Here is a 174,652-nt window from a genome sequence, read left to right on the forward strand (position 1 = left end):
AGTCAAAGGGCGCAGAATCTCTACGCTTCCGCCACTATTCTTCATCAAAGCCCTGATTTATCAGGGCTTTTTTGTGTTAGGCCGGTTTCCGGCTTTTGACCAAGCCTTGCTAGTGTTCGCCGTTTGCCAATCGCAGCATTTGAGTAGCACCTCCCTCCCTCGCTCGCACCGATCCCCTCGCCGAAAAACTACGCAACACCCCCCTAATGTGGCAGTGTGGTTCTCTTCGCCAGCCTCACAGAGACCCCCATGCAAACGCGCAAAACCGGTATCCGTGCCCAACAGGCCGACCGCACCCGAGACAACATCCTCAAGGCGGCCGTACAGGTCTTCAGCCGGGAAGGCTACGCCGGTGGGCGCGTCGAGCAGATTTCTACCCTGGCCAAATCCAACGACCGAATGATCTATTACTACTTCGGCAACAAGGAAAAGCTGTTCATCAGTGTGCTGGAGCACATCTATGCCAGTTTCAACCAGGCCGAAGCCGGGCTGCAACTGGACCTGGCCGACCCTGAGCAGGCGGTGCGCACGCTGGTGGCATTCATTTGGGATTACTACGTGCAACACCCCGAATTCGTCACCCTACTGGCGACCGAGAACCTTCACCAAGGCGAGCATGCGCGCAAGTCGCAGAACCTCAAGGCCTTGTCGGGCGAGGCGGTTGGCGTGCTGCGGCCGATCATCGACGCGGGCCAGGCGAAGGGCCTGTTTCGTGACGACATTGACATTACCCACGCCTACCTGATGATTGCTTCGCTCTGCTATTTCTACAACTCCAACCGCCATACGCTCAGTTCGTTCCTGGCCGTGGACCTGGCTGACCCCAAGGCCAAGGCCGACTGGTTGGCCTTCATCAGCGACCTTGTCCTGCGCGGCCTGCGCCTGTGACTTCAATGGCTGCCTGGGTTGGCGCGCACCTGCGCGACCTTGGCGGCGAGCCCTGGCCAGGCGGGCTTGTCACCTGCAAAACGCTGGCGCAGGTATGCCGCAAGATCGGCTATCTGGCGGTCCGACAAGCTGTCCTTGAAGCCCGGCATGTAGCCCAGGTCGCGGGTAGCTGGGGTAGGGATGCCGTGCAGTATCACCCGTAGCAGATTGTCTGGCAGCTCGCTGTGAACGTTGCTGTTCACCGCCATCGACGGGCTGACGCCGAACAGTTTCGGCCCCTGTCCATCGCTGTGGCAGGCCATGCAGGCGCCTTTGAACACGCGTTCGCCATTGCTCAATGACACGTGGGTTTCAGCCGGCTGCGGGGCCTTGGCCGCCTGCGACTGAGGCTCGCCATCGAGTGAGCTGAGGTAGTGGGCGATGGCACGCACGTCGCTTTTGGGCAGCGTCGCCAGCTCGCTGACCACCGGGCCCATGGGGCCTGCCGCCACCCCGTGCTTTTCAGAAAACCCAGTACTTAGGTAGTTGAACAACTCCTCTTCAGTCCACGGGGTGGTTGATTTGCCCAGCGCATTGAGGGCCGGTGCTTCCCAGCCATCGACCATCCCTCCGGCCAGGTAGCTGCTGCCAGCTTTCTCGGCGCCCATCAGGTTGCGCGGTGAATGGCAGGCCGTGCAGTGGCCGAGGCCGTCGACAAGGTAGGCGCCGCGGTTCCACTGAGCGCTGCGTTGCGGGTCTGGCTGGTATTCCCCGCGCTGCAGAAACAGGGCGTTCCAGCCAGCCATCAGCGGTCGCTGGTTGAACGGGAAGCGCATCTGGTTGGCGGGCGCCTGCTGGCGTACCGGAGGCTGCGACATCAGGTAGGCATACAGTGCCTGCATGTCGGCATCGTTGATGGCGCGGAACGAGGTGTAGGGAAACGCGGGATACAGGTGACGGCCATCACGGCTGATACCTTCACGCATGGCCCGTTCGAAGGCGGCGAATGACCAGCGGCCAATGCCGGTTTCCGGATCGGGCGTGATGTTGGTGGTGTGGAGCGTGCCGAAGGGCGTCTGCATGGCCAGACCGCCGGCATTGACCTTGCCACCGCTGACCGTATGGCACACGGCGCAATCGCCGGCCGCAGCCACCTGGCGCCCGCGTTCGAGCATCGCGGCGCTCCAGCTGCCAGCGCCGGGCGGGGTAACCGGTGCGATTTCACTGCGCCAGGGCAGGGCGGTGGCAAGCATGCCCAGGGCTGCGCCCAACACCCCGGCCAAGCCGCCGAACCACCACTTTGAACGTTTATTTGCAGGCTGCGTCGGAGTCGATGGCCCAGGCCCCTGGCCATCGCCACCCAGGGCGGCGCGCACCCGTTCGGCGGTGATCGGCAGCTCGCGAAAGCGGATCCCGGTGGCGTCGAAGATGGCGTTGGCAATGGCAGCGGCACTGGGTACCGAAGCCGATTCGCCGCTGCCCATCGGTGCTTCGTGCTGACGCGGCAGCATCATCACGTCGATGGCAGGCAGCTCAGGGAAGGTCAGGATCGGGTAGCCGCCCCATTCTTTGCTGGCCACGGTCGACTCTTCGAAACTGACTTGCTCCTTGAGCACCCGGCTGGTGGACTGGATGACATTGCCGTGGATCTGGTGGCGCACGCCCTCGGGGTTGACCATCATCCCGGCGTCATGCCCGATCACCACGCGGGTGACGGCGACTTCACCGGTACGCCGGTCAACGGCTACGTCAGCCACCCAGGCCGCCCACGCGGCGCCAAAGCCTGGGAATTTACTGTGGATGTAGCGCGCGTAGGCAAAGCCGCGCCCGCGCAGCACGTCACCTTCGCCCTGGCTTTGCATGGGCTGGGTATGCGGCTGCCAGTCGGCGCGCGCGGCGGTAGCCTTGACCAGGTCGATGGCACGTGGGTCGGACAAGTGCTTGAGGCGGTATTCCACCGGATCGACACCCGCTGCGAACGCCAGCTCATCGATATAGGACTCGTGGGCAAAGCTGTTGGGCATGGCCGATACGCCGCGCATCCACGAAGCGCGCACCAGCGGCGTCATATCGTTGATGGTCACGCGCATGTGCTCGTAGTCATACGGTGGAATCGACGTGCGGTCGCCCATTTCGAACAGGGCCGGTACGGGTTCCACCGCCCCGGTGAGCAGCAGGGCCAAGGTAGGCGCGCCGTTGGACGGGTAGCTGGTCTGGAAGTCATAGGCAGCCACGCTGCCATCGGCGTTCAGGCCGCCGTCGATCTCCATCAGTTGGGCTGTGCCCTTGGGTTCCCAGGCGTGTTCCTGCTCGCGGGTCAGCTGTACCCGCACAGGGCGTTGCACGGCGCGCGACAGCAGCACGGCGTCGGCGCAGACATCGTCGGCGCAGTTGCGGCCATAGCAACCGGCAGCCTCCATGCGGATGATTTCGATGCGCTCCTCGCCGCAGGCCAGCAGCCAGGCCAGATCAGCGCGCAGCAGGTGTGGGTTCTGGGTGCCGGACCACACGCGGATCTGCCCAGGCGTGTAGTCGGCCAGCGCGCACGATGGGCCAATCGAAGCATGCAGCTGATACGGCCATAAATAGGTACGGCTCAGGCGCTGGCTGGCATTGGCAAGGCCGGCATCGACATCGCCTTGGTCCAGCACCGTGCGTTGAACCCTTGGGTTGTTGCGGATGGCCTGGGCTACATCGCTCAGGTCGGGCAGCTTGCCGGTAAAGGGCTTCCAGCTGATTTTCAGGTCCTGAGCAGCCCGGATGGCCTGCTCCTCGCGCTCGGCAACCACGCCGACGAAATCGCGGATCACGACCACCGCCACGACGCCCGGTACGTGGGCAATGGATGATTCATCGACGGCCAGCAGGCTGTTGCCCACGAAGTCGCCGCTGTCGTGGCCAGCATAGGGCGGACGGATCACTCGCCCGTGCAGCATGTCGGGCAGGCGCATGTCGTGAACGTAAGTCAGTTCACCGGTGGCCTTGCCGGGAATGTCCACGCGGGCGGTGCTGCGCCCGACCAACGTGTAGTCTTCGATGGGTTTGAGCGGCGCATCCTCGGCAATGTGCAACTGTTGGTTTTCACCCGCTACCAGTTCGGCGTAGCTCAGCGTGGTGCCGTCGCTGGTGATTACCGTGCCTTCTTCGATACGCAGCGACGCGGGCTCGCACCCAAGGCGCAGCGCCGCCCGTTGCAGCAAATGACGGCGTGCAGTCGCTGCAGCCTTGCGCAAGGGCACGGCTGAAATCTGCAGGGTGGCGCTGGCGATAGTCGCGCCTTGATTGGGCGCCCGCTCGGTATCGCCCAGCACCATGTGCACCTGGTCCATGCGCAGGTTCAACTCTTCGGCGACGATCTGCGCCAGCGAGGTGCGGATACCGGTACCCAGGTCGACGTGGCCATTGAAGGCATAGACCCTGCCGTCGTCGCAGACGGCGATGAACAGCGCCAGTTCGCGCTCCCGGGGCACGGGCGTTACACCCTTGGCCACCGGGCCGGAAGGCGGGGTGATCTGATCGACGATCAGCAGCACGCCGGTCTTGGCCAGCAGTTGGTCACGGCTGGGCACCTGTTGCGAGTGGTTCATGCTTTCCTCCGGGTGTCGGCGGCGCGGCGCACGGCGCGCAGGATTTCGACGTGGGTGCCGCAGCGGCACAGGTTGCCGGACAGTTCGTTGCGAATCTGCTCATCGCTGGGCTGGGGGATTCGATCGAGCAGGGCCGTGGCGGTCATGATCATGCCGTTCATGCAGTAGCCGCATTGGGCTGCCTGCTCGTCGATGAACGCCTGTTGCACAGGATGCGGCGCACGCTTGCAGCCCAGCCCTTCGAGCGTAGTGATCTCGCGGCCGACGGCCCCGGCCAGGGGGATGATGCAGGAACGAGCGGCCACGCCGTCGATGATCACCGTACACGCGCCGCATTCACCCAGGCCGCAGCCGTACTTGGGGCCGTTCAGGCACAGGTCGTTGCGCAGGATCAGCAGCAAGGGCGTTTCAGGCGGGGCGTCGACGTCGAACGACTGGCCGTTGACCTGCACGCAGAGGGTTGTTTGCATGATGGGCTCATCTCTGGAGGTGACTTGCGCTACCGAAGCACCCACAGGTGGCGTGCATTTCGGTAAGTACTCACTACATGAAATGAATGAGCAAGAAGCAGGCCAGGGATACGGATGAGCAGGGCAGGGGCAATGAGCTCACTGAATCGGTGGCTCAGGCGGGCCGTAAGAAGAGGGGGCTGTCCAGCCGTAGTGCGACTCAGGCCGCGCCGTCGTCGCTGTCGATCATCTTGCGCAGCAGGTACAAGATGGCCACGCGCTCAGCGGCATTGAGGCTGCCCATGCTCAGTTCACTGATCTGCCGGGCGCAAGGGATCATCGCATCGAGCAATGCCGCACCGCTGTCGGTGAGCGTGACGATCACCTTGCGCCGGTCTCCCGGGTCTGGCGAGAGCTGCACCAGTTCACGGGCTTTCAGGCGCTCGACGATGCCGCGAATGGTCGCCTGGTCCACGGCCGTTGCCTTGATCAACTCGGCCTGAGAGCTGGGGCCATGGTCGCGCAGGGCGCACAGGGTGACGAATTGAATGGAGGTCAACTGTGGGTCGCACGCCTGCTGCTGGAAGATCGCCGTGTGCCGCTGGTAAGCCTTGCGCAGTAAGTGGCCCACCTGTTCGGTAACGTCGTAAGGGGCGGTGTCGTGGAGGGGGCTGCTGGGGGAAGTCTTGTTCGGCATGGGAGGGCTTGGGCTGGTGGAAAGGAGCTGGCCGGCCGCCAATAGCGGAGCGCCCGGCCAGTATAACCGTTATCGCGCCAGTGATTGCTCGGGCGCGACCACGTCCCCGGCCATGACCACGGCCTGATCGTCCAGGTAGATATCGCAATTGCGCAGCGGGATGTCCAGGTGGCAAGGGGTCTTGCGCTTGCCGCCCACTTCGGTGTTCGGGCCCGTGGAGAACAGGAAGTTGCCGTAGAACGCGCGGGCATCCATGCACATCCCGTCGTTGCGGTCGTGCAGGCCCATGGCAGTCCACTGGGCGCGCGGCTGCAAGCCCCAGCCGATGTGCGAGATGCCGTAGACCTCAGGGTCGTTAAAGTATTTGAGGTAGTCGCGCAGGTACTCGGCCTCGAAGCCGCCATGAATGCCGGTGATGAAGCCCTTTTCAATCTCGAGCGTGATGCGCTCACGGCAATAGTTCTTGAACGGCAGGATGATGTCGCCTACATCCAGGACCAGCGTGCCCTCGGCGCTGTCCTCGTTCGGCCAGGTGAACAGGAACCCGCTGGGCCAGTGATCCCAACGCCCTGGCTCGTCGGCGTAGCCGTACTCGGTGACTGCCGGGTACTGGCCGAGCGGTGCATGGAAGTCGCTGCCGGCCCTGGATCGCACATGCATGCTGCGCGCCTGCTTGAGCAGGGTTTCGGCAGCCAGTACCCGGCGCTTGTCGTCCTCGTTGGGCAGCATGCGCGCCAGCACTTCGGCGGGTTCCACTGCCAGCAGAATGCGGGTGCCAGTCTTGAGAATCTGCTCCTGCTCGGGGGAGTGCAGAAGCATCATCGTGTCGACGATCAGGTCGGCGGCCTCCAGCGCGCGCTGTGCCGCCAGGTTGCCGGTGAGTGCCGTATCGCCGCAGTAGGCGGTCATGTCACGGCCCATGGCGGTGGGGTGATTGAATGCCGGCAATTCCACGGCGTAGACCTTCGCCCCTAGTCGCTGCGCCGCTTCCATCGCGGCATTGACCGTGCGCGGATCGGAGTAATGGCTCTTGAGGACGGCAACGCTCTGGGTGTCGTCCACTCGGGACAGCTTCAGTACGTGCTCGAACATCTGGGTCAATTGTGCATTGCTCACCGGCATCGTGGTTTCTCCTAGGCAGTCTCTGGCGGAATAAAGCGGTGCACCATCGCAGTGCTCGACGCTTTGTCATGGTGCAAAACAATAGTGTGTACACCATAACTGGTTTGATGAAAACGCATTCATTGGATTGACGCAAGTGATCTTTAGAACGTTACCATTCAACCCAATCCCCCATTAATCGGTAACATTGTGATCTTTTTGAGTTTCGATCGTTTGTTTGAAAATATTTTCATGGGCCTATTCCTAAGAGCCATTTAAAGTGTATACGCTGTAAATGACTCGCGGCCATGCCGCTTGCCACACATCAGAACAACAGGAGACTCTCCATGCGGGGAAGCCAAAAAATCGCAATCGTCGGCGCGGGTTTAGGTGGGGCGGCAGCGGCAACGTTGCTGCAGCAGGCCGGCTTCGATGTGGAGGTGTACGAACAGGCCCCGGCGTTCACCCGCCTGGGTGCCGGTATCCACATCGGCCCCAACGTCATGAAGATCTTTCGGCGGATGGGGCTGGAACAGAGGCTGGAGCTGATGGGCTCGCACCCGGACTTCTGGTTCAGCCGCGATGGTCAGAGCGGCGATTACCTGTCGCGTATCCCACTGGGTGAGCATGCTCGCCGCGAATACGGGGCGGCCTACATCACCATCCACCGGGGGGACTTGCATGCGCTGCAGATCGACGCCATCAAGCCCGGCACCGTGCACTTCGGCAAGCGCCTGGAAAAGATCATCGACGCGGGTGATCAGGTGCGTCTGGACTTCGCCGATGGCACCCACACGGTCGCGGACATCGTCATCGGAGCCGACGGCATCCACTCCAAGATCCGCGAAGAATTGCTCGGTGCCGAAGCGCCGAACTACAGCGGCTGGGTGGCGCACCGTGCGCTGATCCGTGGGGTGAACCTGGCGCAGCATGCCGACGCATTCGAGCCCTGCGTCAAGTGGTGGTCCGAAGACCGGCACATGATGGTCTACTACACCACGGCCAAGCGCGACGAATACTACTTCGTGACCGGTGTGCCCCACGAAGCGTGGGACTTCCAGGGCGCCTACGTGGACAGCAGTCAGGAAGAAATGCGCGCTGCCTTCGAGGGCTATCACCCCACCGTCCAGAAGCTGATCGATGCCACCGAATCGATCACCAAGTGGCCGCTGCGCAACCGCAACCCGCTGCCGCTCTGGAGCCGTGGGCGTCTGGTGATGCTCGGCGACGCCTGTCACCCGATGAAACCGCACATGGCCCAAGGCGCCTGCATGGCCATCGAGGATGCGGCCATGTTGACCCGCTGCTTGCAGGAGACCGGTTTGTCGGACCACCGCACCGCCTTTGCCCTGTACGAGGCCAACCGTAAAGAGCGAGCCTCGCAGGTGCAGTCGGTGTCCAACGCCAACACTTGGCTCTATACGCAGGAGGATCCGGCCTGGGTATACGGCTATGACCTCTATGGCCAGCCGCTCAAGAGCGGGGAGGCCGCATGACTACCTTCCTCAACGGCGGTCATGTAAGCGCCAATGGCATCCGTCAGCATTACCTGCGCTATGGCGGCAAGGGGCATGCGCTGATCGTGGTGCCGGGGATCACCAGCCCGGCGATTACTTGGGGGTTCGTCGCCGAGCGCCTCGGCCAGCACTTCGATACCTACGTACTGGATGTACGCGGGCGCGGTTTGTCATCAAGTGGCCCTGATCTGGACTATGGCACCGATGCCTGTGCCAGCGACATTCCCGCCTTTGCCGCCGCGCTGGGCCTGGACAGTTATCACCTGATCGGCCACTCGATGGGCGCACGGTTTGCGATTCGTGCCGCTGCCAACGGCGCGCCAGGCCTGCAGAAGCTGGTGCTGGTCGACCCACCGGTATCCGGGCCAGGGCGCCGCGCTTACCCAAGCAAGCTGCCCTGGTATGTCGACTCCATTCGCCAGGCCAGCCTGGGTATGAGTGGCGAGGACATGCGCACTTATTGCGTCACCTGGAGCGACGAGCAGCTGGCGCTCAGGGCCGAGTGGCTGCACACCTGCTACGAGCCTGCGATCGTGCGGGCCTTCGACGACTTCCACGAGGTGGACATCCATCAGTATCTGCCCGCCGTACGCCAACCGGCGTTGTTGATGGTGGCTGGGCGCGGCGGGGTGATCGAGCCGTGCGACATCGATGAAATCCGTGAGCTCAAGCCAGACATTCAGGTCGTACAGGTTGCCAACGCTGGCCACATGATCCCCTGGGACGATCTCGATGGTTTCTTTGCCGCATTCGGCCTTTTCCTCGACCGATCCGTTGCCTGAAGGAGCACCAGACATGACCACGCTATACCGCATCGGCCAGATCGTGCCGAGTTCCAACACCACCATGGAAACCGAGATACCGGCGATGCTCAACGCGCGCCAAGCCATCCGCCCGGAGCGCTTTACCTTTCATTCCAGCCGCATGCGTATGAAGCAGGTGAGAAAGGAAGAGCTGGCGGCCATGGATGCCGAGTCCGACCGCTGTGCGCTGGAGCTGTCCGATGCCAAGGTCGATGTACTGGGCTACGCCTGCCTGGTGGCAATCATGGCCATGGGCCTTGGCTATCACCGGCAATCCGAACAGCGCCTCAGGCAGGCGACTGCAGACAACGACGCACTGGCGCCGGTCATCACCAGTGCCGGAGCGCTGGTCGAAGCCTTGCATGTGATGAAGGCCAAGCGCATCGCCATCGTCGCCCCGTACATGAAGCCGCTGACCGAACTCGTGGTGAACTACATCCGCGAAGAAGGCTTTGAGGTGCAGGACTGGCGCGCCCTGGAGATTCCCGACAACCTGGCCGTAGCCCGTCACGACCCCGCCAACCTGCCAGGCATCGTAGCCGGCATGAACCTTGAAGGAGTGGATGTGGTGGTCTTGTCGGCCTGCGTGCAGATGCAGTCGTTGCCGGCCGTGGCCAAGGTCGAGGCACAGACCGGCAAGCCTGTGGTCACCGCTGCCATCGCCACCACCTACGCCATGCTCAAGGCGCTGGACCTGGAAGCGGTGGTGCCAGGTGCCGGTGCCTTGCTGTCGGGCGCTTATTGAAATCGGGAGGTGGACATGAGCGAGGCACAAAGTGCTCGGGACAACTATCAGGGTGTATGGGGGCAGCGTATCGGCTTTGGTCGCGCACCGGCGCTGCTGATGATCGACTTCATGCAGGGCTACACCACGCCGGGGGCTGCGCTGTACGCCCCAGGCGTCGTCGCGGCAGTGGAGCAGGCCGCAGACCTGCTGGCGCTAGCCCGCGATTGCGGCATTCTGGTGGTGCATACCAACATCCGCTACCAGCCTCCGCATTTTGTCGATGGCGGTGTCTGGGTGCGCAAGGCGCCGGTGATGAAGGACATGGTCGAGGGCAACCCCTTGGCTGCGTTCTGCGACGCCGTTGCCCCACAGCCGGAGGAGTTGGTGCTGAGCAAGCAGTACGCCAGCGCTTTCTTCGGCACCAGCCTGGCGCCGCTGCTGCACGCCCAAGGGGTGGATACCGTGGTCTTGGCCGGCTGCTCCACCAGTGGTTGCATCCGCGCCAGCGCGGTCGATGCGATGCAGCATGGCTTTCGAACCATCGTGGTGCGTGAATGTGTGGGTGATCGCCATGATGACCCGCACCACGCCAACCTGTTCGACATCGACAGTAAGTACGGCGATGTGGTTTCCCGCCAGGAAGCGATGGCGCAATTGAGGCAATCGACCGGCTGACACCGGCAGGGGGCCTACCCAATAACAATCGAGGAACGGTGCCGGAAGCACGTTCATGATCGCCTGCTGTCCGGGTGGTCGCCCCGCAGGAGCACTCGGGGTTTTTTCAGGCGTGGCCTGGGCACGTCGCGTGTAGCGCGCGACGGTACTGGTGCGTCGAAAACTGCTGGCCTTAAAAACAACCACAAAGTCGCCCGCCAGGAGACAGGAAATGCCAATTGCGAATGCAACCACGGTCCACAGCGACATCGATCAGGGCACCAAAGCGCTGTACAGCAAGATCACCTGGAGGCTCATTCCCTTCCTGTGCTTTTGCTACCTTGCCGCCTACCTGGACCGTATCAACGTCGGCTTCGCCAAACTGCAGATGCTCGAGGATCTGCAGTTCAGCACTGCCGCCTATGGCCTGGGTGCCGGGCTGTTCTTCGTCGGCTACATCATTTTCGAGGTCCCCAGCAACCTGATTCTGCAGCGCGTCGGCGCCAAGCTGTGGATCGCCCGCATCATGATCACCTGGGGGCTGTTGTCGGCGTGCACCATGTTCGTCAGCACCACCACCCAGTTCTATATCCTGCGGTTCCTGCTCGGGGCTGCCGAAGCAGGCTTCTTGCCAGGGGTGCTGTTCTACCTGACCATGTGGTACCCCACGTACCGGCGTGGGCGCATCATTGCCCTGTTCATGATCGGGCTGCCGCTGTCGAGCGTGATTGGTGGACCGATCTCGGGCTGGATCATGGGGCATTTCGATCAGGTGCACGGCCTGCATGGCTGGCAGTGGCTGTTTTTGCTGGAGGCCATCCCCAGCGTGCTGCTCGGCATTCTGACCTTCTGGGCCTTGCCCAATCACTTCCAGCAGGCCAAGTGGTTGTCCAGCGAAGACAAGGCTCAGCTGGCAGCAGACCTTGCCGCGGACGATGCAGAGGGCAAGGACAGCAAGCACAGTTTCCGTGACGGGTTCTTTAACCTCAAGGTGTGGATGCTCGGCGGTATCGATTTCTCGATCCTGCTCAGCGCCTACGCAATGGGCTTCTGGATGCCGACCTTCATCCGCGATGCAGGGGTGAGCGACACGTTTCACATCGGCCTGCTCACTGCCATCCCGAGCCTGGCCGCACTGGCCGGCATGCTGATGATCGGCGCCAGCTCCGACCGTCACCGTGAGCGTCGTTGGCACATTATCGTGCCCTTCATCGTCGGCGCCATCGCCATGGCCAGCAGTACATTGTTCAGCCAGAACCTGGTCATGACCGTATTCCTGTTCGCAGTCGCCTCGGCCGCGATCATTGGTGCGGTGCCGGTGTTCTTCAGCCTGCCGGCGACCTTCCTCAAAGGGACCGCGGCCGCTACCGGGTTTGCCCTGGCCTGTTCGGTGGCGAACATCGCCGGGCTGGTCAGCAACTCGCTGATGGGCCTGGTCACCGACTGGACCGGCACTTCCCACGCGGCGCTGTGGGTGTTCGCTGGCTGCCTGCTCCTGAGTTGCTTCCTGGTCATCGCCCTGCCAGCGAAGCTGGTCAACCGCTAGCGGTCCAGCGCTTCACGCCCGATAGGGCAGGCGGGCGGGTGCCGGCCTGCCCACACCCATTCTCGACGCAATCTGCAGGTCGGCGGGCGTTCGTCTGGCCGGTGGATTGCTGTTGCCCGACATTCAGGAATCGCCCCATGCACGTTTGCACTGCACCGCGTTTTTTCCCGAAAGCACGCCTGGCCGGCGGCTGCATCGCAGCCGCGCTGTGTACCGAGGCACCGGCTGAAGAGGTCGGTTTTATCGAAGGCGCCCGTGCGACACTCCAGGCTCGCAATTATTTCTTCAGCCGAGACTACGCCGATATCAAGGGGGCGAGCACCCAATCGCGCACTCAAGAGTGGGCGCAAGGCTTCATCCTCAACGCCAGTTCAGGTTATAGCCAGGGCGTCCTAGGTGCCGGTGTCGATGTGATCGGCCTGTTGGGTTTCAAACTCGACAGCAGCCCTGAACACGCACGCTCAGGCCTACTGCCAAGTCTTGACAGCGGCACGTCCGCCGACCAGTACAGCCGCGTGGGCGCGGCGCTCAAGTTCAAGGTTTCCCAGACTGAGTTGAAGGTGGGCGAATTGATGCCCAATCTGCCTGTGTTGCTGTTCAGCGACCTGCGCCTGCTGCCGCCGACCTACCAGGGCGCAATGCTGGAGTCGCATGAGTTTGCGGGGCTGACGCTCAGTGCCGGCCAATTTCGCTCCACCAGCCTGCGCGATTCGTCCAACAGTCAGAAAATGTATGCGCTGGTCAACGACCCCATCAACCCCGCACGATTGGCCCGCTTTACCAGTGACCGCTTCAATTACCTGGGCGCCGACTATGCCTTCAACGACAACCGCACCAGCGTGGGGGTCTGGCAGGCGCAACTGCAGGACATCTATCAGCAACGGTTCTACAGCCTCAAGCACGCCGAACCCCTGGGTAACTGGACCTTGGGTGTGAATGCCGGCTATTTCCAGGCGCGCGAGGATGGGCGCAAGCTTGCCGGCAACTATGACAACCATGCGCTGTTCAGCCTGTTCTCGGCAAGAACGGGCGGGCATACGTTTTACGTGGGCTACCAGCAAATTGGCGGTGAGGACGGTTTCATCCAGGTGGGCGCCAACACCAACCCAATGGGTAATACCCTGCCGACCTACGAGTTCTCGGCGCCAGGGGAGCGTTCCTGGCAGGTGCGGCATGACTACAACTTCGCGGCATGGGGGATCCCCGGGCTGACCTCGACATTGCGCTACGTACAAGGCCGGGATGTCAAAACCGGGCTGGGCTTTGAAGGGCGCGACCGCGAGCGAGACCTGGACCTGGCCTATGTGGTGCAAAGTGGGCCGCTGGAAGGGCTCGGCGTGCGCGTGCGCAATGTGATGGCTCGCTCCAATTACCGAACCGATATCGACGAGAACCGCGTGGTGCTCAGCTATACGGTCAAGCTGTTCTAGAGGCTGTAGCGCACGACCAAGCGAGTGCGCAGAACGATGAGCTCAGGCGTGCACCTGGCCGGCTATAAGCGACCAGGCGTACAGCTGCGCTCAGGTGCGACGTGAGGGAGGTCTTATGAGATTAATTATCATATGAGGATGATTATGATGTAGATTTGCGCGCACGGATTTTTACGCGCAAGGAGTCAGCCCGCAATGCCCCCGTTCATGTCCCACCCCACCACAGTCACCCTTGGCCTGTACGCTTGCTTGATCTGCCCTCCATCCCTGGCCGATACCCAGGCAAGACGAGACGACGCCGTGCTCGAGCTGGGCGCAACCGATGTGATTGCCACTGGCCTTGGCAGTGTCACCGAACACAGTGGCTCCTACACCACCGGTAGCATGAGCGCAGCCACCCGGCTGAACCTCTCGATCAAGGAGACACCCCAGTCGGTCTCGGTCATATCCCGCCAGCAACTGGACGACTTCCAGCTCAACAGCCTGTCCGAGGCCATGGCTCACGTCACGGGGGTCACGGTACAACGCAATGATTCGGAGCGACCGGGCTACTACTCGCGTGGTTACGCAATCAACAATTTCCAGATCGATGGCATGCTCAACACCTTCTCGGGGCTCAAGTCCGACTCGGACACCATCATCTACGATCGAATCGAGGTCGTGCGTGGGGCCACCGGTCTGACCACAGGCGCCGGCGATCCTTCGGGGACCATCGCAATGGTTCGCAAGCGCCCGACGCACGCGTTGGCAGTAAAGAGTGGCGTGAGCGGGGGCAGTTTCGACAATTATTACAGCTACCTGGACGTCGGTGGCCCGCTGGGCTGGGACGGCCGTCTGCGCGGACGCACCGTGCTGGCGTACCGTGACAACAAGTCATTCATGGACAAGTACGCCACCCAGCGTGAAGTGGCCTACGGCGTGCTCGAAGCTGACCTGACGCCAAGCACCGTGCTGGCGGTGGGGTATGACTATCAGAACAAGCATGTGCAAGGGTCATCATGGGGTACGGTGCCGTTCTGGAACGCCGACGGCAGCAAAGCCAACTTGCCCCGTTCCACTAACCTCAGTGCCCCCTGGTCTTCCTGGCCACTAAAAGACCAGACGGTGTTCGCTACTCTTGACCAGTATCTGGGCAACGACTGGGTCATGAAAGTGGCGTACACCCACCGGCAAAGCGACAGCGACGGAAAGGTCTACTATGGCGGCAATGGTTTTCCTGAGGCCGACCGTAGTGGCATGAAAGCCTGGTACTCGCACTTCGGGGGCTCCGAGCAGATGGACGCGCTGGACTTCAACCTCGCCGGCCCTTTCCAATTGTTGGGCCGCAGCCATGATTTCATGATCGGTTACGGCGAGTCGCGACGACGCGACAGTGAACCCTATCGCCTTGGTCTACCGGTACCCGACGGTTACGAAAATATTGCGGATTGGAAGTACATGGGGAACACCCCTACGTTCTACGACCTCGAAACCGGGCTCGACAGCTCGCGCTCCAGCATTCGTCAGAAGGCCGGCTACATTGCAACACGCCTGAACCCTACGGACCGCCTGCATATCGTGATTGGCAGCCGCTACGGCAGTTGGCAGACACAACAGCGGGAGTGGGATTACGGTGATGCCCTGGAAGTCGTCGATCAGTCCACTACCAAGCAGGTCCAGAATGATCAATGGACGCCCTATGCCGGCGTACTCTTCGATCTGACCGACCAGTTCACCGCCTATGTCAGCTACACCGATATCTTCAACCCGCAGACCGTCAGAGACGTCAACAAGCAGTACCTTGAGCCTATCGTAGGCAAGGTCTATGAGGTGGGCCTCAAGGGCAGCCTGTTCGCTGAACGCCTGAACCTGAGCACGGCAGTGTTTCGCAGCAAGCAGGATAACGTGGCGGAACAGGACGACTCTGTGCCGCCCAATGGCAACGAGGTGTTCTACAAAAGCGGTGGCAAGGGCGTAGTTGTCGAAGGCTTCGAAGCTGAAGTTGCAGGTGAGGTGATGACCGGGTGGCAGATGAGCCTGGGCTACAGCTATACGCATGCAGCCACGGCCGAGAAAAAGCGAAAGAACACCGAGCAACCCTTGAACTTGGTGCGCTTGTCCAGCACCTATGCCCTAACCCCAGCATTGACTGTGGGGGCAAGCCTGGACTGGCAGAGCGACAATTTCAGGCTGGCCAACCGACCAGTGGGGCGCGACGGTGATCGAATCATCACGGCCAAGGATGAGATCGGCCAGAAGGCGTTTTCGGTGGTTGGGCTGATGGCGCGCTATCAGATCGATGAGCACTTGAGCGCTTCGGTCAACGTCAAGAACCTGTTCGACGAGCATTACTACAACAACGTCGGCTTCTACAACGGCGTGTACCACGGTGAGCCACGCACGATGATGGTCAGCCTGGATTGGAGACTCTGAGACCATGTGCTAGCCCGCAGCGCCCACCACCCGCGCGCTCGGCGAACGGGCGGTGGGCGCTGCTCAGACCAGGCCTTTACTCCGCGGCCTGTTCCACAGCCGGCTCGACTGCAGCCTCGCCCTGTTCTGCAGGCGCTGCGGTCTGTGCCTTGGCCTGGGCCCGCTTGCGGCGTTCCTGGTTACGCTGTTGGGCTGCCTGACGCTTGGCATGGATCGCCTGGGCGGCAGTCACCACGCCCGCCGGCTGGCCGTTAAGGTCCAGGCGCGGGGCGTTTTCCACCATGCTGGTCCAGTAGCGGTTGCCCCGGCACCAGGTGGAAATGCCCAGCTTCAGTTGCTCACGGGTGATGCCCAGCAGCTCCAGGTGTTGCTCGGCATCCTTGAAGATGCCCTCCTTGAGCGGCACCTTGGGCGCAGGGTTGACGGGGAAGGCCAACGGGAAGTGCTTCTGCAGGGGCCAGATGGCGGCCACTGCCGGGTCCAGTTCGCGCGGCTTGGTCTTCTGGGGCGGCTTGCGCTTGGCCGGCGCTGGGGCGCTTGCCTGTTGCTGCTCTTTTTCAGCCCGCAGGCGATCCCGTAGCGCTGCCAGTTGTTCAAAGCTCATCGTTCAATTCACTGCTTCAAGGTTGATTGCGTGGTGCAAGGATATGCGATGCAGCCCCGGTGAGCAGCCCAAAAGGCACAAATCGTCGCTTTTTTTACAGAAACTCACGACGGCCTTGCTCCGGGGCAGCGGTATTTGCGTCACACAATCGCGCGAATCCCTGCCCCAGGGGCACGGTGCAAGCTTTCCTGGCAGGCCGCATCCCCTCTGTCATCAAGCCCTAGACCTTGAACTTGGCGACCATTGCGTTCAGGTCCACCGCCAGGCGTGACAATTCCTGGGCGGCGGCGCTGGTCTGGTTCGCGCCGGCCGAGGTCTGCATCGCCAGGTCCCGGATGTTCACCAGGTTTCGATCCACTTCGCGGGCCACCTGGGCCTGCTCTTCGGAGGCGCTGGCGATCACCAGGTTGCGTTGGTTGATGGACGAAATGGCCTCGGCAATCGTGTTCAGTGCCTGACCTGCGGATTGGGCGATTTGCAGGGTGCCTGAGGCGCGCCCTTTGCTTGCGTGCATGGCCCCGACTGCAGACTCGGTGCCCGACTGGATGCCTGTGATCATGCTTTCGATCTCGGCGGTCGATTGTTGAGTTCGGTGCGCCAGCGCCCTGACTTCATCGGCGACCACGGCAAACCCACGGCCGGCTTCACCGGCGCGCGCAGCCTCGATGGCAGCGTTGAGCGCAAGCAGGTTGGTCTGGCCTGCGATTGAGCCGATGACATCCAGTACCCGGCTGATTTCGTTGGCGCTGGTGGCCAGCTGTTCGATTTCCTGCGAAGTGGTCGTGACATCGCCAACGAGCTGACCAATGGACTGCAGCGCATCGTTGACCCGTTGCTGACCCTCACGGGTGGTCTGGTCTGCACCTTTGGAGGCATCGGCGGTGTTGACGGCATTGCTGGCCACTTCCTCCACCGCTGCGGTCATCTGGTTCACCGCCGTGGCCGCCTGGTCGATTTCGGCGCTTTGCTGATGCAGGCCGCGGCTGGTGTCTTCGGTCACCGTGAACAGCTCTTCGGATGCCGAGGCGAGCTGGTCGGAGGCGGCAGCGATGCCGGCAATCGTCTCGCGCAGGCTGTCTTTCATTCTGGACAAGGCGTGCAACAACAGCGCGGGCTCGTCACTACCCGTCACCTCGATGACCTGGTTGAGCTCACCCGAGGCCACCCGCTCGGCGACGGCCACCGCTTCGCTCAAAGGCCGCACGATGCTGCGGGTCAGCATGATGGCCAGCGCGATCATCAGTACGATGATGCCGACGATCGTCGCCGTGATAATCGAGAAGGACTGCTCATAGGCCTCAGTACTGACCTGGGAGGCGTTGGTTGCGCCGTTGGAGTTGTACTGGGTCAGCTCGATCAGCGACTTCATCATCGCGTCGGCGTAGTTGGCCAATTCACCATTGATCAGGCGAGTCGCTTCTGCAATGTCGTTTCTGCGTACGGCGTCAAGAATTGCGTCCTGCAACGTATGGTAGGTCGCGCTTCTGACCAGAAATGCGTCGTACAGGGCCCGGTCTCGTTCCTCTGTCGCTGTTGCCTTGTACGTTTCGATTTGTTCCTGGTAGTGCTTGGAGATGTCCGCGATCTTGTCCAGTGTCGCGGCCCTGGCGCTGGGGCTTTCTTCCAAAACGCTGCGCAAGGTCAGTGCTCGGACGCGGCCCAGGTTCATGCTGACCTCGTCCAGCAGCATGATTGCGGGTAACCATTCGGTGCGCACTTCGTCAGTGGCCTTGTCCATCGTGTGCATGCGGTACAACGATGCCAGCCCCAGGATCAGTACGAGGAGGGCGACCAGCGTGAAGATGACCGCCGCGCGCGTGCCAATTTTCAAGTTCCGAAAATACATGTGTAGCTCCTTGGTGTAGCAATGCTTGCTAGGCTAAGCAAGTCCAGCAGGGTGACCGTGAAAATAAGGCTGCAGCCCTCTCGTTGAAACAGCTATCGGCACCTTGGGCAATAAACTTTAAGAATAAACATAAGCAGTCTACGAACGGCGCAGTCCGCCATCCGATCGCTCAGTTGAGTGACTTTCAGCAAGCAGCGAGCCTATTTATTTCGTTACCGCGCAGTGCTGCTTAGGTAACAATTTATTTCGCATTGATCTGGATCAATCAAATGTTGATCAGATCGACCGCAGGTCTTCGAAGTATTCTTTAACCCAGGTTCGGTTGAAGCAGGCGAGTGCCGGCCTCTTGCTGTGAGCTTCAGGAACCACGGGCAGCCCCGACCCTGTTGGAGGCCGGGGCCAGGGGGCTATTGCAGCGTCTCAGGCTTAAACGCACCCGGTAGTTGTGCCAGTGTGGTTTCGATTCGCGCTATCGATCCCGCCAGTGCGCTCGCTTCTTCGTGCTTGCCTTCACTGCTGAGCTTGTCCCGCTCGCGGCGCAGGTTCAACAGGGTTTTTTGAAGTCGCAACGCCGGCTCATTGTAGTCGTCCATATAGTTCTCTTAACGAAAAGCGTCCTTGCTGTTGTAGGAAAGGCTGACCGTAACAGCTCAGATCCATCCCATAAACTGATCTTTCATACAGCGGAAATGAAGCCTGAGGAAATCTCCTACATTACGCGCCAAATATTCCCACAAAGAGGCCGCAAAGCAGCAACTTCCACAGCTTCTGCTAGGCTCGGAGGTTTCCGGCCAAGGAGAGGCCTGTGCATTTCATCGTGATCGAGCGACATCGCAGTGCTTACCGACGCCCCCTTCGTTTCGCTCAAGGCACGCTGCTGGAAGTGGGCCCGCGTTACGAGAGTGAGCCGGGCATGCGGGACTGGTACTTGTGCAGTTGCACGGGCCAAGAGCCGGGTTGGGTACCGGAGCAGCTTATTGAACGCCTGGATTTCAATCAGGGTAGGGCGTTGGATCACTATTGCGCCCATGAGCTGGATGTGGACCCAGGTCAATTGGTGCAGCAGTTGCATCTGCTCAACGGCTGGCTGTGGTGTCGTCGTCACGGGGATGGGGAGCTGGGATGGTTGCCTGCCGGCAAGCTCCAGCAACTGATATGAACGTAAGCGAACCAGCGGCGGGATGGACGGGTACGAAGGGTGTCTACCCTTCATCTGATCTGCTTTTTTTCTACAAACCTGAATCTGTAACCGTATCAGTGAAAAACGGAAAATGACGTCATTCCGTATCACACTGTCGAGGTTTCAATGAGCAAGCTGGCGCTGTTCCTGGGTGGTTTCCTGCTGTTGACCATCATGATCGGGCTGCTGGGAACCATTCCTCCCAGTTGATCGCATGAGCGTTTCCCTCCTTCCAGCCCGCCGGGTTCCATTGCCTAGGCGGGCTTTTGATTTGTGCCGCAGCCCAGCGCTGCTCACCTGTCATTCTTCAAGCCTGGTATCTTCACAGCCCCCGCTGTGCACGGCTCATTCGTTCAAGGGTCGAAGTGGGATAAGTCGTTCTCCAGGCTGGGAAATCTGTCCACAGAAAAAGTGGGTAGGTCTGTGGATAACGTGCTGCAACCCAAGCGCCCGGCGGGCTCCGTTAAATTGAGCAGAAATTGAGCAACATTTTGTCTGGCTTTTGGACTGCCTGATCGAGCGGGGCCGTCGCACAGGTCCTTGCTCAAATCGCCTGAGCGGCCGGCTTGACGTGCCGGCGATAATCTTGATTTGCCGGGTGAAGCTACTGATTTCAATGAGCGCACAGCAATAGGCTTAAATGGCCCGACGCTGCGGCTCAGCTTGCTCCACGCGATTGCGTCCCTTCGCTTTGGCCAGGTACAGCGCCTTGTCGGCACTGGCCAGCAATGCGGTCAAATCAGGAGTCGGCATGCCTTCGTCGCAGCCTGCCAGACCGATACTGACCGTGATCTGCAAACGCTGCCCGGCTTGCTCCACCTGAAGGTCCTGAACGGCACGGCGCAGGCGCTCGGCCGTAAATTGCGCCCTGTCCGGTGCAAGCCCTGGCACAATGATCACGAACTCCTCGCCACCCATGCGCGCGAATACTTCGTTGCTGTGCAACTGTTCCTGCAACGCATCGGCGAACTGGCGCAGCACCTGGTCGCCAACGGCGTGCCCGTGGGCATCGTTGATGGACTTGAAGTGATCGATATCCAGCATCATCAGCGTCAGTGGCAGGAACTGCTGATGCTGACGACTTTCCAGCAGCGCGTTTGCACGCTGGGTAAAGGCGCTGCGGCTCAAGGTACCCGTAAGGTGGTCGGTGGTGGCCTGGTGTGCCAGACGGGCAAGCAGGCTGCGATTGGCCTGGGTCACGCAGGCCACCACCAGCGGCCCCAACACCAACATCGCGATGCCCAGGCGCGCAGACATCAGCGCCGTTACACCCGACTCGCTCTGCGGCACGCTGAAGTGCATAAGGCTCTGGGCAACGGCGACGATCAACGTGCTACCGGCGGTCAGCGTCAACAACGAAACCAGAAAGGGCGAGTACGTCCAGGCACACCACAAAAGGGCGGCGATCGGAAACGCGATGGCGCCCGGGCCGCCGAACGCGATGCTGAACGCCAGCGACACCAGCATGACCAACAGCGGGGCGAGGCGAATCTTCTGGCTTCCGCCCTGCAACAAGGTACGCGCTGCCGGTGCGGTGAGCATCACCGGCAATACCAGCACCGCGGTGGAAAACTGCTCGCTGAACCAGGCCAGCCAGGTGCTGCGCAGGGACTGCTCGAACCAGGGCGCGGCCATCACCGAGGCCAGGCTCGCAGCCACTGAGGCCCCAGCCGCGCAGGCGCCGAATACGCATAGCACCCCATGGGGCGTGCGCATGCGCCGATGCAGGCGCGGCAAGCGCGAAAGCAATTGCCACAGGGTGACCACAACGCCCATGTTGCACAGGTTGAACCACAGCGCCGGCGCCAAGGCACTGGCACAGAGCAGGTCGGCGCCAACCATGGCCAACCACATCAGCACGAACCCGGACACAGTTGCCTGGCGGGGATAGCGCAGCAACACACCTGCCAGTGCGGCATTGACTGGCCAGAACAAGGACAGGGATTCGATCGGGCGAGCCAGGATGCCGCCAATGGTAAGCGCGAAGGTCAGGCTGAACAGTGCGGCGTAGGGCAACAAGCGCGATTGGGCTGGAAAAACCATGGGCTCGACCGGCAAGCGGAAACGATATCCAGGACGACCGCTGAACGCACCTGGGGCAATTGCGCATCAGTGTGTTGTTCCGGCTAGTTGATGTCAATCTGCCCAGCTGGAAGGTTTTGCGCGTGCCGCCAACCTCACAGCCCGAAGAACCACGGCACCATGACCACCGTGACCCCCATCACCAACAGCGTGAACGGCACCCCTATCTTCACGAAGTCCGCAAACCGATATTGCCCTGGGCCCAGCACCAGCGTGTTCACCGGCGAAGACACCGGCGTCATGAAGGCCGCCGAGGCCGCCAGCGCCACTGTCATCGCAAAGGGGTAGGGCGACATGCCCAGCTGCGTCGCGGTCGAGATGGCAACCGGCGCCATCAGCACCGCGGTCGCCGTGTTGGAGATAAACAGCCCGATCACAGCCGTGACCGCGAACAGGCAGGCCAGCATGGCGCTGGGCCCGGCGTCGCCCAGCACATTCACCAGCGCCCCGACTGCCAGGTCTATGCCACCGGTTTTCTGCAAGGCCTGGGCAAAGGGCAACATGCCCACGATCAGGATCAGACTTTGCCAATGGATCGAACGGTAGGCGCTGTTCATGTCGATGCAGCGGCCTGCGCCCATCAACAGGCAACCAATGAGCGCTGCTATGACATTGGGGACCGCGCCACTGACCATCAAGCCAACCATCACCGCCAGGCTCAGCAGCGCCTGGGGGGCGCGCCGGCGAGCAGGTGCCACCAGATCGACCTCGGCCGGCAAGCTCAACACCAGAAAATCGCGCGGTTTGCCTTGTAGCTGGCGTACTGCCTTCCACGGCCCGACCACCAGCAGGGTATCGCCCAGACGCAGCTTTTCTTCGACCAACTGGTCTTGCACGGCCGCCTGGTCGCGCCGCAAGCCCACTACGTTAAGGTCATAACGCGAGCGAAAGCCAAGCTCCAGGATGCTCTTGCCGATCAGTTGCGAGCCCGGCGGCAGGGACACCTCGGCCATGCCTACCTCCTGGGACTGGTCGATGAAGTAGGCGGCCTTGAAGTGCAAGGGTTCCAGTTGCATGGTGTGGCACAGGCTGCGCAGATCGTCGCGGTTGGCAAACAGGTCCAGCAGCAGCACATCGCCCTGGTGCAGCACGGTGTTGGAGTCTGGCGCAATAACGCGCGTGGTGAACTTGTGCTGACGTTCAATACCGATGACGTTGGCTCCGTGGCGGGTACGCAGCTCCAGCTCGCCCAGGGTATGGCCGATCAGCGGTGAATGGGGGCGAATGCGCAAGCGACGCTCGCGACCATTGAGCTTGTAGTCCAGAACCAGGTCCAGCAGCGTGCGCCGGGTCTCGACACGTCCGTCCTTGCGCACCTCGCCATTGAGCCAGTGTCGCGTCAGAAGCATGTAGCCCACACCCAGTACCAGGACCACCAACCCGAAGGGCGTGAAGCTGAAGAACGAGAAGCCTTGTTCACCATGGCGTACCAGTTCGCTGTGCACCACCACGTTGGGCGGGGTCGCCACCAGGCTGAGCATGCCACTGATCAGGCCGGCAAAACTCAGCGGCATCATCAGGCGGCTGGGAGAGAGCTTCAAGCGCGCAGCAATGCTCAGCACGACCGGTATGAAGATGGCCACTACCCCCGTGGAGCTCATGACCGAACCCAGGCCGGCCACCGCGACCATCAGCAGTACCAGTAGGCGCGCCTCGCTGTTGCCTGCCCGTTCGCTCATCCATTCACCGATGCGATAAGCGATACCGGTGCGCACCAAGCCTTCACCGATGACGAACAGGGCAGCGATGAGCACGACGTTCGGGTCGCTGAAACCTGCCAGCGCTTGGTCGATCGTCAGCACGCCCGACAGTGGCAACGCTACGATCACCAGCAGCGCTACGACATCCATGCGTGGACGGTTGATGATGAACAGCACAACGACAATGGCAAGCAGGGCCAGCACCCATGTCAGCTCTAGATTCATCGGGAGAGGTGTTCCTTCACACAGGGCACATGAACAATAGCCGGTAGTGTGCCACCTGAGCGTGTACGAGGTGTTGATGTATTGCAGTGTTTAACGAGGAGAGGCGATGCGGGGGCTTGCTCGGCGGGTGCCTGACACCCGCCGAGCAATGGGTCATTTGACGTGCTGGATGGCCAGAACCACGCCATTGGTCGTTTGTACGAGGACGTAGCGATCGCCCATGCGTACCCAATGGCTTTCTTTTTCCGGTGCCGGCAGGCCCTTGGCTTTCCAGTCCTTGATGGCCGCTTCGTCGCGCTTGTATTGATCCGGGGCTTTATCGCCTTCTTTCAGTTCACGGTTGTGGGTGGCCGAATTCTGCACGCTATCGTCGGTGGACGTTGCTGCAGTGGCGACCATCGGCAGGCAGGGCAGGGCAGCGAGGAGCAGGTAGTGCAGTTTCATGGCGGTTTCCTTGTTGCGTGGTGTTTGTGCTAAGACAGCGGAAGTCGCACCACAATTCACTCGCGTCCATGCCAGTGCTAGAGTCGCCTCCTTCTTAATGATTTAGAGGATGGACCATGCGTGTGATTTTGCCCCTGGCCGCAGCCGTGCTGCTGGTCGGTTGTGCTTCTGCGACCATGGATGCGGCCCGCAGCGGCCAACCCACTACGCACATGAACTCGCGCAAGGCGCCTGAACGCGTTGCCCAGTGCATCCAGTACGGGTGGCAGGAAGAGCGCGTATTCGGCCAGGACGCCAGCGGCTACCTGGAGCCGCGCAAGCAAGGCGGCTTTACGGTTTATACCCGCGAGGCCGAGACGTTCGTCGATGTTTACCCGCAGGACGGCGGTACGCGTATCGATTACTACACACAGAACGACAACGGCGTCTCGTTGCAGCGCCGGGCGGCGGCCGCAACCTGTCTCTGACGGGTAACGTGCGAGCCAGGGCTTTACACTTTTTTGCATCAGAACGCTGCCAGGTGTGTGGCATCGGCCGCTAGACTGCGGCATCGCCCATCGAGGATGTCGACGTGAACCCTTCATTACAGCTGAACCAGGCCAATTGGGACGAGCGCGCACCGCTGCACGCAGCCTCACAGGACTACCAGTTCGATCAGTACGTCCAACACCCTGCGCACCTGTCACAGACAGTTCAGTTCGACCTGCCGATGCTGGGCAATGTCGAGGGGCTGAGAGCGGTACACCTGCAGTGTCACATCGGCACAGACACGCTCTCGCTTGCCCGGCTGGGCGCCGATGTGTGCGGCCTGGACTTCTCTGCGGCCTCCCTGGCGCAGGCCAAGCGGCTGGCGACCCTGTGCGCTATGCCCATCGACTACCATCAGGCCGATGTGTACGCCGCAGCCCAGGTGTTGCCAGCAGGTACGTTCGATCTGGTCTATACCGGCATCGGCGCCCTGTGCTGGCTGCCCCGTATCGCGCCGTGGGCACAGACCGTGGCGGCCCTGCTCAAACCCGGCGGCCGGCTTTTCTTGCGCGAGGGGCACCCCATGCTCTGGGCGGTCAATGAAAGCCATCAGGACCGCCTGCAGCTCGACTATCCCTATTTCGAATGCGAGCAGCCAACTGTATGGCAGAGCGACGAGACCTATGTGGCCACCTCGCAGCGATTGGCGAACACCCAAACCCATGAGTGGAACCACGGGCTGGGCGAGTTGATCACCGCGCTGATGGCCAACGGGTTGCAGCTCACAGCGCTGTTAGAACACCAAAGCGTGCCATGGGAAGCGCTGCCGGGGCAAATGGCCAAGGGCCCGGACGGGGAGTGGCGGCTGCGCGAGCAACCGGCCCGCCTGCCGCTGAGCTATACCCTGACAGCCGTCAAAGCCTGATCAGGACAGGTAGCCACCGTCCACGTTGAGCGCCGCCCCGGTCGTATAGCTGGAGGCGTCGCTTGCAAGGTACAGGACAGCCCCGGCCATTTCCTTCGGGTCTGCCACGCGCTTAAGGGGGATTTGCTGTAGCGCTGTATTGAGGATGGCTTCGTTTTTGACCAGTGCCGATGCAAACTTGGTGTCAGTCAGGCCCGGCAACAAGGCATTGCAGCGAATCCCGAACTGCGCACACTCCTTGGCAAACACCTTGGTCATGTTGATAACCGCCGCCTTGGTCACCGAATAGATGCCCTGGAACAGGCCAGGTGAAACGCCATTGATCGAGGCCACGTTGATGATGCTGCCGGCGCCGTGCTCGCGCATCAGCTTGCCTGCTTCCACCGACATGAAGAAATAGCCGCGAATGTTCACATCCACGGTTTTCTGGAATGCCGCCGGATCCGTGTCCAGCACATTGCAGAACTGCGGGTTGGTCGCGGCATTGTTCACGAGGATGTCCAGGCGTCCGAACTGCTCGCGTATACCGGCGAATACCCGCTGGATTTGCTCCAGTTCGCCGATGTGGCACGCCACTGCTGTGGCCTTGCCGCCGCCAGCGATGATGGCATCGGCAACGTGTTGGCAGCCCTCGAGCTTGCGGCTGGAGACGATCACATGTGCACCTTGCTGCGCCAGCAAGTGTGCAATCGCTTCGCCAATGCCTCGGCTGGCCCCGGAAACAAAAGCGATCTTGCCCTGAAGGTCGAACAGGTGGGTCTGCGGCATGCTGCTGGTCCCTTGTTGTCGTAAGGTGCGTTGGTGATCAAAGGCTGGACTTGGCAATGACCTGCAAGGTCATCTGCTCCAGCAGCCGGTTCATGTGAATGAATTGGGCGAAACGCTTGTCCTGGGTCTGGCCATGGAAATAACGGAAGTAGATCTGCTGGACGATGCCGGCCAGACGGAACAGACCGTAACAGTAGTAGAAATCGAAGTTGTCCAGGTCGATGCCTGCACGCTCGGCGTAATGGTCCACGAACTGGCGCCGGGTAAGCATGCCCGGCGCGTTGCTCGGCTGACGACGCATCAGTTGTACCGGCGCCGGGTCGTCTGCCTGGATCCAGTACGCCAGGCTGTTGCCTAGGTCCATCAAGGGGTCGCCCAAGGTGGCCATTTCCCAGTCCAGCACGCCAATGATGCGCATCGGGTTGTCGGCATCCAGGATGACATTGTCGAACCGGTAGTCGTTATGCACGATTGCAGGTGTGACGTGGTCGGCAGGCATTTTCTCGCGCAACCAAGTTTTGACCTGCTCCCAGCGCGGTGCGTCGGGGGTCATGGCCTTGTCGTAGCGGCTGGCCCACCCTTCTATCTGGCGTTGCACGTAACCGTCCGGCTTGCCCAGGTCGCTCAAGCCGCAGGCGCTGTAGTCCACGCGATGCAAGTCCACCAAGCGGTCAATGAAGCTTTTGCACAACGCCGTGGTGCGTGCAGCATCGAGGTTAAGTGCAGTGGGGATGTCCGAGCGCAGAATGACCCCTTTGACGCGCTCCATGACGTAGAACTCACTGCCGATCAGGTGGGTATCGGTGCAGTGCGCATAGGCCTTGGGGCAGTAGGGAAACCCATTGTTGAGCTGGTTGAGAATACGAAACTCACGCCCCATGTCGTGCGCCGACTTGGCTTTTTGCCCGAACGGCGGACGGCGCAAGACCAGTTCTCGGTCAGCGTATTTGACCAGGTAGGTGAGGTTGGACGCACCACCCGGGAACTGGCTGACGGCGGGCGCACCGGTCAAGCCGTCAATGTGCGCCTTGAGGTAGCGGTCGATGGCTGCCAGGTCAAGCTCCTCGCCGGAACGTACTTGCGTGGACTGGTCGGTGAGCGTCATGGGTTTTCCTTATTCTCGATCACTCGGACTATTTTGCAATCTAATGCTTGCGCTCGGTTGGGACAAGCGTCCCAGGTCGCTATTGGCCAGGGTGTTGCCGGTCGATCAACACCTTTGATGCTTGCCGTGCCGGTAAGCGCCAGACCAAAAAAAACCGAAGCCTTATGGGCTTCGGTTCAGGGTCATCCAAGGATGCTGCTCAGGATGGGAACAGTTCGCTGAGCTTCATCGACAGCATCATGTCGCCTTCCACGCGCAGCTTGCCGCCCATGAAAGCCTGCATACCGTCGGTTTCGCCGCTGACGATGCCCTTGAGTGTTTCGCTGTCCATTACCAACGTGCAGTTGGCGTCTGGATTCTCGCCTTCCTGCAGTTCGCAGGTGCCGTCCTTGACGATCAGGGCGTAGTGCTTGTCTTCATCGGTGATGTTGAAGCCGAATACCAGGTCCAGGCCTTGGGCAGCGGATGGGTTGAATTTCTCTTGCATCTTTTTGACGGCATCAGCTACGGAGGTCATGGCGCATTCCTTATAGAGTGATTTTCACGTCCCCGCAGGGACACAACAGGCCGGGCTCACCGGTAGGTGATGAGCTCCGGCGTCCTCAACAGTTGCACATGGGCTTGACTGTTGAAAGAAGCCAATGCCACGTCGCGGCCTCTGAACTTCAATTGGCTCAGCGACGTGTTGATTATCTGCCAGTTCAAGGCAAATGCCTGATCCGGGGTAATGCCTGAAACCAAGTGCAGCAAGGCGGCAATGGTGCCACCGGAGGTGAAAATGGCAATGTTGTCGCCACTGCCTGCGCTGTCCAGCACGCGGTTCAGCCCCTCGCGCACGCGGGCAGTGAACGCTTCCCAGGTTTCCAACTCGTCGCTGCCATGGGTTCCTGAGTGCCAGCGTTGCACCATCAGCGCGAACAGGCGCTGAAACTCGCTGCGGTGCTGCGCGACATTGCTCAGGATGGCTGGCGCGTTGGGTTCGTCTATCGACAAACCAGGCAACAGCGCACGGATCACCCCATCGGCGTCGAATTCGTTGAAAGCCGCGTCGGTCTCAACAGCCGGCACGGCGTTGCCACCGGCCTGCATTGCTTGAAGGGCGAGGCGGGCAGTGTCCTGCTGGCGACGCAGATCACCTGCCACACACCGCTCCAGCCGTACCCCTAGCTGAGCAAGGTGCTCACCCAGCGCCTGACTCTGGCGCGCGCCAACGGGCGACAGCACATCGTAGTCTTGTGCGCCGAAGGAGGCCTGGCCGTGTCGAATCAGGTAGAGGTTGCCCACGAACGAACGCTTCCGCCATTGAAGGTTGCTGCTGAGGTTAGGGTGCGGTGCACGGCGCTGTCAACGAAAAACATACAAGCGTTTGAAAAGGTCGTTTGAAAGGTATTGCCAGCGTTTACATCCCCTGGCAGCGCTTTAGGTGCACCGGTATGCTTGTACCATTCACGCGCCCTCTGGCGCAGCTATCGAAGGAGTCACCGTGGAGTTTCTTGCCGAATACGCAAGCTTTCTCGCCAAAACCGCCACCCTGGTCATCGCTGTTCTCATCGTGCTGTCGGCCATTGCCGGCTTGCGCGGTAAAGGGCGGCGCAAACCGGGTGGGCAATTGCAGGTTACCCGCCTGAACGCGTTCTACAAGGACCTGCGCGAGCGGTTGGAATCAGGCCTGCTCGACAAGGCTCAGCTCAAGGCGTTACGCAAGCAGCAGGCCAAGACCGAAAAGAAAACCCGCAAGGACAAGGCAGAAGAAAAAGCCAGGGTCTTCGTGCTCGATTTCGACGGCGACATCAAAGCATCTGCAACTGAAAGCCTGCGCAACGAAATCACCGCACTGCTCACCCTCGCCACCCCTCAAGACGAGGTGGTACTACGCCTGGAAAGCGGGGGCGGGCTGGTACATAGCTATGGCCTGGCTGCCTCCCAGCTGGTCCGCATTCGCCAGGCCGGCATCCCCTTGACGGTGTGCATCGACAAGGTGGCTGCAAGCGGCGGGTACATGATGGCCTGCATTGGCGAGAAGATCATCAGCGCACCTTTTGCTGTGCTCGGCTCCATCGGGGTAGTGGCACAGTTGCCCAACATCAATCGCCTGTTGAAGAAGCACGACATCGATGTCGAGATGCTGACTGCCGGTGAATACAAGCGCACCCTCACCGTGCTGGGTGAAAACACCGAAAAGGGCAGGGAGAAGTTTCAGGAAGACCTGGATGTGACCCATCAACTGTTCAAGGACTTCGTCGCCCGCTACCGTCCCCAGCTGCATATTGATGAAGTAGCCACCGGTGAAGTGTGGCTGGGCATTGCAGCCCTGAACCGCAAGCTGGTGGATACGTTGCAGACCAGCGATGAATACCTCAGCGAGCGTGCGCGCAGTGCCAACCTGTTCCACCTGCACTTCGCAGAGCGCAAGAGCCTGCAGGAGCGTATTGGCATGGCGGCCAGCGGCACCGTGGAGAATACGCTGGTGGGGTTATGGAGCAAACTTGGCCGCCTGCGCTAACACCTTGAACCTGCTGAAATTTTTTTTCGTTCAGGGGGTTGCACGGTTAAGTGAATGTAGACATAATGGCGCCCATCGAAACGCAGCAAGCTTTAAAGGTGCGGTGTTTCGGGGAGACAGCGAAGCGTAAGCTGCTAGATCCTGACTTTGAGGCCGAGTAGCAAAGTGGTTATGCTCCGGATTGCAAATCCGTCTACGCCGGTTCGATTCCGACCTCGGCCTCCACCATTCGAAAGCCCCGCAGATCGACGTCTGCGGGGTTTTTATTTGCGCGTTAGAAAAGCCAAGAGTTCCGAAATAAGAGGTGTGGAGTTCCGAAACTTCGACCCTTAGAGGCCCTAGCGCTGTACTGCATCAGCGACCAACTGGAGTCGTTTGACCATAGCGTGCACCCTAGCCAAGAGGTGCAGATCCCCCGCAAAAGCCTTCGGCTAGAAAAGAGTTGAACTAGCTCGAACATGTGGCGTTTTGATATTCTTGCCCGCTTCTAGCCATCTTTAAGGGAATTCTATGAGGGCAGCGGTGAGGTTTGGCACGTTTCTTGGCGTAGCCTTTCTGACTGGGTGTACGGCGATGCAGATCAAACCGTACTCGCCGGCTCCTGAGGGAGTGTCGATTGTCCAGAATCAGTACGGTGGGTATAGCGTTGATCGAGTTCAAATATTGAAGCCAGGCGGGTCCGGCAATCCTGATGCATTGCAATTCTGCTTCGGCCAAAATGTGCCTGGCCTGACCGGGGCGGCCCTCTTCAATTCGTCGAAGACCCGCATAACCGCACAAGGCAAGGATCAGGTGACGTTCGTTGTACCCATGACAATGGGGACACCGCTGAACTATGAGCTCATGTTTTCGCTCACTGTCAGTAGTTCACAGCAAAAAAATCTGTTCGACTACAGGAACCTCAAAATCCGTGGGACTTGGAGTGCCAATGAGGCGCCGTTACCAGGTAGTAGCGAGGCGGCTCAGTATGTGGACAGCGCTCGACTTAAGCTGGACGCTATCAGTACGGCGATTGCAGATTGCTTACTAGCAGAGGGTTAGTTAACTAGGGTCCCGGACCGTCAGTGAAATTTAGACGTCTGGGTAGTTAGCTATGACAGTCCGACGCGTCGCTCACAAAAAACTGCGGTGCTTTGCTGGAGCCCGCAGTCATTCTTTCGAGGGCTTGGCGATGGCTCCGACGCGGCGATAAACACGTTCGGTGATTCCCTCTTTCGAGTGACCCAGCAGCAAGCTGGCTTCGCTCAGGTCGTTGATCTCCGACGCCGCTTTCGGTCGGATGTCGCGGAACTGGAACTGGGCGATTCGGTTGGCCAACTCCAGCTTATTCTCTACCTCGGCCTTGACCTTAGTGTAGTGGTCTAATGAAACCGGACACTCATTTAGGCGAGAATGCTCGCCCCAAAGAGGTGTCTGATGACCAAGCAACGCCGTACCTTTACCCCTGAGTTCAAGCGCGAAGCAGCCTGTCTGGTGCTCGACCAAGGCTACAGTCATGCCGAAGCAGCCCGCTCGCTCGGCTTGGTCGAGTCGGCCCTGCGCCGCTGGGTTAATCAGCTTCAGCAGGAGCGTGGCGGCATCACGCCGGTCAGCAAAGCGTTGACGCCAGAGCAGCAAAAGATCCAAGAGCTTGAAGCTCGGATAACGCGCCTTGAACGCGAGAAATCAATACTAAAAAAGGCTACCGCGCTCTTGATGTCGGAAGATCTCGAGCGTATTCGCTGATCCATCAGCTCAGCGCCCATGAGCCGTTGATTGGTTGTGCGAGGTGTTCGAAGTCACTCGCTCAAGTTACTACGCCCATCGTCATAGAAGACGAACTCCGGACGTCGAACGACTGCGATTGCGCAGTCGAGTGAATGAGTTGTTCGCGCGAGGGCGAAGTGCGCCCGGCAGCCGTAGCGTCAAGGCGATGATGCAAGAGGAAGGTGAGCAAATCGGGCGGTTCAAGGTGCGCAGCCTGATGCGTGAGCTAGCGTTAGTCAGCAAGCAGCCAGGGGCCTATGCGTACAAAAAGGCCACAGTGGAGCGGCCAGATATTCCGAATATTTTGAACCGGGCGTTTGATGTCGAAGCGCCAAATCAGGTCTGGTGTGGCGACATCACTTACATTTGGGCGCAGGGCAAATGGCACTACTTGGCAGTTGTCTTGGATCTTTATGCACGCAGAGTGGTGGGCTGGGCCCTATCAGAGAAGCCGGACGCAGACCTCGTGGTCAAGGCGCTGGACGTGGCTTACGAACAACGTGGCAAACCTCAAGGGCTACTGTTCCACTCAGACCAGGGGTCGCAATATGGCAGCCGTCAGTTCCGCCAGAGACTGTGGCGCTACCGCATGCGCCAGAGTATGAGCCGCCGAGGTAACTGCTGGGATAATGCGCCGATGGAGCGAGTATTTCGTAGCTTGAAATCGGAGTGGATACCGACCACTGGATACCTGACTGGGCAGCAAGCTCAACGAGACATCAGCCAATACCTGATGAGGCACTACAACTGGATCCGGCCGCATCAATTCAACAATGGGCTGGCTCCGGCAAAAGCTGAAGGAAAACTCAAAACCGTGTCCGGAATGAGTTGACCACTACAAACGGAACAATGGCTGATCTTGAGCATCCATGATGCACCCAATTTCAGATTGGGTAGGAAGCATAAAATTTACAGGAGGGGACCATGACACGCACGACTACCGGAATCGCTTGTATTGCTGTAACAGCGCTCTTGCTTGGGGGCTGTTTCGACTCCGAGGCTGATCAGAAGGCCAAGGAACAGCAAGAGGCCAGTGACAATTTCTGGAATATCACACCACCTGACGAAAGCCAGGACAAAGGCTTCAAACCTTGACTCACTTTCGAAGCAATGACCATGCGCAGTCACCGCTTCTGCTAACGGCGTACTCGTGCGCAAAGGCCTGAGGGCCGGAGTTCGCCAGAAACGCCGCCTGTAAAGGCGGCGTTTCTGCTGGTTAGATCACCGGATTTGCAATCACCTGGGCCAGCTGATCAATACTTGCCCTTGGGACTTTTCTCGAACTTCCATTCCGTCATTTTTTTCGCTGCCAGGAAACTCTCGCAGTTGGCAATGAATTCCTTGCGGTTGGCTTCCTTTGACAAACTGGCAAGGTTTTTTTCGTACAGCTGCGGGCCACAGTTGTCTGCCGTTGGCTCAGGCACTTTTTCTTCCGTGCAGCCTGCCAGCAGGGTAATCAACCCAACAAGCGGGAGGAGGTGGGAGCGTTTGCGGTCCATGACGTAATCCTTCGTCGGTCTCTTTCAAAGTGCGTGCAAGCTGTTTGTTACCCAGCCTGCGGGTGCGCAGCCTATCAGGCCAGCTGTGTTATTTGGCTAGCACACCCCCGCCTAACGTTCTATTCGGAACTCGAGATCACCCTGCCTGCTCTCTTTGGCAATCGGCCTTATCAGTTGCGCACCCTGGTTACGAACATTGCCAACGGCCTTGTCGACCGGATGCCAGCGAAAGTCAGTGGCCGGACGGCAGCCTGCCGCCACGATCGCCTCGGCGCGCTGCGCTGAAGTGGCAGGGTCCAACCACTCCCTGGCAAGGTGCGGTGCCAACACCAGGGGCTTTCGGTCATGAATATCGATCAAGCCTTGGTCAGCGGCTGCCGTGATGATCACGAAACCATCGCGCTCGTCCGGTTCAAGGGTCTGGTGAACTTCGGCAAGCGCGGCAAAGTAGAGCGGTGCACCGTCGGCACTGGTGATGTAGTAGGGTTGCTTGCGCTTGGGGTTTTGCGCATCTGGCAGCCATTCAAACCAGCCATTGGCGGGGGCGAGCGCTCGTGCATGTGGCCAGAGACTCTTGAAGAACTTGCCAGTGGTTGCGGTTTCGGCCCGGGCATTGATGGGGTCGAGTCGCTTGCCTTTGGCCCAGTGAGGCGACCATCCCCACTTCACTTTGTCTATATGCAGGCCATCCTCAGCCTGGCGTATAACTTCGACACGGGTAGAAGGCGCCACGTTATAGCGATCGATCGGTTCATGGTCATAGCCGTTGATCACCACCAGATCCAGCGCCAGCTGCCGCAAGTAGTGATCCATCGACTCGTAGATCGAGTAGCGTCCGCACATGTATCCACCTCTCGTCCGTCAGAAATTCACACGTTCAGGATTGACCCATTCGCCGAAGCCAGTTTAACTGTATATGCATACAGTTTGCATTGGACTTTCTCTCATGACCATCACCTTCCTGGGCGCGCCATGTGGCAGCTCTGAACCACTCCCGATTTATTCGTACTACGTTCCAGCCGGTTTTCCATCGCCTGCCGCGGATCATCTTGAAGGCCACATATCCCTTGATGAGCTATTCGACATCCGCGCACCGCATGTGTATCTGGTGAAAGTGGAGGGTGACAGCATGCAAGGCGCTGGCATCTATTCGGGCGATATCGTGGTGGTGGACCGGGGGCGCGAGGCCGAGCACGGGGATATCGTGATTGCGGCCATCAACTGTGAGCCGGTGTGCAAACGCCTGCACCGACGTGACGGTGTGGTGATCTTGAAGTCTGAGAACCGAGCCTACCCGCCGCGCTATGTCATGGAGGGTGATGATCTGCTCATTTGGGGCGTGGTGCGCTATAGCGTCCGCGATCATGCGCAGTGAGCCGATATTCGCGCTGATCGACTGCAACGCGTTCTACGCCAGCTGTGAGCGCGTATTTCGGCCCGATCTGGCGAAGACGCCGATCGTGGTGCTGAGCAACAACGATGGCTGCGTCATTGCCCGGTCCTATGACGCCAAGCCATTCGTGAAAATGGGCGAGCCTTATTTTCAGGCGCGGGAAAAACTCCGCCGGCACGGTGTCGTGGCATTCAGTAGCAATTACGCGTTGTATGGCGACATGAGCGAGCGGGTGATGACGCTGATCGAATCGATGGTGCCTGCTACCGAGGTCTACAGCATCGACGAATGTTTTGCTGAGCTCACTGGCATGGCCCAGGACCTGACGCTGTTCGGGCACCGGCTGCGCTTGCGCATCTCCCAGTGCACCGGCATTCCTGTCGGTGTGGGTATCGCACGCACCAAGACCCTGGCCAAGCTGGCCAACCACACTGCCAAGCGGCTGCAGCGCCACACGGGCGGCGTGGTGGACATCACCGACCCGGTCAAACGGGACTGGGTGCTGCGCAATACTGCGGTCAAGGAGGTGTGGGGCATCGGGCGCAAGATGACCGCGCACCTGGAGGGCATGGGCATTCGTACGGCAATGGATTTGGCCCGCGCCGATGCCTGGACGTTGCGACAACGCTTCAACGTGGTGGTGGAAAAAACGGCCAGGGAACTGGCGGGCACTCCTTGCCTGGAACTGGACGATGTCGAACCGCCCAAGCAGGAAATCTGCAGCAGCCGAATGTTCGGCATGCGCCTGAGCGAGCTGGCGCCGATCAAGCAGGCGGTGGCCACCTATGTCGGCCGTGCTGCCGAGAAGCTCAGGGCCCAGGGGTCGGTGTGCAAGCGCATGCGGGTGAGCATCCGCACGGGCATGTTCAACCCGAACGAAGTGCACCATGCCCAAGGCGCCTGGGTGGAGCTTCCCTATCCGACCTGTGACACGCTGCTGCTGACCCGATTGGCTACCGATGCCGTGGAGCGGATCTTCCGGCCGGGGCTTCGTTACAGCAAGGCGGAGGTGCTACTGATGGACCTGCGTCAGCCGGGTGATTTTTCGGGTGACTTGTTCGCCCCCAGGCAATCGGCAGCCTGTGATCGTCTCATGGAAGTAATGGACAGTATCAATGAGCGTTGGGGCAGGGGGACGGTCCGTGCGGCTAGCGTACCAGCCGCACCGGACTGGGGCATGAAACGGGAGATGATGAGCCAGTCCTACACCACCCGAATCGATCAGCTATGGACTATCAGGGGTTGAGCGGGAGGTGGCTCGACGTCGGCGAACTGGCGCAACTGAAGCTTACGGCTGCCGGATTGTCTGACAATGGCGATTGCGCCCGCAGTTTTGTCCGTTCATGCCTGTAAAAAACGATCAACGCCGTGTCGCAATAATCGCTTTCTTTCAGATTTGACTGATATATTTCGCCCCTTGCCGCAGTGTGGCTCAATATTCAGCAGGTTTTAATGAAACACGTTAGCGCGTCTGGCCTTGAGGCCTCTCATCCACCGGTGCAGGCCATTCTGAGTGCTCCTGGGGTGTGGGTAGAGCCGCCAAATATCCGCAGGGGCGGCGAGAGTGGTGTATTGAAGGTCGAGCTCGACGGCTTCACGTTCTACAAGAAGCAGCAGGTCGGCCATATCTATCGCAGCCTGATCCACCCGTTCGGCTATCCGACGGTGGCCCGCGAAGCCAAGGCGCTGCGCGCCGCTGCAGCGCTGGGCGTCGCTACGCCGTTACTGCTGCACAGTGACGTCCACAAGCAGGACGGTGAGTGGCGTGCGGTGATGGTCACGGCAGGGCTGGACGGGTATGTATCGCTTGAAGACTTCTACCTCCAAGGCCTGGACAAGACCATCGAGCCCAAGCTGCACCACGATATTCTCGAGGCGTATGGGCGCGCGCTGGCCACGCTGAATCTCGGGCGTTGGCAGCATGGTTGCCTGTATTTGAAGCATGTGTTCGTCGCCTTCGACGAGTCTGGCATCAAGATCGCGCTGCTGGATTTCGAAAAGGCCAGGCAGCGGCTGACCGCGATGAAAGCTAGCCGTCACGACTTACGACAGGTCAAGCGCAGGTCTGACTGGGCACCGACCGAATGGGAGGCATTTTGCAGGGGGTATCGGCAAGTGTTCGGCATGGATGTGGAGCGATTTCTCTGACGCCATGTTAGAAGTGTCAGGGGTTTTGAAGCGCTGATTCCACTGGTAGAAGGCGACTTCGCTTACAGACGTTTCTCACCAAGTGGCAAGGTTGCGTCGTAAAACCCCGTCCCAGGTCAATTTTTCGGCCTGACGCCTCCCGTAGTCTGTCTGTCTTTCAATCACGGAAGGCAGACGACATTTCATGGAACGAACCCTCGATATACAGCCACTCCCGGCTGAACAAATCCCCCTTTCCATCAATGGCACTGCCGTGTCTGCCGCCCCTGGCGAAACGGTTCTGAGTGTGCTCAATGCCGTGGGCGTGCGTCAGCTCGCCCTCAACGACCATGGCCAAGTCAGTGGCGCCTTCTGCGGCATGGGGGTGTGCCATTGCTGTCTGGTCGCTATCGACGGACGCCCCAAGCGGCGCGCTTGTCAGACGCTGGTGCGGGCTGGCATGCGCATCGAAACCCAGGTCAATGCGGTTGTCGGGGAGGCGCGGGTATGAGTGGGCATCCAGTCATTGTCGGAGGGGGCTCGGCGGGGATGGCTGCCGCCATCGAGCTGGCGGACGCGGGCGTGCGCTGCACGCTGATCGACGAGGCATCGCGCCCCGGCGGGGTGGTCTATCGTGGCCCGCTGCGCGCAGGTGTCGACTTGGGCTACCTGGGCGCTCGTTACAGCAAGGCCCTGGGTAAACTGCACACCGACTTCGCCGCCCGTGCGCAGTCTATCGACCTGCGGCTCAATAGCCGCGTCGTGGGCGGTGATGACCGTAGCCTGGTAGTGCTCGACGAGCAGGAGCAGTTGCAGCCGCTGGCCTTCGAGCAGCTGATCCTGGCAGCCGGTTGCCATGAACGCAATGTACCGTTTCCAGGCTGGACCCTGCCGGGCGTCATTCTGCTCGGCGGGTTGCAACTGCAGATCAAAAGTAACGTGGTCAAGCCACTGGGCACGACCCTGATCGCTGGCACAGGCCCGCTACTGCCGTTGGTTGCCTGCCAGTTGCACGCCGCCGGTGCCAAGGTGGCGGGGGTATACGAGGCCTGTGCGTTCAACCGTATCGCGCGCCAGAGCCTGGCGCTGATGAACAAGCCCCAGCTGTTCCTCGACGGCCTGAGCATGCTGGCCTACCTGAAGTTGCACGGCATTCCCATGCACTACGGCTGGGGCGTGGTCCAGGCGCGGGGCGAAGGTGAGTTGGCCGAAGTCAGCGTGGCGCCGTACGACGATGCCTGGAAGGCGGACATGACCCAGGTGCGCCGCGAGTCGGTGCAGACGCTGGCAGTAGGCTACGGCTTCATTCCGCGTACGCAGCTCAGCCAGCAATTGGGCCTTGCCCATGGCTACAGCACCGATGGCTATCTGCGCGCCGAGTGCAACGTATGGCAGCAAAGCAGCCTGGAACATATTCACCTGGCAGGCGACATGGCCGGCATCCGCGGAGGGGAGGCGGCCATGCTGACCGGGCGCATCGCGGCTGTGTCAATTCTGCAGCAGCGTGGCGTGCTGAACGCCGCGCAGGCCATTGAACGGCGCGAGCGTTACCTGGGCCAGTTGGCAGGCATCAAGCGTTTCCGCTCCGGCGTTGAGCGCTATACCGCGCGGGGGCCAGCGCAGGTCGAGTTGCCACAGGCTGACACAGTGATTTGCCGCTGTGAGCAGGTGACGCGCGACGCCATTGATCTAGCATTGGAGCAGGGGGTTCAAGACATGGCCGGGCTGAAGATGCGCACGCGGGTGAGCATGGGGGATTGCCAGGGGCGCATGTGCGTGGGCTATTGCAGCGATCGACTGCGCGCCGCCACTGGCCGCGCTGATGTAGGTTGGTTGCGTCCTCGATTCCCAGTAGACCCGGTACCGTTTTCGGCATTCAAGCACGTGGGCACGGAGGCCTGACATGAACAAGACCTATGACATCGTGATTGCCGGTGCCGGTGTAATTGGCGCGTCCTGCGCGTACCAGCTGTCCAAGCGCGGCAACCTGCGCATCGCCCTGATCGACGACAAACGCCCCGGCAACGCCACGCGTGCCTCGGCAGGTGGGCTGTGGGCCATTGGCGAATCGGTGGGCCTGGGCTGTGGGGTGATTTTCTTTCGCATGCTGTCTTCCCAGGCCAAGCGCCAGGCCCATGGCGCGGCGGTGGCCGTGGACTCGAGCACACCGCATATCCTGCCGCAATGCTTCTTCGATCTGGCGCTTGAGTCCAACGCGCTTTACCCGCAACTGCACCAGGAGTTGATCGAGCGCCACGGGATGGACTTCAAGTTCGAGCGCACTGGGCTCAAGTACGTGATCCAGGACGATGAAGATCAGCTTTATGCCGAGCACATCGTCAAGCACATCCCTCACCTGCAGTCACAGATCCGTTGGCTTGACCGCCAGGCACTGCGCAAGGCGGAGCCATCGATCACCGAAAGCGCGCACGGTGCGCTGGAGTTTCTCTGTGACCACCAGCTCAGCCCGTTTCGCCTTGGCGACGCGTACATGGAAGGCGCGCGGCAAAATGGCGTCGATCTGTATCTCAACACACGTGTCACCGACGTGTTGCACCAAGGCGGACGCATCAAAGGGGTTCGTACCGAACAGGCCGGTGACTTCCACTGCGACACGCTGATCAATGCGGCCGGCGCCTGGGCCGCCGAATTGAGCGAGTGGGCCACGGGCACCTCCATCCCCGTCAAACCCGTCAAGGGGCAGATCGTATTGACCGAGCGCCTACCCAAGCTGCTTGATGGCTGCATCACCACCAGTGACTGCTACATGGCGCAGAAGGACAATGGGGAGATTCTCATCGGGAGCACCACCGAGGAGAAAGGCTTCGATGTCACCACGACCTTCCCGGAGATAAGCAGCTTGGTCCAGGGCGCCATACGCTGCATGCCGGCACTCGAACAGGTCAACCTCAAGCGTACCTGGGCCGGCCTGCGGCCAGGCTCGCCCGATGAGCTACCCATCCTCGGGCCCGTGGATGACATGCAGGGTTACTTCAACGCCTGCGGGCATTTCCGCACCGGGGTGCTGACCTCGGCGATCACGGGGGTAATGCTGGACAAGGTGATCCACGAGGAGGCGTTGCCATTGGACATCACCCCGTTTCTGGCGGAGCGGTTCAGCAAGGCGGCAATGCCGGCATGAGAGGGGCTGGCGGGTCGTGTGAAAGCGGCTCGCCAGGCTGTGCGTCAGGCAATGCATTAAAATGTGGCTACTCGGTTGACCCATGGCAAAGGGTGCGGCAGGCAGTGAAGCGCAAGCTATGGATTCAAGAGGTCGCCGCCAGCCACTGAAGGGTCAGCTCAGTGGCACCGGTGTGTTCATCTTCACCATGAGCCACGATTGAAAAGCCAGAACGTTGGTAGAACGCGACCGCGCTTTCATTAGCGCTGTACACCTTCAATTCCAGGCGTGCCGAGCGCTGCTTGGCGTAGTCGAGCAGGCGGCTACCGATGCCCATGCCTTGTGACGCAGGCGCGACGAACAGCGCAGCTACCGTTTCCCCGAGTAGAGAAATGAAGCCCTCGACGGTTGCGTGCTGCTCGAAGACGAACGTCTCCGAAGCGGGCAGGTAAACGGTCCGCATCGCTTCGAGCTGGCCCTCCCAGAAGGCGCGAGGCACGAAGTGGTGAGCTTGGACCGATGCATCGAGCCAGATCTGCAGTACCGCATCGGTATCCGGCAGTACATAGGGGCGTAGCATGTCATGACCTCCTGTTTGACGCCGCAGGACCCTAAGCGACCCTAACGTCAAACGCAAGTTGACGTGCGCCTATTACTGATCTGCACCTGACAATTCCTGCCGCACGATTGCAGCACCCGCACTTAGGGCCCGCAACTTGCCTTGGGCAACCGAGCGGGGCAGGGGCGCCATGCCGCAATTGGTGCAGGGGTAGAGCTTGTCGGCGTCAACGAATGCCAGCGCCTTGCGCAATGTATCGGCAACGGCCTCGGGTGTTTCGACAATGTGCGTGGCCACATCGATTGCGCCGACCATGACTTTCTTGCCACGGATCAACTCGATAAGGTCCATGGGCACGCGCGAGTTCTGGCATTCCAACGACACGATGTCGATGCTGGATTTCTGGAGTTTGGGAAATGCCTTTTCATACTGGCGCCACTCGGTACCCAACGTTTTCTTCCAGTCAGTGTTGGCCTTGATCCCGTACCCGTAGCAGATATGCACGGCTGTCTCGCACTTCAGGCCTTCCAATGCCCGCTCGAGCGTGGCAATGCCCCAGTCGTTCACTTCATCGAAGAACACGTTGAAGGCGGGCTCGTCGAACTGAATGATGTCGACACCCGCAGCTTCCAACTCTCTGGCTTCCTGGTTGAGCAGTACGGCAAACTCCCACGCGAGCTTCTCGCGACTCTTGTAGTGGCTGTCGTACAGCGTGTCGATCATGGTCATGGGCCCTGGGAGCGCCCACTTGATGGGCTGTCGAGTCTGCTTACGCAGGAACCTGGCATCGTCGACGAATACTGACTTGCGCCTGGCGACCGTACCCACCACTGTCGGGACGCTGGCGTCGTAGCGATCACGAATGCGTACAGTCTGCCGATTCTCGAAGTCCACGCCGCTCAAGTGTTCGATGAAGGTGGTCACGAAATGTTGGCGCGTCTGTTCGCCGTCACTGACGATGTCTATCCCAGCGCTCGACTGCTCCTGCAGCGCCAGGCACAGTGCGTCCTGCTTGCCTTCTAGCAGGGCATCGCCGTGCAGTTTCCAAGGCGACCAGAGGGTTTCGGGCTGAGCGAGCCAGGTCGGCTTGGGCAGGCTGCCAGCGGTAGAGGTGGGAAGCAATTTGTTCATGAAATTCGACCTTGTGCGAAGAGGCGATCAGTCTGCGAAGTGTGCAGACCATTGTTCGAGCAGCATGTGATAAGGCTTGATGAAGTGGGCTTCAGCAAACTTTCCTTGTTCAATGGCCAAACGGCTGCGCTCTTCACGGTCGTAAACAATGCGCGTCAAGGAGTAGTCTTCGTGTTGCAAGCTGGGCTGATAGGTGGCGCCAGCCGTTGCATTGGCGTTATAAATCTCGGGGCGATAGATTTTCTGAAAAGTCTCCATCGTGCTCAGGCTGCTGATCAGCTCCAAGGGGGTGTAGTCATTGAGCAAGTCGCCGGAAAAGTACAAGGCCAGCGGCGCCCTGTTGCCGGCAGGCATGAAATAACGAACACGCAAGCCCATTTTCTGGAAATACGCATCGGTCAAAGAATATTCGTCTTGCCGGTATTCGTACCCTAATACGGGGTGGTAATGCCCCGTGCGCTCATAGGTTCTGCTACTTGACACGCTCAGGCAAATGACCGGCGGCTTGATGAAGGTTTGTTGGTAAACGGTTGAGCCCACAAACCCTTTGAAAAGTTTGCCGTGGAGCGCTCCAAAATCGGCAGGGGCACTGAAGTTTGGGCGATGAGCGTTATAGGCGGGCAGCACAATACTGAAATCATAATCGCGCACGTAGGACGAAAAGTTGTTGCCGACTACACCCGGTAAACGCTTGCCTGCATGATGATCGATCACCGTAGTGGACAGTATTTCGATCAAGGGCAGCAGCGTATTCGTGACCCCGGCTGTGAAATGCATGTGCACCGATACGATATCCAGTTCCACGGTGTAGCGGTCACCGGCAGGGTTATCCCAGTGCGCCAGCGCGTTGAAGCGATTATTGATCATGTCCAGTGTTTGGCGAAGGTTCTGTTCGCGGCGCGAACCCCTGGCCAGGTTGGCAAAGTTTGTGGTCAGCCGCGTGTTTTGGCACGGGCAATAATGTTCGTCAAAGCGCGTGCGTTTGAGCGAGTAGGTAATGTTCTGAGGCGTCATGAGTATTGAGGTCCACTCGTCGAGTCTGTCCCTGTAAAGTTGGGACCATCTTAGAGTGAGCGCACCCGTGTCCCTACTGAATTGATTTCAGCACAGGATCAAGACTGCTCATGAAGCCAGGCGCGCGTGTCAGCCTTCAGGAAGGCTGACACCACAGACAAATTCGTTCGAGCCCAGGCGATGAGCGCCATATTCCACCACATACCCCGCCCCTCGGCGCTGGGCTTCGATATAGGCCGTACGCTGATCAGCGTAAACGTCGACAAAGTGCCACGGATGACGGTCTCTCAATACGCCCCACCCCAGTACCCACCCTGGATTGTAAGGATCAGCAGGCAGGTTCCTCGTAAGACTACGGACACTCATCCGAAACTCCTGTATTGAACGGTTGAATTAATGGGCTCAACAGGTGTAGAGGATGGTGTAGGACGCATCACACTTGGGTACGATTACGACTGGTTTTTCGAACAACAGGTTGCCGTGAGTGCTTGTTTTGAAGTGCGCCTTCTCCAGACACTCCCATAGGCCCAAATCATGTATTTCAATGCGCGTGGCAACCCGCGCCTGGCGGCTGAGTTCATCTTGAATTCGTTCGACAACATCGCGCGCTTCTTCTTCTGTCATGACAATGGCTCCTGTTGAATCAGAGACGTCCACGTTCCGTGGATTCTGGACCGGAAACGGGGATACCTGTTTAAGTAGAGCGCAGTATGTGGCCCTTGGTGACCTTCTCCGACGAACGTAGCAGACCTGATAGCTGTTCAAGGCCGGCGTAGATCAGGGCTGATGTGATGTCGGGACAGATAAACACAGCAAGGACTGCTAGTCTCAAGGTACCTGTTGATCGCTTTGGCTGAACCTCGCGCGGCAGTAGGGGTCATCAAGTAGGAGACCCACGATTTATTGCGTTTTGCGTTGCCAGTTTCTGAAAGGTTGGCTCGCTATGATCAGGCTCATCAGGTGAACACCTTCCGCAAAGGAGTCAGGCAATGGACTATTCCAGCATGGTCGAATCTTTGAACAAGATGCTCGAGGCGGCATCGGACGAGCGTGAGCGTGTGCAGGCGTGTGTAAAGGCCAAGGACACAGGTAAAAAGCCGCATACCGAAGCGGAGGATGCCGAGGTCATGGCACAGCTGCCAGTATCTCAAGTGTGGGTATATGAGGGGCGCAGCCGTAAAGCTCCCACATCAGCCTACGCGGTTCGAAGTCATGGTCGTTGAGCGCGGCGCTCATCAGTCTACAACCGCCACCGCAGTGGCCTGCGGCCCTGACGGGCAGGGCCGCTGCCTATTGCGCAGAGCTCGAGTGAAGTGCCCCTGGTTCAACCCTCGAACTGAATCACCATTCGGCCCTTGATGCGCCCATTGAGCATCTCTTCGAAAATCTGGTTGATGTCCTCGATGGGACGCAAGCTGACTTTTGGCACCACCTTGCCTTCGGCAGCAAATTGGAAGGCCTCTTGCAGGTCCTGGCGCGTCCCCACCAGCGAACCGATGACCTCAATGCCATCGAGTACCAGGCGGGGGATGTTCAGGTTCATCGCTTCCGATGGTAGCCCTACGGCAACCAGTCGCCCACCGGCACGCAGCGCGTCAACGGCCGAATCGAAAGCGCCCTTGGCCACGGCGGTAACCACAGCGGCATGGGCGCCACCGGTCTGTGCCTGGATGACCTTCGCGGCATCCTGGCTGGAAGGGTTTATGGCAAGATCGGCACCCATTTCTGTCGCAAAGCGCAGTTGTTCTTCGTTGACATCGACCGCAATGACCTTGGCATTGAAAACATTCTTGGCGTATTGCAGTGCCAGGTTGCCCAGTCCGCCAAGCCCGTAGATCGCGATCCATTGGCCGGGACGGATATTGGATGTCTTTACTGCCTTGTAAGTCGTCACGCCTGCGCAGGTAATGCTGCTGGCCGCGGCGGACCCTAGCCCCTCCGGTACCTTTACCGAGTAGTCGGCCTTGACGATGCAGGCTTCGGCCATGCCACCGTCTACGGTGTAACCGGCGTTCTTGACCTGTCGGCACAGCGTCTCATTGCCGCTGGTGCAATACTCGCAGTGACCGCAGCCCTCATAAAACCAGGCCACGCTGGCGCGGTCGCCTCGTTTGAGGGAGCTTACGCCAGGACCGACTTCTTGCACCACGCCAATGCCTTCATGGCCCAGCACAACACCCGTCTTGTCGCCGAAGTCGCCGTTCTTGACGTGCAAGTCAGTGTGGCAAACGCCGCAACACTGCATTTTCAACAACGCCTCGCCGTATTCGAGTGGGCGAATACTTTTTTCGACCACCTCAACGCGACCGCCTGGGGCTACGACAGCAGCTTTCATGTGAACCTCCGTGTCTATCCGGTTGACTTGAAAATAGCCCACGCACAATAGCGCCACCGTGCATGTGGGAAACTGCCGCAGGTCATAGAAAGTCAGGGGCGTGGAGGGCGGGGACAAAAAGAAAAGCCCGCGGCAAGAATGCGGCGGGCTGCAAGAACATACGGAGCAGGTTCAGATTGCCAAGGTGAATGTCATCATTTCGTGAAGGGAAGGTGATGGATGCGTCGTGCGCCAAGATAATGTACGAGACGGCGGTGACAGGCCCTGCTGAACGACCGACAAAAAAACGCCCGCCAGGAACCAGCGGGCCAAGAACGTTTTGAAGGGAGAGCCGCTACATTGGGCGCGTGGAATTAACCTGGAATTAAATCACTGCGGCGTTGACCTCAGAGGCAGTTGAGCCTATACAAGCGTGCCACTTGAATTGAGGCCCATATGCACGACGACGAACTGCACGAACCTGAGCATGATCATTTGCTGGATCATGAGTTTCTTCATGACGAACAAGACGCGTTCGAGCCGGATGCTCATGGGGCGCAAGATGAGATCGAGGAGCCGTCGTTTGAGGAACTTGAAGAGGACGAGCGCAATCATCCTGCGTGGTTCGACGACTGCGATGATGAGTAATGGCAGGCTAGCAAAAGGCAGGCAGCAAAAAAGGCGCCCTAGGCGCCTTCTTCAGGATGTGGTGCGAGTGGCGGGACTCGAACCCGCAAGGCTCACGCCGACAGATTTTAAGTCTGCTGTGTATACCAATTCCACCACACTCGCACGTTTGAAAGGGCCACGGGTGGCCGGCTCGCTTCAGACAGAAGGGCTGTGCAATCAAGGCGGCTTTATAACCCACCGTTATAGCAGAGTCAACCTTGGCTGTCGTATTCCGCACATCCCATCCCATCGCGAGCAGCCGATTGACAGTGGCATGAGCTTGGCCCAATGTTAGCCAAGTCACTGGATGTGATGGTCGGGCTGACGACTGCGCAACGACGGTGAACAGTGTGCGTCAAAGTCTGAGATCTAGTCGTTTGGATTATGTTTACCTGCCGTGCCGGTGGAGCTCGCATGGTTTCAACTGATTGCCAGGTCAATTCAGAAATGCCTGCTCATCGTTACGAGCAATTGGTCCAGTCCGTGGTGGACTATGCCATCTACATGCTGGATACCACCGGTCATATCGCCTCGTGGAATGCTGGCGCCCAGAGAATCAAGGGCTATAGCGCCGATGAAGTGGTGGGCCGTCATTTTTCTCTGTTCTTCACGCCTGAAGACTGCGCCGAAGGCAAGCCGGAGCAATTGCTGCGTCAAGCGCTTGAACACGGCGTGTCGCGGCATGAAGGGTGGCGCCAGCGCAAAGACGGCACGCGCTTCTGGGCACTGGTGGCCCTTGATGTGGTGCGCGATGATCAAGGCCAGGTCGTCGGGCTTGCCAAGGTCACGCGGGACATTACCGATCGGCGCGAGTCGGCGATGCAGCTGGACGCCGTCAGAGCGCAGTTGTTCGAGGCCCAGAAGCTCGAGGCGCTGGGTCAGCTGACCGGGGGGCTGGCACATGATTTCAACAACCTGCTGACCATCATTCTCAGCTCTGCGCGCTTGGCCATTGCCGCACCCGACCCAGAGCGCGCTCAGCGCATGCTGCACAATATTCTCGAGGCTGGCCAACGCGGCACCGACCTGACCCGTCAACTGCTCAGCTTTGCCCGTCACCGCAAGCTTGAGGTGACCTGTATCGAGCCGGCCAAATTGATCGACGCTACCCATGGATTGCTTGTTCATGCACTGCCCAGTTCGGTCACACTGGATGCGCGGGTGCAGCCTGATTTACCCAGCATCGAAGTGGACGCTGGTCAGTTGCAAATGGTGCTGCTCAACTTGCTGTTCAATGCCCGGGATGCCATTGCCGAGGAAGGCCACATCGTCCTGACCGTCGAAGCGGTGTTGCTGACAGGCGAGGTCGACGGCCTGCATGGCCGCTTTGTGTGCTTCGAGGTGCAGGACAGCGGCGAGGGCATGGCGGCGGAGGTGCTGCCACGTATTTTCGAACCCTTCTTCACCACCAAGCCGTTCGGCAAGGGTACCGGCCTGGGCCTGAGCCAGGTGTACGGATTTGCCAGGCAAAGCGGCGGTGCCATCAGTGTGCACAGCGAGCTGGGGGTCGGCACCCGCATGCGGCTTTATTTGCCCGTCCATTCAAGCCAGCCAGGTATCGAGCCGTAAGGGGCGCAGCATGACTCAGACACTCAAGCGATTGCTGACAGGTATCGACGGGCTCGATGCCCTGCTCAAAGGTGGGTTGGTGGCGGGGGCGTCGTATATCGTGCAGGGCCCACCTGGGGCAGGCAAGACCATCCTGGCCAACCAGATGGCCTGCGAGCATGTGCGCAAGGGAGGGCGGGCGCTGGTGGCAACCTTGCTCAGCGAGTCCCATGAGCGGTTATTTCAGTACCTGGGCACGCTGGACTTCTTCGACCCCTCGATGGTCGGCGACCAGATTCAGTTCGTTAGCGCCTTCGATACCCTGGAACAGGATGGCCTTGATGCCGTGGTCCGGTTGCTCAGGCAGGAGATCAGTCGACACAAGGCCAGCCTGCTGATCGTCGATGGCGTACTCAATGCTCGCGTACATGCCGAAACATCGCTCGATACCAAAAAATTCGTCTTGGCACTACAAGGTCATGCGGCTTTTGCCGGCTGCACCGTACTGTTGTTGACCAGTGCGCGGCTTGAGGAGGGCAGCCCTGAGCACACGATGGTCGACGGCGTGATCGAACTGGGTGAGCAGATGGTGGGTAGCCGCGCCGTTCGTACGATTCAGTTGCGCAAGACCCGCGGCAGTGGCGCCTTGTCCGGGCGCCACGAGTGCCTGATAGACGATACCGGTGTGACGGTGTTTCCGCGTCTGGAGTCCTTGTTCGCCAAGCCCGTTGCGCCCTGCAATGCAGCCGCATCACGAATCAGCAGCGGTGTGTCGACGCTCGACGACATGCTCGATGGCGGTCTGTCCGCCGCATCGGTCACGCTGCTGATGGGCCCCTCGGGCATTGGCAAGACGTCGCTGGGCATGGCATTTCTGGCGGCCAGCACACCCCAGGCCCCCGGTTTGCATTTCGGCTTCTATGAATCACCCAATCGCCTGCACAGCAAGGCGGCTTTACTGGGGTACGACTTTGCAGCCATGGAGCAGGCCCAGAGCCTGACACTGTGCTGGGAGCCCAGTACGCAGGTGCTGTTGGACCAGCTGGGTGCGCGCTTGATCGAACAGGTACAGGCAACCGGCGCCAAGCGAGTACTGATCGACAGCCTGGGCGCGTTGAGCCGCCTGGCCACGGAACCCGGGCGCCTGAATGCCTTCTTTCGCGCGCTGACCGTGGAGCTGAGCGCTCGCCAGGTGAGTGTGATGCTGACCTGGGAAATGCGCGATATCTTCGGTGCGGAGATCAGCGCGCCGGCGCCCGACTTGTCCAGCATCGTCGACAACCTGGTGCTGATGCGATTCGTGGAGCATGACGGCACCTTGCGCCGCATGCTCTCAATCCTCAAAGTGCGCGACAGTGCTCACGACGCGTCCTTGCATGAGCTTGTGATCGCTTCAACGGGAATCACACTGCGCAGAGCATTCGAAGGCACAAGTGGGGCCCTCTCTGGCACAGCTGTGCCGCAAGGGAGCCTGTAGGTTTCAGTTACATGAAGACCGTGCTGATCGTCGACGATGAATACCTGATAGCCGACATCTTGGGGTTTGCCCTGGAGGATGAAGGGTATGCGATCGAAAAGGCGAGTAATGGCCGGAAAGCACTGGAGGTGCTCAACCGGGTGCAGGTGCAGTTGGTTATCACCGACTACATGATGCCCGTACTCAACGGCCAGGAGCTGGTGCGTGCCATGCGGGCTGACCCTGCGTTACAGACGCTGCCGGTCATCCTCATGAGCGGCGCACAGGCCAACGAGGGATGCCCGGCATTATTCGCAGCAATATTCGACAAGCCATTCGACATGGGCGAGATGATTGCGACCGTGCGTGGCCTATTGGGCGGCTGAGGCTTTGGGCGCATCCCTGCTGCCCGCTTGAATGACCAGTGTCAGTCGTCTTGCTTTTCAGGGGCCGGGCTGCCGGCCTGGATGCGTTTGAAAATCTCCTCGCGGTGCACTTGAACATCCTTGGGTGCGTCGATGCCTATCCTCACCTGCATCCCTTTGACGCCCAGAATGGTGACTTTGATGTCGTCGTTGATGACGATGCTCTCGCCAACCTTACGGGTGAGTATCAGCATGTACTTCTCCTTGGTGATAAAAAAGTCCGCAGGCAATGTGCCCTGGCGGTGGGAGCCTATCCCTTTTCCTTCTCATTAAAGACGCTTCAGAGGCCTAGTAATTCCCAGAATGTCAAAATCTATGGCACGCAAAGGGGAAGCGGACAAACAGGCGTCCCATGAAGGCTTTGTAGGACAAGGTGCTCTGTGTTGAAGGATAGTGATGGCGTCGTTCAATGGGAAATACCTTTGCATCATCGGTTGGATAGACGCACTCAATGTGCGGCCTGCTGTTCCAATGCCTTGAGAAAGACCAATAAAGCGACCTCTTCCGGGTCCAGCCCCTTGCGTACTCGGCTCTTGGGCAAGGCGGCCAGGCGCCCGAGCGTGTAGTGCTCCAGTACCGCTGGGTGGATGTAGCAGCGTCGGCATACCGCAGGGGTGTTGCCAAGGCGCGAGGCGACTTGCTTGACGATGGCAGCGACCTGGCGTTTGGCCTCGGTCTCCGGCTCCCAGGCCAAGGGCCTGAGCAGGTCCAGCGCAAGGCTGCTGCCGGCCCAGGTACGGTAGTCCTTGGCCGTGAAGTCGGCGCCAGTCAGCTGTTGCAGAAACTGATTGATGTCGCTCGAACCAATGCTGTGACGCTGGCCATCGGCATCGAGATACTGGAACAGTGCCTGGCCGGGCAGTTCCATGCAACGCTTGAGCAAGGCCGCCAGGCGTCGGTCGCGCAGCGTTACATCGTGTTCGACACCACGCTTGCCGCGGAACTGAAAGCGGATGGTACTGCCCTTGACCTCTACATGTCGATTACGCAGGGTTGTCAGCCCGTAGGACTTGTTGTCGCGCATATAGCGCTGGTTGCCAATGCGGATGAGGGTATGGTCCAGCAGGCTGACCACCAGGGCCATGACCTTTTCACGGTCAAGGCCCGGTCGAGACAAGTGGGCTTCCAGTTGTGAGCGCAGCTTTGGCAACGCCTGGGCGAAGGCGAGCATGCGGCCGTACTTGTGCTGGTCACGGGTTTCACGCCACTGGGCATGATAGCGGTACTGTTTGCGGCCACGGGCATCGCGGCCAGTGGCCTGCAGGTGCCCTTGCGGGTCGGCGCATATCCAGACATCGGTATAGGCCGGTGGGATTACCAGTGCAGCGATACGTGCCAGTGTTTCAGGGTCGCGTACCCGTTCACCGTTGGCGTCCAGGTAGATGAAGCGGTCGCGCCAGCGGCGGCGAGTCAAACCGGGCTGGCTGTCGTCGACGTAATGCAGCGTTTCGGGAAGCGGGCAGTCGAGCATGGGCGGCAGGCCTCGATCAAGTCACTGATCAATGGACAACAGCCGCTTGGCCGTTGCTCCATTTCCGCACGTTAGCTGAGCAATGCAACCGATTTGATCTGTGCATACAGGCGCTGGCCTGGGTGCACCCCAAGCTGGTCCGCCGAGAACCGGGTAATGCGGGCGAGCAGGATGCTACCGTCGGCATCCAGGCTGACCAACAAATGGGCTGGGTTGTCGGCAGCGTGGGTGTCGCGTACCTGAACGTGCACTCGGTTGAGGATACTTGAGGTGCCGTCAGCGGTGAGCGCCAGGCTTACGTCGCGTGCATGGACCTTGACCCGCAAGGCGCTGCCCAGGGCGCGCATGGGATGTGCGAAACGTAATACGAGCCCTTTGTTGCCAGGCAGGCGCAGCTCAAGCAGATCGTAGTGCGGGTCGTGCCCTGTCACCTGGCCTTCGAGCACCACACCGGCGTCATCGCCCTGGGCCAGCGACAAGTCCAGACGAGCCAAGGTAGGCGCAACCGGACCGCTTGCCACCACACGTCCGTGCTCCAGCAGCACCACATGGTCCGCCAAGCGTGCCACTTCGTCCTGGGCGTGGCTGACATAGACCACGGGTACGTCCAGCTCCTCGTGCAAGCGCTCCAGGTAAGGCAGGATTTCGCGCTTGCGGGGCCCGTCAAGAGCGGCCAGGGGCTCATCCATCAGCAACAGTCGGGGGCTGCTGAGCAGCGCACGGGCAATCCCGACGCGTTGCGCCTCGCCCCCCGATAACGTCGAAGGTCGGCGCGCCAGCAGGTGACTGATACCCAGCAGCTCGCTGGCATGTTCCAGACTTACCTTGCGCTGGCTCGACGGGACACGGCGCCAGCCGAACTCCAGGTTGCCCCGTACGCTCAGGTGCGCAAACAGGCTGGGCTCCTGGAAAACGTAGCCCACCGGGCGCTGGTGGGGCGGTAGAAAGACGTCGCGAGCGGTGTCCTCCCAGACCTCGCCATTGACTTGCACATACGCCTGACCAGGGCGCTCCAAGCCGGCCAGGCAGCGCAGGCAACTGGTTTTGCCTGACCCGGAGTGCCCAAACAAGGCGCTGATACCGCGCCCTGGCAGTTGCAGGTCGATGTCCAGCGTGAAAGCGTCGCGTGCCAGTTTCAGGCGTGCCACGATCAAGTGCGTCATGTCAGTTCCAGCCCGTATTGCCGCGTTTGCCTGCGTATAGCAACAGCAGCACCAGGAAAGAGAACACCAGCATGGCACCTGCGAGCCAGTGAGCCTGGGTGTAGGCCATCGCCTCGACATGGTCGAAAATCTGCACGGACACCACGCGGGTCTTGTCGGGAATGTTGCCACCGATCATCAGCACGACACCAAACTCGCCTACGGTGTGGGCAAAACCCAGAATGCTGGCAGTGATGAAGCCAGGACGGGCCAGTGGTAGCGCCACATGCACGAAACTGTCCCAGGGCCCGGCGCGCAGCGTGGCCGCCACTTCCATGGGGCGTTTACCGATGGCGGCAAAAGCGTTTTGCAGCGGCTGGACCACAAAGGGCATCGAGTAGATGACCGAGCCGATCACAAGGCCCGAGAAGCTGAACACCACACTGTCCAGGCCCAGTGCTGCAATCGCTTGGCCAAGCCAGCCATGCGGGCCTAGTGCAATCAGCAGATAGAACCCGATCACCGTAGGCGGCAGCACCAGAGGCAGGGCAACGATGGCACCTATCGGGCCGCGAAGCCATGACCGGGTGCGTGCCAGCCACCAGCCGATGGGTGTGCCCACGATCAACAGGATCAGGGTGGTCAGGCTGGCCAGCTTCAGGGTAAGCCAGATGGCGCCAAGGTCACTGGCATCGAGCGGCATCAGATTTCATAGCCGTAGGCTTTGATTACCGCAGCAGCGTTGGGGCCCTTGAGGTAGTCCACCAGGGCCTTGGCAGCCGGGTTGTCCTTGCCTTTTTTCAGGATCACTGCGTCCTGGCGGATGGGGTCGTGCAAGGAAGCCGGGACGATCCAGGCCGAACCACTCTGTACCTTGCCATCCTTGAAGATCTGCGACAGCGCCACGAAGCCCAGCTCTGCGTTACCGGTAGATACGAACTGGAAGGCTTGGGTGATATTTTGACCCTCGACCCATTTGGCGCGCGTCGCCTCGGTCAACTTGAGCTTTTCCAGCACTTGCGTGGCCGCCAGGCCATACGGCGCGGTCTTTGGATTGGCGAGTGAGAGGTGCTTGTAGGCATTGCCTTGCAAGACCGCGCCCTTGTCATCCACATACCCAGGCTGGGCCGACCACAGGGCCAGTGTTCCGATGGCGTAGGTAAAGCGTGAGCCCGGCACGATGGCGTTCTCTTGCTCGAGCTTGGCCGGGGTGCTGTCGTCTGCTGCCAGGAACACTTCGAAGGGGGCACCGTTCTTGATCTGGGCATAGAACTGCCCGGTAGCGCCGTAGGCTGCGATCAACGTATGGCCGGTGTCCTTCTCGAAATCCTTGGCGATGGCCTGGATTGGCGCGGTGAAGTTGGCAGCGACAGCCACCTGGACCTCGTCGGCCCAGGCGGTGTTCAGCATGATCAGGCTGGCGAGGGCGGCTAGATAGGGCAGGCGAGAACGCATTGGGACAGCTCCTGGTTTTCGTTATATGCCTGACTATATAGCGCTTCGCCAGTTGCCTGCAGCTGTTTTTGTTAAATAGCGGTTGGAGCAAGTTTCAAGCGGTCCGATTAGCGGCTTAGTCGAGCCAATGCATTGTCTGCAATGTCACGGGTCAGGTCTGCAGCGGACATGTGCCGGCCAAGGCGCAGTGCCTGGCCTGCCCAAAGGTTGCTGAAGCCACTGTCGCCTTGAGCCTCAGTGATCGCTCGCAACGGCATCAACGCGCCACCTGCCAGTGGAAACCGCGGTGCCTGCGCGCTCATGGGGCCCAGATCGCGCATCAGGCGATTATTGATGCCGCGGGCCGGGCGACCAGTGAACAAGTTGGTCAGGGCTGTGTCGCTGGCCGGTGCACTGTCCAGCGCCTGCCGGTGAAACGACGACACGTTTGCCTCAGGGCAGAACAGGTAAGCAGTGCCGATCTGCACCGCAGAAGCGCCCAGTGCCAATGCGGCCAGCAGACCACGGTGATCGGCAATACCACCGGCCGCGATCACCGGTACATCAACGGCATCGGCCACTTGCGGCACCAGCGCAAGCGTACCGATTTGGGTGGTGATGTCTTCACTGAGGAACATGCCACGATGCCCGCCAGCCTCATAGCCCATGGCGATGATCGCATCGCAGCCACGGTCCTGTAGCCAGCGCGCCTCTTCGACGGTGGTGGCACTGGACAGTACCCGTGCCCCGCTGGCTTTGACCCTGCGTAGCAGGTCAACCTGAGGCAGGCCGAAGTGGAAACTCACCACTTCAGGGCGCAGTTCCTCAACCAGCTGGCAGCTCTGTTCGTCGAAAGGGGCGCGATTAGACGCCGGCGCAGGTGCTTCGAAATCAGCCCCCAGTGCTCGATAGTAGGGTTCAAGCGTCTGCTTCCACGCGGTCAGGGCGTCGGCATCGCAAGCCGGCACCTGATGGCAGAAGAAGTTCAGGTTCAGGGCGCGGCCAGGGCTGGCAGCTCGAAAGGCCGCGATGTGCTCGCGTACCTGCTGGTGAGTGAGCATGGCGCAAGGCAGGGCGCCCAGACCACCAGCCTGGCTTACCGCAATGGCCATCGCCGTGCCCGATGCCCCAGCCATCGGCGCTTGAAGGATGGGCCGTTCGATACCCAGCAAATCGAGAATACGGCGATCGGGCCACTGACTCATGCGAAGCTCCTTCAAGCGCGGTGAATGGGGACTGGGCGATTAGAGTGCCTTGCTGACCTGGATGTCGCTGACCTTGTCGACGTCGTCACCATGGATCTTGCGCAGGGCTTGCAGGGCCTGTTCCGGAGAGTCGTCTGACATGAGGGCGAAATCCCAGCGGCGCTGGCCTTCGAGCTTGTATTTGATGACGTACTTGATGGTCTGGGTCATGGCTGGCCTTACCTGAGTTGCGACGGGGAACGGCGGATGATCTTGATCTTGTGCGTGAGGCTGGGCTTGCGCGTGACCGAGATCGGACGGGTCGTCACGGTATCGATGGTGATGTTCCAGAAACCGGTGCTGGGCACGGTGATCTTGGCGGGGAACTTGTCGAAGTGGCCGCCGTGATAGGTGTGACGACCGCCATTCTTGAAGCTGCGAAAGTTGGCGTCGTTCATCAGACGGATGTTGCAGCGCTGGGAACACTCGATGACGACGATGTCGTCCTCGTTGAGGTGCTCGCGCTGGTGTACGAATTTCATGTGTGGCTCCGCAAAGTCTGGTTTTGCAAACGCGCACGATACCACGATGCGCGGTGAGCGCGCCGGGCGGCTGATCGGGCGCAGATAAATCTGCCAGTCCAGGGAGCAAAAGAGCCAGATCACGGTCGAACGGGGTTCGTGATGACAGAGGTGCAGCAGATGAAGTGGATGTTGGCGGCGTGGATGCTGACCCTGGCCGGGTGCGCCAGTGTGTCTGACCTTGAACAGTCCCATGAGACGATGGATGTGATGTCAGGCAAGACGCCACGTGAATATGCCGACTGCGTGAAGGCCCGCCTGGCCGACTCGCGTGGCCCGTTGACGGAAGAGAAACGCGGCGATGGATTGCGTCTGATCGTGCCGCAGAAGTTCTCGCCAGGCGAGGGCCCAGGCGCGCTCCTGGATATCAGCCAGCGTAGCAACAATGGCAGCAGCATCAAGTTGCATGAGCGTCTGAGCAACTTCCCATTGCGCCCGGGTGATGTGCGCAAAGCCGCGACGGCTTGTATTTCCGGGGATTGACCCAGCGCAAGTGACCATCCTCCTTTTGCTTATATGTTTTGGGCCTAAGCATATAACAATAGAAAAGGAGGTTCGTGATGAGACCGTTCAGCGTCATGGTGATCGGTGGCCTGATGTCCCTGGCCTGGGCATCGGCCCACGCTGCAGATGGCCAGAAAGTCTTTACCCAAGGGGGCGCAGACCCCGCTGCCCTGGCCTGCATCGGGTGCCACGGTGCCGATGGCAACGGCATCGGCGCAGCAGGCTTCCCTAGGCTTGCCGGCCTGCCGTCCACCTACTTGAGCAAGCAATTGCATGACTGGCGCAAGGATACTCGACAGCAGGCAGTAATGGCGCCGGTGGCAAAGGCGTTGTCCGAGGACGAGATCACGGCAGTGAGCGCCTACCTGGCCAGCTTGCCGGCACCGCCAACCGGTGAACTGCGCCGTCAGCAAATTGCCGATGATCCAACGCTGCGGCTTGCGCTTTATGGCGACTGGGATCGGCACATCCCCGGATGTATCCAGTGCCACGGCCCTGGCGGTGGCGGGGTGGGCGAGCACTTCCCTCCGTTGTCTGGTCAGCCTGCAGCTTACCTGGTGGCACAACTCAACGCCTGGCGGGATGGAACGCGCAGTAACGATCCCAACCAGCTGATGGTCGGCGTGGCCAAGGCCATGACCCCTGACGAGATCACGGCCGTTGCCGAGTTTTTCGCCCATCCCGCTAACCTGGAGGCCAAGCCATGAAGCCTTTGCTTACAGCCCTGCTGCTGGCCGCAGGCAGCGCTCACGCCAACCCCGTGACCATGGAGGACCAGTCCCAGCTCAAGGTGCCGGATGCACAGGCGCAGCCGCGCTTCGTGCCGCCGGCCGAGGGCCAGTTGCCGGACAATGCGTTTGGCAAGATGGTGCGCGAGGGTCATGCCCTGTTCGTCGATACCCGGCGACTGATGCCTGAAGCGGTTGGCAACGGCATGAACTGCAGTAACTGCCACCTAGATCAAGGGCGCATGGCGCACTCGGCTCCCCTGTGGGGCGCTTATCCGATGTACCCGGCCTACCGCAAGAAAAACGACAAGGTCAACACCTATGCCGAGCGAATCCAAGGCTGTTTTCAGTTCAGCATGAACGGCAAGCCGCCGGCGGCTGACAGTCCGCAGATGACTGCGCTGTCGGTTTATTCCTACTGGCTTTCTACCAAGGCGCCGACCGGGGTCGAGTTGGCCGGGCGAGGTTATCCGGAAGTGGCGCCGCCAGCGGGTGGCTATGACTTCACGCGTGGGCAGAAGGTGTATCTCGAACAATGTGCGATCTGCCACGGCAAGCAGGGCGAAGGGCAGAAGGTGGCGGGCGAGTATGTGATGCCGCCGCTCTGGGGCAGGGACGCCTACAACTGGGGGGCGGGCATGCACCGGATCAACACGGCGGCGTCATTCATCAAGTACAACATGCCACTGGGTCGACCGGGTTCGCTCAGCGACCAGCAGGCCTGGGATGTGGCGGCCTGGATAAACCGGCACGAGCGGCCCCAGGACCCACGGTTGGTAGAGGGCTCCATCGAGAAAACCCGCCTGAAGTTCCATGCCAATGACGGGGTCAACCTCTATGGCCAGAAGGTCGAGGGGGTGTTGATCGGGCAGGGCACCAGTCGCTGATGGCTGGGCAAGGGCCTGGATGAGTGACGTACCGGTCAGGAATATTGGGCGACCCTTTGAACTATCCGTGAGCGGTTGCCTCTATGTTCCCAACGATCGGCCACAGGCGGGGCATTGTAAGGTGACCGCCGCCTGATTAGACTGCGCCGTAACCCCCAGGCCTAGCCTTTGTTAAGGACGTTTATGATCAAGAAATGCTTGTTCCCGGCAGCCGGCTATGGCACTCGCTTCCTGCCCGCCACCAAAGCCATGCCGAAGGAAATGCTGCCAGTGGTCAACAAGCCGTTGATCCAGTACGGCGTTGAGGAAGCATTGGATGCAGGGTTGAGTGAGATTTCCATCGTTACCGGTCGCGGTAAGCGCGCGCTGGAAGATCACTTCGACATCAGCTACGAGCTGGAAAACCAGATCAAGGGTACCGACAAGGAGAAATATCTGGTAGGCATTCGTCGCCTCCTGGACGAGTGCTCGTTCTCCTACACCCGTCAGACCGAGATGAAAGGCCTGGGCCACGCTATCCTCACCGGCCGTCCGCTGATCGGCGACGAGCCCTTCGCCGTTGTGCTGGCGGACGACCTGTGCGTCAACCCTGAAGGCGACGGCGTGCTGACCCAGATGGTGAAGCTGTACAACCAGTTCCGTTGCTCGATCGTCGCCATTCAGGAAGTCGATCCGCAGGAAACCAACAAGTACGGTGTCATTGCCGGCGACATGATCCGGGACGACATCTTCCGTGTGACCAACATGGTAGAGAAACCAAAGCCTGAAGATGCCCCGTCCAACCTCGCCATCATCGGCCGTTACATCCTGACCCCGGATATCTTCGACATCATCGCCAATACCGAACCCGGCAAGGGCGGCGAAATCCAGATCACCGACGCCTTGCTGCAACAGGCCCAGAATGGCTGCGTAATCGCGTACAAGTTCAAAGGCCAGCGTTTCGACTGCGGTGGCGCCGAAGGCTACATCGACGCGACCAACTTCTGCTTCGAGAACTACTACAAGACCGGCAAGGCCTACTGAGCCCCTGCTGCAAGCCAGGCGCGTTTTTTCTTGCCGCCTGATGCTTGAAGCCTGAAACTGCCGGTACCAAGCTGCAAGTGACAAGCCACGCTGCCCGTTGTGCAGTCTGCCGCTTGAAGCTTGCAGCTTTTTTTTGGAGAACGAAAAGTGGCCTACGATTTTGATCTGTTCGTGATTGGCGCCGGCTCTGGTGGCGTGCGCGCCGCACGGTTCGCTGCCGGTTTTGGCGCAAAGGTAGCGGTTGCCGAGAGCCGCTACCTGGGCGGCACCTGTGTCAACGTGGGATGTGTGCCCAAAAAGCTGCTGGTGTATGGCGCCCATGTGGCTGACGAGCTGGAGCAGGCTGCGGGATACGGCTGGACCCTGGAAGAAGGGCACTTCGACTGGGGTACGCTGATTGCCAACAAGAACCGTGAAATCGAACGGCTAAACGGTATCTACCGCAACCTGCTGATCAACAGCGGCGTGACCTTGGTTCAAGGCCATGCGCGCATGACCGGTCCCAACGAGGTCGAGGTCGAAGGCCAGCGCTACAGCGCCGAGCACATCCTGATCGCCACCGGCGGCTGGCCCCAGGTACCCGACATCCCTGGCAAGGACTTGGCGATCACCTCCAACGAAGCGTTCTATCTCAAGGACCTGCCGCGGCGGGTGCTGGTGGTGGGCGGCGGCTACATCGCGGTGGAATTCGCCGGGATCTTCCAGGGGCTGGGCGCCGCGACCACGTTGCTGTATCGCGGCGATCTGTTCCTGCGCGGCTTCGATGGTTCGGTGCGTACCCACCTCAAGGAAGAGCTCGAAAAACGCGGGCTCGACTTGCAGTTCAATGCTGACATCCAGCGCATCGACAAACTCGAGGATGGCAGCCTCAAGGCGACGCTCAAGGACGGGCGGGAACTGGTTGCCGACTGCATCTTCTACGCCACCGGCCGGCGTCCGATGCTGGACAACCTTGGCTTGGAAAACACCGGCGTCGAACTGGATGACAAGGGGTATGTGCGAGTAGACGATCAATACCAGACCACGGCGCCCTCGATCCTGGCCATTGGTGATGTGATCGGCCGCGTGCAACTGACGCCTGTGGCACTGGCTGAAGGTATGGCCGTGGCCAGGCGTTTGTTCAAGCCGGAGCAGTACCGCCCCGTGGACTACCAGAATATCCCCACGGCAGTGTTCAGCCAGCCGCCTATCGGCACGGTAGGGCTCACCGAAGAACAGGCTGTCGAGCAGGGCTATGAGGTCAAGATCTTCGAAAGCCGCTTCCGCGCCATGAAGCTGACCCTCACCGACATCCAGGAAAAGACCCTGATGAAGCTGGTGGTGGATGCCAAGACCGACAAGGTGCTCGGTTGCCACATGGTCGGGCCGGATGCAGGCGAGATCATCCAGGGCCTGGGCATCGCGCTCAAAGCGGGCGCGACCAAGCAACAGTTCGATGAAACCATCGGCGTGCACCCCACGGCAGCGGAAGAATTCGTGACCATGCGCACGGTGACTCGCTGACTCAACCCAGGCCGCACGCAACGTGCGGCCTGGTTGCGGGGTGGCGGTTAACGAGCCGCAGCCCCCACGCCGCCGCATCCATGGGTTGCCGCCCGCTTGGGCAACACCGGGCTAGGCAGCCCTTGACCGGTCTGGCTCATAGCCAAAGCCAATCATAAGCATCAGGTTTGCCAATGAGCCTTTATCGGTCCATGCGGTTAGGATTCTCTCCGTCAACTGATTTCAACCCATGAAGGAGCGTCTCTCATGCCTATCATCAACAGCCAGGTCAAACCGTTCAACGCCACTGCCTACCACAAGGGCGAGTTCGTCCCGGTCAGCGAAGCCGACCTGAAAGGCAAATGGTCTGTCGTGTTCTTCTATCCAGCCGACTTCACTTTCGTGTGCCCGACCGAGCTGGGTGACCTTGCTGACAACTACGCCGAGTTCCAGAAACTGGGCGTTGAGATCTACGGTGTTTCCACCGACACCCACTTCACCCACAAAGCGTGGCACGACACCTCGGACACCATCGGCAAGATTCAGTACCCACTGATCGGCGACCCGACCCATGTGATCGCCCGCAACTTCGACGTACTGATCGAAGAAGCCGGCCTAGCTGACCGCGGTACCTTCGTGATCAACCCCGAAGGCCAGATCAAGATCGTCGAGCTGAACGATGGTGGTGTAGGTCGTGACGCTACCGAGCTGCTGCGCAAGGTCAAGGCTGCCCAATACGTCGCCGCGCACCCAGGCGAAGTCTGCCCAGCCAAGTGGAAAGAAGGCGAGGCTACTCTGGCGCCGTCGCTGGATCTGGTCGGCAAGATCTGATTCTCGCCCGATAAGCGCCTGTGCCGCGGCAGCGCCGCGCAGGCCTTGCGGGGAGATCAGCCAGTCATGTGCCATACGCGGGCGGTAAGCAGCCGCCACAGCTGAACCACTTACCGCCCCGTTAAACGCCCGGGCGACTTCGCCTGGGCGTTTTTGTATCCGAGTTTTGAAAAAGGAAATCGCCCGTATGTTGGACGCCACGCTTAAATCGCAACTGAAAACCTACCTGGAGCGGGTCACCCAGCCGATCGAGATCGTTGCTTCCCTCGACGACGGTGCGAAGTCCCGCGAATTACACGACCTGCTGGTGGAAATCGCCGGCTTGTCCAGCCTCATCAACCTGCGAGCCGATGGCGACGACGCCCGCCGCCCTTCGTTCTCGCTCAATCGCCCCAACGGCGACATCAGCCTGCGTTTCGCCGGCATTCCCATGGGCCACGAGTTCACGTCCCTGGTACTGGCGCTGCTGCAAGTGGGCGGCCACCCCTCCAAGGCCAGCCTGGAAGTGATCGAGCAGATCCAGGCGCTGGAAGGGGAGTTCAGCTTCGAGACCTACTTCTCGCTGTCCTGCCAGAACTGCCCGGATGTGGTTCAGGCATTGAACCTGATGGCGGTGCTCAACCCCAACGTACGCCACGTGGCCATCGACGGTGCACTGTTCCAGGCTGAAGTCGATGCCCGCCAGATCATGGCCGTGCCCAGCGTGTACCTCAACGGTGAGGTGTTCGGCCAGGGGCGCATGGGCCTTGAGGAAATTCTTGGCAAGATTGACACCAACGCCGGCGCGCGTCAGGCCGAGAAACTCAATGCCAAGCAGGCGTTCGATGTACTGGTCGTGGGCGGTGGCCCGGCAGGTGCTTCTGCCGCCATCTATGCAGCGCGCAAGGGTATCCGCACCGGCGTGGCCGCCGAACGGTTCGGTGGGCAGGTGCTCGACACCATGGCCATCGAGAACTTTGTGTCCGTGCATGAAACCGAAGGCCCGAAACTGGCCACCGCGCTTGAAGAACACGTCAAGCAGTACGAAGTGGACATCATGAACCTGCAGCGCGGTGAAGCACTGATTCCGGCTACCGACGGCGGCCTGCATGAAGTGCGCATGGCGAGCGGGGCTTCGCTCAAGGCCAAGACCGTCATCCTGGCCACCGGCGCTCGCTGGCGCGAGATGAATGTACCGGGTGAACAGCAATACCGTGGCCGCGGCGTGGCCTACTGCCCGCACTGCGATGGCCCATTGTTCAAGGGCAAGCGCGTGGCGGTGATTGGTGGCGGTAACTCCGGCGTGGAAGCGGCGATCGATTTGGCAGGTATCGTGGCGCAGGTGACGTTGATTGAATTCGATAGCCAGCTGCGTGCCGATGCGGTGCTGCAACGCAAGTTGCACAGCTTGCCTAACGTGACGGTCATCACCCAGGCCCTGACCACCGAAGTGATCGGCAATGGCGAGAAAGTGACTGGCCTGCGCTACAAGGACCGCGCCAGCGACATCGAACATGAGCTGGCGTTGGAGGGGATTTTCGTTCAGATCGGTCTGTTGCCGAACACCGATTGGCTCAAAGGCACCGTTGAACTGTCGGCACGCGGCGAAATCATCGTCGATGCCAAGGGGCAGACCAGTATTGCGGGTGTGTTCGCTGCAGGTGACGTAACGACGGTGCCCTACAAACAGATCGTGATCGCTGTAGGCGAAGGGGCGAAGGCGTCTCTGGCCGCCTTCGACCACCTGATCCGCACCTCGGCCCCTGCATAAGCGACATTTGGGCAGAGCCGCAACCCTCGCATGCACTGGCCGTGCTCTACGGCGCAGCGCATGCGGGGGTTTTGTCATGGGCCTGGCTAAACCCCCGTGGCATGAGGGTGTCTATGCTTACATGCAGACCCTCCAGGAGCCACGCCATGACCCTGATCAGCCGCGAACCCTGGTGGCTAGTGCCGCCAAAGCCTGGGCAGACTGAACAAGACCTGCACTGGGGCTACCTTGAGATCTACAGTAACGGCCACACCGTATTCGTCGATCAGCGCCCAAGCGATCGTGAAATGGCCGAGCGCAAGAGCTGCCGCAACTTCCCCAAATCAGACCGTTGAAGCCTAGCCGCCAAGTGCGTCCAGGCGAGCTTCCAATGCAGCGATACGCGCTTCCAGTGCTTCGATTCGATCCTGCGCGGCCGCGCCGGTACCGCTGCGTGTTGGACCTTCCTGCTGCCTTGCGGCCAGAATGGTTTCTATTTCCGCCGGGTCACCCAACCCATGCGTGTAACGGTCTTCCCGCTGACCGGCCTGACGCGGCAGGTGCACGGCCAAGTTACGTGATACCAGGCGCTCGAGCTGGTGGCGGACCTGGTCAGTGTCGTCGAAGTCGTGCAGGCGGTTGCTGCGGGCTAGCAACTCGCTGAGGGTCTGCGGGCCACGTAGGAACATCAGCCCCATCAGCACCAGCTGTGCAGGCACCAATTCCAGCGCCTTGTCCACCCGGTGTTCCCAGCGATCGGCGCGGCTGCCCATCTGCAGGCGTGCCATCTGTTGTGCTTCGAGGCTGCGCAACGCCTGGCCCACTTGGCCTTGGGTGAGGTTCATCACCGGCTCGCGGCTGGTCTTTTGGTTACAGGCCAGGAGCAGGGCGTTGAGGGTGAGTGGGTAGCTTTCCGGGCTGGTGGCCTGTTTTTCGATCAGCGAGCCGAGCACGCGAATCTCGACGCTGTTCAAGCGACCTTCAGTGGGGGTGTCTTGCTCGGACATGGCCCTGTCTCATTGCTGGGAAAAGGCCATTAGCGTAGGTAAATGAGGGGAGGGCCGCAAGACGGCCCGGCTGAATCAGGCGCTGCGGCGCTCCTCGGCCTGGCAAGCGGCTGCAGTGAACAGCACGTCGGTGGAGGAGTTGAGTGCGGTTTCGGCGGAATCCTGCAGCACGCCGATGATGAACCCCACCGCCACGACCTGCATGGCGATTTCACTGGGAATACCGAACAGGCTGCAGGCCAGCGGGATGAGCAGCAAGGAACCGCCGGCCACGCCTGACGCACCGCAAGCACAGACCGCCGCTACCACACTGAGCAACACGGCCGTGGGGAGATCCAAGGGAATGCCCAAGGTGTGCACCGCCGCCAGCGTCAATACGGTAATGGTGATTGCAGCGCCGGCCATGTTGATCGTGGCCCCCAGCGGAATGGATACCGAATAAGTATCCTCATGCAGCCCAAGCCGTTCGGACAACGCCATGTTCACAGGAATATTGGCTGCCGAACTGCGGGTGAAAAATGCAGTGATGCCGCTTTCGCGTAGACACAGCAGAGTGAGCGGGTAGGGATTGCGACGGGTTTTCCAGAACACGATCAGCGGGTTCATGACCAGGGCGACGAACAGCATGCACCCGATCAGTACCGCCAGCAAGTGCAGGTACCCCAGCATCGCTTTCAGCCCGGACTGAGCCAAGGTGGACGTCACCAGGCCGAAGATGCCCAGTGGCGCAAAGCGAATGACGATGCGCACGATCAGCGTAACGCCGTTGGACAGGTCGTCGACCACCTTGCGGGTGGTGTCACCGGCGCGGCGCAACGCGATGCCCAAGCCGATCGCCCAGGTCAGCACGCCGATGAAGTTGGCGTTGAGCAACGCGTTGATCGGGTTGTCGACCGCACTGAGCAGCAAGTTCTTCAACACCTCGCTTATGCCGCCCGGTGCACTTAGGGTGGCATCGGCTGTGTTCAGTACCAGGTGCGAAGGAAACACCATGCTGGCAACCACCGCCACGACAGCCGAGGCGAACGTGCCGAGCAAGTACAGCCACAAGATGGGACGGATGTGGGTTTCCTGTCCGTGTCGATGATTGGCAATCGATGCCATGACCAGGATGAATACCAGCACGGGTGCCACCGCCTTCAAGGCACTGACGAACACCGTACCGAAAAAGCCCAGGTCGCGGGCGACGGCTGGCGCGATCAGGGCAAGGGCGATACCTGCCACCAGACCGATCACGATTTGCGTCACCAGGCCGGTGCGGTTGAGAAGGCGAAGGAGCGGTGTCATGCGCAGCGAGGTCCCGAAATCTGAAAAGGGCTGGACTTTACCATAGACCTTGGTCAGGCACTTGCTGGCCGTTGTCAGGAAACGCTACCAGTTGAACAGTTCGCGTCGTGCCCCTTCAGTGATGGCAACGATGCCAGGATGCTTGACCTTGCGCTCGACTGAAATAGCGTAGAAGGACTCGTTCACGGCCTCGGTTTGCCCGATCAGTTGTACGCCATATTGGCGACACACTTCTTCGGCAATTACGCTGGGCGCCACGAAGATGCCACTGCCAGACTGCCCGAACGCCTGCATCAGGGCACTGTCGTCGAACTCCCCGACGATTCGCGGTTGAATGTGTTGCTCACCGAGCCAGCGCAGAAGGCGGCTGCGCAGTACGGTTTCCTGCCCGGGTATGAGCAGCGGCGCATCGTGCAGGCATTCAGGAAACCGACCGGCATGCCGAACGGCCAATGCTGGGGTGGCGAAAAAGCTCAGGCCACATTCGCCCAGTTTCTGGCTATAGCCTTTAATGTCCAGGTGCGGCGGCATCGGGCTGTCTGAAATGACCAGGTCCAGTCGCTGAATGGCAAGGTCGGCCAGGAGGCGCTCCAGCTTGTCTTCACGGCAGTTGATGCGCAGCACATTCTCAAGCTCCATGGTCGGTGCCAATAATCGATAGACAATGGATTTGGGCACCACGTCAGCCACCCCGACCCGGAACAGAATCTGCTCCTGGGGGCCGGCACGCAGCATGGCTTCAAGCTCTTCCCCTAGCTGGAACATCTGCTCGGCGTACGTGAGCGCCTGGCGTCCGGTTTCAGTCAATTCCAATTGCCGACCAACCCGCTGGAACAACTCGACGCCATAAGCCTGTTCCAACAGCGTGATCTGCCCGCTGATGGTCTGTGGCGTCAAGTTCAATTGCTCGCTGGCGCGAACGATGCTGCCGGTTCGGGCTACCACCCAGAAGTAGTGAAGCTGGCGATAGTTAAGCATGAGCGCAAAGGCCAATTCGAAAAAACCGAAGTATATCGCTTGAAAATACGAATTTTACAGAAGTGTTGCGCCGACTAGAATCCACATCATTCAGGCTGATACGAGCCTGCGCACATCATTCCGGAGGCGCCTATGCTGTATTTCAAATCAATGGGTACTGCGCTGGTCATGGGCATGACGCTGATAGTACTGGCCGGCTGTGATCAGGCTGAGAAGTCTGCGCAGCAGGTGCTGGACCAGGCAGCGAAGTCGGCTCAGCAGGTTATCGAGCAAACCAATCAGGCTGCTCAGCAGGCCCTGAGCGACGCGCTGGGGCCCGAGAAGCAAGAGCCCGAGCAAGATGACCCTGCCTCCAAAACCCAGGACATTTGATCCCTAACCCGCGTGACAGGATGTGAACAATGGAATATTTGCTGGAACTTGCCGCTAGCCCCACAGCCTGGGTGGCGCTTGCCACGCTGGTGGCCATGGAAGTAGTACTGGGTATCGACAACCTTATCTTCATCTCCATCCTGACCAACAAGTTGCCCGTTGCGTATCGCTCCAAGGCACGTCGCATCGGTATCAGCATGGCACTGGTGATGCGTCTGGCACTGCTGAGCACCGTTGCCTGGATCGTGCAACTGACCGACCCTGTGTTCGAGGTGTTTGGCAACGCCTTCTCCTGGAAGGATGTGATCCTGATTGCCGGCGGCCTGTTCTTGCTGTGGAAGGCCACCAAGGAAATTCACGAGAACGTCGACCCACACGGTGCCAAGGAAGAGTCCAAGGCTTCTTCTACCGTCACCTTGGGCTTTGCCGCAGCGATTTTCCAGATTCTGTTGCTCGATATCGTGTTCTCGGTAGACAGCATTATCACTGCCGTAGGCATGACCGAACATTTGCCGATCATGATCATCGCCGTGATTACTGCCGTGATCGTGATGATGGTGGCGGCCGATCCGTTGGCCAACTTCATCAACGACAACCCTACCGTTGTCATGCTGGCGCTAGGTTTCCTGATCATGATCGGCATGACACTGATCGCCGAGGGGTTCGGCGCCCACGTGCCCAAGGGCTATGTGTATGCGGCCATGGCATTCTCGACCGCTATCGAGATTCTGAATATTCTGGCACGTCGGGCACGCCTCAAGCGTGAGGCCAAGCAAGGATGACAGCAGGCGGGGCGCATGGCGCCCCATTCGCTGCATGTTTCGGGTGGGGTCAGTGCGCCGCTGCTGCGCGTGGAGCACGCCGTGCAGGGGCGGGTTGAGGGCGTGGCTGTGTTTGCGCAACGGGTTGAGCGTGCCGCCGTGCGATGCGCAGTACGCCCCAGAGCATGGCCACCGCAACGCTGAGCCACATGCACACCAACATGATGATTGCCAAGGTCATATTCATTCGTGCCTCCATCTCTACGGCGAGCGCTTGATACGCCAGCGATTGCCTTCCAGACACTTGATTAGTGTAGCCCCTGCGTCGGTACGTTCCATCGAATAACGCCTGCGGCGCCGAGCTGATTCGCCAACATGCCCTGTCGGACTGTACCGCCGCTGTTGTGGGACCTATCATCGCGAACACAGCAGGGCGCTGCCTGCCCTGCGTTTGAGCAAGCGAGTACCCCATGCCCACTTTCACCTCGTCGTCGCCGACCAAGGCCGTTCGTCAGCTCATCCTGGCGTGTTGGTTGGGTGTCACCTTGGCAGGTTGTGCCGGGACACCCTCTACCGCCCTCCAGGGCCTGCCCCAGCGGGTGGAGCTCAGCAGCGTTCCGTTCTACCGCGGTAACGCCAACCACAGCGCAGCCATGGCATTGGCCGCGGTCCTGTCGCAGCAAGGTGCGCCCATCACGCCAGGGTTGCTCGATCAGCCGCTGAACCTGCCCATGGGCCTCGACAGCCTCGATACCAGCATTGCGCGCGTTGCGCGGGACTACGGGAGGGTGGTGTACCCCTTGGACAAGCGGCTCGATGCCTTGTTGACGCAGGTTGCCGCTGGAAACCCGGTGCTGGTTCGCTATCAGGACGGTTCGGCATGGTGGAGCGAACCCAGGTATGCGGTCTTGATAGGGTATGACCGGTACAAACAGCGCGTGCTGATGCGTGCAGGCATGCAACGCCGCCTGGTGATAGCATTCGACGATTTCGCCTCTGCCTGGGCGAAGGAGGGGCGCTGGGCAATTCTGGTGCAGCCGCCGGGGCAGTTGCCGGCGAACGTCGATCGTCAGCGCTGGCTGCAGGCCGCTGACGAACTGGCGCGTGCGGGTCAGGAATTAGCGGCCAGGCAGGCCCTGGACAGCATCAAGTGAGACCGCTCGCATCAAGCGTCACGCGGTCACTGTAAGAGCGGCCTTGACGGGGCGCCGGAGCGGCTACGGCCCAGCGATATCGAATGAACAGCATCACGCCAAGTGGCAGCCCTTTACGGGCTGCCATGCCTTAGCTCAGAAGCCCAGGCGGTCACGCAGGCTGTAGTACCAAGCGCCCAAGGCACTGAAAGGCACGCGCAGCATCTGACCGCCCGGGAACGGGTAGTGCGGCAGCCCGGCAAAGGCATCGAACCGCTCCGCCTGGCCACGCATCGCCTCGGCCAGGACTTTGCCTGCCAGGTGGGTATAGGTGACCCCGTGGCCCGAACACCCCTGGGAGTAATAGATGTTGTCACCGATCCGGCCTACTTGTGGCAGGCGCGACAACGTCAGCAGGAAGTTGCCGGTCCAGGCGTAATCGATCTTGACGTTCTTCAGCTGCGGGAAGGCCTTGAGCATCTTCGGACGGATGATCGCCTCGATGTTGGCCGGGTCCCGTGCCCCATATACTACGCCGCCACCAAAGATCAGGCGCTTGTCACTGGTCAGGCGATAGTAGTCGAGCAGGTAGTTGCAGTCTTCGACGCAGTAGTCCTGCGGCAGCAAGGTACGCGCCAGTTCATCGCCCAAGGGTTCGGTCGTGATGACCTGCGTACCGCAGGGCATGGACTTGGCGGCAAGCTCTGGGACCAAGTTGCCCAGGTAGGCGTTGCCCGCCACGATGATGAACTTGGCGCGCACTTTGCCCTGTGGGGTATGCACGACCGGGTTGGCGCCACGCTCGATGCGCACGGCCGGGGTTTGCTCATAGATGGTGCCACCCAGCGATTCGACGGCAGCAGCTTCGCCGAGGGCCAGGTTGAGCGGATGGATATGACCGCCGCTCATGTCGAGCATGCCGCCGATATAGTTGTCGCAGGCCACCACTTCGCGGATGCGCTGTCGATCCATGAGCTCCAGCTGGTTGTGGCCGAAACGTTCCCATAGGCGCTTTTGCGATTCCAGGTGACCCATCTGTTTGCTGGTCAGTGCAGCAAAAACGCCACCATCCTTGAGGTCGCACTGGATGTTGTACTTGGCCACCCGCTCGCGGATGATGCGCCCGCCCTCGAAGGCCATTTCGCCCAGCAGCTGCGCCTGGTGGGCGCCCACGGTGCGCTCGATGACATCGATGTCGCGGCTGTAGCTGTTGACGATCTGGCCACCGTTGCGGCCCGAGGCGCCGAAACCAACCTTGGCCGCTTCGACGACGCTGACCTTAAAGCCGTTTTCTAGAAGGAACAGGGCGCTGGACAAGCCGGTGTAGCCCGCGCCAATGATGCAGACATCGGTTTGCACCTCACCCTGCAGCGCCGGACGTGGCGGCACCGGGTTGGCCGAGGCGGCGTAGTAGGACTGGGGGTAGGGGGTGTTAGCCATGCTGCAGAACCTCGTGTTTTATATTTTTAACGAATGTAGCGATGCTATCAATAATAATAAACACCCGCTAGTCATCCGCTGAAAATCATGGACACCGCCTGCGCCAGACGCTTCTTTATAAAAAGTTTGCAATTCAGTGAGTTAGCGCAAAAAAAACTGTTGACACGTTTTTGTAATTACGTAGAATGCGCACCACGACAGGCACATAGCTCAGTTGGTTAGAGCACCACCTTGACATGGTGGGGGTCGTTGGTTCGAGTCCAATTGTGCCTACCAAATCAAAGAAGGGTGATCCGAAAGGGTCACCCTTCTTGCGTTTGGCGCGGGAAAGTTTGGCATGGCTCCCGTCCGAGCCGTGTTCGAAAGTTTCTGATTTATATCGAAAAAAAGCTTTACAGGTGCTTAGCAGATCTCTAATATGCGCACCACACGACAGGCACATAGCTCAGTTGGTTAGAGCACCACCTTGACATGGTGGGGGTCGTTGGTTCGAGTCCAATTGTGCCTACCAAATCCCAAAAAGGGCGATCAGAAATGGTCGCCCTTTTTGCATGTCTGCTTGAATCAGCGTGTAACCTTTGGCCGCAGTCCGGTTCATGGCCTCGCGTGGTAGAATCCGCCTCTTCCAACCTGGAGGTAGACGCGTGCGCAAACTGGCGGTGGTAATGGCAGTACTGGCCCTGGCGGGGTGTGACAACGAGGTGGAGGGCGTGCACAAGCGTGTGGCCGAACACCTGCAAAATCCCAAGACCGCCAAGTTCGGTAACGTGCGCATTGATACCCAGGGTACGATCTGCGGTCAGGTGCGTGGTAAGGACGATGCCGGCCAATACCAGGCCTACCGCAGTTATGTGGCCATCAAACGCGACGGTCAGTACGAAATCATTGTCGACGACAATGGTAATAACCTGCGTATCCGAGAGCTGTGCGGGGGTGCCGAATTGCAGCGCCGTGCGCAGGCGCTCGAAGGTGAGCCCGCGCCAGAGGGATGGGACGTCGAAGTCATCCAGGGCGCCAACATGGGTGCACTCAGCGACATGACCGCGCGTCTGATCGAGAAGGGCATACCGTCTTCGGTGGAGTACCGGGACGGCAAGCCTGTGGTCCTGCTGGGGCCATTTCCAACCCGGGAGCAGGCTCAGGCCCGTCGCGATGAAGTCATGGCCAAGCTTGGTACCGATTCAGTGGTCATCCAGCACGGCGCAGCCCGCTAAGCGCTCGTAGCCGGTCGATCAGCTACACGCCTTGAGGTCGACCGGCCCTACGAACTCATTGCCGCGCCCCATCAGGCACCCAACCCGCTGGTTGCGTTGATATTCCCAGGGCTGCGGCGGATACGTCTTGTTCCACGCCTCGAATAGCTGGCGGTCCTGCCTGGATAGGCGCAAGTTGTATTGCTTGCTCATATAGAAGTAGGTGCGTGCAATCATGCCGCGGATCGAAGGCCGCGGCATGACCTTCCTGGCCTTGAAGTCCACTTGGGTAAGGCACTTGCCGTATTGCCCGCGTTGCTCTGGCAGCCAGCCGAAGCTGTAGTTGCTGCGGTCGCCGTTGACCTCTCCCACGCTTGGCACCAGGTTGTGCAGATCGGCTTCTGCGCGTTTGTATACCTCGTCGTGCTGCGAGCAGGCCTTGCGACCGCCGCTTTGCCAGCATTGGCGCAGATGGCCGATTTGCCAGGCCGGCACGATGTGTTCCCACTCGATGCGTGAAGCGCGTTGGGCATTCTTGCGTGGTGCATACCCACATGAAGCCATATCGACTTTGTTGCCGTTGTATTTGCAACCGCAATAGAACTCGGTGGATTGTGGTGCGTAGAGTTGCCTGGCGACCTTCTTGGCCTCCTGGAACGTGCGGGGCGCATCGGCATGGGCAAGCGGAGCCATCAGCAGGCAGGCAGCTGCAATAAGCGAAACTCTCATGCGCGGTCAGTCTTCCTTGGGCACAGTCCAGAAAATCTGCACGCCGCCATCGTCACGGTGGGCGAGGGTGACATTGTCATTTTCGGCAATCTCGGCCAGCAACGTGTCCCAGTCCTCCGGTGTTTCCTGTTCCAGGCGAAAGATCAAAGCCGCCCGGCTGCGCTGGGCAATGGGGTTGTTGATGATTTTCTGGATGCGCATGCCCAATTGTTGGTAGCTGGCAGGTGAGGGCGAGGAGGTAGACACAGGCATTTCCTTGTTTTGCTGTATGCACGTACAGTATTTCACTGTAAGGGATTTCGCAACAGCTTGAAGGGAAAGTTCTGCGGCTCGTCCTCGTCATGTTCGCGATCCAGGCCAAGGTCTGCTGTAATAGCGACACTTTCCGGAAATTGCTCATGTATCGATTGGTCTTACGCGTTACCTCTTCCACACACCTCGCTTTGCTGTTTGTCGGTGGTGTTACTGCTCACACTGAGGCCTGGGCCGACCCGTCGACCGCGATCGTTATCGATCCGATGGTCGTCACCGGCGCCTACGCCCCTACCAGCAGCTTTGACCTGCCGTTTTCGGTGGACACGGTCGACCTGTCCAATGGCACGGATGGCCAACTTGGCGTCAACTTGTCAGAGGTCCTGACCAAAGTCCCTGGCCTCGTAGTACAGAATCGCCAGAACTATGCCCAGGACCTACAGATATCGTCACGTGGCTTTGGTGCTCGCTCTGCATTTGGCGTGCGCGGTATCAAGCTGCTCAGCGATGGTATCCCCGCCAGCACCCCAGACGGACAGGGTCAGGCAGCCACGCTGAACCTGGATGTGGCCGACCGCATCGAGGTACTGCGTGGCCCGGCCGCTACGCTGTATGGCAGCAACGCTGGCGGTGTCATCCAGATGTTCAGCCGTGATGGGGAAGGGCCGGCTCGCCTTGGTGCCGAAACAACATTTGGCAGCGATGGCTTCAGCAAGCATCACCTGTCGGCGCAAGGGGGCAACGAGATCGGTGGTTTCGTGCTGGATGCTTCGCGTATGGACACCGATGGTTACCGTGACCATAGCGCGGCCAAGCGCGACCAGACGTTCGCCAAGGTGCACATCAAGCCGGACGCCGATTCACGCCTGGCGCTGATTTACAGCAGCCTGGAACAGAACAACACGCAAGACCCGCTGGGTCAGCTTTGGTCCAGCTACAAGCACGACCCACGTTCGGTCGCTGATGGCGCAAGGGCCTACAACACGCGCAAGAGTATCGACCACCAACAGGTGGGCATGAACTACGAACGCTACGTTGGCGACGCTACCCTCCAGTTCAATCTCTACGCAGGGCGCCGGAGCGTGGTGCAGTACCTGTCGATTCCTCGGCAGGTCGCTTCCAATAGTCAGCGCGGTGGCGGTGTGGTCGATTTTGACCGCGAGTTTCACGGCGGTACGCTGCGCTGGATTCAGCCGGTACTGGCCGTGCCTGGGCATTTCACGTTCACCGTGGGTGCCGACTACGACCAGAGTACGGATGACCGCAGGGGCTACCAGAACTTCCGTGGCGACCAACTTGGGGTCAAGGGCGAGCTCAAGCGCGACGAGAAAGACATCGCTACCAGCCTCGACCCGTATGTGCAGGCGCGCTGGGAAATTGGCAACTGGACCAGCGAGCTGGGTGTGCGCTACAGCACTATGAAGATGAAGGTCGATGACCACTATCTGGAAAACGGTGACGCCAGCGGTGCCAAGCGGTATCAGCAGGCCAACCCGACGCTGTCTGTGATGTATGCCTTCACGCCTGATCTGCGTGGCTACGCCAGCCTAGGAAAGGGCTTCGAAACGCCTACACAGGCCGAAATGGCCTATGCGCCAGGCTTGCAGGAAAGCTTCAACTTCGGGCTGGAACCTGCCACCAGCAAGCAATATGAGCTAGGGGTGAAATATCGCCTGGGCGCCGCCACGCGGCTGAACGCAGCCCTGTTCGAGATCCGTACGGATAACGAAATCGTGGTCGATAATGCCACCAACGGTCGCACCAGTTACCACAATGCCGGGCAGACCGTGCGCCGTGGTTTCGAAGCCAGCTTACAGAGCGACCTTGCCGAGCGCTGGCAGACCACTTGGGTGTACACCCATACCGACGCTCGCTATGCCGACGACTTCAAGCAAGGCGGACAAGTCATCGACAGTGGCAACCGCTTGCCAGGTGTGCCGCGAGACAACCTGTATGCAGAAGTGGTGTGGAAACCCACCACGTCGGTCAGCATGGGGTTCGAGGGGCAGTACCGCAGCAAGGTGTTCGTTGAGGACAGCAACCAGCAGAAAGCTGCGCCTGCCTATGCTGTGTTCAACTGGCGCACGCGCTTCGAGCAACAGGTCGGCCCTTGGACGTTCCATCAGCTGGTGCGCCTGGACAACCTGTTCGACCGTCAGTACGTGGGTTCGGTGATTGTCGGTGACAGCAACAAACGCTATTACGAGGCAGCCCCGGGGCGTTCATGGTACGCCGGTGCTGGCTTGGAATATCAGTTCAGATAGGGTGCCTGGTAACGCTGAAGCCGATGATCGGCTCCAGCGTTGATGGGATCAGTATTCCCAGAAAATCCGCTGCAGCTCCTTGCTGTCCTGGGTCTTGGTCATGGCGACCATGGCCAGGATGCGCGCTTTCTGCGGGTTCAGGTCATGGGCCACTACCCAATCGTTCTTGTCGTCAGGCTGTTCGGCGTTGCGCAGCACGAAACCGCCCTGGTTGACGTGGGAAGAGCGAATGATCTGCACGCCGTTCTTGCGCAGCTCCTGCAGTGCAGGCACCACGCGCGAAGACACCGAACCGTTGCCGGTACCTGCGTGAATCAACGCCTTGGCGCCGTTCTGTGCCAACGCATTGTAGGCGGTATCGGTCACGTTCCCGTAGCCATAGGCAATGTCCACCTGAGGCAGGCTGCTTATCTGCTTGATGTCGAATTCCGAGTCCAGGGTGTGGCGCTTGGCTGGCAGGCGGAACCAGTAGGACTTGCCTTCCACGACCATGCCCATCGGGCCCCAAGCGCTCTTGAAGGCCTCGGTCTTGATGTTCACGGACTTGCTGACGTCACGGCCCGACTGGATTTCATCATTGAGCGTCACCAGCACGCCCTTGCCACGCGACTGCTTGTCGCTGGCGACGGCGACGGCGTTGTACAGGTTGAGCATGCCGTCTGCCGACATGGCGGTGCCGGGGCGCATGGAGCCGACGACCACGATAGGCTTGTCGGTTTTCTCGACCAAGTTCAGGAAGTAGGCGGTTTCTTCCAAGGTATCGGTACCGTGGGTGATGACGATGCCATCCACGTCCTTGCTGTCGGCCAGCTCAGCCACCCGCTTGCCCAGCTTGAGCAGATCGTCGTTAGAGATGCTCTCGGAGGCGATCTGCATGACCTGTTCGCCACGCACGTTGGCCAGCTCTGCCAGTTCAGGCACGCCGGCGATCAATTTGTCGACGCCCAACTTGGCGGCTTGGTAAGTAGCGCTATTGGCGGCGCTTGCACCAGCACCGGCAATCGTGCCGCCGGTTGCCAGGATGACCACGTTGGCGAGCTTTTGCTGGGTCTTGGCTTGATCGGCCGAAACCGTAGCGGGCAGGATCAGCAGCAGGGCGAGTGCGCTGGGGGCAAAGGATTTCAGTGCGGCATTCATCGTTTTTGTGCTCTCTTCCTAATGAGATGATTTTTAGTGCGTCGCGCAGTCGCTAAGGCATGTTCCGTACCAGATCGCCAATAGCCTCTGTAACAACTCGTGACATAGCGTTTGGGCAGGCTCAACCCTACCTCGTGCGTGATGAGGGTGACGTCTTGTTAGGCGGTCGAATGACGTGCGCAATCAGGGTCGGAAGTATTTCATTCGAAAACCCGAATATTTGTAGGAAAACGTGTTCGGTTATCCGGAAATTTACGGATAATCTTGCCCGGGAGTCAGCTGAGCGTATTTGACAAACGCTTGGCGCGTTCGCATAGTTACTCAGCGCAAACGTTTGCTTTCCGACAAAAAAACAAGATTCGGAGTCATCGCCCATGAAACTGCCGTTCCCAGGCCGCTTGCTGGCCGTCGCTGTTCTTTCGTCCTTGTCCATTGCCATGCCATTTTCGGCGGCTCATGCCGAAGACAAGCCCAAGGTGGCGTTGGTCATGAAATCATTGGCCAATGAGTTTTTCCGCACCATGGAAGACGGTGCCAAGGCCTACCAGCAAACCCACGCAGGCGAATTCGATCTGGTGGCCAACGGCATCAAGAACGAGACCGACACAGGCGAGCAGATCCGCATCGTCGAGCAGATGGTCAACGCCGGTGCCAAGGCGCTGGTGATCGCGCCGGCAGACTCCAAAGCACTGGTCTCAGCTGTGAAAAAAGCAATGGACCAGGGTGTGGTGGTGATCAACATCGACAACCGACTTGACCCCGAGCTGCTCAAGAGCAAAGGCATCAGCGTACCCTTCGTAGGCCCTGACAACCGCAAGGGCGCGCGCCTGGTGGGCGAATACTTGGCCACGGAAAAACTCAAGGCGGGCGATCAGGTGGGCATCATCGAAGGCGTGCCGACCACCACCAATGCCCAGCAGCGTACCGCAGGCTTCAAGGAGGCGATGGATGCTGCACAGATCAAGATCGTCTCCACGCAGAGCGGCAATTGGGAAATCGACAAAGGCAATGCCGTCGCCGCGTCCATGCTTAACGAATACCCTGACCTCAAGGCATTGCTGGCAGGCAACGACAGCATGGCCCTGGGCGCGGTCTCGGCCGTGCGCGCGGCTGGCAAGGCTGGCCAGGTGCAGGTGGTCGGTTACGATAACATCAATGCCATCAAGCCCATGATTGCCGACGGCCGCGTACTGGCCACGCTTGATCAGGCAGCCAGTCAGCAAGCCGTTTTCGGTATCCAGGCCGCGCTGAAAATGGTCAAGGGCGAGAAGCCGGATGTGGATGCCGATAACGTCATCCAGACCCCGGTCGAACTGATTACGAAGCAACCTTGATGCTGCCAGGAGACACGGCGATGTCCGCATCGGCCCATGACGTGGTCCTGGCTGCCAGCGGCCTCGGCAAGACGTACGCCCAGCCGGTGCTGGGCGAGGTGAGCCTGGAGCTGCGTGCCGGCGAGGTGCTGGCCTTGACCGGCGAAAACGGCGCTGGCAAGAGCACCTTGTCCAAGTTGATCAGCGGCCTGGAAACCCCCACTGCCGGGCACATGCTCTACCGCGGGCAAGCCTATGCGCCGGCCAGTCGCCGCGAGGCCGAGCGCCTCGGCGTGCGCATGGTGATGCAGGAACTGAACCTGTTGCCCACCCTGACCGTGGCAGAAAACCTGTTTCTGGACAACCTGCCCAGCTGCCTCGGCTGGATCAGCCAGAAGCGCCTGCGCCAGATGGCTGTCGATGCCATGGCCCAGGTGGGGCTGGAGGCCATTGACCCCGATACCCCGGTCGGAGAGTTGGGCATCGGTCATCAGCAAATGGTCGAGATTGCCCGCAACCTGATCGGAGATTGCCACGTGCTGATCTTCGATGAACCCACCGCCATGCTGACCGCGCGCGAGGTGGAATTGCTGTTCACCCAGATCGAGCGCTTGCGCGCCCGGGGGGTGGCTATCGTCTATATCTCCCATCGGCTCGAAGAACTGCAGCGCGTCGCTCAGCGTATCGTCGTGCTGCGCGATGGCAGGCTGGTATGCGACGAACCGATCCAGCGCTACAGCAGCGCCGAGTTGGTCAACCTGATGGTTGGGCGTGAACTGGGCGAACACATCGATCTGGGCCGCCGCTCGTTAGGTGGTCCACTGCTCAGGGTGGACAAGCTCAGCCGGGGCGAGAAGGTGCAGGAGGTGTCCTTTGAAGTCCGTGCTGGGGAGATCTTCGGTATCTCCGGGCTGATCGGCGCGGGCCGTACAGAGCTTCTGCGGTTGATCTACGGCGCCGACCGCGCCGACAGCGGTAGCATTGCCCTGGGCCAGCCGCCGCTGCCCGTCACCATCGATTCGCCAAAGTCCGCCGTCAACGCGGGTATTGCCCTGATCACCGAAGATCGCAAAGGCGAAGGCCTGCTGTTGAGCCAGTCGATCAGCGCCAACATCGCCTTGGGCAACCTGGGTGCGGTGTCGCGGGCTGGCGTCCTGGACCGCCAAGCCGAACGCGACTTGGCCGAGCGGCAAATACAGGCCATGCGCATTCGCAGTGCCGGCGCTGATCAAGTGGTCGGCGAGCTGTCTGGTGGTAATCAGCAGAAGGTGGTGATCGGCCGCTGGCTCGAGCGCGATTGCCGGGTCTTGCTGTTCGACGAGCCTACGCGCGGCATCGATGTCGGTGCCAAGTTCGACATCTACGGTTTGCTCGCCGAACTCGCTCGGCAGGGCAAGGCCCTGGTCGTGGTCTCCAGCGATCTGCGCGAGTTGATGCTGATCTGCGACCGCATTGCGGTCTTGTCTGCCGGTCGGTTGATCGACACCTTCGAACGTGACCACTGGACCCAGGACCAGTTGCTGGCGGCAGCCTTCGCCGGCTATCAGAAACGTGACGCACTGCTGCACCCTGCAGCCCCCAGGATGGACGCATGAAAACCACACCGCTCGAAAACCAAAGCGCTGCCCCGGCACGCCGCAGCGGCACCTACTTGGGCCTTGGTACTTACCTGGGGCTGGCCGGCGCCTTGCTGGCGATGATCGTGCTGTTCTCGATGCTGAGCAGCCATTTCTGGTCATACGGTACGTTCAGTACCCTGGCCAACCAGATACCTGACTTGATGGTATTGGCCGTGGGCATGACGTTCGTGCTGATCATCGGCGGCATCGACCTGTCGGTCGGTTCGGTGCTGGCCCTGGCCGCATCGACAGTCAGCGTTGCGATTCTTGGCTGGGGCTGGAGCATCGTGCCGGCTGCACTGCTGGGCATGGCGGTGGCCGCATTGGCTGGCAGCGTTACCGGCGTCGTCACCGTGGCCTGGCGCATCCCTTCGTTCATCGTCTCGTTGGGCGTGCTGGAAATGGCCCGCGGCCTGGCCTACCAGTTCACCGATTCGCGCACGGCCTACATCGGCGATGCCTATGCCTGGTTCTCCAACCCGATAGCCTTCGGTATATCACCCGCGTTCATCATCGCCTTGCTGGTGATCGTAATCGCTCACCTGGTGCTCACCCGTACCGTATTCGGGCGCTACCTGATCGGGATCGGCACCAATGAAGAAGCCGTGCGCCTGGCTGGTATCGACCCGCGCCCCTACAAGGTACTGGTCTTCGCCCTGATGGGGCTGCTGGCTGGCCTGGCTGCGTTGTTTCAGGTGTCGCGCCTGGAGGCGGCCGACCCCAATGCGGGCTCCGGCCTGGAGTTGCAGGTGATTGCCGCCGTCGTGATCGGCGGTACCAGCCTGATGGGTGGGCGTGGCTCGGTCATCAGCACCTTTTTTGGCGTGCTCATCATTTCCGTGCTGGCAGCGGGCCTTGCGCAGATCGGTGCCAGCGAGCCAACCAAACGCATCATTACCGGCGCTGTGATCGTCATTGCCGTGGTGCTCGACACTTATCGCAGCCGGCGCGCAGCCCGGCGGAACTGAACCATGGCAACCATCAAAGACGTCGCGGCCCTGGCGGGGATTTCTTACACCACCGTGTCCCACGTGTTGAACAAAACGCGGCCGGTGAGCGAGCCTGTTCGGCTCAAAGTCGAGGCCGCCATACGGGAGCTTGACTACGTGCCCAGCGCCGTCGCGCGGTCGCTCAAGGCACGCAGCACGGCCACCATCGGCTTGCTTGTGCCCAATAGCGTCAACCCCTATTTCGCCGAGCTGGCCCGCGGCATTGAAGACGCGTGCGAGCGCAATGGCTATTGCGTGATCCTGTGCAATTCCGACGACGACCCTCAAAAGCAGCGTAATTACCTGCGGGTGCTGTTGGAAAAGCGCATCGATGGGCTGGTGGTCGGGTCGGTAGGGCAGGATGACGACTTGTTGCAAAGCCTGGCAGAGGTGCGCACACCCATGGTCATCGTGGACCGAGAGCTCGAAGGCGTCGATGCCGATCTGGTGCGGATCGATCATGAGCTGGGCGCCTACCTGGCTACGCGCCATCTGTTGGAGCTTGGCCATCGGGATATCGCCTACATCGGTGGGCCAGCAGAAACCGGGGTGACGCAGATGCGCCTGGGCGGTTTTCGTCGAGCCTTGGCCGAGGCGGGCGTCACCGTGGCCCCTGAGCGCGTGCGCCATTGTGACTTCACCAGCCCAGGCGGTCACGCTGCAGCTGCCGAGCTGCTGGCAGGGCCGCGGCCGACGGCCATTTTTGCGGGCAACGACATGATCGGGTTCGGCGTATTGCGCGCAGCGGCCGAGCGCCACATCGACGTGCCGGGTGCGCTGTCGGTGATCGGCTTCGACGACATCGAGCTGAGCCGCTACGTCTACCCACCCTTGACCACTGTGGGGCAGTCCATCCGCGAGCTTGGCGAGAGCGCTGCGGCGCTGCTGCTGGCGCGTATCGCTCAGCCTCGCAATAGCTCGGCGCAGCAGCGCATCGTCACCCCGCGCATCGTGTTGCGCGAGTCCACCGGGCCGCGCCCGGATCTGTTCAACGATTACCGCTAAGGAAACCGCATGAGTGCCAAGGTCGTGGTAGTCGGCAGCCTCAACATGGACCTGGTAGCGCGCGCTCAGCGCCTGCCACGGCCTGGCGAGACATTGGCCGGCGATACCTTCTTCACCGCTGCCGGAGGCAAGGGTGCCAACCAGGCCGTGGCGGTCGCGCGGCTGGGCGCCAGCGCGGCAATGATCGGCTGCGTCGGCGACGACGCCTACGGTTTGCAATTGCGCAATGCCCTGGAAGTGGAAGGCATTGACTGTCAGGGCGTGGTCACCTGCGCCGGCGTGTCCACGGGGGTGGCGATGATCACCGTCGACGCGGCCAGCCAGAACTGCATCGTCATTGTGCCTGGGGGCAATGGGTTGCTGGTACCCGACGCCGTAGCGCGCTTCGACGGCTTGCTGCAGGCGGCGCAGGTGATCATCTGCCAACTTGAAGTGCCATTGCCTACCGTGGCCTGGACCTTGGCCAGAGGCCGTCAGCTCGGCAAACGGGTGATACTCAACCCAGCGCCAGCAACAGGGCCGCTGCCCGCCGAATGGTTCAACCATGTCGACTACCTCACGCCCAACGAAAGCGAGGCCGAGGCGTTGACCGGTGTTGCCGTGCATGATCAGGCCAGCGCTTTACTGGCAGGCACGCGCCTGCTCGCGCTGGGAGCTGGCAAAGTGATCATTACCCTCGGCGCCCAAGGTGCCTTGCTGATCACGCCCGATGGCCACCAGCATTATCCGGCACCCGTGGTAAAAGCCTTGGACACCACCGCTGCAGGGGACACCTTCATCGGAGGCTTTGCGGCGGGGTTGGTGCAGGGCCTGGAGGAGGGCGAGGCAATCCGCTTCGGGCAACGGGCGGCTGCCCTGTCGGTGACCCGGGCCGGCGCGCAACCTTCCATCCCCAGGCTCGCGGAGCTGCTGCCATGAAGAAGACGCCGCTGCTGAACATTGCACTGTCTCGGGCCATTGCCAGCATGGGCCATGGCGACATCCTGATCATCGGCGATGCCGGGTTGCCCGTACCGCACGGCGTGGAGCTGATCGACTTGGCTGTCACCCCAGGGCTGCCTGACTTTGCCAGTGTGCTGCGGTGCGTCCTGAGCGAGCTGCAGGTCGAGCGGCACGTGCTGGCTGAAGAGATACAAACCGTGGAGCCGCCGGCGTTTGCAGAAATCGAGCGCCTGAGCGACACGCTGGGCGAGCGTGAATACATGCCCCACGAAGCGTTCAAGATGCTGTCGCGCAAGGCCCGGGCCATGGTGCGCACGGGCGAGTGCCAGCCTTACAGCAACATCGCCCTGGTGTCCGGTGTAACCTTCTGACACCGACGGTCCTTACTCGATATCCACTGGCAACAGGAGTGCCCTCGTCATGCTAAAACCCCTGCTTCAAGGACTCGCACTCATGGCTGCAGCGTCTGCCATACAAGCGGCACCTATCGACCTGATCATCGACACCGATCCGGGGGCTGACGATCTGGTGGCCCTGTTCCTGGCCATGGCCTCGCCTGATGAGCTGAAAATTCGTGCCATCACGACAGTCGCCGGCAATGTGCGCCTGGAGAAGACCGCACGTAACGCTCGCCTAGCCCGTGAGTGGGCCGGTCGCGAGGATGTCCCGGTATACGCCGGTGCGGGTCGCCCCTTGGTGCGCGCCCCGATCTACGCGGCTGAAGTGCACGGCGAAGAAGGCGTCACCGGGGTTGAAGTGCATGAACCCAAGCAGCCTTTGGCGAGCGGCAACGCTGTTCAGTACCTGGTCGACACCCTAGGTGCGGCGCCGCCACACAGCGTGACCCTGGCCATGCTCGGTCCGCAGACCAACCTGGCCCTGGCCTTGATACAGCGCCCGGAGATCGCTCAGGGCATCAAGGAAGTGGTGGTGATGGGCGGGGCTCACTTTAACGGTGGCAACATCACGCCTGTGGCCGAGTTCAACCTGTATGCCGACCCGCACGCGGCCGCTGTGGTGCTGGCAAGTGGCGTGCCGTTGACCTACCTGCCCCTGGATGTGACCCATAAGCTGTTGACCAGCGAAGCACGGCTCAAGCAACTGGCTGGCGTCAATACGCAGGCCAGCAAGCGTGTGGTGGATATCCTCAATGCCTACATCACCCATGACATGGCGTTGTACGGGATGCCCGGCGGCCCGGTGCATGACGCCAGCGTCATTGCCTATCTGCTCAGACCCCAGCAGTTCAGCGGCCGGCGCATTCACATGTCAATCGATACCCGCGAGGGCCCTACCTTCGGCCAGACCGTGGCTGATTGGTACGGGGTGCTCAAGCAACCGGCCAATGTCATGTGGGTGGAGGAGGGGGATGCTCAGGGGCTGTTCGACCTGCTCAGCGAGCGGTTGGCGCGTTTAAAGTAGCAGGGCGTGGTGCATACCGTTCGACCACCTGGTCGATGAAGCCGCGCGCTGCTTCTGCGCCGCGGTCACGTACCAGGAGGTCGATGGCGATCAGCAGCAGCTCCTCCGGGGTGCTGGGGCTATAGGCGCTCTGGCCCTCGGCCCATTTGACCTTGATGTCGGCATCGATGCTGTGGGTGCTCATGAAAAGCTCTCGCTTGCGGCGCGGGATGAAAGAACGAATGACCAAACCGGGTATTCGTAGCAGGCACTATGCCTTCACTTCTTAAAGTAAATCATGACTTTGCAGGCCAAACCAAGCGGCGTGTGGGCCGAATGGTAAAATTCGGTCACGATTGTCTTCCCCCATCAGCCGCCGGGATGGTGCAGACTTGGCGAGTTTTGCAACGAATTTAGGGTGGGGCTGTCGGATCAGGCAGTTCCCAAATGATCTAGGAGGCTTAATGTTACGTACCCGTGCTTATCTGGCGACCCTGGCGGTGGCTGCTGTCCTGGCAGGCTGCAGCACTGGTGGCGACTCCAGTGGCGGTCAAGTGCCTGAGGCACCTGCGGGCGATGATGGTCGCTGCCAGGCCAGCGGCGCTGATTTTGCAGTGGGCAAGATGGGTAGTGCAGAGCTGCTGGAGCAGGCCCGCAAGGCGAGCGGCTCGCAAATGGCGCGCATACTCAAACCCCACGATGTGGTCACCCTGGAATACCGCTCGGAGCGGCTGAACTTGAATGTCGATGAGCAAGGGCGTGTAACACGCGTTAACTGCGGCTAAGATTTGCCTCGCGTATGGAGGGCATCAGTGCCCTGTGCGCGTTGAGCTGTCAAAGCCAACTCAAAAAAACCCGCCACGGGGGCGGGTTTTTTTACGGCTGTCCGAATTACTCCGGACGAACCTGCGCAGCCTGCATGCCCTTCTGGCCGCGCTCGGCGACGAAGGAAACAGTTTGGCCTTCTTTCAGGCTCTTGAATCCGTCAGATTCGATGGCTTTGAAGTGAACGAACAGGTCGTCGCCGCCGCCTTGTGGAGTGATGAAGCCATAGCCTTTTTCATCATTGAACCATTTGACGGTGCCGGTTTGGCGATTGGACATGGGTGAATCTCCAGAACATTTAGTATTTTCGGTGGTGCAATGCGGCCAAAGCTACGGAGCACCGGTACATCATAGTCTAATTCTGCGGCTGTCGCGTCTTTTTACCTTCGTGGCAGGTTGATCCAGCGCAATTTATCGCCGGACACGCGCAGCTACATAACATCAGCTTTTAGGTGCGCAGGCCTGTTTAACGACGTTTTGCGCCTTTTGCATGAGTTTGGCGTCCACGCCATCCTTGCTGTCGAGGTCAGCAATTTCAGCGTCGGAGAAATTCTTCTTGATCGCTTGTGCACCACATTCGCAGTGCTTTTTCGCTGCGGCGGCATCAACGCCCTGGCCAGCGGCAACTTGCGTGCATTGGGCCATATAGGCACCTTCCTTGCCGGCAGGGAAGTTGCCGGCGTTCGCGGCCATTGGCATCAGCAGGGCGCCAGCGGCCGCCAGGGCCAGAAGAGACGGAACTCGCATAACCGATTACTCCTTGGGTCAGTTCTCATCAAGAGTAGTTGTTTCCACACGTCTGATAGGGAAGCTGTCGCGGAAGTTCACCATCAGTGGCAATTTCCAAATATTCCTGCGCGCGGCTCTGACTGCGTGCTAGCATGCCCGGCTTGCAGCTGAGAACGTCCCCGCTGCAGTTCTATTTTCTTTCCAGTCACTCTGGTTCGTCCCCGCAAGCCCAAAGGCTTCTGCCACTGTGAGGCAGGCTTCCCGTCAGCGGAAGGCAGGTTCGGATCTTGTACTGGCTCATCCCAACCCACGTGACCTTTGGTAGGGGTCACCACTAGGAGAGGAGGCGCCAATGCCCACCATTACTCTTCCCGATGGCAGCCAACGTTCGTTCGATCACCCCGTGTCCGTTGCCGAGGTCGCCGCATCCATCGGCGCCGGTCTGGCCAAGGCCACCGTTGCCGGCAAGGTAGATGGCAAGCTGGTCGACGCCTGCGACCTGATCCTGAACGACGCTACCCTGCAGATCATCACCCCCAAAGATGAAGAGGGACTGGAGATCATTCGTCACTCGTGCGCCCACCTGGTTGGCCATGCGGTGAAGCAGCTGTATCCGACCGCCAAGATGGTGATCGGCCCGGTGATCGACGAAGGCTTCTACTACGACATCGCTTACGAGCGGCCCTTCACGCCGGATGACCTGGCGGCCATCGAGAAGCGCATGCAGCAGCTGATCGATACTGACTACGACGTCATCAAGAAAATGACCCCGCGCGCCGAAGTCATCGACGTGTTTACTGCCCGTGGCGAAGACTACAAGCTGCGCCTGGTCGAGGACATGCCAAACGAACAGGCCATGGGCCTGTACTACCACGAGGAATACGTGGACATGTGCCGCGGCCCGCACGTGCCCAACACCCGCTTCCTCAAGGCATTCAAGCTGACCAAGCTGTCCGGCGCCTACTGGCGCGGCGATGCCAAGAACGAACAGTTGCAGCGGGTATACGGCACCGCCTGGGCTGACAAGAAGCAGCTGGCGGCCTACATCCAGCGCATCGAAGAAGCCGAGAAGCGCGACCATCGCAAGATCGGTAAGCAGCTCGACCTGTTCCATCTGCAGGAAGAAGCACCGGGCATGGTGTTCTGGCATGCCAATGGCTGGACTGTCTACCAAGTGCTCGAGCAGTACATGCGTAACGTTCAGCGCGAGAACGGTTATCAGGAAATCAAGACCCCGCAAGTGGTCGACCGTATCCTGTGGGAGCGTTCCGGCCACTGGTCCAACTACGCCGAGAACATGTTCACCACCTCGTCCGAGAGCCGTGACTACGCGGTCAAGCCGATGAACTGCCCGTGCCACGTGCAGGTCTTCAACCAGGGGCTCAAGAGCTACCGCGACCTGCCGCTGCGTCTGGCCGAGTTTGGCGCATGCCACCGCAATGAGCCGTCTGGTGCATTGCACGGCATCATGCGTGTGCGTGGCTTCGTACAGGACGATGCCCACATTTTCTGCACCGAAGAACAGGTGAAGAAAGAAGCCGCCGACTTCATCAAGCTGACCCTGGACGTTTACAAGGACTTTGGCTTCAGCGACATCGCCATGAAGCTGTCTACTCGTCCGGCCAAGCGCGTTGGCTCTGAAGAGCTGTGGGACCGTGCCGAGGGAGCGTTGGCCGATGCCCTGAATGAATCTGGCCTGGAGTGGGAATACCAGCCAGGGGAGGGCGCTTTCTACGGGCCGAAGATCGAGTTCACCCTGCGTGACTGCCTTGGCCGTAACTGGCAGTGCGGCACCCTGCAGTACGACCCGAACCTGCCGGAGCGCCTGGACGCCAGCTACATTGCCGAAGACAACAGCCGCGTGCGCCCGGTCATGCTGCACCGCGCCATTTTGGGTTCGTTCGAGCGCTTCATCGGCATGCTGATCGAGCACTACGCCGGCGTATTCCCTGCCTGGCTGGCGCCAACGCAGGCGGTGATTATGAATATCACCGACAAACAGGCCGATTTCGCCCTTGAGGTTGAGAAAACTCTGAATGGTAGCGGTTTCCGTGCCAAGTCGGACTTGAGAAATGAGAAGATCGGCTTTAAAATCCGTGAGCATACTTTGCTCAAGGTCCCGTACCTTTTGGTTATAGGGGACCGCGAAGTCGAAACGCAGACCGTAGCAGTGCGTACTCGCGAAGGCGCTGACCTGGGCTCCATGCCCGTCGCCCAGTTCGCTGAGCTCCTGACGCAAGCGGTTTCCCGGCGTGGTCGCCAAACAACGGAGTAATGACTATTAAGCGTGAAATGAGAAATGATAAACGTGCTGTACCGAAGGCCCCGATCAACGAGAATATCTCGGCCCGCGAGGTTCGGTTAATTGGCGCAGACGGCGAGCAGGTTGGCATCGTCTCGATTGATGAAGCGCTTCGTATCGCTGAAGAAGCGAAGCTGGATCTGGTGGAAATCTCTGCAGACGCGGTTCCACCCGTCTGCAAGGTGATGGACTACGGCAAGCACCTCTTCGAGAAGAAGAAGCAGGCCAACGAAGCCAAGAAAAACCAGAAACAGATCCAGATTAAAGAAATCAAGTTTCGTCCAGGGACGGAAGAAGGGGATTACCAGGTAAAACTACGCAACCTGGTACGTTTCCTTACCGAAGGGGACAAGGCCAAGATCTCTCTGAGATTCCGTGGTCGTGAGATGGCCCACCAGGAGCTGGGCATGGAGCTGTTGAAGCGGGTTGAAGCTGACCTGATCGAATACGGTTCCGTCGAGCAGCATCCTAAGATGGAAGGACGCCAGCTTATGATGGTCATCGCCCCCAAAAAGAAGAAATAATCTCCCGGGCACGGCAGGCCTGATGATTATTGTGTAATTTTTATCGAATGCGGAGTTCCAACATGCCAAAAATGAAAACCAAGAGCGGTGCTGCGAAGCGCTTCCTGAAGACCGCTTCGGGCTTCAAGCACAAGCACGCTTTCAAGAGCCACATCCTGACCAAAATGTCGACCAAGCGTAAGCGTCAACTGCGCGGTGCCAGCTTGCTGCACCCGTCCGACGTAGCAAAAGTCGAGCGCATGCTGCGCGTACGTTAATTCTGGTTAAGATAGAGGAAGTTACTCATGGCTCGTGTTAAGCGTGGCGTCATCGCTCGTAAGCGTCACAAGAAAATTCTGAAACTGGCTAAAGGTTACTACGGTGCACGCTCGCGCGTATTCCGTGTTGCCAAGCAAGCGGTCATCAAGGCAGGCCAATACGCCTACCGCGACCGTCGCCAGAAGAAGCGTCAGTTCCGCGCACTGTGGATCGCTCGTATCAACGCCGGTGCCCGCACCAACGGTCTGTCCTACAGCCGTTTGATTGCTGGCCTGAAAAAGGCTTCGATCGAAATCGACCGTAAGGTTCTGGCCGATCTGGCAGTGAACGAAAAAGCGGCGTTTGCTGCGATTGTCGAGAAAGCTAAAGCCGTTCTGGCTTAAGTACCCGCGACAATCACCCGGCGGCGCCTACGTCGTCGGGCATTGAACGTCATCGATAGGGGAAGAGCCTTCAAAGCTCTTCCCCTATTTTCGTATCTGGAGTCTGTACATGGAAAACCTGGATGCGCTGGTCTCCCAAGCCCTGGAGGCCGTGGAGCGCGCTGAAGACATCAATGCCCTGGAACAGATCCGGGTCAACTATCTCGGCAAGAAGGGCGAGCTGACCCAGGTGATGAAGACCCTGGGCAACCTGCCAGCCGAGGAGCGGCCCAAAGTGGGCGCGCTGATCAATGACGCCAAAGAGCGCGTCACCGTTGTGCTGAACGCACGCAAGGCAGCTTTCGAAGAAGCCGAGCTCAGCGCTCGTCTGGCTGCCGAATGCATTGATGTGACCCTGCCAGGCCGCGGCCAGGCCACCGGTGGCCTGCACCCCATCACCCGTACACTCGAACGCATCGAACAGTTCTTCACGCACATTGGCTACGGCATTGCCGAAGGCCCTGAAGTCGAAGACGACTATCACAACTTCGAAGCGCTCAACATCCCCGGCCACCATCCGGCCCGGGCGATGCACGATACCTTCTACTTCAATGCCAACATGTTGCTGCGTACCCACACCTCGCCGGTGCAGGTGCGGACCATGGAGTCGACCCAGCCACCTATTCGCATTGTCTGTCCTGGCCGCGTATACCGCTGCGATTCGGATATCACCCACTCGCCGATGTTCCACCAGGTCGAAGGCCTGCTGATCGACCGTGGCATCAATTTCGCCGACCTCAAGGGCACCATCGAAGAATTCCTGCGCGTGTTCTTCGAAAAAGAACTGGCGGTGCGTTTCCGTCCATCGTTCTTCCCCTTCACCGAGCCGTCTGCCGAAGTGGATATCCAGTGCGTCATGTGCTCGGGCAACGGCTGCCGCGTGTGCAAGCAGACCGGCTGGCTGGAAGTAATGGGCTGCGGCATGGTGCACCCGAACGTGCTGCGCATGTCGGGCATCGATCCTGAGCAATTCCAGGGCTTTGCCTTCGGCATGGGTGCCGAGCGCCTGGCCATGCTGCGCTATGGCGTCAACGATCTGCGTTTGTTCTTCGACAACGACCTGCGGTTCTTAGCCCAATTCCGCTAAGCCAATCGACGCAACCTTCAGGAGAAGAACAGCATGAAATTCAGTGAACAGTGGCTGCGCGGTTGGGTAAACCCGCAAGTCTCCCGTGACGAACTGGTGGCCCGCCTGTCCATGGCCGGCCTGGAAGTCGACAGCGTGACCCCCGCTGCCGGCCAGTTCAGCGGTATTGTGGTGGGTGAAATCCTTGCCACTGAACAACACCCAGACGCCGACAAGCTGCGTGTGTGCCAGGTCAGCAATGGTCAGGAAACGTTCCAGGTCGTTTGCGGCGCGCCTAACGCACGGCCAGGGATCAAGATCCCCTTCGCCATGATCGGCGCCGAACTGCCTGGTGACTTCAAGATCAAGAAGGCCAAGCTGCGCGGTGTGGAGTCATTCGGCATGCTCTGCTCGGCGGCCGAACTGCAGATCAGTGAAGAAAACGATGGCCTGCTCGAACTGGCCAGCGATGCACCGGTAGGCGAAGACATTCGCCAGTACCTGAGCCTGGATGATGCCAGCATCGAAATCGGGCTTACGCCCAACCGGGGTGATTGCCTGTCAATCGCCGGCCTGGCGCGCGACGTCAGCGCGCTGTACGACGTGCCGGTTACCCGCCCGCTGGTGCCAGCCGTGGCTGCCGCGCACGACGAAGTGCGCCCAGTCGAGGTCCATGCGCCGCCAGCTTGCCCACGTTACCTGGGGCGGGTCATCCGCAATGTCGACCTGAGCAAGCCGACGCCGCTGTGGATGGTCGAGCGTCTGCGCCGCAGCGACGTGCGCAGCATCGACGCTGCCGTAGACATCACTAACTACGTGATGCTCGAACTCGGCCAGCCGATGCACGCCTTTGACTTGGCAGAGATCAACGGCGGCATTCGCGTACGCATGGCCGAGGAAGGCGAGAAGCTCGTGCTGCTCGACGGCCAGGAAGTTGCACTGCGTGCCGACACCCTGGTCATTGCCGACCACACCCGCGCCCTGGCCATCGCCGGCGTCATGGGCGGCGAGCACAGCGGCGTCGACACCGCTAAAACCCGTGATCTGTTCCTGGAAAGCGCTTTCTTCGAGCCGATTTCCGTTGCAGGCAAGGCCCGCTCCTACGGCCTGCACACCGACGCCTCGCACCGTTATGAGCGCGGCGTCGATTCCCAGTTGGCCCGCGAGGCCATGGAGCGCGCGACCGCATTGCTGCTGGAAGTGGTAGGCGGTGAAGCCGGCCCTATCGTTGAAGCCGTCAGCGAGCAACACTTGCCCCGCATTGCCCCGGTTACCCTGCGTGCCGATCGCATCGCCCAGATGCTTGGCATGGAAATGGACCCGTCCCAGGTCGAGCAGTTGCTCAACAACCTTGGTCTGGCTACCCAGGCAGACGGAGCAGGGCAGTGGACGGTCAACGTTCCGAGCCACCGCTTCGATATCAGCCTCGAAGTCGACCTGATCGAAGAGCTCGCGCGTCTGTACGGTTACAACAACCTGCCCGTGCGCTACCCGCAAGCGCGCCTGGCGCCGCAAGCACGTCCGGAAACCCGTGGCGAGCTGCCAAACCTGCGTCGTCTGCTGGTTGCTCGTGGTTACCAGGAGGCCATTACCTACAGCTTCATCGATCCGAAACTGTTCGAGCTGTTCAGCCCAGGCGTAGAGCCACTGTTGCTGGCCAACCCTATCTCCAGCGACATGGCGGCCATGCGTGCCTCTCTGTGGCCGGGCCTGGTCAAGGCATTGCAGCACAACCTCAATCGCCAGCAGGACCGCGTGCGCTTGTTCGAAAGTGGCCTACGTTTCGTTGGCCAGTTAGGCAACTTGGCACAGGAACCGATGATTGCCGGCGTCGCTACAGGCAGCCGCTTGCCTGAAGGCTGGGCCAACGGCCGCGATACCATCGATTTCTTCGACGTGAAGGCCGATGTGGAAGCCCTGCTGGGTTATTCTGGTGCGTTGGGCGACTTCACCTTCGTCGCTGGCAAGCATCCAGCCTTGCACCCTGGTCAGACCGCCGAAATCCAGCGTGAAGGTAAGACCGTTGGCTATCTGGGCGCGCTTCATCCAGAGCTTGCAAAAGTCCTGGACCTGGACCGCCCGGTCTTCGTTTTCGAGCTGGTGCTGGCCGATGTGGTCGAAGGCCGATTGCCGAAATTCAGCGAGTTGTCCAAGTTCCCGGAAACCCGTCGTGACCTGGCGTTGATCGCAGGTCGTGATGTAGCGTCTCAAGACGTGCTTGACGTAATTCGTGACAATGCAGGCGAATGGCTCACAGACCTCAGGCTGTTTGATGTCTACCAGGGTAAAGGCATTGATCCTGATAGAAAAAGCCTGGCAGTCGGCTTGACCTGGCAGCATCCATCGCGCACTCTTAACGACGATGAGGTGAACACTACCTTGCACACTATCCTCACCTCGCTCGAACAAAGGTTGAACACCACGTTAAGGAAATAACGGCATGGGTGCTCTGACGAAAGCTGAGATGGCCGAGAGGCTGTACGAGGAGCTGGGGCTTAACAAGCGTGAGGCCAAGGAGCTGGTCGAGCTGTTTTTCGAAGAAATTCGGCACGCACTTGAAGAGAACGAGCAGGTCAAGTTGTCCGGTTTCGGCAACTTCGACCTTCGCGATAAACGCCAGCGGCCGGGCCGCAACCCCAAGACTGGGGAAGAAATCCCGATCACCGCACGGCGCGTCGTCACCTTTCGTCCAGGGCAGAAGTTGAAGGCCCGGGTTGAGGCCTATGCTGGAACCAAGCCATAACGACGAACTGCCCCCCATACCGGGCAAACGGTACTTCACCATTGGTGAGGTCAGCGAACTTTGCGCTGTAAAACCGCACGTGTTGCGGTATTGGGAGCAGGAGTTCGATCAGCTCAATCCTGTGAAGCGGCGGGGCAACCGGCGGTATTACCAGCGCCAAGACGTGCTGATGATCCGCCAGATTCGCGCCCTGCTTTACGACCAGGGCTTCACCATTGGCGGGGCGAGGTTGCGGCTTTCCAGTGATGAGGCCAAGGATGAGTCGAGCCAGTACAAACAGCTGATTCGTCAGATGATTGTCGAGTTGGAAGATGTGTTGGTGGTGCTGAAGAAGTGACCGTTGTTTAGGATGAGTGGAAATTTTTGAAAAAAAGCTTCCATTAATCAAAAGGTTAGGGTATATTCTTCATCGTTCTCAGCGGTAACGAGAACATGCTTCAAAGCCCAGTCGGGGCGTAGCGCAGCCCGGTAGCGCACTTGCATGGGGTGCAAGGGGTCGAGTGTTCGAATCACTCCGTCCCGACCATTATTTTCAATGACTTAGCCACCTTCGGGTGGCTTTTTCATTTCTGCATGTGGGGAGATTTTCGGGACATCATCCGATTTTCCTCTTCAAGATCGTCAACACAGGGCCTCTAGAGTCCGTTGTTGATACCATGTTCGCAGCCTCAATCAGCTTGCCCAGCTCTGCGCCGGAGTAATGACTGGTGATGCTGCCGTTCTTGTGCCCGAGCAGTGATTTTCGATCTTCCTCAGTAACGCCTGCTGCCCGCAGTCGTCGACCGAAGGTGTGCTTCAAATCGTGAATCCTGATCGAGGCATATCCAGGGTGAGCGGGGCGAAGGTTTTCCTCCTGCCAGAGTTTCGCCGCTCTCACTCGCGCCTTCTTCCAAGCCGAATCGTTCATGCGGTGCATCGCGGTTCCGTTATATGGGAATACCCATTCCTTGCTGATCCCGCGCTGTCTTTCAATGATCGACTTGGCCACGTTGTTCAGCACCACCAGGCGTTCGTCGCCATTCTTTACGCCCGACCGGGCGTGTCTCCCGCCGAAGTCAGCGGGGATCAGGAAAACACTGGTTCCCAGTTCCGGCACCGATATCTCCCAATCCCACCTCAGCTTGCACACCTCTTGCTCCCGGCAGCCTGTGTTTACCTTGAACAGGGCCATCGTTTGCAGGTGGGCTGGTAACTCGTTGAAGAGGATCGATTGCTCTTCCCACGACATGGGGTAGGGCTTGCGGCTCGACTTCTTCTCTTCGAGCTTCCTCAGCATGGGCACACTGTCCAGCCATGGCCGGCGATCATCGTCTCGCCACTTTCTTGCGCAGAGCGTCAAAACCCGGACCGCGCGCTCGATGGCGATGTTGATCGTTCGGTTGCTCACGGCCTTTTCAATGGTCCCATCCGGCAGAACCTTTTCTGTCTGACGATCCCTTATAAACGGCTCCAGCGCCTGGTCATCTATGTGCGTCAGCGGCAGATGACCCAGGTATGGATGAAGCTGCTTCATGCACAAGGCAGTCAGGTGAATGGAGGGCTGATCCTTGACCTCAAGGAGGTAGCGCATCGCTGCCTCCTCCCAGGTGTGGACCTGTCGAACGCCATACACCTTCCTTTGACGCAGCTGCTCGAGCTTGTGAATCAGGTACTGCTCTGCTTCTTCCCGGTCACCAGTGCCAGTACTCTCTCGAATTCGCTCCCCTTTGTAGACTTTGTCGATTTGCCAGACACCGCCCTTCTCGTAGAGGCCAGTGATCGTTTTTCGCGCCATGTATCATCTCCTCGGCGCTCGCTGCGGGGCCGATTGTTGTCCTGTGCGGTGGCTTTTTCAATCGCCTTGGCCTCGATGTAGGCATCGGCCCACTCGTCGAGCTCCTGGCGGTCGAAGGCCACGCCCTGTTTGCCGATGGGAAACTCGCGCACGTTCGGGCGAGCCGTCTTGTTGAATTCGTCCCGGCACATGCCGAGGTAGCCAGGCGCATCGCCGAAACGGATGAACCGCGGCTGAATGCTGGATGGCTTTGCTGCTGTGGCATTCGCCATGGTTTTCTCCACGCCGCCGGCGGCGGTCGATAGGTCAGAAACTGAGGGAGTGCAGGTCCAGCAGAGTGAATTGACCGCCGTCTTGTGGTCGCCAGCCCATGGTGTCGATGTGAATTACGTTACCGAGCGCCCGCGGCTTGATCAGCGGGGTGTGACCGACCACCAGTGCTCGTAGGCCGCGCACACCTTCGGTCTCGCCAAGCTCGATTCGGCTGCGAGACCACATGCAGGTGTTCTGCGTGAGCCTCAGCTGCCTGGCGGTCTCGGGAGCTTCCAGTGCCGCCCGCAATTCATCCCAAGAAGGGAAAGGGCAGTCGGCGTGAACAATTCCGACCAGACCGCCGGACGTCTCCACCTCGATCGCGATAGGCAGCTCTCGGAATTGGACGGCGAATTCGCGCTGTTCATCCCAGGCCAAGCCGGCGAACCAGGCGCCGCCGTTGTAGACCCAGTTGTCCACGTCGCAGGTATCGAATCTGCAGACGTAGTCGTCGTGGTTACCGCGCACCGGGTGGAACCAGGGCTTTGCCAGCCATTCGAGTACGTCGCGGCACTCGGGCCCGCGGTCGACCAGGTCGCCAACGCTGAACAGGCGGTCAGCTGCCGGATCGAAGCCAGCAGCGTCCAGCGCGGCCTGCAGCCTAGTGAAGTGCCCGTGGATATCGCCGACCGCAAAATCGCGGCCAGCCGTGTTTGCGGCGAAGCGCTTGATGCGCATCACCTCGATGGTTTCGAGCATGCAAAATCCTCGCCCACGCATGTCGGCGGGCTTAAGTAAAGGGTGGGCGATTAGGGTTCGGTGATCGGCGCTGGGATGGCCTGGGCCTTCCACTCTGGATCGATCTTCCAGGCGATGCATGGCGGCTCGGTTTTGCTCTTGTAGCCAGCCAGCCAGTAGAAGCCGCTGTGTTTGGACGTGCCGCAAATGCTGCAGGTGTGCCAGCTACCCATGCCGCGCGCCGAGAATGGCTGGTAGAGGTGGTTGTTCATCGTGGGCCTCGGTAGATCAGGTTGGCCATGTAGGCGAGGGCGATCATGGCGCCACCTGCTTGCGGTAGCCCGCGTCGTAGAGCTTCAGGCCCATATTAATCTGCCCAGGGGTTGGGGTTTCATGCCCGGCATCCAGGCACATTTGTCGCGCAGCACGCTGGCGTTCTTCAGCCGCCCGTTGCTCAGGAGAGCTGAGCGGCCGGAAATCGTACTCGCTGAGATGGCCGCAGTTTTCTTCGCCGCCATCGCGGTAGGTGACCAGAAACAGCTGTGCGCCCATGGCGGTTATGGTCACTTCCTCAAATCCAGGCCGAGCCCAATCTTCCGTGGAGCGCTTGTGCTTCATTTCTATCTTTTGGCCTATTGGCGGAAGGCCTTCGCCATCCCAGCGCGCTGGCCGCGGCGTGATGTACTGCACCTGGCCTCGGGTGAAGTTGTGCCGGTGATCGCCGGTGCCGCCGCCATAGGGATAGGCACGATCCTCGGCGCCGACCACGGCGTACTGGTCCATGTTGATCCACACCTCCGTGATGCCGTGATGGGCTACCAAGCCGTGGCCTTCTGCCCACTCAGGCGCTTTGCTCCAGTCGATCCTGCTCACAGCTCATACCTCTCATCAATCCAGCGCCCAGGCGCCATAGCGGGTTTAGGTTCGGGTTGGGTTTCGTGCGGGGAGAGCTGGCGCTCATTGCCGGCGTGCAGCTGGCTGTCGGGGATGCAGCTCAGTCCATTCGAGAGCTTCCAGCAGGTCACTCGACGTTGGTCGTCGTGGAAGACATCTGCGCTGTAAGGCAGTGGCCGAGTTTCGCGTGGGTCGGCGCTGGCGCCGGTGGCCAGCAGCAGGAGGCAGAGGGCGAGGCGGGTCATGACTTAAGCGCCTCCATGCCCTGGTCGATTGCGCGGTCTAGCGCATCATTGGCAAGAATGTCCTCATACTCGGCGTAGCCGCAGATGATGGGCGGCATGTTGTATTCGCTGCCGAGATCTTCCTGGCCATCTGGGTCACGCAGCCAGCGATACCGCGCTGCGTCAGCTCGCAGGGCGCGAACTTCTGCAATCAGGGCCAACATGACTGCAGGCCGGGCGGCGCGGTAGTAGGCCTCTGCGTGAACGTGTGGCTCGCCGATCCCGTAGAACTGCACGCCCAAAGCCACGCCGTCGTAGTTCAGGTAGTCGGCCGTCAGCTCGACGGAGCCTTCACCGCCGCAACCAGGGCATTCCATCCAGCCTTCTTCGGCTCCGCCGACTTGGGCGCTGACGAAGTCTTGCGGCGTTGCGGCCTTGGCTGCTGCCTCGATGGCATCGAGGTCCAACTCAGTTTTTTCGGACACAGGAATTCCTTTGCCGCCATATCGCGGCAGTGAATAGAGGGGAGAGGGGTTACAGCGGGATGGAGTACAGATGTGCTCTGGGGTTAAGAGCTGGCACCGGGGCGAGCGCAAGCGTTGTCAGCCATGGCGCGGCACTCTACCTGGCGCGGTCCGTCGAACCTTCCGCATTCAGCATGCGTACACTCGTTGCAGCCGAGCGGGTCAGGCAAAGCGCTCGGCTCTGCGCTGGCGGATAGGGCAACGGTTGGTGCGGCGCAGTCAGGGCATGCGGCCATGACCGGTTCGGGTTCTGTCTGCATGCCGTAATGGACGTCACCCTTTCGCACGAATACTTCGCCCTGGTCTTGGCAGGTCTTGCACTTCGGCGCGCTGGCAGATATGGCGCAGCACTCAGCTTCAAGCGATTCGTATTGCTCACTTGTCAACGCGCCGGAATTTACTACCCGAGCCAGCAGCGCATGCGCCTCGGCAAGCTGGGCGCGGAGATCCGTCAACTCACCGCACGCGGCATCCATTGCCAGCTTGTGCTGGCCTGCATTGGCGCGCAGCCGCTCCAGCTCGTTGACCAGCGGAGAATTCTCACGCACCGAGGCCTCCCAGCGGCGAAGTTCGGCCAGCTCAAGGCGAAGTTGCTCAACCTCGGCAGGGTCCGCGTGGGTGTAGAGCGGCCCCAGCTTGGCGATTTCGTCTAGGCAGGCGTTCCAGCCCTCGTTTTCTGCATCGACGAACACGTCACTCAGCTCTGTAGGTTCATGCTTGCGCGCAGGCAGCGCCACCGGATCGCCCTGGTGCTCGGCTGGTGCGATCCCTGCCATTGGCCCCAGCCCCACGATCGGCAGCCCAGTCTCCGCCGCATCCCTCTCTGCCTCTTCTTTGGTCCACCAGAAGGCAGTACCAACCATCCAGGCTATTGGCTCGGGGTGGGGCTGCGGCGCTGCCATGGCTTGGATGATGTTCAGCAGATCATGGCGCTCAAGTTCATCGCAGTCGCCCAGGCACAGGCGATCGCCAATGTCTCGGGTGCACTGCGCATCGTCCTCGGTCAACTCTTCGGAGCTGCCAACCCAACCGCAACGGCGGCATTGGGCGGGGTAGTAACGTCCAACCAGCGGCTCCAGGCCAATGTACGGCGGCACGCTGACCATCTCGGTGTTGCTGGATCGGTTTTCTGTGGGCATGGGTGTCTCCTGCTGGCGGCGTCAGGCCGCCAGGCGCTGGTAGAGTTCGATGAGGTCGGAGGCGTTCGCGGCAACCAGTGCCCGGGCTTCGTCCTTGCAGACGCTGTTGCCCAGAAGCTTCACCTGGTTGGCTCCTGAAATTTCTTTCCAGTACATCTGGCCTGTTTCCTCGTTGAGGAAGAGCCCGCGGTCGATGATGTAGTCAGCCCGGAAGCCTTGAGCCCGCTTCAGTTCGTGGGGCTTGAGCATGCGAAGCGTGATGTCGATCATCACGTAGTCGCCAACCATCACCACATCGGCGTGCTCAGTGAAGTGCTGGGGCAGGTATTTGCGCATGAAGGCAGCGCACTTGCGGGCGCCGGCCAGCTGTTCGTCCGTCAGCGTGTGCGTCTGCAGTTGCACCACCTGCACGACGGCCATCCGATCCTTCGACGGGATGGTATGCATCGGCTCCCGCATGGAGATGCCGTCTTTCTCGGCGCCGTAGTACTTGACCAGGTAGGCCGTGACCACCCGCTGATTGGAGCCCTTGCCCAGGATCGTCGAGAACGGGTCGAGTGCGCTGCGGCCGTCGCCCTTATAGAACCCTCCGTTTGCCTGCTCAAGGTGGGCTGAAGCAATGGCGTGGTGCCCGCCGCTCTGGGTGATGCAGCCGACAGGACTGTCAATTGGCGCACCCACGCAGCCGCTGCGCAGCGTGACCAAGTTGGCGGTGATCAACGCGAAGTGCCCGCCTTTAACCTGGGCTACCTGCGTCCGGAGCGGCTCTTCGGCGTCGAAGGTTCGCTGCGTCGATCCGTTGGCATGCTCCGTGAGGCAGCCGGCCACGGCCATTGTCGGCTGAACCAAGGCGTGATGCGTGCCCCCGCCGCTGATGGTGGAGACCGGATCGTCGACGCTGTGCGTGCTGGTGTGCGACTTCGAAGTGCCGCGCAACGGGACAATGAACGGGTCGTTGCAGGCCAGGGTGTGCCGCCACAGGCCTTTGGCGATGCGGTTCATCGTGTTTTCCACCAGAGCATCGTCGCGGAAGATCGTGCGGCCTTGCAGTTCCCAGTCGATGCATTCTGCTGCGGATCGCCAGGCTTTCTGGCCTTTGCCCGGATTCTTGTGATGCGTTGGCGCCGGCCAGACGATTGGTTTGCCATCGCGCCGGGCGATGCCGTAGAGCCGCTTACGGATAGTGGGGGCGCCCTGATCTGCGGCAACTCGCACCTGGTGCTCGAAGTTGTAGCGCAGGCCGCGCACCAGCGCTTCCTTGGGCACGTGGTCGCCGATCTCGGCCAGGATCTCCGGCAGATCCGGGTGGTCCTCAGGAATGCCGTTGCCCAGCACGTTCACGAAGGCCTGGAACGTCCGGCCTTTCTCGGCCTTGATCGGTCGCCCTTCATCGTCGAGCGGTCCCCAGTCGGCGAACTCTTCCACGTTTTCAAGGAAGATCAGCCGTGGGCTGGTCTGGTATGCCCAGCGGATGATCACCCAGGCCAGGCCACGAATCTTGCGGTTGCGCGGCTTTCCGCCCTTCGCCTTGCTGTGATGCCTGCAGTCCGGCGATGCCCACAGGATGCCGACTGGCTGCCCTTTGGTGGCCAGGATCGGGTCGACCTCGAACACGTCCGCCACGTAGTGCTCCGTCTGCGGGTGGTTGGCGCGGTGGACGGCCAGGGCGATTGGGTTGTGGTTCACAGCTACATCCGGCTCGCGGTAAGCCTCGGCAATACCGCTGCTGGCGCCGCCACCGCCGGCGAAGAGATCGACGACCAGCTCCTTTTCGAAGGGCAGGGCGAGGGAGGTCATATAGGTCATGTTGTTGTCCTTGCGTGCAGGCGCCGCCCTCGCCGGGGAGGCGTTATCGTTGAATAGGGGAAGGCGCCGCAGCTGGCGCGCATTGTTCTGCTGGGCTATCAATTCATGGCTGACTCGACCTGGTGGAGGTCTCCATGACACTGAAAAGCGATACCGAGGCCCTTGCCTCGATCGAGGAAGAAGCCCAGGCGATGCTGAAAAAGATCGGACTTCCGGACGACCAGATAAAGAAAGAGATGGTCATCTGCCTGCGCCAGATCATCGCGATTGCCCGCTACCGGAAAGGCCTGGGTGCCGACCCCGTCGTTCAATAGGGGAAGGCGCTGGCGGGCAGCGCGAGAGACACAACTTCGAAAACGATATTTTTGGTTGTGCGTGATGGAGTAAAAAGAGATACCGGCATTGGGCCGAGCTAAGGAGATTCGTGTGGCTACCGATTTCAGCAAAGGGCGGTATAACGTGTTTAAGGGGCGCATTCCCGGGCAGTTGCCGATTGGCAGAATTGACGAAGACGAGTTCGTGCGATCGTTCTCAGGCCCAGATCTTCTCTACCGCGTTGACGGTGACGAGTTCTATGACCTGAAGGGTAATTATGTGGGTGCGATATTGGAGACCGGTTCAGGTAGCGCAATGGTCATGGATAACAATAACAACTGCCTATTCGTGATCGACCCCGAGTAAGGCTTGCTCGCGGCCAAGGCGAAGCGCTTGTGCCGCGCTGAACTGCTGAAGCTTCCGCGCCACAGCCGGTGACACTGTGATTTCGTGGCGCGGAGGCTCCAGTAGCGGCAACGCGCCGCTCGGGCCCAGCCCATGCAGGTGATGAATCATCAGCGTCATCGCCTCGCCCTGTTCCTCGATCCCGGCCCACTCCATCAGCTCCAGCAGGGCCTGTTTAGTCCCTGGTCGAACCTTCAGGCGTAGGTCTTCTTCCTTCAATTTGGCTGCCTTCTCGCGCCGACGCTTGTCGCGCGCCGCCTGCTCCATTGCCATGGCCGATACCTCCCAAGCCGCTGGGCGGCAGATTTATGTGTTGCTGGCGCCGGCCGTGCCGAACGCGTGCGGTAATGCGTTTCAAGCGGTGAGCTCCATGTCCCGGTCATTCCAACCTGCCAACCACCACCCGCACTCCACGGTCATCCAGCCGTAGGGCTGGGAATCGCGTGACTGCAAGTTATCTCTGCAGGCTCGACCGAGGAAGTAGGCAGGCGGGCACTGGTAGCGCTGGTTGTGCATGGCTACGCCCCCGTGAGGTGGTGCGCCGGGGCAAAGGGAATGTCGTCATCGAAGCTGTCCGGCGGGGCCGCCTGCTGGTTCTGCTGCTGGGGCGCCTGCCGGCGTTGCTGCGGCTGACGATCGGGCGCCTGCCCTGGGTGCTGGCCCTGCGGCTTGCCGCCGAGGAGCTGCATGGTGCCGCGCATGTCGACGTGCACCTCAGTCGTGTATCGCTTGATCCCGTCCTTCTCCCACTCGCGAGTCTGTAGCTTGCCCTCGATGTAGAGCTGGGAGCCCTTGCGCAGGTACTCGCCGGCGATCTCGGCCACCTTGCCGAACAGGGACACACGGTGCCACTCAGTGCGCTCGACCTTCTGGCCCGACTGCTTGTCGGTCCACTGCTCGCTGGTGGCCAGGCTCAATGTGGTGACCGCGTTGCCGTTTGGCAGGTAGCGGACCTCTGGGTCCTGGCCGCAGGTGCCGACCAGGATGACTTTGTTTACTCCGCGGGCCATGTTGTCTCCTAGCGCTGCAGTGCTTTGCGAACGAATGGGTCGAGGTCAGGTTGGTTAAGCAGCCAGCGGCGGTAATCGGCCGGCAGGTCGCTGAACTTCGCTCCGCGGTGCTTGCCGAAGCCGATCACAGTGGGGATGCGGGCGTCTTCGGAGATGGTCCAGAGTTCTTCCCAGTCGGCCACCGGGCGGCCCAGTTCAGCAGCCAGGGCATCAAGAATCTTGACCAGCAGCAGCCGGCAGTTCTTCACATCGTCCAGGGCGGCATGGGCGTTGCGCAGGAGGCCCGGCGCTTGCTCGCGGTAGTGCAGGTAGATCATCGCCGATTGCGAGTGGCTGTCGGCGTCAGGCCACAGGCGGCGGCTCAGCGCTGCGGTGCAGATGCGCTTGAGTTCTGGTCGTCCGATGACGCCCCAGTCGTAGTCGACGTTGTGGCCGATCAGGTACTCGATATCGGAAGGCAGCTGAAATTCGGAGTGATCCGGGCAATCTGCCAGCTCCTCGTCGAGGATGTGGCTGGTGGCCAGGGCGCCGAGCTCAATTGGCTTGCCTGGCTTGTAGCGCTGGAGGAACTCGGTGGAGACCGGCAGGCCAGGAATGGCTGCCAGTTGAAGGTACGCGGCCTCGACAAGTTGCGGGTCGTTCAGGCCAGTGGTTTCGCTGTCGAAGATGCAGGCATTCATGCCGATTGCTCCTGAGGGGTGAGTTCATACTTGCGCTGGTCCTTGGCGGCGTTCAGTTGCGCAAGAAGTTGAGGGGACTGCTCGAGTACGCGATAGGCTGCCGAGAACACGCTTTGCAGCTCCTGCATCGTCTCTGTGAGCGGGATCTTGGAAAGGGCATCGTCGAGCGCGGCGGCTTGCAGGTCAGCTTGAGATTTACCGTCGTTCAGCCAGGCGAGAAGGCGCCGACCGGTATCCGGGCTGACAACCTCCGGCTGATCGAAGAGGCGGGTACGGTCCTTGGTGGCCACGGCAACATTGCCGTCGTGGAGGAGGTCGAGCACCACTGTGAACTCGTAATCCGATCCGTCGCGCTGCTCGGACTTCATGCCGAGCTTGAGGATCTTCTTGCCTTCGCCCTGGACCGTCTCGGTCTTGCTGCGCATCGTGCAGATGATGTGCAGCGGGCTGGTGAGGATGGTGTCGACCAGCTTGCGGTGGCGCGGTGTTGTCTCGTTCCATGCCGACCAGATGTTGCCCTTGTAGCGCTGCTTGGCGATCGTGTCGTTGATCTCCAGGCAACCGCCGGAGCCGACCCACTCGTGCGAGTAGCTGTCGATGATCAGCGTCGAATAGCCGCCGGCTTCGGCAGCCTTGATGGCGTCTATGTATCGCTCCGGCGAGTACGGCGCGCTCAGCCCCATGACGTCGAAGTCGGTCAGGTCGGCGTACAGCGAGGCGCTTTCGTGCTCGGTGTCGATGACCGCGATCGGCCCGCCCAGGCCGATGGCCAGTTGCAGCGCGGAATAGGTCTTGCCTGATCCAGATGGGCCGGTAAGTGCTAGCCGTAGCCTTGCCTGCTTACGTTCGGCTTTCTTGAACATTGGGATGCCCTCAGTTCGGTTGGTTGTCCCACTGCCGCTCAATGCGAGCGGCCTCTTCTTCGTACTCTTTGCGCTCATCGCCCTGGTACCGCTCAGGCGAGAACTCTCCGACCGTCATCCAGTCGATATGGGCGGCCAGGCGGGGTGTTGTTTTCACAGCCCCTCCCGTGCGCCGTCAGGCTTGCGCGGCCAGAAGTCGAAGGCGAACGCCGACAGCGCCATATGCATCTTGTTGGCGCGCTCCATGCCGGGCCGGCGCAGCACCTCCTTGAGGTAGCACCACTGCAGCTCGCCGTAACCGTAGGAGCTGGGGTTGTTGACGTGATCGGCCTCGATCACCTTGGCCAGATCATCGAAGAACTTGGCCTGCTGGGTGTCTTCCATGGCCCAGAAGGCCTTGGCCAGGATTGCCGGCGTCAGGCCGACAACCTGCTGATCGAGCTCTACGCGAATTTCGGGCATGCGAGTCTCCCGCGCCATGCGTGCGGCCGGCGCTGAAATGGGTGGTTACTGGGTGATGCAACCGGCCCAGGCGCTTGCAAGCAACCAGGCGGTGCACAGGGAAAGGGTGATGAAGCTGCCGCGCCATGTTGCGAAGCGGCGGGCGCGTTGGTAGCTGGTCATGCTCGGACCTCATAGCCAACCGTCCACTCACCACAGATACAAGCCCGGCACTTCCAGGCCAGCGGGTTCTCGATGCTGGCCAGCTCGGCCTCGTGGACCGCGGCGGCAAAGGTTGGGCCCTTGAACAACATCAGCACGCGATCGGCCGGCATGGTCATGGATTCTGGTAGGTCCCGTGACACCCCTGCGCCAAACATGGCAAGGCTGAGTTCGATTTGATCCAGTTGCTCGTCAATGAGCGATTTCACAGGTGCAGTGCTCATGCCACTCTCCCGTTGGCCGCCAGCCAAGCCGCGTTGTTGCGCTCAATTGCCTGGTTTAAGCGCTCCATGTAGCTGCGCTGCTTTGGAATGTCGATCGCGCCGGTCAACCCGGCCAGGTCGATTGCCATCATCAACTCGCCGCGCAGCCCCTCGCTGAACGAGGCGTCGATGGCCTCGAACCGAGAGTTGATGATGGCGACCACCTCGTCGCGTGTGCCTTTGTTCATGCAGTCCTCCGAGCGGCGCCTGAGCCGCACATGGCTTCCATCTTGTCGAGTGCCGAGGCAATCACCCGGCGGCTTTCAACCCGCTGGCGCTCGTCACGCTCGCGGATGTTTCTGTTCCAGGCCTCGTTGTTCGCCCGGGCCTGCTTCGAGGTGAGGTGGTCCGCCCAGCTGGTATCACCGAACAGCCTGTACTGGCGATCAACCTCGCGCGCCTGGGCGCTGTCTGCGTAAAGCTCATGCTCGCGAGCCATGGTCGCCTCCAGGTGGTGGGTTACTCGGTAGGATCGGCTGGCAGCGGTTGCCAGTGCGTGGCTACGGCGTCGTAGTCCTGCCCGTAGCCGCCGTCGATGTAGTCGCCGTTGTTGATCTCGAACCACTTGTCACCATCAGTCCAGCCGATGAAGACATGCTCGGTGTCGTTGCTGTCGCTCTGGCCAAATGCCAGAACCGGGTCGATGTCGGATGGCAGCCTGTCGCTGCACTTGATCCAGCCGCTCATGGCTTCACCCGGGCGGCGAGCATGGCGTCAGCCATTTGGTAGGCGCATTCAGCAACTCCACGGTTGATGCTGTCCCACTCGCCGGCGTCGAAATAGCCGCCGTCGAATGCGGCCCAAGCAGTGGGTAGCGCCTTGGCTGCGAAGTAGTCGCGGATCGTCAGTCCAAAGCAGGTGCCATGGCCGCCGTATTCGCTGGCCTGAACCGGGAAGGCAGGCTGATCACCGGCCTCGGCTGGCTGGCAGTCGTAGCAGATGCCGCCCACGTGCTCTGTCACGTCGATGCAGCTCGAGCAGCGCAGGCAGCGGCCTACGTTAGATGGTTCTGGTGGCTGGTACATGGGGTTGTCCTCTTGACCGCATTGGCCAGGAGCCAGGCGCGGGTGACCAAACCCACCGTGAAAGGTGGCCTGGCGCCTGCCAATGCGGTCGATGTGAAGGGAAGGGGTGATGCAGATGCCGGGCGCTACCCCGGCAGCTGGCTTGGCGTGGACCCATCCAGCGGCGCAATTCGTATACCCCCGGAGCGAGGGAAGGGACGTCCACAGGTACTTCGGTAACCGCGCCCGGAGCTGGGCGCTTCTCTGCATCGGGGTGTGATCTGGCCGGCGCTGATCTCCGGCTTGCGTGAGAAGTGTCAGGTTCAACCGAGCCGGTCAGCTTTCGCCCGCCGGCGCCGCGCTTGTGAGCCTGCATCGCTGCGCATCAGCCTGCGCATTCAGATCACACTCCGATGCAGCCTGCGATGGGGAGCAGGGCATCGGGCAGTTAACGTCAGGCTGACGTGGCGCCGGTTGTTCAGTCGACGCCGATTTTTCCGCCGCCGGGCTTCTGGATGGTCTTCAGCATTTCGCGCTGCAGCTCGCCGATCGCCCAGGCCGCCGCCACAACGGCCACATCGCGGCACATGGCGCCCTTCACGTCGAAGCCTTCAACGCTGATGCCTTCCTTGGTGATGGTCACGCGCCCGAATTTTCGGATCTTCATTTCGTCGTCGGTGGTGTACATGCTGCCCTCCACGGCGGTTGATTTCCCGTCTGGCCCTGTCGCCAAGGCCAGCCAGTGAAATCTGTGCTCTCTCAGGCCCCGGTCGCTCTCCCGGTATCGCGCTTCCTGCATCTGTCGAGGCATGCGCGCCGCTTGGATGCCGCTCTATCGCGGCACACCTGATCGCACCAGAGCCCTGCGGGGATGGTGGCCTGCTATGCCTGCAGGCTCGGCGGTCTTGGTTGTTAAAGAGCGGCGGCCTGTGAGGGCCTCTGCAGTCCCTGGTGAGTGACTGCTTGAGGTGAAATTTAGCCAAGCGCTAAAGAATCGTCAATAGCTAGGAGCTAAATTATTTTCGCCGAGCGACAAAATGCCTCCAGGGCTGGAGTCGTTAAGCAGGGCCTTTACCTGAGATTTAGCACTGCGCTATGATTCTGAAATCACTGTACGAATATACAGCTCTCGGAGATGGAACTATGTCCAAGCAGAACAAAGCGGCGCCGAAGCAGCGTCAGGAAATGACCGGGCTAGAGAGGCTGAGCCTGAGGGTGTCGTCGATGATCAGTCACCCGATCGCGCAGACGCAGCGCTGGGTGACGATCCATCGCCTGGATACGGACGGGGAGGCAGAGTGGGAGGAGGTGATCGGGCTGATCGCCGAAGTGCCCGAGCTGGACCTGACGTTTAATGACGACGGCACGGTGACCGTTCGGTGGGAGCGAAGCGCGCTTCAGGAGCGGGATGACTTCATTATTGAAGAAGACAGCGTGGAGGAGGAGATCGAAGCGACGCCATTCTAAAGTACCCTGAATCGCTAGTGGATGGCGGCCCAGAACAGGAAATGCTCGAACCCCGAGCATTTCCTCGATTTTTCATTTCTTTTTCCAAGACTTCATCAGATAACTAGAGTTCAGTAGCTTTCCAGATGTGCCTGCAATTCTTGCTATGCGTTCTGAGCTAGAACTAATAGGTCTTCGTGCAATTTCAAAGTCTAATGTGGCAGCTTTGTGAAGCTGTTGGAGTAGATCGTAGGGGGCGGGTGCGTCAGTAAGTTCCTCAATCTGCCTCAATGAGACAGTGAGTCGCTTATGAAGGGTTAGGACAGAATTTTTATTAAGCTTAGTGTCCTTTTCGGTCCAGAATGAAATTGCACCATCCTCATATTCGGTAAGTGCTTTCACTGCCCTGTCAATTGAATCGTGAACGTCTTTTCGCTTGGCAAGAAAACGTTGCTGCTGACCGCGAACCCTCCAGCCGATCAACGTGGCGACCAAGCCGACAAATGCGAAGGTCCATCCGACATATGCGCCTATGCTCAGTCCTGAGTCTGCCTGATCCGTCATTTAGGACTGCTCTTGCTGTAAGTTGAAATGGCCTCTTTAACCCATTGTGTTATTTGTATCTTGAGTGAAGGGTCATCTTCTGACTTTAGATTGTCGCATATTTTTAAAACTATTTTGCTGTCCACTCCATCGCGGATGAGGCCGCCAAATGCCTCATCTAAAAAAGATGATCCATAACCCAGTGCGCCATCTAGATCAACGGTGATTTCGCCAGCGTGCTCTAGAATGTTTGGAATTAACACCTGCTTTCTAAATGCTTCGCCAGAGTTAGGTCCTAGGGATATATAGCGAGGGCCTGGAAACTCGGAAAAATCCGTAACATTGATAACTTTCATTTTTCCAATTCCTTCAAAGATACAGTCCACTCAATCAAAGTGCCTCGGATTGAGCCATTATAGCTAGCTGACCACTCTCGTCCATCGGTATCGGGAATCTGTCGGTAGCCATCTGGCATCGCTCCTTCACGCTCAGCTCCAGCCACTACGTAGCATCCCCTGTTGCTTCTGATTGAGAGTAGTGCCGAGGGGAAATGTTCAGTAATGGATCGAATGTCGGCACCGCCTTTGCCGCGGTGGGTCTGATTTGTGCGCGAGCGTTTGATGAAAGTTGAGGCGTGAATAAGATCGGCATCAGCGTTGCCAAGGATGCCGCAAATTTTAAAAATTGATTTTAACAAGGAGTCCGGATGCTTTTGTGGTAGTGTGACGGGAATGCCTACACCTAAGTCGCACACTATCAGCGTGATTTTGTCGCTACTCGTACCTACTAACATCCACCATCTATTTTCCGGGTGTTCACAGTCGCCCTCGGGGTAAGCATGGTCAACACTGTTAGCCATTGCTTCAATGGCCCCTTTATATAGTTGAGCTTTAGATTGCTTTGAGATCGACGAAGGCAGGCTGTTTAGAAGGTTGCCGGCAAGACTTCCATCAGCTAGATTTCCAGAAAGTTGCTTCCAGCGTGCGATGTCTGTTTGCTTAGTTGGTGCTCGCTCAGGTTGTCCGATTAGCTTAAAGAAACCTATCTGCTGCAGTATAGCCTCAATGACTTTGTCGGCGTTCTTGTATTTGCCCCGACGCTTAGGAGGTATTGAACATCCAAAGCTTAGATTTTCATAGGAGGTCTGCAGATGCTCAACTTCAGCCAGCATTCGTAAAGCCGCTGCTGCCGTAATTCTATGAGTGTGCCTAAAGCAGAGTATGATGCGCTCATTGTATTTGGCCATCTCTCTGAGATTGCTAATAAATTTGCAAAGCACGTCAAAGTTTTGTTTTGAGTACAGGTCTAGCTTTGCGGGGACCTGGATTTTGGCGTCTTCTTGAACTCTGCGGGTCTTAATTTCTCCATTGAAAGGACGGAGATAAATCGGATTGACATCAATTACGCCACTTCTTCCTTTAGAGCGGTTTCTTCTTGCTGCGCGCTTCAAAGCTGCACGCATTTCATGCTTCGCTTTGTAACTAGACCGCTTTTTCATCTGGGTCTTCCATGCTGGAATCTATTGGTGGCAAAGATACTTACTTGTGGCTTACGTTATCAAACCAAATGGGCATTCCAGACTAGTAAAACTCTGGCCTGGATGTAGGTTTCTTCTCTTCGAATCATCCGATCCTTGTGCTTAGGGTTGTCTGAGATCATTTCGAAGTGTTCCTCGTCCGCGATCTGCAGGCGCTTGATGTACTCGTGACCACCCCAGGAGAAGTAGTAGATCCCGTCACCAGCGAATTCCCGAATGCTGACGTCGACGATCAGTGGGTCGCGGTTTTTGATCGTGGGTGCCATGGACTGACCCCAACCTGTGACGAGCTTCAGGTGATAGTGCTCTTTGAACTCAACGCCCAGCTCACGCAGGTGTCGGGGGCTGACGCGCACGTCCTGCAACATCTCGGGGAAGTCATGCGTTTGCTCGCCGCCGCCCATGGCGCCGCGCACGTCATAGTGGGCGATCCATACCTCATCGCCGACTAGGCCTGGGCGGTTGAAATCTGCCTTGACTACTCCGCTATCGGCTGGAGCGACCGCAGGCGCTGGCTCCTCGGCCGCAGCCAGCAGCCTCTGGCGAGTTTCTTCAGGAATACCTCTCCCGCTCTTCGCGAGCATCTGCTTTACCAGGTCAGCAGCCGACAGCTTGCCATCCACGGCCTCAGCCAGCGGCTGCCCGTCGTCGCCCGAGGGGATCGAGTCGAACCAGCCTCTCGGCAGCCCCTCCACTTCCTCGATCCGGCGCGCTACGTCGTCGCCCAGGTTCTTCGCCGTCTTGTCGGAGAGGATCTGGCTCAGGTGCGCAGGAGCCATCCCCCACCGCTCGGCGCAGGACCCTTTTCTCTGGCTGCCGATCAGCTTGACCAGATTGTGTTTGCGAATTTCGTAGATATCCATGGCGCGAAGAATGCCAGTGTTTAGCCCTGTGCTAAATGTGCGCAAGGCTAAATTCCACTTGCTCGAATATTAGCCATGAGCTAAATTTCGCCATATGTGTAAGGAGAACCCACATGAACGATCACCTCCGTGAATGGTTGGCTACCGCCACCAATGAGCGTCGGCGGGATGTAGCAGCCGCAGCGAAGACCACTGTCGGCCATCTCTGGCAGCTCGCAGGTGGTCATCGGAAGGCTTCCGTCGACCTCGCTGAGCGCTTGCAGGACGCATCGGACGGCGAAATCACGATAGCTGGCCTGCGCCCCGACCTTATCCCCTTTGCACGCAAAGCGCTGAAGGGCGCCGCGTAATTCAATTTCCATAGCAAGGAGCAATCCCCGCATGTACGCCAATCCCAAGCACCTGCATGACCGCGAGATCAAGGTCCGGGTCGATGAGGACACGTTCGAACTGATTCAGGCGCTGGCCAAGTTTCATCGTACTCAGCGCGCTGTGCTCTGCCGTGAGCTGCTTGAGGCTCAGCTGGCCGCCCTGGCTTCGGAGAATACCGGCGATCAGCACGTGGCCTGAAGGCCCGTAGGAGGCCCCATGCCGATTGAAGAAGTCGGATTGGACCAGGGACAGATGGAGCAGCTGGAGCGAGAAGCGGCGAAACGGGGTGTAAGCCCCGAAGCACTCGCAGCTGAGCTGATCCGAAAGGAACTGGCCAACCGAACTAAGCCCCGCAGCCCGCGGGGAACCGTAACACCGTTCCACCGCAGGGCCTGAACCGGCCCTGACACGTAACTAATAAGCCCGAACGACTTGCACAGCTAGCAGGGGATCACCCGATGGCCTACGACGACAAAGCTCACCGCCACGACCACCAGGTCAAGGTTCGCTTGGATGACGAGGACTTCAACGAGCTGAAGGGGTACGCCCTGGAGCTCAAAGCCCAGCACAGCGTCCTGGCCCGGGAAATCATCCTGGCCGCGCTGGCGTTCAAGAAAGAGCACGGCCACCTGCCGCTGATCAACGAGAAAAAGGCCAGGGCCTGAATAGGTCCAGGGGAGGACGAATGTCGCCTGCAAACGAAGCAGTTAAGCAGCACGACGTGGAGATAGCCCGGTTCCGCAGGGGTGACTTTGCGGACCTGGAGGCCTGGGCGGAGGAGGTCGGTGTGAGTACCGATGAGCTGGCCGCGCAGATCCTGAAGAAGGCCACGCACTTCCTCGCGCAGCGGGAGGAACCCAAAAGCAGCAACGTGGTGCCGTTCGCGGCGCCGAGGTAACCGTCTGATCCCTAATTAGGGACCCAGGCGCCAGTCCCTCATAAGGGACGCCAAATCGCAGAGACAAAAAAGCCGGGTTCGCGGCCCGGCTCTCTGCAATACACAACTTGTGAAGGGAATTATGCATATGCAGACCCCAAGTGTACAGGCCCTGCAAAGGGTCGCGCCACAAAACGACAAGCGCGATTTTGTGGCGCACACGATGTCGTCACGCGAGATCGCTGAGCTGACCGGTAAGCAGCATCAGCACGTCAAGCGCGACATCGAGAAGATGCTCGGCGACCTGAAAGAAGATGCGTCCAAGTTTGGACAGATCTATTTCGACTCGCAAAACCGGGCTCGGCGCGAGTACTGCCTGGACCGCGAGCACACCGATTGCCTGCTCACAGGCTACAGCGCCGCTATGCGCATGGCCGTCATCAAGCGCTGGCGCGAACTCGAAGCCCAGGCCGCGCCCGCCGACCTAAGCAAGCTGGAGATCCTCCAGATGGCCCTGGAGTCGGAGAAGGCTCGCGTCCTGCTCACCGTCCAGGTCGAGGCACAGGCCAAGAAGATCGACCACCTGGAGAACCTGTTCAAGGAAGGCATGAGCCACGTCCAGTTCTGCAAGGGCCTGAATGGGGTCAACGTGATGCACGTCGGCCACTTCCTCGAAGGCCGCAGCTGGCTCTACAACGAGAGCAAGTCCGGCACCCGCTACCGCGTGGCAGCGTATGCCCGCGACAGGTACATGACCGAGCACCAGCAGGAGATCACCCCGCACGGGAAAGAGGCGTTCATCAGCTACACGCCGATCCTTCTGCGCAAGGGCGCCGTTCGCCTGTACGAGCTGTACCTGGCCGGCGAGCTGCCCATGAAGAAGAACTGGGACGGCCTGCACACCCACGATAAGGCCGTGCGGGGTGCAGCATGAAGAGCTACCCGCTGGATATCGAATCGGTAGGCGAAGACACCTACATCGTCATGAGCCGTGGACATCACGATCTGGAGCTGTTTATGACGGAGGCCGTCAAGGAGCGCCCGCGCTGGTGTCTGGGCGGTGCGGAGCACGTATGGGTCAAGACGGTCCCGGGGCGAGGCACCTACGACAGCTTCTATCACTTCGTGCCAGAAGGTACTCGCGGCGCATGGCCGGCTACCTATTGCTACGAGTACGGCGACGGCTATGAGCGCTACAACGGCATGGCCGAGGAGCGTGCCCAGTGAGCATGGAGCTGATGGTTAAGGCCATGAAGACCAAGGTCGGCAATCCACTGCGCAAGCTGGTGCTCATCAAGCTGGCCGACAACGCAAACGACATGGGCGAGTGTTGGCCGTCGTACCAGCACATCGCAGACCAGTGCGAAATCGGCCGCTCTACCGTCAAGGTTCACATCCGTGAGCTGGAGAAATCCGGCCTGCTGCGTCGTGAGTTTCGCCGCAAGGGAGAGCTGAACCAGTCAAACGTGTTTCACCTGGCTCTGGAGGGTGGGGCAGCTCCTGCCCTAGGGGGTGGGGCAGCAGATAACCCACCTGGGGCAGGAGATAACCCAGGGGGTGGGGCAGGAGCTGCCCCCAGAACCAGTCACTCTTCTGAACCAGTCAAGGAACCGGTAAAGCCTAAGGTCGCTGACGCTCCAGACTCGGTCGCTTTCGATCGGTTCTGGGCGCTCTACCCGCGCAAGGTCGGCAAGTCCGCCGCTGAGAAGGCCTGGGCGAAGATCAAGGTCACCGCTGACCTGTTCGACCTGATGGCCAAGGCCTTGGCTGCCTGGACCGTATCGACCGACTGGACCAAGGACGGCGGCCAGTTCATCCCGCACGCATCCACCTGGCTGAACGGCAAGCGTTGGGAAGACGAACTGCCACAGCCGGCAGGCGCCGCCCCGTTCGCATCCCGCCGCGCGGCCAGCGGCCCCGACTTCAACGACACCACATGGGCAGATGACCTGGGGGCCTTATGAGCGCACAACCGAAACTGCGCAGCGTGACGCAGATCATGGCCAAGACCGGCAACCTGCCAGACGAGGTGCACGCCCCGGCCAAGCAGCTAGACCCTGGCACCACCGAGGTGGTCAACGCCCTGTTCAAGGAACTGCAGGCCATCTTCCCTGCGTGGAAGCAGGCCTGGCCGGATGACGAATCCCTGAAGGCTGCCAAGCGCAGCTGGATCAAGTCCTTCGTCGCCGCGGGCATCAACACGCTCGAGCAGATCCGCTTCGGCATCCAGAAGTGCCGGGTGCTGGGCACCGACTTCGCTCCGAGCAGCGGCAAGTTCATCAAGCTGTGCCAGCCGACCCCGGAGGAGATGGGCATTCCGCCGCTTGCGCGGGCCCTGGCAGAGGCGCTGGAGAACTTCCACCCCAGCAGGGCAGGGTCACGCGCTTGGACGCACGCAGCGGTGCGCCACGCAGCCCTGCAGTGTGAGGCGCAGAACCTGGGGTCAATGGAGGTGGAGCGGGCTGAGAAGGTTTTCGCTCGGGCCTACAACATCACCATTCGCATGCTGGTCGCCGGCGAGCCATTGGGCGAAATCGCCACTGGCATCGGGCATGACAGCCAGAAGGGCGCTGCGCAGCTTGCGGACGAGTACGCCAACCAGCGCCAGGCCCGCCTGCTGGACCTGCAACAGATCCCGACCAGCGCCGCCGCATGCCGTGCACACCTACTGGCCAAGTTGAACATCAAGCGCGCCGGGCAGCCGGCCGGGGAGAGGGTGTGAGCATGTCAGATCAACAACTGCTGGAACTGGCGGCGAAGGCTGCTGGAATCCGCCCGGTCCTCTGCTACGAGGCAGCCCGCAACTGCTTGCGCATTGGCAGCCGCGACTCCTACCGCCTGTGGCGACCGCTCCAAGACGACAGCGACGCGCTGAAGCTTCTTGTGGATCTCAATTTCGAGGTCGAGCGCAACGGTGAAGGCGAAAGGTTCTATGTCGGCCCGTTTGGAGAGGCCAAATGGATGGAAGACGCTGACGATCACTGGTTCGAAGGCGCTGACGAGCATGAGGCCCGCAGCAAAGCGCTCCGTACCGCAATCGTTCGTGCGGCTGGCGAAATCGGCCAGGCCATGCTGGAGGGCAAGTGATGCAGATCGCAATCGAGGTTTACCGCACTGCCTGCCGCCGCTTCGAGGCGCAGATTGAGGAGTGCGTGGAGCGCGTGCTGGGTTGCTCGCTGGCGGAAGGCCTGGAGCGAGGGCGTGTCAGCACGCATGCCGGGCAGGTTTTCGTCGATGGCAGCCAGGTCTGCTACGTCGAACCGCCGCGCCTGAGCGGCGCGAATGTGATGTGGGTATTCCAGGATTTGACTGGGGAGAAGCACTGATGGACACCAACCAGATGCGCGACACCAGCCGCGAGCAGTTTGAGGCCTGGGCCAGAGACGAGAACAAGTGGCTCATAGACCGTGATTCCTTTGGAAATTACATCTACGGCTTTGTCCGGGATTCCTGGAATTCCTGGCAGGCCTCCCGCGAGGCCGTGGTGGTGGACTGGCCCGATCAGCACACATACACCGCTCCAGACTGCGCAGGTGCGGCGATTTTGGATTGCCGTACTGCCTTCGGAAAAGCCATGCGGGTGACCCCATGAAGCGCGTATGGACAGTAATCGTAGGCCCCAAGGCCTTCCAGATGGTGCTGATGGAGCAGAGCCTTGACCGCGCGGGTGCGCTGCGTGAGGCGCAGTTGATCTGGCCTGAGTGTGAGGTGAAGCCATGACAATCGACAAAGAGAAGCTGAAGGCGCTGGCTGAAGCCTCAGGAGGTGGCGAATGGTACTCCGCTGGCGATCTGCGCTATTGCGACGACAAGACCGGCGAAATCCATGGCCTTCACCATGATGACAGCCGCTTCATTGCCGCAGCCAGTCCGGCCACTGTCCTGGCCCTGCTCGCAGAGATTGAGTGGTTGGATCGTGAGTCGCAGAACCTTTCGAATCAGCTCGGTCATTGTGATCGGGAGCGTAGGGCGTTCCGTGCTGAGCGCGACCAGCTCAAGGCCGAGAACGAGGCGCTGCGCAAGGCGCTTGGTGACTGCGCTGATGAGCTTTCAGCCGAGATCATCTGCAAGCACGGTGGCCAGAAGCCTGAGGACATGCACCCCGTAACTCGTCGCTTGTACGAGCGCGACATGGCGGCTGTGACTGAAGCGCGGGCGGCCCTGGCCAAGGCGGTGAGCCATGACTGACCTCGTCTTTTTCACCACTTGCTTGGTGGCTGGCGTCTTCTCCGGATGCGCGGTGGGTTGGGCTTATGGCACGACGTGGCAGTTGAAAAAGCTGCTGCCAGAACTGCGTGGCCTGCGCGATGAAGTCAGCAAGCTGAAACTCTTGGCTCGCATGAAGGGGGTGGAACTTGACTGACCTCATGCTTCGCAACGAATCCGACCGCACCCGGCTGCTCGGATACATTAAGAGCCTGGACCTGGCCAAGCCGCGCCGGCTCACGATCGTTGAGGTGCGCAGCAAGCGCTCGGATGCACAGAACCGACTGCTGTGGCAGTGGAACGGCCTGATTCAGGCCCATCTGCGCGACTCGTTCGGCCAGCTGGCCAGCGCCGAGGAGTGGCACGAGATTCTGGTGGCCAAGCTCTGGCCCGCCAAGGTGCATCCTGTGGAACTGCCCGACGGCACCCGGTACCGCGTCGGGCGCGCTAAGACCCGGAAGTTCAACACCCAGCAGATGACCCAGTACCTGGAGCTGCTGGACGCCTACTGCGCAGAGCACTTGCAGCTGCTACTGCCGCACCCCGAGGACCTGATGATGGCTATTTACGGCGAGCGCCGCAGGAGCGTGGCATGAAGAGCACCTATGCAGTAATCACGGCCCTGCTCGGCGGCGCGCTGGCAGCGCAGCTCTCAATGGTAGGTGTGTACATGAACGGTCCGGCCTTCTGGGCGATCTTCGGTACCGCGCTTGCCATGGGTGGCGTGTTCTACAAATGGGGTGACGAGGTATGAGGATCGTGAGCAAGAAGGTCCGTGACAGCGCCCGCGGCCAGGACTGCACAGTCCGCATCCCCGACATCTGCAACTTCAACCCGGACACCACCGTGTTGGCCCACCTTCCATGTGGGCAGAAGGGCATGGGCATGAAGGGCTTCGACACCGTGGCCGTCTACGCCTGCTCGGCCTGCCATGACGTGCTGGACGGGCGCGGGCGGGGCGAGGTGGATTGGTCGGACATGCCCAGGGCCATCGCAGAGACGCATGAGGCCCTGATCCGCGCCGGGCTGATGACAGTCAAGGGGGCGGCATGACGATCCTGCACCTGCCATACCCGCCGAGCGTGAACACCTATTGGCGCCACCCTACCACTGGCAAGCTGGCCGGGAGACACCTAATCAGTGAAAAAGGCCGGAAATATCGCGCGAACGTGTGTTGGTCAATACCGTATGCCATCCAGAAGCTCTCTGGGCGCCTGCGCGTGACGATCGAGTGCTTTCCCCCTGATAAGCGCAGGCGCGACCTCGACAACGTCGCCAAGGGGCTGCTGGACGCATTGTCGCATGCCGGGGTTTGGCATGACGACGAACAGATCGACGACCTGCGCATCGTGCGCCGGGAAATGACCAAAGGCGGCGCTGTGCGCGTCCGCATTGAGCCGATGGAGGAAGCAGCATGACCTGGACTATCAGCGACACGGCCTGGGCATTGCTGCTGGCCATCGGCGTCATCTCAACCTGGTGTGCACTGCACGCCCGATCAATCCAAGTTCGCCTCAAGAAGGAGCAGGGCCGATGAAATACCAAAGCGTGTTGGCAGCGATCGTTCGCGCCCTGGCGGCAGATACCATGAGCGGAGTAGGGGGTGGCGACTTCGAGCCGAAGGTGCAGGCATCAAAGCTCAAAGGCGAGATCACCGGCAAGGATGCAGCCATGTTGCTGGACTGCTGGGTGCACGCCCGGCTACACAGCAAGCTCATCCCTCGGCACTGGAATGCGCTCACGGCCAGGTTTTCGACCCACAAGGCCAAGAAGGTGGAGGCGATCGGCAAGCTGGTCCCGCTGATCGCTACCCAGGCGCCGAACCTGTTCCGGTACAAGGCGGTCACCGCCTGGGCCATCCCGCCGGTGAAGGGCGTACAAGCACAGTCCGGACATGAGGTAGCCAGCCGTGCTGCCCGAGAGCGCGCAGAGTTCGCTTCGCTGCACGCTGGCGTGGTCCAGCACTTGGCTGGTGGCGAGATGCCCGAGGATGCCGGGCAGGCGCGCCGCGAGCAGTACGTGAAGCGCTCAACCGACATGATCGTGCTGCCGGCCGAGTTCTATGACATCAACACATGGGACAACCAGGGCCTGAACCGGACCACTTACTGGCGGTGGAAGAAGGCCATCGAGAAGGTGCTGGACGAGATGGTTGTCGAGGCGCTGGCGGCATCTGCCAAGATTTTGGAGGACGAAGGCATTTTGATGTCAGAAGCGGCTTGACAATCGCGCAACGGTGCAACATTATTCCCTCATCCTGTCATTCCTGCGTGTGCTGAGGATTGACGCACAGAACCCGGCCCTCGTGCCGGGTTTTTTATTGCCTCGAGAGGGCCTCAAGAGTCCCGAATAACACAAACTTTGGTGAATGCCTGATTTTTCAGAGTGCACGGAACGAATTGATAGCACTATGCTTCTGATAGCTTGCTAAGAAAAACCATCAGGATTCCGTGATCATGAAAAAAATCATCGCTGCTGCGCTGTTCTCCATTTTGGCTACCGGTGCACATGCTGCTGATCTATCTGGCGCAATCGGTGCGACTAGTCAGGGCGGCTTGACCGCTCGCGCAGCTGTGGGCTTCAACTGGGACAAGAGCTGGTTTGAGAGCAGCACCGGCCGCTTAACCGGGTACTGGGATGCTGGCTACACCTATTGGGAAGCTGGAGACGCTTCTGGTGGAGCCCATTCGCTGTCCTTCGCCCCTGTGTTCGTTTATGAATTTGGCAGCGGTAACATCAAGCCTTTCATCGAAGCGGGGATTGGGCTCGCAGTGTTCTCGGGCACCACTGCAGGTGACCAGGAGTTCGGCTCGGCTTTCAACTTCGAGGACCGCATTGGTGCAGGCCTGAAGATTGGCGAAACGCAAAAGGTCGGTATCCGAGCGATCCACTATTCCAACGCTGGTATCAAGCAACCGAACGACGGCATCGAGTCATACTCGCTGTTCTATAGCCATCGGATCTAATTTACGGACCCTCCCTTGCCCGTCTAGTGCGGGCTTTTTTTCGCCTTTTGATAGGGTTCGCCACCTGTTCTGCGAGTTCATCTCACTTCAGCTGTCGAATTGAGCTTCAGGCGGGAGTCTGTAGCCGGTTAGCTCGGCACTTAATGCAAATCGCTTCTCTTCAGAGCTCATTTGCTCGAGCTGCGATTTGGTCCAGTTGTGCTTCTGCATCAAGTAATAATTCACTGCTGACATGCCGTACAGGTCTGGCGGCAGTAGGTGCGTCTTTGCTAGATGATCTCCAAACACATCAAGGATGTAGGCCATCTCTGCTTCCGCCTGATAGAGGCGCAGCGTTGTTTCATAGTGGCTTCGAGACCTGGGCACTGTGGCACTCCTGGTAGGACAGAAACATCGATCTTGTAGTGTGACATCAAGTCGCGCTTGTACGACACAATAGAGTAATCGGCCTCGACGTTCGTCGCAGCTCGTTCCCTTCAGGAGAAATTGATGGACCCGACCGACCTCGGCCCAGGCACAGCCACCTGGCTGGGTGGTACGGGCACCGTCCTGCTGGGCGGCTTCCTTTGGCTGCGCAAGTTCCTATCGAAAGACGCGGCAGATCGAGCGATGGATAACGCCGATATCGGCACGGTGCGTCGCCTGAACGAACTGCTCGACTCGGAACGCGAGGCACGCAAGCTCGCAGAAGCCCGGGCTGATCAGTTCGCCAAGGAGCGCAACGACCTTGCTGCTACTGTTGGGCGCATGGAAGGAAAGATCGAGGCGCTGACCAGTCAAGTCGGCCAGCTCACTGAGCGCGTATCGCTGCAAAGCGAAGAGATCGCCCGCCTGCGCACCAAGCTCGGAGGTATGTCGTGATGGACAGATGCGCACTTGAATTCATTGCCCGGCGCTGGTGGCGTCGCGCAGAGGTCTGGATCATCGCCGGCCTGCTGATCGCAGGTGGCGCGGTGCTGGGTTGGCAGTCGGCCTACTGGGCCATGGCGAGCACCCAGGCCCATCAGGTGGATGAGATCCGCCAGGCCTATGACGCGGCCATGGCGGAGAGGGATAAGCGCCTCGATGAGTTGACCAGTAAGGCCGAGAGCGCCGCGACCAAGGCGTCCAGGGCCGCGACCACTGCCACCCAGGCCGCTGACAAAGCTGATGAGGCCCTGAATAGGGTCGCGCCTTAGTCCAAGACTATCGACCTATGAAAGTCGTAACTTGGCTTTCGGGAAACTGATATTCCGCACGGGCTACGCTGATACTTCCCCAAATATGCTGCAGGGCGTCTGCCGTCTTGCGACTCGCTAGTACCGGAACTGTTGTGTAGCCGAGATTGTGCAGGGTGAGAGTGCGATGCCTACCATCGCTGAACTCCGGCGTGCCATCCCAATTGACGTGGACCATCGGAATCCAAAGCTCTCCCGTGCGTGTCAGTGTGGCGTGATTTGTTGGCAGCCGTTTAGGAAAGCTTCCATAGGCTTCCCATTGATCGTTAGCAATCTGGACTGCGGACGCTGTATCCAAAATCAGAATGACGGCTTCATCGCTATCCATGAAGTTAACGATCGTCGCTGTCGGAGGCCAACTATGTCTGGTGAGGCAAATCATTGTCGTGGTCACGCCTGTGAAGGGCTTGAGATGCTAGCACAATGATGGTTCTGCAAATTGAGTGCGAGCGTTGAGCGTCTGAGTTAGTCAGCCCTCAAATGTGGGTTCTCGTCGAGGGGGGTATGTCATGCGTCAACCTGTTCCACCAGGCGATCTACTCAATTCGCCATCGCTCGCCCTTCTTCCGGCCCCTGAAGTCTGGGAGTGGATAGAGAGTGAGATCCTTGCCGCTACCGGCAGCATCCATAACCCCGAGCATGCCCACTTGATCGACGCCCACATCGGCGTGCTGTGGGCGTCGACTGGCTTCGCCAAGCAGGGAAGGGTGGTTCTCGGCCAGGCAGAGCAGCTCATGTTCCGCGCTGGCGGATGGCAGAAGGCCCGCCAAGAGCAGCAGATGCGCGAGTGGTTCGGCGAAGAGCCGCAGTTCCTCATCACCCTGGCAGCCGACTACTGCGCCCAGTGCACCGACGCTGAGTTCTGCGCCCTGGTTGAACACGAGCTGTATCACATCGCCCAGGCGACTGATCAGTATGGTGCACCCAAGTTCACCCAGTACGGCGTGCCCAAGCTGGAGATGCGCGGGCACGACGTTGAAGAGTTCGTCGGAGTGGTGAGGCGCTACGGTGCCAGCGACGACGTACAGCAGCTGATCGACGCTGCAAACCGGTCGCCTGAGGTGGCCAAGATCAACATTGCGAGGGCCTGCGGAACCTGCCTGCTCAAGTCGGCCTGATTTTTGACAGGTTTTGACGGATGACAAACCAATGGCAGCACTACGAAGCGAGGTCAAAGCCTTCATTGTTCAGGCTCTGGCCTGCTTCGATTCACCCAGCCAGGTGGTGGAGGCCGTCAAGAAGGAATTCGGGGTCGAGGTGAGTCGCCAGCAGTGCGAGTCGCATGACCCCACCAAGTATGCAGGCAGGGGGCTGGCCCAGAAGTGGGCTGACCTGTTCCATGAGTGCCGAAAGCGCTTTCGTGAAGAAACGGCAGACATTCCAATAGCCAACCGCGCCTACCGCCTTCGCGGCCTGGGGCGGATGGCCGAGAAGGCCGAGAACATGCGCAACTTGGCGCTGACGGCCCAGCTGTACGAGCAGGCAGCCAAGGAATGTGGCGACATGTACGTTAACCGCAAGATCGAACCCGACAAGCCCCTGGGCTCCCAGGCGGACCAGCAGCACGCCGTTGCTGAGTACACGCTGGAGCCAGACGAGAATGTCCCGACTACCCCGCACCTATGACCCACCGGTTAAGCTGACGCCCAAGCAGGCGAACATCTACTGCTGGGGCTTTCAACCAGAGGCGCGCTTCCGTGATGCGGTGTGCGGGCGTCGATTCGGCAAGACCTTCCTCGGCAAGGCAGAGATGCGCCGCGCGGCTCGGCTGGCTGCTGAGTGGGGCGTCAGCGTCGAGGACGAGATCTGGTATGGCGCGCCGACGTTCAAGCAGGCCAAGCGAGTATTCTGGCGCAGGCTGAAGCAGGCGATACCTGAGGCCTGGCGCGCGACCCGCCCAAACGAGACCGAATGCTCTATCACGCTCAAGTCCGGCCACATCATGCGTGTGGTCGGTCTCGACAACTACGACAACCTGCGGGGCTCGGGTCTTTTCTTCGTCCTGGTGGATGAGTGGGCCGACTGCCCGTGGGCAGCCTGGGAAGAAGTGCTCAGGCCAATGCTTTCCACCTGCCAGTACACGATTTCCCAGACAGGCAAGTCGAGGAAGGGCGGACATGCGCTGCGGATCGGCACTCCGAAGGGTTTCAACCACTGCTACGACACCTATCGCGATGGGCAGCCAGGCGGTGAGCCTGACCACAAGAGCTGGCAGTACACATCGCTGCAGGGTGGCAACGTCCCGGCCGAGGAGCTGGACGCAGCCCGTCGCAAGATGGACCCGCGCACGTTCCGCCAGGAATACGAGGCCGGGTTCGAGAATTACGCGGGTGTCGTCTACTACACCTTCGATCGGAATGAGTGCCGGACCAGCTCGCGCATTGAGCCAGGCGAGGCCCTACACATCGGCATGGACTTCAACGTCATGAAGATGGCCGCGGTGGTGTACGTCGTGCGTGACGGCCTGCCTCTGGCGCTAGACGAATTCCACTCGGTGCGTGACACGCCGGAGATGATCGAGAAGATCAAGGCGCGATTCCATGGGCATGGCATCTCTGTGTATCCAGATGCCAGTGGACAGAACACCAGCAGCAAGAATGCCAGTGAATCAGACCTGTCCTTGCTCAAGAAAGCCGGCTTCACCGTTGTGGTCGATTCGCAGAACCCTGGCGTAAAGGACCGCATCAACGCGGTCAACTCCATGTTCCTGAACACCTACGGAGAGCGCCGCCTCAAGGTCAATATTGACCAGTGTCCGCAGCTTACACAGTGCCTGGAGCGCCAGACTTACACGGATAAAGGCGAGCCGGACAAAGACCCGAAGAAGGGTCACGACCACATGAACGACGCCGCGGGCTATTTCATCGCCAAGCGGTTCCCGATCAAGACTCAGTCCGCCGGCACCCGCCGCATCGGAGGTTTGGCGTAATGCCTGTTCAATCCACTAATCCAGAGTACGACGCTCACATCGAAGAGTGGCGGATGATGGACGATGCTCTGGAAGGCGAGTGCGCCATCAAGGGCAGTCCACGCAACCTGCCCAAGCCAAGCGGCATGGTCGAGGCTGAAAAGCTGGATGGCCAGGGCAATGCCTATCTCTATCAGAACTACACGGCACGGGCCCAGTACGAGCATTGGGTGCGCGATTCGCTGCGCTCGATGATGGGCCTGGTCTCCCGGCTCATTCCTGAGGTGAAGCTGCCCAGTGGGCTCAAGGGCGTCGAAGAGAACGCCACCGCTGACGGGTTCGGCCTGACTCAACTATTCCTGCGCATCGTTCGGCAGACCATCTCCCACGGCCGTGTGCCGCTGGTGGTCAACGTGGACGATAAGGGCCAGCCTTACTTTGCAACCTATGCTGCTCGGAACGGCATTAACTGGGATACCGCCGATCAAGGCGGGCGCCAGGATCTCGTGCTGGCCGTATTCCGCGAGTTCCGCAAGAAGGCGGAGGACCGCTACAGCCATGAGTGCCAGACGGTCTACCGTGAGTTCTTCATGCAGGGTCAAGTCTGCTACACGGCGGTTCGTAACGAAGCAGGCGAGCTCATTGAGGATGAGCGCCCCCTTGGCACCGTTGGCGCCGGCAACCAGCTGGTGCGTGGGCTCGAGTACATCCCGGTCATCTACTGCGGCTCGACCGACAACTCACCGGACGTGGACGAGATCCCGCTGCTGACCATGGCCAGGGCTGCGCTGAAGTCGTACCAGCTCAGCGCTGACTACTTCACCGCTCTGCACCAGACCAGCCATCCACAGCCGTGGGTGTCTGGCCTGGACGAAAGCGTGGAGCTCAGTGTGACCGGGCCGTCTGCAGCCTGGGATCTGGGTCCCAAGGGTCAGTGTGGCTATCTGGAGTTCCAAGGGGCAGGCGTTGAGGCTGTCCGAACTGCCATGTCTGACCAGAAGAGCGCAGCACTAGAGGCTGGCGCCAAGGTCATGGACGTGTCCGGTACCGAGTCGGGCGAGGCGCGCAAGACGCGCCAGAACGATCAGCATGCCACGCTGCACAGCATCGTCATCACCGCAGCGGCAGCCATTGAGCAGGCCTTGCGGTACGCCGCCGAGTGGACTGGCTACAACCCGGACGACGTGGTCTTCACGGTCAAGCCGGAGTTTGTGATCCCAGAGGTCAACGCCCAGGTGCTGGCCGAGCTACAGAAGAGCGTCATGGTCGGCACGATCAGCGCCGAGACCTACTGGCAGTACCTCACCACCGGCAAGCTGCCCGAGCGGGCCTACGACGAAGAGGCCGAGCTGATCAGCGACGAGCGCGAGTCAGCCGGCATCAACTTGGACAAAGACGATGGCGACGAAACCGACGCAAACAGCGGACGAGATGCTGCTGGAACAGGTCAGTCGGCACGCGGTGCTGCTGGAGCGGCTTAAAGCGGGCGAGGTGAAGAAGTTCGAGACAGTCCTGCGCCAGGTGGATACCCAAGTGCGGGACCAGCTGACCCGTAAGGAGCTCACGACCTACAGCCGAACCCGGCTTGAGGAGTTCCTGGGTCGAGTTGGCGGCAAGCTGCTGGGCATCTACCAGGCGTTCGGCGATCGCATGCAGGTCGATCTAGTGGACATCGCGCTGTACCTGGCCGCGTTCGAGGGCCGGAGCCTCTCAAAGGCGCTGCTCATCGACGCGATCATGCCGACAGACTCGCTGATCCGGGCGGCGATCAACACGCAGCCTCTACAGGTCGCTGGAATCGACGGCGGTACGCTGCTGAAGCCCTTCCTGAGCGGCTGGACGCGCACTGAGTCCACTCGCGTGACCAATGCCATCCGACTCGGCGTCGTCCAGGGCCAGACCAATGCGGAAATCACTCGATCCATTCGGGGTACTGCCGCGCAGAACTTCACCGATGGCGTGCTGGCGGTCAGTAACCGCAACGCCAGGTCGGTTGTGCACACCGCCGTGCAGCACGTGTCCGCGACGGCACGCATGGAGACGCTCGCCGCCAACGCCGAACTCGTTCCGGGCTACCGTATCGTGGCCACCCTCGACCGGAAGACCAGCCAGCAGTGCAAAAGCCTTGACGGGCGTGAGTTCGAGATAGGGAAGGGGCCGGTGCCGCCGTTCCACATCAACTGCCGCACGACCATCACGCCAATCACTAAGCTGTCGGCGGCATTCGCGCAGGGTGCGACACGCGCCTCCGTGGGTGCTGCTGGCGGCGCGCAGGTCTCCGCCAGCCTCAGCTACTACCAGTGGCTGAAAACGCAGCCACCGGCGTTCCAGGACGCTGCGCTGGGACCGGTGCGCGCAAAGCTGTTCCGAGACGGAGGTCTCACGGCTGAGCGTTTCGCCTCGCTGCAGTTGGACAAGAACTTCAAGCCGCTGACGCTCGATCAGCTCAAGGAGCTGGAGCCGTTGGCGTTCGAGAGGGCTGGTCTTAACTGACCCGCGTCACAAAACACCTAGCCACGATTTCGTGGCGCGAACTACGGCCTCGCATTGCGGGGCCTTTTTCTGCCCGCCAGGCGGGCCTACTCAGTCCCCAGGGGATAGCCACATGCCTTTTGACTTCGACCCGGCCGCCCACGGTCTCACCCTCGACGAAACCCAAACTGCCGCGCTGAAGGCAGCGCTCGGTGGCGAGGTACAGAAATTCCTGGACGGGGAGGTCTCGGGCCTCAAATCCAAGAATGCCGAGCTGATCGGCTCAAACAAGACCATCAAGACCGAACTGGACAAGCTGAAAGGCCAGTTCGACGGCCTGGACATCGAAGCCGTCAAAGGCCTGCTGGCCAAGGCCGGCCAGGACGAAGAAACCAAGCTGATCGCCGAGGGCAAGCTGGACGAGGTCATCAGCCGCCGGACCGAGCGCCTTCGCACCGACCTGGACAAGCAGGTCAAAGCTGCGAACGAGCGTGCCGACAAGGCCGAGGCCTTTGCTGCCAAGTACAGCGACAAGGTACTGGCTGACTCCATCCGCGCTGCCGCCATCAAGGCTGGCGCGCTACCCGAGGCTGCCGAGGACATCATCCTTCGCGCCCGCGGCACCTTCAAATTGAGCGAAGACGGCGAGCCCGTTGCCACCGACCGTGCCGGCGAAGTCGTGTACGGGAAGGACGGCAAGACCCCGCTGTCTCCCCTCGAATGGGCGGAATCGCTGCGCGAAACCGCTACCCACCTGTGGCCAAGGGCTCAGGGTGCCGGACAGACCGGGGACAACGGTGGCAAGGCCACGAAGAAATGGGGCGAGTACTCCGAGCAAGAGCGCGCCGCGCTGGCTCGAGACAACCCTGAAGCGTTCAAGCGACTCCAAGCCACCCAAGGAACCTAATCCATGGCAACTACCCAGCTGTCGGACATCTTCGTCCGCGACTACTACGGCGCGTTGGCGCCGGTGAACACCCCCGAAAAAACCGCCGTCTTCGAATCGGGCATCGTGACCCGCTCGCCGACGCTGGACAACATCGCCAACAACGGCCAGGGCACCTCCGAGATCAGCTACTGGCAGGACCTCGATGCCGACGAAGCGCCGAACATCTCGAACGACAACCCGGATGACCTGGGCGAGGTCGGCAAGGCCGAGCAAGGCAGCATGCGCGCGCGCACGCTGTACCTCAACAAGGGCTACGGTGTCGCTGACCTCACGGCCGAACTGGCCAATAGCGAGCCGATGCAGCACATCCGCAACCGCTTCGGCACGTACTGGACCCGTCAGTGGCAGCGCTACCTGCTCGGTGCTGCACGAGGCATCATCGCCTCGAACATCGCCAACGACGGTGGTGACATGGTCAAGGATGCCGGTGCCAGTATCAGCGCCTCCGCGTTCCAGGATGCGGCTTTCACCGCCGGCGACGCGGCTGACATGTTCGGCGCTATCGGCGTGCACTCGGTCGTCATGAACCAGATGGTCAAGCAGGACCTGATCGAGTACCTGCGCGATTCCACTGGCAAGATCATCCTGGCTACATACCTCGGCAAGCCGGTATTCATGGACGACAGCCTGACCTACGCGTCTGGCCAGTTCCTGTCGGTCTTCTTCGGCCAGGGCGCATTCGGCTACGGCGAAGGCACCCCTCACACTCCCGTCGAGATGCAGCGCAAGCCTGATGGCGGTAACGGTGGCGGCGCCGAGGTTCTGTGGGAGCGCAAGACCTTCATCCTGCAGCCCGCCGGTTTCAGCTGGAAGGGCAGCAACAACCTGAACCTGAGCCCGAATGCCACCCAGTACGCCAGCGCCGCGAACTGGGAGCGAGTATTCGACCGCAAGCAGGTACCGTTCGCCGCCGTCATCAGCGGCACCGCCACCCCTTGACCCGCCAGGCGGGGCGCTGACCTAGCGCCCTGCGCAGGAGACCACCATGAAAGTCATCTACACCGACAAGCCCGGCCGTGAGCGCGGCGTTTGCTATCGACTCCTGAGCCAGTTCTTCGGAGTCATCGACGGAGCCACACAGGTTGTGATCGAGGGTGACGCGCCCGATATTGTCGAGGCCTACGAGGCGGCCGGTATCAAGGTCGGCGAGCAATCCGGGGGCGACCAGTCTGAGACCGACCCGCACAAGATGAACGTCCCCGAGCTGAAGGAATGGCTCACCGCGAAGGGTATCGAGTTCGACGCCAGCGCGAAGAAGCCTGACCTGCAAGCCCTGATCCCGCAGGAGTGACCGATGACCGACTTCATCACCGTTGCTGACGTCGATGAGGCGCTCGGGCAGGGCTGGGCTAGCGCCGGTGATGCGGTCCTTGCAGTGGCCATGGCCAACGCTTGGCTCACGGCCAAGATCAAGCGCTCGGTGCCCGAGGCAGTGCCGGACGCCATCAAATCCGCTGGGGTCCAGGCGGCCAAGCTGGCTGCGGCCGGCGAGCTCTACAAGGACACCGAGCGCGAGGTGCAGAGCAAGACCGTATCGGCCCAGTCCGGAACGTCGACCAGCAAGACCTACGCGGCAGGCTCCGTCGCGCGCTCGAGCGCCGAGTACTATGCGCTGGACCTGATCGCGCCCTGGACCCGCCGCCAGGGCACCGTGATGCTCAAGAGGGTCTAGGCCATGGGTATGCGTGAAGATATACAGGCTGAGCTTGCCGAGGCCTTTGACGACCCCGACGGACTCGCTGATGCAGTTCGCCCAGTGGAGGGATCGCGCTCCATCAAGGGCGGCTACGACCCTGCCATCGGCGGCACGGTGCCGGCATCCACGCTTCACTACACGGGCCGCGGTGTCTTTGGGAGCTATCTAGCCAAGGAGATCGACGGCTCACGTATCCAGACCCAGGACGTGAAGCTCCTGGTGCTGCAGAACGAATTGTTCGAAGGGCAGGCCGATGCGGTGACCGCCATCGCGGCAGAACTGAAGATCGGTGACCTGATCAGCGGGTTTCGGACGCTCAACGTCTCCGAAGACCCAGCCAAGGCTACCTGGACCGTCCAATTGAGGAAGTGACATGCCCCGCGGATCACATATGACCCAGCGCTATGGCGGGCTTGAGGGTGGGTTCGCCGAGAGCATCCGCGCATTCGCCGAGCAAGCACAGGAAGCGCTGGACGCCACCTTTCGCGAGATCGTGATCGAGATTGGCAGCAGCGTAATCCGCATGTCTCCGGTGGGTAACCCGGAGATCTGGGCGGCCAACCTCGCGCACCGAGAAGCCCGTACTGCTGAGGCTGACCGCTACGACGCCAAGGTCGCAGCGCGCAATGAGGCCATCAACCAGAATCCGAGCAACTTCACCAAGTCGGGCAACCTAAGGCGGGGCGTGCGCTACGCCAAGCCGCTTACCAAGACCGAGCGTGACCAGAACTTTTACGTCAATGGCCTGGTATCCGGCCAGGGCTACGTCGGCGGCCGCTTCCGGGGTAACTGGCAGTTCTCCATCGACTCGCCGTCAACCGAAGAACTGGACCGCATCGACCCGTCGGGCAGCGAAGCCATAGCCGCGCTCATCAGCCAGGTACAGGCTCTGACCATCGGCCAGACGGCCTACATCGTGAACAACCTGTCCTACGCGGTGCCGCTGGAATACGGCCACTCAACCCAGGCGCCAGCCGGTATGGTCCGAGTCACCCTGGCCAACTTCCAGCGCATCGTCGACCAAGCCATCCGGAGCAACCGCGTATGAGTCAGGCCAGAGCCCGCCAAGCGATCGAAATCAAGCTGATGGCCTGGGCCGCGGCGCGCCCGATTCGGGTGGCCAACTTCGAAGAAGGATTCGAGGCCGAACCTGGAGAGACCTACCTTCGCGCCTACCTGCTGCCGGGCAGCACCGTGTGTAACTACCTGGACGGCGAGGCCTACGAGTACACCGGCGTCTACCAAGTGAGCATCGTGTGCCCAGCTGGACAGGCACTGATAACTGCGGAGCTGCTGGTCGACGACCTGTCGAGCATCTTCCGGGCTGACTCTCCGCTGAGCTGCAATGGCTTTGTAGGCCTGATCACCGAGCCAGTCGAGCAGGGGCCCACCATCACCGAGTCGGCGACCTACAGCGTTCCGACCAGCTTCATCTACCGCGGCATCGCGGACCAACCGCCCGCAGGGGCATAACACCGCCGCCCGGCGGGCCACCAAGAGGAATACACCATGGCCGCACGCTTCCCGCTGCCGAACGGCTCCGTACTGGAGATCGCCGCATCTCTCGGCAACGCCGTCGCTTACACCGCGCTGACCAATGCCGCACCACCGGTGGCCACCGCCGCCGGCCACACCATCAAGAACGGCGACGTGCTGGTGGTCAACTCGGGCTGGTCGCTGATCAACGACCGCGCGGTCCGCGCCTCCAACGTGGGGACTGACAAATTCTCCATGGGCGGGCTCAACACCACCAACGCCGACAAGTACACCGCCGGCGCCGGCGTGGGCTCGGTGCTCCCGGTAAGCAACTGGGCGCAGATCTCCAAGGTGACCGCTTTCACCTCGTCCGGCGGCGAACAGCAGTACCTGACCGTGGGTTATCTGGAGGACGACGACGACCGCCAGTTCCCCACCAACCGCAACCCGATCAATCTGGCGATCACCGTCGAGGATCAGCCAACCGCCGCCTACGTCGCACTGGTCGAGGGCTATGGCGACACCAAGTCGCTGACCGTGCTGCGCCTCAAGCTCCCGAACGGCGACCAGATCCTTTACCCGGGCTATGTCAGCATCTCCAGCACTCCAACCATGGAGCGCAACAGCCTGATGACCCGCACCATCAACGTGGCCCTGTCGGGCCGTCCACTGCGTTACATCCAGGTCGCGTAAGGAACCCTCATGGCGAAGATCAAGATTGCGCAGAACCCCACGTTCAGCGCCGCAGTGCTGTTGCCGCGCGTCGGCGCCGAGCCGGTCGAAGTGAAGTTCGAATTCCGCTACTTCGACCGCTTGGCGCTGGCGGAGATGTTCGATCGCTGGAACCAAGCCCGCGAGTTGCTGGCCGACCAGGCCAAGGAGGGCGCAACCTGGGCCGAGGTCACCCGCAGCGAGGTGCAGCTGCAGGCCGACCAGATCAAGGAGATCGTGCACGGCTGGGGCTTGCAGGACGAGTACACCGACGAGACGGTGCGCCAGCTGGTGCTGACCTGCACCGGCGCCCCGAAGGCCGTGATCGACGCCTATCAAGCAGCCTACGCCCCGGCCCGCCTGGGAAACTGAGGGCGGCGGCGCGGGCCATGTATGAGCGTGGCCCCACCGCCGAGCAACTGGGTGCGCTGGGCCTGAGCCTGGCGGACGTGCCAGGCGAAGAGGTCGAGGTATGGCCGGATGCATGGCCAGCATTGCGCCTATTCGAGGCAATGAGCACGCAGTGGCGCCTTGGCCAGGGTGGGGCTTCTGGTCTGGATTACGCCGCCATCCCCTCAACGTCCTCAATGCTCGGCATCAAGCGCCGCGAGCTCCCCGACATTTTTCCCGATCTTCGCATCCTCGAAGTCGAAGCACTGGCCGTCATGGCCGAATCCCTGGAGTAGATCATGACCAACATTGCCGAACTTGGGATCAAGGTCGACTCGGGTGATGCCGTCAGCGCCGCGTCTGACCTTGATCAGCTCACAGATGCAGGCAAGCGCACGGAGGAGTCTGCCGGCAAAGCTGGCGGGGCATGGGAAGCCGCGCTGACAGGTATGCGCGGGGATACGCGCCAGATCGTACAAGAGCTGCAAGCCCTCAATGCTAGGCAGGGCGAAATGGCCCAGCAGATGGCGACGGTCGGCAGCGCTGTTACTTCGGCGTCTGCGGCATTCGTCAGCGCCGCAGCGAGCATGACCGCGTTTCGGTCTGCCACAGATCAGGCAGGCCAGGCCCAGGCCACGCTTACGAGCGCGACGGATGCTGTAAGCCAGGCAGAGGGCCGTGCTGCCGAATCGGCCGATGAGCGTCGAGCCCGGCTCGAGGCCATGGCAAAGGCCTCACTTGAGGCCAGCGAATACCACCAGAGCCTGGCCGCCAGCGTGGCCAAGGCCGGTACGGCCATGGAAGGCGCTCAATCGTCGGCGACCAACTGGGCCGCCTACCAGGGCGAGATCAACGCCCGCGGCCGCGCGCTGTTGGAAACTGAAGACCGGCTCGCCGAAGCTGCTCGCCAAGCAGCAGCAACCAACGGGCTGCAAGCTGAGGGGCTGCAAGAGCTGCTCGGCCGCATCAACCCAGTTGTCGCAGCGCTGGACAAACTCGATCAGCAACAGGCGCAACTGCGTCAATTCAAAGACGCCAAGCTGCTGGATGATGAGACGTTTCGCGAGTACAACACCCGCATCGAGGCTGCTCGACAAAAGCTTGGCGACTTCGACGAAGGTGTTCGCAATACGGGTGTTTCTGCAGGACAAACTGCCGCTGCGTTACGCCAATTGCCCGCGCAGTTCACTGACATCTTCACCAGCTTGGCCGGGGGCCAAAACCCGCTACTGGTGCTCATCCAGCAAGGTGGACAGATCGTCGATTCGTTCGGCGGTATTGGCCCGACTCTGGATGTGCTGGGTGAAAAAATCCGATCTGTGCTGGGTATCGGGGGAGGAGTTGGTTCAGTCAGCGAAGCGTTGGGCGCGCTGGGCGAGGGCGGCAAGGCGGCCGCTGAAGGTGCTGATGCAGCCGGCGAAAGCCTAGGGGATATGGCCGAAGGCGCCAATACCGCGGCGGACGCAGCGAAGAACGCCAAAGAGGCGGCGTCAGCTCTGGGGGCCGCATCTCCGCCTTTGACGCTGGGCTTCGGAGCGATTGTCGCCTCAGCGCTCGCAGCGGCAGCAGCAATTGGCGCTTTGATTTACGGGTACAGCCAGGGCAGCAAGGAGGCCGATAAGTACAACCAGGCTCTTATCTTGACTGGTAACTATGCGGGAACGACGGCGAGCGCTTTGGGCGATATGACCCGTCGGGTCAGTGACGTCAATGGCACAGTCGGAGCTGCTGCCGAAGTGCTGGCCAAGTTAGCCAGCAGTGGCAAAATCGCGAGCGAGAGTTTTGAGCTCATCGCGAATGCCGCGACTGCCATGGAGGATGCGACTGGGCGCTCCATCGATGCCACTGTGGCAGAGTTTATGAAGATCGCGGATGACCCGGTCAAGGCCGCCAAAGAACTCGACGACCAGTACCATTTCTTGACTGCCTCGGTTTACTCGCAGATCGTCGCGCTCAAGGATCAAGGCGAAACTGTAGAGGCAGCGAATTTGCTGACCGAAACTTACGCCGAGACCATCGACAAGCGAACTGGTGAGATCACTGAAAACCTTGGCTCTATCGAGAGAGCCTGGAAGAAGGTCAAAGATACCGCCTCGAACGCCGTTGACGGCCTACTCAATATTGGCAGGGTCGCGACCACAGCTGATCAGATCGCTGACTTGGATCGCCGCATTGCGATGACCGAGGCCGGTGGTTTCGGCCTGTCCCGTAACCGCGAGAGAACGCTGACAATTCTGCGGGACGAAAAGGCTTTTTTGCAGGACAAACTTACGGCCGAAGCGGATTTGGCAAAGTACGATGCAGAGCAGGCCAAGTCCCAAAAGGACGCCATCTCCGCGATGACGCGCGTCGACGCGCTCACCAAATCCGCTTGGACCAACGAGGAAAAACGTAAAGAGGAAGTCAAAAAATATCGCCGGGATCTTGAGGCGATTAGGAAGGCTGATCCGAACGATGCCCGTTTGAACTCGGATGTGGTTGCGAACAACATCGCCAACATCAATCAGAAATTCAAGGATCCGAAGGGGCGCACCGGCGAGGTCGACCTGTCCGCATTCAACGATCAAAAAAACGCTCTCAGCGCGATCGTAGCGGAGTACAAAAACCACCAAAAGGAACTGGACGCAGCACAGAAAGCAGGCATGGTTTCGGAGGAGTCGTACGCCTCCCAGCGCGTAGCGATCGTTGAGCAGCAGGCCGCTGACGTCGCGCATATTTACGAAAATCAGATAGCAGCGCTTGAACAGGCCAGGGGTCGCAGCACGACCAACGCTCAGCAGCGAATCCAGCTCGACCAGAAAATTGCCGACGCCCGTGCTGCGATGGTCAAGGCACAGAAGGACGCCGACTCAGAGCTGGCCGTGCTGGCCACTAACGAAGAGGGCCGTCTGGCTAAGCAGAAGGTCGCGGTCCAAGCCTACACCGATCAGCTTGAGAGGCAGCGCGAGGCGCTGGCGACATCCGGCACTCGCGCCGCCAGCAGCTTGAGCCTAGGTGACCGGGACGCCGGCCTGCAAAGCAACTTGGACGGCGCGACTGACCGCTTCAACGACGAGCGAGCTCGTCTGCTTGATCGCCGGCGCACAGCCCCTGACAAGTACTCCCAAGGCGACTACGAACGCGACCTGACCATCCTCAGCCAGGCCGAGAACCGGTATCGGGAAACCGTGGTCGACAACTACGACAAGATCACCGAAGCCCAGGGCAGCTGGGAGAGCGGTGCCAAGTCCGCGCTTCAGAACTACCTCGACCAATCCCGCGACATCGCCGGGCAGACCAAGTCGCTGTTCACTGACGCGTTTGGGTCAATGGAGGATGCGGTCGTGAATTTCGCCATGACTGGCAAATTCTCGTTCGCAGACTTCACCAAGTCCGTCTTGGCAGATATGGCTCGCATTGCAGCGCGCCAGGCCACGTCAAGCCTGCTTGGCGGCTTGGTCAATCTCGGCATATCGGCCGCGTCGGCCTATTTCGGAGGCGGTACCGGCAACGGTATGGAGGCGGGTTCGGCAGGCGCTGTGTCCTCCAACCTCGGCGCTTCCCAAGCCGGTTACTCATCTGCCTATGGGTTCTCTGACGGTGGCTACACAGGCGATGGTGGCAAGTACGATCCAGCCGGCATTGTGCATGGCGGGGAGTTCGTGCTTCGCCGCGAAGTCGTGAACCAGCCTGGCATGCGCGACTACTTGGAGACGCTGAACACCAGGGGGTACGCCGATGGGGGTTACGTGGATTCAGTTGCGCCCAAGTCCGCCCTTCAGAGCGCAGGTAGCAGGAGCGGCCTGAACCTCAACCTGTCAGCGCCTGTGACGGTCACCATTGAGGATCGGGGTAGCAATGGGATGCAGCTCGATCAAGATGCTCTGCAGAGAAACCTGCAGATGCAAATGAAGACAGCTGCCGAGAAGGCTGTTGCCGACTCTTGGCGTCCAGGCGGGACAAGCTACCGAAATGCTAAGGGGCGGTGAGTATGGCTATCGAGAGATTCGCTTGGCCAACAGAGCGCGGCAGCGCTCCGGAAATTAACTACCGCGTGCGCGAGTCGCGGTTTGGGGGCGGGTACCGACAGGTGGTCGGTGACGGGCCCAACAACAAGGAAGACAGCTACCCCATCACCGTCACCGGCACGAAGGCCCAAGTACTCAAAGTCATGGAGTTTTTCGACAGGCACGGCGGGGCTAAGGCTTTTCTGTGGACCACGCCGCTCGGGGATCTTGGCTTATTCACCTGCAAAGACCCCAAGCCTACCCCGGTGGGTGGTGGACGTTTCAAAGTGACCGCCACCCTCGAGCGGGCTTTTCACCCATAAGGAACCAGCATGTCACTGATCAAGGACATCCAGACCCTGGAGCCTGGCAACGAGGTACTGCTGTTCGAACTCGACGGTTCGGACTTCGGCGCCGACACCCTGCGCTTCCATGGCCATGCGATTCCTCATACCCCTGAGGAGCTGCGAGCAGCCGGCGCCAATGCCGACCAGCTGCAGGCCAAGTCCATCTGGTGGCAGGGCAACGAGTACAGCGCCTGGCCAGTGCAGATTGAAGGCATCGAGGCGAACTCCGACGGCACTGCGGTGCGGCCGACGTTCAGCGTGGGTAACGTCAGTGGCCGGATCACGGCGCTGTGCTTAGCCTTCGACAACCTGCTTGAGTTCAAGCTGACCATGCGACACACCTTCGCCGAGTACCTGGACGCTGCGAACTTTCCCGGCGGCAACCCCTCCGCAGATCCGGCAGAGGAGGCGATCGAAGTCTGGTACATCGACCAGAAAGTTTCCGAAAGCGGCACGACTGTAGCTTGGGAGCTTGCAAGCCCGGGTGATGTGGGTGGTGAGACGATTGGGCGCCAGATGACCCAGCTATGCCATTGGGCGATGACGGCAGGGTACCGGGGTCCGAACTGTGGCTACACCGGGCCCTACTACGACATGGATGGAAACCCGACCTCGGACCCGGCAAAGGACCAGTGCAATGGCTGCCTGGACACCGGCTGCACCGTCCGGCATGGCCAGGGCAACGAACTTCCCTTCGGCGGCTTCCCTGCCGTCTCGCTGATCGCCCGGAGCTGACCATGCGCAAACACATTCTCGCCGCCGTGCAGGCGCACGCAGCGGCTGAATACCCGCGTGAGTGCTGCGGCCTGATGCTGCAGGTTGGCCGAAGGCAGGTCTATCACCCATGCTCCAACGCATCCAACGATCCGACTGAAGAATTCAGGATTGCACCAGAGCAGTACGCTGAGGCGGAAGACTTGGGCGAGGTGATCGGCATTGTCCACTCACACCCGGACGCCACCAGCAGGCCGTCCCCGCGGGACTTGGCCATGTGCGAAGCTACGGGCCTGCCCTGGTACATCTTGTCTTGGCCGGAGGGTGACCTGCGCACGATCACGCCCACCGGAAGCACGCCGCTGCTCGGTCGCCCGTTCGTGCACGGTGCCTGGGACTGCTGGCAAACCTGTGCTGACTGGTACAAGCGTGAATGGGGACTGGAGTTTCCCGCCTACGCCCGGGAAGAGGGCTGGTGGGAGAATGCTCACGGACCGAGCCTGTACGAGCAAGCCTATGAAGCCGCTGGCTTCTACCCGGTGAGCGAGCCGCAGCGTGGTGACTTAATCGTCATGGCGGTGGGCCGCACCGCCCATCCAAACCATGCTGGGATCTATCTGGGCGCCGACCCGCAACTGCCAGGCGAGAGCGCAGAGGTCTTCGGGCCGGGTCCATTCATGTTGCATCACCTGCTGGGGCGACCATCGGAAATTATCGTGTTCGGGGGGCCTTGGCTCGACCGCACGCACCTCGTATTGCGTCATCGGGACGCCAAATGACGCGGCTTGCCGCATGGAGAAGCACATGGGCAGCACGAAGGCTGATTCAGTGGCGGTGAGCCAACTCGAGACTAGGATCGACCCTGGAGCTAGAGTCGCGCCATTGAAGTCGCTGGCTGCACTCGATTGGGACGACAGAGAGGTCGTTCCGTTGCGACAAGATGGGCCATGGGATCCACGAGAGTTGCTATTTGCTGATTTGACCAGCTACGCAATGGACCCAGGAGCGCCCGCCCTTGTGGCGATCACTGCGCGCATCGTCGTCAGCCCAAGTAAAGGCGATAAATACCTTGCTTGAAGTCCAGCACAAGTCTGCCACATACGATTGAAAGCATGCCGATCACCATGTGCTCGGTCGCCGGGCTGTTACCAAGCTGAGCCGAAAAAATGTCGGTTTCAATTTGCAGTTGAAGCTCAGGAAAAAAAATGTGTGCTAGGTAGTGGGTTGAAGGTGCTGATGAAGTGCCGCCATGAACAGTAGAGGTTCCTAGCTGCGGACAGGCGGCCGCGGCTATGTAGGCTGGGGTGGCGTAATTATTGTCTGCGCCGGTATCCAGTAACGCATAGACGATCTTGGAATTTGTTGGGACCGGCAGGGTGCTTTTCCCGTGATTTGGATCGTTTCTCAAGACCGCTTTTACCACGGGCCGACCAGGAGGCGTGTCTGAGACGCTGCCGGCGTCGTTCATAAAACGCACAGGTACGAACTGCACATTGGCGGGTATGCTGTAATCGATCATCTCAGTTCCTAGAGATTGCATTTTTCCGGCAACGGACCGGGGCGGTTCGTTGGGAGGCACAACGCTACTACGGCAGGGTGCTGGGCGGTTACTGGGGATGCGTCCAGGGTGGACGGGTAGACAGGAGTGTGCCCTACCTAGGGCCGGAGCGGCGGTTATTCGTACGCAGATTTGAGGGTGATCATCTCACCTAGTGCCCAAACTCGGTGTGCTTCGGAGGTATGACCGTTTGTTTCATCGAAGCCGAGCGCAGCGGCCGCATGCCATCTAACGCCTGCAGCTTTTTCTTTGGCATAGCCGTTGAGATGCGTGTCACTATCCAGATCCTCAACCAAGCCTCGTATGGCGCTGTAAAGTGACGCGCGGTCGATGAGCGTCTTCGCGTTTTTGAGTTCGTCCACTAGCTCCTGAAGAGCTTCGACGCGGGCTTTGATGTGACTCATAGTGATCCTTCGGGGTTTTCTGCCTCGTGCAACAAGGCTTCGAGGAACGGGAATTCGATAAAGCAAATTTGCTCGATTTGGCTGCGAACCTTTTGGTGGGTCTCGGTGCGATGATTTGCGATTGTCAGGTAATAATTTTGGCCTTCATGCTTAGCAAACATTAACCACTCACCAGTCAGAGCCTGCTTTTCCGCCAGGCGCCTCCTGTTGCCGCTCACAGCATCGTCAATGATAGCTTCGATCTCATGAGGCTCCAGAAACCGCTCTTCGCCGGCTTCATGAGCTTCTTTGACTATTTTATCGAAGAGGGGGACCTTGTACCGATTGAGTCCCTTTTTGACATTCTGTGCAAGTGATGCCATACCATCTTGCATGTAGTGCTTATGCCAGAGCCCCTTTAGAGGCGGGTACCGGTTTTGTATCGGCGCCTTTTGAGAGCCAAGCTGACCTGCCTCCAGAAGCTCTATTTCCCTGACTATTTTTAGAGGATCCTGAATCTCTGCAAGGTAGCCCCCAAGTAGATTCAACGACAACAGCGCGCTATATCGGCCAGGCGCTGCGCGTTCAAGCCCAATCCGGCGCGCGAAGCGTACCAGGTCCTCCCCGGGCAGTTCATCTTCATCTGACGACATGGCCACTCCCTTGACTAGGTTTGCTGAATACCGAGGATGTTGAGTTGCGCACTTTTGATGTGCACTCTGGAATCTTGCGAACGCTACTACTCATTGGGCTTCAGCTGTTACTGGCCTTTCATCCACCCTGGATGTCTGGCCAGCCAGGCTGCTACAGTCGCGGTTTTCAAGGAGGGATCACATGCGAATTTTTATCGGGGCGTTGGCGGTGGCTTTGCTGGCGGGGTGTGTCTCGCCAGCGGATCTCGAGAAAAACGAGCCAACGATCGCCGCGGCCACCCCCAAAGACCCAAAGACATACGCGCTTTGTGTTTTCCCAAAGTGGCAGGCAGCACGCGCTGACTCGGCGATGGTTGAAACCTCAGACGGTTACCGACTCTGGGTTGCCCAGAGCAATATGACCGATGAGCTGCTTGATATCCGCAAGTCGGGTTCTGGCAGTGCTGTGACTCTCAAGCAAAGGATGGCCTGGAGCCCAGGTCTCGGTAGAAGCGCCATCGAAAAAGCTGCGAGAGATTGCTTGTAGCTTCCAAGAATACAGCCGCCTTCGGGCGGCTTTTTTACGCCTGGAGGAATCATGTCGGCATTCGCTCAGCATCATGTGAACATCAAACTCTCTGGATCACTGGCGCAGAAGTTTGGGAGGCTGCACTCGAAGGTCCTTGACACAGGGAAGGCTTGGGAAGCGTTCAAGGCCTTAAAGGTCACCATTCCTGGTTTCGAGGAAGAGGTTAAACGACTGGATCGGCTTGGGATGAGATTCGCTATTTTCCGTAACGGGAAAAACGTGAGCGAGTCAGATTTCGACAGGGGGGGAGTCCAGGAATTGAGAATCGTCCCAGTCGTACATGGCGGAAAGCGCGCCGGGCTGCTCCAAACAATCATCGGCGCCATTCTCATCGTGGTGTCTTTCATCCCAGGTTTTCAGGCTGCTGCAGCACCAGGTATTGCACTCGTTGCTGGCGGCGTCATTCAAATGCTCAGCCCCCAGGCCAAGGGCCTATCCCAAAGTGCGGCGCCGGAAAACCTACCGTCGTACGCCTTCGGCAGCGCCAAGAACACTACAGCCAGCGGCAACCCCGTCCCGATCTGCATCGGCGAACGACGCTGGGGTGGGGCGATCATCTCCGCCTCGATTGAGGCGCAGGACAAGGCATAGCACCAAAAGAATGAACAGACCGCCAGTTGGCGGTTTTTTTTCGCCCGGAGGAAAGCATGGGCCCAGTAGATCACCTGGAAATTGTCGGCGCCAAAGGCGGCGAGAGCCAGCCGAAGCAGGCAGTAGAGTCGCCGGACAGCCTGCGCTCGACGAACATCGCCAAGATTCTGCTGGCAGTAGGCGAAGGCGAATTCGATGGGGTGCCCACCGACCGGGACATCTACCTCGACAACACCCCGATCGCTGATGCCAGCGGCAATGTGAACTTCCCAAGTGTGAAATGGGAATGGCGCCCGGGCTCCGTTGAGCAGAGTTACATCCAGGGCATCCCATCGGTGGAGAACGAAACCTCCGTCAACGTTGAGCTGCGCAGTGACAATCCGTTCACGCGCGCCCTGAGCAACACCCAGCTCTCGGCTGTTCGCGTGCGCATGTCCTGGCCGCGCCTGGCCAAGCAGGAGAGTAATGGCGACACCAGGGGCTATCGCATCGAGTACGCGATCGATATCGCTACAGACGGTGGCGCTTATGTCGAAGCTCACCTGGGCGCCGTGGATGGCAAATCCACCAACGGCTACCAGCGCTCGGTGCGTGTGAATCTGCCCAAGGCAACATCCGGGTGGATGCTGCGTGTGCGCCGACTCACGCCGAACGCTAACAGCGGTACCGTGGCCGATACCATGACCGTGGCGGGCTACACCGAGATCATTGACCAGAAGATCCGGTACCCGAATACGGCCTTGTTGTACATCGAGTTCGATGCCCAGCAGTTCCAGAACATCCCGGCGGTGACGGTGAAGTGCAAGGCCAAGCGCTGGCCGGTACCGAGCACCTATGACCCGATCACCCGCACCTACAGCGGTGTTTGGGACGGCACGTTCAAGCTGGCCTGGACCAACAACCCTGCCTTCGTGACCTATGGCCTGTGCGTGGAAGACCGCTTCGGCCTGGGCAAGCGCATCAAGCCGTGGATGGTCGACAAGTGGGAGATGTATCGCATCGCCCAGTACTGCGACCAGCTTGTGCCGGACGGTGTGGGCGGTCAGGAGCCGCGCTTCCTCTGCGACATGAACCTGCAGGGCCGTGCCGAGGCATGGACGCTGCTGCGCGACCTGTCGGCGATCTATCGGGGCATGGTGTATTGGGCTCACGGTTCGCTGTTCATGCAGGCGGACATGCCGCGTGCGCAGGACATCGACTACGTTTTCACCAGGTCGAACGTGATCGATGGTGAGTTCGTTTATGGCGGGGCCGAGCGCAGCACGCACTACAGCCGCGCCCTGGTCGGCTACGACAACCCGGCCAACAACTACGACACCGACGTTATTCCGGTGACCGACAACGCGCTGCAGCGCCGGTACCGAGATCGCCCAATCGAGCTGTCGGCGATTGGCTGCACTCGGGCATCCGAGGCCCAGCGCCGCGGTAAATGGGCGCTGCTGAGCAATAGCCAGGATCGTACCGTTACGTTCAAGACCGGCATGGAGGGCCGTATTCCGCTGCCTGGGTTCGTCATTCCCGTGGCGGACGAGCTGGTAGCAGGCCGCCCAAACGGCGGGCGCATTTCCTCCGCCGCTGGCCGCGTCGTGACACTGGACCGTGACACCCCGATCAAGGCCGGCGACCGGCTGATCGTGAACCTGCCCAACGGTACCGCCCAGGCGCGGACCGTGCACTCCGTCGCGGGCCGGGCGGTGACCGTCACCACTGAGTACAGCCTGCAGCCTGAGCCTGAGTTGCAGTGGGCGATCGATTACGACGACCTGGCAGTTCAGCTGTTCCGGGTCCTCAAGACCACCCGCACCCAGGAGGGCAACTACGAAATCACCGCGCTCGAGTTCAACCCGAGCAAGTTCCCTGCGATCGACACCGGTGCGAAGCTGGACGAGCGCCCGATCAGCGTCATCCCGGTGACCACCGTGGCGCCTCCGGCCAGCGTATCGCTGTCGTCCGGCCACATGATCGACCAGGGCATCGCGGTCAGCACCATGACCATCGCCTGGCCGGCAGTGGCGGGCGCCGTTGCCTACGATGTTGAGTGGCGCAAGGACAATGGCAACTGGATCCGCTTGCAGCGCACTGGTGCCGCGTCTGTGGACGTGGTCGGTATCTACGCCGGCGCGTACCTGGCCCGCGTCCGTTCGGTGAGCGCGTTCGATATCACCTCGATCTGGAAAAGCTCGGACCTGACCCAGCTGAACGGCAAGGAAGGTTTGCCGCCGGCGGTGACGTTCCTGACCACCGAGAGCTTGCTGTTCGGTATCGGGATCAAGTGGGGGCTGCCTGCCGGCGCGGAAGACACCGAGCGTACCGAACTGTGGTACAGCGAAGGCACCGACCTCGGCGCGGCAACCAAGCTTGCCGATCTGGCCTACCCGCAGAGCGAGCACGTCATGCAGGGCCTGCGCGCGGGGCAGCGCTTCTTCTTCTGGGCGCGCCTCGTGGACCGGTCCGGCAATGCGGGGCCGTTCTTCCCTGTGGCTCCGACCGTGGTTACCGGCATTGCAAGTGCAGATGCCAGCCCGATCCTCGAGCAGATCAAGAACCAGATCACCGAGAGTGAGCTGGGCAAGGAACTCACGAGCAAGATCGAGAAAATCGCGCTTATTGATGGAAACGGCCCGGGTTCGGTCAACGAGCGGATCGGAACCGCCAAGACCGAGTTGGCCAAGCAGATCAGCGACGTAAACAACGCCCTCAGCACCACCAAGGGCAACTTGCAGCAGCAGATCACCGCTGTGAGTGGTGACGTGGCGGCGGCCAAGGCCGACCTGCAGCAGCAGATCGCCAACGTCTCGGCCCTGGCCGGCTCGTTGCCGTATCGCAAGGACAAGGCCTACAGCGTGGGGCAGAGCGCCCTGGGCAGCGACGGCAAGTTGTACCAGGCCCTGAAAGCGGTACCGCTGAACACGCCACCGCCGAACGCCACCTACTGGACCGACGTTGGCCAGGCGGTGGTGACTGCCAACGGCATGGCTGCGCGCGTTTCCAAGGTCGAGACCGATGTGTCGACGCTCGATGGCAAGGTGACCGCTCAGGCGTCTCAGATCAGCGGTCTGCAATCGAGCCTGACCACCACCAATGGCAACGTCTCGGCTGCCCAGCAGGCCGCGCAGGATGCGGCCACGCTGGCGGGCGGGAAGGGCAAGGTCATCGTTCAGTCGGCAGCGCCTGCTGTCGCTGATCGTTTGGCGCAGAACCTGTGGATCGACACCACTGGCAATGCCAACACCCCGAAACGCTGGAGCGGTTCTGCTTGGGTAGCGGTAACGGACAAGGTGGCAACAGATGCTGCAGCCGCGGCCGCTGGCGCATTGGCCCTGGCACAGACCAAGGCCGACGCTTCGGTAGTCAGCAGCCTGACCACCCGCGTCAGCGATGCCGAGGGCAAGCTTACATCGCAAGCCACCCGCATGGACGGCATGCAGACCAGCATCGACGGCAAGGCCAGTTCTCAGGCATTGCAGCAGGTCACCAGCCGTGTGACGGCGACCGAAGACAAGGACAAAGCCCAGGATCAGCAGCTGACCTCGCAGAGCCAGGCCCTGACTTCGCTGACCGACAGCGTAAGCAAGAAGGCTGAGGCCTCGACCGTCCAATCGCTCAGCAACACAGTTGCCCAGCAGGGCCAGAGCCTGACGGCTCAAGGCACGTCCCTGACCAAGATCGAGGCGAGTCTGCCGTCGCTCAGCGGCGAGAACCTGCTTCCCAACAGCTCGTACGAGGAGTTGGTTGCCGATGGCAGCAGGCCGCGGCATTGGGCGATATCTGGCGCGGCTGCGCGGGCCTTTGTGCCCTCGCCGTTGACCAGCAGCCTCAACGCTCTGCGCATCAGCGCAAGCGTCGGGGCCGGGAGCTACATCGAGGTGGTTTCGAGCCCTGCCGACGGTCGGGCGCGGGTCAAGGTTACGGCAGGGGCTTCGTACACCTTGAGCGTCTATGCGCGCGGGTCGGGTGCACCGGGCTTCTTGCGCATGTATCTGCAGTTCCTTGATGCGGCAGGCGGGGTGCTGTCTGCCCCGTCAACGTCCGATAAGCCGGTGCTGGGCGAGAATTTCACCCGTTACACGCTCACCGGCACGGCTCCTGCCAATGCCACGCAGGTCAACGTGTACGCTTGCCGCCTTTTCAACGATTCGAGCACTGCCGCCACCATCTGGGCAGAGGTCGACAACGTGCAGTTGCAGGAAGGTACGGTGGCCACGGCCTATCAGCCGTCGATCCTGGCAGCGGCCGATGTGTCCGCCGAAGCTGTCACCAGCCTGGGCGCGCGGGTAGAGAAAACCGAGCAGGGGCTCAAGTCTTCGGGCGAGCAGGTGACCAGTCTCACCAACAGCTTGAAGATCACCGACGGCAACGTGGCAACCGCTCAGCAGGCGGCCCAGGCTGCATCAAACTTGGCCGGCAGCAAAGGCAAGGTGCTGGTGCAGTCTTCGACGCCGGCAGCGGCTGACCAGGCTGCCCAAAATCTTTGGATCGACACCACTGGCAACGCCAATACGCCGAAGCGCTGGAACGGCAGCACTTGGGCGCCTGTGACGGACAAGGTGGCCACCGATGCGGCCGCAGCTGCGCAAAACGCTTTGAATCAGTTGGGCGGCAAGGCTGATGCAAGCGCGCTGGCCAGCCTCGGAAGCACGGTCGAGCAGCACGGTAAGGACATAACCGCCGCTGGACAGTCGATAACCCGAATTGACGCCTCTATCGCCTCGTCGGGCTCGGAAAATCTGCTGTTCAACCCGTCGTTTGACAGTCCATCTGCCGCCAATTCCAACATAGCCGCAGGCTGGTACTGGCGGTATACGGCTGGGGTGGTGGTGGCGCCTACGCTCCGCAACTCCGACTTGGGGGCAGAGGGCAAATGTCAGCGCCTCGAGGTATCTGGTCTGGCGGCGGGATCCGGTGCGACGTATGTGGACTTCGTGCCACTGGCCGACCGCCAGCCCCCTGCGTTTGAAGGGAGGGCGTACACCGCGTCCGTTTATGTACGTGGTAACACAGGCCTGCTTTTGCAGATCTATCTACAGTTCAAGGATGCAGCCGGCAATACGCTGAGCACCAACGGGCCAGCCAACTTGGCGCTCAATCCCGGCTATCAGCGCCCGTTACTGGTATCGGCACTCGCGCCCACCGGATCCGTTCGTGTCGACGTGCTCTACCGGATCCGTTCTAACGCGGGATCGACGCTCACGACAGGCTTCGTTGACTTCGACATGGCGCAGCTAGAGCAGGGTAATACCCTGACCGGCTGGCGCGATAACGGCAAAGCCAATGCTGACAACATTGCCGCCAACGCGGCGGCTACCACAGCGCTCACTGGTCGAGTCGAAAAAAATGAGCAAGGGCTGACCAGCGCCTCAAGCTCAATCGCTCAGCTTGAAAACAGTATTGGCGATGTAGGTGGTGAAAACCTTTTCTACAACCCGGCAATGGCCAAATTCGCAGGCTTGAATGGTGCGGCCGAGGGCTGGCAGGTCGAAGGCTCTGTGAATTCAATCGACACGCTCATTCCGTCGTGGCTCAATTCTGGGGAAAAAGCACAGCGGATTGAGGTGCCTTCGGGACTCACAACGTCGGGAACCTCGCCAACCGGCTACAAGTCGTTGCGACCAGCCTCCAGCGGAGCAGTGATAAAACGTCCAAAGGTCGCAGAGGGGGAGGTGTTTACGGCCTCTGCCTACATGCGCGGTACAGCAGGTTTAGCGTGCCGGATCTATCTGCAGTGGCTGAATGCCTCGGGAGTAGCAATCAGTGCGCCAGCCGGTGCATTGGCGTCGTTGACATCGTCATCAAAGCGTATCGAATACTCCGGGGTAGCTCCTGCTGGGGCGGTTGAGTGCAACGTCTACTATCGCGTGTTCAGCGCAACCGGCGCGGTCAGCAGCGGTTTCATAGAGATAGCGCGCCCCCAGATGGAACACGGTGCCCGCGCCTCAGGATGGTCGGATAACGGGCAAGTGCTAGGTGCCGATGTTTCGTCCAACAGTAAGGCCATCGACGGTCTCAACTCCAGCGTTGAGCAGCAAGGTGCGGCAATAACGGCAGTAGCCGGCAGAACTACTCAGCTGGAGACCAGCGTCAACAGCCCCGTCAACGGCCTTGCCACCAGAGCGTCCGCTTCCGCTGTGGAGGCTATTTCAGGTCGCGTGTCTGCAACCGAAAACAGCCTCACGTCACAATCGGGCCAATTGGTTGATCTACGCAATAACCTCGCAACTGTGACCAGTGGGTTGGGTGCAGCGGGTTTGGATCCTGCACCTGGAGCGCTTTGGCACTTCGATGGGGCCTTAGATGGGTGGTATTGCCAGGGTGCGAATATCACGCTCGGCGCTGGTTTCGTGACCATCAGTTCTACAGGCAATGACCCGCAACTCATAAGCGCGGCCGGTCTCGCCATTGAGGGCAGTGCGTACACGCGCATTCGTGTCGCGATAACTCGACGTGGTGGTTCGGGATGGGACGGGCAGTTGTTCTACTCGACCAAGGACCATGGTTTTGCCAGTGGCTATCGAAAGACCATCGCTAACCCAGGACTGGCAGTGGGCGCGAGCACGATTCTCGAGTGGGACATGGCGAACCTCAGTGCGGGAGGGACTGACTGGATCAGCAGCGTCATCGATCGTATCCGTATTGACCTGGGGGCCACCTCTAGCGATATCTTCGATGTGGACTGGATCGCGATTGGCCGCGTCGCGCCTTCGGCGTCGAGCCGCGCGCTGTCGTCGCTGGATTCCAAGGTAATACAGCAGGGAGCCAAGATTGAATCCGAGGCCAAGCGCACCGACGGGCTGTACACCTCCGTAGGCGACACAAACGCCGCGATCCAGAACGAAGCCAAGGCCCGCTCTGATGCTGACGGCTCATTGAGCCAGCAAATTCAGAACACCCAGTCTTCCCTGGGCAGCACAAACGCCGCTGTGCAACAGGTCAGCAAGGCCCAGACCGAGCTGAATGGGAAGGTCAACGCCTCGTACTCCGTGAAGCTCCAGGTGACCGCAGGTGGGCAATACGTCGCTGCAGGCTTCGGTCTTGGCGTCGAAAATAGTGGTGGCGTGCTGCAGTCAACGTTCGCTGTGATGGCGGACAAGTTTGCGGTCTTGAATCCCAGCGGCAATGGATTTGTGAACCCGTTCTCCATTCAAGGCGGGCAGGTATTCATCAATGAGGCGTTTGTGTCCAAGTTGTCTGTCCAAAACGCATTGGTGTCAGCTGATATCAACTCGTCTTGGCTGAACGCTCAGGGACTGCCAGTGATACAGATGATTACGCGAACAGCTCAAATCATCATCCGTCATCCGACCAGGATCAACACATATACGCTGATGGATGTAAACGGCATCGATGTTATTGTCGATGGTGTGCGGCGTGTGAGGATGGGGATCTGGTGATATGAATAGCGGGCTTCGGCCCGCCACTATTTTGGAGAAGCTATGGCCGCAGGCCTTGAAGTGTATGACCCTGCGGGGCGACTTATCGTCAACATGGCTACAGTGTTTAGTTTGCACCAAGGATACCTTGACACTAACGCCGTAAATGGGGCGGCAGCAATGCCACCGATGCCTGCAGGTAAGAACCGCTTTTACTACATAGTTTCACTGCAAGACACTAATAAATGGAGAGGGAAAAAGCCAGGTGTGACAATTTCTGGAGATACCATAAGTTGGGTCTATCAGCACAGCACATGGTTCGGGCAGTTCTCAGCAAATTGCAGAATCTTTTACGGCTACTATTGAGGTGACTATGGCTTCTGGGATGCAGGCCTTCAAAGACAATGGTGAGCTGCTCTGGGACACCAATTTGATATGTTATGGATTGCTCAAAAGCGGGCCTCTCAATGTGGTGGATGTGTGGCCTAGGTACCTATACAAATCCCTGGACCTGAATCCGAACGAGGAAAGCAGCTGGAGGGAGGACATACCCAAGCAGCCCATCACCGGTATCACTGTCTACGACAGCATCTCACCTGTTGTTTTTTTAGTAGGCGACGGATCGCGATGCGGTGAAATGGTGTCAGGCAATGCGCGCACGTTACTTTTTTATGGGACTACCCCGGAAACAAAGGCGTACGTTTTCGACCTCATGAGAGACGTAGGTGATTCATCTGGCCTGAATTGCTATTCGGACACCGGCGTGCTCACGTTCACCAGCGGTATGCCACCTCTTAACATCGCAGCGCTTGTGGCGGCACCTCCCTTGGACGATATTATCCCCGGTACGGAAAACATGCCGCAGCCCAACCAGCAATGGAATGCTTTCAAAAACGGGACTACGGAAGAAGTATTCAGCGGGCTCGGAACTTACACCCCGTATCTAAAGGGAATTGGCACGGTCCCAGTTTTCAATGAAGAGATAGCAGCGCATCTGACGTTTTCAAGATCAGGAGGCGTTGTTTGGAGATCAGGTTCTCCTGTTGGGGGCAGCACCGAAGGTGTCAGTAACGGGCCAGGCAGTGTGATGGGTATGCAGGAGGGATGCGGTGGCACCTCTGACGGCAAAGTAAGATTTTTCTTTATTCCCGCTCCTACGACTACAAGGAGAGGCCTTACCAACAACGCCAATATCTGGTTCGATATTCCTCGAGATAGAAACCCAAGCGCTCTGGTAATCAAAACTAGTCAATACCCTTATCCGTTTCGCTAGAAGCAAATATTTTATCAATAAGCCCTGGAGGGCAATCCAATGCCATACGTAACAATCAACCTAGCCAATGACTATGACGTGGCCAACAAAACCCGCTATGCCACTCAGGAAGAAGCCGACGCCCGCGCTCGCGAGATTCTGAACCAGTTCCCGACCGCGCAGGTTTGCGTGGCCCAGGTACTGAAGGACTACAGCGCCAAGGTATCGATCACTGCGAAGGAACCCGCAGCCGCGCCGGAGCCAGAAGCCCCGGCCGCGTAATCGGCCTCGTTCAACTCAAGCCCGCCAAGCGCGGGCTTTTTTTCGCCTGGAGAAAACCTATGACTACACCCCGCGGTGTCCGCAATAACAACCCTGGGAACATCGATTACAACCCGCGCAATGCCTGGCAAGGCCAGCTGGGCCTGGAGGTAGGCGTGGCCAAGCCGCGCTTCGCCCGCTTCGACCATCCAGAGAACGGCATCCGCGCCCTGGGCAAGCTGCTGCTCAACTACCGGGGCAAGGATGGGATGCCCGGTGTTGGCCGGCCTGGTATCGACACCCCGCTGGAGTTCATCAACCGCTGGGCGCCGGCGAGCGAGAACGACACCAATGCCTATGCCCAGGCCATCGCCAAGCGCCTGGGCGTCGGTGTGCGCGACTCGATCGACATCTCCAGGCCGCAGATCCTGCGCGAGCTGGTGGTCGGCATCATCGTGCACGAGAACGGCAGTAACCCGTATCCGTCCTCGTTGATTGATGAGGGTATCAGGCGGGCCCTGGCATGAGCCCCTGGGTCGGCCTGGCGGCTGCCGTGGTCCTGGTGGCCAGCCACTGGGGCGCCTACGAGCACGGTCGGAGTGTAGAGCAGGCGCAGGCCGGCCAAGCCTCGGCCCAGCGCGATGGCGGCGACCGTCTTGCCGAGGTGATCGGTGAGCGTGGCGCTCGTCAGCAAGAACATCAACGCGCCCAGGCGCAGGAGGAGGCGAGAGCCCATGGTCATGAGGAAAGATCTATTGCGAGTGCTGGCGCTGCTGGCGCCGATGCTGCTGGCCAGCGGCTGCGCAACGAAGGCGCCAAGCTCGCCGCCGCCGTCAGTTGCCCCGGCGCGGATACCGCCGCTGTCGCCCGAGGCCAGGCAGCCACCCGCGCCGCCATGGTGCTCTCCGACCTGCTCGCACGGGCTGATGCTCGAGCGGGAGAGCTGGCGAAGACTTATGACCAAGCCCGAATAGCGGGACAACTGTGCGAGGCGTCCTATAATGCCCTGACCAAATAAGGGTATTCCCGATGGACAAGGATGAATTTGCCGCTGCCGTTGAGGCAGGCGAACCGCTGATCGAGCAGTCGATGGAAGCGCTCAAACGGTACTGGGAGGCCAGAGACTATGGCGCGCCGGCCGAGGAGGTAGAGCGTCTGCGGCTGCATTCCGAGTCCTTGGCCCAAGCGGTTTCTGACTACCAGCTTCGCACCGTCTCCAAGCTGATGGGCAACAAACTGCCCCCGCTGCACTAACACGCCCCGCCTGTCGGCAGTTGCCGGCCACATTACAGGTCACTACCATACTGTTCATTCATACAGTATGGAGGCCCCGCCAATGAATACCGCCCTTGACTTCGAAATCGACGACATGCCTCAGCTCAGCCTGGACGATCTGATGCAGGTGCGTGCGCCCTGGACCTACCTGGTCAAGATCGAGGGCGAGAGCATGCAGGGTATCGGGATGTACTCCGGTGACCTGCTGGTCGTTGATCGAAGCGTCGAGGCTAAGCACGGCGACATCGTGATTGCGGCGGTGAACGGCGAGCCGGTCTGCAAGCGCATGTGCCGTGATCATGGTGTGCTGGTCCTGCGATCGGAAAACCCAAAGTACCCGTCGCGGTACATCATGGAGGGGGATACGTTTGAGGTGTGGGGTGTGGTCCGGTTTAGCATTCGGGATCATGATCGTGTTGCGGGGTAGGAAATTCGGGTCGGCAGAACGCCGGAGACAGGCAAAAGCCCGAGGGGAGATTTTCGGGGGATTGTTGAATCGGGTATGGCACAGTGCGGCACCGTTTGCAGCGAGCGACCGCTCAAGGCCTTGATCCGTAAGGCTTTATGTCTAAACTGCACGCATGGGGTGCAAGGGGTCGAGTGTTCGAATCACTCCGTCCCGACCATTATATTCAGTGACTTAGGCCATTTCCGAAAGGGGTGGCCTTTTTCATGTGCGTGACTTTTACGTAACTTCTTAGGTTGTTACGCCTGCCTCCTCTTCAAAATAGTTAGCACAGGCACGCACGAACCTGTGGCCGACAGTTCATTGCTGCCTCTAAGCCTTGGGCAGTGGCAATTTGGGAATGCCTGGATAATCTAGGTGTGAATTGCGGTCACCTGTGACCAGCGGGCCGGCGAGTACCGTGCTTATAGCTGTACGGGGTGTCGGGCGCGTATGGGTAAATGAGCCGGTCGTCAGGTGTTTTCCTGTAATACCGCTTTGAAGTTGCGCCATCCAGACAGAGAGCTACCTTCTAGGTTCACCATTCGAGTACGACTTAAGTCGGAGGAGGCTGGTATGCGGCGCCGTGGCAGCGTTTATTGGGGATGGCTGATGTGAATCTCCATCACCGAGTACACGAAGAAGTGTTGAACGACGGTACATACATTGATGTGCAGGTATGTCTCTCGCGCACAGGCAGCACTCAATTGTTCATAGGCATTTACGCCTCAGGAGGCTTACCGATCCTGGAAGATGCGTTCAACTCGACCCGGAGAATCCATGACCAGAGCCTTGGCTTGGGGGGTAGGTCGGGCACGCGGTATAGCCATCGATCAGAATGGCGAATTTGATCAGCTAGGCTCTGCGTGAAAGGTTATCTGGCTAATCGACTGCGATCTTAGCCCTTCGAATCAAGCGCAGCGCGAAGTGGGCGGATTGTCTTTTGATTTATCAATGAACTTGAGCCTAACCCCCCACTTGGTGAGTCCGCCAAAACCACATCCCGGCTTGAGCGTTTTGCCAAGTACATCGCGCATCAGCTCTTTTGAGCGCTTGCCCGACCAAAATATGAGGTTGGCGATCAGCGTTGAATCGAGAGCTCGGTGGACTTGACCAGTCAGTTGCACATTGGTTTGAAGCAGGTGCGCAAGCATGGCTACCCTGCCGAATACACGTGCATGTAAGCTTGGATGCCCACACAGATAATTGCAAACAGGAGGTTCGATATGAGCAAGGTAGCCAAACCATTTTACTTCGCTGCAATGCCGCTGCTCGCCGTAGGTGCGGCGTTTGCCGCCGTGGGCGCATCGGGGCAGGCCGCTTTTGGCTACACTGCAGTGGGGATGCTGGTGCCTGGGATGGCATTATTGATCGCCGGGTATCGTCGGCGTTCATGAAGGCTTGCAAGCGGGTGAATACTGGCTTCTTGCAGACCAGATAGATCCACGCGCAGGCTTCACCGCCGGCGCTTCAGTTGCCACCAAATCAAGCAGTCTGCAAGGAATGTCGGCTGTGGTGCCGAGTGCTTAGTGATGTCCAAGGCGGCAGGCAAGCCTGCCACCTTCGAACGGCTTACTTCCAGTCACCGCCTTCAACAATCACCGCAGCAGGATCGGTATCGGCCGCCAGTTGTGCACGCACGTACTGATCATACAACTTGAGCAGGTACTTCTCCTTGCCCAGGCTCGCCAGTTCGGTATTGACCCACTGTTGCAGCTCGGCATTGCCCTTTTTCACCGCTGGCGCGATCGGCGCTTCGTCGCCTAGTTTCTGCGGCAATAGGCGATAGCCCGGGTTCTGCTTGGCCCATCCGAACAGCACCAGGTTGTCTTGCGCATAGGCGTCACCGCGACCATTTGCCAGCGCTTGCAAGGATTCAGAGTTTTTCTCGAACTTGAGCAGCTTCCAGTCCGGGTGATTTTTCGTCAGCCACACGTCAGCAGTTGTTCCTGCAGTCACAATGACGGTTTTGCTTGCCAGGTCATCCAGGCGTTGGACCGTGCTTTTCTCCGGTACCAATGCCTGCACCGCCACACGCAGGTTAGGGTTGGTGAAATCCACTACCTGAGCGCGCTCGGGCGTCACGGTCATGTTGGCCAGGATCAAGTCCACCTTGTCGCTTTGCAGAAACGGAATGCGACTAGCTGGCTCTACCACGACGAATTCGATCTTTTTTTCATCGCCCAGCAGATCCTTTGCAAAGCGGCGGCCAAGGTCCGTGTCGAAGCCAACGTAATCGCCTTGTTCGTTGACAAAACCGAAGGGGGGCTTGTCGCTGAATACGCCTACGATCAATTTATCCCGAGCTTTTATCTTATCCAGATACCCTTCAGCGTGGGCAGCGGCGCTGCCGATTAGCAGACCGACAGCCAGCAGTGGAAAAACGAGGGCAGATTTTAGTTTCACGATGCATTCCTCTTGGGCAGATTTTCTACATAGGAAAACTTCTCCAGAAACTGCTGCGCGCGTGCGGTCTGCGGGGAGCTGAAGAATGTTTCAGGGGTACTCTGTTCAGTGATACGACCGCCGTCCATGAACAGGACCCGGTCAGCCACTGCACGGGCAAAGGCCATTTCATGCGTGACGATCAAAAGCGTCATGCCACTGTCGGCAAGGTCCAGAATCACCTCCAGCACCTCCTTGACCATTTCCGGGTCGAGGGCGGCAGTGACCTCGTCGAACAGCATGACCTTCGGGTGCATGCACAGGGCACGAACAATCGCGATTCGTTGTTGCTGACCGCCAGACAACTCGCGGGGCCAGGCATCGCGCTTGTCCAGCAGTCCAACCCGCGCAAGCAGCGTTTCGGCCTGGGCGCGCACTTGGTGAACGGGGCGTTTTTGTACGTTGACAGGGCCCAGCAAAATATTGTCAAGCACGGTCATGTGCGGGAACAGGTGATAGCTTTGAAATACCATGCCTATCTCTTGGCGCACCGCACGCCAACCGCCATTGCCGGGCAATTGGCGTCCAGCAAAGCGGTATGTTCCCGCGTGACCCAGTTCGAGGCCATTCAGGCAGCGCAGCAAGGTACTTTTGCCGCAGCCGCTGGGGCCGAGAATCACCACCACCTCACCCTCACGAACGGACAGGTCGATATGGTTTAAAACCGGATTACTGCCAAAGTTCTTGGAGAATCCCGCCAGTTCGATCAATGCAGTCATGAGTGATTCCATCGCCGTTCGAGCACACGCGACGCGGCTGACAGCGGATAACAGGCCAGAAAGAAGAATGCGAAGAGAAACCCGTAGATCAGCACCGATTCATAAGTACGCTCGATGATCTGCTGCCCGATCTTGATCACGTCCACCACGCCAATCAGCACTGCCAGCGAACTTGTCTTGATCAGCCGCGTGAACACGTTGATCAGCGGGGGCGTCATTCTGCGCAAGGCTTGGGGCAGGAGCACTTTGACGTATAATTGCGGCAGGTTCAGGCCGATCGCCAGGCCCGCCTCACGTTGGCCGCGGGGTAGGGAGCGTAGCGCGCCACGGACCACCTCACCCACTTCGCAAGCGCCCCATAGCGACAGCACCAGCACAGCGCACCAAAATCCCGAAATACTCCATCCCAGAAAGATCGGCATACCGAAGAAAAACAGGTAAAGCCAGACCAGCACCGGTATGGCCCTGAACATCTCCAGGTAGACGATCAGCACAACGTCGATCCAGCGCACCTGCAAGTTGCGCACTACGCCGTAGAGCATCCCGCCCAAGCTGCTGAACACTATGGCCAGCAACGAGATTCCTAGTGTGCGGCCTATGCCGATCGCCAGTTGTGGCGCGGACACCCACAACAGATCAATGCCCGAACTGGCCATGTTGCAACCTCCTTTCTAACGTACGCAGCAGCAGCGATAGCGGGACGAACAGCAGAACGCAGAGCAGCGTCATGACCGCAAGCATTTCGTAGGTCTTGTAGTAAAGGGCGATATAGTTCTTGGTGGTGTAGAGGATTTCCGGCACCGCTACAGCAGACACTACTGTGGTTTCCTTGAGCAGAAACACGAAGTTGGCGAACAGCGCCGGTGTACTGAGGATGCCGGCCTGCGGCAGGATGACGTGGCGAAGCAACTGCCAGCGAGACAGACCAATGGCCAGACCTGCCTCGATCTGGGCGGCAGGCACGGCGTCAATGCCCGCGCGCAGAATTTCCGTGAGGTAGGCGCCACCGAGGAAGGTCATGGCGATGATCGCCGAAGCGAACCCAGAGACCCGTATGCCGATGCTGGGCAAGGCGAAGTAGATGAAAAACAGTTGGATCAGCAGCGGCGTGTTCCGTGCAATTTCAACGTACACCCGCACCATCGGTTGAAGCACAGGCACTCGGAACATCACAATCGCGGCGTTTAGAGATGCCACGCCGAGTGACGTGACGATGGCAATCAGCCCCACTTGTAATGTGACGCCGACTGCCGAAACGAACGCGGGTAAGGTGGACAGGGCGAAAGCAACATCGAAACTCATTATGTGAAACCGACAGGAAGTTGACCAAGTCATAGGCCGCTGCCTAGTAGTGCGCAGTGACAGCCCAGTAGATGAAATGACTTGTTACATCAAAGTCACCTGTCAGAATCTAATGGAATAAAAGAAATTTCTTAAATATCTTTTATGAATAACAATATGCCATCACCTAGCGCGTACCGAGCGATGGTGCCATTCAGGAGGGTATTAGACTGGAGCGTCTGCTTCATGGGACATCAGGGTGGGCGAGCCCGCAAGCATGTACGAAACAAAGCTTGTTGCCCTCAATATCCCTGCAGTAGGCACCGTAGTAATCCTGCCCATACTGCGGCCTCAACCCAGGTGCGCCCTCATCCTGAGCACCCATCGCCAACGCTGTGCGCCATGCCGCCTGCACCTGATCCTGTGAGCTGGCGGCAAAGCTTATTTGCACGCCGTTGCCCCATGTCGCAGGCAGTCCGTTGAATGGCAGTTGCACATAGAACTGCGGCCATTCCCTGTCCGGCCTTTGCCATCCAGCGCCGCAGGGGCCGCCATCGTGGTTGTCGGGCATGCGGACAAGCCCCAGGGTGGCGAGTACGGCATCGTAGAACCTGATCATGGCCGGCAGGTCCCGAGCACCGAGCTGAATGTGGCTGAACATAAACGCTCCAGAAGACCTGTTGATCGACAGCAGTTACACACAGCTCATCTGAGAAACGCAATGCCATCACTCACCAAGCCGAACTTCACACTACGGTGTCCTGCCCCAGCGAGCTTCAGTCTGACCGCCGATGCGGTGTTGCGCCAAGTAGCGCTCATGTAGCCCTCATTTGGCAAATGCCGCAACGATTGCGTCCACTACAACCCTCACCCTTGCCGTGTGCGCCAGGTCCCGATGCAGCACAAGCCAGGCTTCATATGGCGTGGCCCGCTTACGATCAGGCCAAATTCGCACCAAACTGGTATCTCGCCGGGCCATGTATTCCGGCAACTCACCGAGGGCCAGGCCGGCGCGTACGAAGGTTGCCAGCATGAGGCTCGAGTCCAGCTCCGCGACAACACAGCCTGCGGATCTGGGTTCTCCTGCCAGCGTGTCATCCTGACGCTCGGTTACACCTTTCTGGTAGAGGGCGATGTCATGCCCCACCAGGGCGCTACCAGGCTCTGGCTTCCCACGCAATTCAAGGTAGCGCTGTGTCGCATACAGTCCGACAGTCCAGTGAGCCAGCCGTCGCACGATCAGGTCAGGTTGTTCTGGGCGTACCGTGCGCACGGCTACATCGGCCTCCCTGCGCCCCAAGTCCAATAGCCGGGTAGTGGTGGTCAGAATGACCCGCACCTCAGGATGAGTGGCCCGCAGTTGCTCGATCGCGGGTATGACGAAATCAACGGCCAGCGCATCGGTGGTGGTGACGCGCACCTCACCCGACGGATGAGGGTCGCTGCCTTCAGCCTGGCGCTCGAAGGAGACGGCCATCCGCTCCATTTCCTCAGCCTTTTGTACGAGCTGTTGTCCGGTGGTCGTCAACGCCAGCCCCCCAGTGCTGCGGAGGAATAGACGGCTGCTCAAGGTTTGCTCAAGCCCCGCCAGCCGCCGACCGACCGTAGTCTGGTCGATGCCCAAAGCTTTGGCTGCAGCCCGCAGGGTGCCGGCGCGGTGCACTGCGAGGAAAATGCGTATGTCATCCCAATTCATCGTGGCGCGCTTCCTGAAGATGCAAATATGCAGCCCTGGGCTGCGATTACGTGCATTTTCGCATTGATGCAGGCTGCATAACATAGCGAGGTTCATTCATCGTCCATCACGCAGCCGGCCCAAGCCGGATGCCAGGGAGCACAATGCCTCGCTTATCCTTCATCCTGACAGTCGCCATGCTGAGCGCCTTCGGCCTCGTCGCCTCGGATATCTATCTACCCGCGATGCCCGGCATGGCTACTGAATTTGGCATTGCCAGTTGGCAAATGCCGCAAACCGTTTCGTTCTATCTACTGGCACTGGCCATTGCGCAGTTGGCTTATGGCCCAATGTCAGACCGAGGAGGACGCAAGCCGGTGCTGCTTGCCGGTGGCGTTCTCTATCTGCTGGGCTCCGTGGGCTGCGCGCTGTCCAGCAGCTACATGGACTTCATCGCGTGGCGCATGGTGGAAGCGGTGGGCGCGGCGGCGGGGCTGGTGATTGGTCGTGCGTTGATCGCCGACACCTGCGACAAGCGAACCTCGGCGAAAGTCTATGCCGTGATTTACCCCCTCGTATCACTCTCGCCGGCATTGGCCCCGGCAATCGGTGGGCACTTGGCCGTCGCATTCGGCTGGCGAGCCGACTTTCTGTTCGTCGCAGCATTCGGGGCGGTAGCGCTGCTTTTGGCGCTGTTTTTAATACCTGAAACGCTACCGGTCGCGGCGCGGAGCAGGAACGCCCCCTTTGCGGGTTTTAGCCGTGTGCTGGGTGACCGCAGCTTTTGCCGCTACACGTTAGTGGTGTGTTCTATCTATTGTGCTTGGTTCGTTTATCTGACGCAGTCGCCGTTCCTTTTCGTACAAGCAGGCTTGAGCGAGGCGCAAAGCGGTTGGCTGTATATGCCGCTTACCTTGGGCATCATCGGGGCCAACCTGTTGGCCCGGCGGCTGCTTGACCGCTTACCTTACGACCGGATCGTTGCGATCGGCATCACCTGCTTCGTACTCGGCGCCATGGCGTTTCTCCTGGCGTACGCCATGGGGTGGCACAGCGTTACGGCCGTGGTGCTGCCTATGTGCCTGGTCAGCCTGGCCAATGGGTCATCGCTTTCACTGGCAATCTCAGGTGCTATCGCCAGTGAACATGGGCATGCAGCCACCGCTTCGGGGTTGGTGGGGTTTTGCCAGATTGGCAGCGCAGCCGTTGTGGCGATGGGTGTGAGCGCGGTATTAGGCACAGGTTTCGGTGTGCTCGCCGGGGCGGTGGCGGTGTTGAGCTGTTTGGCATTGTTTGCTTGCATGCAGTCGCTCTATCGCAAGCAACCGGCGCAGCCAGGGTAGCGCTCGGGCGGGCCTGCACGCTTAATGCTGGCCCAGCGCTCGCTGACTCAAGCAGAGCTTTCAGCGTTTCGAGCTCATGCAGAGACGTCAGCATCAGCACCGAAGAGGGCGACCTGGAACCCAGTGACAAGGCCTGTTGCACTACAGCGGCCGCGCACGTAGCGTACTCGGTGGCCTGGATCAGAATGTCTTCTAGGCAGGCATTGTGGGGAGGGGGGGCGGGGACGATCTTGAGCATGGTTCAACTCCAACGTAGGAAGTGGAGCCGCCTCACTGTTGCTGTCAAACAATAGGGTGGCAGCTGTACGCGGGTTGACAGACCGAGACGTTGGCACTGGGCGCACCACAGGGGTGCCCACACGTACAGCCACCATAGAAAGTGTGGAAGGGCTTAAATCTGATTTTTTCGCAATGCGCTCGCTGCACCCGTCACCGCCGCGGTGCCTTCCACGATTGAATGCGCACCTGTCAGGCAGGTACACCTGTGTGCACAGTATCGATACGTAGCAATTGGATAACAGGGATTTGAAGTCGACCGCTCAGTTCATCTGAGAGTGAGGCGATCTCCACGACGGTGACCGTCGAGCAGCGCATCTCAAAGCCGGTGGGTCCCCAGGCAGGAGATGCCGGTGGCTCATCCAGGGCTGCCTGGAAGCCCTGGATGCCGCAGTCACTATGTCCGGCAGGGGCTGTGCCCCCGCCACCCCTCAGAAGCGAACCGTGATGCCTGCATTGACCGAATGGAACCGTGTATCAGAGCCAAACTGCCCTTGATACGACAGCCCTACATCAGTCTGACGGTTCAGCTGTACCTTTGCCCCCACTTCAGTGAGTGTCACGTTTCGCGTCTGCGCAATCCCTTGCACCTCAAAGTTCGGTCCACCGGCAAACGCCTGCTCATTGCGTGGGTCCAGGTCGCCGTAGGCCCGGCGCCAGCCCAGCGAGCCGAACAGCTGCGTATCGTGATTGGCCACACGTGTGTGGGTCGAAGCCCGCATGCCGACCGTGGAGAACCAGGTGTCCTGTTTCTCGCTCGATACGTTCAGCGCCGCTGCGCCGCCCTTTTCGCGGAAACGGTCGGCGTCGTAGTTCACGTAGGACACCCCTACGAACGGCTCCAACGCCACCGCGCCCAGGCCGATGAGGTAGGCCGCCTCGCCACTGGCTTGCAGCGTTTTGGCGTCGCGCTTGCCCTTGAGGTGGTCGCTGTAACCGGCAAACGCCACGTTGCGGCTGCTGTCGAGCTTGTGCCAGGTGTAGCCCACATCTGCACTCAGGCGCAGCGCGTCGATCTGGGCGCCGGTGTACAGGCCCAAGTGATAGTTGTCACTGTGGCCCTTGGCATCGCGGTCATCGGCATCGAACTTGGAGCGGCTGTAACCGCCGTACACGCCGGCACGCCAGTCCTGGGTAATGCTGCCGTCCGCGCCGATCAGCACACCACCGGTGCGTTGGTGCAGGCCGCTGGCGCCGCTGTTGCCATCGAGCTTCGACCAGTTGCCGAACACTTGCGCCCACGCGCCGCCTTGCGCCTCGGGGGTGGCCGGCATCAGGTTCGATGCCCCTGGCGGCATGCGCACGGTGTTAGTGTCCAACAGGCCGCGTACGCGGGTGCCGAGCACGCCCGACACGACTTGACTATTGGCAATCAGCGCGGTGCCCGTACTGCTGTGGTAATCACCGGACAGTTGGTCGATGGCATCGCGGGCACTGGCTGCATCCAGTACCAGCAAGTTGTTGTACAGGCGCAGCGGGTCGCCGCTCTGTTGCAATGCACTCAGGGCGCCCGCCGTATTCCACTGGTTCTGTGTGAGCGCCACCGTCTGGAAGATGCCCGGGGTGCCTGTGGTTGGCGGTTGCACCGGCGGCTGAACGGGTGGCTGTACCGGTGGTTCTACTGGGGGCTCGACCGGCGGCTGTACCGGGGGCTCGACAGGCGGTTCTACAGGCGGCTGCACCGGGGGTTCAACAGGCGGCTCGACCGGCGGCTGTACGGGCGGTTCGACCGGGGGCTCTACAGGCGGCTGTACCGGCGGCTCCACGGGAGGCTGTACAGGCGGCTCCACGGGTGGTTCAACAGGCGGTGTAGTGCCTTTCTGCGCAATGGTCAGGTTCAGTTCATTGGCGGTGCGCTGCAGGCTGACATTGAGAAATGCCGAGTTGGTAAACGCTTGCGCATACGCGGTACCTGCCGCTGCGCCCTCCACCACACCGCCTTGCGCGGCCAGCAGGGTATAGGTTTGCCCGGTCTGGTAGCTTTGAGCGTCGTTGAGGGTGGTCACGTCCACACGCGTACCGCGCAGGGTGGCTCTGCCGCTTACGTTGACGCGGTCCGAGCCGCCATTGCCAGCAATGTCGGCGGCGTACCTGGAACCTTCTGCCATGTCCAGGTCGCCCTTGATGTTCAAGGTGCCCAGTGCTGCTTCACCTGGCGACAGCGTACCGCCCGAGGCCACTTGCGTGCTCCCGACCTGTCCGTTGCCCGCCAGCACGCCACCGGCCAATACTTGGGCACGGTTGCTGTAGTTGCCTGAAGCGTCGGTATGCCCAACGGTGCCGTTGACCACCAAGGTGCCGTTGCCCACGCTCAGCAATGATGTGCCTCGTGGGTTGGTCTGGTCCACGTCGCCGCCCAGTACCAGCCGCCCACCACGTACCACCGTGCTCCCCGAAAGGCCGGTCAGATCGCCGCCCAAGGTGGTGTCGCCGCTGAACGCGTACACACGGCCAGCGCCACTGATGCGGTTGTTCACTTGCAGGTTGCTGTCGGTATGGTTGAACGCCAGTGCACCGCTGCCGGCGCCGAAGCGAATGGCCGTTTGCGGGTCGAGGCGGCCCGCCGCCTGGGCGGTACCGGCGCTGATGGCATCGATGTCGGTACGCGCATCGTCCCGCACGACGGCGCCACCGATGCTGAGCGTGCCACGGGCGGCGGAGTTGATGCTGGTCAGCTCGCTGATGTCGATCCCGTCGGTGCTGCTCAGCTCGGCGCCGTTGGCCAGGGTCAGGATGGTACTGGAAGTCGTGGTGCCCAGTGTCATGGCACGCGTGGCCAGGCGGGTGCCTTCACCGGAGACATTGACCTGGGTGTTGCGGCTGACGTTGGCCGACCCCAGCGCCATGGAGTCGCTGGTCAACACGGCGCCGTCGCTCAGGCTCAGGTCGTTGCGGTTTCTGAAGGTGCCGGTGTTGTCCCAGCGAGTACCAGCGCCCGACAGTTCGCTGATCGAGTTGATGGCCACACGCTCACTGACCAGTTGCCCGCCATCCTTGAGGTTGATGCGCGAGTCGTACAGGAAAACGCCACCGGAGGTGACGTTGACCGTGTCCACTTTCGAGCCCTGGCCGCTGACCAGCAGGTTGGCCCGGGACAGTGCGTTGCCGGCATTGCCATTGTCGCTCAACTGCAGGTCCCGGACCGACACCTGCCCGCCGCTGAGCACGTTGAGAGTGCCTTGCCCGGCGCCGCCGATCACGATGGTGTTGCCCAGCACCGCGCCGGTGCGTGGCACGTTCCAACGTGTACCAGGGCCCTGTACGACGACCGTGGCCATGGCCGTACTGGCAGTGTCGTTGGTGGACGATCCACCGATCCGGCCGCCGAAGCTGGTGACTTGGGCGCCATTGTTGAGGGTGAGGGTGGACGGCGTGCCGTTGCTGGGGCGTAGCACCACAGCGCCATCAATGCCTCGGTCGCTGCTGAAAGTGTCCTGACCGCTGTCGAGCACGTAGTCGGCTGCGTACGCGCCGGGGGCCAGGGCGAGCGTAATCGCGAAGGTGAGGGGGGATAACTTGAATAAGGGGTTCATAACGGCTCCGGAGACTCCATGAGATGCCACCAGCGTGGCCACCGCGCCCCAAGGGCTTGGCGTTCCTGTGTACGGCGGTAAACAGGGGGAGTATCGGGAGCGACCCAAGACGGTGAAATAGTACGGATGTGCTAGTTAGGCGCCCAATGTGACGCACGCCACACTCCGCGGTAACGGATGGCCGATTCGCCACGTCCAAAGGCTGTTACGCCAATGATGGCCTTATGATTATGCTTTTTGGCGCTCAGCTGGCCGGGTCTTGCCCTAGCACCTTGCTCAGCGCCAGGCGGGCATCTTCGAGCTGCACCAGGGAGGCATGCCGGGCGCCGAGGGCGTCGCCGTTCTGGATAGCCGTCAAAATGGCTTTGTGCCGGGGGAGGGCGAGCTCATCGAAATTCGGACGCTGGTTGGAAAAGCGCACCGATTCGCGCAACGCCATCGACAGCATGTTGCACAGGTAGGCGAGCAGGTCATTGTGGGTGGCATCGGCGATACGGGCGTGAAAGTCCAGGTCTGGCTGCAGCCGCTCATCTGGCGTGCGCGCCGCTTCCATTCGCTGGTAGGCCTCGCCGATCGACGCCACGTCCTCTGGCGTGGCACTGGTGGCGGCCAGGGCAGCAGCAGCAGGCTCTATGACCCAGCGTACGCTGGACAGGGTATTGAAGAACTCCTGCTGCGGCGTTGCCTGCATCAGCCAGTGCAGCACATCGGGGTCGAGCATGTGCCAGTCATGGCGCGGCCTGACCAGGGTGCCGACCCGGGGGCGCGCTTCGACCAGGCCCTTGGCCGTCAGGGCACGCATGGCCTCACGAAACACAGGCCGACTGATCGCGTAGCTTTCGCACAGGCTTGCCTCGGACGGCAGCTTCTGCCCTGGGGCGAGTTGACCGGACACGATCTGCAGGCCCAGGTCCTGGACCAAGGTAGCGTGCATGCTCTTGCGCGTTGAGGGCTGGCGGTAATTCATGAGGGGTGTGCGAGGTCCTTCTGGCGGGGCTCGCATCATAGCACTGATGGATGCAGGGCTGTTTTGCAGCGCCTTGATGGCGGACATAGGGGGGCTGGCGGGCCGCGGCTCTAGCGGGCGCGGAGCTGTCGGTGCATAGACAGCTCCACGGCGTTCAAGCGGCAAGCGGCATCAAGCGACCTCGTGCCGTTCAGCCAGTCACGGTCGCGCTTAGGGTGATGTCCCTGGGCTAATGAGAGTGCTTGGGCACTGCCGCCCCGCGGCAGCCGACGAGAAAGTCGAAGTCGCAGCCCTCATCAGCCTGCATCACATGGTCCAGGTAGAGCTTGGCATACCCCCCGCTGATCAGCTGTGGCGGTGGCTGCAGATCCGCCAGGCGACCGGCCAGTTCCTGCTCGTCGATGTCCAGGTGCAAGCGGCCTTGCTGGCAGTCCAGTTCGATCCAGTCCCCCTCGCGTACCACGGCCAAAGGCCCACCTGCGGCTGCTTCCGGTGCAACGTGCAGCACCACGGTCCCATAGGCCGTGCCACTCATGCGCGCGTCGGAGATGCGCACCATGTCGGTTACACCCTGGGCAAGCAACTTGGCCGGCAGCCCCATGTTGCCCACCTCGGCCATGCCGGGATAACCCTTGGGTCCGCAATACTTCATCACCAGGATCGAGTTGGCGTCCACATCCAGGTCCGGGTCGTTGATGCGGGCCTTGTAGTCTTCGAAGTGCTCGAAGACCACGGCGCGCCCCCGATGCTGCATCAGCGCGGGGGTGGCCGCAGAAGGCTTGAGCACTGCGCCCTTGGGCGCCAGGTTGCCCCGCAGAATACAGATACCGCCGTCGGCAACCAGCGGTTTGTCCAGCGGGCGGATGACTTCCTCATCATAAAGTGGTGCGGTGTGGCAGTTGTCCCACAGGCTCTTGCCGTTTGCGGTCAGCGCAGTCGGGTTGGGCAACAAACCATGCTCACCCAGGCGCCGGATCACGGCCGGCAGACCGCCCGCGTAATAGAACTCCTCCATCAGGAAACGCCCCGAAGGTTGCAGGTCGACCAGCGTCGGCGTACCACGTCCCACCCGCGTCCAGTCCTCCAGTTGCAGGTCGACGCCAATGCGCCCGGCAATGGCCTTGAGGTGAATCACCGCGTTGGTCGAGCCGCCAATGGCGGCATTCACCCGGATGGCATTTTCGAAGGCTTCGCGGGTGAGGATTTTCGACAGCCGCAAGTCTTCGCGCACCATGTCGACGATGCGCATACCCGACAAGTGCGCCAACACGTAACGGCGTGCGTCCACGGCAGGGATGGCGGCATTGTGCGGCAGCGAGGTGCCCAGCGCCTCAGCCATGCAGGCCATGGTCGAAGCCGTCCCCATGGTGTTGCAGGTGCCGGCTGAGCGCGACATGCCCGCCTCGGCGGAGAGGAATTCGTTCAGGTCGATGTGGCCGGCCTTATAGGCCTCATGCATCTGCCACACGATAGTGCCGGCGCCAATATCCTTGCCTTTGTGCTTGCCGTTGAGCATTGGCCCGCCGGTCACCACGATGGCCGGAACGTCGCAGCTGGCAGCGCCCATCAGCAACGCAGGCGTGGTCTTGTCGCAACCGGTCAGCAGTACCACGGCATCGACCGGGTTCCCGCGAATGGCTTCTTCCACATCCATGCTCGCCAGATTGCGCGTGAGCATGGCCGTGGGGCGCAGGTTGGATTCGCCGCTGGAGAACACCGGGAATTCCACCGGGAAGCCGCCTGCTTCCAGCACGCCTTTCTTGACGTGCTCGGCGATCTTGCGGAAATGCGCGTTGCACGGGGTCAGCTCCGACCAGGTGTTGCAGATGCCGATAATCGGTTTGCCCTGGAACTCGTGGTCCGGAATGCCTTGGTTCTTCATCCAGCTGCGGTACATGAACCCGTTCTTGTCGGCGGTACCGAACCATTGGGCGGAGCGCAGCGACGGCTTGCTATCGGACATGATGGACACCTTATTAGTATTACTATTTATCGTTATGGTGCTCAATGTATCGCCAAAAAACCAACATGTGAAGGGTTGTTGCTTCAAATAGTAATACTATATGATCGATTTCCTAGGTCAGCGGTCTGCCAAAAAACCTCGGCCTGGTGTTGTACCCATTACAAGAACAATTGGAGACATCGCCATGATTCAGGAGCAGCGGCTCGTCCGCCTGATCACACTCAAGCTCATCCCTTTTCTGGTTCTGTTGTACCTGGTGGCTTATGTCGATCGCTCGGCGGTCGGCTTTGCCAAGCTGCACATGGGCGCCGACATTGGCCTGGGCGACGCGGCCTATGGCCTGGGCGCCGGGTTGTTCTTCATCGGCTATTTTCTATTCGAAGTGCCGAGCAACCTGCTGCTGGACCGCTTCGGCGCACGCCGCTGGTTCGCGCGCATCCTGCTCACATGGGGCGCCATCACCGTTGGCATGGCATTCATGACCGGGCCGAACGGCTTCTATGTGATGCGCTTTCTGCTGGGGGCAGCCGAGGCGGGTTTCTTCCCGGGGGTGCTGTACTACATCACCCAGTGGTACCCGGTGCGTCATCGCGGCAAGATCCTGGGCTTGTTCATCCTTTCCCAGCCGTTGGCGATGCTGGTCACAGGGCCGCTTTCCGGCGCATTGCTGGGCCTGGACGGCACCTATGGCCTGCACGGCTGGCAATGGCTGTTCATCTGCATCGGGACCCCTGCGGTGCTGTTGGCCTGGCCCACCCTGCGCCTGTTGCCAGATGGCCCGGCCAAGGTGCGCTGGCTCAGCGACGCGCAACGCACCTGGTTGCAGGAGCAGCTGGCCAATGACCTGCGTGAATACGGCCAGACCCGCCACGGCAACCCGCTGCATGCACTCAAAGACAGCCGCGTGCTGCTGTTGGCGCTGTTCTACCTGCCCATGACCCTGAGCATCTACGGGCTTGGGTTGTGGCTGCCCACCTTGATCCACCAGTTCGGCGGCAGCGACTTGGTCACCGGTTTCGTGTCGGCGGTGCCCTACCTGTTCGGCATCATTGGTTTGCTGGTCGTGCCACGCAGCTCGGACCGCCTCAATGACCGTTACGGTCATCTCGGTTTGCTGTACGCCCTGGCCGCAGTCGGGCTGTTTCTCAGTGCCTGGTTGAGCGTGCCGGCCTTGCAACTGGCGGCGTTATGCCTGGTGGCGTTCGCCTTGTTCTCGTGCACGGCGATCTTCTGGACCCTGCCTGGGCGGTTTTTCTCCGGGGCCAGCGCTGCGGCCGGCATCGCCCTGATCAACTCGATCGGCAACCTGGGCGGCTACCTGGGCCCATTTGGCATCGGCGCCCTGAAAGAACACACGGGGCACCTGTCGTCCGGGCTGTATTTCCTGGCCCTGGTCACCGTGTTCGGGGTGCTGCTTACCGGAGTTGTCTACGCCCGCCTGGAGCGTCGACAGCGTGATGCATCCACCCAGGTGGCTGGCGCCTCCCGATAATTTTTCGCAACCGACAAGCGAGTACGACCATGCGACTGATCCAATTTGAAACCGCCACCGGCGAGCGCCATGTCGGCGTGGTGGAAGGTGACTACGTCTTGCGCGTGTGTGGCATCGACACCACCCGCGAGCTGGCCCTGCAGGCCATCGCCGCTGGCCTGACCCTGGCCGATCACGTGCAGGTAGTGGGCCTGGGCGAGCGTCACGATTACCAAACGCTGTTGGCCGAGCGCCGGGTGCTACCGCCGCTGGATCACCCCGATCCGGCCCATTGCCTAGTGACCGGCACTGGCCTGACCCACTTGGGTAGCGCCGCCACGCGCGACAAGATGCATCAGCAACAGGCCCAGGACGCCGTGACCGACAGCATGCGCATGTTCCAGTGGGGCATGGAAGGCGGCCGACCGCCAGCAGGGCAGGTGGGTGCACAACCGGAATGGTTCTACAAGGGCGATGGCGCCATCGTCGTGCGCCCGGGGGCCGACCTGCCGCTGCCGACGTTTGCCGAGGATGCAGGCGAAGAGCCGGAGTTGGTCGGCCTGTACCTGATCGGCCCTGATGGCACGCCGTACCGCCTGGGCTACGCGCTGGGCAACGAGTTCTCCGACCATGTGATGGAGCGGCGTAACTACCTTTATCTGGCCCACTCGAAGCTGCGCGCCTGCAGTTTCGGACCGGAGCTGCGGCTCGGTGCACTGCCGGCGCACCTTGAGGGCACCAGCCGCATCCTGCGTGATGGCCAACCGGTATGGAGCCAACCCTTCCTGTCAGGTGAGCAGAACATGTGCCATAGCTTCGAGAACCTGGAGTTCCATCACTTCAAATACGACCAGTTCCTGCGACCTGGCGACATTCATGTGCACTACTTCGGCACTGCGACGCTGTCGTTCGCCGACGGCATCCAGGCGCAGCCTGGCGATACCTTCGAAATCAGCCTGCCAGCCTTCGGCGAGCCGCTGCGCAACGGCATTGCGCCAGCAGCGAAGCAGGTGCAGCCAGGGAGCGTGAAAAGCCTGTAAGCCCACCTCTGGCCGTCAGGGCGCGTGCCCCGTGCCCTGGGCAGCGGTCAGGTGCGGCAACTTCAATCTCTTAATTCAGGAGTCCATCATGACTGGAAGCAATTTCATTGGCGGCCAACGCAGCGCCGCTGGCAGTGTGCGCCTGCAAAGCCTCGATGCCTGCACGGGGGAGGCCCTGCCGGTCACCTTCAGCCAGGCAACCCCCGAAGAAGTGGACGCCGCAGCCCAGGCCGCCGAAGCCGCCTTCCCCGCATACAGTGCCCTGGCACCTGAGCGCCGCGCGCAGTTTCTCGACGCTATCGCCGATCAGCTCGATGCATTGGACGATACCTTCATCGCCACCGTCTGCCGAGAAACTGCCCTGCCAGCGGGGCGCATCCAGGGCGAGCGTGCCCGCACCAGCAACCAGATGCGCCAATTCGCCAAGGTGCTGCGGCGCGGCGACTTTCTGGGCGCCCGCATCGATCGCGCGCAACCCCAGCGCCAGCCGCTGCCACGGCCTGACCTGCGTCAGTACCGCACTGGCCTGGGCCCGGTGGCGGTGTTCGGCGCCAGCAATTTCCCCTTGGCCTTCTCCACGGCCGGTGGCGACACCGCCGCTGCGCTGGCGGCAGGGTGCCCGGTGGTGATCAAGGCGCACAGCGGGCACATGGCTACGGCCGAGTGGGTGGGTGAAGCCATCGAACGGGCCGCTGTAGCGACCGGCATGCCCGCTGGCGTGTTCAACATGATCTACGGCGCGGGGGTAGGTGAAGCCCTGGTGCGTCATCCGATGATTCAAGCCGTGGGCTTTACGGGCTCGCTCAAGGGTGGACGGGCCCTGTGCGACATGGCGGCCGCTCGCGCGCAGCCGATTCCGGTGTTTGCCGAAATGAGCAGCATCAACCCGGTGCTGGTGCTGCCAGGCGCGCTGCGAGCGCGAGCCCCGCAGATTGCCAGGGAGCTGGCCAATTCGGTGGTGATGGGGTGTGGTCAGTTTTGCACCAACCCGGGGCTGGTCATCGGTATCGCTGGCGAAGCCTTCAGCGACTTCCTGGCGCAGTTAGGCGCGCACCTGGCTGATCAGCCTGGCCAGACCATGCTCAATGCCGGAACCCTGCGCAGCTATTGTGCCGGCGTGCAGCGCCTGCACCAGCACCCAGGGATACGCCACCTGGCCGGGTCCGAACAGGGAGGTAACCAAGCCCAGCCCCAGCTGTTCATGGCGCAGGCGAGCCTGTTGTTGCAGGGCGATGAAGTCCTTCAGGAAGAAGTCTTCGGGCCTACCACGGTCGCCATCGAAGTGGCTGACGAAGCCGAACTGCGTCGCGCCCTCGAGGCGCTGCAGGGGCAACTGACGGCCACGCTGATCGCTGAGCCTGGAGACTTCCAGCGCTTCGCCGCGCTGGTACCGGTGTTGCAACGCAAGGCCGGGCGCCTGCTGGTCAACGGCTACCCAACGGGCGTCGAGGTCTGCGAGGCAATGGTGCACGGCGGACCTTATCCCGCCACATCCGATGCGCGCGGTACGTCCGTAGGCACCCTGGCTATCGACCGTTTTTTGCGGCCGGTCTGCTTCCAGGACTATCCCGACGCACTACTGCCCGACGCCCTCAAAAACGCCAACCCGCTGGGCCTGCTGCGCTTGATCGACGGCCAGCATAGCCGCGAGGCGCTTGTATGACGGCTTGACGGTTCTGGCACCGGAGCACGTGCCGCCTGGTGAGGGTCAGGCGGCTGTCAGCGGTGGAAGTCCCAAGTGATCACTGAAGACTGCTGAGTGTCAGGCAGTGAATGAGGCTCTCAACCGATTTGGGAGCTATCGAGCGTCCAGGCCTGCCTTGAGGTTTTGACAAAGCGCAGTACCTGGATGGCTAGATCCACAGATCATTGGGCGCCGTTCGCTCACCACCCTCATGGCCAGTGTTCAGGACCCCACATGGCTCGATCATCAGCAGTTTGGCCTCGCCCTCGGCTGCCGTGCGATGCTGTACACCCCGGGGTACCACGAACAACTCGCCAGGCGCTACATGGACGCTGCGTTGCGGCAGATCGATGCGCAGCGTGCCTTCGAGCACCAGAAAGGCTTCATCGGTTTCCGGGTGCGCATGCCAGATGAATTCCCCCTCGATGCGCACAACCTTGAACTGGTAGTCGTTCATCTGTGCAACTACCCTGGGGCTCCACTGACTGTCGATCATCGACGCCTTCTGGTTCAGGCTCACAGGGTGCGGCTGGATGTGCTGATTGGATTCGAACATGGTGATTACTCCTGGTTGGAGTACGCAGCCTATTGCAGCTCGGTGTCTGCAGGCTTGTACGATCCTGCACGTTGCTGGCCTGGCCGCAGGCGTTCGAGCCAGCGTAGCGGCGGCACCCCATAACTGCGGGTGAAGTGTCGGGTCATGTGGCTTTGATCATGAAAGCCTGCCGCCAGGGCTGCGTCGACCAGGGTGAAGCCATCGAGCAACAGCCGTCGCACATTGTCCAGCCGCCGGAGGGTGACGAAGCGATAGGGGCTGGTGCCGTACAAAGCCCGGAAGTCCCGGGACAGGCTCCATTGCTCACGGCCGCTGGCGCGTTCGAGCATCTCCAGGGTAATGCCCAGGTGGAGGTGCTCCAGAATGAACGCCTTGGCGCGCTCGGCGGACCGGTAATCCAGGCGCTTGCGCCCGCGTGGTTTGCCCGCGACAGCGCGCAACGCCATGGCCAGGTCGTAGACAGCGTCTTGCTCCTCCAGCCTTTCCAGAGGGTGGTCCACGGCCTGAACGAACGTTTCGCTGGCGTGGAAAAGGCGCGGGTCACTGGAGAGCCCACCGGGCACGAACGGTAGCGGCTGGCCGCCCAATGCGGCCTGAATCAGCGCAGGGTCGATGTAGGCCATGCGGTAACGGAAACCCGTCTCGGTGCCGGCCATGCCGTCGTGCAACTCATCGGGGTGCAGCACCAGCGTGTTGCCCGGCATGCCGTGGCGCAACGCGCCTTTGTAATGAAAACTCTGAACCCCGGCCAAGGTACGGCCGATGGAGTAGTGTCATGCCGATGGGGATCATAGCCGTGGCTACCGAACCACGCCTCGATCCGCTCGATGGCGCCAGGCTGCGTGCTGCGGATGACCCAGTCGGAAACCGGGGGCATGCTGGGCGAACGTTTCATGGCACAGGCCCCGGCGGTTCACGGAAAGGAAAGACAACGCGCTATCATAGGCCCCATTCCTCCTCACCAGAACCCACCATGAACCGTCAGAAGAAAATCAAGCAACTGCTCAAGGCGCACGCCAAGAAGGCCAGCGCCAAGCTGGCGCCGCGCAGCACCAAACCCAAGTACATCAGCAAGGCCGATCGCGAGAAGCTGGCGCTGCAAACGGCCGCAGACGCCGCAGTGCAACCCGAACCCCAGGCCTGAGCCTCAGGCTTCCGACGGGGTTTGTTCCTGCTTGTAGATCTTGAAGCCGCGCGCTTGGTAATTGCCCAGCGCGGCAGGGTGATCCAGGGTGCAGGTATGCACCCATACACGCTGCGTACCGGGCCACGCCCAGGCGCAACGCACCGCCTGGCTCAACAACGGGCCGCCAAAGCCTGCGCCCAGAAACTGCGGGGCCAAGCCGAAGTAACGGATTTCGGCGTTACGCCCGTCAGGGCGATACAGTTCGTAATACCCGGCGATGGCGCCCCGGTGGTAAGCCACCCAGGTGCGGTGAGCTTCCTGCTCGACCTGCGCCTGCCACTGCGCCTCGCTCCACGCGTCCAGGTCACCCCAGGACCAGGGCGTGCCGACCAACGCGTAGAGAAAGCGGTTGAAGGCCGGTTGTGGCACCTCGCATTCGACGATGTGCAAATCCGGGCGCTGGGGTTTTTCCACCAGTTGCTCTGGCGAGGTCATTTCTAGGTAGTACGTGGTACAGGGGGATTGCATCGTCATCTCGCATCGTCCGTTGGTCAGCTTGCCAGCATGCCTGTGGCGTAACGCCTTTGCCACCTACGCATAGGGTCACGACGGGCATGGTGCGTTGGCAAGCCTTTGACAGTCGTTGGCGCAACCGCTGGCTTGATAGGGAACGCCGCCGAAAGCTTCCGATTGAACGTTTCAGCGCGCAGGTACGTCGGTATTTCTAGTCTTTTGCTATGGAGGTTTCCATGAAATATCGCGCACTCGGCAACACCGGCCTGCTGGTTTCGGAACTGGTCATTGGCACCGTACCATTTGGCGGGCGAGGCTCGTTCGAGAAGACCGGCAGCGTCGATGTGGACCTGGCCAAGCGCATGTTCGCGGCGGCGTTCGACGCCGGGGTCAACCTGGTCGATACCGCCGACCTGTATTCACATGGGCTGGCTGAGGAAATTGTCGGCAAGGCACTGGGCGAGCGTCGCCACTCGATCATCCTGGCCAGCAAGGCGCGTAGCCCGATGAGCGACAACCCCAATGACAGCGGCGCTTCGCGCTACCATCTGATTCGCGCGTGCGAGGCCAGCTTGAAGCGCCTGGGCACCGACCATATCGACCTGTACCAAATCCACAACTGGGACGGCGTCACGCCAGTGGAGGAGACCCTGGCAGCACTGGATCACCTGGTGCAAAGCGGCAAGATTCGCTACTTCGGCACGTCCAACTACACCGCCTGGCAAATGATGAAGACCCTGGGCAGCGCGCAATTGAACGGCTGGCAACAACCCGTTTCCCAGCAGATCTACTACACGCCCGAATCGCGCGAGGCCGAGTACGAGTTGTTGCCGATGGCGATTGACCAGGGCTTTGCCACGCTGGTCTGGGGGCCGTTGGGTGAAGGGCTGTTGACTGGCAAGGTGCGTCGTGGCCAGCAGACGCCCAAGGGCACTCGTCAGGGTAACGACTGGCCGGAACCCTATGTGCATGATCGTGAGCGCGCCTACGACATCATCGAGACCTTGATCGCGGTCGGCGAACGCCACGGTTGCTCGCCTTCACGCGTCTGCCTGGCCTGGCTCAAGGATCGCCCGGGCATTACCAGCGTGATTACCGCTGGCCGCACCCTCGATCAGCTGCAAGACAATTTGCAGGCGGCAGACCTGGTGTTGACGCAAGAGGACCTGAAGCAGATCGAACAGGCCACCCGCATCGCGCCGCAGTATCCCTACTGGCACCGCATTGCCGCCGGCATGGACCGCATCGATCCGGCTGAAGCGCCGTTCATCGAGCTGTACCGAGAGACCATGAAGTAACACCTGCGCCGCTTGATACCAGGTCGTCTTGCCCGCTTGGCAAGGCGATCTTGGTGGTGGTGTGAATTATTTCCTGTCTCGCCGGTCAAGTAATGAGTTCCCAATCTAGACCGAGGTGCTCATGCACGCCTTCACTGTTCGCTACTCGCTCAATGGCAATTCGACAGAACATACCTTCGAGTTGGACCAGCCTGACCTGGCCCTGCACGAAGCGGCCTTGCACCTGATCGTGCTGCACTTTGGCGACGGCGAGAACAGCTTGGTGATGCCCGCAGCCGATGCCACGCCCGATGAAATCCTGGCGCAAGCCCAGGTGCTGGGGTTGACGGATATCGTAGTGGTCTAGGTTGCTCGCTGGTGGACGCTAGGTGGAACTGTCTTGCGCCGCCTTCGCAAGCTAGCGAGTCTCGCGTAGGAGCGGTCTTGTACCGCGATGGGCTGCGCAGCAGCCCCAGGATTTCAGCTCCGCAACTGAGATTGCCGGGGCCGCTGCGCGGCCCATCGCGGTACAAGACCGCTCCTACTCTTACATCGGCAAGCCTTCAGGGGCGGCATCAGGCAGTTCCTTCCGCAAAGTTCAGGCCTCCGCTCTCTAGGCCAATACAGAATCAAGACTGTATTTACACGGGATTTGCCGGGCGTCAAAGATAGCCCAAGGCACTCACTTGCACCCTAAGTTATCCAGCAGTCAACACCTTCGCCATGACCACCGTTCGCTCATCTCCATGGCGGACTTCCCGAACCACCCCATAACCTAACTTGGTATAGAAACCTTGAGCAGTGAGTGAAGAGGGCACCTGCAACTGCAAGACCCCACTGTCCAGCGCTTCCTGCTCGATGCAGCCCATCATTTGTTCACCGATACCCCGGCGCTGATAGGTCGGGTCGACGAATACACTGCGCACCTCATCCTTCTCAAGACCTGCCGTTGCGACGATCAGGCCGCCCTCCAAGGCCACCCATACAACCCGCCTGTCCAGCAATGTGGCCACCGCCTGGGGTGTGAAGGAGCGCGCCACGCGCGCCAGTGTTGCGGCGTCATAGTCTGCCGCGTTGCTGTGGCGCAGGGCAGCCAGGATCACCCGGCTGATGCCTTCTGCGTCCAGGACGGTCGCCGCTCTGATCACACTTGCATCAACCTCGGCCTCCTCGATTGCGACGGACGGGCTTCATCCCGATCGAACGCCTGCGCCCGCGCTGTTCTCGAATAACTGTAGGCCTCATCCATTCTTTCGAGGTACGCGGCAATGAACAGAGACCCCATGGCACAGGACGGCGCTGACGATGACATGCCCGTTTCACCGGACCCGTCGGTGAACCCTGACAACCCGACCATACCTGATCCGGACGATGATCCGCTCATGAACGAAGAGGAGGGTGGTGACATGGAGGATTCCGAGCAGCCGCCCATGGATGTGAATACGCCCAGAGAATAACGGGCGTAGTGCAGTTTCCACCCATACCTCGCCGCCTTGGTATGGATGCCGGCGGCAACAGCGTTAAGCAGACTCACGCTATTACAGCGCCTCAATCAGGAGAATGCGTATGCCAATCGATAACAATGGTCCTGCAGCACCCTACCCAGGCCCGGCCCAGAACACTCCGGACACTGGTGAGGGTCATGGTTCAGGCCTTGAACAGGCCCCTTCGGAACCCAAGCAAGGCGCCGGCCAGGCAGGCGGCGAGCGCCCCGAGGACTGGAATCCACCCCCCGGAAACCCCGGCTCCGACCAGGACAGCCAGGTGCCACGCGACAACGGTACCGCACGCACCCATGAAGACCCTGGCGCAGGGGATGCAGCGCTTGAGGAAGACATGAAGGACGTGCAAGCCAACAACTCTGTTTCGCAAGAACATCCGTGACACTGGCTTGAACCCGAGGCGCTGGGGCTGTCCACAGCGCCTTTGGGCAACGCTAGCGGCCGCGCAGCAAGCCTGCCAGCACTACCGTCAACGCAACCGCCGTCCCCATGGCCAGCACGATGGTCGGAATGACCCCCAGCGCTTTCATCAGCCCCGACAACATCAGGTAGAACGCCAATACACCCACTGCGCCAATGGCATTGCCGCGCACCATGGCCGCCATGCCCGCGCGCCCATTCTGCACATGGGCAAACACCATCAATGGCCAGGCGATGACGGGGATCGGCGCGAGCATGCCGCTCGTCTGGGGTCCAAGCCAGGCGGCCAGGTGCGTGGTGATCATCAGCAACGCCGTTGCCGAGACCATGCGCAAGGGAATTTCCCAGTAACGATGCCGTACACGTGCCAGGGTTTCAGGCTTGGGCTCGCGCCCGCTGGCGATAATCAGCAGTACGATCAGCCCCAGCGCCACCCCTATCGACACGTACAAATGGCCCCAGTGCGTAAGCACATAGGCGACCAAGCCGTAGAAGACGATCGCCAGGCCCGCAGCAGCCCCGATGGCGAGCCTGCGTGTGGCATATAGATAGAACGCGTAGGTAGCGAGCACGGCTGCCAGCCCCCCGAGTGCACCAGGCACGGCGTTCAGGGCAAAGTCCGTCCCTTGCTCCAGGCTCAGGAAGGTCATCACCAGCCCCGAGGTAATGGGCATGCCCGCCAGCAGTCCCCCTAGCAGCCCGCCCCAGCGCCTGGACGCGAGAGAAATGGCCCACATCAGCAAAGGGGTAATGGCAAGTTTCAGGTAGAACAAGGTCATCGCGGCGCGTTCCGGCTCTCAAGACAGTGCCGACTTTACCCTGTTGAATGCCCGGGTGCTCGCCACTGATGCCTACCAGGGGATGTTGCGACCGTCCCAGCCCCAGAAGCTACCCGTAACGTTGGGTCCGAGACGCCCGATCAGTTCCACGATGCACTGCGCGGCAAACGTCGTCTCGAACAGTTTTCCCTCAGGCACATTGCCCTGGAACGGCCTTGATAGTTCTGTGTCCGTGGTACCCGGGTGCAGGGCCAGAACAGTCGCATTCGGGTTCAGGCGCTTGAGTTCGATACTGGCTGTGTGCAGCAACTGATTGAGCGCCGACTTGCTGGCCCGGTAGCTGTACCAACCCCCCAGACGGTTGTCGCTGATCGAACCCACACGCGCGGACAGTGCAGCGAAGGTTGCAGGTTGCTTGCGCAGCAGAGGCAGCAGGTGCTTGAGCAGCAGAATCGGGGCGAAGGCGTTGGTGGTGAAGCTGGCGTGCAAACTGGCAAGGTCCAACTGCGCCAGAGACTTTTCGGCCTTGGCGTTTTCCTGGTGCAGGATCCCCAAGGTACTGATGACAACGTGCAAGTGCGCACATCGCTCGCCGGCTTGCGCGGCCATGGCGGCCAGGCTGGCCTCCTCGCGCGCGTCGCAGTCCACTAGCAATATACGATTCGGATTAGCGTCGGCCAGCGCCCTCAATGCCGGATTCTGCGTGGCATGGCGCGATACAGCGATCAGCTGATCGACGTCTTCGCGCCTCGCCAGCGCGTTGCACAGCGCGAGCCCGATTCCACGGCTGGCCCCGCAGATCAGTACGCAGGCTTTATCGTCCAACCCTGGTATGAGACTCATGACAAGCACACTCTGGCCATCGTTTCGGTCATGGGTAGACCGCCTTAGTCATCCGAATTTCCATCGACATGAGGTTCAGCCGTCGGTATCCGGTTCGCCACCCCAAACGGCACGTGCACCATCGGCAAATCGCCCGCAGGCGAGTGCAGGTGGCTGCGCTGGTCATCAAAGAAGACGTGGGGCTTGAGAATCGACAAGACGCGCGGTTTCTCCATGCCACCCAGAAAGAAACACTCGTCGGGCGATACTCCCCAATCTTTTAGGGTCGTCACCACCCGCTCATGGGAAGGTGCATTGCGCGCCGTCACGATGGCGATACGCAGGATGCGCTTGTAGTGGGGATCATCTTCGAGCTTGCGGTCTTCGAGGGTGCGAATCAGCGACAGTTTGCGGTACAGGTCGGCCAGGGGCCCAGGTGTGTGGGGAACGCGCTGGTGTGCCTGCTCGTGGGCCTGGAACTCATCCAGGCTGTTGCCACGCTTGTAGACGCTTTCGGCTTCGTCGTCGGCGATCACGCCATCGAAGTCGAACGCCACGCGCAGCTCGGTATCGATTTCGTCATCGTAGATGCGGGTCGGCAGAACACGGCCTGCGGGGTAATTGGCGTCGATGGCTTTCTGTACGTCCTCTTCGTTAGCGCTTAGAAACAGCGATGCGTTGAACGCTGGTATGTACTCGTATGGAGAGCGGCCGGACATGAACGCGGCGCGGGTGATGTCCAGGCCGTAGTGGTTGATCGAGCGAAATACCCGCAGGCCTGTTTCCGGCGAATTACGCGATAGCAACACCACCTCGACGGGCAGCTGCTCCGGGAATGCCTGGTTGATACGCAAAAAACGACGGATAAACGGAAACGCCACGCCTTTGGGGAAAGGCTCATCCAGATTCTGTTCCTGGTGCCGCCGGTACGCTTCGACGCCGTCCTGGGTGTAGATGTCGTCCGAGACGGTCAGGTCGAACAGCGCACTGGAGGCAACGCCAATCACCAGTTTCTGTTCGATGGGGTAAGGCATGGGAGACTCCCTAGGGCCCCGGCAGAGGCGCAAAGTCAGAGGGGAATATAATCGTTACGCGAAACGACAGGTTTGTGCGGCCCTTCGACCAGGTGCACGTACAACCCGTCTACGCAGTCGATCGCCAGGCAGTCGTCCACGCTCAGCACGGCATCGGTATGCGGCTTGAGCCAGCCGGTTTGCATGTGTTGCTTGCCCAATGCCTTGGCATCGGCCTTGTTGCGGGCGCTGACCAGCACGTAGCGGTGCGCTTCGCCGAACACGCCGCGTTCGTAGCCGCCCAGGTTGATGAAGTACAGGCGCAGCGCACCACGTTTTGCCGGGTGGGGGTGCAACTCCACCCGCATGCCATCCACGCCGTCGACTTCCAGCCAGGCATCGATATGCAGCCCCTGCTGGCTGCCGAACCATGCGTCGCGCAGCTGCGGGTAGGCCTGTTGCAAGCTGGGGGCCTGGGCGAACACCATGTCGTGGACCTCGATCTTGGCCCCTGCATGGCGTCCCCCCAGCATGACGATATAAAGCATGAGGTTTCCTTGTTGAACCGGTCATCGCAGGGCGTCATTTTGCAGCATCCGCAGGCGGCTTCAAGCGCAGTGCTTGGCGCGTGAGCACAAGACGGCTAGTGTGGGCGAACCTTTGACTGCGAGATAGCAAGATGCGCACTCCTTTTCTGTTCCTGGCGATGCTCTGTGCACCCCTGGTGCAAGCCGCCGAGCACTGGACCTTGAATGACCAGTTCGACCAGGCATTCACGTTGGACGACAAGACCCGTGTGGTCATGGTTGCGCGCAGCATGGCCACTGCACGGTTGGTCAACAATGCGGTCGAGCACACGCCAGAGGGCTATCTTGAAGCGCGGGGCGTGGTCTTTGTCGCAGACATCGAGAAGATGCCCAGCATGGTGGCAGCGGTGATGGTACCTGCCATGCGCTCGGCCAATTACCGGATCTTACTGGATCGGGACGGGGAGGTGGCCAAGGGCTACGGCGGGGACCGCGAATCGGTGCAATGGCTGGAGGTTCAAGACGGCAAAGTGATGGCCGAGCAGCGGTACAGTGATTTGCCCAGTTTGAGGCAGGCGTTGGTGAAAATGGCTGGGCGGGTGGCGGGAGGGTGATACACGGGCATGAGGGTTGATGCACGACGTACAAGCGTCTGGATTGGGAGCGAGGGCACCTTTCTAACCGCACCAGGGTATTATCGCATCACGCTGAGAGCTCAGCGATATGTTGCAACGGACCGCGAAGCAATCCAGCATTCAGGCTTCCCAGCTCAAGTGTGTGACACCGCTCACCCAGACCTCGCACGGCCA

At 60.4% G+C, this 174,652-nt stretch carries 205 protein-coding genes, 5 tRNA genes and 9 pseudogenes; 126 read left to right on the forward strand and 93 right to left on the reverse strand.

The window, feature by feature from the left end:
- Positions 1–249: 249 nt before the first annotated feature.
- Complete coding sequence (locus tag ACF8R3_RS02065) at positions 250–888, forward strand: TetR/AcrR family transcriptional regulator (RefSeq protein ID WP_326383515.1); 639 nt, start codon at positions 250–252, stop codon at positions 886–888.
- Between the two features lie 2 nt (positions 889–890).
- Here the strand turns inward: ACF8R3_RS02065 and ACF8R3_RS02070 are convergent, their stop codons facing one another.
- The 4 genes from ACF8R3_RS02070 to ACF8R3_RS02085 form a co-directional block, all read right to left on the reverse strand.
- Entirely contained in the window at positions 891–4,454 is a 3,564-nt protein-coding gene (locus tag ACF8R3_RS02070) for a molybdopterin cofactor-binding domain-containing protein (protein WP_392514751.1), read from the reverse strand.
- Positions 4,451–4,924, reverse strand: a complete 474-nt coding sequence (locus ACF8R3_RS02075) for a (2Fe-2S)-binding protein (protein ID WP_058637903.1) — start codon at positions 4,922–4,924, stop codon at positions 4,451–4,453. The genes ACF8R3_RS02070 and ACF8R3_RS02075 overlap by 4 nt, the downstream gene beginning before the upstream one ends.
- 199 nt (positions 4,925–5,123) lie before the next feature.
- A complete protein-coding gene (locus ACF8R3_RS02080) occupies positions 5,124–5,600 on the reverse strand; it encodes a MarR family winged helix-turn-helix transcriptional regulator (RefSeq protein ID WP_058603435.1) in 477 nt (158 codons plus the stop codon).
- Between the two features lie 69 nt (positions 5,601–5,669).
- Entirely contained in the window at positions 5,670–6,722 is a 1,053-nt protein-coding gene (locus ACF8R3_RS02085) for a 2,5-dihydroxypyridine 5,6-dioxygenase (protein WP_196185310.1), read from the reverse strand.
- A 326-nt stretch (positions 6,723–7,048) separates the two neighbouring features.
- On the opposite strand from ACF8R3_RS02085, the gene nicC reads away from it, so the two are divergent.
- The 7 genes from nicC to ACF8R3_RS02120 all read left to right on the forward strand — a co-directional run bounded on the left by nicC (position 7,049) and on the right by ACF8R3_RS02120 (position 15,790).
- Positions 7,049–8,197, forward strand: a complete 1,149-nt coding sequence (nicC, locus tag ACF8R3_RS02090; protein ID WP_392474923.1) for a 6-hydroxynicotinate 3-monooxygenase — start codon at positions 7,049–7,051, stop codon at positions 8,195–8,197.
- Positions 8,194–9,000 carry an N-formylmaleamate deformylase gene (gene nicD / locus ACF8R3_RS02095; RefSeq protein ID WP_392514753.1) on the forward strand — a complete coding sequence of 269 codons (807 nt, stop codon included), beginning with the start codon at positions 8,194–8,196 and terminating at the stop codon, positions 8,998–9,000. Before nicC ends, nicD begins: the two co-directional genes overlap by 4 nt.
- Before the next feature lie 13 nt (positions 9,001–9,013).
- Positions 9,014–9,766, forward strand: coding sequence for an Asp/Glu racemase (locus tag ACF8R3_RS02100; protein WP_058603431.1), 753 nt, complete (start codon positions 9,014–9,016; stop codon positions 9,764–9,766).
- Positions 9,767–9,781: 15 nt separating this feature from the next.
- A complete protein-coding gene (locus ACF8R3_RS02105) occupies positions 9,782–10,423 on the forward strand; it encodes an N-carbamoylsarcosine amidohydrolase (protein WP_058637897.1) in 642 nt (213 codons plus the stop codon).
- 211 nt (positions 10,424–10,634) lie between these two features.
- Entirely contained in the window at positions 10,635–11,948 is a 1,314-nt protein-coding gene (locus ACF8R3_RS02110) for an MFS transporter (RefSeq protein ID WP_058637896.1), read from the forward strand.
- Between the two features lie 137 nt (positions 11,949–12,085).
- The gene (locus tag ACF8R3_RS02115) at positions 12,086–13,378 is read left to right on the forward strand and encodes an OprD family porin (RefSeq protein WP_196127698.1); all 1,293 of its coding nucleotides are present in this window, start codon (positions 12,086–12,088) and stop codon (positions 13,376–13,378) included.
- Between the two features lie 195 nt (positions 13,379–13,573).
- Complete coding sequence (locus ACF8R3_RS02120) at positions 13,574–15,790, forward strand: TonB-dependent siderophore receptor (RefSeq protein ID WP_145254777.1); 2,217 nt, start codon at positions 13,574–13,576, stop codon at positions 15,788–15,790.
- A 76-nt stretch (positions 15,791–15,866) separates the two neighbouring features.
- Here ACF8R3_RS02120 and ACF8R3_RS02125 read toward each other — a convergent pair whose 3' ends face one another.
- The 4 genes and pseudogenes from ACF8R3_RS02125 to ACF8R3_RS02140 form a co-directional block, all read right to left on the reverse strand.
- Entirely contained in the window at positions 15,867–16,394 is a 528-nt protein-coding gene (locus tag ACF8R3_RS02125) for a ProQ/FINO family protein (RefSeq protein WP_078478373.1), read from the reverse strand.
- Positions 16,395–16,614: 220 nt separating this feature from the next.
- A pseudogene (locus ACF8R3_RS02130) lies at positions 16,615–17,616 on the reverse strand (methyl-accepting chemotaxis protein); the annotation flags it as partial.
- Between the two features lie 90 nt (positions 17,617–17,706).
- A pseudogene (locus ACF8R3_RS02135) lies at positions 17,707–18,240 on the reverse strand (MCP four helix bundle domain-containing protein); the annotation flags it as partial.
- 407 nt (positions 18,241–18,647) lie between these two features.
- Positions 18,648–18,833: a hypothetical protein gene (locus ACF8R3_RS02140; protein ID WP_145254783.1), complete on the reverse strand. Its 186-nt coding sequence runs from the start codon at positions 18,831–18,833 to the stop codon at positions 18,648–18,650.
- Positions 18,834–19,045: 212 nt separating this feature from the next.
- Between ACF8R3_RS02140 and ACF8R3_RS02145 the strand changes: the two genes are divergently transcribed.
- Complete coding sequence (locus ACF8R3_RS02145) at positions 19,046–19,399, forward strand: SH3 domain-containing protein (protein WP_058637891.1); 354 nt, start codon at positions 19,046–19,048, stop codon at positions 19,397–19,399.
- 657 nt (positions 19,400–20,056) lie between these two features.
- Here the strand turns inward: ACF8R3_RS02145 and ACF8R3_RS02150 are convergent.
- The 3 genes from ACF8R3_RS02150 to ACF8R3_RS02160 all read right to left on the reverse strand — a co-directional run bounded on the left by ACF8R3_RS02150 (position 20,057) and on the right by ACF8R3_RS02160 (position 23,871).
- The gene (locus tag ACF8R3_RS02150) at positions 20,057–21,478 is read right to left on the reverse strand and encodes a GGDEF domain-containing protein (protein WP_078478376.1); all 1,422 of its coding nucleotides are present in this window, start codon (positions 21,476–21,478) and stop codon (positions 20,057–20,059) included.
- 119 nt (positions 21,479–21,597) lie between these two features.
- Entirely contained in the window at positions 21,598–23,427 is a 1,830-nt protein-coding gene (locus ACF8R3_RS02155) for an SLC13 family permease (RefSeq protein ID WP_392514756.1), read from the reverse strand.
- A 153-nt stretch (positions 23,428–23,580) separates the two neighbouring features.
- Positions 23,581–23,871, reverse strand: a complete 291-nt coding sequence (locus ACF8R3_RS02160) for an RcnB family protein (RefSeq protein ID WP_058603420.1) — start codon at positions 23,869–23,871, stop codon at positions 23,581–23,583.
- Positions 23,872–23,987: 116 nt separating this feature from the next.
- Between ACF8R3_RS02160 and ACF8R3_RS02165 the strand changes: the two genes are divergently transcribed.
- On the forward strand, positions 23,988–24,338 hold the full coding sequence (locus tag ACF8R3_RS02165; RefSeq protein ID WP_058637888.1) for a hypothetical protein: 351 nt from the start codon (positions 23,988–23,990) through the stop codon (positions 24,336–24,338).
- Positions 24,339–24,442: 104 nt separating this feature from the next.
- On the forward strand, positions 24,443–25,264 hold the full coding sequence (locus ACF8R3_RS02170; RefSeq protein WP_145254792.1) for a bifunctional 2-polyprenyl-6-hydroxyphenol methylase/3-demethylubiquinol 3-O-methyltransferase UbiG: 822 nt from the start codon (positions 24,443–24,445) through the stop codon (positions 25,262–25,264).
- On the opposite strand, the gene ACF8R3_RS02175 is transcribed toward ACF8R3_RS02170, so the two are convergent.
- The 4 genes from ACF8R3_RS02175 to ACF8R3_RS02190 form a co-directional block, all read right to left on the reverse strand.
- Positions 25,265–26,032 carry an SDR family oxidoreductase gene (locus ACF8R3_RS02175; RefSeq protein ID WP_058637886.1) on the reverse strand — a complete coding sequence of 256 codons (768 nt, stop codon included), beginning with the start codon at positions 26,030–26,032 and terminating at the stop codon, positions 25,265–25,267.
- A gap of 37 nt (positions 26,033–26,069) precedes the next feature.
- A complete protein-coding gene (locus ACF8R3_RS02180) occupies positions 26,070–27,137 on the reverse strand; it encodes a phosphotransferase family protein (protein ID WP_058637885.1) in 1,068 nt (355 codons plus the stop codon).
- Positions 27,138–27,336: 199 nt separating this feature from the next.
- Entirely contained in the window at positions 27,337–27,654 is a 318-nt protein-coding gene (locus ACF8R3_RS02185) for an SCP2 sterol-binding domain-containing protein (RefSeq protein WP_058637884.1), read from the reverse strand.
- A gap of 56 nt (positions 27,655–27,710) precedes the next feature.
- Entirely contained in the window at positions 27,711–28,421 is a 711-nt protein-coding gene (locus ACF8R3_RS02190) for a histidine phosphatase family protein (protein ID WP_392514757.1), read from the reverse strand.
- A gap of 199 nt (positions 28,422–28,620) precedes the next feature.
- On the opposite strand from ACF8R3_RS02190, the gene sohB reads away from it, so the two are divergent.
- The 3 genes from sohB (at position 28,621) to ACF8R3_RS02205 (ending at position 30,681) form a co-directional block, all read left to right on the forward strand.
- Entirely contained in the window at positions 28,621–29,640 is a 1,020-nt protein-coding gene (gene sohB / locus ACF8R3_RS02195; RefSeq protein WP_078478378.1) for a protease SohB, read from the forward strand.
- 151 nt (positions 29,641–29,791) lie between these two features.
- Positions 29,792–29,865 (forward strand) — tRNA-Cys (locus ACF8R3_RS02200).
- A gap of 348 nt (positions 29,866–30,213) precedes the next feature.
- Positions 30,214–30,681, forward strand: a complete 468-nt coding sequence (locus ACF8R3_RS02205; RefSeq protein ID WP_153010268.1) for a hypothetical protein — start codon at positions 30,214–30,216, stop codon at positions 30,679–30,681.
- Between the two features lie 108 nt (positions 30,682–30,789).
- On the opposite strand, the pseudogene ACF8R3_RS02210 reads toward ACF8R3_RS02205, so the two are convergent.
- Positions 30,790–30,963 (reverse strand): annotated as a pseudogene (locus tag ACF8R3_RS02210) (integrase); the annotation flags it as partial.
- A 93-nt stretch (positions 30,964–31,056) separates the two neighbouring features.
- Between ACF8R3_RS02210 and ACF8R3_RS02215 the strand changes: the two are divergent.
- Together ACF8R3_RS02215 and ACF8R3_RS02220 are read left to right on the forward strand one after the other, a co-directional pair.
- Positions 31,057–32,218 (forward strand): annotated as a pseudogene (locus ACF8R3_RS02215) (IS3 family transposase).
- Between the two features lie 92 nt (positions 32,219–32,310).
- A complete protein-coding gene (locus ACF8R3_RS02220) occupies positions 32,311–32,481 on the forward strand; it encodes a hypothetical protein (RefSeq protein WP_196135736.1) in 171 nt (56 codons plus the stop codon).
- A gap of 158 nt (positions 32,482–32,639) precedes the next feature.
- On the opposite strand, the gene trbK is transcribed toward ACF8R3_RS02220, so the two are convergent.
- Both trbK and ACF8R3_RS02230 read right to left on the reverse strand, forming a co-directional pair.
- Complete coding sequence (gene trbK, locus ACF8R3_RS02225; protein ID WP_058637826.1) at positions 32,640–32,885, reverse strand: entry exclusion lipoprotein TrbK; 246 nt, start codon at positions 32,883–32,885, stop codon at positions 32,640–32,642.
- 111 nt (positions 32,886–32,996) lie between these two features.
- The gene (locus ACF8R3_RS02230) at positions 32,997–33,728 is read right to left on the reverse strand and encodes an SOS response-associated peptidase family protein (protein WP_326383530.1); all 732 of its coding nucleotides are present in this window, start codon (positions 33,726–33,728) and stop codon (positions 32,997–32,999) included.
- Positions 33,729–33,831: 103 nt separating this feature from the next.
- Between ACF8R3_RS02230 and ACF8R3_RS02235 the strand changes: the two genes are divergently transcribed.
- The 6 genes from ACF8R3_RS02235 (at position 33,832) to hcnC (ending at position 39,547) form a co-directional block, all read left to right on the forward strand.
- Positions 33,832–34,260 carry a LexA family transcriptional regulator gene (locus tag ACF8R3_RS02235; protein ID WP_058603391.1) on the forward strand — a complete coding sequence of 143 codons (429 nt, stop codon included), beginning with the start codon at positions 33,832–33,834 and terminating at the stop codon, positions 34,258–34,260.
- Positions 34,250–35,524, forward strand: a complete 1,275-nt coding sequence (gene umuC, locus ACF8R3_RS02240) for a translesion error-prone DNA polymerase V subunit UmuC (protein WP_196185381.1) — start codon at positions 34,250–34,252, stop codon at positions 35,522–35,524. Before ACF8R3_RS02235 ends, umuC begins: the two co-directional genes overlap by 11 nt.
- A 206-nt stretch (positions 35,525–35,730) precedes the next feature.
- A complete protein-coding gene (locus ACF8R3_RS02245; RefSeq protein WP_196185382.1) occupies positions 35,731–36,426 on the forward strand; it encodes a lipopolysaccharide kinase InaA family protein in 696 nt (231 codons plus the stop codon).
- A 184-nt stretch (positions 36,427–36,610) separates the two neighbouring features.
- Positions 36,611–36,916, forward strand: a complete 306-nt coding sequence (locus ACF8R3_RS02250) for a (2Fe-2S)-binding protein (RefSeq protein ID WP_196185383.1) — start codon at positions 36,611–36,613, stop codon at positions 36,914–36,916.
- The gene (gene hcnB, locus ACF8R3_RS02255) at positions 36,913–38,307 is read left to right on the forward strand and encodes a cyanide-forming glycine dehydrogenase subunit HcnB (RefSeq protein ID WP_392514762.1); all 1,395 of its coding nucleotides are present in this window, start codon (positions 36,913–36,915) and stop codon (positions 38,305–38,307) included. Before ACF8R3_RS02250 ends, hcnB begins: the two co-directional genes overlap by 4 nt.
- A 1-nt stretch (position 38,308) precedes the next feature.
- Positions 38,309–39,547 carry a cyanide-forming glycine dehydrogenase subunit HcnC gene (gene hcnC / locus ACF8R3_RS02260; RefSeq protein ID WP_058637820.1) on the forward strand — a complete coding sequence of 413 codons (1,239 nt, stop codon included), beginning with the start codon at positions 38,309–38,311 and terminating at the stop codon, positions 39,545–39,547.
- Positions 39,548–39,671: 124 nt separating this feature from the next.
- On the opposite strand, the gene ACF8R3_RS02265 is transcribed toward hcnC, so the two are convergent.
- The 5 genes from ACF8R3_RS02265 to ACF8R3_RS02285 form a co-directional block, all read right to left on the reverse strand.
- Positions 39,672–40,106, reverse strand: coding sequence for an N-acetyltransferase (locus tag ACF8R3_RS02265; protein ID WP_145254811.1), 435 nt, complete (start codon positions 40,104–40,106; stop codon positions 39,672–39,674).
- 72 nt (positions 40,107–40,178) lie between these two features.
- Entirely contained in the window at positions 40,179–41,216 is a 1,038-nt protein-coding gene (locus ACF8R3_RS02270) for a methionine synthase (protein ID WP_196185384.1), read from the reverse strand.
- 27 nt (positions 41,217–41,243) lie between these two features.
- On the reverse strand, positions 41,244–42,230 hold the full coding sequence (locus ACF8R3_RS02275; protein WP_058637817.1) for a DUF1852 domain-containing protein: 987 nt from the start codon (positions 42,228–42,230) through the stop codon (positions 41,244–41,246).
- Between the two features lie 129 nt (positions 42,231–42,359).
- Positions 42,360–42,596: a hypothetical protein gene (locus ACF8R3_RS02280; protein ID WP_078478382.1), complete on the reverse strand. Its 237-nt coding sequence runs from the start codon at positions 42,594–42,596 to the stop codon at positions 42,360–42,362.
- A 36-nt stretch (positions 42,597–42,632) separates the two neighbouring features.
- Positions 42,633–42,854 carry a hypothetical protein gene (locus tag ACF8R3_RS02285; protein ID WP_058637815.1) on the reverse strand — a complete coding sequence of 74 codons (222 nt, stop codon included), beginning with the start codon at positions 42,852–42,854 and terminating at the stop codon, positions 42,633–42,635.
- 365 nt (positions 42,855–43,219) lie between these two features.
- Between ACF8R3_RS02285 and ACF8R3_RS02290 the strand changes: the two genes are divergently transcribed.
- The gene (locus ACF8R3_RS02290; protein WP_058637814.1) at positions 43,220–43,453 is read left to right on the forward strand and encodes a hypothetical protein; all 234 of its coding nucleotides are present in this window, start codon (positions 43,220–43,222) and stop codon (positions 43,451–43,453) included.
- Positions 43,454–43,554: 101 nt separating this feature from the next.
- Here the strand turns inward: ACF8R3_RS02290 and adhP are convergent, their stop codons facing one another.
- The gene (gene adhP, locus ACF8R3_RS02295) at positions 43,555–44,565 is read right to left on the reverse strand and encodes an alcohol dehydrogenase AdhP (protein WP_392514764.1); all 1,011 of its coding nucleotides are present in this window, start codon (positions 44,563–44,565) and stop codon (positions 43,555–43,557) included.
- A 435-nt stretch (positions 44,566–45,000) separates the two neighbouring features.
- Here adhP and ACF8R3_RS02300 point away from each other — a divergent pair, with 435 nt between their 5' ends.
- Positions 45,001–45,192 (forward strand): hypothetical protein, encoded by a 192-nt coding sequence (locus ACF8R3_RS02300; RefSeq protein WP_078478384.1) that lies wholly within the window; start codon positions 45,001–45,003, stop codon positions 45,190–45,192.
- A 59-nt stretch (positions 45,193–45,251) separates the two neighbouring features.
- Here ACF8R3_RS02300 and ACF8R3_RS02305 read toward each other — a convergent pair.
- A tRNA-Leu gene (locus tag ACF8R3_RS02305) sits at positions 45,252–45,336 on the reverse strand.
- Positions 45,337–45,627: 291 nt separating this feature from the next.
- On the opposite strand from ACF8R3_RS02305, the gene ACF8R3_RS02310 reads away from it, so the two are divergent.
- The 3 genes from ACF8R3_RS02310 to ACF8R3_RS02320 are packed head-to-tail and all read left to right on the forward strand — an operon-like array spanning position 45,628 to position 48,603.
- Positions 45,628–46,782, forward strand: coding sequence for a nitrogen regulation protein NR(II) (locus ACF8R3_RS02310; protein ID WP_392514766.1), 1,155 nt, complete (start codon positions 45,628–45,630; stop codon positions 46,780–46,782).
- Between the two features lie 10 nt (positions 46,783–46,792).
- Entirely contained in the window at positions 46,793–48,238 is a 1,446-nt protein-coding gene (locus ACF8R3_RS02315) for an ATPase domain-containing protein (RefSeq protein WP_392514768.1), read from the forward strand.
- 11 nt (positions 48,239–48,249) lie between these two features.
- The gene (locus ACF8R3_RS02320) at positions 48,250–48,603 is read left to right on the forward strand and encodes a response regulator (protein WP_196185389.1); all 354 of its coding nucleotides are present in this window, start codon (positions 48,250–48,252) and stop codon (positions 48,601–48,603) included.
- A 41-nt stretch (positions 48,604–48,644) separates the two neighbouring features.
- Here the strand turns inward: ACF8R3_RS02320 and csrA are convergent, their stop codons facing one another.
- The 8 genes from csrA to ACF8R3_RS02360 all read right to left on the reverse strand — a co-directional run bounded on the left by csrA (position 48,645) and on the right by ACF8R3_RS02360 (position 54,415).
- Positions 48,645–48,836: a carbon storage regulator CsrA gene (csrA, locus tag ACF8R3_RS02325; protein WP_058637808.1), complete on the reverse strand. Its 192-nt coding sequence runs from the start codon at positions 48,834–48,836 to the stop codon at positions 48,645–48,647.
- Between the two features lie 254 nt (positions 48,837–49,090).
- The gene (locus tag ACF8R3_RS02330) at positions 49,091–50,113 is read right to left on the reverse strand and encodes a DNA topoisomerase IB (RefSeq protein ID WP_058637807.1); all 1,023 of its coding nucleotides are present in this window, start codon (positions 50,111–50,113) and stop codon (positions 49,091–49,093) included.
- A gap of 71 nt (positions 50,114–50,184) precedes the next feature.
- A complete protein-coding gene (gene modC, locus ACF8R3_RS02335; RefSeq protein ID WP_392514771.1) occupies positions 50,185–51,276 on the reverse strand; it encodes a molybdenum ABC transporter ATP-binding protein in 1,092 nt (363 codons plus the stop codon).
- A gap of 1 nt (position 51,277) precedes the next feature.
- A complete protein-coding gene (modB, locus tag ACF8R3_RS02340; RefSeq protein WP_058637805.1) occupies positions 51,278–51,958 on the reverse strand; it encodes a molybdate ABC transporter permease subunit in 681 nt (226 codons plus the stop codon).
- Positions 51,958–52,710 (reverse strand): molybdate ABC transporter substrate-binding protein, encoded by a 753-nt coding sequence (gene modA, locus ACF8R3_RS02345; RefSeq protein ID WP_058637804.1) that lies wholly within the window; start codon positions 52,708–52,710, stop codon positions 51,958–51,960. The genes modB and modA overlap by 1 nt, the downstream gene beginning before the upstream one ends.
- A 107-nt stretch (positions 52,711–52,817) precedes the next feature.
- Entirely contained in the window at positions 52,818–53,894 is a 1,077-nt protein-coding gene (locus tag ACF8R3_RS02350) for a nitronate monooxygenase family protein (protein ID WP_197843817.1), read from the reverse strand.
- Positions 53,895–53,933: 39 nt separating this feature from the next.
- Complete coding sequence (locus tag ACF8R3_RS02355) at positions 53,934–54,104, reverse strand: hypothetical protein (protein ID WP_182138763.1); 171 nt, start codon at positions 54,102–54,104, stop codon at positions 53,934–53,936.
- Between the two features lie 8 nt (positions 54,105–54,112).
- On the reverse strand, positions 54,113–54,415 hold the full coding sequence (locus tag ACF8R3_RS02360; RefSeq protein WP_392514773.1) for a DUF1883 domain-containing protein: 303 nt from the start codon (positions 54,413–54,415) through the stop codon (positions 54,113–54,115).
- A 159-nt stretch (positions 54,416–54,574) separates the two neighbouring features.
- Here ACF8R3_RS02360 and ACF8R3_RS02365 point away from each other — a divergent pair, with 159 nt between their 5' ends.
- The 8 genes from ACF8R3_RS02365 (at position 54,575) to ACF8R3_RS02400 (ending at position 61,994) form a co-directional block, all read left to right on the forward strand.
- Positions 54,575–54,937 carry a hypothetical protein gene (locus tag ACF8R3_RS02365; protein WP_058637940.1) on the forward strand — a complete coding sequence of 121 codons (363 nt, stop codon included), beginning with the start codon at positions 54,575–54,577 and terminating at the stop codon, positions 54,935–54,937.
- Between the two features lie 77 nt (positions 54,938–55,014).
- A complete protein-coding gene (locus ACF8R3_RS02370) occupies positions 55,015–55,665 on the forward strand; it encodes a c-type cytochrome (RefSeq protein ID WP_392514775.1) in 651 nt (216 codons plus the stop codon).
- Entirely contained in the window at positions 55,662–56,573 is a 912-nt protein-coding gene (locus tag ACF8R3_RS02375) for a c-type cytochrome (protein WP_392514777.1), read from the forward strand. The genes ACF8R3_RS02370 and ACF8R3_RS02375 overlap by 4 nt, the downstream gene beginning before the upstream one ends.
- A gap of 183 nt (positions 56,574–56,756) precedes the next feature.
- Entirely contained in the window at positions 56,757–57,596 is an 840-nt protein-coding gene (gene galU / locus ACF8R3_RS02380) for a UTP--glucose-1-phosphate uridylyltransferase GalU (protein WP_058603367.1), read from the forward strand.
- 147 nt (positions 57,597–57,743) lie between these two features.
- The gene (gene gorA, locus ACF8R3_RS02385; protein WP_392514779.1) at positions 57,744–59,099 is read left to right on the forward strand and encodes a glutathione-disulfide reductase; all 1,356 of its coding nucleotides are present in this window, start codon (positions 57,744–57,746) and stop codon (positions 59,097–59,099) included.
- A gap of 246 nt (positions 59,100–59,345) precedes the next feature.
- A complete protein-coding gene (gene ahpC / locus ACF8R3_RS02390; protein ID WP_028686434.1) occupies positions 59,346–59,909 on the forward strand; it encodes an alkyl hydroperoxide reductase subunit C in 564 nt (187 codons plus the stop codon).
- A 187-nt stretch (positions 59,910–60,096) separates the two neighbouring features.
- Positions 60,097–61,659: an alkyl hydroperoxide reductase subunit F gene (ahpF, locus tag ACF8R3_RS02395; RefSeq protein ID WP_392514781.1), complete on the forward strand. Its 1,563-nt coding sequence runs from the start codon at positions 60,097–60,099 to the stop codon at positions 61,657–61,659.
- Between the two features lie 146 nt (positions 61,660–61,805).
- Positions 61,806–61,994: a hypothetical protein gene (locus tag ACF8R3_RS02400; protein WP_058603364.1), complete on the forward strand. Its 189-nt coding sequence runs from the start codon at positions 61,806–61,808 to the stop codon at positions 61,992–61,994.
- A 3-nt stretch (positions 61,995–61,997) separates the two neighbouring features.
- On the opposite strand, the gene ACF8R3_RS02405 is transcribed toward ACF8R3_RS02400, so the two are convergent.
- The 3 genes from ACF8R3_RS02405 to nhaR form a co-directional block, all read right to left on the reverse strand.
- The gene (locus tag ACF8R3_RS02405) at positions 61,998–62,645 is read right to left on the reverse strand and encodes a YceH family protein (RefSeq protein ID WP_196185397.1); all 648 of its coding nucleotides are present in this window, start codon (positions 62,643–62,645) and stop codon (positions 61,998–62,000) included.
- 75 nt (positions 62,646–62,720) lie between these two features.
- Positions 62,721–63,932, reverse strand: a complete 1,212-nt coding sequence (gene sstT, locus ACF8R3_RS02410) for a serine/threonine transporter SstT (protein ID WP_058603362.1) — start codon at positions 63,930–63,932, stop codon at positions 62,721–62,723.
- A gap of 84 nt (positions 63,933–64,016) precedes the next feature.
- Positions 64,017–64,910 carry a transcriptional activator NhaR gene (gene nhaR / locus ACF8R3_RS02415; RefSeq protein WP_392514783.1) on the reverse strand — a complete coding sequence of 298 codons (894 nt, stop codon included), beginning with the start codon at positions 64,908–64,910 and terminating at the stop codon, positions 64,017–64,019.
- A 132-nt stretch (positions 64,911–65,042) separates the two neighbouring features.
- Between nhaR and ACF8R3_RS02420 the strand changes: the two genes are divergently transcribed.
- Together ACF8R3_RS02420 and ACF8R3_RS02425 are read left to right on the forward strand one after the other, a co-directional pair.
- Complete coding sequence (locus ACF8R3_RS02420; RefSeq protein WP_058637795.1) at positions 65,043–65,282, forward strand: hypothetical protein; 240 nt, start codon at positions 65,043–65,045, stop codon at positions 65,280–65,282.
- A gap of 29 nt (positions 65,283–65,311) precedes the next feature.
- Positions 65,312–66,064: a TerC family protein gene (locus tag ACF8R3_RS02425; RefSeq protein ID WP_027916097.1), complete on the forward strand. Its 753-nt coding sequence runs from the start codon at positions 65,312–65,314 to the stop codon at positions 66,062–66,064.
- A gap of 49 nt (positions 66,065–66,113) precedes the next feature.
- On the opposite strand, the gene ACF8R3_RS02430 is transcribed toward ACF8R3_RS02425, so the two are convergent.
- A complete protein-coding gene (locus ACF8R3_RS02430) occupies positions 66,114–66,290 on the reverse strand; it encodes a hypothetical protein (protein WP_178091250.1) in 177 nt (58 codons plus the stop codon).
- 204 nt (positions 66,291–66,494) lie between these two features.
- Here ACF8R3_RS02430 and ACF8R3_RS02435 point away from each other — a divergent pair.
- A pseudogene (locus tag ACF8R3_RS02435) lies at positions 66,495–67,197 on the forward strand (peptidase C39 family protein).
- A gap of 135 nt (positions 67,198–67,332) precedes the next feature.
- Here the strand turns inward: ACF8R3_RS02435 and ACF8R3_RS02440 are convergent.
- Positions 67,333–68,616 (reverse strand): FAD-binding oxidoreductase, encoded by a 1,284-nt coding sequence (locus tag ACF8R3_RS02440; protein WP_078478389.1) that lies wholly within the window; start codon positions 68,614–68,616, stop codon positions 67,333–67,335.
- A gap of 199 nt (positions 68,617–68,815) precedes the next feature.
- Between ACF8R3_RS02440 and ACF8R3_RS02445 the strand changes: the two genes are divergently transcribed.
- The 3 genes from ACF8R3_RS02445 to ACF8R3_RS02455 all read left to right on the forward strand — a co-directional run bounded on the left by ACF8R3_RS02445 (position 68,816) and on the right by ACF8R3_RS02455 (position 69,830).
- Positions 68,816–68,892: transfer RNA gene (locus ACF8R3_RS02445), tRNA-Val, on the forward strand.
- 158 nt (positions 68,893–69,050) lie between these two features.
- Positions 69,051–69,127 (forward strand) — tRNA-Val (locus ACF8R3_RS02450).
- A 133-nt stretch (positions 69,128–69,260) separates the two neighbouring features.
- Complete coding sequence (locus ACF8R3_RS02455) at positions 69,261–69,830, forward strand: SPOR domain-containing protein (protein ID WP_058603356.1); 570 nt, start codon at positions 69,261–69,263, stop codon at positions 69,828–69,830.
- Positions 69,831–69,848: 18 nt separating this feature from the next.
- On the opposite strand, the gene ACF8R3_RS02460 is transcribed toward ACF8R3_RS02455, so the two are convergent.
- The gene (locus tag ACF8R3_RS02460) at positions 69,849–70,538 is read right to left on the reverse strand and encodes an endonuclease (RefSeq protein WP_182138755.1); all 690 of its coding nucleotides are present in this window, start codon (positions 70,536–70,538) and stop codon (positions 69,849–69,851) included.
- 6 nt (positions 70,539–70,544) lie between these two features.
- Positions 70,545–70,790, reverse strand: coding sequence for a DUF1654 domain-containing protein (locus ACF8R3_RS02465; protein WP_058603354.1), 246 nt, complete (start codon positions 70,788–70,790; stop codon positions 70,545–70,547).
- A gap of 266 nt (positions 70,791–71,056) precedes the next feature.
- Between ACF8R3_RS02465 and ACF8R3_RS02470 the strand changes: the two genes are divergently transcribed.
- The gene (locus ACF8R3_RS02470) at positions 71,057–73,054 is read left to right on the forward strand and encodes a TonB-dependent receptor (protein ID WP_228385184.1); all 1,998 of its coding nucleotides are present in this window, start codon (positions 71,057–71,059) and stop codon (positions 73,052–73,054) included.
- A 48-nt stretch (positions 73,055–73,102) separates the two neighbouring features.
- On the opposite strand, the gene ACF8R3_RS02475 is transcribed toward ACF8R3_RS02470, so the two are convergent.
- Positions 73,103–74,191 (reverse strand): asparaginase, encoded by a 1,089-nt coding sequence (locus ACF8R3_RS02475; protein ID WP_392514786.1) that lies wholly within the window; start codon positions 74,189–74,191, stop codon positions 73,103–73,105.
- A 374-nt stretch (positions 74,192–74,565) separates the two neighbouring features.
- Here ACF8R3_RS02475 and ACF8R3_RS02480 point away from each other — a divergent pair, with 374 nt between their 5' ends.
- Genes ACF8R3_RS02480 through ACF8R3_RS02510 form a run of 7 tightly spaced genes read left to right on the forward strand, consistent with a single transcriptional unit; the run spans position 74,566 to position 81,481 of the window.
- Positions 74,566–75,525 carry a sugar ABC transporter substrate-binding protein gene (locus ACF8R3_RS02480; RefSeq protein ID WP_100851770.1) on the forward strand — a complete coding sequence of 320 codons (960 nt, stop codon included), beginning with the start codon at positions 74,566–74,568 and terminating at the stop codon, positions 75,523–75,525.
- Positions 75,526–75,545: 20 nt separating this feature from the next.
- A complete protein-coding gene (locus ACF8R3_RS02485; RefSeq protein ID WP_392514789.1) occupies positions 75,546–77,099 on the forward strand; it encodes a sugar ABC transporter ATP-binding protein in 1,554 nt (517 codons plus the stop codon).
- Positions 77,096–78,091, forward strand: coding sequence for an ABC transporter permease (locus tag ACF8R3_RS02490; RefSeq protein ID WP_058603349.1), 996 nt, complete (start codon positions 77,096–77,098; stop codon positions 78,089–78,091). The genes ACF8R3_RS02485 and ACF8R3_RS02490 overlap by 4 nt, the downstream gene beginning before the upstream one ends.
- Positions 78,092–78,094: 3 nt before the next feature.
- The gene (locus ACF8R3_RS02495; RefSeq protein WP_078478397.1) at positions 78,095–79,117 is read left to right on the forward strand and encodes a LacI family DNA-binding transcriptional regulator; all 1,023 of its coding nucleotides are present in this window, start codon (positions 78,095–78,097) and stop codon (positions 79,115–79,117) included.
- Positions 79,118–79,126: 9 nt separating this feature from the next.
- The gene (gene rbsK / locus ACF8R3_RS02500) at positions 79,127–80,035 is read left to right on the forward strand and encodes a ribokinase (protein ID WP_058637788.1); all 909 of its coding nucleotides are present in this window, start codon (positions 79,127–79,129) and stop codon (positions 80,033–80,035) included.
- Complete coding sequence (rbsD, locus tag ACF8R3_RS02505) at positions 80,032–80,430, forward strand: D-ribose pyranase (protein WP_182138751.1); 399 nt, start codon at positions 80,032–80,034, stop codon at positions 80,428–80,430. The genes rbsK and rbsD overlap by 4 nt, the downstream gene beginning before the upstream one ends.
- A gap of 49 nt (positions 80,431–80,479) precedes the next feature.
- The gene (locus tag ACF8R3_RS02510; RefSeq protein ID WP_058637786.1) at positions 80,480–81,481 is read left to right on the forward strand and encodes a nucleoside hydrolase; all 1,002 of its coding nucleotides are present in this window, start codon (positions 80,480–80,482) and stop codon (positions 81,479–81,481) included.
- Here ACF8R3_RS02510 and ACF8R3_RS02515 read toward each other — a convergent pair.
- Entirely contained in the window at positions 81,453–81,665 is a 213-nt protein-coding gene (locus tag ACF8R3_RS02515) for a hypothetical protein (protein WP_058637785.1), read from the reverse strand. The two genes, ACF8R3_RS02510 and ACF8R3_RS02515, sit on opposite strands and share 29 nt — an antisense overlap.
- Before the next feature lie 259 nt (positions 81,666–81,924).
- Between ACF8R3_RS02515 and ACF8R3_RS02520 the strand changes: the two genes are divergently transcribed.
- Positions 81,925–82,245 carry an I78 family peptidase inhibitor gene (locus ACF8R3_RS02520; RefSeq protein ID WP_058637784.1) on the forward strand — a complete coding sequence of 107 codons (321 nt, stop codon included), beginning with the start codon at positions 81,925–81,927 and terminating at the stop codon, positions 82,243–82,245.
- Positions 82,246–82,351: 106 nt separating this feature from the next.
- Here the strand turns inward: ACF8R3_RS02520 and ACF8R3_RS02525 are convergent, their stop codons facing one another.
- Together ACF8R3_RS02525 and ACF8R3_RS02530 are read right to left on the reverse strand one after the other, a co-directional pair.
- Positions 82,352–82,564, reverse strand: coding sequence for a cold-shock protein (locus ACF8R3_RS02525; protein WP_038413369.1), 213 nt, complete (start codon positions 82,562–82,564; stop codon positions 82,352–82,354).
- Positions 82,565–82,726: 162 nt separating this feature from the next.
- On the reverse strand, positions 82,727–83,032 hold the full coding sequence (locus ACF8R3_RS02530) for a hypothetical protein (protein WP_058637782.1): 306 nt from the start codon (positions 83,030–83,032) through the stop codon (positions 82,727–82,729).
- A 334-nt stretch (positions 83,033–83,366) separates the two neighbouring features.
- On the opposite strand from ACF8R3_RS02530, the gene thrS reads away from it, so the two are divergent.
- The 9 genes from thrS (at position 83,367) to ACF8R3_RS02575 (ending at position 90,855) form a co-directional block, all read left to right on the forward strand.
- Positions 83,367–85,289: a threonine--tRNA ligase gene (thrS, locus tag ACF8R3_RS02535; protein ID WP_196186773.1), complete on the forward strand. Its 1,923-nt coding sequence runs from the start codon at positions 83,367–83,369 to the stop codon at positions 85,287–85,289.
- Positions 85,289–85,840, forward strand: coding sequence for a translation initiation factor IF-3 (gene infC, locus ACF8R3_RS02540; RefSeq protein ID WP_178091251.1), 552 nt, complete (start codon positions 85,289–85,291; stop codon positions 85,838–85,840). Before thrS ends, infC begins: the two co-directional genes overlap by 1 nt.
- 62 nt (positions 85,841–85,902) lie before the next feature.
- Positions 85,903–86,097 (forward strand): 50S ribosomal protein L35, encoded by a 195-nt coding sequence (gene rpmI, locus ACF8R3_RS02545; protein WP_003250667.1) that lies wholly within the window; start codon positions 85,903–85,905, stop codon positions 86,095–86,097.
- A 27-nt stretch (positions 86,098–86,124) separates the two neighbouring features.
- The gene (rplT, locus tag ACF8R3_RS02550; protein ID WP_003250671.1) at positions 86,125–86,481 is read left to right on the forward strand and encodes a 50S ribosomal protein L20; all 357 of its coding nucleotides are present in this window, start codon (positions 86,125–86,127) and stop codon (positions 86,479–86,481) included.
- A 109-nt stretch (positions 86,482–86,590) separates the two neighbouring features.
- Positions 86,591–87,607, forward strand: coding sequence for a phenylalanine--tRNA ligase subunit alpha (gene pheS, locus ACF8R3_RS02555; protein WP_058603341.1), 1,017 nt, complete (start codon positions 86,591–86,593; stop codon positions 87,605–87,607).
- A gap of 33 nt (positions 87,608–87,640) precedes the next feature.
- Positions 87,641–90,022: a phenylalanine--tRNA ligase subunit beta gene (pheT, locus tag ACF8R3_RS02560; protein ID WP_392514791.1), complete on the forward strand. Its 2,382-nt coding sequence runs from the start codon at positions 87,641–87,643 to the stop codon at positions 90,020–90,022.
- Between the two features lie 4 nt (positions 90,023–90,026).
- A complete protein-coding gene (ihfA, locus tag ACF8R3_RS02565) occupies positions 90,027–90,329 on the forward strand; it encodes an integration host factor subunit alpha (RefSeq protein WP_003250679.1) in 303 nt (100 codons plus the stop codon).
- Positions 90,310–90,666, forward strand: coding sequence for a MerR family transcriptional regulator (locus ACF8R3_RS02570; RefSeq protein WP_003250681.1), 357 nt, complete (start codon positions 90,310–90,312; stop codon positions 90,664–90,666). The genes ihfA and ACF8R3_RS02570 overlap by 20 nt, the downstream gene beginning before the upstream one ends.
- Positions 90,667–90,778: 112 nt before the next feature.
- Positions 90,779–90,855, forward strand: a tRNA-Pro gene (locus tag ACF8R3_RS02575).
- Between the two features lie 69 nt (positions 90,856–90,924).
- Here ACF8R3_RS02575 and ACF8R3_RS02580 read toward each other — a convergent pair.
- From ACF8R3_RS02580 to ACF8R3_RS02620, 9 genes are all read right to left on the reverse strand, one after another.
- Positions 90,925–92,088, reverse strand: coding sequence for a tyrosine-type recombinase/integrase (locus tag ACF8R3_RS02580; protein ID WP_392514937.1), 1,164 nt, complete (start codon positions 92,086–92,088; stop codon positions 90,925–90,927).
- On the reverse strand, positions 91,974–92,375 hold the full coding sequence (locus ACF8R3_RS02585; RefSeq protein WP_392514792.1) for a hypothetical protein: 402 nt from the start codon (positions 92,373–92,375) through the stop codon (positions 91,974–91,976). The genes ACF8R3_RS02580 and ACF8R3_RS02585 overlap by 115 nt, the downstream gene beginning before the upstream one ends.
- Before the next feature lie 34 nt (positions 92,376–92,409).
- On the reverse strand, positions 92,410–93,114 hold the full coding sequence (locus ACF8R3_RS02590; RefSeq protein WP_392514794.1) for a metallophosphoesterase: 705 nt from the start codon (positions 93,112–93,114) through the stop codon (positions 92,410–92,412).
- A 50-nt stretch (positions 93,115–93,164) separates the two neighbouring features.
- Positions 93,165–93,365: a hypothetical protein gene (locus ACF8R3_RS02595; RefSeq protein WP_196126538.1), complete on the reverse strand. Its 201-nt coding sequence runs from the start codon at positions 93,363–93,365 to the stop codon at positions 93,165–93,167.
- Between the two features lie 43 nt (positions 93,366–93,408).
- Positions 93,409–93,966 (reverse strand): hypothetical protein, encoded by a 558-nt coding sequence (locus ACF8R3_RS02600; protein ID WP_392514796.1) that lies wholly within the window; start codon positions 93,964–93,966, stop codon positions 93,409–93,411.
- Positions 93,963–94,232, reverse strand: a complete 270-nt coding sequence (locus ACF8R3_RS02605; RefSeq protein ID WP_392514798.1) for a hypothetical protein — start codon at positions 94,230–94,232, stop codon at positions 93,963–93,965. Before ACF8R3_RS02605 ends, ACF8R3_RS02600 begins: the two co-directional genes overlap by 4 nt.
- Positions 94,229–94,696 (reverse strand): hypothetical protein, encoded by a 468-nt coding sequence (locus tag ACF8R3_RS02610; RefSeq protein WP_392514800.1) that lies wholly within the window; start codon positions 94,694–94,696, stop codon positions 94,229–94,231. Before ACF8R3_RS02610 ends, ACF8R3_RS02605 begins: the two co-directional genes overlap by 4 nt.
- An 83-nt stretch (positions 94,697–94,779) precedes the next feature.
- Positions 94,780–95,874, reverse strand: coding sequence for a hypothetical protein (locus tag ACF8R3_RS02615; RefSeq protein ID WP_392514801.1), 1,095 nt, complete (start codon positions 95,872–95,874; stop codon positions 94,780–94,782).
- A gap of 21 nt (positions 95,875–95,895) precedes the next feature.
- Positions 95,896–97,680, reverse strand: a complete 1,785-nt coding sequence (locus ACF8R3_RS02620; RefSeq protein WP_392514803.1) for a DNA cytosine methyltransferase — start codon at positions 97,678–97,680, stop codon at positions 95,896–95,898.
- A gap of 134 nt (positions 97,681–97,814) precedes the next feature.
- On the opposite strand from ACF8R3_RS02620, the gene ACF8R3_RS02625 reads away from it, so the two are divergent.
- A complete protein-coding gene (locus tag ACF8R3_RS02625) occupies positions 97,815–97,994 on the forward strand; it encodes a hypothetical protein (RefSeq protein WP_392514805.1) in 180 nt (59 codons plus the stop codon).
- 112 nt (positions 97,995–98,106) lie between these two features.
- A complete protein-coding gene (locus tag ACF8R3_RS02630) occupies positions 98,107–98,361 on the forward strand; it encodes a hypothetical protein (protein ID WP_392514806.1) in 255 nt (84 codons plus the stop codon).
- Here ACF8R3_RS02630 and ACF8R3_RS02635 read toward each other — a convergent pair.
- The 12 genes from ACF8R3_RS02635 to ACF8R3_RS02690 all read right to left on the reverse strand — a co-directional run bounded on the left by ACF8R3_RS02635 (position 98,338) and on the right by ACF8R3_RS02690 (position 103,571).
- Entirely contained in the window at positions 98,338–98,673 is a 336-nt protein-coding gene (locus tag ACF8R3_RS02635) for a hypothetical protein (protein ID WP_392514808.1), read from the reverse strand. The two genes, ACF8R3_RS02630 and ACF8R3_RS02635, sit on opposite strands and share 24 nt — an antisense overlap.
- Positions 98,674–98,918: 245 nt before the next feature.
- Positions 98,919–99,410 carry a single-stranded DNA-binding protein gene (locus tag ACF8R3_RS02640; RefSeq protein WP_392514810.1) on the reverse strand — a complete coding sequence of 164 codons (492 nt, stop codon included), beginning with the start codon at positions 99,408–99,410 and terminating at the stop codon, positions 98,919–98,921.
- Between the two features lie 8 nt (positions 99,411–99,418).
- Positions 99,419–100,090, reverse strand: a complete 672-nt coding sequence (locus ACF8R3_RS02645) for a 3'-5' exonuclease (RefSeq protein WP_392514812.1) — start codon at positions 100,088–100,090, stop codon at positions 99,419–99,421.
- Positions 100,087–100,953: an ATP-binding protein gene (locus tag ACF8R3_RS02650; RefSeq protein WP_392514814.1), complete on the reverse strand. Its 867-nt coding sequence runs from the start codon at positions 100,951–100,953 to the stop codon at positions 100,087–100,089. Before ACF8R3_RS02650 ends, ACF8R3_RS02645 begins: the two co-directional genes overlap by 4 nt.
- A gap of 10 nt (positions 100,954–100,963) precedes the next feature.
- Positions 100,964–101,110, reverse strand: a complete 147-nt coding sequence (locus ACF8R3_RS02655) for a hypothetical protein (protein ID WP_392514816.1) — start codon at positions 101,108–101,110, stop codon at positions 100,964–100,966.
- Positions 101,107–101,415 carry a hypothetical protein gene (locus ACF8R3_RS02660; RefSeq protein WP_392514818.1) on the reverse strand — a complete coding sequence of 103 codons (309 nt, stop codon included), beginning with the start codon at positions 101,413–101,415 and terminating at the stop codon, positions 101,107–101,109. Before ACF8R3_RS02660 ends, ACF8R3_RS02655 begins: the two co-directional genes overlap by 4 nt.
- A 158-nt stretch (positions 101,416–101,573) precedes the next feature.
- The gene (locus tag ACF8R3_RS02665; RefSeq protein WP_392514820.1) at positions 101,574–101,840 is read right to left on the reverse strand and encodes a hypothetical protein; all 267 of its coding nucleotides are present in this window, start codon (positions 101,838–101,840) and stop codon (positions 101,574–101,576) included.
- The gene (locus ACF8R3_RS02670) at positions 101,837–102,067 is read right to left on the reverse strand and encodes a hypothetical protein (protein ID WP_392514822.1); all 231 of its coding nucleotides are present in this window, start codon (positions 102,065–102,067) and stop codon (positions 101,837–101,839) included. Before ACF8R3_RS02670 ends, ACF8R3_RS02665 begins: the two co-directional genes overlap by 4 nt.
- Complete coding sequence (locus ACF8R3_RS02675; RefSeq protein ID WP_392514824.1) at positions 102,064–102,318, reverse strand: hypothetical protein; 255 nt, start codon at positions 102,316–102,318, stop codon at positions 102,064–102,066. The genes ACF8R3_RS02670 and ACF8R3_RS02675 overlap by 4 nt, the downstream gene beginning before the upstream one ends.
- A 20-nt stretch (positions 102,319–102,338) precedes the next feature.
- Complete coding sequence (locus ACF8R3_RS02680) at positions 102,339–102,566, reverse strand: DUF551 domain-containing protein (protein WP_392514826.1); 228 nt, start codon at positions 102,564–102,566, stop codon at positions 102,339–102,341.
- Complete coding sequence (locus tag ACF8R3_RS02685) at positions 102,563–102,904, reverse strand: hypothetical protein (protein WP_392514827.1); 342 nt, start codon at positions 102,902–102,904, stop codon at positions 102,563–102,565. The genes ACF8R3_RS02680 and ACF8R3_RS02685 overlap by 4 nt, the downstream gene beginning before the upstream one ends.
- Positions 102,905–103,361: 457 nt before the next feature.
- The gene (locus ACF8R3_RS02690; protein WP_392514829.1) at positions 103,362–103,571 is read right to left on the reverse strand and encodes a hypothetical protein; all 210 of its coding nucleotides are present in this window, start codon (positions 103,569–103,571) and stop codon (positions 103,362–103,364) included.
- A gap of 455 nt (positions 103,572–104,026) precedes the next feature.
- Between ACF8R3_RS02690 and ACF8R3_RS02695 the strand changes: the two genes are divergently transcribed.
- Positions 104,027–104,350: a DUF1654 domain-containing protein gene (locus ACF8R3_RS02695; protein ID WP_392514830.1), complete on the forward strand. Its 324-nt coding sequence runs from the start codon at positions 104,027–104,029 to the stop codon at positions 104,348–104,350.
- Positions 104,351–104,422: 72 nt separating this feature from the next.
- Here the strand turns inward: ACF8R3_RS02695 and ACF8R3_RS02700 are convergent, their stop codons facing one another.
- From ACF8R3_RS02700 to ACF8R3_RS02715, 4 genes are read right to left on the reverse strand one after another with little or no spacing between them, the layout of a single operon-like run.
- Positions 104,423–104,893: a hypothetical protein gene (locus ACF8R3_RS02700; RefSeq protein ID WP_392514832.1), complete on the reverse strand. Its 471-nt coding sequence runs from the start codon at positions 104,891–104,893 to the stop codon at positions 104,423–104,425.
- Positions 104,890–105,228, reverse strand: coding sequence for an STAS-like domain-containing protein (locus ACF8R3_RS02705; protein ID WP_392514834.1), 339 nt, complete (start codon positions 105,226–105,228; stop codon positions 104,890–104,892). Before ACF8R3_RS02705 ends, ACF8R3_RS02700 begins: the two co-directional genes overlap by 4 nt.
- A complete protein-coding gene (locus ACF8R3_RS02710) occupies positions 105,225–106,370 on the reverse strand; it encodes a hypothetical protein (protein WP_392514836.1) in 1,146 nt (381 codons plus the stop codon). Before ACF8R3_RS02710 ends, ACF8R3_RS02705 begins: the two co-directional genes overlap by 4 nt.
- A gap of 59 nt (positions 106,371–106,429) precedes the next feature.
- Positions 106,430–107,272: a helix-turn-helix transcriptional regulator gene (locus ACF8R3_RS02715; protein WP_392514837.1), complete on the reverse strand. Its 843-nt coding sequence runs from the start codon at positions 107,270–107,272 to the stop codon at positions 106,430–106,432.
- 113 nt (positions 107,273–107,385) lie between these two features.
- Here ACF8R3_RS02715 and ACF8R3_RS02720 point away from each other — a divergent pair, with 113 nt between their 5' ends.
- The 21 genes from ACF8R3_RS02720 (at position 107,386) to ACF8R3_RS02820 (ending at position 115,692) form a co-directional block, all read left to right on the forward strand.
- Positions 107,386–107,622 (forward strand): hypothetical protein, encoded by a 237-nt coding sequence (locus tag ACF8R3_RS02720; RefSeq protein ID WP_027919779.1) that lies wholly within the window; start codon positions 107,386–107,388, stop codon positions 107,620–107,622.
- Between the two features lie 31 nt (positions 107,623–107,653).
- A complete protein-coding gene (locus tag ACF8R3_RS02725) occupies positions 107,654–107,842 on the forward strand; it encodes a hypothetical protein (RefSeq protein ID WP_027919780.1) in 189 nt (62 codons plus the stop codon).
- Between the two features lie 260 nt (positions 107,843–108,102).
- Positions 108,103–108,309: a hypothetical protein gene (locus tag ACF8R3_RS02730; RefSeq protein WP_027907143.1), complete on the forward strand. Its 207-nt coding sequence runs from the start codon at positions 108,103–108,105 to the stop codon at positions 108,307–108,309.
- 20 nt (positions 108,310–108,329) lie between these two features.
- Complete coding sequence (locus ACF8R3_RS02735; protein WP_392514838.1) at positions 108,330–108,542, forward strand: hypothetical protein; 213 nt, start codon at positions 108,330–108,332, stop codon at positions 108,540–108,542.
- Between the two features lie 121 nt (positions 108,543–108,663).
- Positions 108,664–109,455 carry a Rha family transcriptional regulator gene (locus tag ACF8R3_RS02740; protein ID WP_392514840.1) on the forward strand — a complete coding sequence of 264 codons (792 nt, stop codon included), beginning with the start codon at positions 108,664–108,666 and terminating at the stop codon, positions 109,453–109,455.
- Positions 109,452–109,748 (forward strand): hypothetical protein, encoded by a 297-nt coding sequence (locus tag ACF8R3_RS02745; protein ID WP_392514842.1) that lies wholly within the window; start codon positions 109,452–109,454, stop codon positions 109,746–109,748. Before ACF8R3_RS02740 ends, ACF8R3_RS02745 begins: the two co-directional genes overlap by 4 nt.
- A complete protein-coding gene (locus tag ACF8R3_RS02750; RefSeq protein ID WP_392514844.1) occupies positions 109,745–110,485 on the forward strand; it encodes a helix-turn-helix domain-containing protein in 741 nt (246 codons plus the stop codon). Before ACF8R3_RS02745 ends, ACF8R3_RS02750 begins: the two co-directional genes overlap by 4 nt.
- Positions 110,482–111,243 carry a replication protein P gene (locus ACF8R3_RS02755; RefSeq protein ID WP_392514846.1) on the forward strand — a complete coding sequence of 254 codons (762 nt, stop codon included), beginning with the start codon at positions 110,482–110,484 and terminating at the stop codon, positions 111,241–111,243. The genes ACF8R3_RS02750 and ACF8R3_RS02755 overlap by 4 nt, the downstream gene beginning before the upstream one ends.
- A 2-nt stretch (positions 111,244–111,245) precedes the next feature.
- Positions 111,246–111,608: a hypothetical protein gene (locus ACF8R3_RS02760; protein WP_392514848.1), complete on the forward strand. Its 363-nt coding sequence runs from the start codon at positions 111,246–111,248 to the stop codon at positions 111,606–111,608.
- Positions 111,608–111,847: a hypothetical protein gene (locus ACF8R3_RS02765; protein ID WP_392514849.1), complete on the forward strand. Its 240-nt coding sequence runs from the start codon at positions 111,608–111,610 to the stop codon at positions 111,845–111,847. The genes ACF8R3_RS02760 and ACF8R3_RS02765 overlap by 1 nt, the downstream gene beginning before the upstream one ends.
- Positions 111,847–112,113, forward strand: coding sequence for a hypothetical protein (locus ACF8R3_RS02770; RefSeq protein ID WP_392514851.1), 267 nt, complete (start codon positions 111,847–111,849; stop codon positions 112,111–112,113). Before ACF8R3_RS02765 ends, ACF8R3_RS02770 begins: the two co-directional genes overlap by 1 nt.
- Positions 112,110–112,241 (forward strand): hypothetical protein, encoded by a 132-nt coding sequence (locus ACF8R3_RS02775; protein ID WP_268868161.1) that lies wholly within the window; start codon positions 112,110–112,112, stop codon positions 112,239–112,241. The genes ACF8R3_RS02770 and ACF8R3_RS02775 overlap by 4 nt, the downstream gene beginning before the upstream one ends.
- Positions 112,238–112,708 carry an ead/Ea22-like family protein gene (locus ACF8R3_RS02780; protein ID WP_392514853.1) on the forward strand — a complete coding sequence of 157 codons (471 nt, stop codon included), beginning with the start codon at positions 112,238–112,240 and terminating at the stop codon, positions 112,706–112,708. Before ACF8R3_RS02775 ends, ACF8R3_RS02780 begins: the two co-directional genes overlap by 4 nt.
- Positions 112,701–112,883 (forward strand): hypothetical protein, encoded by a 183-nt coding sequence (locus ACF8R3_RS02785; protein WP_392514855.1) that lies wholly within the window; start codon positions 112,701–112,703, stop codon positions 112,881–112,883. The genes ACF8R3_RS02780 and ACF8R3_RS02785 overlap by 8 nt, the downstream gene beginning before the upstream one ends.
- 4 nt (positions 112,884–112,887) lie before the next feature.
- On the forward strand, positions 112,888–113,322 hold the full coding sequence (locus ACF8R3_RS02790; RefSeq protein ID WP_392514857.1) for a recombination protein NinB: 435 nt from the start codon (positions 112,888–112,890) through the stop codon (positions 113,320–113,322).
- On the forward strand, positions 113,319–113,480 hold the full coding sequence (locus ACF8R3_RS02795; protein WP_392514859.1) for a hypothetical protein: 162 nt from the start codon (positions 113,319–113,321) through the stop codon (positions 113,478–113,480). The genes ACF8R3_RS02790 and ACF8R3_RS02795 overlap by 4 nt, the downstream gene beginning before the upstream one ends.
- A complete protein-coding gene (locus ACF8R3_RS02800) occupies positions 113,477–113,779 on the forward strand; it encodes a nuclease domain-containing protein (RefSeq protein WP_392514860.1) in 303 nt (100 codons plus the stop codon). The genes ACF8R3_RS02795 and ACF8R3_RS02800 overlap by 4 nt, the downstream gene beginning before the upstream one ends.
- On the forward strand, positions 113,776–114,144 hold the full coding sequence (locus ACF8R3_RS02805) for a RusA family crossover junction endodeoxyribonuclease (protein WP_392514862.1): 369 nt from the start codon (positions 113,776–113,778) through the stop codon (positions 114,142–114,144). Before ACF8R3_RS02800 ends, ACF8R3_RS02805 begins: the two co-directional genes overlap by 4 nt.
- Positions 114,141–114,263, forward strand: coding sequence for a hypothetical protein (locus ACF8R3_RS02810; RefSeq protein WP_392514864.1), 123 nt, complete (start codon positions 114,141–114,143; stop codon positions 114,261–114,263). The genes ACF8R3_RS02805 and ACF8R3_RS02810 overlap by 4 nt, the downstream gene beginning before the upstream one ends.
- Entirely contained in the window at positions 114,260–114,949 is a 690-nt protein-coding gene (locus ACF8R3_RS02815) for a hypothetical protein (protein ID WP_392514866.1), read from the forward strand. The genes ACF8R3_RS02810 and ACF8R3_RS02815 overlap by 4 nt, the downstream gene beginning before the upstream one ends.
- Before the next feature lie 233 nt (positions 114,950–115,182).
- On the forward strand, positions 115,183–115,692 hold the full coding sequence (locus tag ACF8R3_RS02820) for an acyloxyacyl hydrolase (protein ID WP_392514868.1): 510 nt from the start codon (positions 115,183–115,185) through the stop codon (positions 115,690–115,692).
- Between the two features lie 87 nt (positions 115,693–115,779).
- Here ACF8R3_RS02820 and ACF8R3_RS02825 read toward each other — a convergent pair whose 3' ends face one another.
- Entirely contained in the window at positions 115,780–115,998 is a 219-nt protein-coding gene (locus tag ACF8R3_RS02825; RefSeq protein WP_392514870.1) for a hypothetical protein, read from the reverse strand.
- 183 nt (positions 115,999–116,181) lie between these two features.
- On the opposite strand from ACF8R3_RS02825, the gene ACF8R3_RS02830 reads away from it, so the two are divergent.
- A complete protein-coding gene (locus ACF8R3_RS02830) occupies positions 116,182–116,553 on the forward strand; it encodes a hypothetical protein (RefSeq protein ID WP_028634947.1) in 372 nt (123 codons plus the stop codon).
- Positions 116,553–116,870 (forward strand): hypothetical protein, encoded by a 318-nt coding sequence (locus ACF8R3_RS02835; RefSeq protein WP_392514872.1) that lies wholly within the window; start codon positions 116,553–116,555, stop codon positions 116,868–116,870. Before ACF8R3_RS02830 ends, ACF8R3_RS02835 begins: the two co-directional genes overlap by 1 nt.
- A gap of 7 nt (positions 116,871–116,877) precedes the next feature.
- Here the strand turns inward: ACF8R3_RS02835 and ACF8R3_RS02840 are convergent, their stop codons facing one another.
- Positions 116,878–117,237 carry a hypothetical protein gene (locus tag ACF8R3_RS02840; protein WP_392514873.1) on the reverse strand — a complete coding sequence of 120 codons (360 nt, stop codon included), beginning with the start codon at positions 117,235–117,237 and terminating at the stop codon, positions 116,878–116,880.
- Between the two features lie 181 nt (positions 117,238–117,418).
- On the opposite strand from ACF8R3_RS02840, the gene ACF8R3_RS02845 reads away from it, so the two are divergent.
- From ACF8R3_RS02845 to ACF8R3_RS02935, 19 genes are all read left to right on the forward strand, one after another.
- Complete coding sequence (locus ACF8R3_RS02845) at positions 117,419–118,027, forward strand: putative metallopeptidase (RefSeq protein WP_392514875.1); 609 nt, start codon at positions 117,419–117,421, stop codon at positions 118,025–118,027.
- A gap of 31 nt (positions 118,028–118,058) precedes the next feature.
- Positions 118,059–118,535, forward strand: coding sequence for a DUF2280 domain-containing protein (locus tag ACF8R3_RS02850; protein ID WP_392514877.1), 477 nt, complete (start codon positions 118,059–118,061; stop codon positions 118,533–118,535).
- Positions 118,510–119,838, forward strand: a complete 1,329-nt coding sequence (locus ACF8R3_RS02855; protein WP_392514879.1) for a terminase — start codon at positions 118,510–118,512, stop codon at positions 119,836–119,838. The genes ACF8R3_RS02850 and ACF8R3_RS02855 overlap by 26 nt, the downstream gene beginning before the upstream one ends.
- Entirely contained in the window at positions 119,838–121,298 is a 1,461-nt protein-coding gene (locus ACF8R3_RS02860; RefSeq protein WP_392514880.1) for a DUF4055 domain-containing protein, read from the forward strand. Before ACF8R3_RS02855 ends, ACF8R3_RS02860 begins: the two co-directional genes overlap by 1 nt.
- Positions 121,249–122,310: a minor capsid protein gene (locus ACF8R3_RS02865; RefSeq protein ID WP_392514882.1), complete on the forward strand. Its 1,062-nt coding sequence runs from the start codon at positions 121,249–121,251 to the stop codon at positions 122,308–122,310. Before ACF8R3_RS02860 ends, ACF8R3_RS02865 begins: the two co-directional genes overlap by 50 nt.
- A 112-nt stretch (positions 122,311–122,422) precedes the next feature.
- Positions 122,423–123,196 (forward strand): hypothetical protein, encoded by a 774-nt coding sequence (locus ACF8R3_RS02870; protein ID WP_392514884.1) that lies wholly within the window; start codon positions 122,423–122,425, stop codon positions 123,194–123,196.
- 3 nt (positions 123,197–123,199) lie between these two features.
- Positions 123,200–124,177, forward strand: coding sequence for a major capsid protein (locus ACF8R3_RS02875; protein ID WP_392514885.1), 978 nt, complete (start codon positions 123,200–123,202; stop codon positions 124,175–124,177).
- A 46-nt stretch (positions 124,178–124,223) separates the two neighbouring features.
- Positions 124,224–124,529 carry a HeH/LEM domain-containing protein gene (locus ACF8R3_RS02880; RefSeq protein WP_392514887.1) on the forward strand — a complete coding sequence of 102 codons (306 nt, stop codon included), beginning with the start codon at positions 124,224–124,226 and terminating at the stop codon, positions 124,527–124,529.
- A gap of 3 nt (positions 124,530–124,532) precedes the next feature.
- Positions 124,533–124,910, forward strand: coding sequence for a hypothetical protein (locus tag ACF8R3_RS02885; RefSeq protein ID WP_392514889.1), 378 nt, complete (start codon positions 124,533–124,535; stop codon positions 124,908–124,910).
- Positions 124,911–124,913: 3 nt separating this feature from the next.
- Positions 124,914–125,306, forward strand: a complete 393-nt coding sequence (locus ACF8R3_RS02890; RefSeq protein WP_392514891.1) for a hypothetical protein — start codon at positions 124,914–124,916, stop codon at positions 125,304–125,306.
- Position 125,307: 1 nt separating this feature from the next.
- Complete coding sequence (locus ACF8R3_RS02895; RefSeq protein ID WP_392514892.1) at positions 125,308–125,982, forward strand: hypothetical protein; 675 nt, start codon at positions 125,308–125,310, stop codon at positions 125,980–125,982.
- Positions 125,979–126,407, forward strand: coding sequence for a phage tail terminator-like protein (locus tag ACF8R3_RS02900; RefSeq protein ID WP_197843759.1), 429 nt, complete (start codon positions 125,979–125,981; stop codon positions 126,405–126,407). Before ACF8R3_RS02895 ends, ACF8R3_RS02900 begins: the two co-directional genes overlap by 4 nt.
- A 36-nt stretch (positions 126,408–126,443) precedes the next feature.
- Positions 126,444–127,103: a phage tail protein gene (locus tag ACF8R3_RS02905; RefSeq protein WP_392514895.1), complete on the forward strand. Its 660-nt coding sequence runs from the start codon at positions 126,444–126,446 to the stop codon at positions 127,101–127,103.
- Between the two features lie 9 nt (positions 127,104–127,112).
- Positions 127,113–127,493 (forward strand): phage tail assembly chaperone, encoded by a 381-nt coding sequence (locus tag ACF8R3_RS02910; RefSeq protein ID WP_392514897.1) that lies wholly within the window; start codon positions 127,113–127,115, stop codon positions 127,491–127,493.
- 17 nt (positions 127,494–127,510) lie between these two features.
- Positions 127,511–127,807, forward strand: coding sequence for a DUF1799 domain-containing protein (locus ACF8R3_RS02915; protein ID WP_392514898.1), 297 nt, complete (start codon positions 127,511–127,513; stop codon positions 127,805–127,807).
- A gap of 3 nt (positions 127,808–127,810) precedes the next feature.
- A complete protein-coding gene (locus tag ACF8R3_RS02920; RefSeq protein ID WP_392514900.1) occupies positions 127,811–131,479 on the forward strand; it encodes a phage tail tape measure protein in 3,669 nt (1,222 codons plus the stop codon).
- A 2-nt stretch (positions 131,480–131,481) separates the two neighbouring features.
- The gene (locus ACF8R3_RS02925; protein WP_392514902.1) at positions 131,482–131,820 is read left to right on the forward strand and encodes a phage tail protein; all 339 of its coding nucleotides are present in this window, start codon (positions 131,482–131,484) and stop codon (positions 131,818–131,820) included.
- A 9-nt stretch (positions 131,821–131,829) separates the two neighbouring features.
- A complete protein-coding gene (locus ACF8R3_RS02930) occupies positions 131,830–132,579 on the forward strand; it encodes a phage minor tail protein L (protein ID WP_392514904.1) in 750 nt (249 codons plus the stop codon).
- Positions 132,580–132,581: 2 nt separating this feature from the next.
- Positions 132,582–133,337 (forward strand): C40 family peptidase, encoded by a 756-nt coding sequence (locus ACF8R3_RS02935; protein WP_392514906.1) that lies wholly within the window; start codon positions 132,582–132,584, stop codon positions 133,335–133,337.
- A gap of 263 nt (positions 133,338–133,600) precedes the next feature.
- Here ACF8R3_RS02935 and ACF8R3_RS02940 read toward each other — a convergent pair whose 3' ends face one another.
- The 3 genes from ACF8R3_RS02940 to ACF8R3_RS02950 form a co-directional block, all read right to left on the reverse strand.
- Positions 133,601–134,077 carry a hypothetical protein gene (locus ACF8R3_RS02940; protein WP_392514908.1) on the reverse strand — a complete coding sequence of 159 codons (477 nt, stop codon included), beginning with the start codon at positions 134,075–134,077 and terminating at the stop codon, positions 133,601–133,603.
- A gap of 155 nt (positions 134,078–134,232) precedes the next feature.
- Positions 134,233–134,520, reverse strand: coding sequence for a hypothetical protein (locus tag ACF8R3_RS02945; protein WP_392514909.1), 288 nt, complete (start codon positions 134,518–134,520; stop codon positions 134,233–134,235).
- Positions 134,517–135,152, reverse strand: coding sequence for a hypothetical protein (locus tag ACF8R3_RS02950; protein ID WP_392514911.1), 636 nt, complete (start codon positions 135,150–135,152; stop codon positions 134,517–134,519). The genes ACF8R3_RS02945 and ACF8R3_RS02950 overlap by 4 nt, the downstream gene beginning before the upstream one ends.
- A gap of 181 nt (positions 135,153–135,333) precedes the next feature.
- On the opposite strand from ACF8R3_RS02950, the gene ACF8R3_RS02955 reads away from it, so the two are divergent.
- The 11 genes and pseudogenes from ACF8R3_RS02955 to ACF8R3_RS03005 all read left to right on the forward strand — a co-directional run bounded on the left by ACF8R3_RS02955 (position 135,334) and on the right by ACF8R3_RS03005 (position 147,781).
- Positions 135,334–135,678, forward strand: coding sequence for a hypothetical protein (locus ACF8R3_RS02955; RefSeq protein WP_392514913.1), 345 nt, complete (start codon positions 135,334–135,336; stop codon positions 135,676–135,678).
- 51 nt (positions 135,679–135,729) lie between these two features.
- Entirely contained in the window at positions 135,730–136,311 is a 582-nt protein-coding gene (locus ACF8R3_RS02960) for a tail assembly protein (protein ID WP_392514914.1), read from the forward strand.
- Positions 136,312–136,367: 56 nt separating this feature from the next.
- Positions 136,368–139,286 (forward strand): annotated as a pseudogene (locus ACF8R3_RS02965) (host specificity protein J); the annotation flags it as partial.
- A gap of 3,594 nt (positions 139,287–142,880) precedes the next feature.
- On the forward strand, positions 142,881–143,699 hold the full coding sequence (locus tag ACF8R3_RS02970; RefSeq protein WP_392514939.1) for a DUF1983 domain-containing protein: 819 nt from the start codon (positions 142,881–142,883) through the stop codon (positions 143,697–143,699).
- 352 nt (positions 143,700–144,051) lie between these two features.
- On the forward strand, positions 144,052–144,951 hold the full coding sequence (locus ACF8R3_RS02975; RefSeq protein ID WP_392514916.1) for a hypothetical protein: 900 nt from the start codon (positions 144,052–144,054) through the stop codon (positions 144,949–144,951).
- 39 nt (positions 144,952–144,990) lie between these two features.
- Positions 144,991–145,212, forward strand: coding sequence for a hypothetical protein (locus ACF8R3_RS02980; RefSeq protein WP_197843745.1), 222 nt, complete (start codon positions 144,991–144,993; stop codon positions 145,210–145,212).
- Between the two features lie 59 nt (positions 145,213–145,271).
- Complete coding sequence (locus ACF8R3_RS02985) at positions 145,272–145,718, forward strand: structural protein P5 (protein ID WP_392514918.1); 447 nt, start codon at positions 145,272–145,274, stop codon at positions 145,716–145,718.
- Complete coding sequence (locus ACF8R3_RS02990) at positions 145,715–146,209, forward strand: DUF2514 domain-containing protein (RefSeq protein ID WP_392514920.1); 495 nt, start codon at positions 145,715–145,717, stop codon at positions 146,207–146,209. Before ACF8R3_RS02985 ends, ACF8R3_RS02990 begins: the two co-directional genes overlap by 4 nt.
- An 11-nt stretch (positions 146,210–146,220) precedes the next feature.
- Complete coding sequence (locus ACF8R3_RS02995) at positions 146,221–146,445, forward strand: hypothetical protein (protein WP_059183926.1); 225 nt, start codon at positions 146,221–146,223, stop codon at positions 146,443–146,445.
- Between the two features lie 82 nt (positions 146,446–146,527).
- Complete coding sequence (locus ACF8R3_RS03000; protein WP_392514922.1) at positions 146,528–146,893, forward strand: LexA family protein; 366 nt, start codon at positions 146,528–146,530, stop codon at positions 146,891–146,893.
- A gap of 594 nt (positions 146,894–147,487) precedes the next feature.
- Positions 147,488–147,781 (forward strand): annotated as a pseudogene (locus tag ACF8R3_RS03005) (hypothetical protein).
- A 41-nt stretch (positions 147,782–147,822) separates the two neighbouring features.
- Here ACF8R3_RS03005 and ACF8R3_RS03010 read toward each other — a convergent pair.
- Positions 147,823–148,065 carry a hypothetical protein gene (locus tag ACF8R3_RS03010; protein WP_153008598.1) on the reverse strand — a complete coding sequence of 81 codons (243 nt, stop codon included), beginning with the start codon at positions 148,063–148,065 and terminating at the stop codon, positions 147,823–147,825.
- Between the two features lie 72 nt (positions 148,066–148,137).
- Between ACF8R3_RS03010 and ACF8R3_RS03015 the strand changes: the two genes are divergently transcribed.
- A complete protein-coding gene (locus ACF8R3_RS03015; RefSeq protein WP_178091252.1) occupies positions 148,138–148,308 on the forward strand; it encodes a hypothetical protein in 171 nt (56 codons plus the stop codon).
- 175 nt (positions 148,309–148,483) lie between these two features.
- On the opposite strand, the gene ACF8R3_RS03020 is transcribed toward ACF8R3_RS03015, so the two are convergent.
- The 6 genes from ACF8R3_RS03020 to ACF8R3_RS03045 form a co-directional block, all read right to left on the reverse strand.
- Positions 148,484–149,317: a transporter substrate-binding domain-containing protein gene (locus ACF8R3_RS03020; RefSeq protein WP_153302501.1), complete on the reverse strand. Its 834-nt coding sequence runs from the start codon at positions 149,315–149,317 to the stop codon at positions 148,484–148,486.
- Positions 149,314–150,075: an amino acid ABC transporter ATP-binding protein gene (locus ACF8R3_RS03025; protein ID WP_145254863.1), complete on the reverse strand. Its 762-nt coding sequence runs from the start codon at positions 150,073–150,075 to the stop codon at positions 149,314–149,316. The genes ACF8R3_RS03020 and ACF8R3_RS03025 overlap by 4 nt, the downstream gene beginning before the upstream one ends.
- Entirely contained in the window at positions 150,072–150,731 is a 660-nt protein-coding gene (locus ACF8R3_RS03030) for an amino acid ABC transporter permease (RefSeq protein ID WP_392514924.1), read from the reverse strand. Before ACF8R3_RS03030 ends, ACF8R3_RS03025 begins: the two co-directional genes overlap by 4 nt.
- Positions 150,712–151,377 (reverse strand): amino acid ABC transporter permease, encoded by a 666-nt coding sequence (locus tag ACF8R3_RS03035; RefSeq protein WP_078478466.1) that lies wholly within the window; start codon positions 151,375–151,377, stop codon positions 150,712–150,714. Before ACF8R3_RS03035 ends, ACF8R3_RS03030 begins: the two co-directional genes overlap by 20 nt.
- A 223-nt stretch (positions 151,378–151,600) precedes the next feature.
- On the reverse strand, positions 151,601–152,017 hold the full coding sequence (locus ACF8R3_RS03040; RefSeq protein WP_196121455.1) for a VOC family protein: 417 nt from the start codon (positions 152,015–152,017) through the stop codon (positions 151,601–151,603).
- 165 nt (positions 152,018–152,182) lie between these two features.
- Positions 152,183–153,052 (reverse strand): LysR family transcriptional regulator, encoded by an 870-nt coding sequence (locus ACF8R3_RS03045; protein ID WP_392514926.1) that lies wholly within the window; start codon positions 153,050–153,052, stop codon positions 152,183–152,185.
- Between the two features lie 143 nt (positions 153,053–153,195).
- On the opposite strand from ACF8R3_RS03045, the gene ACF8R3_RS03050 reads away from it, so the two are divergent.
- Positions 153,196–154,374: a multidrug effflux MFS transporter gene (locus ACF8R3_RS03050; protein WP_196185839.1), complete on the forward strand. Its 1,179-nt coding sequence runs from the start codon at positions 153,196–153,198 to the stop codon at positions 154,372–154,374.
- 34 nt (positions 154,375–154,408) lie between these two features.
- Here ACF8R3_RS03050 and ACF8R3_RS03055 read toward each other — a convergent pair.
- The 4 genes and pseudogenes from ACF8R3_RS03055 to ACF8R3_RS03070 all read right to left on the reverse strand — a co-directional run.
- Positions 154,409–154,612 (reverse strand): annotated as a pseudogene (locus tag ACF8R3_RS03055) (hypothetical protein); the annotation flags it as partial.
- Between the two features lie 469 nt (positions 154,613–155,081).
- Positions 155,082–158,102, reverse strand: a complete 3,021-nt coding sequence (locus ACF8R3_RS03060; RefSeq protein WP_392514941.1) for an autotransporter domain-containing protein — start codon at positions 158,100–158,102, stop codon at positions 155,082–155,084.
- Between the two features lie 325 nt (positions 158,103–158,427).
- Complete coding sequence (locus tag ACF8R3_RS03065) at positions 158,428–159,150, reverse strand: FadR/GntR family transcriptional regulator (RefSeq protein ID WP_058603330.1); 723 nt, start codon at positions 159,148–159,150, stop codon at positions 158,428–158,430.
- Between the two features lie 229 nt (positions 159,151–159,379).
- On the reverse strand, positions 159,380–161,113 hold the full coding sequence (locus ACF8R3_RS03070) for an IlvD/Edd family dehydratase (protein WP_145254881.1): 1,734 nt from the start codon (positions 161,111–161,113) through the stop codon (positions 159,380–159,382).
- Positions 161,114–161,297: 184 nt separating this feature from the next.
- Here ACF8R3_RS03070 and ACF8R3_RS03075 point away from each other — a divergent pair, with 184 nt between their 5' ends.
- The 3 genes from ACF8R3_RS03075 to ACF8R3_RS03085 all read left to right on the forward strand — a co-directional run bounded on the left by ACF8R3_RS03075 (position 161,298) and on the right by ACF8R3_RS03085 (position 165,287).
- Positions 161,298–162,605, forward strand: a complete 1,308-nt coding sequence (locus tag ACF8R3_RS03075) for an MFS transporter (protein WP_392514928.1) — start codon at positions 161,298–161,300, stop codon at positions 162,603–162,605.
- A gap of 29 nt (positions 162,606–162,634) precedes the next feature.
- Positions 162,635–163,624 carry an AraD1 family protein gene (araD1, locus tag ACF8R3_RS03080; RefSeq protein ID WP_182138735.1) on the forward strand — a complete coding sequence of 330 codons (990 nt, stop codon included), beginning with the start codon at positions 162,635–162,637 and terminating at the stop codon, positions 163,622–163,624.
- Between the two features lie 88 nt (positions 163,625–163,712).
- The gene (locus ACF8R3_RS03085; protein WP_392514930.1) at positions 163,713–165,287 is read left to right on the forward strand and encodes an aldehyde dehydrogenase (NADP(+)); all 1,575 of its coding nucleotides are present in this window, start codon (positions 163,713–163,715) and stop codon (positions 165,285–165,287) included.
- Positions 165,288–165,477: 190 nt separating this feature from the next.
- On the opposite strand, the gene ACF8R3_RS03090 is transcribed toward ACF8R3_RS03085, so the two are convergent.
- Both ACF8R3_RS03090 and ACF8R3_RS03095 read right to left on the reverse strand, forming a co-directional pair.
- Positions 165,478–165,864, reverse strand: a complete 387-nt coding sequence (locus ACF8R3_RS03090) for a cupin domain-containing protein (RefSeq protein WP_392514932.1) — start codon at positions 165,862–165,864, stop codon at positions 165,478–165,480.
- A 29-nt stretch (positions 165,865–165,893) separates the two neighbouring features.
- Positions 165,894–166,741: pseudogene (locus ACF8R3_RS03095) on the reverse strand (AraC family transcriptional regulator).
- A 96-nt stretch (positions 166,742–166,837) separates the two neighbouring features.
- Here ACF8R3_RS03095 and ACF8R3_RS03100 point away from each other — a divergent pair.
- The gene (locus ACF8R3_RS03100; RefSeq protein ID WP_078478475.1) at positions 166,838–167,008 is read left to right on the forward strand and encodes a DUF2986 domain-containing protein; all 171 of its coding nucleotides are present in this window, start codon (positions 166,838–166,840) and stop codon (positions 167,006–167,008) included.
- A gap of 3 nt (positions 167,009–167,011) precedes the next feature.
- Here ACF8R3_RS03100 and ACF8R3_RS03105 read toward each other — a convergent pair whose 3' ends face one another.
- Complete coding sequence (locus ACF8R3_RS03105; protein ID WP_058639928.1) at positions 167,012–167,518, reverse strand: GNAT family N-acetyltransferase; 507 nt, start codon at positions 167,516–167,518, stop codon at positions 167,012–167,014.
- Between the two features lie 221 nt (positions 167,519–167,739).
- Between ACF8R3_RS03105 and ACF8R3_RS03110 the strand changes: the two genes are divergently transcribed.
- Both ACF8R3_RS03110 and ACF8R3_RS03115 read left to right on the forward strand, forming a co-directional pair.
- A complete protein-coding gene (locus tag ACF8R3_RS03110) occupies positions 167,740–168,801 on the forward strand; it encodes an aldo/keto reductase (RefSeq protein WP_058639925.1) in 1,062 nt (353 codons plus the stop codon).
- A gap of 121 nt (positions 168,802–168,922) precedes the next feature.
- Positions 168,923–169,147: a hypothetical protein gene (locus ACF8R3_RS03115; protein WP_058639924.1), complete on the forward strand. Its 225-nt coding sequence runs from the start codon at positions 168,923–168,925 to the stop codon at positions 169,145–169,147.
- Positions 169,148–169,478: 331 nt separating this feature from the next.
- On the opposite strand, the gene ACF8R3_RS03120 is transcribed toward ACF8R3_RS03115, so the two are convergent.
- Entirely contained in the window at positions 169,479–169,928 is a 450-nt protein-coding gene (locus tag ACF8R3_RS03120; protein WP_392514934.1) for a GNAT family N-acetyltransferase, read from the reverse strand.
- A gap of 120 nt (positions 169,929–170,048) precedes the next feature.
- Between ACF8R3_RS03120 and ACF8R3_RS03125 the strand changes: the two genes are divergently transcribed.
- On the forward strand, positions 170,049–170,237 hold the full coding sequence (locus ACF8R3_RS03125; protein WP_033695128.1) for a hypothetical protein: 189 nt from the start codon (positions 170,049–170,051) through the stop codon (positions 170,235–170,237).
- Between the two features lie 109 nt (positions 170,238–170,346).
- On the forward strand, positions 170,347–170,664 hold the full coding sequence (locus tag ACF8R3_RS03130; protein WP_058639909.1) for a hypothetical protein: 318 nt from the start codon (positions 170,347–170,349) through the stop codon (positions 170,662–170,664).
- 52 nt (positions 170,665–170,716) lie between these two features.
- Here the strand turns inward: ACF8R3_RS03130 and ACF8R3_RS03135 are convergent, their stop codons facing one another.
- The 4 genes from ACF8R3_RS03135 to ACF8R3_RS03150 all read right to left on the reverse strand — a co-directional run bounded on the left by ACF8R3_RS03135 (position 170,717) and on the right by ACF8R3_RS03150 (position 173,864).
- Positions 170,717–171,481 carry a hypothetical protein gene (locus ACF8R3_RS03135; protein ID WP_196142920.1) on the reverse strand — a complete coding sequence of 255 codons (765 nt, stop codon included), beginning with the start codon at positions 171,479–171,481 and terminating at the stop codon, positions 170,717–170,719.
- 72 nt (positions 171,482–171,553) lie between these two features.
- Complete coding sequence (locus ACF8R3_RS03140; RefSeq protein ID WP_326383601.1) at positions 171,554–172,324, reverse strand: SDR family NAD(P)-dependent oxidoreductase; 771 nt, start codon at positions 172,322–172,324, stop codon at positions 171,554–171,556.
- Positions 172,325–172,368: 44 nt separating this feature from the next.
- Positions 172,369–173,337, reverse strand: coding sequence for a 5'-nucleotidase (locus tag ACF8R3_RS03145; protein ID WP_058639906.1), 969 nt, complete (start codon positions 173,335–173,337; stop codon positions 172,369–172,371).
- Between the two features lie 35 nt (positions 173,338–173,372).
- A complete protein-coding gene (locus ACF8R3_RS03150) occupies positions 173,373–173,864 on the reverse strand; it encodes a DUF1543 domain-containing protein (RefSeq protein WP_058603316.1) in 492 nt (163 codons plus the stop codon).
- A gap of 131 nt (positions 173,865–173,995) precedes the next feature.
- Between ACF8R3_RS03150 and ACF8R3_RS03155 the strand changes: the two genes are divergently transcribed.
- Complete coding sequence (locus ACF8R3_RS03155; RefSeq protein WP_058603315.1) at positions 173,996–174,457, forward strand: hypothetical protein; 462 nt, start codon at positions 173,996–173,998, stop codon at positions 174,455–174,457.
- Positions 174,458–174,652 lie beyond the last annotated feature (195 nt).

Source organism: Pseudomonas sp. FYR_7 (assembly GCF_043106155.1).
Classification (GTDB): domain Bacteria; phylum Pseudomonadota; class Gammaproteobacteria; order Pseudomonadales; family Pseudomonadaceae; genus Aquipseudomonas; species Aquipseudomonas parafulva_B.

Coding starts and splice junctions, on each gene's coding strand:
- ACF8R3_RS02065 (WP_326383515.1), top strand. CDS start 250: ATGCAAACGCGCAAAACCGGTATCCGTGCCCAACAGGCCGACCGCACC.
- ACF8R3_RS02070 (WP_392514751.1), bottom strand. CDS start 4,454: ATGAACCACTCGCAACAGGTGCCCAGCCGTGACCAACTGCTGGCCAAG.
- ACF8R3_RS02075 (WP_058637903.1), bottom strand. CDS start 4,924: ATGCAAACAACCCTCTGCGTGCAGGTCAACGGCCAGTCGTTCGACGTC.
- ACF8R3_RS02080 (WP_058603435.1), bottom strand. CDS start 5,600: ATGCCGAACAAGACTTCCCCCAGCAGCCCCCTCCACGACACCGCCCCT.
- ACF8R3_RS02085 (WP_196185310.1), bottom strand. CDS start 6,722: ATGCCGGTGAGCAATGCACAATTGACCCAGATGTTCGAGCACGTACTG.
- nicC (WP_392474923.1), top strand. CDS start 7,049: ATGCGGGGAAGCCAAAAAATCGCAATCGTCGGCGCGGGTTTAGGTGGG.
- nicD (WP_392514753.1), top strand. CDS start 8,194: ATGACTACCTTCCTCAACGGCGGTCATGTAAGCGCCAATGGCATCCGT.
- ACF8R3_RS02100 (WP_058603431.1), top strand. CDS start 9,014: ATGACCACGCTATACCGCATCGGCCAGATCGTGCCGAGTTCCAACACC.
- ACF8R3_RS02105 (WP_058637897.1), top strand. CDS start 9,782: ATGAGCGAGGCACAAAGTGCTCGGGACAACTATCAGGGTGTATGGGGG.
- ACF8R3_RS02110 (WP_058637896.1), top strand. CDS start 10,635: ATGCCAATTGCGAATGCAACCACGGTCCACAGCGACATCGATCAGGGC.
- ACF8R3_RS02115 (WP_196127698.1), top strand. CDS start 12,086: ATGCACGTTTGCACTGCACCGCGTTTTTTCCCGAAAGCACGCCTGGCC.
- ACF8R3_RS02120 (WP_145254777.1), top strand. CDS start 13,574: ATGCCCCCGTTCATGTCCCACCCCACCACAGTCACCCTTGGCCTGTAC.
- ACF8R3_RS02125 (WP_078478373.1), bottom strand. CDS start 16,394: ATGAGCTTTGAACAACTGGCAGCGCTACGGGATCGCCTGCGGGCTGAA.
- ACF8R3_RS02140 (WP_145254783.1), bottom strand. CDS start 18,833: ATGGACGACTACAATGAGCCGGCGTTGCGACTTCAAAAAACCCTGTTG.
- ACF8R3_RS02155 (WP_392514756.1), bottom strand. CDS start 23,427: ATGAATCTAGAGCTGACATGGGTGCTGGCCCTGCTTGCCATTGTCGTT.
- ACF8R3_RS02160 (WP_058603420.1), bottom strand. CDS start 23,871: ATGAAACTGCACTACCTGCTCCTCGCTGCCCTGCCCTGCCTGCCGATG.
- ACF8R3_RS02165 (WP_058637888.1), top strand. CDS start 23,988: ATGCGTGTGATTTTGCCCCTGGCCGCAGCCGTGCTGCTGGTCGGTTGT.
- ACF8R3_RS02175 (WP_058637886.1), bottom strand. CDS start 26,032: ATGCCGCAGACCCACCTGTTCGACCTTCAGGGCAAGATCGCTTTTGTT.
- ACF8R3_RS02180 (WP_058637885.1), bottom strand. CDS start 27,137: ATGACGCTCACCGACCAGTCCACGCAAGTACGTTCCGGCGAGGAGCTT.
- ACF8R3_RS02185 (WP_058637884.1), bottom strand. CDS start 27,654: ATGACCTCCGTAGCTGATGCCGTCAAAAAGATGCAAGAGAAATTCAAC.
- ACF8R3_RS02205 (WP_153010268.1), top strand. CDS start 30,214: ATGCAGATCAAACCGTACTCGCCGGCTCCTGAGGGAGTGTCGATTGTC.
- ACF8R3_RS02220 (WP_196135736.1), top strand. CDS start 32,311: ATGACACGCACGACTACCGGAATCGCTTGTATTGCTGTAACAGCGCTC.
- trbK (WP_058637826.1), bottom strand. CDS start 32,885: ATGGACCGCAAACGCTCCCACCTCCTCCCGCTTGTTGGGTTGATTACC.
- ACF8R3_RS02230 (WP_326383530.1), bottom strand. CDS start 33,728: ATGTGCGGACGCTACTCGATCTACGAGTCGATGGATCACTACTTGCGG.
- ACF8R3_RS02235 (WP_058603391.1), top strand. CDS start 33,832: ATGACCATCACCTTCCTGGGCGCGCCATGTGGCAGCTCTGAACCACTC.
- umuC (WP_196185381.1), top strand. CDS start 34,250: ATGCGCAGTGAGCCGATATTCGCGCTGATCGACTGCAACGCGTTCTAC.
- ACF8R3_RS02245 (WP_196185382.1), top strand. CDS start 35,731: ATGAAACACGTTAGCGCGTCTGGCCTTGAGGCCTCTCATCCACCGGTG.
- ACF8R3_RS02250 (WP_196185383.1), top strand. CDS start 36,611: ATGGAACGAACCCTCGATATACAGCCACTCCCGGCTGAACAAATCCCC.
- hcnB (WP_392514762.1), top strand. CDS start 36,913: ATGAGTGGGCATCCAGTCATTGTCGGAGGGGGCTCGGCGGGGATGGCT.
- hcnC (WP_058637820.1), top strand. CDS start 38,309: ATGAACAAGACCTATGACATCGTGATTGCCGGTGCCGGTGTAATTGGC.
- ACF8R3_RS02265 (WP_145254811.1), bottom strand. CDS start 40,106: ATGCTACGCCCCTATGTACTGCCGGATACCGATGCGGTACTGCAGATC.
- ACF8R3_RS02270 (WP_196185384.1), bottom strand. CDS start 41,216: ATGAACAAATTGCTTCCCACCTCTACCGCTGGCAGCCTGCCCAAGCCG.
- ACF8R3_RS02275 (WP_058637817.1), bottom strand. CDS start 42,230: ATGACGCCTCAGAACATTACCTACTCGCTCAAACGCACGCGCTTTGAC.
- ACF8R3_RS02280 (WP_078478382.1), bottom strand. CDS start 42,596: ATGAGTGTCCGTAGTCTTACGAGGAACCTGCCTGCTGATCCTTACAAT.
- ACF8R3_RS02285 (WP_058637815.1), bottom strand. CDS start 42,854: ATGACAGAAGAAGAAGCGCGCGATGTTGTCGAACGAATTCAAGATGAA.
- ACF8R3_RS02290 (WP_058637814.1), top strand. CDS start 43,220: ATGGACTATTCCAGCATGGTCGAATCTTTGAACAAGATGCTCGAGGCG.
- adhP (WP_392514764.1), bottom strand. CDS start 44,565: ATGAAAGCTGCTGTCGTAGCCCCAGGCGGTCGCGTTGAGGTGGTCGAA.
- ACF8R3_RS02300 (WP_078478384.1), top strand. CDS start 45,001: ATGCACGACGACGAACTGCACGAACCTGAGCATGATCATTTGCTGGAT.
- ACF8R3_RS02310 (WP_392514766.1), top strand. CDS start 45,628: ATGGTTTCAACTGATTGCCAGGTCAATTCAGAAATGCCTGCTCATCGT.
- ACF8R3_RS02315 (WP_392514768.1), top strand. CDS start 46,793: ATGACTCAGACACTCAAGCGATTGCTGACAGGTATCGACGGGCTCGAT.
- ACF8R3_RS02320 (WP_196185389.1), top strand. CDS start 48,250: ATGAAGACCGTGCTGATCGTCGACGATGAATACCTGATAGCCGACATC.
- csrA (WP_058637808.1), bottom strand. CDS start 48,836: ATGCTGATACTCACCCGTAAGGTTGGCGAGAGCATCGTCATCAACGAC.
- ACF8R3_RS02330 (WP_058637807.1), bottom strand. CDS start 50,113: ATGCTCGACTGCCCGCTTCCCGAAACGCTGCATTACGTCGACGACAGC.
- modC (WP_392514771.1), bottom strand. CDS start 51,276: ATGACGCACTTGATCGTGGCACGCCTGAAACTGGCACGCGACGCTTTC.
- modB (WP_058637805.1), bottom strand. CDS start 51,958: ATGCCGCTCGATGCCAGTGACCTTGGCGCCATCTGGCTTACCCTGAAG.
- modA (WP_058637804.1), bottom strand. CDS start 52,710: ATGCGTTCTCGCCTGCCCTATCTAGCCGCCCTCGCCAGCCTGATCATG.
- ACF8R3_RS02350 (WP_197843817.1), bottom strand. CDS start 53,894: ATGAGTCAGTGGCCCGATCGCCGTATTCTCGATTTGCTGGGTATCGAA.
- ACF8R3_RS02355 (WP_182138763.1), bottom strand. CDS start 54,104: ATGACCCAGACCATCAAGTACGTCATCAAATACAAGCTCGAAGGCCAG.
- ACF8R3_RS02360 (WP_392514773.1), bottom strand. CDS start 54,415: ATGAAATTCGTACACCAGCGCGAGCACCTCAACGAGGACGACATCGTC.
- ACF8R3_RS02365 (WP_058637940.1), top strand. CDS start 54,575: ATGAAGTGGATGTTGGCGGCGTGGATGCTGACCCTGGCCGGGTGCGCC.
- ACF8R3_RS02370 (WP_392514775.1), top strand. CDS start 55,015: ATGAGACCGTTCAGCGTCATGGTGATCGGTGGCCTGATGTCCCTGGCC.
- ACF8R3_RS02375 (WP_392514777.1), top strand. CDS start 55,662: ATGAAGCCTTTGCTTACAGCCCTGCTGCTGGCCGCAGGCAGCGCTCAC.
- galU (WP_058603367.1), top strand. CDS start 56,757: ATGATCAAGAAATGCTTGTTCCCGGCAGCCGGCTATGGCACTCGCTTC.
- ahpC (WP_028686434.1), top strand. CDS start 59,346: ATGCCTATCATCAACAGCCAGGTCAAACCGTTCAACGCCACTGCCTAC.
- ahpF (WP_392514781.1), top strand. CDS start 60,097: ATGTTGGACGCCACGCTTAAATCGCAACTGAAAACCTACCTGGAGCGG.
- ACF8R3_RS02400 (WP_058603364.1), top strand. CDS start 61,806: ATGACCCTGATCAGCCGCGAACCCTGGTGGCTAGTGCCGCCAAAGCCT.
- ACF8R3_RS02405 (WP_196185397.1), bottom strand. CDS start 62,645: ATGTCCGAGCAAGACACCCCCACTGAAGGTCGCTTGAACAGCGTCGAG.
- sstT (WP_058603362.1), bottom strand. CDS start 63,932: ATGACACCGCTCCTTCGCCTTCTCAACCGCACCGGCCTGGTGACGCAA.
- nhaR (WP_392514783.1), bottom strand. CDS start 64,910: ATGCTTAACTATCGCCAGCTTCACTACTTCTGGGTGGTAGCCCGAACC.
- ACF8R3_RS02420 (WP_058637795.1), top strand. CDS start 65,043: ATGCTGTATTTCAAATCAATGGGTACTGCGCTGGTCATGGGCATGACG.
- ACF8R3_RS02425 (WP_027916097.1), top strand. CDS start 65,312: ATGGAATATTTGCTGGAACTTGCCGCTAGCCCCACAGCCTGGGTGGCG.
- ACF8R3_RS02430 (WP_178091250.1), bottom strand. CDS start 66,290: ATGAATATGACCTTGGCAATCATCATGTTGGTGTGCATGTGGCTCAGC.
- ACF8R3_RS02440 (WP_078478389.1), bottom strand. CDS start 68,616: ATGGCTAACACCCCCTACCCCCAGTCCTACTACGCCGCCTCGGCCAAC.
- ACF8R3_RS02460 (WP_182138755.1), bottom strand. CDS start 70,538: ATGAGAGTTTCGCTTATTGCAGCTGCCTGCCTGCTGATGGCTCCGCTT.
- ACF8R3_RS02465 (WP_058603354.1), bottom strand. CDS start 70,790: ATGCCTGTGTCTACCTCCTCGCCCTCACCTGCCAGCTACCAACAATTG.
- ACF8R3_RS02470 (WP_228385184.1), top strand. CDS start 71,057: ATGGTCGTCACCGGCGCCTACGCCCCTACCAGCAGCTTTGACCTGCCG.
- ACF8R3_RS02475 (WP_392514786.1), bottom strand. CDS start 74,191: ATGAATGCCGCACTGAAATCCTTTGCCCCCAGCGCACTCGCCCTGCTG.
- ACF8R3_RS02480 (WP_100851770.1), top strand. CDS start 74,566: ATGAAACTGCCGTTCCCAGGCCGCTTGCTGGCCGTCGCTGTTCTTTCG.
- ACF8R3_RS02485 (WP_392514789.1), top strand. CDS start 75,546: ATGTCCGCATCGGCCCATGACGTGGTCCTGGCTGCCAGCGGCCTCGGC.
- ACF8R3_RS02490 (WP_058603349.1), top strand. CDS start 77,096: ATGAAAACCACACCGCTCGAAAACCAAAGCGCTGCCCCGGCACGCCGC.
- ACF8R3_RS02495 (WP_078478397.1), top strand. CDS start 78,095: ATGGCAACCATCAAAGACGTCGCGGCCCTGGCGGGGATTTCTTACACC.
- rbsK (WP_058637788.1), top strand. CDS start 79,127: ATGAGTGCCAAGGTCGTGGTAGTCGGCAGCCTCAACATGGACCTGGTA.
- rbsD (WP_182138751.1), top strand. CDS start 80,032: ATGAAGAAGACGCCGCTGCTGAACATTGCACTGTCTCGGGCCATTGCC.
- ACF8R3_RS02510 (WP_058637786.1), top strand. CDS start 80,480: ATGCTAAAACCCCTGCTTCAAGGACTCGCACTCATGGCTGCAGCGTCT.
- ACF8R3_RS02515 (WP_058637785.1), bottom strand. CDS start 81,665: ATGAGCACCCACAGCATCGATGCCGACATCAAGGTCAAATGGGCCGAG.
- ACF8R3_RS02520 (WP_058637784.1), top strand. CDS start 81,925: ATGTTACGTACCCGTGCTTATCTGGCGACCCTGGCGGTGGCTGCTGTC.
- ACF8R3_RS02525 (WP_038413369.1), bottom strand. CDS start 82,564: ATGTCCAATCGCCAAACCGGCACCGTCAAATGGTTCAATGATGAAAAA.
- ACF8R3_RS02530 (WP_058637782.1), bottom strand. CDS start 83,032: ATGCGAGTTCCGTCTCTTCTGGCCCTGGCGGCCGCTGGCGCCCTGCTG.
- thrS (WP_196186773.1), top strand. CDS start 83,367: ATGCCCACCATTACTCTTCCCGATGGCAGCCAACGTTCGTTCGATCAC.
- infC (WP_178091251.1), top strand. CDS start 85,289: ATGACTATTAAGCGTGAAATGAGAAATGATAAACGTGCTGTACCGAAG.
- rpmI (WP_003250667.1), top strand. CDS start 85,903: ATGCCAAAAATGAAAACCAAGAGCGGTGCTGCGAAGCGCTTCCTGAAG.
- rplT (WP_003250671.1), top strand. CDS start 86,125: ATGGCTCGTGTTAAGCGTGGCGTCATCGCTCGTAAGCGTCACAAGAAA.
- pheS (WP_058603341.1), top strand. CDS start 86,591: ATGGAAAACCTGGATGCGCTGGTCTCCCAAGCCCTGGAGGCCGTGGAG.
- pheT (WP_392514791.1), top strand. CDS start 87,641: ATGAAATTCAGTGAACAGTGGCTGCGCGGTTGGGTAAACCCGCAAGTC.
- ihfA (WP_003250679.1), top strand. CDS start 90,027: ATGGGTGCTCTGACGAAAGCTGAGATGGCCGAGAGGCTGTACGAGGAG.
- ACF8R3_RS02570 (WP_003250681.1), top strand. CDS start 90,310: ATGCTGGAACCAAGCCATAACGACGAACTGCCCCCCATACCGGGCAAA.
- ACF8R3_RS02585 (WP_392514792.1), bottom strand. CDS start 92,375: ATGGCGAATGCCACAGCAGCAAAGCCATCCAGCATTCAGCCGCGGTTC.
- ACF8R3_RS02590 (WP_392514794.1), bottom strand. CDS start 93,114: ATGCTCGAAACCATCGAGGTGATGCGCATCAAGCGCTTCGCCGCAAAC.
- ACF8R3_RS02595 (WP_196126538.1), bottom strand. CDS start 93,365: ATGAACAACCACCTCTACCAGCCATTCTCGGCGCGCGGCATGGGTAGC.
- ACF8R3_RS02605 (WP_392514798.1), bottom strand. CDS start 94,232: ATGACCCGCCTCGCCCTCTGCCTCCTGCTGCTGGCCACCGGCGCCAGC.
- ACF8R3_RS02615 (WP_392514801.1), bottom strand. CDS start 95,874: ATGCCCACAGAAAACCGATCCAGCAACACCGAGATGGTCAGCGTGCCG.
- ACF8R3_RS02620 (WP_392514803.1), bottom strand. CDS start 97,680: ATGACCTATATGACCTCCCTCGCCCTGCCCTTCGAAAAGGAGCTGGTC.
- ACF8R3_RS02625 (WP_392514805.1), top strand. CDS start 97,815: ATGACACTGAAAAGCGATACCGAGGCCCTTGCCTCGATCGAGGAAGAA.
- ACF8R3_RS02635 (WP_392514808.1), bottom strand. CDS start 98,673: ATGGCAATGGAGCAGGCGGCGCGCGACAAGCGTCGGCGCGAGAAGGCA.
- ACF8R3_RS02640 (WP_392514810.1), bottom strand. CDS start 99,410: ATGGCCCGCGGAGTAAACAAAGTCATCCTGGTCGGCACCTGCGGCCAG.
- ACF8R3_RS02645 (WP_392514812.1), bottom strand. CDS start 100,090: ATGAATGCCTGCATCTTCGACAGCGAAACCACTGGCCTGAACGACCCG.
- ACF8R3_RS02650 (WP_392514814.1), bottom strand. CDS start 100,953: ATGTTCAAGAAAGCCGAACGTAAGCAGGCAAGGCTACGGCTAGCACTT.
- ACF8R3_RS02660 (WP_392514818.1), bottom strand. CDS start 101,415: ATGCCCGAAATTCGCGTAGAGCTCGATCAGCAGGTTGTCGGCCTGACG.
- ACF8R3_RS02665 (WP_392514820.1), bottom strand. CDS start 101,840: ATGAGCACTGCACCTGTGAAATCGCTCATTGACGAGCAACTGGATCAA.
- ACF8R3_RS02670 (WP_392514822.1), bottom strand. CDS start 102,067: ATGAACAAAGGCACACGCGACGAGGTGGTCGCCATCATCAACTCTCGG.
- ACF8R3_RS02675 (WP_392514824.1), bottom strand. CDS start 102,318: ATGGCTCGCGAGCATGAGCTTTACGCAGACAGCGCCCAGGCGCGCGAG.
- ACF8R3_RS02680 (WP_392514826.1), bottom strand. CDS start 102,566: ATGAGCGGCTGGATCAAGTGCAGCGACAGGCTGCCATCCGACATCGAC.
- ACF8R3_RS02685 (WP_392514827.1), bottom strand. CDS start 102,904: ATGTACCAGCCACCAGAACCATCTAACGTAGGCCGCTGCCTGCGCTGC.
- ACF8R3_RS02690 (WP_392514829.1), bottom strand. CDS start 103,571: ATGTACACCACCGACGACGAAATGAAGATCCGAAAATTCGGGCGCGTG.
- ACF8R3_RS02695 (WP_392514830.1), top strand. CDS start 104,027: ATGTCCAAGCAGAACAAAGCGGCGCCGAAGCAGCGTCAGGAAATGACC.
- ACF8R3_RS02700 (WP_392514832.1), bottom strand. CDS start 104,893: ATGACGGATCAGGCAGACTCAGGACTGAGCATAGGCGCATATGTCGGA.
- ACF8R3_RS02705 (WP_392514834.1), bottom strand. CDS start 105,228: ATGAAAGTTATCAATGTTACGGATTTTTCCGAGTTTCCAGGCCCTCGC.
- ACF8R3_RS02710 (WP_392514836.1), bottom strand. CDS start 106,370: ATGAAAAAGCGGTCTAGTTACAAAGCGAAGCATGAAATGCGTGCAGCT.
- ACF8R3_RS02715 (WP_392514837.1), bottom strand. CDS start 107,272: ATGGATATCTACGAAATTCGCAAACACAATCTGGTCAAGCTGATCGGC.
- ACF8R3_RS02720 (WP_027919779.1), top strand. CDS start 107,386: ATGAACGATCACCTCCGTGAATGGTTGGCTACCGCCACCAATGAGCGT.
- ACF8R3_RS02725 (WP_027919780.1), top strand. CDS start 107,654: ATGTACGCCAATCCCAAGCACCTGCATGACCGCGAGATCAAGGTCCGG.
- ACF8R3_RS02730 (WP_027907143.1), top strand. CDS start 108,103: ATGGCCTACGACGACAAAGCTCACCGCCACGACCACCAGGTCAAGGTT.
- ACF8R3_RS02735 (WP_392514838.1), top strand. CDS start 108,330: ATGTCGCCTGCAAACGAAGCAGTTAAGCAGCACGACGTGGAGATAGCC.
- ACF8R3_RS02740 (WP_392514840.1), top strand. CDS start 108,664: ATGCATATGCAGACCCCAAGTGTACAGGCCCTGCAAAGGGTCGCGCCA.
- ACF8R3_RS02745 (WP_392514842.1), top strand. CDS start 109,452: ATGAAGAGCTACCCGCTGGATATCGAATCGGTAGGCGAAGACACCTAC.
- ACF8R3_RS02755 (WP_392514846.1), top strand. CDS start 110,482: ATGAGCGCACAACCGAAACTGCGCAGCGTGACGCAGATCATGGCCAAG.
- ACF8R3_RS02760 (WP_392514848.1), top strand. CDS start 111,246: ATGTCAGATCAACAACTGCTGGAACTGGCGGCGAAGGCTGCTGGAATC.
- ACF8R3_RS02765 (WP_392514849.1), top strand. CDS start 111,608: ATGCAGATCGCAATCGAGGTTTACCGCACTGCCTGCCGCCGCTTCGAG.
- ACF8R3_RS02770 (WP_392514851.1), top strand. CDS start 111,847: ATGGACACCAACCAGATGCGCGACACCAGCCGCGAGCAGTTTGAGGCC.
- ACF8R3_RS02775 (WP_268868161.1), top strand. CDS start 112,110: ATGAAGCGCGTATGGACAGTAATCGTAGGCCCCAAGGCCTTCCAGATG.
- ACF8R3_RS02780 (WP_392514853.1), top strand. CDS start 112,238: ATGACAATCGACAAAGAGAAGCTGAAGGCGCTGGCTGAAGCCTCAGGA.
- ACF8R3_RS02785 (WP_392514855.1), top strand. CDS start 112,701: ATGACTGACCTCGTCTTTTTCACCACTTGCTTGGTGGCTGGCGTCTTC.
- ACF8R3_RS02790 (WP_392514857.1), top strand. CDS start 112,888: ATGCTTCGCAACGAATCCGACCGCACCCGGCTGCTCGGATACATTAAG.
- ACF8R3_RS02795 (WP_392514859.1), top strand. CDS start 113,319: ATGAAGAGCACCTATGCAGTAATCACGGCCCTGCTCGGCGGCGCGCTG.
- ACF8R3_RS02800 (WP_392514860.1), top strand. CDS start 113,477: ATGAGGATCGTGAGCAAGAAGGTCCGTGACAGCGCCCGCGGCCAGGAC.
- ACF8R3_RS02805 (WP_392514862.1), top strand. CDS start 113,776: ATGACGATCCTGCACCTGCCATACCCGCCGAGCGTGAACACCTATTGG.
- ACF8R3_RS02810 (WP_392514864.1), top strand. CDS start 114,141: ATGACCTGGACTATCAGCGACACGGCCTGGGCATTGCTGCTGGCCATC.
- ACF8R3_RS02815 (WP_392514866.1), top strand. CDS start 114,260: ATGAAATACCAAAGCGTGTTGGCAGCGATCGTTCGCGCCCTGGCGGCA.
- ACF8R3_RS02820 (WP_392514868.1), top strand. CDS start 115,183: ATGAAAAAAATCATCGCTGCTGCGCTGTTCTCCATTTTGGCTACCGGT.
- ACF8R3_RS02825 (WP_392514870.1), bottom strand. CDS start 115,998: ATGGCCTACATCCTTGATGTGTTTGGAGATCATCTAGCAAAGACGCAC.
- ACF8R3_RS02830 (WP_028634947.1), top strand. CDS start 116,182: ATGGACCCGACCGACCTCGGCCCAGGCACAGCCACCTGGCTGGGTGGT.
- ACF8R3_RS02835 (WP_392514872.1), top strand. CDS start 116,553: ATGGACAGATGCGCACTTGAATTCATTGCCCGGCGCTGGTGGCGTCGC.
- ACF8R3_RS02840 (WP_392514873.1), bottom strand. CDS start 117,237: ATGGATAGCGATGAAGCCGTCATTCTGATTTTGGATACAGCGTCCGCA.
- ACF8R3_RS02845 (WP_392514875.1), top strand. CDS start 117,419: ATGCGTCAACCTGTTCCACCAGGCGATCTACTCAATTCGCCATCGCTC.
- ACF8R3_RS02850 (WP_392514877.1), top strand. CDS start 118,059: ATGGCAGCACTACGAAGCGAGGTCAAAGCCTTCATTGTTCAGGCTCTG.
- ACF8R3_RS02855 (WP_392514879.1), top strand. CDS start 118,510: ATGTCCCGACTACCCCGCACCTATGACCCACCGGTTAAGCTGACGCCC.
- ACF8R3_RS02860 (WP_392514880.1), top strand. CDS start 119,838: ATGCCTGTTCAATCCACTAATCCAGAGTACGACGCTCACATCGAAGAG.
- ACF8R3_RS02865 (WP_392514882.1), top strand. CDS start 121,249: ATGCTGCTGGAACAGGTCAGTCGGCACGCGGTGCTGCTGGAGCGGCTT.
- ACF8R3_RS02870 (WP_392514884.1), top strand. CDS start 122,423: ATGCCTTTTGACTTCGACCCGGCCGCCCACGGTCTCACCCTCGACGAA.
- ACF8R3_RS02875 (WP_392514885.1), top strand. CDS start 123,200: ATGGCAACTACCCAGCTGTCGGACATCTTCGTCCGCGACTACTACGGC.
- ACF8R3_RS02880 (WP_392514887.1), top strand. CDS start 124,224: ATGAAAGTCATCTACACCGACAAGCCCGGCCGTGAGCGCGGCGTTTGC.
- ACF8R3_RS02885 (WP_392514889.1), top strand. CDS start 124,533: ATGACCGACTTCATCACCGTTGCTGACGTCGATGAGGCGCTCGGGCAG.
- ACF8R3_RS02890 (WP_392514891.1), top strand. CDS start 124,914: ATGGGTATGCGTGAAGATATACAGGCTGAGCTTGCCGAGGCCTTTGAC.
- ACF8R3_RS02895 (WP_392514892.1), top strand. CDS start 125,308: ATGCCCCGCGGATCACATATGACCCAGCGCTATGGCGGGCTTGAGGGT.
- ACF8R3_RS02900 (WP_197843759.1), top strand. CDS start 125,979: ATGAGTCAGGCCAGAGCCCGCCAAGCGATCGAAATCAAGCTGATGGCC.
- ACF8R3_RS02905 (WP_392514895.1), top strand. CDS start 126,444: ATGGCCGCACGCTTCCCGCTGCCGAACGGCTCCGTACTGGAGATCGCC.
- ACF8R3_RS02910 (WP_392514897.1), top strand. CDS start 127,113: ATGGCGAAGATCAAGATTGCGCAGAACCCCACGTTCAGCGCCGCAGTG.
- ACF8R3_RS02915 (WP_392514898.1), top strand. CDS start 127,511: ATGTATGAGCGTGGCCCCACCGCCGAGCAACTGGGTGCGCTGGGCCTG.
- ACF8R3_RS02920 (WP_392514900.1), top strand. CDS start 127,811: ATGACCAACATTGCCGAACTTGGGATCAAGGTCGACTCGGGTGATGCC.
- ACF8R3_RS02925 (WP_392514902.1), top strand. CDS start 131,482: ATGGCTATCGAGAGATTCGCTTGGCCAACAGAGCGCGGCAGCGCTCCG.
- ACF8R3_RS02930 (WP_392514904.1), top strand. CDS start 131,830: ATGTCACTGATCAAGGACATCCAGACCCTGGAGCCTGGCAACGAGGTA.
- ACF8R3_RS02935 (WP_392514906.1), top strand. CDS start 132,582: ATGCGCAAACACATTCTCGCCGCCGTGCAGGCGCACGCAGCGGCTGAA.
- ACF8R3_RS02940 (WP_392514908.1), bottom strand. CDS start 134,077: ATGATCGATTACAGCATACCCGCCAATGTGCAGTTCGTACCTGTGCGT.
- ACF8R3_RS02945 (WP_392514909.1), bottom strand. CDS start 134,520: ATGAGTCACATCAAAGCCCGCGTCGAAGCTCTTCAGGAGCTAGTGGAC.
- ACF8R3_RS02950 (WP_392514911.1), bottom strand. CDS start 135,152: ATGTCGTCAGATGAAGATGAACTGCCCGGGGAGGACCTGGTACGCTTC.
- ACF8R3_RS02955 (WP_392514913.1), top strand. CDS start 135,334: ATGCGAATTTTTATCGGGGCGTTGGCGGTGGCTTTGCTGGCGGGGTGT.
- ACF8R3_RS02960 (WP_392514914.1), top strand. CDS start 135,730: ATGTCGGCATTCGCTCAGCATCATGTGAACATCAAACTCTCTGGATCA.
- ACF8R3_RS02970 (WP_392514939.1), top strand. CDS start 142,881: ATGGCGAACCTCAGTGCGGGAGGGACTGACTGGATCAGCAGCGTCATC.
- ACF8R3_RS02975 (WP_392514916.1), top strand. CDS start 144,052: ATGGCTTCTGGGATGCAGGCCTTCAAAGACAATGGTGAGCTGCTCTGG.
- ACF8R3_RS02980 (WP_197843745.1), top strand. CDS start 144,991: ATGCCATACGTAACAATCAACCTAGCCAATGACTATGACGTGGCCAAC.
- ACF8R3_RS02985 (WP_392514918.1), top strand. CDS start 145,272: ATGACTACACCCCGCGGTGTCCGCAATAACAACCCTGGGAACATCGAT.
- ACF8R3_RS02990 (WP_392514920.1), top strand. CDS start 145,715: ATGAGCCCCTGGGTCGGCCTGGCGGCTGCCGTGGTCCTGGTGGCCAGC.
- ACF8R3_RS02995 (WP_059183926.1), top strand. CDS start 146,221: ATGGACAAGGATGAATTTGCCGCTGCCGTTGAGGCAGGCGAACCGCTG.
- ACF8R3_RS03000 (WP_392514922.1), top strand. CDS start 146,528: ATGAATACCGCCCTTGACTTCGAAATCGACGACATGCCTCAGCTCAGC.
- ACF8R3_RS03010 (WP_153008598.1), bottom strand. CDS start 148,065: ATGCTTGCGCACCTGCTTCAAACCAATGTGCAACTGACTGGTCAAGTC.
- ACF8R3_RS03015 (WP_178091252.1), top strand. CDS start 148,138: ATGAGCAAGGTAGCCAAACCATTTTACTTCGCTGCAATGCCGCTGCTC.
- ACF8R3_RS03025 (WP_145254863.1), bottom strand. CDS start 150,075: ATGACTGCATTGATCGAACTGGCGGGATTCTCCAAGAACTTTGGCAGT.
- ACF8R3_RS03030 (WP_392514924.1), bottom strand. CDS start 150,731: ATGGCCAGTTCGGGCATTGATCTGTTGTGGGTGTCCGCGCCACAACTG.
- ACF8R3_RS03035 (WP_078478466.1), bottom strand. CDS start 151,377: ATGAGTTTCGATGTTGCTTTCGCCCTGTCCACCTTACCCGCGTTCGTT.
- ACF8R3_RS03040 (WP_196121455.1), bottom strand. CDS start 152,017: ATGTTCAGCCACATTCAGCTCGGTGCTCGGGACCTGCCGGCCATGATC.
- ACF8R3_RS03045 (WP_392514926.1), bottom strand. CDS start 153,052: ATGAATTGGGATGACATACGCATTTTCCTCGCAGTGCACCGCGCCGGC.
- ACF8R3_RS03050 (WP_196185839.1), top strand. CDS start 153,196: ATGCCTCGCTTATCCTTCATCCTGACAGTCGCCATGCTGAGCGCCTTC.
- ACF8R3_RS03065 (WP_058603330.1), bottom strand. CDS start 159,150: ATGAATTACCGCCAGCCCTCAACGCGCAAGAGCATGCACGCTACCTTG.
- ACF8R3_RS03070 (WP_145254881.1), bottom strand. CDS start 161,113: ATGTCCGATAGCAAGCCGTCGCTGCGCTCCGCCCAATGGTTCGGTACC.
- ACF8R3_RS03075 (WP_392514928.1), top strand. CDS start 161,298: ATGATTCAGGAGCAGCGGCTCGTCCGCCTGATCACACTCAAGCTCATC.
- araD1 (WP_182138735.1), top strand. CDS start 162,635: ATGCGACTGATCCAATTTGAAACCGCCACCGGCGAGCGCCATGTCGGC.
- ACF8R3_RS03085 (WP_392514930.1), top strand. CDS start 163,713: ATGACTGGAAGCAATTTCATTGGCGGCCAACGCAGCGCCGCTGGCAGT.
- ACF8R3_RS03090 (WP_392514932.1), bottom strand. CDS start 165,864: ATGTTCGAATCCAATCAGCACATCCAGCCGCACCCTGTGAGCCTGAAC.
- ACF8R3_RS03100 (WP_078478475.1), top strand. CDS start 166,838: ATGAACCGTCAGAAGAAAATCAAGCAACTGCTCAAGGCGCACGCCAAG.
- ACF8R3_RS03105 (WP_058639928.1), bottom strand. CDS start 167,518: ATGCAATCCCCCTGTACCACGTACTACCTAGAAATGACCTCGCCAGAG.
- ACF8R3_RS03110 (WP_058639925.1), top strand. CDS start 167,740: ATGAAATATCGCGCACTCGGCAACACCGGCCTGCTGGTTTCGGAACTG.
- ACF8R3_RS03115 (WP_058639924.1), top strand. CDS start 168,923: ATGCACGCCTTCACTGTTCGCTACTCGCTCAATGGCAATTCGACAGAA.
- ACF8R3_RS03125 (WP_033695128.1), top strand. CDS start 170,049: ATGAACAGAGACCCCATGGCACAGGACGGCGCTGACGATGACATGCCC.
- ACF8R3_RS03130 (WP_058639909.1), top strand. CDS start 170,347: ATGCCAATCGATAACAATGGTCCTGCAGCACCCTACCCAGGCCCGGCC.
- ACF8R3_RS03135 (WP_196142920.1), bottom strand. CDS start 171,481: ATGACCTTGTTCTACCTGAAACTTGCCATTACCCCTTTGCTGATGTGG.
- ACF8R3_RS03140 (WP_326383601.1), bottom strand. CDS start 172,324: ATGAGTCTCATACCAGGGTTGGACGATAAAGCCTGCGTACTGATCTGC.
- ACF8R3_RS03145 (WP_058639906.1), bottom strand. CDS start 173,337: ATGCCTTACCCCATCGAACAGAAACTGGTGATTGGCGTTGCCTCCAGT.
- ACF8R3_RS03150 (WP_058603316.1), bottom strand. CDS start 173,864: ATGCTTTATATCGTCATGCTGGGGGGACGCCATGCAGGGGCCAAGATC.
- ACF8R3_RS03155 (WP_058603315.1), top strand. CDS start 173,996: ATGCGCACTCCTTTTCTGTTCCTGGCGATGCTCTGTGCACCCCTGGTG.